The following is a 227615-nucleotide window of genomic DNA, read 5'->3' as shown; positions in this document are numbered from 1 at the left end:
ATCGCAACTCCTTTGCCATGGGTCCGCCTTGTGCTACCCGAAAGGGCAGTTTCACGCCAAAGGGGGGCAGGATGGAAGACGAAATCCTGAAGGTTGACGTAACGGACGGGATCGCGCGGCTGGTCATGAACCGCCCCGCCAAGCTGAATGCGCTTTCCGACGCGATGCTTGCCGCCCTGACCGAGCGTCTGACTGCCCTTGGCGCTGACCCGGATGTGCGGGTCATCATCCTCGCAGGGGCTGGCAAGGCGTTTTGTGCGGGTCACGATCTGGCCGAAATGCAGGCGGGCCGGTCCGCGCCCGATGGCGGGGCTGCTTATTTCAACGACCTGTTCGCGCGCTGCGGGGCGCTGATGCAGCTTATCCCGACCCTGCCGCAGCCCGTGATCGCCGAGGTGCACGGCATCGCCACCGCCGCAGGCTGCCAGCTGGTCGCCACCTGTGACCTGGCGGTTGCGGCAGAGGGCACGCGCTTCGGCGTGAATGGCGTGAATATCGGGCTGTTTTGTTCCACGCCCATGGTCGCGCTGACCCGCAATATCGGGCGCAAGGCGGCGTTCGAATTGCTGACCACGGGCCAATTCATCGACGCCGCGCGCGCCACCGAATTGGGGTTGATAAATCGCGCCGTGCCGCATGACGCGCTGCAAGCAGAGACACGCCAACTGGCCCAGACCATCGCCGCGAAACTGTCGGCAGCGGTGCGCATCGGCAAGCGCGCTTTCTATGACCAGGCGCAGATGACCCTTGCCGATGCCTATGCCCATACCGGCCGCGTGATGGCCGAGAACATGCTCTTGCGCGACACCGATGAGGGCATCAATGCCTTCCTTGAAAAACGCGCGCCAGACTGGGCGTAAGGGCACGACGCGGCGTCACTGGTTGGGGATGCGTCGATTTTACACTATGTCTGACGCCGTCATGCGGCTAAAACACAGCTGATTATGTGAGGGAGAGATACGCCTATGAAGGTTCTTGTGCCTGTCAAGCGCGTGATTGACTACAACGTGAAAGTCCGCGTGAAGGCGGATGGCAGCGGTGTCGATCTGGCGAATGTGAAGATGTCGATGAACCCGTTCGACGAGATTGCCGTCGAAGAGGCGATTCGCCTGAAGGAAAAAGGCGTCGTGACCGAAGTGGTCGCCGTGTCCATCGGGGTGAAGCAGGCGCAGGAAACGCTGCGCACCGCGCTGGCCATGGGGGCGGACCGCGCGATCCTGATTGTTGCAGCGGATGATGTGCATACCGACATCGAACCGCTGGCCGTGGCGAAGCTTCTGAAAGCCGTCATCGACGAAGAGCAGCCGGGCATGGTTCTGTGCGGCAAGCAGGCGATTGACAATGACATGAACGCAACCGGCCAGATGCTGGGCGCGCTGACCGGCTGGGCGCAGGCGACTTTCGCGTCCGAGGTCAATGTCGATGGCGACACCGCCACCGTCACCCGCGAGGTGGATGGCGGCTTGCAGACCATCAAGGTCAAGCTGCCCGCGATCGTCAGCGTCGATCTGCGCCTGAACGAGCCGCGCTATGCGTCGCTGCCGAATATTATGAAGGCCAAGAAAAAGCCGCTCGATGAAAAGACCGCCGCCGATTACGGCGTCGATGTCAGCCCGCGCCTGAGCGTGATCAAGACGTCTGAACCGGCCGCGCGTGCCGCCGGTGTCAAGGTCGGCTCTGTCGATGAGCTGATGGCGAAACTCAAGGATGAAGCGGGGGTTATCTGATGGCTGTTCTACTTCTTGCCGAAATCACTGATGGCGCGTTGAACATGGACGCCACGTCCAAGGCCGCGACCGCCGCCAAGAAACTGGGCGATGTGACAGTGCTTTGCGCCGGTGCCAAAGCCGCCGATGCCGCCGCGCAAGCCGCGAGTATCGACGGCGTGTCCAAGGTTCTGTGCGCCGAGGATGTAAGCCTTGGCCACCGTCTGGCCGAACCCACGGCGGCGCTGATCGTCTCGCTTGCGGGCGGCTACAGCCATATCGTCGCGCCCTCGACCACCGACGCCAAGAACATCCTGCCGCGCGTTGCCGCGTTGTTGGATGTGATGGTGCTGTCGGATGTGACCGGCATTGTCGATGCCGACACGTTCGAGCGCCCGATCTACGCGGGCAATGCCATCCAGACCGTCAAGTCGTCGGACGCGACCAAGGTGATGACCATCCGCACCTCGACCTTCGACGCGGCGGGGCAGGGCGGTTCCGCCCCGGTGGAAACCATCGGTGCCGCTGAAAACCCCGGCCTGTCGGAATGGGTCGAGGACAAGGTCGCCGAATCCGACCGTCCCGAACTGACCAGCGCCAAGGTGGTTGTGTCCGGCGGGCGCGGCGTCGGCTCTGAAGATGATTTCAAGATCATCGAAGGGCTGGCCGACAAGTTGGGTGCGGCAGTGGGCGCATCGCGCGCGGCAGTCGATTCGGGCTATGCGCCGAACGATTGGCAGGTGGGCCAGACCGGCAAGGTCGTCGCCCCGGACCTGTATATCGCGGTTGGTATCTCCGGTGCGATCCAGCACTTGGCGGGGATGAAGGACTCGAAGGTCATCGTCGCCATCAACAAGGACGAGGAAGCCCCGATCTTCCAGGTCGCCGATTACGGGCTGGTGGGCGATCTGTTCACCATCGTGCCGGAACTGACCGAGAAGCTGTAAGAGCTTCACATGGAACATCAAAGGGCGCCCGTCACAGGGCGCCCTTTTTCATTTCTTCATCCCAAGACGCGGGACAAGGGCGTAGCCCACTGATACCGCGTGCCCTACATCCGCGTGTTCAGATCCTTCAGCAACCGCCCATGCTGGCGCACCTCTGCCAGCACATCGCCGAAGGTGTTCAATCCCTTGGCCTGCAACATGGGCAGTAGTTTCAGGAACGCATCCGCCGTCGCCACCGTGTCGCCAATGGCGGTATGGCGCGCCTCTTCAGGGATCGTGATGCCCAGACGCGCGGTCAGCGCATCCAGCGAGTGCTGGTCCAACTGGCCATAGACAACCGCCGACAGAAGCACTGTATCCAGAACCGGGTGGTCGAATTGCACGCCGATCTCTGCCTCGTGCCGGCGCAGGAATTCCATGTCGAAAGGCGCGTTATGCGCGATCAGCACCGCCCCGCGCGCGAAATCGTGGAAGCGTTTGCCTGCCTCTGCAATCGTTGGGGCACCGATGACCATTTCATCGGTAATGCCATGCACATCGGTCGAGCTTTGCGGGATGGGCCGTTTCGGGTCGACCAGCGTGTCGAACACCTCGCGCCGCACGCGGCGGCCATTGACCACGCGCACGGCGGCGATCTGCACGATCTCGTCGACCGAGGGCGTCAGCCCCGTGGTTTCCGTGTCAAAAACCACATAGGTCAGGTCTTCCAGCCGGCTTTCCAGCACACCCGCGTTGCGCTCTTTCGAAAGCAGGTCGAAATCATAGACCACGTCCCGCTCTATGGGCGCGGGGCGCCGGGTGGCGCGGCGCGCTTGCGGGATGGGCAGGCGCACGCAGGCATGGCCGTTACGGCGCGTTTCTGTCCAGGCTTCGGTCATGTGCGCCGACAGGACAGAGCGCGCGGTCACATCGGGCAGGTCGGGGTCGATGCTGTCGGTCAGCCAGCCGTCGAATTCGCCCACGGGCAGGGGCGGGCCTTGCCAGATAAGGTCAAGGATCGCGCCGGGGCCGTCCTCTTCGCTCAGCACAAGGCGGAAGGTCTTGGCGCGCTTGGTTTCCGCCAGCTTGCCGCCCAGCCAGCGGAAGAACATGGCCAGTTCGAACCCGTCGCAGGTGAGCACCAGTTCCGGGCCTTCGGTTTCCAGAAACAGCCCGTCGGCGGTGAACTGTGCCTCTATCCCGTCCAGCAGATCGCGCGAGCGGGTGCGGGTCTGCGGCAGCCATTCGCCGCGCGTGGCGTCATGGCGCGCGCCCAGTTCGGTGATCGCACTTGCCAGCGCGTGTACCTCGGCCTGCATGGCCTGCGTCAGGTCGGTTTCGCGTGCCATATCGGGGCTTTCGGCCAGCACGCCGATGACCGTTTGCAGGTTCGCGGCAGGGCGACGGACGCGGTCGAACACTTCTTGCAGCAACGATTCGCGCGCGGCATGGGCGGCCAGATCGGCGGTCACGTCGCGCAGGGTCAGCACGAAACCGGGGCGGCGGGTATTGTCGGTGCGGCGCAACACGCGCATTCGGCCCGACAATAGCCGCCCGCTCGCGGTGGTCGCGCACATCAGGTCCGACACGGCATCTGGGTCGCCCAACTGGTGCAGACGGTCATAAGCGTGGCGCACCGGCCCTTCGCGCAGGTAATCCAGCAAGTTGCGGTCGAGGCCCGGCGCATTGCCCGCTTCCAGAATGGTCACGGCCTGCCCGTTGTAAAACGCCAGCTGGAAATCGGCGTTGCACAGCAGAACCGCGACGGGCACATCCGCGAGCAGCTTTTCCAGCCGCGATTTTTCAGCCGAGAGGCGCGCGGTTTCGCGCGCGACCGATTCCGCCAGCGCCGAACGGGTCTGTTCCAGCGACGCCGTGATCGCCTGCGCGGCTGGGGCCAGATCGCCAAGGTAGCGGGCCTGTTCCGCTTCTCGCGAAAGCGAGCCGCCCACATCGGCATGGGCGCGGCTGCGGATGGCGTTCGACAGCCCGTCAATGGCGCGGGCGACATTCGCGTCAAACAGGTACCAGATGCCCGTGACCAGAAACAGGATCAGGAAGCCCGCGATCAGGCCCGCTTGCAGCATGGGCGCTTCCAGCCCCGGCTGCGGACTGCGCGACAGGGTCAGCCAGACCCCGGCGGCGATCGCCAAACCCGCGCCCACCGCGATCAGCGCAAAAAACAGAAGGACACGCAGGCGTAGCGACAGACGGTCAAGCATTGCGCGCGCCCTCGGGCGCGGGGTTGCGCTCTGCCGCGAGCATCCGGCGCACTTCCGTGCGCAGCTCTTTCAGCTCGAACGGTTTCGAGATGAAGCCATCCGCGCCCATGGCCAGCCCCTTGCGCCGCTCCATCGCAGAGCCGCGCGCGGTCATCATCAGGATGCGCACGCTGTCGCAATCGTGGTTCGCGCGCACGCTTTGGCAAATCTCGTAGCCCGACACTTCGGGCAGCATGACATCCAGCAGCACCAGATCCGGCTTGCGCGTGCAGATCATGTCGACCGCGCCCGCGCCGGTGGCAAGGCGGGTTTGGGCATAGCCCTCGCGGGTCAGCAGGTAGTCAAGGGCAATGGCGATATTGTCCTCGTCCTCGATGACCAGAATCTCAGCCTTGCGCGCTTGGTCCTCCATTGTCCTCTCCTCCTCCACAAGCGGTCGTCAGGAACGGGTCATCGGGCGCAAGCTGGAACCAGTCCACATTCTGCAAGATGCCCTCTTCATCCAGCGTCGTGCCTTCGGACAGGTCCGCGCGGCGCCCTGCCGCACAATCGAAGATGGATTTGAACCCGAAGGTCAGCGCCCATCTTTCTTTCAGGATCACCCCGGTCAAAACCAGATCGGGATTGTTTTCGTTGGTTTGGCGAATACGGTTATCGACGGCGATGATGCGTGTTGTCAGCGGCACCACATAGGTCCATGGCCGATACCAGACGCGGTGCTCGTTGCGACTGACGACGGTCACATCTTCTGGAAGGCCCGCCTCGAAGCGGCCGGCCCAACTGTATTCCAGGTAGATGACCATCAACACCATGCCCAAGGCCGCGCCAAAGGGGGCGGTCCAGTCGGGCAGGCGGCGCAGGGTCAGGCGATGCGCGATCAGCGCAAGGCCGAAGCCTGTCACACCGGCAACGACAACTGCGATAAATTCGATCAGCATGATTTGCGCCCTTTCAGCCCAAGGTGCCTGCAATCTGCCCCACGGCGGATTGCATGGTGCGCACGACGACGAAGGCGTCACGCAGGTGGCTGCGCTCGAAATCGGACAGGTCCGACGGCGCAAGGAAATTGTCGGGTTTGCGGCCCATGCGCACCAGCGTCGCTTGGTTTTCCAGCCGCAGGTTGGCGATCAGGTCATAGGCTTCGATCAGGTCGCGCGCGCCCGAGACAGAGATGATCCCCGCCTCTTCCGCCGCCAGCAGCCGCGCGCGGGTATTGGCCGCCGGAATGCGGCCGCGCAGCGCATAGACGCGCGCCAGATCGGTGATCGGCACCACGCCGCCATGTTTCATGTCGACATGGTTCTTGTGCTCGCCCGAGCGGATGGTGGCAAAGCCGCGCAGCAGCCCCAAGGGCGGCGCGTGCTTGATGGAATTCGACACCATATGCGCCACGAAGATCGAGTTCTTGCTGGCCGCTTCAAGCGTTTCGGCCTGCAAATCGCGGAACAGGCTGACTTGCCCGCCAATGGGGCGCAGGTCGAACATCACAGAGGCCAGCATCTGCGCTTCTGTCGAAGGGGTGTTGATCCAGCCGGAGAAATAGCGCCGCCAGACCGAGACAGGCTGACACCAGCGCGGGTTCGTGGCCATCATGTCGCCGGGGCAATAGAAATAGCCCGCCGCATCCAGCCCATCGCTGACGAAACGGGCCAGCCGGGTGAAATAGCCCATGTCATCGGGCGTCGCGCTGTCGTCGATAATCAGGCAATTGTCCTGATCGCTGACGCCGGTTTGTTCTTGCCGCCCTTGGCTGCCGCAGGCCGCCCACAGATAGGGCACGGGCGCGGGGCCGAATTCGTCCTCTGCCATGCGCAACAAACGCCGGGTGACAGTGTCGGCAATGTCGGTAATCAGACGCGTGACCACGTCATGCGCGTTATGCGCGCCGACAAGCTGCATCAACAATTGCGGAATGCGGGCTGTCACCTCGGCTAACTCATCAATGGTCGCGGCATTCGCGGCGTCGCGCACAAGCTGGGCAGAACTGATGGCCTGGAACCGCGTCAGGTCGGTTTGTGTAATCATGCCGACCAGTTTGCCGCCGCGTGTGACGGGCACGTGGCCGATGCGGTGTTCCAGCATCATGTGCAAAATGTCAGACCCCAGCGCGCTGGGGTCCAGCGACAGCGGATCACGGGTCATAAACTCTGCCAGCGGCGTGTCGGGGCTACGCCCCTCGGCCAGCACCTTGCCAGATAGGTCGCGCGTGGTGACAATGCCGACCAGCGTTTCGCCCTCGACCACGGGCACACAGGAAATGCGGTGCTCGCGCAGGGTGCGGGCGGCCTCTTGTGCGGTGGTGCTGGGCGTCGCGCTGAGCGGATTGCGCACCATCAGATCGGCCACTTTCAGCGTGGCCAGATCATTCTGGCGGCCCAGCTTGTTCTGGCCTTGGCCCCGGCTGAAAAACCGCTCGAAGGCCGGGAAATTGGCGATCAGGTGGCGCAACTCGCCCCCCGGCAATTGCAGCAGGACAGCGTCGGATGTGGTGGTCGCGGTCGTTGCCGCGCGCCCGTCGCGCAGCAGCCCACGCTCGCCGAAAGAGTTGCGCGGGTTCAGGATGGACACCAGCGCGCCATGGGTGTCCGTCACCTCGACCGTGCCGGATTTCACCAGCCAGACGCCGCCGATAGGCTCGCCTTCGGTATAAATTACGGTGCCTGCGGCAAATTCGTTGCGGCAGAAGGAATTGGCGACGCGCGTCAATTCGTCAAGCGGCAGCGTGTCATACGGGTGCACCGATTGCAGGAATTCCAGAACCTTGGGGCTGACATCGGGCATGACATGTTTCCGGGGTAGGGTGGCCAGGCTGGCCGGGGTGGCCTGCCCCCCTAATAACAGGGGGGCAGGCCTTGTGTCTTTGCGTCAGATCAGTGATCGACAGCCGCGCCAGCGCCTTTCGGCACGCGGATCGATTCCACCAGTTCCTGGATTTCTGCCGGAGCATCGCCCGTCATCTTGTAGACGACGTAAGCCGCAGCAAAGTTCAGAACCGCACCCACTGCGCCGAAGCTCAGCGGCGAGATGCCGAGGATCCAGTTATCCGGGGTGTTTGCCAGCATGTTGGTGCCGGGGATGAAGAACCAACCCAGATAGGTGAAGATGTAGAGCACGGTCGAACCCAGACCCACGATCATACCGGTGATTGCACCAGCCGAGTTCATCTTCTTCGAGAAGATGCCCATCATGATCGCCGGGAACAGCGAGCTTGCGGCCAGACCGAAGGCCAGTGCCACCACCTGCGCGGCAAACCCCGGAGGGTTCAGGCCCAGATAGGTTGCCAAGGCAATCGCGAAGCCCATCGAGATACGCGCGGCCAACAGCTCGCCCTTTTCCGAGATGTTGGGGTTGATCATCGACTTGATCAGGTCGTGGCTAACTGCCGACGAGATCGCCAGAAGCAGACCTGCCGCCGTCGACAATGCCGCTGCCAGACCACCAGCCGCGATCAGACCGATCACCCAGCCCGGAAGCTGTGCGATTTCCGGGTTTGCAAGCACGAGGATGTCACGGTTGAAGGTGACCATTTCGTTGCCGGCCCAGCCCAGTTCCTCTGCAATCGCAGGCGGGTTTGCGTCGTTGTAGTACTGGATGAAACCGTCGCCGTTCTTGTCTTCGAACGCCAGCAGGCCGGTGTTTTCCCAGTTCAGCATCCAGTCGGGCTTGTCCGCATAGGCCAGCGGCGTTTCGGTCAGGCCGTTCGGGAAGATGGTGGTGATGATGTTCAGGCGTGCCATTGCACCCACTGCCGGAGCAACGGTGTAAAGCAGCGCGATGAAGACCAGCGCCCAACCTGCCGATTTACGCGCATCCGACACTTTCGGAACGGTAAAGAAGCGGATGATGACGTGGGGCAGACCGGCGGTGCCGACCATCAGCGACAGGGTGAACAGCACCATGTTGAAGGTCGAGCCGTGGTTGCCGGTGTAGTCGTTGAAGCCCAGATCCACCAGAATTTCGTTCAGGGTGGTCAGCAGCGGCTGGCCAGACCCGGTATGGGTGCTGAACAGGCCAAGCTGGGGCAGCGGGTTGCCGGTCAGTTGCAGCGAGATGAAGACCGCCGGAATGGTATAGGCGATAATCAGCACGACGTATTGTGCAAGCTGCGTGTAGGTGATGCCCTTCATCCCGCCCAGAACGGCGTAGACGAACACAACAGCCGATGCGATGAACAGACCGGTGGTGTTCGACACTTCCAGGAAGCGCGAGAAGGCCACGCCTGCACCGGTCATCTGCCCGATCACATAGGTGATCGAGATCACCAGTAGCGAGATAACGGCCACAAGGCGCGCGGTCTGGCTGTAGAAGCGGTCGCCGATGAAATCCGGAACCGTGAAACGGCCGAATTTGCGCAGGTAGGGTGCCAGAAGCATTGCCAAAAGCACGTAGCCGCCGGTCCAGCCCATCAGGAAGGTCGAGTTGCCATAGCCCACGAAGGCGATCAGGCCCGCCATCGAGATGAAGGATGCCGCAGACATCCAGTCGGCCGCCGTGGCAGCACCGTTGACGATGGGGTTCACGCCGCGCGATGCGGCATAGAAGTCAGAGGTCGACCCGGCGCGTGCCCAGATCGCGATACCGACGTAGAGCGCGAAGGACGCCCCCACGAAGATAAGGTTGATTACAAACTGATCCATGATCTCGGGTATCCCTTATTCTTCCACGTCAAACTCTTTGTCGAGTTTGTTCATGTAAGAGGTGTAATAGAAAATGAGCACGATGAAGGTCAGGATCGAGCCTTGTTGCGCGAACCAGAACCCAAGATCGGTGCCCCCGACCGGAATACCCGACAGAAGCGGGCGTAGAATGATGGCAAACCCGAAGGACACCAACGCCCAGATCACCATCGAAATGGTAATGATCCGGATATTGGCGGCCCAATAGGCGCCGCGTGACTTGTCTGACATGTGACGTCTCCCAGTTTCCTCCTGCGCCTGCCCCGGCATGAGGCAGGCTTCCTCTCTCCCCCGGTAGCCGCGCGCGTTGGCGCGGAACGGGCACGGGTTTGGCGCAAGCGCTGTTCCCGCAAATGCCGGCGCACGGATGCGCCAGCCCCGGTTGCCCGGATCTCTTAGGCCGTGACCTCGGTCACGATCGCGCCCAGATCGGCCGCGATGCGGTCGATCTCGCCCATGGCGTCCACGCGTTTCAGCGCGCCTTTGCCGTCGTAATAGGCAATCAGCGGCGCGGTTTGGTCGTGATAGGCGCTCAGGCGGGCGCCGACGGTTTCGGCATTGTCATCGGCACGGCGCTTGAATTCGGTGCTGCCGCAAGCATCGCAGACACCCGCCACGGCAGGCGTCTTGAAGCTGTCATGGTAGCCTTCGCCGCATTTGGCGCAGGTGTAGCGGCCCGACACACGCTCGACCATCGCGGCGTCGTCCACCTCTAGCGAGATGGCCGCGCCCAGCGACATGCCCTGCTCCTCCAGCAGGGTGTCGAGGGCGGCGGCTTGGCCAGCGGTGCGCGGGAAGCCGTCAAGGATGACGCCCTTGGCGGTGTCCGGCTCGTTCATGCGGTCGCGCAGGATGGCCAGCACGATCTCGTCGCTGACAAGCCCACCCGCTTCCATCACCGCTTTCGCCTGCAAGCCTGCTTCCGTGCCCGCAGCCACAGCCGCGCGCAGCAGATCGCCGGTGGACAATTGCACCAGCCCGAATTTCTGCTCCAGCATCCGGGCTTGGGTGCCCTTGCCGGCCCCCGGAGGGCCAAGCAGGATCAGAACGGTTGTTTTGGTCATGGCGTCCATCTCCTCAGCCCCGGTTCATCCGGTTGTCGATCAGGTCATCGACCACCGACGGGTCGGCCAAGGTCGAGGTGTCGCCCAAAGCGCCGTAGTCATTCTCTGCAATCTTGCGCAGGATACGGCGCATGATCTTGCCAGAGCGGGTTTTCGGCAGGCCCGGTGCCCATTGGATCAGGTCCGGGCTGGCGATCGGGCCGATTTCGGTGCGGACCCATTTCACCAGTTCCTTGCGCAGCTCTTCGCTGGGCTCGATCCCGTTCATCAGGGTGACATAGGCGTAGATGCCTTGACCCTTGATGTCATGCGGGTAGCCCACCACGGCGGCCTCTGCCACGGTTTCATGCGCGACAAGGGCGGATTCCACCTCGGCGGTGCCCATGCGGTGGCCGGACACGTTGATCACGTCATCGACGCGGCCCGTGATCCAGTAATCGCCATCAGCATCGCGGCGGCAGCCGTCGCCGGTGAAATAGTAGCCCTTATACTGGCTGAAATAGGTGTCCATGAAACGCTCATGGTCGCCCCAGACAGTGCGCATCTGACCCGGCCAGCTATCCTTGATGCACAGAACGCCTTCGGTAGCGGTCTCGGTCTGGATTTCGGCGGTCGCCGGGTCCAGAACCTCTGGCTGCACGCCGAAGAAGGGTTTCGTTGCGGCGCCGGGCTTGGCGGCGGTCGCACCCGGCAGGGCGGTAATCATGTGCCCGCCGGTTTCTGTCTGCCAGAATGTATCGACGATGGGGCAACGGCCCTTGCCGACATGGGTGTTATACCAGTTCCACGCTTCGGGGTTGATGGGTTCACCCACGGACCCCAGCAGCTTCAGCGACGACAAATCGTGCTTTTCGACCCATTCGGTGCCTTGGCCCATCAGCGCGCGGATCGCGGTGGGGGCGGTGTAGAACTGGTTGACCTTGTGCTTGGCGCAGACTTCCCAGAAACGGCCCGCATCGGGGTAGGTCGGCACGCCTTCGAACATGATCGTGGTCGCGCCATTGGCCAGCGGGCCATAGACGATGTAGCTGTGGCCCGTGACCCAACCCACATCGGCGGTGCACCAGAAGATGTCGCCATCATGGTAATCAAAGGTCAGCTGCTGCGTCATCGCGGCATAGACCAGGTAGCCGCCAGAGGTGTGCACAACACCCTTAGGGCGGCCGGTCGAGCCAGAGGTGTAGAGGATGAACAGCGGGTCTTCCGCGCCCATTTCCTCGGGCGGGCAATCGGTGCTGGCCTCGGCCATCATGGCTTTCAGGTCCAGATCACGGCCATCAACCCATGTTGTCTGGTCGCCGGTATGCTTGACGACAAAGCACTTCACCTTGTCCGAGCAGTCGAACAGCGCCTTGTCGGTGTTCGATTTCAGCGCGGTGCGGCGGCCACCGCGCGGGGCGGTGTCGGCAGTGATAACGGCCTTCGCGCCGCAATCGTTGATGCGGTTGGCCAGCGCGTCGGGCGAAAAGCCTGCAAACACGATGGAATGAATCGCCCCAATACGCGCGCAGGCCAGCATGGCATAGGCGGCTTCGGGGATCATCGGCAGGTAGATCACGACCCGGTCGCCCTTGCCGATGCCCTGTGCCTTCAGCACATTGGCCATGCGGCTGACTTCGTCTTTCAATTGCGCATAGGTGATATGTTTCGCGGGCGTCTTGGGGTCATCGGGTTCCCAGATGATCGCGGTCTGGTCGCCACGGGTGGCAACATGGCGGTCAATGCAATTGGCGGCCACGTTCAGCGTGCCGTCCTCGAACCACTTGATGTCGACCTTGCCGAATTCGAAGCTGGTGTTCTTCACCTTGGTATAAGGCTTGATCCAGTCGATGCGCTTGCCGTGCTCACCCCAGAACGCGTCGGGGTCGGCCACGGATGCGGCATACATTTCATCGTATTGCGCCGCGTTCACATGCGCCTTGGCGATGAAATCGTCGGATGCCGGATAGGTCTGTGACATGAATGCTCCTCCAGTCGCGGGAGCAAGACTGCGCAAAACCACGCGACCGCCCCCCTTGTCATGGTGCCGCAGCGCTCCATCGCCCGACACCGGTCCCCGAGGCGGTTATAACGCATTCGTCAACGAAGTGGTAAACTTTTTAGGAATAACGATTTTTTTGTAAAAATATTCACACATAGCGCGTCAAGACTGAAAACTATTTTGCGCTGCAGTGCAGAGACGCCCGGAAAACAAGGCATTTTCAAGGCAGCGCCAAGCGGGTGCGCAAAGCTGGTTGCGCTAGCAGAAAGCGGGCTTCAGGCATGGGAGCGTGGCTTCGGGCGCCGCGAAAGAATCGTAAAGCGGCGACCGCGCTGTGCGCAGCAAACTGATTCGGGCGATTCGGCTTGGGGGTGATAGCACTAGGGCGGGCCGATCTCTCGGCCCGCCCGAACGGTCACGGGATTACGAAATCCCCAAGGATGAAATACCCGTCACAGCGGGCGGTCCACCCGGACCGTGACGACCGCGCGGCCCCGCGTCGCGGCGGGCCACCGCAGGTTGATGCGGTCGTTATTCGGCCCCTGCTGGATCTCGGTATAGGGCATCTCGTAGCGGGTCGCGTTGCTGCCATCTTGCGCGCGCCCCTCCATCACGACCGACGACACCGTGCGCGCCCAGCCGCCAAAGGGCAGTTTGCCGCCCGTATCGACCACCCAGGTCGAAGCGTTGGTGTTCTGGTCATGCAGCACGACACAGGGGCTTTCAGTCGGGAAATCGACCCCGTTATAGGCGTTGTTGTCGAAGATCACGTTGCGAAAGCGGGTATAGTCCAGCGTGCCAAAGGTCGTGTCCACCGCATCGACACGGTCAATGCGGTTGCCGACCGTGCGGAACACATTGCCCGATACATGCAGCCCCTGAAGATGCTGCCCCGACCCCAGGGGCCGCACCACGATCCAATTGAACCAGGGCGCGACCCCGCTGGCGATGAAGATATTGCCGGTCACGGTCAGTCCGCCAAAAGAAAAGCCTCCGGTGAAATTCGGCTCGGGCGCGTATTCGTTCGAAAGCTCGATAAAGCAATTGTCGATGTAATTGCCCGTGATCGTGGTTTTCAGGTTCACGTCGGTCAGCACGATCCCGGCTTGGCGCACGCCCTGCGGCTCGTCATCGCCGGCGAAGAAATGGTTGCCGGTGATGATATGTCCCGTGCCGCCCATGACCCCGAAATGCGCCCAAAGCACCGCGCGATTGTTGCGGATTTTGGCGTCGTTGTTGTTGGTGTTAAAGGCGATCACGGTGCGGTCCTGCGAGCGCAGGGTCATTTCCGCGCTGGCGAACTGGCAGCGATCCACCGTCAGGCCTTGGCACCCCTTCCCGATAGAGGTGATGCCGCGATCCTTGGGGCGGTCGAAATCGCAATCGGTAAAGCGCATGATGCTGCCATCCTCGGGCAACATGACGGCGCTGGCGCGGCCCCGGCACAGGAATTCGATATGGCGGCATTCGAAATTCGACAGGTTCGAGAAGCCCGAGCAATCCAGCAGGTATTGATAACGGTGGAAGGTGAAGCTTTGCGTGCCCGCCCCGCCATGCAGCGGTTGCGACAGGGTCAGCGTGCCCGCGGCGGTGTTGCGCGCGCGCACATAGACCTCGCGCCCCACACCGACACCCGACACCCGTGCGCCGACCGGAACCCCGGCGACATTGCTGACGCCCGTCAGGGTCAGCGGGTTGGATGGCGAATAGGTCGCGGTGCGGGTGACAGTGACCGTGTCCCAATCGCCCACGTCAGCGGCCCGCAACTGGCCGTTTTGCAGCACAAGATGCACATTCGCGTTGTCGAACCCCACCAGCGCGCGCAGGTCGATCGGCGCGGTCAGGTTGACCCGCCCGCCCTTCATGTCAAAGGCGACATGCTGGTTGGTATGGAACAGCGCCTGCAACCCCTTGCGCAGCGCCGCCACGTCATTGCCAAGTGCGGCTTCATAGGCGGGCAGGCTGAAATCGTCATGCAGGATCAGCAGCGTCTGGTCGGACATGTCCAGCGTGCCACGGAAGGTGACAGGGCCAGGGATGGTCAGGTCGGACCCAATATGGAACACGCCCTCGGGCACCAGCAGGCGGCGCTTGCCCGCCGCCGAGATGGCGGCCAGAAAGGCAGCGTGGTCATCGGTCGTGCCATCGCCCGCAGCGCCGAAATCGACCACGTCCACCACGCCCAGCAGGTCGGACGAAAACGCATTGGTCACATCTTCGATGATGATGTCGTCAATGCGGATTACGCCACCTGTCGGCCCCGTCAGGTCCAGCCCGAAATGGGCGCGCTTGGCATCCAGGCTCCAGACCATGTCGACGCCCGTGCGTGCGCCCGTGCCGATGATGGCAGAGATCTCGACGATCTCGCCATAGCTGGTCAGGCTGGTGACAGGGCCGGAATTGGGCAGGGCCGTCAGCTCTGCGCCGCCCTGATTGCCCACCCATGCGCCGACCGCGACATCCGGCAGGACGCCCGCCATGCCCTTCACCAAGGCGCGCACCCGGTAATAGCAGCCCGGAATGACCGGCAGTTCCGTCATCCAGCGCAGCCGCGTGGTGGCAGAGATTTTCTGCACTTCAAGGCAGCCGTCGAAATCCGGGTCCGACGGCACGAAGGCCGCGAAAGCCGCGCTGTCATAGGTGGGCGTGCCCGGTCGGCCCGTCGTTTGCGACCAGGTGTCCAGACCGGCGGAAAACGGCGGGGGCATCAGGTTCAGCCCTTGGGTGACGGCCATGTTCATGCGGACGATCCTTTTGATTGTTCCAGAGCACAGGGCCGAAGACGTGCCCATCGGGGATGGGACAAGGTGCCTCGGCCGGATGGAACAAGGGATAGTCCAAAGCCGTTAAGTCGCGGTCAGGGCAGCGTGCGCTGCCTATGGGGCGGTGGGGGCCGTGCCACGCATGGCGGTCAGCGCATCCATGACAGAGGCGCGGGTCACGCAGCCCAGCACCTGATCGCCATCGGTCACGCGCAGCATGTCGTGATGGGCGTCGAACCGGGCCATGACCTCGCGGATGGGGGTGTCCTGCGCCACGCTGCGGGTGTCCGCCCCGGTGATCGCGCCCGGCACAAGCGCGTCACGCGCGCACAAAACGCCAAGCGGGTTCATATTGGCGACGAAATCGGCCACGTATTGGTTGGCCGGGGTCTGGAAAATCTGCGAGGGCGTGCCGCATTGGATCATCCGTCCGCCTTCCAGAATGGCGATGCGGTTGCCCAGCTTGAACGCCTCGTCCAGATCGTGGCTGACGAAGATGATCGTGCGCTTCAGCCGTGCCTGCAATTCCAGCAATTCGTCTTGCAGCCGCGCGCGGATCAGCGGGTCAAGCGCCGAGAAGGGCTCGTCCATCAGCAAGACCGGCGCATCTGTGGCAAAGGCCCGCGCCAACCCGACGCGCTGCTGCATGCCGCCGGAAAGCGCGCTTACTGGCTGGTCCGCCCATTGTGTCAGGCCCACCAGTTCAAGCTGCGTGTCGATCTTCTCGCGGCGCGCGCGTTTGGCCATGCCGGCCAGTTCCAGCCCAAGGCCAACATTCTCGCGCACCGACCGCCATGGAAGCAGGCCGAATTGCTGGAACACCATCGCAACCGTTTTGGTGCGCAGGGCGCGCAACTGCGCACTGCTGGCATTAGGCACACTGACCAATTCGGTTCCGTCATTGACCAGCACATCGCCCTGCACGATCTTGTTCAGCCCGTTCACGGCCCGCAACAGCGTGGATTTGCCCGACCCAGACAGCCCCATCAGCACGACAATTTCGCCCGGCGCTACGTCAAGCGAGCAATCATGGACGCCCAGAACTTGGCCCGTTTTTTCCTTGATGGCGTCGCGGGTCTGGCCCGTTTCCATCAACGGGATCGCCTTGTAGGGGTTCGACCCGAACACGATAGAGACGTTGCGGAAACGCACGGCAGGATCAGTCATCGCTTCGCCTCCACCCGCAGCATACGGTCCAGCATGATGGCCACGGCCACGATGACCGCGCCAGCCTCAAACCCCAAGGCCGCGTTCACCGTGTTAAGCGCGCGCACGATGGACACGCCCAAGCCCGGCGCGCCCACCAGACCCGCGATCACGACCATCGACAGCGACAGCATGATCGTCTGGTTCAAGCCCGCCATGATCTGTGGAAAGGCATAGGGCAATTCCACCTTCCAGATGCGCTGGGCGGTGGTCGCGCCGAAGGCGGTCGCGGCTTCGGACAAGGCGCGCGGGGTCGAGCGGATGCCAAGCTCCGTCAGCCGGATCGCCGCGGGCATGGCGAAAATCACCGTGGCGACCAAGCCCGGAACCATGCCCAGCCCGAACAACACCAGAACCGGGATCAGGTAGACGAATACCGGCAGCGTTTGCATCAGGTCCAGAATGGGTGTCAGCGCGCGGTAGAATTTCGGGTGATGCGCGGCGTATATGCCCAAGGGCACGCCCACGCCCATGCACACCACGCAAGACGCCAGAACCAGCGTCAATGTCTGCATGGTCAATTCCCAATAGCCTTGGTTCAGTGCGAACAGGGCGCAGAGCACCACCACCAGCACCGAGACCCATTTGCGTTGCAAAAGCCATGTCAGCGCCCCGAAGGCGGCTATGACGAGGAACGGATGCGGCCCGGTCAGCGCCGCTTCCAACCCGCCGATCATGCTGCGCAGGGTCAGCTCCAGCGTGTCAAAGGCGGTGATGAAGGTGTCTTGCACCCAGTCGAACCCCGAGGCCACAACCCGGCCCACGGGGATCTTCGCGTCTGTTATGGGGGTGACGAGCGGGTCGGACATGGCGCAACCAAGAAACGGCAAGGCCCCGGATCAGGTCCGGGGCGCGTGCCGCTTGTGTCAGCCGTCGAGCGCAGCGGTGACAGCCGCCATCGCGTCGCCGCCATCCATGGTGGTCACACCTTCCAGCCACGGCGCAATGGCGCCGCGGTTGGCCGACAGCCATGCGCTGGCCGCGGCCTCTGGGGCGGTGCCATCGTTCAGGATCGCGCCCATGATCTCGTTTTCCATGGCCAGCGTGAATTCCAGATTGTTCAGGAACGCACCGACATTGGGGCATTCGGCAACAAAGCCCGCGCGGGTGTTGGTATAGACCTCTGCGCCGCCGAAATCGGGGCCGAACCAGTCGTCGCCACCGGCCAGATAGGTCATCTCATAAGCCGCGTTCATCGGGTGCGGTTCCCACCCCAAGAACACAACTGGCTCATCGCGGCGGTCGGCGCGGGCGACTTGGGACAGCATCCCTTGCTCGGAACTTTCGACGACCTCGAAGCCCGACAGGCCAAATGCATCCGCAGCTATCATGTCAAGGATCAGGCGGTTGCCGTCATTGCCCGGCTCAATGCCGTAGATCTTGCCCTCCAGCGCCTCTGCCTGCGCGGCGATGCTGGCGAAATCGGTAATGCCAAGGGCTGCACCTGCCGCATTGGTGGCCAGTGTATATTTCGCGCCCGCTAGATTGCGGCGCACCGTCTCGACCGTGCCAGCCTCGCGGTAAGGGGCGATGTCGGCTTCCATCGTGGGCATCCAGTTGCCAAGGAACACGTCCACATCGCCATTCGCCATGGAGGTGTAGGTCACGGGCACCGACAGCACCAGCGTGTTCGTCTGGTAGCCCAACGCGTCCAGAATGGTCGTGGCCACGGCGGTGGTGGCGGTGATGTCGGTCCAGCCCACATCCGAGAAGGTGACAGAAGAGCAGTCGGCAAAGGCCGGGCCAGCGGCAAGGGCGGCGGCGGCCAGCGTCGTCAGGCGAAGGGTCATTGATGTATCTCCCGTGTTGCGTTTTTCTTGATTGACCAATCAATAAACAATCGGCTAGCAAACCTGCAACCCAAATATCGAAAAAGGGCAGGCAGATATGCCGAAGCTTGGAATGGAACCTATCAGGCGCGACGCGCTTATCAAAGCCGCTATTGTCGAGATCGGGCAAGCGGGATCGCTGGACGTGACCGTCAGCCGGATCGCCAAGCGCGCGGGCATGTCCTCGGCCTTGGCGCATCATTATTTCGGGTCGAAAGAAGCGATGTTTCTGGCAGCCATGCGGCATGTGCTGTCGGTCTACGGCGCTGAAATCCGCGGCGCGCTTGTGGCTTGCGACACCCCGCGCGACCGGCTGCGCGCGTTGGTGCGGGTGTCCTTCACCGGCACGAATTTCCGGCGCGACGTGGTGGCGGCATGGCTGAATTTCTACGTTCTGGCGCAGCGGCAGGACGATGCCGCGCGGCTGCTGCGGGTCTACCAGGCGCGGCTGCGGTCGAACCTGCGCCATGCGCTGCGCTCGCTGGTGGGCGCGCGTGCGCGCGAACTGGCCGACGGTGCGGCGGCGATGATCGACGGCACCTATCTGCATGAGGCCTTGGGCGTGGCAGAGCCGGACGGCGCGCGGGCTTGCGCGCGCGTGCAGGGGTGGCTGGACGCCGCGATGGAAGGAACCCCCGCATGAGAGCACAGCCCAAAGCCAGCCATTTCATCGGCGGCAGGTATGTCGAGGATGACCAAGGCACGGCGTTCGAAAGCCTCTATCCCGCGACGGGAGAGGTGATTGCCCGGCTACATTCTGCCACGCCTGCGATTGTCGAGCAGGCTTTGGCTGCGGCGGCTGACGCGCAGGCCGACTGGGCCGCCCGTCCGCCGGTGGAGCGTGGGCGCATCCTGCACCGCGCGGCGCAGATCATGCGCGCGCGTAACCGCGAATTATCCGTGCTGGAAACGCTGGATACCGGCAAGCCCCTGCAAGAAACACTGGTGGCCGATGCCGCTTCTGGCGCGGATGCCTTGGAATATTTCGCAGGCTTCGCGCCGACCGTGACGGGCCAGACCATCCCGCTTGGACGCGACATGGCCTATACCTTGCGCGAACCCATGGGCGTCTGCGCGGGGATTGGCGCGTGGAACTACCCGATCCAGATCGCGGCATGGAAAGCCGCGCCCGCGCTGGCCTTCGGCAATGCGCTGGTGTTCAAACCGTCCGAGGTGACGCCGCTTTCAGCGCTGGCCTTGGCGGAGATTCTGACGGAAGCGGGCCTGCCTGCGGGGCTGTTCAACGTGGTGCAAGGCGCGGGCGAGGTTGGCGCTGCGCTGGTCAGTGACCCGCGCGTGGCGAAAGTGTCGCTGACCGGGTCGGTGCCGACAGGCCGCAAGGTTTATGCCCAAGCCGCCGAGGGTATTCGCGCGGTGACGATGGAGTTGGGCGGCAAATCGCCCCTGATCGTGTTCGAGGATGCCGATCTGGACAATGCCGTGGGCGCGGCGATGCTGGGGAATTTCTATTCCTCGGGGCAAATCTGCACCAATGGCACGCGGGTCTTCGTGTCGCGCAAGGTTTTGAACGCGTTCCTGGAAAAGCTGGTCGCCCGCACCAAGCGCATCGTCATGGGCGACCCGCTGGACGAGGCCACGCAGATGGGGCCGCTGGTCAGCGCCGTGCAGGCCGAGCGTGTGCTGGGCTATATCGCGCGCGGAGTGGCCGAGGGCGCGCGGCTGGTCTGCGGCGGCAAATCGCCAAGCGGGTGCTTCGTGGAACCCACCGTTTTCACTGACGTGACCGACGACATGACCATCGCCCGCGAAGAGATTTTCGGGCCGGTTATGTCTGTGCTTGCCTTTGACGACGAGGACGAGGTGATCACGCGGGCCAATGCTACGGACTACGGGTTGGCGGCAGGTGTATTCACGCGAGACCTGACGCGCGCGCACCGTATCGTGGGGCGCTTGCAGGCGGGCACATGCTGGATCAACGCCTATAACCTGACGCCCGTGGAAATGCCTTTCGGCGGGGTGAAGTCCAGCGGCGTGGGGCGGGAAAACGGCCATGCGGCGCTTGAGCACTATACGCGGGTGAAGTCCGTCTATGTCGGAATGGGCGATGTCGATGCGCCCTATTGAGCGGTTTCAACCAAATTGCCGCGCCTTGCGGCGCGAAGAGATGTGACGCTGGCCCGCCTGCCGGCGGGCATCCAGCCCTGCCGTGGTGTTGGGCGGTTGGCGTGATTTTGCTGAGAGGCGGTTCAGGGGCAGGTTTGCCCTGAACGCGCCAGATCGAGTGTAACGCTGTCCGGTCCGCGTCAAGGACAAGCCGCGCGTGCCGCGCGGTCGCTTGCGCGATCCTTGACCCGGCCCGGACAGCTTTCAGGAGCCTATGAGAGATGCAGGCGGATTATGTCGTTGTGGGCGCGGGATCGGGCGGGTGCGCGGTTGCCTATCGTCTGGCCGAAGCGGGCCATTCGGTGATCGTGGTGGAAGCGGGCGGGTCGGATGCCGGCCCCATCATCCAGATGCCCGGCGCATTGTCCTACCCGATGAACATGGCGCGTTATGACTGGGGCTACCGGACCGAACCCGAGCCGCATTTGGGCGGTCGGCGTCTGGCCTGCCCGCGCGGGCGCGTGCTGGGCGGGTCGAGCAGCATAAATGGCATGGTCTATGTGCGCGGCCACGCGCGCGATTTCGACCATTGGGCCGATCAGGGGGCGGATGGTTGGCGCTTCACCGATGTCGCCCCCTATTTCCGCCGGATGGAGAATTGGCAGGCCGGTGTTTCGGATTGGCGCGGGCAGGGTGGGCCGGTGCATGTCAGCCGCGGCACGCGCGAGAACCCGTTATTCGACGCCTTTATCCAAGCCGGCCAACAGGCGGGCTACCCTGTGACCGACGACTATAACGGCGCGCAGCAAGAGGGGTTCGGCGCGATGGAAGCGACGATCCATCGCGGGCAACGCTGGTCCGCCGCGCGCGCCTATTTGCGCCCGGCCATCGCTACGGGGCGGGTGCGCGTGCTGCGGGGCCTGGCCGCGCGGGTCGCGTTTGACGCGCAGAACCGCGCCACGGGTGTTGTCATGCACGATGGGCGCATGGCCCATGCGCGTGCCGAGGTGGTTCTGGCGGCAAGCAGTATCAACACGCCGAAGCTATTGATGTTGTCGGGCATCGGCCCCGCCGCCCATTTGGCCGCGCATGGCATTGCCGCCCGCGCTGATCGCGCTGGCGTGGGGCAAAACCTGCAAGACCATCTAGAGCTTTATCTGCAATATGCCGCGCGCCAGCCGATCACGCTGTTCAAGTATTGGAACCTGCCGGGCAAGGCATGGGTGGGCGCGCAATGGCTGCTCGCGCGGCGTGGTCCCGGCGCGTCGAACCAGTTTGAGGCCTGTGCCTTCATCCGCTCGCGCGCGGGCGTGGAATATCCCGACATCCAGTATCATTTCCTGCCGATTGCCGTGCGCTACGACGGCAAGGCCGTGGCCGAGGGGCATGGGTTCCAGACCCATGTCGGCCCCATGCGCTCTGCCAGCCGGGGTTGGGTGAAGCTGGCCAGTCCCGACCCGCGGGATGCGCCGAAAATCTGTTTCAATTACATGAGCGACCCGCAGGATTGGGAAGATTTCCGCACCTGTATCCGCCTGACCCGAGAGATCATGGGGCAAGCGGCCTTCGCCTCTTACCTCAAGCACGAAATCCAGCCCGGTCCGCAGGTGCAGGACGATGCCGCGCTGGACGATTTCATCCGCGATCATGTCGAAAGTGCCTATCACCCCTGCGGCACGGCGCGGATGGGGCGGCGCGATGACCCTCTGGCGGTGGTGGACCCGGAAGGCCGGGTTATCGGGGTGGATGGGTTGCGCGTGGCCGACAGCTCGATCTTTCCGCGCATTCCCAACGGCAACCTGAACGCGCCTTCTATCATGGTGGGCGAAAAGATCGCCGATCACATTTTGGGCCGCCGCTTGCCGCCACTGAATGCAGAGCCATGGGTGCATCCGCATTGGCGGATGGCGCAACGCTGAATTTTCTTGCAAAGAATGGGCGGTTGCCCAAGGATTAGGCACGAAAGGGCCAAGCGCAGGCATCAGACTTGCGAAGCCCCGCCGCCCGTGCGTCTTTGCACTATCGAATTCCCGACAGGAGAGTGTCCATGTTCTACAAATCTATGTCCGCCGCGTTCGGCCTGAGCCTGTTGGCTGCCGCCGCGCAGGCGCAAACCTCAATGCCCTTCGCGCTGGATTGGCGTTTTGAAGGCCCGTCTGCCCCCTATTTCGTGGCCATCGACAAAGGCTATTTCGCCGAAGCCGGTCTGGACGTTGAAATCGCCGCGGGCCAAGGCAGCTTGGACGCGATCCCGAAGGTCGCCACCGGCGCCTTCCCGGTGGGCTTTGCCGATATGAACAGCCTTATCAAGTTCCTGGACCAGAACCCCGGCGCACCCGTCATCGGCGTGATGATGGTCTATGACAAGCCGCCCTTCGCCATCGTGGGCCGCAAATCCCTGGGGGTGGAAACCCCGTCCGACCTGGAAGGCAAGGTTCTGGGCGCGCCGCCCCCCGATGGCGCATGGGCGCAATGGCCGATCTTCGTGGCCGAAACCGGTATCGACGCCAGCACCGTCACGGTCGAACCCGTGGGCTTCCCCACGCGCGAGCCGTCGCTGGCCGAAGGCACCGTTGCGGCGGTCACGGGCTTCAGCTTCACGTCCTTCCTGAACACCGTGCGCCTTGGCGTGCCCGAGGATGACGTGTCGGTTATCTTGATGGCCGATCATGGCGTGGACCTCTATGGCAACGCGATCATCGTGAACACCGATTTCGCCGCCGCGAACCCCGATGCCGTCAGCGGCTTCCTCGACGCAGTCGCCAAGGGCATGGTCGACACCATCGCCGACCCGGCTGCGGCCATCGAAAGCCTTGTCAGCCGCAACCCGGCGATGGACGCGGAACTGGAACTGCGCCGTCTGGAACTGGCACTAGAGGCCAATATCGTGACGGATGCAGTGAAAGCCAATGGCATGGGCGTGATCGACGACGCGCGCTTCGCCAATGCGCTGGAGCAGATCGCGCTGACCTATGAATACCAGACAACGCCTGATGCGAGCCTGTATTTCACAGATGCCTACCTGCCCGAAGGCGGGTTCAAACTGGACTAAGACACATAAGGGCCGGCGCCACACGCGCCGGCCTTTCTCGCAAGGACGGCGTCATGGAAAACCTGATCGAAATCAAGGGCGTGCGGCACGCCTATAAAACCGATGCCGGGCCTTTGCCGGTGCTGGACGGGCTGGAAATCGCGGTGCCCGAAGGCGGCTTCGTCGCCGTGGTCGGTCCCTCTGGCTGCGGCAAATCCACCCTGACCCGCCTGATCGCGGGGCTGATGAAACCGGACCATGGCGAAGTGTGGCTGCACGGCGAACGCGTGAAGGGACCGCGCTCGACCGTGGGGATGGCGTTTCAGAACCCTGTGCTGCTGGAATGGCGCTCTATCCTGAAAAACGTGCTTTTGCCGCTCGAAATCGTGCCCTCGAAACTCTCCAAGAAAGAGGCCGAGGACCGCGCCCGCTTCCTGCTGTCGCTGGTGGGCCTTGAAGGGTTCGAGGATAAACGCCCGTCCGAGCTGTCCGGCGGGATGCGCCAACGCGCCAGCCTCTGCCGCGCGCTCATTCACCAGCCCGAAGTGCTGATCCTTGATGAACCATTCGGCGCGCTCGATGCTTTCACCCGCGAAGACCTGTGGCAGACCATGCACAAGGTGAAAGAACGCGAACCCTTCACCGGCGTTTTGATTACCCATGACCTGCGCGAATCGATCTTCCTGGCCGATCAGGTCGTGGTGCTGTCGGGCCGCCCCGCGAAAACGCAATATGTGCTGAACGTGCCGCGGACCCGCACGCCCACGCTCGACGACCTCTATACTCCCGAAGCGGCAGAACAGTTGAACATCCTGCGCCACCAGATCCAGGTCGCCCAAGGCCGCACGACGGAGGATGCCGCATGAACAAACATGTGCAATCCATCGCAGTGCCGCTGATCGCGGTCGCGATCTTCCTGGCCTTTTGGGAATGGCTCGTCTGGGTCAATGGCTGGCCCACCTTCAAGATGGCCGCGCCCTCCGACCTGCCGCCGGCCTATGCCCGCCACTGGGATCTGTTCCTAACAATGGGCTGGCAAACCCTGTGGCGCACCATCCTCGGGCTTTTGCTGGCGGTCATTTTCGGCACGCTTCTGGGCATGATCATGGGCTTTTCACGCATCATGCGCGATGCGCTCTACCCCCTCCTCGTGGGCTTCAACGCCATCCCCAAGGCAACCGTCGTGCCCATCGTTGCGCTCATGTTCGTGGGCCAGCACGATTTCAACACGGTGCTTCTGGCCTTCATGATCTCATTCTTCCCGATTGCCGTGTCCGTCAGCATCGGGCTGTCCACGCTAGAGCCCGAATACCGCGACATCCTGCGCTCTCTGGGCGCATCGCAGGCCACGATCTTCTGGAAAATCGCCCTGCCGAAAACCCTGCCCGAATTCTTCGGCGCGCTGAAAGTCGCGGTCACGCTTGCCTTCATCGGCACAAACCTGATGGAAATCGTCAGCCCCCATGGGCGTGGCTTGGGCGCACTCTTCGACTCAGGGCGCACCAATTCCGATTTCCCGCTCATGTTCGCGGTGCTCATCGCCTTGGCCTTCCTCGGGATCGTACTCTACTACATCGTGGTCGCGCTCGAAAAAATCTTCGCCGGTTGGGCCGAACGTAGCCCCGGCTAGGCTTTCATCCTTGCCCAAATATCCTCGGGTGAATGGTCCCGCAGGGACCAGAGGGGCAAAGCCCCTAAAAACCCCCAGCATCACGCAAAAAGGCGGCCCCAAGGCCGCCTTTTTTCCGTTTGGTCAGACACGATCAGCCGATGATCGCGTTCAGCGTGGCCGAGGGGCGCATCACGGCCGCGGTCTTTGCCGGGTCATTGTGGTAATAGCCGCCGGTATCGACCGCTTGCCCGCGACCTGCCTGCAATTCGGCGACAATCGCGGCCTCCTGCGCAGCAAGCTCTGCCGCGATCGGCGCGAAATGTGCGGCTAAGTCAGCATCTTCCGTTTGCGCGGCCAAGGCTTCGGCCCAGTAGCGCGCGAACCAGTAATGGCTGTCGCGGTTGTCGGGCTGGCCGACCTTGCGACCGGGCGAGCGGTCATTGTCCAGCACGCCTTGCGTGGCCAGTTCCACGGCCTTGCCCAAGACGCGGGCCTTCGCGTTGCCCTTGGCATCGGCCAGGAACTTGAACGACTCGCCCAGAGCGCAGAACTCGCCAAGGCTGTCCCAGCGCAGGTGATTTTCAGCCTGCAACTGCTGGACGTGCTTGGGGGCAGAGCCGCCCGCGCCCGTCTCGAACAGACCGCCGCCCTGCATCAGTTTCACGATGGACAGCATCTTGGCGCTGGTCGCCAGTTCCAGAATGGGGAACAGGTCGGTCAGGTAATCGCGTAGCACGTTGCCGGTGATGGCGATGGTGTTCTCGCCCTTGGTAATGGTCTCCAGCGAAGCGCGCGTCGCCTCGCGCGGGGCCATGATCTCGAAGCGGTCGGCCACGCCTTTCGCGTCCAGAATTGGCTTTACCATCTTGATGAGTTCGGCGTCATGCGCGCGGGTTTCATCCAGCCAGAAAATGGCACGATAGCCGGTATCGGCCTGCCGCGCGATGGCAAGGTTCACCCAGTCCTCGATGGGCGCTTTGCGCGCGCTGGCGGAGCGCCAGATATCGCCTGCCTCGACCGAATGTTCATGCAGCACCGTGCCATCGTCCAGCACCATGCGCACCACGCCATCGGCGGGTATCTCGAACGTGGTGGGATGGCTGCCGTATTCCTCGGCCTTTTGCGCCATCAGGCCAATGTTCTGCACGGTCCCGGCGGTGGCGGGGTTCAGCGCGCCGTTTTCCTTGAAGAAGCGGATCGTCTCGTCATAGACCGGCGCGTAAGAGCTGTCCGGGATCACGCAATTCGCGTCATGCTCTGCCCCATCCGGACCCCAGCCCTTGCCGCCGCCGCGAATGAGCGCGGGCATCGATGCGTCGATAATCACGTCCGACGGCACATGCAGGTTGGTGATGCCACGGTCGCTGTCGACCATGTACATCGGCGGGCGCTGGGCGGTGCAGGCGTCGATCGCGGCCATGATATCGGCACGGTCCTTGACCCGCGCCAGCAGATCGCCAAGCCCGGAATTGGGGTTCACGCCCAAGGCAGCCATATCGTCGCCGAATTGCTCGAACACCGGGGCCAGCCACGCCTTGACCGCATGGCCGAAGATGATCGGGTCGCTGACCTTCATCATCGTGGCCTTCATATGCAAAGAGAACAGCGTGCCCTCTGCCTTGGTGCTTTCGATCTCGGCGGCAAGGAACGCATCCAAGGCCCGCGCCGACATGAATGTCGCATCGACCACCGTGCCGGCCGGGTAGCTTACGGCATCTTTCAGAACCGTGCGGGTGCCATCGGGGGCCACATGTTCGATGGTGGCGATGGCAGGCTGCGACAGCGTGACCGAACGCTCGTTGCTGAAGAAGTCGCCCGCGCTCATGGTCGCCACGCGGGTCTTGCTGTCTGCCGCCCATTTGCCCATGCGGTGCGGATTGGCTTGGGCGAATTTCTTGACGGCGCTCGCCGCGCGGCGGTCCGAATTGCCTTCGCGCAGGACCGGGTTCACCGCCGACCCCTTGATCGTGTCATAGCGCGCGCGGATGTCCTTTTCGGCATCGGTCGCAGGCGCTTCGGGATAGTCGGGCAGGGCGTAGCCCTGGCCCTGCAATTCGCGGATCGCGGCCACCAGCTGCGGAACAGAAGCCGAGATATTGGGCAGCTTGATGACATTGGCGTCGGGTGTTTTCACCAGCTCGCCCAATTCGGCCAGATCGTCGCTGATGCGCTGATCTTCGGTCAGGAAATCGGGGAAGGTTGCCAGAATGCGGCCCGCCAGCGAAATATCCTTCGTGCCGACGCTGACACCGGCGGCGCTGGCAAAGCTCTGGATGATCGGCAGAAGCGAGGCCGAGGCCAGTTCGGGCGCTTCATCCACCTTCGTATAAATAATGTCGGGCGTGGTCTGGTCGGTCATGGTCAACCCCTTTCAAGAATTTGGCCGCACCATAGGCGCTTTCCACGCCGAGGTAAACAGTGCACAATGGTATACCGTAGCTTTTTCTGCGCTGCATGGGTGAATTTTCGGCGGCGCAGCAAAAAGGCTCCGGATCGGGTCCGGAGCCTGTGGTTTTGACTAGGGATGTCGCGCCCCGGACGTGATCCGGGGCCTCGCCGTCAGCGGCGCTTACAGGCTTGCGTCCAGCGCCGCCACGATCGCGTCGCCCATGCCAGAGGTCGAGACCGGCACGCCGCCCTCCGGCCCCATCAGGTCCGCCGTGCGCACGCCATCGGCCAGCACTTTTTCAACGGCCTTTTCCACACGATCCGCTTCCTCGCCCATGTCGAAGCTGTAGCGCAGCGCCATCGCGAAACTGAGGATGCAGGCAATCGGGTTTGCCTTGCCCTGTCCGGCAATGTCGGGGGCAGAGCCATGCACCGGCTCGTACAGCGCCTTGGGGCGACCGTTCGCCATCGGCGCGCCAAGGCTGGCCGAGGGCAACATGCCAAGGCTGCCGGTCAGCATGGCGGCCAGATCGGACAGCAGATCGCCGAACAGGTTGTCGGTCACGATGACATCGAACTGCTTGGGCCAGCGGGTCAGTTGCATCGCGCCTGCATCGGCATACATGTGACTCAGCTCGACATCGGGGTATTCCGCATCGTGAATTTCCTGCACTACGTCGCGCCAAAGAATGCCCGATTCCATGACATTGGCCTTCTCCATCGAGCAGACCTTGTTGCCACGCTTGCGCGCCATCTCGAAGGCCGAGCGCGCCACGCGGGCGATCTCGGACTCCGTGTAACGCTGGGTGTTGATGCCCACGCGCTCATTGCCTTCTTTCTTGATGCCGCGCGGCTCGCCGAAATACACGCCGCTTGTCAGCTCGCGGATAATCATGATGTCCAGACCGGCCACGACCTCTTTCTTCAGGCTGCTGAAATCCGACAGCGCGTCGAAACACTGCGCCGGGCGCAGGTTGGCATAGAGGTCCATTTCCTTGCGCAGGCGCAGCAAGCCGCGCTCGGGCTTTACGCTGAAATCCAGCACGTCGTATTTCGGGCCGCCCACCGCGCCCAGAAGGACCGCGTCCACCTCCTGCGCCTTGGCCATCGTGTCGTCATGCAGGGGGGTGCCGTGCTTGTCATAGGCCGCGCCGCCGACAAGGTCTTCGGACACGTCAAAGACCAGCCCGCGCTTCGCGCCCATCCAGTCGATGATCTTGCGCACTTCCGCCATGACCTCTGGGCCGATGCCGTCGCCGGGCAGGATAAGCAGGGAAGGGGTGGTCATGGGCGTCTCCTCTGATGTTGCTGGCCAAGTCGCTAGCCCCAAGCCGCGGGGGCGTCAAGTCGGGCTGATCCGCGAAAGCGCGCAATCCCCGCAGCGCGACGCTGGCAGGGATCGCGATTTCTGCTATGGCTGGTGCACTGGCAGTGACGCAGCGAAGGCGCTTGCATGGAAGATGGGTTCGACGCGGTGGTGATTGGCCGCAACGAAGGCGCGCGGCTGTTGCGCGCCCTGAAAGCGGCGCAAGCGGTGGCCCGGCGGGTGGTCTATGTCGATAGCGGCTCGACCGACGGGTCGGCACAGGCGGCGCGCGATCTGGGGGTGACGGTCATGGAACTGGACCCGGACCGCCCCTTCACCGCCGCGCGCGGGCGCAATACCGGGCTGGCCGCGCTGCCCGATGCGGAATTCGTGCAGCTTGTCGACGGCGATTGCATCTTGGACCCCGGCTGGCCCGCGCAGGCCTTGGCGCATCTGCGCGCCCACCCGCAAGCCGGGCTGGTCTTTGGCCGCCAGTATGAAGCGGCACCCGATGCCTCTGCCTATAACTGGATGACCGATTGGGAATGGAACAAGCCGCTTGGCCCCGCCACATATTGCGCGGGCTGCCTGATGGTGCGCGCGGACGCGTTGCGCGGGATCGGGGGCTATAACGAGGCGCTGATCGCGGGCGAAGATGACGACATGTGCCTGCGGATGCAGGCGGCGGGCTGGCAGACATGGTGCATCGACGCGCTGATGACCGAACATGACGCACGGCTCTTGTCGCTTGGCCCGTGGTGGCGGCGCAGCTTGCGCGCGGGGCACAGCTATGCCGAGCTTGGCGTGTTGCACGGCGCGGCGGCGGGGCAGCGGCGGCGCGCCGGGCTGTGGGGCGTGGCGCTGCCGCTCGTCGCGCTGGCGGGGCTGGTGCTGTGGTGGCCCTTGGCGGTCGTGGTGGCGATGCTCTATCTTGCCTCGCTCGGGCGGCAGTGGCAGCGCTTCCGCGCCGAAGGCCTTGGCGCGAAGCGCGCGGCGCAGGCGGCGGGGCTGTTGATGCTCAGCAAATTCGCCGAAGCGGCGGGGATGGCCAGCTACTGGGCCGCGCGGCTGCGCGGGCGCCGTCGGCGGCTGATAGAGTATAAATAACCGTCCCTAGTCGCGCACCACATAGACCGATTGCTTGGCATGGCGCACCACGCGCGCCACATTCGGCCCCAGCAGGTAGTCGCGGGCTTCGGGGCGGTGGGCGGCCATGATGATGACATCCACCTCCAGCTTGTCGGCGGCGCGCAGGATTTCGTCATAGACATTGCCGTGCAGAACATGCGGGTGCACCTCTATGCTGCCGGGCACGTTCTGCTTGACCCATTTGCGCAACGCCTCGCCGAACTGGTGCAGCGCGGTTTGCTCGAACCCGGCCTTGAAAAACGTTCCGACCATGGACATGCCAAAATCGGGCAGCACGCTGACGACATGCAACTCGCCGCCGCCCTGAAGCATTTTCTGGGCCTCTGCCATGGGTTTCACCCAAGACGCCGGCGACGAAAGGTCGATGGGCAGCAGGATCTTGATCGCCATGGGTTTGTCCTCTTGTCACGGGGGTTCCCATAGTTGGACACGTTCGGGTGCTGGATTTCAAGGCATTTGTCGCCCGGCCCGGTTACGCGCGGGCGCGAGCGGTGCGTCAGGCATTGTTGATGCGCCGCAACTCCCACCCGCGATGCGACCTTGACGGCGTAACGTGGAGCCCCGTCTACCCGGCATGGCGCGATTTCAGTTGGGACATGTTCCAAGGCTCTGCCACCGAGGGCGCACCAAAGAAATAACCTTGCAGGCAATCAACCCCCATCTCGACCAGCAGCCGCGCGTCTTCCGCCGTTTCGACGGATTCCGCGACCGTGAACATGTCGAAATGCTGCGCGATCGAGACAAGCGCCTGTGTCAGTACCTGGTTGTCGGGGTTCTGGCTGATCCCTCGGATAAACTCACCATCTATCTTGATGATGTCGAAATAGAAATCCTTCAGGTAGCGAAATGCGGTGTAGCCCGCGCCGAAATCGTCCAGCGCGAAACAAATGCCGCGCTCCTGCATATCGGCCATGAAGTCGACCACCAGATCCGGCATCTCGATCGCCGAGGATTCGGTGATTTCAAGGATCAGCCGTTCACCGATGGTCGGGTCGCCCCGCAGCCCGCGCTCCAGCGTTGTCAGCCATTCCGGATAGCCGATGGACCGCGCCGACATGTTGATCGACAACCTGATACCGGGTTCCGCTGCCAGCGTGGCCAGCCCCATCTCCAAGGCAAGACAGTCGATCCGCCGCCCCAGTTCGCGCGCTTCGATGGCATGGATGAAATCGCGCGCCGGAATGACCCGGCCGGTCGGGTCCATGATGCGGATCAGCCCTTCGTAAAAGGCCGCACGTTTGGGCATTCGGGCCTGCACCACCGGTTGAAAGGCCAGCATGGCACGACGGTCCTGCAACGCATCGCGCACCAGAAGGATCGCGTCGCGTGTCGTTTCCTCGGCGGCTATGCTCAGCGGCGAGCTTTTCAGGGGCGTGTCATCGAATTGCATCTGCATCTCCGGCAAGTTCCCCCCTGTTGTTGCCGATAGCCCTTAATCGTGCGTTAAATCCGCAATGTTCGCTAAAAGTTTCTGCATTTTTCGTGCAATCGCACTCGGCGCGGCTTGATTGCCAAGCGCGCCCGGCTTGGCTATAGCCGGGGCGCTTGGATGCTGTTTTCGAAAGGGCCGCGCGCATGTCTGAAAAATCTGCAAACGCCATGTGGGGCGGGCGTTTTTCCGCCGGCCCGGATGCGATCATGGAGGCGATCAACGCCTCTATCGGCTATGACAAACGCCTTGCGCCGCAGGATATTGCAGGCTCTCGCGCCCATGCCGCCATGCTGGCCGCCAGCGGTATCCTGACCGAAGAGGACGCTAGCGCCATCGATCAAGGCCTGACGCAGGTTCTGGCAGAGATCGAGGCGGGAAATTTCGCCTTCTCGACCGCGCTGGAAGATATTCACATGAATGTCGAAGCGCGCCTGCGCGACATCATCGGCCCGGCTGCCGGGCGCCTGCACACCGCGCGCTCGCGCAACGACCAGGTGGCGGTCGATTTCCGCATGTGGGTGCGCGCGCAATGCGATGTCGCCATTGCGGGGCTGGATGCGCTGATGCGCGCCTTTCTGGCGCAGGCCGAAGCCGGGGCGGATTGGATCATGCCCGGTTTCACCCATCTGCAAACCGCGCAGCCGGTGACATGGGGCCACCATATGCTGGCCTATGTCGAGATGTTCGCCCGCGACAAGTCGCGCTTTGCCGACGCCCGCGCGCGCATGAACGAATGCCCCTTGGGCGCAGCCGCGCTGGCGGGCACGTCCTTCCCGATCGACCGTCATATGACGGCCAAGGCGCTGGGCTTCGATCGGCCCACGGCCAACTCGCTCGACAGTGTGTCGGACCGTGATTTCGCGCTGGAATACCTGTCGGCGGCCAGCATATGCGCCATGCACCTGTCGCGCTTTGCCGAAGAGCTGGTGATCTGGTCCTCGGCCCAGTTCCGTTTCGTGCGCATGTCGGACCGCTTTTCGACCGGGTCCAGCATCATGCCGCAAAAGCGCAACCCCGACGCGGCAGAGCTTCTGCGCGCGAAACTGGGGCGGATCATGGGGGCGACGGTGGCCTTGTTCACCATCATGAAGGGGCTGCCGCTGACCTACTCAAAGGACATGCAGGAAGACAAGGAACAGGTCTTTGACGCGGCTGACAATTTGGCACTGGGTCTGGCCGCGATGGAAGGCATGGTCAGCGACCTGACCGCCAACCGCCCCGCGCTTGAGGCCGCCGCATCCTCGGGCTTTTCCACCGCGACCGATCTGGCCGACTGGCTGGTGCGTGAATTAAACCTGCCCTTCCGCGATGCGCATCATGTAACCGGCAGCCTGGTCAAACTGGCCGAGGACAAGGGCTGCGACCTGCCGGACCTAAGTTTGGACGAGATGCAGAAAGTGCATGGCGAAATCACCGACGCGGTCTATTCTGTGCTGGGCGTGCACAACTCGGTTGCCAGCCGCACCAGCTACGGCGGCACCGCTCCCGATAATGTGCGCGCGCAAATCGCCCGCTGGAAAGAGGTGCTGGGATGAAATACGCAGCCTTGGCTTTCGCGCTGATATTGGCCGCATGCGGCGCGGACGGCCTGCCCACGGCATCCGAGCGGTCGACGCCGGGGCTGGATGTGTCGGGAGAGGTCATCATCGGGGTGCAAACGGAGCTATGACGCCGCTTCGCCTGATCTTTCTTGCGCTGGCCATCTGGGGCGCGATCCATCCCATGTATTGGTTCGTGACCTGGTTTCAGGAAAACGGCTGGTCGATCATGGCCATGGTCGATGCGTGGCATGTCAATGCCGCGACCTCTGGCCTTGTCTGGGATCTGACCATCGCCGCCGTGGCGCTGACGATCTTCGTGATTGCAGAGTGTGTCGCGCGAAAACGCTATATCGGCTTGATCGCCATCCCCGCGACCTTCTGCATCGGGGTCTCTTGCGGGTTGCCGCTTTACCTGTTCCTGCGTTCGAAACCCGACTAAGCCGCTTATCTTCCGAAATTCTCCTGCCCGAGGCGTCGGCCAATCGCCAGACGCGCCCGCGCCAGACTGAAAGCCCGACCCATGGACCATTTCCTGTATCGTGACGGTGTGTTGCACGCCGAAGACGTGGCCTTGACCGATATTGCGCAAGCGGTCGGCACGCCGTTCTACGTCTATTCCACCGCCACGCTGACACGCCACTTCCGCCTGTTCCAAGAGGCGCTGGCGGGCACCGATCATTTGGTCTGTTTCGCGGTCAAGGCGCTGTCGAACGTGGCCGTGCTGCGCGTGCTGGCGCGGCTGGGCGCGGGCATGGACGTGGTGTCGGGCGGCGAATACCGGCGGGCAAAGGCGGCGGGCGTGCCGGGAGAGCGGATCGTCTTTTCCGGTGTCGGCAAAACCCGCGAGGAGATGGCGCTGGTGCTGACGGGCGGCGTGCGCCAGATCAATGTCGAATCTCTGGAAGAGTTGCGGGTTCTGTCCGAGGTCGCGGCCTCTCTCGGGGCAACCGCGCCCATCGCGCTGCGCGTGAACCCGGATGTGGACGCAAAAACGCATGAGAAAATCGCCACGGGCCGGAAAGAAGACAAATTCGGCGTGCCGATTTCCCGCGCGCGAGAGATTTACGCCGAAGCGGCCACGCTTCCCGGCATTCAGGTCGTGGGCGTCGATGTGCATATCGGCAGCCAGTTGACCGACCTTGCGCCCTTTGAAATGGCGTTCACCAAGATTGCTGACCTCACGCGCGAATTGCGCGCGGATGGTCACAACATCACCCGGCTGGACCTGGGCGGCGGCTTGGGCATTCCCTATACGCGGTCGAACGAAACACCGCCTTTGCCCAGCGATTACGGCGCGATGATCCGGCGCGTCCTTGACGATCTGGATGTCGAGATCGAGATTGAACCGGGCAGGTTGATCGCGGGCAATGCGGGCATTCTCGTGGCCTCTGTCATCTATACCAAGGCGGGAGAGGGGCGGGATTTCCTGATCCTCGATGCCGCGATGAACGACCTTGTGCGCCCGGCCATGTATGGCGCGCATCATGACATCGTGCCGGTGCTGGAACCCGCCACTGCCATCGACCAGCGCCCGGTCGATATTGTCGGCCCCGTCTGCGAATCGGGTGACACATTCGCCAAGGCGCGGCCCATGCCGCCGCTGGATGCGGGCGCGCTGGTCGCGTTCCGCTCGGCGGGCGCATATGGCGCGGTCATGTCCTCCGAATACAACACCCGCCCCCTGATCCCCGAAGTTCTGGTCGATGGCGATCAATTCGCGGTCATCCGGGCACGTCCAAGCTTTGACGAAATCCTTGCACGCGATACATTGCCCTCATGGCTGGCAGACTGACCGGCCCGCAAGCGAGGGTGCATGGCGCTGGGCAAAGGCGAAAACCGGGAACTTGACCGCGCGTTGCGCGGAACGCTTCTGTGGCTTTGGGCCGAGCGCGGCGCGCGCGCCTTCTGGCCGTTCCTGACGGTATCGCTGGCGCTGTGGTCGGCCCTTGCCTTTGGTGTTCAAGACATTCTGCCGCCGCTGTGGACCACCGGTTTCGGCATCGGTAGCCTTGCCGCCGTTCTGGCCAGCCTGATCTGGGGCGCGTGGCGGCTGGATGTGCCGCGCCACGCAGATGCGGTGCGCCGGTTGGATCAGACGCTTCCGGGGCGTCCGCTATCGGGCGTGGCCGATCATGTCGCGGTCGGGGTCGACGATCCGGGCAGTCAGGCGCTTTGGGCCGCGCATATCGCACGCCTGTCGCGGGTTCTGGCACAAGCGCGCAGCGTGCCGGGCGATTTGCGTCTGGCGCGGTTCGACCGCTACGGGCTGCGCTACATGGCCGCCACGGCGGCAGCGGTTGCGGTGCTGTTCGCCGCCCCCTCGCGCGTGACGGAACTGGGCGAGATGGCGCAGCTTCCGGGCCGTGCAGAGGCGATCGCGCTTGGGCCGTCATGGGAGGCATGGGTGCAGCCGCCCGATTACACGGGCCGCCCCAGCCTGTATCTGAACGAGGTGGACCGCCCCCGGCTGGAGCTGCCACAGGGCAGCCTTGTGACCATCCGTTTCTACGGCCAGCCCGGTGTCATGAGCGTGGTTGAAAGCCTGTCAGGCCGTCCCGAAGGCGACCCCGCCGACATGGCGCAGGATTTCACCGTTGAAACCTCTGGCCGCCTGTCTGTGCGCGGCCCGGGCGGGCGCGACTGGGAAATCACCGCGCTGACAGATGCGGCCCCCAGCATCACGCTGGCCGGTGCACCCGTGCGCGAACAGGGCGGTTTGATGCGGCAAGATTACGCCGCGCAGGATGATTACGCGGTCACGGGCGGGCAGATCACCGTCGCGCTGGACTTGGCCGAAGTGGACCGCCGTTTTGGTCTGGCGACAGACCCGGAACCCCGTGACGCCTTGGAAATTCCGCTGCCATTGCCCGTCTCTGGCGCGCGCGACCAGATCGAAGACGCGTTCATCGAAGACTTCTCTCAGCACCCATGGGCCAACCTGCCGGTAGTGCTCAGCATGGCGGTCGAAGATGCGCGCGGCCAGATCGGCGAAAGCGATGCTGCTCATGTCGTGCTGCCGGGACGGCGGTTTTTCGACCCGATGGCGGCCTCTGTCATTGAATTGCGCCGTGATCTTCTTTGGTCGCGCGAAAACGGCGCGCGCAGCCTGCAACTGATGCGGGCCGTATCGCATCGCGCGTCCGACGCGTTCCGCTCGACCGAAGCCTTGGCGCGGTTCATGGAAACCCGCGACCTGCTGCAAGCCAGCCTGACTGATGGCGGGCTGGATGCTGCGACCCGCGACGACATCGCCCAGCGCCTGTGGGATCTGGCGATCTTGTTGGAAGAAGGCGAATTGGCCGATGCCCGCGCCCGTCTGGAACGCGCGCAGGAACGGCTGGACGAAGCCATGCGCAACGGTGCCGACTCGTCCGAGATTCAGGAATTGATGGACGAGATGCGCGAGGCCATGCGCGACTACATGCAGCAATTGGCCGAACAACCCCGCGAGCGCGGCGAACCGCAGCCGGGCGGCGAGCGGATGGAGGTCACGCAAGACCAGATCCAGCAATTGATGGATCGCATTCAGGAACTGATGGAAGAAGGCCGCATGGATGAAGCGGCCGAGCTGATGGCACAGCTCAACGCGCTTCTGGAAAACCTGCAAGTGACCGAAGGGCAGGGCGGCGACGGCCCACCCATGCCGGGGGCCGAGGCGATGGAAGGGCTGGGCGAGGCACTGCGCGAGCAGCAAGACCTAGCCGATGACACGTTCGGCCAGTTGCAGGACGAGTTCCGCAATGGCGGGCAGGGCCAAGGTCAGCAACAGCAAGGCCAAGGTCAGGAAGGAGAGCCGCGCGAGGGCCAAGAGGGGCAAGGAGAGCCGCAAGAGGGCCAAGGCCAAGGTGCGGGCGGCGACGATCTGGCAGAGCGTCAGCGCGAATTGGCGGATGCGTTGCGCGAGCAGCAGTTGCAGCCGCTGCCCGGCGAAGGGATGCCCGAAGGGGATGCCGCGCTCGACGCGCTTGAACGCGCCCAGCGTGCCATGGAAGAGGCCGCCGAAGCGCTGGAACAGGGCGAGACCGGCGAAGCGCTCAGCCGTCAGGCCGACGCGATGGAAGCCATGCGCGACGGTCTGCGCGCCATGAACGAAGCGCAGGCGCAGGACCAGCGCGAGGCGGGCGAGGGCGAGCAAGCCACCGAGACCGGCAATGCCGATGGCCGCGACCCGCTTGGCCGCGCCCGCAACCAAGGCGGCGAGGTTGGCACGGAACAGAACATGCTGGCGGAGAACGATGTCTATGAACGCGCCCGCGACCTGCTGGAAGAACTGCGCCGTCGCTCTGCCGAACTGGACCGCCCGGAAGAAGAACTGGACTACCTGCGCCGCTTGCTGGATCGGTTCTGACCGGCACGGCCCGTCACAGGTCTGTTTCTTATTGCAATCAAGCTTCTGGCGCTAGTTCCGCTGTATCGGGTGCCTGTTGCGGTGCCACTGGCAAGCCAAGGAAGCTGGCATGATCGTCCTGATCCTGGGAAGCGGCCCCAATGTTGTCGCCTGTCGCAGCTGGCCGCGCGCGCCGTTCGACCGCATCGTGACAATCAACAACGCTTGGGCGGTGCGCCCCGATTGGGATTATCTGGCCTTCCCGGATGATTTCCCGCCCGAACGGATGCCGCCCTTGCGACAACCCGGCCAGCAGCTTGTGCCCTCTGACGCCTATGTGCCCGAAAACAACCGCTTCGGCGGGATCATCTACGCGGGTGCGACCATGGCGTTCAGCGCAGGCTATTGGGCGTTGGGCGCGCTCAGGCCCAAGGTGATCGCCTATTTGGGCTGCGACATGGTCTATTCGGTGGGGGCCAGCCATTTCTACGGCCAAGGCAGCCCCGACCCGCTGCGCCCTGACCCGACCTTGCAGAACCTGCGCGCGAAATCCGCCCGGCTGGAACTGATTGCCGCGCGCGCGGGCTGCGCTGTGGTCAACCTTTCGACCAGTGAAAGCCGCCTGACCTGCCCGCGCGCAACGCCTGCCGATGTGGCGAAGGCCACGCCCTTGCCGGACGTGGCACCAGCCATGGCCGATGTCTTGGCCGCAGAGCGCGACTTGGGGGCGTTTTGCGCCTCTGGCCGGTATTGGCAGGGCGCGCCGCTGGATGCCAAGGCGCTGGCGCGGATTGATGCGCTATGGCTGGACGCGCATCACGCGGCCAGAAGTGCTGCCTCGCCCGCGTTCAGGCAGCGGCGCACGGTCGGGCCATAGCTTTGGGGCGCATCCACGACATGGGGCATGACCGCGCGCAAGGCACCGCGATGCTGGCGCAGCATCTCGGGCGCGGCCAGACCAGGATGGAAGCTTTCGCAAGGCAGGCCATTGGCGAACAGGATCTGGTGGTCTTCCAGCAGCAGATGCACATAAACCACGCCATGCAGCGCCAGATCGGGTGCGATGCTGCGGTAATCCAACAGGTCGGCGGCGCGCACCAGAACCTCGTCGCTGCCATATAGCGCCTGTGCGCGCTGACCCGATACCAGAACCCGGTGTTCGGGTGAGATGCGCAGATCCTCCTCTGGCACCGACCCTAGCGCCCCGCGCCGCAGCCGGATCGGGCGCAGATGCGGGTAGCGGCGCAGCGCAAGGCCCGACAGCGTGCTGCGCCCGGCCCAGACAACGGGTTTCGGGCCATTGTCGCGCGTCAGCACCATGTCGCCTTCGCGAATGCTGTCGATGGGTTTGGGGCCGTCGGGCGTGCCGATCACGGTGTCCGATGCAAAGCAGATCACCGACTGCGCCAGCGGCGGCGCAAGCGCATCCAGCCGCGACTGCACCAGCCAAAGCGACTGGCCCGGCGGGGGCAACCCGTCGGTGAACACCGCGAGCCAGCCCGACCCTTGCGCCACAAGGCGCAGGCTGTAGCTGCGGGTGCCATCGGTCAAGAGCAAGCCCCCCGCGGGGGCCATGCTGCCGTCATCCTCGGGGCGGTCGGGATAGGCCAGCCCGGTCAGCTTCTCGGCCATGGCGCGGGCGCGCATTTGCTTCAGGCCGGGCGCATGATGCAGTTTCAAAAGCTGGCTGCCGCCGTCCAGTCGCAGCGCGCTGCCGCGCCAGCGCAGCTCTGCGCCGATCCGCAGCCAATGCGGGTCCAGCCCCGTGACGCCATCGCTTTCGACATAATCCCAGTCCACGGCGAAAACGCCGTCCAGTCCCACTCGACCTGCCATATCTGCCTCTGCTCTGCCGCTGTTTGGCGCGACTTTTGCGAAAGCGTAGCAGCAGAACCGGCAAAAAACCAGCGATTTGGCTAGTTTAGCCCCAAGTTGCGCGCGATCATCGCCGCCTGTGTCCGATTGGTCGCGCCCAGACGGCGGTAGAGCGTTTTGACATGCAGCTTGATGGTCGGCTCGCTCAGGTTCAGGCTTCGGGCGATTTCCTTGTTGGTTTGCCCGTCGCAAAGCGCCGCCAGAACCTGCGTTTCGCGCGGTGTCAGGGACAGGGCACTTGCTTCGGTCGGCAGGCCGACCGTCGCCCCTTGCCCGGAGAGATAGCTTAGAACATCGTCAACCGGCAAGAAGCGCTCGCCCGCGACCATGAAGCGGATGGCGTTCAGAAGCGACCGGGCGGGGATGGATTTCTGCAAGAACCCCTGCGCCCCCAACCGCATGGCTTGCAGTGCAACGCCCATATCGGCATTTCCCGAGATCAGCGCGGCCGGCGGTGTGCCGGGGCGTTCCAGCAGGCGTTTCAAGCCGTCCAGCCCGTTCACGCCGGGCATGGTGTAATCCAGCAGGATCAGGTCAAACGCCTCGCCCTTATCGAGCAGCGCAATCGCCGCGTTCAGGTCGCCCACGGTGCATATGTCGATCCCGTCCTGCTGTTGCAGGAAGCTGCCAAGAGTGTCGCGCAGCAATTCATGATCGTCCGCTATCAAAAGGCGCATGGCGGGGCATCCGGCTTGTTCAGATATGCCGCTGAGACCTTAATTTGGCGGCAAGGAGAACAGAAATCAGAACGCTGGCAGAAATTGGCTTACGTAAGGTCGCAACGAACTCATCTTGCACAGATTTCGTTGCAAAATGCAACTCACTGTTGCCGGTCATCAGGATTATCGGCAAATCTTCGCGTTGGCCGTGCATTTTCCTCGCCAGGTCCACGCCGGTGCTGTCGCCCATGTCGAAATCGGTGACGACCAGATCCCAGTCGCGCGGGGCTTGGGTGATCGCGTCGAGCGCGTCTTCGGGGTCGGCGCAGCTTGCCACTTCTGCCCCGGCGCGCACCAACAGCCCCGACATGGTTTGCAAGAGCGCGTCATCATTATCGACCAGCAGGATATTGGTATCGGCCAGCGGCGTGTCCGATTTGGCTGCTTCGCTGGTCTCCAGGCTGTGGCACGGCCAAAACACCCGCATCCTTGTACCGCCCGTGGCATTGCTGACGACCTGCAAGGCCGCGCCGCGCGACTGGACGATGTCGGCAACCACGGTCAGGCCTAAACCGGCCCCGGCATCGCCCTTGGTGCTGAGGTAAGGGGTAAAGATCGCGCCGCGCAGAGCCGGGTCGATCCCGTCGCCAGTATCGGCCACGTCGATCGTGACATACTCGACCCCCGCCAGCAATGCGCCAATGTCAGGCGCGACGGGCCAGTTGACCGGCGCACAGGGTCGTGCCCGCACGCTTAGCACGGCCGGGGCGCTGGCGTCATGGTCCAGCCTTTGGCGGCAGGCATCGCGGGCATTCAGCAACAGGTTGAGCACGACCTGCATCACCTCCATGCGGTCGCCATGCACGAATAACCCGCTATCGGCGAAATCCAGCTCCAGCCGGATTGCCCCGTCCAGACTTGGGTGCAGCAGGTCCGCCGCGGCCCGCAGGATCGGCTCCAGCGGTTGCGTGATCGCGCTGGGCCGCGCGCTTTCCAGACGTGTCAGACCCCGCGCCAGCGCGCGCGCTTCCCGCGTCGCGGCACGGATGCGGTCGATCGTCTCTTTGGCGTCGTCGCGGACCTGCCCGGCCAGCGTTTCGACAGAGGCAGAGATGGTGGCCAGAACATTGGCGAAATCATGCGCCATGCCGGCAGCGAGTTGCGCGCCAAGCTGCTGGCTTTGGGCGCGTTGCAGCCGTTCGCGCAGCCGGGCCTGTTCCTGTTCGGCCTTCTTGCGCTCTGTCACGTTGCGCACGATTGCAAGCGTCGAGGTGTCGTCCTGAACGCTGAGCGTGATCGCGAAATGATTCAGGCCGCCCTCTTGCGCGGGCCGGGTGAATTCGCCCTCCCACGTGCCGGTCGACAGCAGGATCGGGAGGATGCTGGTCATCTGTTCTGCCAGGTCCGGCGGGGTCAGGTCGGTCCATAAAAGCGTTTCCACACGGGTATCTTCGGGCACGTTCAGGTAGCTGCGCAGGCTGTTGTTCATGTAGGACATCCGCCCGTTCGGGCGGATGATGGCCATGCCCTCGTGGCTGGCGCTCATGACATGGCTGCGCTCGTGCAACAGGCGCGCCTCGGCCTGTTTGTGGCTGGTCGTGTCAGAGGCGATGACCATGTAGCCCTCGATCTCGCCTTCGGCATCGCGCAGGGGCTGCACGTTCAGATCCAGCCAATATTCCGCCCCGTCCCGCGTTTGCGCGCGCACCTCGCGGGCAATGGAATGGCCGCTATCCAGGGTCTGGCATAGCTCTGTCACAAGATCGGGCGAGGCTTGCCCCAGATGCAACACCTCGCTTGGGCGCAGCCCTTCGGCTTGCGCTTGCGAATAGCCGGTGCGGGACAGCGCCGCGGGGTTCATCCAGCGTATCCGGCGTTCCGCATCGGTCAGCATGATAAGGTTGCTCGCCTGCTCTGCGATCTGCACAAGCTGGCGCACCCGCCGGTTCTGAAGCTGAGCATCGGTCACGTCACGCACGACGAACAGGTAGCCATGGCCCTTGCCCGGCGCTTTCAGATCGCGGGTCGTGGCATAAAGCGAATACCATTTCCGGCCGGCAGGGGTGTCGACCCAGTAGCTATGCGACTGCGACCAGCCGAACAGATCGACCTCGCGCATGGCCTTGCGCACGATACTGGCCAGATGCGGCGGCAACACGCGCTCGGGCGGCTGCCCGATCACTTCCTGCGGCGCTGCTGCGAAGGTCAGCGGCGTGCTTTGGTGAAAGCCCACGATCACGCCGTCATGATCGGTTTCCACCAATAGCTCGGGCAGGGCGGCCACCGCGGCGCTAAGCTGCGCGCGCACACGCGCCAGCTCTGTTTCCTGCCGTCGCTGCTGGCCTTCGGATAGCGCCAGCGCGCGCAGCATCCCGACCTGTGCGGCGAAGCCACGCATCATGTTGTCTTCGGCGGCGGTAAAGATGCGCGGCCCCTTGGTGAAATCCAGCCCGACAAAGCCGATGATCTCGCCATTGCGCCAGAACGGCGCGGCGATCAGGGCCGTGATGTCCTGGTCCTCCAGGACCTGGCGCAATTCGCTGCCCTGGATCAGCGCGCTGACATCGCCAATCTGAAGCGAGCCGCGTTCGCGGAAACGCTCCCAGAACAGCGCGCCGGATTCGAATGGCACATGTTGCAGCGTGTCCCGCATCGCGGCAATGTCGTCGGCGCACCATTCATGCGTGTTGCGGATAAAGACCGTGTCGAGTGTTTCGAACACATAGGCGCGATCCGCGCCCAAGGCCGCCCCGACACTGGCCAGCGCCGCATGGATGGCGCGGTCGCTGTCAGAGGGGGCCGCGCGCTGCAAATCCCGGCTGGTTTGGGCGAAAACCCTTGTCAGCGCCGCCAGCCCCTTGCGCGTGATCGCGGGAACCGGATAGGGGCGCGTTGTCTGGCGGGATACTGGCATGATCGGGTAGAGTATTGGAAAATACAGCCAGCTTAACGGGGCTTACGGCCCGTGTCACGCAAGCATAACTTGCAACTTTGTCCAATCCCCGCCGGTGTCTGGCATTCGCCCCCTCGCGGCATTATACTTGCGCCAACCGACTGGAGGCTAGTTTGGAAGACACGTTTCTCGGCACCACGACCGCAGATGGCATTCGCCTGCACCGCCCCGAAGACTTCGACGGGATGCGCAAGGCGGGCGCGCTTGCGGCGCGTATCCTAGATGACATGGTCGAGCATGTGTATCCGGGGCAGCGCACCGGCGAAATCGACCGGCTGATCGAAGAGCGGGTCAAGGCGGCGGGCGCGACATCGGCGACGATCGGCTATCGCGGCTACAAGCACGCAAGCTGCATTTCGGTCAATCATGTCGTGTGCCACGGCATTCCCGGTGCGGGCGTGCCGATGGGCAAGGACGAAACCATCTCGCGCGATCTGGACAAGCGCCGCCCCGATGACGTGCTGCGCGATGGCGACATTCTGAATATCGACGTGACCGTCATCGTGGATGGCTGGTTTGGCGATACCTCGCGCATGTATGTCGCGGGCACCCTGAAACCGCGCGCCGAAAAGCTGATCCAGGTCACCTATGACGCGCTGATGTTGGGCATCGAAGCCGTGCGCCCCGGCAATACCTTTGGCGACATTGGCAACGCCATTCAGGCCTATGTCGAAAGCCAGCGCATGTCGGTGGTGCGCGATTTCTGTGGGCACGGTCTGGGGCAGGTGTTTCACGCGCCGCCCAATGTGCTGCATTACGGCCGTGCGGGGCGTGGCCCGGTGCTGGAGCCGGGCATGTTCTTTACCATCGAACCCATGGTGAACCTTGGCAAGCCCGACACGCGCGTGCTGTCGGATGACTGGACGGCGGTGACACGCGACAAGTCACTCTCGGCACAGTTTGAACACTCTGTCGGCGTGACCGAAACCGGGGTCGAGATATTTACAAGCTCTCCGGCTGGGCGGTTTCATCCGACATGGCGGGCGGCACAGCGGTAAGCAGTGCGTTCACCACGCCGCCCAACAGCACGACATAGGCCGACAGGTAGAACCACATCAGCAGGGCGACGACCGCCCCGATGGAGCCATACACCTCGTTATAGCTGCCGAAATTCCCGATATAGAGCGAGAACCCGGCAGAGGCTGCGACCCAGAGCACAAGCGCCGTCAGCAGCCCCGGCCACAGCCGCGATTTGGGGCGGTTGGGGCCGATGCGGTAGAACACCCAAAGCCACAGCGCGATCATCCCCAGCGCCACGCCCCAGCGCCCGACGAGTGCCAGCCAGCCCGCCAAGCCGCCCAAGGGGAAAAAGGCCAGCACCACCGGCAGCACCAGTATGGCCAGAAGCGCCACGATCCCGGCCAGCACCATGCCCAGCGTGATGACCAGCACCGCACCCGCCTGTGCAACCCCGGAACGTTTGCGCCCGCCATAGACCGCGTTCAACCCTTTCAGCAGCGCATCCACGCCCCGGCGTGCCAGAAACAGCGCAACCGTCACCGACAGAAGCGTGGTCACACCCAGCGCGCCTTCGCCTGCCCAGACCAGCCGGGTGACTTGATTGGTCAGCAGCACATGCGCGGCAGGTGGCATGAGGTCGGCCATCAGCGCCAATTGGTCCTGAATGACCAGCGGATCGGCGAATAGCCCGAAAATGGCGATCAACGCCGCCAACCCCGGAAAGACGGCCAGCAGAGCGAAAAACGCAACGCCCGCCGCGATCAGCCCGATATTGCGCTGGTCACTGACGCGGTGCAGGTTCCATAGGAACCGCGCGCTATCGCGGAGCGCCGTCAAATAGCCAGATCGTCAAGCGATTTGCCCGCGGCCAGCGCATCGACCACCCAAAGCGGCTTGCGCCCGCGCCCGGTCCATGTCTGGGAGGGGTCGGCGGGGTTAGCATATTTCGGTGCGACCTTGGCGCGGGGTTTTGTCACACCCATTTCCACGATCTGCGCCAATGAGAAGCCGCGCTCGCGCAAAAGCGCCTCTGCCTCGGCGGCGGCAGCTTTCAACTCGCGCTCTTCATAAGTGTCGATGGCTTTCGCCACATCCTTTTGCAGCTTTTTCAACTCTGCCAGTGAGAGCGTTTCTAGGTCGATCATGGCACTATCCCTAATATCGGCTTTTCCTGCATGTGCTTTATTTCTGCGCATTATGCAAGAAAAATCTAACTTAATTATAGCGTGCCCATGTCTCCAGAATATAGCAGCTTGTCATCAAATCCAGATGCGCGCCGCCACCATTTTTGCAAATGGTTATCGCATCTGGCGAGGGGCGTGAAAAGCTGCCATCTGCGACACCATAAAAATCGGCCAGAATGTCGGCACGCTCAATTACACCCTGTTCCAGCGGAATTTTCAGCTCACCGATATGGTCCAGCGTGGTATCGAAACTATCGACGAACAGCGCTGCGCGTTTCATCGCGGTGTCATCGGCCTCTCGCATATCGGGGCGAAAAGCGCCGATCAGGTCGATATGCTGACCGGGGCGCAACCAGTCGCCGCGCAGCAGCGGCTCGGTGCTCATGGTGGCACTACATACTATGTCGGCCTGTGAAACGGCCGCTTGCAAATCGTTACTGGCAACGCAATGCGGCAGGCTTTGCGCCATCTCAATCGCGGCTTGGGGGCTGCGGTTCCAGATGGTGAATTGCGCTTCGGGAAACAGCGAAGAATAGGCTTCGTACATACTGCGTGATACCGCGCCCGCACCCAAGAGCGTGATCTTGCGGCTGTCAGAGCGCGCCAGTTTGCTGGCCGCAAACAAACTGTCACCCGCGGTTTTCCACTTGGTCAACAGGTGAAAATCGACCATCGCCGCCAATTCGCCGGTCCTGTCCGAAAACAAGGCCGCCGCACCGTTTACATTGGGAACACCCTGCGCCGCGTTTTCGGGAAAGATGGTCGCGGTTTTGACCAGCGAGCCAAGGCCGTCAATCCAAGCCGCGCGCGATAAAAGCGTGTCTTTCCCGCGATAGAGGAAACTGTCGGTGATGCTGGCCTTGGGCAGCTTATGCCCTTCCTCTAACGCGGAGAGAAGGGCGATCCAGTCAAGCCGTGGCTCTATATCAGGACCGATGAAAATTGGGGTCATGCCGCACCTTTACACGTTTCGCGTGCCGCTTGTTCAAAAAGCTCAAACAGGAATTGCATAAACTGGGTGACTGCAATTCCTGTTTGGCGTCTTGGTTTTATCGCGCCAAGGCCTCTGCATGAAAGGCGACATGCGCGCCTGCGAAGGTCGAAACGAAGAAATAGCTGTGATCGTAGCCCTTCTGCATTCGGAAACTTCCGGGCTGGCGCGTGGCGGCCATGGCATTCGCCAAGACTTCGGGGCGCAGCAGGTGCAAGAACTGGTCCGACGCGCCTTGGTCGATCAGAAGCTCTCCGTCGAAGCCGCCGTTTTGCATGAGCAGGGTTGAATCATGCGCAGCCCATGCCGCTTCGTCCGCGCCCAGATAGGCCGTCAGTTGTTTGCGCCCCCAATCGCTTGCGGTGGGGTTGGCAATCGGCGCGAAGGCAGAGGCAGAGGCAAACCGCCCCTTCAACCGCATTGCCATGGTCAATGCGCCATGCCCGCCCATGGAATGCCCGGTAATGGCTTGGCGATCCTCTTCCAGCGCGAAATTGGCAAACAGCACGCGGGGCAATTCGTCGGCGATATAATCCCACATGCGGAAATGCGGTGCCCATGGCGCTTGGGTTGCGTTCACATAGAACCCCGCGCCTTGGCCAAGGTCGTAAGCGTCATCATCGGCCACGTCCGGCCCGCGCGGGCTGGTATCGGGAAAGACCACGGCCAAACCATGCGCGGCGGCATGGGCCTGTAGCCCCGCCTTGGTCATGGCGTTTTCATGCGTGCAGGTCAGCCCCGACAGATACCACAGCAGCGGCACCGGGTGCAGCGCGGCCTCTGCCGGCAGGAACAGGCCAAAGGTCATGTCGCAGCCGGTCGCGCGCGATGGGTGCCGGTATACGCCCTGCACCCCGCCGAAACACCTGTTTTCCGAGATGGTTTCCATATTACTCTCCAAGGTCTAGAAGGTGCCGACCCATGCCACGACCAGCGGGATCGTGGCCATGCTGACAAGGGTCGAAACAAGAATGGTGGCCGAGACGCGCTGCGGCCCCGTGTTGTAATGCTGCGCCAAGATGAACACGTTGCCCGCCACGGGCAAGGACGCGCCCGCGATCAGCACGGCGCTGGCAATCGGGTCCAGCCGGAACACAACCAGCGCGAACACCGCCACCACCGCCGGGTGCAGCCCCAGCTTGACGAAGGTCAGCCAGGTGACAATGCCCAGGCGTTCGACCCGCTTGTCGGCCAACGAGGCGCCGATGGCAAACAGCGCGCCGGGCGTGGCGGCCGCCCCCAACAGCGTCAGCGTGTCATTCACCGGCGCGGGCAGCGTCAGCCCGGTGCTGGCCCATGTCAGCCCCAGCACCATGGCCACCACCATCGGGTTGCGCGCGACCGCGCCCAGCAGTTTCACGGGCAAGGCGCGGTCGATCTGGCCTTGGCGGGCGAGCGTTATCATCATGGTGAACAGCGACGAGAAGACGACCAGATCCACAGACAGGATAATCAGCATGAAGGGCACCGATTGCGGCCCCAACAGCAGCGCAAGCATGGGCAGACCCATGAAGCCGGTATTGCCGATGATCCCGCATTGCGCCTCTATCGTGGCCTCTGACAGGCTGGCGCGGCGCAGGAACGCGATGACCATGACCGCCAGATAAACCGTCAGGCAGGCCAGCAAATAGGCCGCGATCACGCGCGGTTGCCAGATTTCATGCAGTCCCAGATTGGCCGAAAACCCGAACAGCAGCGCCGACAGCGCGAAGTAAAAGACGAACTTGGTCAGGTAGCCCGTGGCCTCTGCCGGGAAAAAGCCAAACCGTGCCGCCCCAAGGCCAAGGCCGATCAGGGCGAAAAAGGGCAAGGTTTCCAGAAAGATCGTCAACATGTCCTGAACCTGTTAACATGCAGCTTGCGCCCTCGCTAGCGGAACCGCTTCCCTTGGGCGCTGCAAGCCCCTATCTGTGTAGCATGACAGCAGAACACATGACCGTGGCCGAAATCGGCATTCCGCAGGGGCGCAAGGTGCGCCAGGTGCTGGATGGCGCGCGCGCGGTCTTCGTGGTGCAGGGCTACGAGCGTGCCAGCATGGATGAAATCGCGCGCACGGCGGGCGTGTCGAAAGCCACGCTTTACAGCTATTTCAGCGACAAGCGCGAGTTGTTCACGGCCATGTATCGCGCCGAGATGCTGAAACTGGCCGAGTCTGCAGTGGAATTGACCGACAGCCAACTGCCGCCTGCGCGCGCGCTGCACGATGCGGGGCGGCGGATGCTGGATTACCTGACATCGGATTTCGCGCTGGCAATGTATCGCATTTGCGTGTCCGAGACCCCGCGCTTTCCCGAAATCGGCCGCGCCTTTTACGAAGGCGGGCCGGAACTGGGGCGTGCGTGTTTCGGCGCGTACCTGCGCGATGCGACGGCGCGCGGCGTGCTGCGGGTGGATGATATCGACCTTGCCGCCGACCAGTTCTTTCAACTGTGCCAGACCACGATCAGCGACCGGATGATCTGCGGGGTCCAGTATAGTTTCACCGATGCAGAGATCGAGCGCGTGTTGGACGGGGCAGTCGCCACGTTCATGGCGCGCTACGGGGTATAGCCTTCGAAGGTGATGTTCTGGGCGACGTGTCGCGCCTCGGCCTCTTGCGCGGGGCTGCGGATGGTCCAGCACAGCACGGGCAGGCCCGCGGCCTTCAGGCGCGCTACCTGCGGCATGTCCAGCGCCCGCCTGTCATGCGAGATGAAACACGCGCCGACCTCTGCCACCGCGTCGAGCGTTGCAAGCTCTGCCAGGCGTTCCTCTGGCACACCGGGCCAGTCTTCGGATGCGAAGGCGCAGGTGACAAGCCCGCGCGGCAGGTCGGGCGCAAGCCGTGCCATGGCCGCCATGCTGTAGGGGTTGAAGGACATGACCGCGACCGGGCCGGCATAATCGGCCAGCGCCTTGGCGGTATCCGCTTCCAGCCGTCCGTCTATGGGGCCAAGTATGTGGCTTTGGTCCTTCACCTCTATCAACAAGGGCACACGGCCCGCGACCAGTGCCAAAACCTCTCGCAGGGTGGGGATACGCTCGGACGTGTTGCGCAGGCGCAGCCGGGTCAACTCGGCCCGTGTGCGGAAGGCGACATCGCCCTTGGCGCGGGTCAATCGTTCCAGATGGGCGTCATGGAACACCATCGCCACGCCGTCGCGGCTGGCTTGCAGGTCGATCTCTATCGCGTACCCGGCTGACACAGCCGCCGCGATGGCCGCGCGCGAGTTTTCCGGCCCGGCACGCCCGTGCAACGCACGATGTGCGATCGGGCGTGTCAGGAAACCGGGGGGCAGGTCAGGCAATCTCGAATATGCCTTCGATTTCGACCGCCACGCCCAAGGGCAGGCTGGGCGCGCCCACGGCGGCGCGTGCGTGGCGGCCCGCTTCGCCAAAGACCGACACCATCAGGTCCGAGCAGCCATTCACGACCTTGGGCTGATCGGTGAAATCGGCGGTGCAATTCACGAAGCCCGTCAGCTTGACCACGCGCTTCACGCGGGTCAGATCGCCCCCGCAGGCCGCGCGCAACTGCGCGATCAGCGCAAGCCCACAGGCACGGGCGGCGTTCACGCCCTCTTCGACAGAGGTATCTGCCCCCAGTGTGCCGCAGATCAGCCCATCCGGCCCGCTGGAAATCTGGCCAGAGATGAACACCAACGGCCCGCTTTGCACAAACGGGACGTAATTCGCCGCAGGCGCGGGCGCGTCGGGCAGGGTCAGGCCAAGTTCGGCGATGCGGGCTTCGATGGCATTGGGCATGGGAACCTCCGGGCATATGCTTTATCCGCACTATGCCCGAATAGCGCGCGCGCGAAAGGGGGAATCCCGTCGCAGCCTAGACCAGCCGCGACACGTCCACCGCCGCGCGCACGAAATCGGCGAAAAGCGGGTGCGGGTCGAAGGGTTTCGATTTCAGTTCCGGGTGGAACTGCACCCCGATGAACCACGGATGATCTGCATATTCCACGATCTCTGGCAGGCTGCCATCGGGCGACAGGCCCGAGAAGGTCAGCCCCTTCTCCTCCAGCGCCTTGCGGAACTTGGTATCGACCTCGTAGCGGTGGCGGTGGCGTTCCTCGATCCGGGTGGTGCCATAAATCTCGGCCACGCGCGACCCTTCCAGCAGATTCGCGTTATACGCCCCCAGCCGCATGGTGCCGCCTTTGTCGTCGCCGACCTTGCGTTCCACCTTGTGGTTGCCCTGCACCCATTCTTTCAGGTGGTAAACGACGGGCGTAAAACGCTTTTTGCCCGCTTCATGGTCGAATTCCTCTGACCCGGCATCGTCAATGCCCGCCAAGTTGCGGGCGGCTTCGATGCAGGCCATCTGCATCCCCAGACAGATGCCGAAATAGGGGATCTTCTTCTCGCGGGCGTAAGTCGCGGCGCGGATCTTGCCTTCGGTGCCGCGCTCGCCAAAGCCGCCGGGCACCAGAATGGCGTGATATGGCTCCAGTGCGGCGGACGGGTCTTCGCTGTCGAACACCTCGGCGTCGATCCAATCCACCTGCACCTTGACGCGGTTGGCGATACCGCCATGCACCAAGGCTTCCTTGATGGATTTATACGCGTCCTCGAGCTGCACATATTTGCCCACGATGGCGATGCGCACCTCGCCCTCGGGGTGCTGCAAGCGGTCCATCACATCGTGCCAGCGGTCCAGCTGCGGGCGCGGGGCAGGGTTGATGCCGAACGCGTCGAGCACGGCTTGGTCCAGACCGGCCTCGTGATAGGCCAAGGGCGCTTCATAGATTGACGACAGGTCATAGGCCGGAATGACCGCTTCGGGCCGCACGTTACAGAACAGCGCGATCTTGCCGCGTTCCTTTTCCGGGATCGGATGCTCGGACCGGCAGACGAGCACATCGGGCGCGATGCCGATGCTCTGCAATTCCTTGACCGAGTGCTGGGTCGGTTTCGTCTTCAACTCGCCCGACGCCGCCAGATAGGGCAGCAGCGTCAGATGCATGAAGATGCACTGATCGCGCGGGCGTTCATGGCTGAACTGGCGGATCGCCTCGAAGAAGGGCAGACCTTCGATGTCGCCCACCGTGCCGCCGATTTCACACAGCATGAAATCGACCTCATCCTCGCCCACGGCCAAGAAGTCCTTGATTTCATTGGTCACATGCGGAATGACCTGAATGGTGCGGCCCAGGTAATCGCCGCGCCGTTCCTTTTCCAGCACGTTCGAGTAAATCCGCCCCGATGACACCGAATCGGTGCGCCGCGCGGCAACGCCGGTGAACCGCTCGTAATGGCCAAGGTCCAGGTCCGTTTCCGCGCCATCATCGGTCACGAACACTTCGCCATGCTCGAACGGCGACATGGTGCCGGGGTCCACGTTCAGATAGGGGTCAAGCTTGCGCAGCCGCACGGTAAAGCCGCGCGCTTGCAGCAAGGCACCCAGCGCCGCAGAGGCAAGCCCCTTGCCAAGGCTGGAGACGACACCACCGGTAATGAAAATATAACGCGCCATGGGTCTGCTCGGACCTCCCCGTGAAGTGTCAGAATTGGAAATCGGCGCGCAAGACGGCACACCTTCACGGGAGTTATGCCTTACCCGAGAACTGGCCCGCCCGCAAGCGGCAGTGGCTTAGTCAGCCGGGGGCGGGGCCAGCGAATCGTCGGTCAGGCTGGGCGGCAACAGCGAGTCGCCTGCGGGCAACTCTGGCGCTGCCGGTGCCTCTGCCGGGGCGGGCACGCCAAGGCGGTCCAAAACCGAAGTGCTGGCCGATTGCTGGGCTGCCAGAACCGTCAGGAACAGCGAGGTGCAGATAAAGGCAATCGCCAGACCCCATGTCAGCTTGGCCATCGCCGTCAGCGGCGGGCGACCGGCTTGCGGATTGCCATCGCCACCGCCAATGCCCAGACCGCCCCCTTCGGAGCGCTGCACCAGCACGACGCCGATCAAGGACAGCGCCAGCAGAAGATGAACGATTAGCACGACATTTTGCATCAGGAAACCCGCTCTTCGGTTATCGGGCCTACTTAGGGGTTGCGAAAGCTGCCTGCAACCCCGCATCGCAAGGGCAAAAGCCTCAGTTTCGGGTTTTCCGTGCCGTCAGGACAGGGTAAGACCGGATCGGTTTCAGCAAGGAAGGGTCCGGGAATGGCCAATGTTGTCGTGGTCGGCGCTCAATGGGGCGACGAAGGCAAGGGCAAGATCGTCGATTGGTTGTCGGAACGCGCCGATGTGGTGGCGCGCTTTCAAGGCGGTCACAATGCCGGGCACACGCTGGTCATTGACGGCAAGGTCTACAAGCTGCACGCGCTGCCCTCTGGCGTGGTGCGCGGCGGCAAGCTGTCGGTTATCGGCAATGGCGTGGTGCTGGACCCGTGGCACCTGGTCAAGGAAATCGAAACCATCCGCGCCCAAGGTGTAGAGATCACGCCCGAAACCCTGATGATCGCGGAAAACACACCGCTGATCCTGCCGTTCCATGGCGAATTGGACCGCGCCCGCGAAAGCCAGAACTCGGTCGCGAAAATCGGCACCACAGGGCGCGGAATCGGCCCGGCCTACGAGGACAAGGTCGGCCGCCGCGTGATCCGCGTGGCCGATCTGGCCGATGACGCCACGTTGGAATTGCGCGTGGATCGCGCGCTTGTCCACCATGACGCGCTGCGCCGTGGCTTGGGGCTGGAACCGATCGACCGCGCCGCGCTGCTGGCCAGCCTGCGAGAGATCGCGCCGCAAATCCTGCCCTTCGCGGCCCCCGTCTGGAAGGTTCTCAGCGACAAGCGCCGCGCGGGCAAGCGCATCCTGTTCGAAGGAGCGCAAGGGGCTTTGCTGGACGTGGATTTCGGCACCTATCCCTTTGTCACCTCGTCCAACGTGATCGCGGGGCAGGCGGCGACGGGGGTGGGCGTTGGCCCCGGTGCCATCGACTTTGTGCTGGGCATTGTCAAAGCCTACACCACCCGCGTGGGCGAAGGCCCGTTCCCGACAGAGCTGGAAGATGCCGACGGCCAGCGCTTGGGCGAGCGCGGGCATGAGTTTGGCACCACCACGGGCCGCAAGCGCCGCTGCGGCTGGTTCGATGCCTGCCTTGTGCGCCAGACCTGTGCCACATCGGGCGTGAACGGCATTGCGCTGACAAAGCTGGATGTGCTGGACGGGTTCGAGACGCTGAAAATCTGCGTGGGCTACGAGCTGGACGGTCAGGTCATGGATTACCTGCCCACCGCCGCCGAGGCGCAGGCGCGCTGCACGCCCGTCTATGAAGAGATGCCGGGCTGGTCCGAATCGACCGAAGGCGCGCGGTCCTGGGCCGATCTGCCTGCGAACGCGATCAAATATGTCCGCCGCGTGGAAGAGTTGATCGGCTGCCCGGTCGCACTACTTTCCACGTCACCGGAACGCGAAGACACGATCTTGGTAACTGACCCTTTCGAGGATTGATGGCCCTATCCTACAAAGCCCGCAAACGCTGGTCCATTCTGGCCCTTGTGGTGGCATTGCCGCTTTACATCGTGGTCACGGTCAACGTGGTCGAGATGTTCGACCGCCCGCCCTTCCTGGTGGAACTCGTCATCTATGTCGTGTTGGGGATCGTCTGGGCCTTCCCGCTGAAAAAGCTGTTCATGGGTGTGGGCCAGCCCGACCCGGACGCGCCGAAAGACTGATTGGCCCTTTGGCCAAGAAAAAAGCCCCGGCGCGATTGCCGGGGCTTTTTCATGTCATGGTGTGCGGGCTTAGCGCTGGGCGTATTTGCGCGCGGGCTCGTCATATTCCGAAGCCGGGGCAAGGCGGAAATTGCCCGCGTTGCCACGTTCCAGACGGCCCTCGCGCAGAAGCGTGCCAAAGCCGCGCAGCATGTCCTCGCGGCTGACTTCCTTGCCCTCGTTATAGGCCAGAACAAAGCTCATCAGCTCGGGGCGCGAGAATTCGTCCTGCCCAAGGATATGGGTGGAATAGGCCGCGGCGGCTTCGATCTGGTCGTCCAGCAACCACGCATCCACGTCATCGGCAAAGGCTTTGAACGCGGCCACGGTTTCCGCCGGGATCGGGGCTTTCTCGGCCTCGGCCACGATGGCTTCTACGTTCTGGCCGCTGCGCACGCGGCGCGGGCGGATCGGGCCGTCGGATGCGGGCATCTCATCGACGCGCTGCTCTGAGACCAGCACCAGCGGCGTGCGACCGGGCTGCGGGCGCTCCGTGCGGCGCTCGCCCGCCATCGCGGGGCGGCGCGGGCGCGGGGCCAGCGCGTCAGCCGGGTCCGCCGCGACAGGCTCTGCCGGGGCGGGGGCCGGGCGTTCGGTCTTGGGCGCGACCGGCGCGGGGCGGCGTGCGACCACGGGCTGCGGCGCGGGTTCGGGGTCTGCCACGGGCTCGGGCTGCGGGGCGGCAGCCGGGGCTTCGGCGACGAGGTCGTCCTCATCCTCCAGCTCGTCCCAAGCTTCGTCTGGCATCTCTGCAAAGCTCGGACCTTTCGCCTTCGCCAGAAGCTCGGCCTTGGCAAGGGCAGGTTCCAGCGGGGCAGGGGTGTCCATGCCCGCGCGATACTTGTCGATCTCGCGGTCCTGTTCGATGTCGCGGCGGCGCGGCCCTTCGACGATCTCTTCGGCGCGGGTTGCGGCGACGGCGACCTTGATATGCTCGAAGGTTTCGCGACGGCGCGCCGATTCGCGCTCGCCCAGTTCCGATTTCGCGGTTTCCAGCAGGCGCTCGGCGGTGGCGTCGGTGTCGCCGGGAATGCGCTTCTTGGCCTTGCGGTTGAAATGCGGGTGCTTGATGACCGCTTCCTGTTCGATTTCGGCAAGCTCTTCCACCAGCGCGGCTTCGGACCCGCCCGGCAAACCGGTCGCGCCTAGTACTTCGCGGATTTCGCTGCGCAGGCTTTCGATGGAATGACGCTCTGCTTCCAGACGCTCGGCATCTTCCAGCTCGCGGGCCAGCTCAGCCTCGAAATCGTCCTCGTCGCCGAACTCTTCAGCGGCGAGGGTGGCAGCCGGTGCCGACTCTGCCATGTCGGGCGCGGCTTCGGCCAGTTGCGGGGCGTCCTGCGCTATCTCATCGGCGAAACTGTCGTTTTCTTCATCGTCCATGGCTTGGGCCATGACAGGCGCGGCGTCTTCGGTCGCGGACTGCGCGCTTTCGGCGGCGACGGTGTCGTCGTCATCCTCGTCGAACAGGCCGAAATCGTCGAACTCGTCGTCGTCATCCGCTGCCTCTGCCACGGGACGCGGCTGCGGCGCATCTTCTGCGGCCGGTTGCACATCCATCTCGTCCGACAACGCGTCTTCGACGAAATCGGGCATGTCGTCCTGCGCCGTCTTGAACGCGTCGGGGTCGAATGCCATGGCGTCGTCAGACATCAGCCCGGCCAGCGTGTCTTCCAGCTCTGCGCTGTCATTGCCTGTGACCTGTGCTGTGTCGGGTGTCTCGACGGGCATCTCGGGCGCTGCCATATCGGTCTGTGCGGTGTCCGTGTCCGGGCCGGTTTCCGACTTGGCCACGGCGGCACGGATGCGCGCCAGCTTGTCCGAGACTTCGGCGGGCACGGCATCGGTCTGTGCCTGTGCGCCACCAGCGGCGGCCATCATGGCCGCAGAGGCAACGCTCGACTTCGCAAGCTCGGCCAGCGACGGGCCGGTCTGCGGTTGTGCAGGGGCTGCCGTCAATGCAGGGGCAACGGACTCTGACTGCTGGCGCAGCACGATCCCGTTTTCCTGAACCTGCGATTCCACCCGGCGCTTGACCTCGCGCTCGGCAATGCGATGCAGCATTTCGGCATCCGGGGTCGGCGGTTCGGCCCCGAAATAGCGGTCTTGCGCCGCCAGGTCGCGGAAATATTCCGCGATTGCCTGCATGGTGCCGAAAGGTTCGTCAAACCCCTCCAGCGTGCACGAAAACGTGCCGTAGGACACGGTAAGTATCTTGTTTGGACCAACCATCACATCGCTCTTAATTTAACTGCACATTTCCCGAAGATTGCGGATCAGCAAAGCGATTACATGTTTGAACTTGGGTTTTTTGATGATCTGTTTATGACCAACCCCCAAGCCCCGTGCCGCATTCGGAAAGTAGCCTATTGCCCCCGATTTTCCAAACACAGTCTGGTGTCACGCTGGTGGGCGGGGCGGGTTTCGACGCAGCGGCACTTGGCGAAGCGCTGGCTTTGGCCCCCGATCTGGTGGCTGCCGACGGTGGGGCCAATCACCTAGATGACATGGGCCACACCCCCCGCGCGGTGATCGGCGATCTTGATTCGATCCGCCCAGAGTTGCGCGACCGTCTGGGCGCGCGGGTGCACCATATCCCCGAGCAGGACAGCACCGACCTGGACAAATGCCTGCGCTCTATCGACGCGCCTTTCCTACTGGGGGTGGGGTTTCTGGGGGCGCGGCTGGACCATACCTTTGCCGCCATGGCGTCGCTTGTGCAGCATGGCCGCGCGCGGGTGCTGCTGGTCGGGCCACAGGATATTTGCTTGCTGCTCCCACCCCGGCTGGAGATGCGCCTGCCCCAAGATGCGCCCGTGTCGCTGGTGCCCATGGGGCCGGTGACGGGGCAATCGCGCGGGTTGCACTGGCCGATTGACGGGATCGATTTCGCGCCTGACGGGCGGATCGGCACGTCGAACCGCATGGCGGGCGACAGGCTGGAATTGACGGTGTCGGCCCCCAAAATGCTGCTGATGTTGGAGCGCCGCGCGCTTGGCGCGACCTTGGACGCGGTGATTAGTGCGCCCGACTGGTAAGTCCAGAAAAACAGTTGCGCCGACTCGGGGAAGCGCCTAAAGCCGGAACTGCTTTGGTCCGGGGACATTCGCCCCCGGTTAAAATGGGAACGCGGTGCGCGGCCGATCTGGCCGCAAATCCGCGACTGCCCCCGCAACTGTAAGCGGTGAGCGATGCCGGCATATGCCACTGTGGATTGATCCACGGGAAGGCCCGGCAAAGCATCGACCCGCAAGTCAGGAGACCTGCCAAAGTGCTCACCCTATCCCGGCGCGGGCGGCGCTGCGGGTAACGGTCTGACCGTAGCGGTGACACCTTTCGCCGTCTGCGGTGCGTTCTGCACCCGCCGACAATTCTGACGACCGGGCCGCGCCAGCGGTCCACGCATAGGTGTAGACACATGACGACACGCCATTTCCTTGGCACCGTCGCCGCCCTTGGCCTGATGGCCGGCGGCGCGGACGCGCAAGAGATCATCAACCTTGAAGAAGTGACCTTCTCGGCCAACCTGACCGAAACGGAACTGTCCCGCTCGGGCGCATCGGTCACGGTTCTGACCGCCGAGGACATTGCCCAAAGCGGCGCGACCACGATGGTTGACCTGCTGCGCCGCCAGCCGGGACTGAGCCTGACCCAGAACGGCGGCATGGGCAGCCCCGCGACCTTGCGGCTGCGCGGGACAGAGGGGCGTTACACCGCGATTTTCGTCGATGGCATTCGTATTGATGACCCGTCGGGCGTGCAGACCCAGACCGACATCGCGCAAGTCGCACTTTCGAATATCGGCCGGATCGAGATCCTGCGCGGTTCGCAATCCGCGCTTTACGGCGGCTCTTCGGTGGGTGGTGTGGTCAATATCACCACCCTGCGGGCCGAAGAAGACGGGCTGAGCCAGACATTCAACGCCGAAGCGGGCAGCAACGCGACCGCGCTTGTGTCCTACGGCCTGGCCTACCGCCAGGGCCGGTTGGAGCTGTCTTTCGGCCTGTCGCACCAGCGCACCGATGGCGAAACCGGGTTCGAGGGCACGCCCACCGGCGTGATTTATGCGCCCAATGCCGAAGCGGATGGGTATGAGCAGACGAAACTGAACTTCGCCGCGCGCTATCAGGTCACGGATATGCTGGCGCTTGGGGTGTCGGGCTTCGTGCAGCGCTCCAACACCGAATACGATACGTTCGACACGCTTGGCTTTGCCTCGCTCGACCCGAATGCCGATGCCGAAGCCGACTGGCGGCAATGGGGCGTGCGCGCCTTTGCGGAATTCGACCTTGGCATGGGCACACAGGAAATCGGGGTCAGCCGCTACAATGTCGAGCGCCGCTATATCGAGCGTGTGACTTTCCCGTCCGACAATACCTATATCGGCGAGCGCACGCGCATCGACTGGAAAGGCGTGTCCGAACTGTCCCCCGGCTACACGTTGGCCTATGGCGCGGATTGGGAGCGCGAGGATTACGACCAGTCCGGCACCTTTGGCGGGTTCCGGTCCGACACCACGATCAGCGGCGTTTACGCCCAGATCCTTGCTCGCCCGACTGATGCGCTGGATGTGACGGCGGCCATCCGTTACGATGATCATTCGCGTTTCGGTGGGTTCCTGACGGGCCGTGTCAGCTTTGCCTACCAGGCCAGCGATGCGCTGACCCTGCGCGCGCAGATCGCCCGCGGCTTCCGCGCGCCGTCGAATTTCGAGCTGTTCAGCGCCTTCGGCGATCCGACGCTGGGGGCGGAAACCAGCGTCTCGGGTGAAATCGGGGCGGATTACCGGCTGGCCAATGGCGGGCTGCTGTCGGCAACCGTGTTCGAGGTGCGCATCGACGGCAAGATCGACTATGATTTCGTCACCTCGCGCTACGCGCAGATCGGGGCTTCGCGCAATCGCGGGGTTGAACTGTTCGCCGAGGTGCCGCTGACAGAGCGTCTGGGGTTGACCGCAGCTTACACCTATACCGACGCAAAGGTCACGAAAGGGCCGACCGCGGGCACACGGCTTGCGCGTGTGCCGCGCCATCATCTGAGCGTGGGCGCGGATCTGGAGATCACCGACCGCCTGCGCGGCTCTGTCGGCGTGCTTCATGTCGCGGACCGCACGGCCGGCCTGCAAGACTACACAACCGCCGATATGGGCCTGCGCTTTGATCTGACGGACACTGCCGAACTCAGCCTGCGCGTGACCAATATGTTCGACAAGGACTATCAAGAGGTCACGGGCTACAACGCGCCCGGCCGGGCATTCTACCTTGGCCTTGCGGCGCGCTTCTAAAGCCCTTGGCGCGGCCCTTGCCCTGTGGGCGGGGGCGGCGCTTGCGGGGCCACCCGAGCGGGTGGTCTCTATCAACCTGTGCACCGATCAGCTGGCCATGCTGCTGGCCGCGCCGGGGCAATTGCTGTCGGTCTCGCATATCTCGCACGATCCCAACGTGTCGGTCATGCGCGATCAGGCGCTGGGCTACCCGGTCAACCATGGGCAGGCTGAAGAGGTCTTCGCCATGGCCCCCGATCTGGTGCTGGCGGGTCAGTTCACCTCGTCCTACACCGTGGGGCTGCTGCGGCGCCTTGGGGTCGAGGTGGCGCAGCTTCCCATCGTCACGAGCCTTGACCAGATCCCCGACGCCATTCGCGACATGGGCCGCCTGCTGGGCCGCGAGGACCATGCCGAGGCGGTCGCCGAGCAGTTCACGGCCGATCTGGCCGCGCTGCGTGCCGATCCGGACCGCCGCCCCCGCGCGGCCCTGCATTACGCCAATAACTACACCTCGGGCGACAAATCGCTGGCCAATGACATCCTGACGGCGGCAGGCTTGGCCAATATCGCGCTCGAGGCGGGGCTGTCGGGCGGTGGCGTGTTGCCGATGGAGCGGCTCATCATGCTCATGCCCGACCTCATCATCTCGGGAGAGGCCTATCCCGGTGCCTCGCGCTCTGAAGCGGTGCTGACCCATCCGGCGCTGGACGCGCTGCGCGACCGCCATGCGGGCCGCGCCATCACCGATGCCGAATGGGTCTGTGGCACTCCGACGGTGCTGCGTGCCATCGCACGGTTGCAAGGGGCCGCACCATGACCCGCGCGCTGGCTCTTGTGCTGATCTTGCTGGTCGGGGCGCTTTTCGCGCTGTCGCTGCTGATCGGCCCGGCAGGGCTGACGCCCGCCACCTCGCTGGCCGCGCTGGTGCGGGGCGAGGGGCTGGCCGAAACGCTGGTCATGCGCGAAATTCGCCTGCCGCGCGCCATTCTGGCCGTCCTGATCGGGGCCGCGCTGGGCTTGGCGGGCGCGGCGATGCAGGGCTATCTGCGCAACCCGCTGGCCGAACCGGGGCTTCTAGGCGTGTCTGGTGCGGCGGCCTTGGGCGCGGTCATCGCGCTGCAAACCGGCTTTGCCGCGCAGGTGGCACTTGGCCTGCCGCTGGCGGCACTGGCGGGCGCGGTGCTGGCCGTGGCGCTGATCCTTGCCTTGGCCGGGCCCCGCGGCGGCGCGCTGACGCTGATCCTTGCGGGGATCGCGGTTTCGGCACTGGCGGGCGCGTTGACGGCGCTCGTCCTCAACCTGTCGTCCAACCCCTTCGCCGCGTCGGAAATCATGTTCTGGATGATGGGCTCGCTGGCCGACCGGTCCATGACCCATGTCTGGCTGGCCGCCCCGTTTATCGGGCTGGGCGGCGCGGTGCTGCTGGCCCAAGGCCGCGCTTTTGACGCGCTGACACTGGGCGAGGACAGCGCCGCAAGCCTTGGGGTGAACCTGCCGCGCCTGCGTTTGACCTTGGTTCTGGCCATTGCCAGCATGGTGGGCGCTGCCACGGCGGTGGCGGGCGCGGTGGGTTTCGTGGGGCTGGTCGTGCCGCATATCCTGCGCCCCTTCGTGGGCGCGCGGCCCTCGCGGCTGCTATGGGCCTCGGCGCTGGGGGGGGCGGTGCTGGTGCTGGCGGCTGACATCGCGGTGCGGCTGGTGCTGCCGGACCGCGACCTGAAGCTGGGGGTGCTGACGGCCATCGTGGGCGCCCCCCTGTTCCTGCATCTGGTCTATAAAACACGGGCGCAGGGGCTATGACACAACTGGTCCTGACAGATTTCGCCGTCGCCCGTGGCCCTTGCGATGTGCTGCGCGACATAAACCTGACCGTTGGCGCGGGCGAATTCGTGGGCCTGCTTGGCCCCAATGGTGCCGGCAAGACAACACTCATGCGCGCGGCGCTGGGGCTGATGCCGCATCGCGGGCGCTCGTCGTTGTCGGCCTTGCCCATCAAGGAGCGCGCGCGCGCCGTTGCGTGGCTGCCGCAAGCGCGTGAAATCGGTTGGCCGGTCAGCGTGGCCGATCTGGTCACGCTGGGGCGGCTGCCGCATCTGGCCATGGGCCAGCGCCCCAGCCCCCAGGACCGTGCCGCGATCGACAGCGCGCTGTCGCGGATGGGGCTGGACGCCTTCGGAAATCGGATCGCCACGCAATTGTCGGGCGGCGAGCAGGCCCGCGTGCTGATCGCCCGCGCGCTGGCGCAGGACACGCCGCTTCTGATGGCCGATGAACCCGCAGCGGGGCTGGACCCCGCGCATCAGATCGGCCTGATGGAGACCCTTGCCGCAGAGGCCGGGCGCGGCCGCTGCGTGATCGCGTCGCTGCACGATCTGGGGCTGGCGGCGCGCTATTGCACAAGGCTGGTGGTGCTGGCGCAAGGCGGCATCGCCGCCGATGGCCCCCCGTCCAAAGTTTTGACGCCCGAGCTTCTGGCGCGTGTGTTCCATATCCGTGCCCTCGTGCAGCAGACCCAAGACGGGCCGCTTTTCCAGCCCATCGGGGTGGTGTGATGCAGGTAACGCTTCACGCGCCATGGCTGGACTGCGATCTGGGCGCGCCGCAGCGCGTGCTCAGCTGGGCACCCTTTCGCGCGGGCTACCAGACGGCGCGGCGCATCCTGTGGCGGCAGGTGCGCAATGCCGACCTGCCCGCCGATCTGGACGTGGCCACTTGGTTCGCGGCCCAGATGCGCGCGCGGCAGGCGGATGAAGCGATTGGCCTTCTGACCTCGCGCGATGTGACGTGCCACCACCTGGTTTGTACGCAGGTTCAGGGTGTCGAGGCGCAGGCGCTCGCCACGGTCGGGCTGTCGAATGCCGAAGCCGTGGGCGGGCGGGCCGACCGGACGGGTCGCGACTGGGACAAGGTGATCCCGGCCTATGGCACGATCAACATCGCCGCGTGCCTGTCCTTGCCCTTGTCCGACACCGCACTTCTGGAAGCGCTCAGCATCGCAACACAGGCCCGCACCGCGGCGGTGATCGCGGCAGGCCACCGGGTGCCGGGCGGTGCGGTTGCAACCGGCACAGGCACCGATTGCATCGTGGTGGCCGCCCCGGCAGGGGCACAGGAGTATTGCGGCCTGCACACCGCCCAAGGTGAAGCGCTGGGCCGTGCGGTGTTTGACGCAGTCGCACGCGGCGCGGCAGAATGGCAGACCAGCATCGGCCTGCAAAGCGAGGGATGATGACAGAGCTTCGGGATTTCATGCAAACCGGCGGCCCCGCGCTTTGGGCGATTGCCGCGCTGTCGGTGCTGACCTTGGCGGTCATCTTGTGGAAAGCGTGGGATATGGCGCGGCTGGGCGCATGGTCGCGTGGGCCGTCGGACGCCGCGATTGCCGCATGGCAGGGCGGCGCGGGGCAGGGCGCGCTTTCCCCCCTTGCCGGGCGCAACGGGTTGCGCGCGCGGGTGCTGCGCCGCGCGATCGAGGCGCGGCTCGACCCCGCCATGCCAGACCCCGCCGCCCGAGAGGAGACCACCCGCGTGGCCAAGGGCGCGCTGATGCAGGCGCGGCGCGGGCTGCGGGTGCTGGAACTGATCGCCACCATCGCGCCGCTGATCGGTCTTCTGGGCACCGTGCTGGGCATGATCGAGGCGTTTCAGGCGCTGCAAGCTGCGGGCAACCGGGCCGACCCGGCGGCGCTTGCGGGCGGCATCTGGCAAGCCCTTCTGACCACGGCGGCGGGTATGGCCGTGGCGATCCCGGCCTCCATGGCGCATAGCTGGTATGACAGTATTTGCGAAGCTGTGCAGGCCGATCTGGAAGATCTTGCCACGCGTGTCTTTACCCATAGGGGGGAATGATGTTCCGCTTCGGCCCCGCCCATCGCCCGCCGCGCCGCCCCGCGCTGACCCCCATGATCGACGTGGTCTTCCTGCTGCTCGTGTTTTTCATGCTGGCGGCGCGGTTCGGGCAGGATGTGGGGCTGGCGCTGTCACCTGCGGGCCAAGTAGCAGGCAGCTATTCCGGCCCGCCCCGGCTGGTCGAATTCTCGGGCGGCGCGGTCTGGCTGAACGGGGTGAAGACCGACATGGCCGCTTTGCCAGCCGCGCTTGCGCCGCTTATGCCCGATGCCGATGCGCTGGTCGTGCTGCGCCCGCGCGCAGGGGCCAGCGTTCAGGACACGGCAGAGCTGACCGACGCCTTGCGCGCGGCGGGCGTGGATGCGCTTGTGCTGATGGAGCCGTGATGGATTTCGTCCCTCCCTCTCGCCCGCGTACGCCGCGCGAAAGCGTGGTTCCCATGATTAACGTGGTGTTCCTGCTGCTGATCTTCTTCTTGATGAGCGCGCAGATCGCCCCGCCCGACCCTGCGGATGTGACGCCGCCCAGCGTGGTGTTTTCCGATGGGCCTGTGCCTGCCGAGGGTCGCGTCCTGTGGCTTGCCGCCGATGGGCGCTTGCTGGAGGAGGGCGGGGGCGCGCCAGACATGGCAGTGCTTGGCCCGCAGGTCAGCTTGCGCGCGGATGGAGCCGCGCCCGCGGCCGATCTGGCGCGGGTGTTGCGGGCACTGGCCGTGGCGGGCGTGCGCGATGTTACGCTTGTTGCGCGGCAGGGGGGCGGATGATGCGCGCTTGGGCGGAAATCGCGGGGTTCGGGACAGTGGCACTTGCCGCCCATCTGGCCGCCTTCGCAGCCGTTGCCCCGGACGGCATGGCAGCCGGTGGCGATGGCGGTGCAGGGGCGGTGACGGTTGCGGCCCCTCTGGGGGCTGCGGACCCCGCGCTTTCGGCCATGGTGCGCGCATGGACGGCCCCGGTCGCGGTTGCCGCCCCGGCAGAACCGCTTGCGCCGCCCGCCGCCCGCGCAGAGCCTGACAGCTTGCCACAGCTTGCGCCCACAGCCTTGCCCAGCTTGCCGGGCATGATCGCGCCCAATGCAGATGCCGCGCCGCGCCTTGCCGCGCCCGACTTGCCCAAGCTGTTCGACCGCCCCGAGACCCCGCCAGAGGTCCGCCCCCGCGCGCGGCCCGACCCACGGGCGAAAGCCGCCGCGCCCGCGCCCCGTGCCAGCGCGCCCGCGCAGCGTGCAGGTGGCCAAGCGGCCAGCGCCCAGCGTGGGCAGGGCACGGCGCAAGTGCAAAGCGGCGGTGGGAACAGTGCCAGCGCGCTTGCCGAATGGGGCGGGCGCATTCGCGCCGCCGTGCTGCGCGCGCAGACCCGGCCCCGCACGAATGCCAGCGGCGTGGTGCGGTTGCGTCTGGCGGTCACGGCCGCCGGGCAATTGGCGGGGGTCAGCATTACCGGCAGTTCCGGCAATGCCGCGCTGGATCAGGCGGCGGTGCGCGCCGTGCAGCGCGCCCGCCTGCCACGCGCGCCGGGTGGCGTGAGCGGGACGCATCAGTTCAACCTGCCTGTGGGGTTTCGGTAGGCGAGAAGCCGCGCAAGCGGCGGGCCGGGGGCTGCCGATCCAACCGATAGTCTATCGTGCTTTATGGTTGCCAAATCCGTGAAAGCGGGGAGCTGTGCACCATGGCAGACAAATCGGCAGGCCGCGGGACGGCCCGCCGATTGCGCGGCGGCCTGCGGCCTTGATTCCGCGCCATTCAGGTCAAAGCGCCGCCCCGATCGCAACCCCGATTGCAACCAGCGCACCGCCTGCCAGCCCGTAACCCAGCGGGCCAACGCGCCGCGCCGCAGAGGGTGCGGGTTTGGGATGGGCTTGGGCGATCAGCGCCTCTTCCACAAGGCGCGGCAGGCGCGGGCCGAAGCGTGACAGGATCTTTGCCGTCTGCGCCAGATCGCGGGCAAAGGCCTGCGGGCCGACATGGGTGCGGACATATTCCTCGACCACGGGCTTGGCGACCTGCCACATGTTGATCTCGGGGTTCAGAGAGCGCGCGACCCCTTCGACCACGACCATGGTGCGTTGCAGCAAGATCAACTCGGTGCGGGTTTCCATGCCGAAACGCTCTGTCACTTCGAACAGGTAGGCCAGCAGCTTCGCCATCGAGATATAGCGCGCATCCATCCCGAAAATCGGCTCGCCCACAGAGCGCAGCGCGCGGGCGAAATCGTCGATGTCGCGGTCGGGGGGGACATAGCCCGCCTCGAAATGCACCTCGGCCACGCGGCGGTAATCCTTGCGGATGAAGCCGAACAGGATCTCGGCATAGGCGCGGCGGGTATAGGTGTCGATCCGCCCCATGATCCCGAAATCGAAGGCGACGATCCCGCCATCCGCCGTGACCTTCATGTTTCCTTGGTGCATGTCGCCATGAAAGAACCCGTCGCGCAGCGCGTGGCGCAGGAACAGGGTCAGCACGCGGGTGCCCAGCTCGCGCCGGTCGATGCCGAGTGCATCTAGGGCTGTGTTGTCGCCCATGGGCACGCCCTCGGCCCAGCCCAGCGTCATCACCCGGCGTTGCGACAGGTGCCAGACCGGGCGGGGCAGCGAGAAGCCCTCGTCCCCTTCGGTATTGGCGGCGAACTCGGCGGCAGAGGCGGCTTCGATCCGCAGGTCCAACTCGCCCTCGACCAGCGTTTCAAAATGCGCGATCACATCGAGGGGGCGCAGGCGGCGCGATTTCGGCAGCAGCAATTCGATGATTTGGGCAGCCAGGTGAAACGCGTCCACATCTCGGCGAAAGGCACGCTCCACGCCGGGGCGCAGCACCTTCACGGCCACTTTCGCGCCGGTTTCCGTCAGCCGGGCTTGATGCACCTGCGCGATGGACGCGGCGGCGACAGGTTCGGACAGTTCGGAAAAGGCTTCGGCCAGCGGCATCCCCAACTCGGCCTCGATCTGGGCAATCGCCTCTGCGCGAGAGAAGGGGGGCAGCTTGTCTTGCAGGTAGCGCAACTGGTCGGCCAGCTCTTGGCCCACCACGTCGGGGCGGGTGGCAAGCGTCTGGCCGAACTTGATATAGGCAGGCCCCAGCGCCGTCAGCGCCCGCACCAAGGGCGGCAGTTTCGGGTCGCCCTTCAGCCCCAGCATCTTGAACGGCCAGCCCAAGACGCGAGCCGCCAGCCGCAGGCGGGCGGGGGCATTCATCGCCTCCAGCACCTCTGCCATGGCGCCCGTGCGCTCGAAGGTGGCGCCGGTGCGCACCAGCCGCCAGATATTATGCGGTCCGCGCATCTAGATCTTCCAGCCCGAATGCAGCGCGGCGATGCCCATGGACAGGTTGCGGTATTTTACCTGTTCGAACCCAGCCGCGCGGATCATGGCCGCGAACGTCTCCTGATCGGGGAATTTACGGATCGATTCGACCAGATACTGGTAGCTGTCGCGGTCGCCCGTCACCAGCTTGCCCATCGGCGGGATGATGTTGAAGGAATACAGATCATAGACCTTCTGCATCAGGTCATTCGGGATCTGGCTGAATTCCAGCACCATCAGCCGCCCGCCGGGGCGCAGCACGCGGAACGCCTCTGCCAGCGCGTCCTGCACGCGGGTCACGTTCCGGATGCCGAAGCTGATGGTGTAGACGTCGAAGCTGTTATCCTCGAAGGGCAGCGCCATCGCATCGCCCACCACCCAGTCGAGGGACGCCGCCATGCTCTCGGCCTCGGCCCGCGTCTGTCCTGCCAGCAGCATCGATTCCGTCATGTCCAGCACAGTTGCATGGGTGCCTTCGCCCGCGCGCTGCAAGAAGCGAAACGCCACATCGCCCGTGCCGCCCGCCACGTCCAGCAGCCGCTGGCCGGGGCGCGGGGCCAGCCAATCCATCATCGCGTCTTTCCAGATGCGATGGATGCCCATGCTCATCAGATCGTTCATCACGTCATACTTGGACGCGACGGATGAAAACACGCCATGCACCATGCCCGCCTTCTGATCTTCATCGACCGTCTGAAAGCCGAAATGCGTGGTGGTCTTGTTCTCGGTCATGGCTGGGTTCCATTCGCTTGGCCCTTGCGGGGGCGTCTTCCCCCTCCTTATAGGGTTTGGGGGGCGCGATACAATGCGACCTCGCGCCGTGTTGGGGGGCATATGCCGGAATTGCCAGAGGTCGAAACCGTGCGCCGCGGGCTGTTGCCCGCGATGGAAGGCGCGGTGATCGAACGCGCAGAGCTGCGCCGCGCCGATCTGCGTTGGCCGTTTCCGCCCGATATGGCCAACCGGTTGACAGGCGCGCGGGTCTTGGCGCTGCGCAGACGCTCGAAATACCTGCTGGCCGATCTGGACCGGGGCGAGACGCTGATCGTCCATCTGGGTATGTCAGGGCGCATGACCGTATCGGGGCTGGCCGCCCCGCATGTGCCGGGCAAGTTCCATTTCGACCACCCGGCGCTGGAAAAGCATGACCATGTGATTTTTCACTTGGGCAATGGCGCGCGCGTGACCTTCAACGACCCGCGCCGCTTCGGGGCGATGGACCTGTGCACCACGGCCACGCAGGACAGCCACAAGCTGCTGGCGCAGATCGGGCCGGAACCCTTGGGCAACGGGTTCGACGCGCTCTATCTGGCGGCACAACTGGCGGGCAAACGCACACCCATCAAGGCGGCCCTTCTGGATCAGCGAATCGTGGCGGGGCTTGGCAATATCTATGTCTGCGAGGCGCTGCACCGCGCGGGCATCCACCCCGCCCGCGCTGCCCACAGAATAGGCGCGGCCCGGCTGGAACGCTTGGTCCATGAAATTCGCGCCACCCTGACAGAGGCCATCGCGGCGGGCGGCTCATCGCTGCGCGACTATCGGCAGGCCGATGGGGCGCTGGGCTATTTTCAACATGGTTTCAAGGTCTACGGGCGCGAGGGGCAGCCTTGCCAGACCGACGGGTGCCGCGGCACCGTGCGCCGGATCGTGCAATCGGGGCGGTCGAGTTTCTACTGCCCGGCCTGCCAACGCTAGGTCAGGTTCCCGCAAGATCACTTGAACATGGGGGCCAAGCTGGTAAGGCAGGGGACTGACTGAAACAGACAAGGTGCCGCACCATGGCCTATGAAACGCTGATCGTCGACATCTCGGACCATGTGGCGGTGATCCGCCTCAACCGTCCCGATGCGATGAACGCGCTCAACACCAAGCTTCTGGCGGAACTGACCGAAGCGATGCAGGCCGCGGATGCCAATGACAAGGTGCGCTGCATGGTGCTGACGGGGTCGGACAAGGCCTTTGCCGCCGGGGCGGATGTCAAGGAAATGGCCGACAAGACCTTTATCGACGTCTATCAGGAAGACCTGTTCGGACCGGCCTGCGACGCCATCGCGGCACTGCGCAAGCCCGTGATCGCTGCCGTGGCGGGCTATGCCTTGGGCGGGGGCTGCGAACTCGCCATGCTGTGCGATTTCATCATCGCCGCCGACACCGCCAAATTCGGCCAGCCCGAAATCAACCTTGGCATTGTCGCGGGCATGGGCGGCACGCAGCGCCTGACGCGGCTTGTAGGCATGTCGAAGGCGATGGACATGCACCTGACGGGCCGCTTCATGGATGCCGAGGAAGCCGAACGCGCGGGCCTTGTCAGCCGGGTTGTCCCCGCCAAGAAGCTGATGGACGAAGCCCTCTCTGCCGCCGGAAAGATTGCCGAGAAATCGCAGATCACCACGCTCGCGGTGAAAGAATCGGTCAACCGCGCCTATGAGGGCAGCCTGCGCGAAGGGCTGCTGTTCGAGCGACGGATGTTCCACATGATGTTCGCCTCTGAAGATCGCGCCGAAGGGATGCAGGCCTTCCTTGAAAAGCGCACCCCGCAATTCCGCGACCAGTAATTGCCCCTTTTCTTTCGCGCAGGCTTGGCCTATAGAGCGCCCCACATGCGCGTGGGCCCGCTTAAGGCAAGTTTGACCGTGGTCATTTCGGCCACTCGGGTCCGTTGTGCGACAGAATTGTAACGAACCCGAAGAGAAGACACGCAAATGGCAAACACTCCTCAATCCAAGAAGCGCGCCCGTCAGGCGGAACGCCGCACCGACATCAACAAGGCACGCCGCTCACGCATCCGCAGCTACCTGCGCAAAGTCGAAGAGGCCATCGCCTCTGGCGACCAGGCAAAAGCGACCGAAGCCCTGCGCGCAGCCCAGCCCGAACTGGCCCGTGGCGTGACCAAGGGTGTGTTGCACAAAAACACGGTCGCCCGCAAAATGTCGCGCCTGTCGGCACGCGTCAAAGCCTTGGGCGCGCAGGCTTAACTACCTGAAAATTATGATGAAAAGCGCGCCTCGGGCGCGCTTTTTTGGTTTGGGTTGTGGTGCGATTTGCACAGCTGCGTGATTCTTTTCGGGCTTCCGTGCGGTCAAGTGCGTTGTTGTGTTGCGCAGCTTCAAGAGCGGTTGCTAATGTCCCCTTGCGAGTCACGCTGTCCTGGGGGGGACGAGTTGGGGCAAGGGCGCTTCCTGCGCCGCGATCCTTGACGTGACGGGCTGATGCACCCTGATGAAGGGCGCTTTCGTCCGCTTCTTCCCAGAGATCACGGAATGCCGGTATCCGGCCAGACGACATGCCCGCTTTCCCGTCGGGGAAGGTGTCATTTCGCTGTCGCATAGGGTGCGGAAAGCAAGAATAACGGGTTGGGTTGATGATCGCTCAGGAATGGTCAAAGGTTTCCAAGGAACTGCGGCAAGAACTGGGCGAAAGCAGCTTCAAAAGCTGGATCGAACCGCTTGAGCTGATCGCCGTGGAAAACGGTGTCGCGCGGTTGCGCGTGCCGTCCCGCTTCGTGGGCGACTGGGTGAAACGCAACTATCACGACCGGATCGTGGCAGGCTTGCGCCGTGAACATGCGGACCTCAGCCAGTTGGAATTCTCGGTCGCGGGCAATTCATCGCCGCGCCCGGCCAAGCCCGCCGCGCCCGTCGCAGACAGTGCCGAAGTGCTGGAAGGCGCGCCGCTGGAAGGGCGCTACACCTTCGACAATTTCGTGGTCGGCAAGCCCAATGAACTGGCCCATGCCGCTGCCAAGCGCGTGGCCGAAGGCGGGCCCGTCACCTTCAACCCGCTGTTCCTGTATGGCGGGGTCGGTTTGGGCAAAACCCACCTGATGCACGCCATCGCGCATGAGCTGCACCAGACCCGCCCGGACCTGCAAGTTCTGTATCTGTCGGCCGAACAATTCATGTATCGCTTCGTGCAAGCGCTGCGCGACCGGCAGATCATGGATTTCAAGAACATCTTCCGCTCGGTCGATGTGCTGATGGTGGATGATGTGCAATTCATCGCCGGCAAGGACAGTACGCAGGAAGAATTCTTCCACACGTTCAACGCCTTGGTGGACCAAAACAAGCAGATCATCATCTCTGCCGACCGCGCCCCCGGAGAGATCAAGGATCTGGAAGATCGCATCACCTCGCGGATGCAATGCGGGCTGGTGGTGGATCTGCACCCGACCGATTACGAATTGCGGCTGGGTATTTTGCATCGCAAGGCGGCCAGCTTTGCCGAAAACCTTGGCCCGGTGCATGTCGGCGACGGGGTGTTCGAATTCCTTGCGCATCGCATCACCAACAATGTGCGCGTGCTGGAAGGCGCGTTGCAGCGCTTGTTCGCATTCTCCAACCTGATCGGGCAGCAGATCACGCTGGACATGGCGCAGGATTGCCTGTCGGACCTGTTGCGCAGTTCTGACCGCCGGGTGACGGTCGAGGAAATCCAGCGCAAGGTGTCCGAACACTTCAACATCCGCCTGTCGGACATGCTGGGGCCGAAACGCGCGCGCAATATCGCGCGGCCCCGCCAGATTGCCATGTATCTGGCCAAAGAGCTGACCTCGCGGTCGCTGCCCGAAATCGGCCGCCGCTTCGGCGGGCGCGATCACACCACGATCCTCTATGGTGTGCGCAAGGTCGAAGAAATGCGCGCGACCGATAGCCAGCTGGCCGAAGACGTGGAATTGTTGCGTCGCCTGTTGCAAAGCTGACCTGAACAGCCCAAAAGACCTTGCCGCGCCTGCGAAATTGGCTAGGCTCCGTTAACCCGGAGGGCCAGTCGCGCGCGATGCGCGGGATGTGAAGAAGGATCGAGCGTATGAAGATCAGCATAGAGCGGGCGGCACTTCTGAAAGCCGTGTCACAAGCGCAATCTGTTGTTGAACGGCGCAACACCATCCCGATCCTTGCGAATGTCCTGATAGAGGCCGAGGACGCGCAAGTCACCTTCCGCGCCACCGATCTGGATGTCGAGGTGCTGGACCGTGCTCCCGCGATGGTCGAACGCGCCGGGGCGACCACCGTCTCGGCGGTTTTGCTGCATGAAATCGTGCGCAAGCTGCCCGATGGCGCGATGGTCGAACTGGCAGATGACAGCCGCTCTGGCCGGTTGCAGGTGACGGCGGGACGCTCCAGCTTTGCGCTGGCGACGCTCCCGAAAGAAGATTTCCCGGTCATGGCGACCAGCGAATATGCCGCCAATTTCTCTGCTCCCGCCAAGGCCTTGCGGCGGCTGTTCGACAAGTCGAAATTCGCCATTTCCACCGAAGAGACCCGCTATTACCTGAACGGCGTCTACATGCATGTGGCCGAAGGCGAGGGCGGGCGCGTGCTGCGCTGCGTGGCGACCGATGGCCACCGGCTGGCGCGGGTCGATGCGCCGCTGCCGGACGGGGCCGAAGCCATGCCCGGCGTGATCGTGCCGCGCAAGACCGTGGGCGAGTTGCGCAAATTGCTGGAAGACGACGACATGCAGATCGCGGTCTCGGTGTCGGAAACCAAGATCCGCTTTGCTACGCCTGACATCACGCTGACCTCGAAGGTCATTGACGGCACCTTCCCCGATTACACGCGCGTCATCCCCTCGGGCAACACCAAGCGGCTGGAAGTGGACGCGGGCGATTTCGCCAAGGCGGTGGACCGGGTTGCGACCGTCTCGTCCGAACGTTCGCGCGCGGTCAAGCTGGTGCTGGAAGATGACAAGCTGGTCTTGTCGGTGAACGCGCCCGATAGCGGTGCGGCAGAAGAAGAGCTGATCGTCGCCTATGCCGACGAGCGCTTGGAGATCGGCTTCAACGCGAAATACCTGCTGGAAATCGCCAGCCAGGTGGACCGCGAGAATGCGGTGTTCCTGTTCAACTCTTCGGGCGACCCGACGCTGATGCGCGAAGGCAATGACACATCGGCGGTCTATGTCGTGATGCCGATGCGGGTGTAGCCGCCCGCAAGCCTGCATCCGTAGGGTGCGTGCTTGCACGCACCGCCCTTGGCAAAGTGCGGGGCCATGTCCGTTCATCTGTCCCACCTGACCCTGTCGCATTTCCGCTCGCACCAGCGCACGCGGATGGTGTTCGACGGGCGGCCCGTGGCAATTCATGGGCCGAACGGGTCGGGCAAGACCAACATTCTCGAAGCGATATCGTTGCTATCACCCGGTCGTGGGTTGCGCCGTGCCACCCCGGATGAAATGGTGCGCCGTCCGCAAGCTTTGGGCTGGAAGTTGCGCGCGGAATTTGCCACCCAGGATGGCCCGCGCCTGGCAGAGACATGGGCCGAGCCCGGTCAGTCGCGGCAGGTGCGCATCGACGAGAAATCCACCACCCAACTGGCGCTCGGCTCGCTTGCGCCCATGCTATGGCTGACGCCCGCGATGGACCGGCTTTGGCTGGAAGGGGCAGAGGGGCGGCGGCGTTTTCTGGACCGCACCACGCTTAGTTTCGCACCCGATCACGCGGCGCAGGTGCTGGCCTATGACAAGGCCATGCGCGAGCGCAACCGCCTGCTGCGTGACGGTGTGCGCGACGCGCGCTGGTTCGCCGCGCTGGAAGCGCAGATGGCAGAAGCGGGCGCCCGCATCACCGCCAACCGCCGCGCGGCGTTGGCCGCGCTGGCGGACCATGCCGACCCCGACAGCCCTTTCCCGATGGCCGAGATGACGCTCGATTGCACCGCGCCCGACGATCTGGCCTCTGCGCTGGCCGAGAACCGCGCGCGCGACATGGCCGCCGGACGCAGCCTGATCGGGCCGCACCGGGCCGATTTGCGCGCGGTCTGGACCGCCAAGGGCATGGAGGCCGCGCAATGCTCGACCGGCGAGCAGAAAGCCTTCCTGATCTCTGCCATTCTGGCCAATGCGCGCGCGCTGTCCGCGCAAACCGGCACCGCGCCCATCTTGTTGCTGGACGAAGTGGCGGCGCATCTTGACGCCGCCCGCCGCGCGGCGCTTTATGACGCGGTTTGCGCCATGGGGGCGCAATGCTTCATGACCGGCACCGGCCCCGAATTATTCGCAGAGCTTGGCCTGCGTGCCCAAGCCTTCGCGGTGGCGGAAAAGGACGGCGTGTCGCAACTGTCAGAGGAATATCCATGACCCTACCGCGTCAGCGCATTTCGCTTGTCACCCTTGGCGTGGCCGATCTGGCCCGCGCCCGTGCCTTTTACGCGGCCTTGGGCTGGGTCGAGGCTGAGGCGACCGAAACGGTCGTCTTCTTCCAGATGCAGGGGCAGGCGCTGGGTCTGTTCGGGCTGAAGGATCTGGCGCAGGATCAGGGGCGCGCGGGCGCAAGTCTTGGCACCGGGGCCATGACGCTCGCGCAGAATTTCACCTCGCAGGCCGAGGTCGATGCCGCTTTTGCCGAAGCCTTGGCCGCAGGTGCAACCGCGCTGAAGCCGCCCGAGCCCGTGTTCTGGGGCGGCTATTCGGGCTATTACGCCGACCCGGATGGCCATGTCTGGGAAGTCGCGCATAACCCGTTCTGGCCCTTGGCCGAGGATGGCAGCCTGACGATTCCGGTGCCCGCATGAGTATCGCGGCCCTTGACCTGCTGTTTTACGCGGGCGCCATCCTGATCCTGTTCCTGACCCCCGGCCCGGTCTGGGTGGCCCTGACCGCGCGCGCCATGTCGGGGGGCTTCGGTTCTGCCGCGCCCCTCGCCGTGGGCGTGGCGCTGGGCGACATGCTCTGGCCCTTGGCCGCGATCTTCGGGCTGACATGGATCTTGTCGCTTTACGGCGATTTGCTGGGCCTGATGAAATGGGTCGCCATGGCCATGTTCATCATCATGGGCGTGCAACTGATACGTCACGCGGGTGCCCGCATCTCGACCGACAGCCGCCTGACGCGTCCGGGGCGTTGGGCGGGGTTTCTGGCTGGGGTCAGCGTGATCCTCGCGAACCCCAAGGCGATCTTGTTCTACATGGGCGTGCTGCCGGGCTTTTTTGATCTGAGCCAGATCAACGGGTTGGATATTGCGGCCATTCTGCTGGTCTCTGCCAGTATTCCGATGATGGGCAACCTTCTCTTGGCCTTGGCCATTGACCGCGCCCGCGCGCTGTTGCGCTCTGGTCAGGCCATGGCGCGGGTGAACCGCATCGCGGGCGTTTTGATGATCGCGGTCGGGGTGGTGATCGGCTTCACTTGACGCAAATCATCTTGCGCGACGCAAGAAAAAACCCGGCCTGATTGGCCGGGTTTTATGTTTGTTCAAGGAGGATTGCTTACGCGCTCGGCTCTGGCTCCATCCCGCCATCGCCTTCATCGCGCTTGCGACCGCGGGTTTTCGGGATAGCGGCCACCGACGGGGTGCCGCTGGAATGGCTGTCGGCGTCGTCATCGTCGCGGCCAATCGGTTCGCCCCGCATGACGCGGCCGATTTCCGGGCCGGTGAGCGTCTCGTATTCCAGCAAGCCCTGGGCCAGGTTTTCCAGATGCTCGCGATGCTCGGTCAGGATGCGTTTCGCGGTCTCGTAACCTTCCTCGACCAGTTCGCGCACCTTGTCGTCGATCATCTTCTGGGTAATGCCGGAATGGTTCGACCCGCCGCCATAGCTGCCCAAGTAGCTTTGCTGCTCGTTGGCGTAATCCACATAGCCCAGATCCTTGTCAAAGCCGAACTGCGTGACCATCGCACGGGCGATCTTCGTCACCTGCTGGATGTCGCTTGCCGCCCCCGATGTCACCGCGTCCGGCCCGAAGATCAGCTCTTCCGCGACGCGCCCGCCCATCGCCATGGCGATCTTGGACTTGTATTTGCGGTAGCTGACCGACAACTGGTCGCGTTCCGGCAGCGACAGAACCAGACCCAGCGCACGGCCGCGCGGGATGATGGTCGCCTTGTGGATCGGGTCATGCTCGGGGACATGCAGGCCGACAACGGCGTGACCGGCTTCGTGATAGGCGGTCAGCTTCTTCTCGTCCTCGGTCATGACCATGGACCGACGCTCGGCCCCCATCATGACCTTGTCCTTTGCGTTCTCGAAATCATCCATCGTCACGAAACGACGGTTCGAGCGCGCGGCCATCAGCGCGGCCTCGTTCACAAGGTTCGCAAGGTCAGCGCCCGAGAAGCCCGGCGTGCCGCGTGCAATGATGCGCAGGTCCACATTGGGCCCCAGCGGCACCTTGCGGGCGTGCACACCCAGAATTTTCTCGCGGCCCTTGATGTCGGGGTTCGGCACCTGAACCTGACGGTCGAAACGACCGGGGCGCAGAAGCGCGGGGTCCAGCACGTCGGGGCGGTTGGTGGCCGCGACGATGATGATACCCTCATTGGCCTCAAACCCGTCCATCTCGACCAGAAGCTGGTTCAAAGTCTGTTCGCGTTCGTCATTGCCGCCGCCATAGCCCACGCCACGCGAACGGCCCACGGCGTCGATCTCGTCGATAAAGACGATACAAGGCGCGTTCTTCTTGGCCTGTTCGAACATGTCGCGCACACGGCTTGCGCCGACGCCCACGAACATCTCGACAAAGTCAGAGCCCGAGATGGTGAAGAAGGGCACGCCCGCTTCGCCAGCCACGGCCCGCGCCAGAAGCGTCTTACCGGTGCCCGGAGGGCCGACCAGCAGCGCGCCTTTCGGGATTTTCCCGCCAAGGCGGCTGAATTTCTGCGGGTTGCGCAGGAATTCCACGATCTCTTCCAGATCATCCTTCGCCTCGTCAATGCCGGCCACGTCGTCAAAGGTCACGCGGCCCTGCTTTTCGGTCAGCAGTTTCGCCTTGGACTTGCCGAAGCCCATCGCGCCGCCTTTGCCGCCGCCTTGCATACGGTTCATGAAATAGATCCAGACACCGATCAGCAGCAGGAACGGCAGCCACAGCATGAGCGTGGACATGAAGCCGGATTGCTGTTGCGGCTGGGCTTCGACCGGAATGTCGCGGTCCAACAGGCGCTGGGTCAGCGTGTTGTCGTCGGGGCGAACGGTCGTGTATTGCTGTCCGTCGCTGCCGACAAAGACAATGCGCTCGCCGTCGATCGTCACGCGGCTGACTTCGTTATTGTCAACGCGGCTGATGAAATCCGAATAATTCACGCTGCGCGCAGAGGATGTGCTGCTGCCATTGCTGAACATGTTGAAGAGCATGATCATCAGCAAGAAGAGCACGATCCAAAATGCGAAATTCCGTGCGTTGCCCACGGGCCTCTCCTTTGGTCAGGTCGGCGCGGGTGCGCGCCGTTCTTGTCATTGTTACATAGCGATTGCCCCGCCGCAATCAATGCGCGAGGGGCGATGCAGGCCATTCTGGGGGCAATGCGCGGCATTTTGCCCGGTATTGCGTGGTCAATCCGGCCAGTGGCGCGGCGATTAGCGCTTGGCCGCGCCAAATCGCCGGGCTGGCCAGAAGCGAGTCGCGGGGCAAAAGCCATTTGCTGCGGTCGGTCTGGGCAAGCCCGTCGGCCCCCAGCGCGCGGGTTTCCAGACGCGGTTGCGCAGGCCCGTCCAGTTGCCAGCGCCCGTCCCACGGCCCCGGCGCGGGCGCGCGCAGGTCAGACACCGCCTTCCATTCGCGGGTGATGCGCAGCTGCCCGCGTTCTTGCACCAGCAGGCAGCCATGGAGCGTGGCGCGCGGCGTGGCAAGGGCCGCGCGCAGGGCGGATAGCCTTGGGCGATAGGGCGTGTTGCCCACCCAGCAAAGTGCTGCCGCCGCCAGCCGTTCGCGCGTGTCCTGCGCCAGACCGAAAAGCCCAGCACGGTCGATCAGCAGGTCGCCATGGTCTTCGCGCACCAGATCATGCGCGGCCTGTTGCGCGGCGCGGTCCAGCACCTGTTTTGCCGCGGCCATATGGGCGGCGGTTTCGGCCAACCGGTCCACATCCAGCCCCAGCGTGGCAATGGCCTGACGCGTGCGGACCCGTTCGAAGCTAGCGTCGTCATTGCTGGCGTCCTCGGCCCATTCCCAGCCGAGCGCTGTCAGGTAGGCGCGCAATTCCAAACGCTGAAAGGGAAGAAGCGGGCGCAGCCATGTCAGCCCATGTTGCACGCGGGCCGGGGCCATGCCTGCCAAGCCGTCCACGCCGGACCCGCGCTTCAGCCGCATCAGCAGCGTTTCGGCCTGATCGTCGCGCGTATGGCCCAATGCGATATGCGCGATGCCACGCGCCTTGGCCCAAGCGCCCAGCAGGTCTTGGCGGGCGCGGCGGGCCGCGTCTTGCAGATTGCCCGCGCCGTCCCACGACCAACGCAACACGTCATGCTTTGCGCCAAGCGTCGCGGCGTATCTGGCCACCAGCGCGCATTCCTGCGCGGCCTCTGGGCGCAACCCGTGATCGACCGTTGCCACATGCAGCGTGCAGCCGCGGCGCGCGGCCCAAAGGCTGCACAGGTGCAACAACGCAAGTGAATCCCCGCCGCCCGAGACCGCGATCCCCAGCGCACGGGGCGGTTCATGCAGCACCGCCGCCATGGCGTGATCGAAGCGCTCGGGCAGGTCGGTCGGCGGAAGGTCGGTCAAGGGCAGGAAAGCCGCGCGCGGGCGTCCTCTGCCTGCGTGGCCTCGGCGCTGTTGGCGAAACGCATCCGCAATTCGTCGAACATGGCGCAAGCCTCGGTGGTCTGGTTCAGCCGCCCAAGGCTTTCGCCCAAGCCCAGAAGCGCGCGGGGCGCATCCGCGCCATCCGGCCCGGTCAGATACAGGTTCAGATAGGTGCGCGCGGCATCTGGCTCGCGCCCCAGCGCGCGATAGACCTCGGCCAGTTTCAGGCTGGCCTCTGCCCCAAGCGGCGAGCCGGGATAGGTTTCGATGAATTGCGCGAGCGCCAAAGCCGCGCTGTCGTTCTGCCCGGCATCGGCCATGGCCACGGCGGCGTCGAAGGCCTGCTGCTCGCCCGCCGCAAGCTGCGGCTGGGCGGTGTCGGGGCTTGGCATGGCGCTGCCCGCGCCCGCTTCGGCCGTGGCCCCAAGCGGTGGCGGGGACAGCCCTTCGGTGCTGCCCCCCTCCAGTTCGGTTACGCGGAATTCCAGATCGCCCAAGCGGTTCGACGCTTCGTCGATGGTGCGGCGGATGCGGTATTCCAGTTCTTCGGTGCGGCCCGTCAGGTTCGCCAGCGCCGCTTCCATCCGCGACACGCGGTCCAGAAGCGTGCCGTCATAGCCGGGCTGGCTTGCGGCCTCGCCCGAGGACAACTCGCGCGCCAGATCCGCGACTGCGCCCGTCAGCGCGCCAAGTTCGGCGCGCAATTCGGCAACGGTATCAGCCTGTGCAGGCAGGGCGAACAGGCACAGGACCACGGACAGGGCGCGCAACGTTTTCATGGCTTAGCCCGCGACGCCGCCCGAGACCACGGTCACAGCGCGGCGGTTGATGTTCCAGCAACGCGGCTCTGCACAGGCCTCGACCGGGCGTTCCTTGCCATAGCTGACGGTGCGGATGCGGCTGGCCTCGATCCCCTCGGCGATCAGGAAGCGCTGCACGGTATCGGCGCGGCGCGCGCCGAGCGCCACGTTATACTCGCGCGTTCCGCGTTCGTCGGCATGGCCTTCGATCAGGATCGCGAATTGTGGGTTCGACCGCAGCCATGCGGCCTGTCCTTGCAGCGTGCTGCGGCCCTCTGGTGTCAGTTCTGAACTGTCATCGGTGAAAAACACCCGGTCGCCGATGCGCTGCTGGAAATGCGCGATCGAGCGCGGGTCGTTCGGGTCGCCCAGCGTGCCGGTCGTGATGCCGGTGCCATTGCCGAACCCGTCAAGGCCCGCACCGGCAAAGGTGTCGGGGCGGGGGTTGTTACAAGCCGCCAGCGCAAGGCCAGCCAGCAGAAGCAGGGATTTGGTGGTCAGGTTCATATCGTGTCTGTCCCGTTTTATGGAAGAAGTGGACCCCAGGCCGGATCAGAGGCCGGAGAGGCAAGTGGCACCCGGCGCAGGTTGCGCCCGGATATATCGACCGCGTGCAGGGCCGGATCGCCGCCCTGCGCCTCGCGGGTGAACATGATGACGCGTCCGTTAGGCGCCCAAGTCGGGCCTTCGTCAAGAAAAGAAGCCGTGAGCAGCCGCTCTTCCGACCCGTCAGAACGCATGACCCCGATATGGAAGCGCCCGGCATGAGACTTGGTGAACGCGATCAGATCGCCGCGCGGCGACCAGACCGGCGTGGAATAGCGCCCCTGGCCGAAGCTGATGCGCTGCGCCTCGCCCCCGGTCGCGGGCATGACGTAAATCTGGCTGCTGCCAGAGCGGTCGGATTCAAACGTCAGAAACCGGCCATCGGGCGAGAAACTGGGCGCGGTATCAATCGCGGGCGAATTGGTCAGGCGCACCATCTGCCCAGTGCCAAGGTCGAGCCGGAACAGGTCGGTCGTGCTGCCGATGGCTGCGGAAAACACCAACGCCTGCCCATCCGGCGAGAAGCGCGGAGAGAAGGTCATCGCGCCCGGAATCTCGCCCACAAGCTGCGCTTGGCCCGAGCGCAGATCCATCAGCGCAATGCGCGGGCTGCCGGTCTGGTAGGTGGTATAAACCGCCCGGTCGCCCGCGGGCGAGACGCGCGGCGCAATCACAAGCGAGCGCCCATCCGTTAGCGTGCGGATGTTCTGCCCGTCCTGATCCATGATCGCCAGTTGCTTGGTGCGGTTGTCGCGCGGCCCGGATTCGGCCACGAACACCACCCGGCTGTCGAAATAGCCGCCCTCGCCGGTGATCTGGCTATAGACCGCGTCCGACACCTTGTGGGCCATGCGCCGCCAGTCCTGAATTCCGCCGGCAAATTGCAGCCCCGGCCCCATCTGCTGGCCCGACACCACGTCGAACAGGCGGAACTTCACGGTCAGGCTGCTGCTATTGGCCGCGACCGCGCCCACGATCAGCGCTTGTGCGTTCACCGCGCGCCAATCGGGATAGGACACGCCCGCGTCGAAGCTGGTAATCCGCGCGATATGCGCCTCTGGCGGCACTTCGCGAAACAGGCCCGTGCTGGTCAGGTTCGCGGCCACCACGCGTGCGAGCGCCTCGCCATACTGGCTGCCGCCCGCGTCTTCGGGCACGAATGTCGGCACCGCGAAGGGCATGGGTTCGATCACCCCTTCGGTGATCTGCAAACGCAGGGGCTGGGCTTGCGCGGCGGTGCCAAGGGTCAGCACCAAGGCCAGGAGGGCGGTGAAAAGACGTGTCATCGCAGTCTCATCCCTTCGGGGTTGAATGTGATTTCGACATTGCGCCATGCGTCGTAGCTTTCAGGCGGCAGGCCATAGCCATCGCCCGCGCAACGGATGATCGCGCGGCGCGCGGCCTCGAACGCTTGCGATACCGCACCGTCAGACCCGGCAGAGCTTTCGACCGTGTAGATGCTGCCCTGTTCCGGCATGGCGGCGGGTGTCATGGAAAAGCCCACGGTGATGGTGATCTGCTGCGCTTCGGTCGAGAGCGTGCCGATATTCCAGCATTGCTGAATGGCCAGCCGCAAGCGGTCGGCCTCTGACGCGCTTAGCCCGGCCTGTTGCGGCACGGTCCCGATCCCGGCCAAGCTGTCGGCCAAGGCGGCGGCGACCGCATCGGCCACTTCGCTGGCGACGTCGGTTTCGGGGTCTGCTGCTGGTTCGGGCGCGGGCGCGGGGTCTTCCGCCGGCTCTGGCGTCTCTGCCAGCTCGACCGGGGCGGGGCGTTCGGGCCGTGTGCGCGGGCGCGGGCTGACGGTGGGGGCGGCTGCCGCGCGCTCCAGGCTGTCGGTTTCGGTTTCGGTCGCCTCTGTCACGATTTCGGTCGTGGCCTCTGGCGGGGCGACTTGGTCTTGCTCGGGCAATACGACATCGCCCGGTGCATCGGCACTGGTCTGGGGCTGGGCGGTCAGGTCCACCGTCGCGTCCTCTGGCGGGGCTTCGGTCGGTGTCGGGGCCACACGGTCCACCGGGCGGGGCGCGGGGCGCTCTGCCACGCCGGGGGTGGGCAGAGGCGAAAAGATCGCCCCGGTCGAATCCGGTTCCGGTGCGGGTTCCGGTTGGGGTTCGGGGTCCGGTTCCGGCTGTGGCTCTGGCCGCGGGGGCGGCGGTGTTGGCGCGGGCTCTGGCGCGGGTGTGGGTTCCGGCGCAGGCGCGGGCGGCGCGCTCAGCGCGGCGAACTCGGTCGCGCTGATGAGCGAGACCTCGGCCACCGGGATCTCCAGATCGTTTGACGGCGCATGGAACAGGTCAAACACCAGCACCCAGCCCACAAGGCCAAGATGCAGCACGGCAGAGGCTTTTTGCCCCGTGTCCATACGTCCGACAATGTCGCTCGCTACGCTCATGGCGGCAAATGGCCCCTAGTTGCCTTGCCCGTCAAAGGTCGGGCCGCCCTGTTCCGTGACCAGCCCGATATCGTTGAACCCGCCCGCATTCAGCGCGCCCATCACCTGCACCACGCGTTCATAAGGGATAGACCCGTCAGCACGCAAAAACACCTTGCGGTTGGTGCGCTGCTCCGCAATCGCGCGCAGGCGGGCAATCAGCTCATCCTGTGCGACCTCGGTCGTCATAAGCAAGACCTGCCCATCGGCGGTCAGGGTGATGGACAAAGGTTCCTCTTGTTCTGCCGGAAGCGCGCCTGCCGATGTGCGCGGCAATTCCACCGGCACGCCCACCGTCAGCATGGGGGCCGCGACCATGAAGATAATCAAGAGCACCAGCATCACGTCCACGAAGGGCGTGACGTTGATCTCTGACATCCGGGCCGTGCGCGCGCGCCGTCCGCGCCGCCCCGACCCTTTGGATTTGCCCATCAGTTGCGCGCCCATGTCAGGCAGCGTCCAACTGGCGCGAAAGGATGGTGTTGAATTCGTCCGCGAAGGCCTCGTAGCCCGATAGGATCTCGTCGCTGTCGTCGCTCAGCTTGTTGTAGAAAATGGTCGCTGGGATAGCCGCCAATAGCCCCAGACCCGTGGCCAGCAGAGCCTCTGCAATGCCGGGGGCGACAACGGCAAGGTTGGTCGATTGCGCCAGGGCGATTTCCTCGAACGCGTATTTGATGCCCCAGACCGTGCCGAACAGACCCACGAAGGGGCTGGCCGACCCGACAGAGGCAAGGAATGTCAGACCCCGCGTCAGCTCGCGCCCCTCGCGCGCGATCGCCACATCCATGGACCGGTCGATCCGCGCGACGGCACCGGGGATCAGCGCCCCGTCAGAGCGATGCGAGCGCCGCCATTCCGACATGCCTGCGGCGAACACGCGCTCTGGCGGGGTGGCGGGGTTGGGGCCGATCTGGTCGAACAGCTGGTCCAGCGGTTCGCCCGACCAGAAGGCCGCATCAAAGGCCTCTGCCTCGGCGCGGGCCTGTCGGTAGCGGATGTGTTTCTGGATGATGATCGCCCATGACCAGAAAGAAGCGATGATCAGCGACAGCATCACCAGCTTCACGGTCAGCGTGGCGCGGGCAAAAAGCGCCAGAAGCGAGAAATCGATTTCCTGCGCGGCGGTCAGTGTGGTCGGGTCCATGGTCCTGCTCGGGTTTGGGGGCCGCATCTGACGGCGGCTTTGCGCCAGACCTTACACCAAGACAAGCGGTCTACCAACACGATGGCGTTATACTAGGGGTTTATTCAGCCCTTTTCCGCCGGGTTTTCGGCGAAATGCCGCGTCAAGGCCTCTGGCAGGGGAATGGGGCGGCCCGCATCGCTGATGCACACGAGTGTGACCTCGGCCTCGAACAGCAGTTTCTCGCCCCGCATGACCGCCTGATGCAGCACCAGCCGCGCGCCGGAATGGCTGATATAGCGGGTCTGCACGTCCAAAAGGTCGTCATACACGGCAGGCGCGCGGTAGTCGGCCACAACGCGGCGCACGGCAAAGACACCCCCGCCCTCGGCCTTCAGCCGCCCCTGATCCACCCCCAGCTCGCGCACCCATTCACTGCGCCCGCGTTCGATGAATTTCAGGTAATTCGCGTAATAGACGATCCCGGCCATGTCGGTATCTTCGTAATAGACGCGGATTTGCAGGGTATGGGTCATGGCTCAACTCGTTTGCGTGATCCGCGCCGCCAGGCGCAGCGCGTGGGCGGGATCGGTGGCGACCGCGGGCAGCACCGGGTCATACGCCGCGCGGATCAGTGCGCCGATCTCTGGCCGCAGGATGGTCGTGCCGTTTGCCGTGGCCAGCGCCGAGCGGTCGGTAAAGGCCGTGTCGGACCACAGCAAGATGACCTGCACGGCTTGGCTGAGCGCCAAGGTCTCGGCCGGCACGTCCGACAGCGCCGCGTCCATGCGGATGAACACGAAGGCCGCGCGAATCGCGTTGGCCTCGTCGAACCGAAAGACGCGGTATTGGTTGGCATCGGCTGCTTGCAGGCGCGCGACCAAGGGGCCAAGCCCGTCGACCAAGCGGTCCAGATTGGGCACCTGCAGCAGCTCCGCCCAGTCGCGGAAGAAGAACACCATCAGGTTCGCGCCCAGTTCGGGGTCGGTTTCGGCCATCTTGTGATTGGCGAGTGTCACCACCGCCTCTATCGCGCCCTTGACGGTTTGCAGCGTGGCCTCTTCCACGCCAAAGACCACGGGCACGATGGGACGGCCCCAGCGCGCGCACAGGAATTGCCCGTCCGAGCGGGTGAACAAGGCGGTGACATCTGCAGCTTCCATGGGCGCTCCTTTCACGCCTTGGCATAAGCGCCACAACCCTCGCGCGCAACCCGTCACAAAGGCGTGACAAGGCCCGATGCGCGCCCTATAGCAACAGCGGATCACAAGGGGTTTTCATGCGCTGGGCGTGGGTTATCGGGATTTTCGTCATGCTCTGCGGCCCGGCGCAGGCACAGCTTCGCGCCACGGACGGGCTGGCGGCACTGGAGGCGGGCGATGCACAGGCCGCGCGCGCGATCTGGCAGCCCTTGGCAGAGCGTGGCGATGTTCTGGCCCAGTATAACCTGGGCGTTCTGAACCTGCGCGAGGGCGGCGATGCGCTGGGCTGGTTCACCTTGGCGGCAGAGGCGGGGTATCTGCCCGCGCAGACCGCCGCCGCCGGGCTGTTGGCCGATGCGCAAGACTGGGACGAGGCCGCGCGCTGGTATGCCGCCGCAGCCGGGCAGGGCGATGCCGCCTCTGCCCATAGCCTAGGGTTGCTGCATGATCGCGGGCTTTTGGGCGAGGCCGCTCGTCCCCAAGCCGAACGGTGGTATCGCGCGGCGGCAGAGGCCGGCCATGTGCCCGCGCAATTCGCCCTTGGCGCGCTTTTGACAGAGCGGGGTGCCCCGGAAGCCGCCACATGGTTCCAGCGCGCCGCAGAGGCCGGGCATCTGGAGGCTCAGTTCAACCACGCACGCGCCTTGACCGAGAGCGACCCGGCCGCCGCGCGCGACTGGTATGCGCGGGCCGGTGCGGCAGGCTTTGGGCCTGCGAGCTATAACCTGGCGCTGATGCAGGCGCGCGGGCAGGGCGGGGCGGAAAGCTTTCAGGCCGCGCTGTCTTGGGCGGTGGTCGCGCAAGACCAGGGCTTCGTGCAGGCGGCAACGTTGATCGCGGCGCTGTCAGAGGTGATGACGCCAGAGGCAGAGCGCATGGCGCGCGATGCAGCGGCCGCGTGCCTGACCGATGCGAGCGCTTGCCCGCGCTAGTCTTTCAGCGCGGCGGTCACGATGATCTCCACGCGCAGCGCCTCGCGGGCCAGTTTCGCTTCGCCGCAAGCGCGGGCGGGCGCGTGACCTTCGGGCACCCAAGCGTCCCAGACGGCGTTCATTTCGGCGAAATCGGCCATGTCGGCCAGCCAGATGATCGCTTGCAGGATATGCTCGCGCGACGACCCGGCCTGTTCCAGCAGCGCATCGACGCGTGACAGGCAATCGCGGGTCTGCTCGGCCACGGTCGCGCCTTCGCCCACTTGCCCGCACAGGTAAACCGTCTGGCCGTGAATGACGATCTTGCTCATGCGTTGGCCGGTTTCCATGCGGGTAATCATCTTGGGCGCTCTCCATGATGGGATGTGACCAGACCTGAGTGCCCCCTCCCGGCGCGAAGCGCAAACGAAAACCGGCCCCGAATGCGGGGCCGGCTGCGAGCTTTCGTGGTCAAGCTATGGTCAGGCGGCGTCTGCCTGCACCAGTTTTCCGGTGCTGCCGGTGTCGCGCGTGATCTCGATCTGGCGCGGCTTCAGGGCCTCGGGCAGTTCGCGTTGCAGGTCTATATGCAGCATCCCGTCGGCATGGCTGGCGCCTGTCACGCGCACATGGTCGGCCAGGTGGAAGCGGCGCTCGAAGGCGCGGGTCGCAATGCCGCGATGCAGGTATTCGCGCGGGGTGTCCCCCTCGTCAGAGGTGCGCGCAGTGACCAGAAGCGCGTTTTCCTTCACCTCGACACTTAGGTCATCGGCGCGGAAACCCGCCACGGCCAGCGAAATTCGGTAGCCATTTTCACCCGTCTTTTCAATGTTATAGGGCGGGTAGCTGGGCGATTGTAGGTCGCTGGACAAAACGCGGTCCAGCATTTCGGCCATCTGGTCGAAACCTACAGAGGCACGATAAAGCGGGGTGGGATCAAAACGACGCATAAGCATCCTCCTATGAGCGATGTTGAGCGCGCCTTCCATTCGGACAGGCGCTGATGTCAGTGCCGGGTCCATCATCGGCCCCCGGACAAACCAGATTTGGGAAGCCGTTTTGCGTGTTTCAAGAGGTGCAGTCAGCTCAGGGGCGCAGGAACCTTGCGCCACCGTCCCCGGTCATGCGGCGGGGCTGAAAGGTCGTCCCGCTGCGTGCGGGTGCCTGAATGAAGCGCTGGTCGCGCGCATCGAGCGCGTCGCGCAACAGGTCCAGTTTCGGCCCTAGCGCGACGCCGAAAGACACTTCGCCGACATAAGCACCGCCTTGCGACATGCCCTTGGCCGACACGACCGACACGATCTGTGCGCGCCCGCTCTCCATAGAGAAGACAGGCGACCCGGATGCCCCGAAATCGACCGAACAGGTCATGTAGATCAACCCTTCCGCGCGGCTGTCGAGCACGCGGCACTGGTCTTGCAGCGACGGCGCTTCATGCCGCCCGCGCGCATAAGAAACCACCGCGACTGTATCGCCCCGCGCCGGTTTTTCGCGCACCGCAAAGGGGATGACCCCACGATTGGTGATTGGGTGAACCAGTTCCAGAAGCGCCAGATCGTTGATGACCGTGGCCTCGGTCGCCATGGGCGTGACGCGGTAATCGGGATGCACCACAGAGCGCAGCACGCGCCCCTCTGCCACCGCGCGCCCGTTGCGCCAGCCCGCGCGGAACACGATGCTGGCATCGTCATAGCGCGCGCCCGTGTCGCGGTCGAACAGGCAATGCGCGGCCGTCAGCACCAGCCGTTCCGAGATCAGCGCGCCGGTGCAAAAGCCACTGTCGCCAAGGTCGATGCGCCCGACCGCTTCCCAGCCCTGCGCCGTCAGCCCGCTTTCCAGCGCGGTCAGTGGCTTGTCTTGGGCCATGGCCTGACCGGCAAACAGAAGGGCCATCAGCGAAAGCGCACGCAGGATCAGCATCGTCACTCCGAAAAGACTGGATGCGATAGCGGTAGCCAGCAAGCAAGGCGTGCGCGCGGCGAAACCGTGTCAGTTTTGCGTCAGCGCGCGCGGGCGTGGCCCGCCCGTGGCCCAATCCAGCAATTCGACCGTGTGCACGACCGGGATTTGCGTGCCCCCGCCGATCTGCATCATGCAGCCAATATTGCCCGCCGCGATGACATCGGGCTGCTTTTCTTCCAGCGTCTGCACCTTGCGCGCTTTCAGCTGCCCCGAAATTTCGGGCTGCATCAGGTTGTAGGTGCCGGCCGACCCACAGCACAAATGGCTGTCGCGCGGCTCTGTCACCGTGAAGCCCGCACGTTTCAGCAAATCCTTCGGGTAGGTCTTGATCTGCTGGCCATGTTGCAGTGAACAGGCGGCGTGATAGGCCACTTTCATGTCCTGCTTCGCACCCTTGGGCAGGTCCAGCTTCATCAGCACTTCGCTGACATCCATCGCGATCTCGCTCACGGCCTTGGCTTCTGCGGCCAAGGGCTCGTTGCGGAACATGTGGCCGTAATCCTTCACGGTCGTGCCGCAGCCGCTGGTGTTGATGACGATTGCATCCAAGCCCCCGGCCTGCATTTCGCGATACCATGCGCGGATGTTCTTGGCCGCCGTGGCGTGGCTCTCGCCCGTCTTTCCCATGTGGTGCGTCAGCGCCCCGCAACAGCCTTGGCCGTCCGCGATGACAACTTCGGCCCCAAGGCGGCGCAGCAGGCGGATGGTCGCGTCGTTGATGTCGGTATTCAAGGCACGCTGCGCGCAGCCCGTCATCAGCGCCACGCGCATCTTTTTCGGCGCGTCTGGCGCAAAGACCTGCGGGTCGTCATTGCGGCTGACGGGGGGGATGGTCTTCGGCGCCATTTCCAGCATCGCGCGCAGGCGCGGGTCGGGCATGAGGTGGCGAAACGGCCGCCCGATCTTCGCGCCAAGCAAAGCCAGCCGGAAGCGCCCCGGATAGGGCAGGATCTTGGACAGCACCCAGCGCAGCGCGCGCTCGGTCAGGGGCCGCTTGTAGGTCTGCTCGATATATTCGCGCGCGTGGTCCACCAGATGCATGTAATGCACTCCCGACGGGCAAGTGCTCATGCAGGCAAGGCATGACAGGCAGCGGTCGATATGCTTGACCGTCTTCGCATCCGCCGGGCGGCCCTTTTCCAGCATGTCCTTGATGAGGTAGATGCGCCCGCGCGGGCTGTCCAATTCATCGCCCAGCACGGCATAGGTGGGGCAGGTCGCGGTGCAAAAGCCGCAATGCACGCAGGTGCGCAACACCTCGTTCGACCGCTGGATGGCGGGGTCTTTCAACTGCTCTGGCGCGAAATTGGTCTGCATCTGGATTATCCCATCAGGCCGGGGTTCAGCACCCCGCGCGGATCGAACTTGGCCCGCAGGCCTTGGGAAAGCGCCGCGATCGGCGCTGGTTCAGGGTGGAAAACGGGCAGGCGCGTGCGGGTCGGATCGCTTGCGCGCACCAGCGTTGCGTGGCCTGCGATCGGCCCGATCTTGGCGCGCAGGTCGGTGCCCTCTGCTACCCGCGCCCAGATCAGCCCGCCGCCCCAATCCATCTGGACGGGCGCGCCGATGCGGGCCACCACCGAAGGCGCATCCGATGGTTTGACCGAGATGCGCCAGACATCGCCCGACTGGCCCGCGAAGGCCGTGACATCGCGCAGGCCGCGCCAGAGCGCGACACTGTCTTCTGCCTCCAGAACCTGCCAATCGCCGCCCAGTGCGTCAGCCAAGGCGGATTTGCGGTAGCGGATCTGCTCGGAAAACCCCTCGATGCGCAGGCACACGCGGCCGTCCACGTCGCGCGCCGCTGCGTTCACCTCGTAAGGCGTGCCAAGCGCGTCGGACATGACCCGCACGGCGACTTCGGGGCTTTTCGCATCGCTGACCAGCGTTGCCTGCACCTCGGGCACGGGCAGCAGCTTGAAGCTGCATTCGCTCAACACACCCAGCGTGCCCCAAGACCCGGCCATCAGCTTGACCAGGTCATACCCGGTCACGTTTTTCATCACGCGGCCACCATTTTTCACGATGCGCCCCTGCCCATCGACGAAACGCACGCCGATCAGGCTGTCGCGGCAGGCGCCCACGACAATGCGGCGCGGGCCAGAGGCATTGGCAGCCACCATGCCGCCCACGGTCGGTGTACCCTCAACCCCCAACAGCGCGCGCATGTCCATCGGCTCGAAGGGCAAGCGCTGGTTCTCGGCTGCCAGCGCCGCCTCGACCTCTGCCAAGGGCGTGCCTGCGCCAGCGACCAACGTCAACGCGCCAGGCTCATACAGTGAGATGCCGGACAGGCCGCCCGTCTCCAGAACCTCGCCCGCGCTGGCCGCGCCAAGGCTGCGCGTGCCGCCGCCGCGAATGCGCAACGGCCCGATCGCCCCGCGCACGATCTCTGACAATTCGGTCTCTGTGGCAGGGCGCATGGGCGACCCTCCTTCTCAGGCTGTCTGTTTCATCCTTGCCCCAAATATCCTGGGGGTGAATGGGCGCGTCAGCGCCCAGAGGGGGCAACGCCCCCTTCGCGCATGTTGCGCAAAAGTGGGAACCGGTTTTGCGCAACAAAACATGCGGCCTCGCGTTACGCCGCGCGTCTCGCGGCGCTGGCATCCAGCGGAAAGACCTTGGCGGGGTTCAGCAGCCACTCCGGGTCGAACACGTCCTTGACGGCCATCTGCGCATCCAGATCGTCGGGTGCGAATTGCACGCTCATCAGGTCGCGCTTCTCGATCCCCACGCCATGCTCTCCGGTCAGGCAGCCGCCCACCTCGACACACAGCTTCAGGATTTCCGCGCCGAACGCCTCGCACAGTTCCAGATCGCCCGGCTTGTTCGCATCATACAGGATCAACGGGTGCATGTTGCCGTCGCCCGCGTGGAACACATTGGCCACGCCAAGGCCGAATTCTTTCGACATCTCGCCAATCCGTTTCAGCACATGCGGCAGGCTTGATACCGGGATCGTGCCGTCAAGGCACATGTAATCGGCGATCTGCCCCATCGCGCCGAAGGCCGATTTGCGGCCCAGCCAGATCTTCTTGCTTTCCTCGTCCGACTGGCTTTCGCGCAGCTCGACCGGGTTATGCCGGCGGGCGATCTGCTTGATAAGCCCAAGCTGTTCGTCGATCTCGGCATCCGATCCCTCGACCTCGACGATCAGCAGCGCCTCGCAATCGGGGTATCCGGCATGGGCGAAATCCTCGGTCGCGCGAATGCATGGGCGGTCCATGAATTCGATCGCCACCGGCAGCACGCCCGCCTTGATGATGTCGGACACGCATTCGCCCGCCACTTCGTTGCTGTCGAACCCCATCAGCACAGGGCGCGCGCCTTCGGGTTTGGGCAGGATGCGCAGGGTTGCTTCGGTCACGATGCCAAGCTGGCCTTCCGACCCGCAGATCAGCCCCAGCAGGTCATAGCCCGCCGCGTCCAGATGCGCGCCGCCGATCTCGATCACCTCGCCCGCCATCGTGACCAGCGTCACACCCAGCAGGTTGTTGGTGGTCACGCCGTATTTCAGGCAATGCGCGCCGCCCGAATTCATCGCGATATTGCCCGCAATCGCACAGGCAAGCTGGCTGGACGGGTCGGGCGCATAGAAGAAGCCGTCGCCTTCGACCGCGCCTGTGACGGCGAGGTTGGTGATCCCCGATTGCACGCGGATATAGCGGTCCTCAAGGCTCGTCTCCAGCACCGCGCGCAGCCGCGCGACGCCCAGGATGATCGAATCCTCGGTCGGCAGCGACCCGCCTGCAAGCGAGGTGCCCGATCCGCGCGGCACCACGGGCACGGCTTCCTCGTGGCAGATCTTCATGATCGCCGCGACCTGTTCGGTGCTGTCGGGCAGCACCACGGCCATGGGCAGGCAGCGATACGCGGTCAGCGCGTCGCATTCATAGGCACGCCGTTCCGCTTCGTCCGAGATCAGCGCCTCTGGCGGCAGCACCTCTGCCAGCCGCGCGATCACGCGGTCGCGCTTCGACAGAATCGCCGCATTCGGGATAGGCATTTCCATGATCGGTCCTCCCAGCCGGTATTGGTAAAATATTATTACCAATTTCGTGAATTGCAAGCAAAACCTGTCAGCCCGGTTTGCGCGCGATGAAGTCAATCAGCGCCGACATGCCGACATGGCCGCTGCCTTCCTGAATCTCGCGATCATAGGCACGGCACAGCGCAACCTGCCAGCCGGGAAAAGCGGCGCGCAGCATCGCTTCGGTATACAGGTTTTCAACGGCGCGCGGCCCGCCTGTGCCATAGGCAAGTTGCTCGGGCCGGTAGCCGTGCAGGAACAGCACGCCGCCGGGGCGCAGGCAGGTGGCCATGCGCGCGAACATCGCCGCGCGCGCGGTCGGGCCGGTGAACTGGATGAAGATACCCGCCACAAGGTCGAATGCCCCCGCCCAATCGGCAGGCCAGTCGGCCAACAGGTCCGCCTGCACGAAATCGACCGCAACGCCGCGCGCATTTGCCAATGCCCGTGCCTTTGCCAGCGCAGAGGGTGCGTAGTCGGCTGCGGTCACGTGCATCCCCCGTTCGGCCATGAAAACGGAATTGCGCCCCTCGCCATCGGCAACCGCCAGCGCCCGCGCGCCGGGTGCCAGCCATGCGGCATGATCGCGCAAGGCGGCAGCCGGTTCTGTGCCGAACACGTAGTCGGGGCGGTTGAAACGGTCTTCCCACATGGCGTTTTCCATTGGTTAACAGGGTTTTCCTGCCCTTTTATAGGCAAATCATGGCCCCTGTCCCATTTGCCGCAACGCAGCGATTTAGGCTTGACATTATCTTGCGCCTTTTGCAGGTGTTTAGGCAAGATAATTACGCACCCTTTCCCGGAGGCCAAAATGACCGACCAGCCCGCCAAGCCGCAAAAGGATAAGCCCTGGCTGTTTCGCACCTATGCGGGCCATTCCACGGCCAAGGCCTCTAACGCGCTTTACCGTATGAACCTGTCCAAGGGGCAGACGGGCCTGTCGGTGGCCTTCGATCTGCCCACGCAGACAGGCTATGACAGCGATCATGAACTCTCGAAGGGCGAAGTGGGCAAGGTCGGCGTGCCGGTCTGCCATCTGGGCGATATGCGCCTGCTGTTCGACCAGATCCCGCTGGAGCAGATGAACACCTCCATGACGATCAACGCGACCGCGCCTTGGCTTTTGGCGCTCTATATCGCGGTGGCAGAAGAGCAGGGGGCCGATGTCAGCAAGCTGAACGGCACCGTTCAGAACGATCTTATCAAGGAATACCTGTCGCGCGGTACCTATATCTGTCCGCCCCAGCCGTCGATGCGCATGATTACCGATGTCGCGGCCTATACCCGCGAACATCTGCCCAAATGGAACCCGATGAACGTGTGTTCCTACCACCTGCAAGAAGCGGGGGCCACGCCGCAGCAGGAACTGGCCTTTGCGCTGGCGACCGCTTGCGCGGTGCTGGACGATCTGAAAACCAAGGTTCCGGCGGAACACTTCCCGCAGATGGTCGGGCGCATTTCCTTCTTCGTGAATGCGGGCATTCGCTTCGTGACCGAAATGTGCAAGATGCGCGCCTTCGTGGACCTGTGGGATGAAATCTGCCGCGACCGCTACGGCATTGACGACCCGAAATACCGCCGTTTTCGCTATGGCGTGCAGGTCAACAGCCTTGGCCTGACCGAGCCGCAGCCGGAAAACAACGTCTACCGCATTCTGATCGAAGCGCTGGCGGTCACGCTGTCGAAGAAAGCCCGCTGCCGTGCGCTGCAACTGCCCGCCTGGAACGAGGCGCTGGGCCTGCCGCGCCCATGGGACCAGCAATGGTCGCTGCGCCTGCAACAGGTTCTGGCCTATGAAACCGACCTTCTGGAATATGACGACCTGTTCGACAACAACCCGGCCGTGGACCGCAAAGTGGCCGAGTTGATGGACGGCGCGCGCGAGGAATTGGCCCGCATCGACGAAATGGGCGGCGCGGTCAAAGCCATCGACTACATGAAATCGCGGCTGGTCGAGGCGAATGCCGAACGCATCGCCGGTATAGAAACGGGTGACACCATCGTCGTGGGCGTGAACAAGTTCACCACGACCGAACCCTCGCCGCTGACGACCGGCGAAGACGCGATCATGGTGTCTGACCCCGATGCAGAGGCCGACCAGATCGCTCGCCTGAACGAATGGCGCTCCTCGCGCGACGAGGCTGCCGTGCAAACTGCCCTTGCCGATCTGCGCGCGGCCGCCCGCGATGGTCGCAACGTCATGGCCCCCTCGATTGCCGCCGCGAAAGCGGGTGCCACCACCGGCGAATGGGGCGAAACCGTGCGCGCGGCGTTCGGCCAGTATCGCGGCCCGACCGGCGTGTCGCGCGCGCCCTCGAACCGGACCGAAGGGCTGGAAGACGTGCGCGAAGCCGTCGATGCCGTCAGCGCCAAGCTGGGCCGCAAGCTGAAATTCGTGGTCGGCAAGCCGGGGCTGGACGGCCATTCCAACGGGGCCGAACAGATCGCCGCCCGTGCCCGCGATTGCGGCATGGACATAAGCTACGAAGGCATCCGCCTGACCCCGGCTGAAATCGTCGCCGCCGTGCGCGACGAAGACGCGCATGTCGTGGGCCTGTCCATCCTGTCGGGCAGCCACATCCCGCTCATGGGCGACCTGATGGACCTGATGCGGGCCGAGGGGCTGGGGCATATCCCCGTCATCGTCGGCGGCATCATCCCCGATGACGACGCAGAACGCCTGCGCGCCATGGGTGTGGCCAAGGTCTACACGCCCAAGGATTTCAAACTGAACCAGATCATGATGGACATCGTGGCGCTGGTGGACCGCGAACCCATCGCGGCGGAATAAACGCCCCTTGCCCCGCCGGTGCAGGCGGGGCAATCATGCCCCCCAACACATCAGGGGGTGCGCATGAAACTGGTCAGCTTCAACATCAACGGTATCAAGGCGCGCGGCCCGGCGCTGACCCGCTGGCTGGACGCGGCCAAGCCCGATGTGCTGGTCATGCAGGAAATCAAGTCGGTCGATGAGGCATTTCCGCGCGAGATATTCGAGGAACGCGGCTACCATCTGGAAACCCACGGGCAAAAGGGCTTCAACGGGGTGGCGATTGCGAGCCGTCTGCCGCTACGCGATGTCTCGCGCGGCTTGCCTGGCGACGATTACGATGTGCAGGCCCGCTATATAGAGGTAACGGTCGAGGGGCCGCAGCATAGCCTGCGCGTCTGTGGCCTATACCTCCCCAACGGCAACCCGGTGGAATTGGACGACGCGGGCGCACCAGTGCCGGGGGGCAAATACGCCTATAAACTGGCATGGATGGAGCGCCTGCGCGCGCGGGCAGAGGCTTTGCTGGCCACGGAAACCCCCTTCGTCATGCTGGGCGATTACAACATCATCCCGCAGGCAGAGGACGCGGCACGGCCCAAGGCGTGGGAGACTGACGCGCTCTACCGCCTGCCGTCACGAGAGGCGTTCCGCGCGATCCTGAACCTAGGCCTGACCGACGCTTTGCGCGCCCGCACGCAGGCGCCGGAAAGCTACACCTTCTGGGACTACCAAGCAGGCGCATGGGACCGCAATGACGGCATCCGCATCGACCACATCCTGCTATGCCCCTATGCCGCCGACTGGCTGGTCGAGTGCGGCATAGACCGCGCGGTGCGGGGAGAAGAGAAGCCCTCCGACCATGTGCCGATCTGGGCGGAGATGGGGGTGTGAGGGGTTCCGATGAATGGATAATATAGCCAAAACTATCAGATTTCATTTCTTGGCTTTCCAGCATGATAAGAAGTGCCGTGACGAATATAGTTGAGACGTTAGCATTTAGCTTCCGGAAATCTCAATGATTAGAGTTAAAGCTATGGACCCAGATCGAATTAATCTCACTTCGGATAGAAAACTCTATTTGTGGAAATAGATTGAATAGAAAACCTCGCTTGGAGCATATTAGTAAAAACCTGCGGATTTTTTGGCACAAAATTATTTATATTGGTTAGATATTTTTTTATTCACAAAATTTTGCATGAAGAACCAAAAAAATATGAAAACGATAATGCAAAGAAATAACAAGCATGTACATTGGATTGAACAAGGTATAAAGGACAAAGTGAGCAGGACCAAAATTAGTCCTAGGTCGATAAAAACCCATCGACCGTAGAAGCGGACGATTCCACACTTTTTTGCGAACCCAACTTGATGTTCAATCTGTGCATCGGAAACAATCGCGATGCAATCACTCTTCCTGACGAGTTTTTGCGGCTTCCAGACAATATTTGTCGAGAGCTTGGTCACCCACTGCCTACGCTTTGTTAGCGCCCACCAGCTTGGAGGGCAAAACACTGGGTGCCGATTAGCGCAATGAAAACCTTTCAAGATGATCCGGTACTGTTTTCCTGACAGAGAACATGGTGGATTTTGCTGCTTTGTCAGGTACACCCGACCTTCCGTAAATCCAATGATCCTGCTGCTTGAGATTATTTTTTTAAAGGATTCTTCATCGGTCCAGTGCGATAATTCACGGTGATTCGGATTCTTCACGGGCCCAACTATCTGTGTTCATGACTTGATTATCTTGTTGCTATAATTATAGGATTTTATCCACTTTATACTCAATATATATTTTGAACCGATGTCGAAAATAATTTCAGCATGCGAGTTTTCAAGCGAATTCAGATTTTAAAGTGTCTGTTTTTCGGGACTCCGGCGTCCGCTCAGTATGCGGCTGAGTCGCGTTTAACCCCTGTTGCGAATGCCGAGGTGGTGAAAATGATGAGGCGACATGTGTGACGAAGGTCAGAAAGGCCCGGACAGCAGCTTCCTGTTCGATCTTGCCGTATTCCATTATCTGATTCCTCTCTCCAGACAAAAAGGCCGCAGCATCCGCTGCGGCCTCTCGCTTTCCCTAACCGATCCGCAAAAGATCAGTCGCGGTCCTTGAGCGCGGCGCCCAGGATGTCGCCGAGGCTTGCGCCTGCGTCGGACGACCCGAACTGTTCCACGGCCTCTTTCTCTTCCGCGATCTCGCGCGCCTTGATCGACAGGCCCAGACGGCGGGTCTTGGCGTCTACGCTCGTCACACGCGCGTCGACTTTGTCGCCCACCTGGAAGCGTTCCGGGCGCTGGTCGGCACGGTCGCGGGCCAGGTCCGAGCGGCGGATGAAGGCTTTCATGTCGTTATAGACGACCTCGATGCCGCCATCCTCGATCGAGGTGACTTCGCAGGTCACGACAGAGCCGCGCTTCACGCCTTCGACAGCTTCAGAGAAGTTGTCATTGGCCAGTGCCTTGATGGACAGCGAGATGCGTTCCTTCTCGACATCGACCTCGGAGACCACCGCCTGAACGATATCGCCCTTGCGGTATTCCTGGATCGCGTCTTCGCCGCGCTGGTCCCAGCTCAGGTCGGACAGGTGCACCATGCCGTCGATATCGCCTTCCAGACCCACGAACAGACCGAATTCGGTGATGTTCTTGACCTCGCCCTCGATCTGGGTGCCGGTCGGGTGCTTCTCGGCGAACTGCTCCCACGGGTTGCGCAGGGTCTGCTTCAGGCCCAGCGACACGCGGCGCTTGGCGCTGTCGATTTCCAGCACCATGACTTCCACTTCCTGAGAGGTGGAGACGATCTTGCCGGGGTGCACGTTCTTCTTGGTCCAGCTCATTTCCGAGACATGGACCAGACCCTCGACACCGGCTTCCAGTTCGACGAAGGCGCCGTAATCGGTGATGTTGGTCACGCGGCCCTTGTGGACGGATTCCAGCGGGTAATCGCGCTCGACCGAATCCCACGGATCGGCTTGCAGCTGCTTGATGCCCAGCGAAATGCGGTGCGTGTCCTTGTTGATCTTGATGACCTGCACCTTGATCGTTTCGCCAATGGTGACGACTTCGGACGGGTGGTTGACGCGGCGCCATGCCATGTCGGTGACGTGCAGCAGGCCGTCAACGCCGCCCAGATCGACGAACGCACCGTATTCGGTGATGTTCTTGACCACGCCATCCACGGTCTGACCTTCGGCCAGTTGCGAGATGACCTCGGCGCGCTGTTCGGCGCGGGATTCTTCCAGAATGGCGCGGCGCGACACGACGATATTGCCGCGGCGACGGTCCATTTTCAGGATCTGGAAGGGCTGCTTCAGACCCATCAGCGGGCCGGCATCGCGCACGGGGCGCACATCGACCTGGCTACCCGGCAGGAAGGCCACGGCGCCGCCCAGATCGACGGTGAAGCCACCCTTGACGCGGCCGAAGATCGCGCCTTCGACGCGGGCCTCGTCTGCGTAGGCTTTTTCCAGCTTGTCCCAAGCAGCTTCGCGGCGGGCCTTGTCACGGCTGACAACGGCTTCCCCGCGTGCGTTCTCGACGCGCTCCAGGAAGACCTCGACCTCGTCGCCGACGGCGACGGCGGGGGCTTCACCCGGATTTGCGAATTCTTTCAGATCGACACGGCCTTCCATCTTGTAGCCGACGTCGATGATGGCCTGGCCGGCCTCGATTGCGATGACCTTGCCGGTCACGACACTGCCCTCGGCAGGGGTGTCCATTTCGAGGCTCTCGTTGAGCATTGTCTCGAAGTCTTCCATGGTTGCTTTAGCGCACATTCAGATCAAGTTCCTTTGTTCATGTTGCTGGCCAGACGGTTGACTCCGCCGGTCTTTGGGTTGTCGTCAGGCAGCTTGGCCGACATGTTTTGGACAAAACACAAATCTGGGCCGGTGCAAGCACCCGTCCCTGTCCGGATCACATGCGCGGCCCGTGGGGCCACCTGATTGCGCGTGTCCATAAGCGGTTGGGCGCGCCATGGCAAGGGTTTTGGGGCGGGTTTGGCGGTATTCCGCGGGGGTGGGGCGCAATGAATAACGCCGCGCCCTTGGGGCGCGGCGTAGCATTGTCCGAGCGTCAGGCCGCTTTAGCCCGCCTTGGCCATCGCGGCGGCCGTATCCAGCATCCGGTTCGAGAAGCCCCATTCGTTGTCATACCATGACAGCACCCGCACCATACGCCCTTCCAGAACCTTGGTCTGGTCCAGATGGAAGATGGACGAGCGGGGGTCATGGTTGAAATCCATCGACACATTGGGCTGGTCGGTCACGCCAAGGATGCCCTTCAGCGGGCCATTGCTGGCGGCGGCAACGACGGCGGCGTTCACCTCTTCTTCGGTCACATCGCGCGCGGCCTCGAATGTCAGGTCGACGACCGACACGTTGGGTGTCGGCACACGGATGGCCACGCCATCGAGCTTGCCCGCCAGTTCCGGCAGCACCAGACCCACGGCCTTGGCGGCACCGGTGCTGGTGGGGATCATGCTCATGGCTGCGGCGCGGGCGCGATACATGTCCTTGTGCATGGCATCCAGCGTGGGCTGGTCGCCCGTATAGCTGTGGATCGTGGTCATGAAGCCGCGCGAAATGCCCACGGCGTCATTCAGCACCTTGGCCACGGGCGACAGGCAGTTCGTGGTGCACGACCCGTTCGACACGATCTTGTCGCCCGCCGTAAGGCTGTCATGGTTCACGCCGTAAACGATGGTCTTGTCGGCCCCTTTCGACGGGGCCGAAACCAGCACCTTGCCAGCCTTGCCCAGATGCACCTTGGCCTTGTCGGCATCGGTGAAGATGCCGGTGCATTCCAGAACGATGTCGATATCGTCCCAAGGCAGGTTTGCCGGGTCACGCTCTGCGGTGATCTTGATCGGGCCACGGCCCACGTCGATCGTGCCGTCGCCCACCGTCACCTCGGTCGGGAAGCGGCCATGAACGCTGTCGAAACGCAGCAGATGCGCGATGCTCTCGACCGGGCCAAGGTCGTTGATCGCCACGATCTCCAGATCGTCGCGGCCCTGTTCCACCAATGCGCGCAGCACCAGCCGCCCGATCCGGCCAAAGCCGTTGATTGCAAGACGTGTGGTCATGGCAGTCCCTCCGATTGTGTTGCGTTTGCGCTAACATGAAAGCGCTGCGAAAATCAAGCGGGCAGAATGGCGCGGGATCAGCAGGTTTCGCAGCCTTGCGCGCGCGTGGGGGCAGAGGGCTGGTAGCCGTCGCGGATCAGCCGCGTGATGCCGCCCTGAATGTCGATCACCGGCTGCTCCAACCGCTCGGCCAAGGCGCGCGCGGCAATGTTGGTGCGGTTGCCGGTGCGGCAGATCAGGGCCACGGGGCGCCCGTCAAGCTGGGGTGCCAGCGCCTCGAGGAACGCTTCCGGCGTGTCGAAATACTCATAGGTCAGCAAATGGGCATTCGGCAGAACGCCGGTCTGCTGCCACTCCTCGGGGCGGCGAATATCGACCAGCAGCACATCCGCCGCCTCCAGCTCTGCCGCCGTGGGCTGGGCGACATAATGTTGTTGCGCAAACGCCGGGTTGCCAAGGCCAAGAAACGTGACAAGGGCTAGGATGACAAGGCGCATGATCTCTCCGGGGTCAGTTGGCGGTGGCGCGCGCATGGGTGCGCCGGATCGCATCTGCCACATCTTCGGGCCGCGCGTGATGCGGCATATGGCCCACGCCGGGCAGGATGGTCAGCTTGGCATTGTCCAGCGTATCCGCCATGCGTTGCGAATGAAAGGACAGGCCCACGGTCGTATCTTGGTCGCCATGGACGATCTCGATAGGCATCTCCAGCGCTGGGTAGCCGCCCGACATCGCCTCGACATAGCCCTTCAGGCTGTCGACCTGCTTCGCGTTCAGCGAAAGCTGGCTGGCGCGCAGTGTCAGGTCATAGCCCAGATGGTCCATGTAGCCCTCTGGCACCGGGTTGGGGGCAAAGACACCCTCCAGGCTGTTTTGCACCGCAGCGCGCGGCGCAAGCCCCGCCACAAGGGGCAGGATCACGTTTTGCCCCAGCCAAGACGCCGATAGCTGATACCACAGCCCCAATTCGCCCGGCCACGGATAGACGGCGGGGGCCAGCAGCGTCAGACCCGCCACGTCATCGGGTGCTTGCAAGGCCCATGCCATCGCAACCGCGCCGCCATAGGAATGGCCCAGCACGATCGGGCGCTCGACGCCAAGTTCCGCCACCGCGTCGCGCAGGATCGAGGCCTGTGCAAGCGGGCTTTGCGGGCCGCCGAACGGGTCGGAATGGCCAAAGCCGGGGCGGTCCAGCGCGATCACGCGGAACTCTTGCGCCATGCGACCGGCCAAGTCGAAGGTAAAATCGCGCGCATTGCCATTCGCGCCGTGGATCAGCACCAGATCCGGCCCTTGCCCCTGCACGACCGCGTGAACGCGCCCGCCGTCAAGCGCCACGAAGGCGCCTTGGGGCGGGGACTGGACCGTATCGGCGGCTTGCGCGCAGGCCATGGTCGTCGCGGCCAATGCCGAGAAAAGGGCGGCCTTACCGGCCAATCTGGTCAATATCATAGGGCGTTGTCTGGTAAATCTGGTTGATCCAGTTACCATATAGAAGATGCGCGTGGCTTCTCCAGCGATTGAGCGGCATCCGCGCGGGATTGTCATCCGGGTAATAGTTGCGCGGCACGTTGATGGCTTTGCCTGCCTCTACGTCGCGGTCGTATTCTTCCTTCAACGTGGTGCTGTCATACTCGAAATGGTTCAGGATCATCAGCGCCCGGTGCGCGGGGTCTTCGATCAGCGCGGGGCCAACCTCGTCAGAGGCGATCAGGGTTTGCAAGCCCGGCACGGCATCGACCTCTGGCTGGCGCAGTTCCGTCCAGCGGCTGACCGGGATCAGTACATCGTCAGAGAACCCGCGCAGATAGGGCGAGGCGGGGGCGAGGTTGCGGTGCCGGAAACAGCCAAACGCCTTTTCCGCCAGCATGTGCTTTTGCACGCGGTGGAAATGCCACAACATCGCCATGCCACCCCAGCAGACCCCGAACGTGTGATGCACATGCGTCTGGGTCCAGTCGAACACCTCTGTCAGCTCGTCCCAATAGGTGACATCGTTGTAATCCAGATGCTCGATCGGCGCGCCGGTGATGATAAGGCCGTCGAATTTCTCGTCCTTGACGTCGGCAAAGGGGCGGTAGAATTCTTCCATATGCTCGGCGGCAGTGGTCTTGGTTTCGTGCTCTGTCATGCGGATGAGCGACAGCTCGATCTGCAAGGGCGTGGCCCCGATCAGGCGCGCGAACTGGTTTTCCGTCTGGATCTTCTTGGGCATCAGGTTCAGCAAACCGATGCGCAGGGGCCGGATGTCTTGCCGCGAGGCTGCGCTGTCCGACATCACCATCACCCCTTCGCGCGAGAGCACGTCAAAGGCAGGCAGGGTTTCGGGCAGTTTGATGGGCATCTGTCTTAGTCCAGCTTGGTCGCAATCAAGGTGTTGAAACTATCGCAATCGGTGATCTTGGCCACTTCTTCGGCGGTGACGGTCACGCCCCATGTTTCGGCCATGGCGCGGTAGCGCGGTGCGCGGTGCGCAAGCGCGCGGGCATAGGTCCAGCGCACGAAGGCGTCGGGATCGACCTTGTCCTCTGGCTGGCCGGTTTGCGACAGGTAGTCGGCCCAGGCCGCGTGCAGGAAATCGGGCTGGTAATACATGGGCTTGGGCGCGCGGTCGAAACGGCGGATCAGTTCCGCCGTGTGGGCGTCCGACCCTTCGATCCAGACGGGCAGCACATGGTCGGCCAACTCGGTCATCAGCGCATCCCCTTTGTCGAACGGGTCGATCACCTCGCAGATGGACCCGCCGGTGTCGCAGACGAAATTGCGGTAGCCGTAGAGCTCTTTGGCGCGTGCGATAAAGGGCACGGTGTCACGCAGCGCCGCGATTTCGGCGGCGCGGTGCTGGTCTTGGCGGCGCATGTATTCGTCGAAGGGCAGCCCGCCTTTGTCCGGATCGCCCGGCTTGCCCAGATAGGTCGAGAGCGGCGCCAAGTTGTCAAAGGTGATGTTCGACGAGATATAGACCGAATCCGTCAGCAGAAGCTCGCGCAGCAGCGGCACGCGCATGGCTTCGCGCTTGAAATTGTCGGCGATGTATTCGCCCATGTAGCGCGTGCCGATGCGGTAATCGACCGAGTAGTGGAACCAGTCGCCGCCCTCGCGCAACAGCTTCGCCAGATGCGTCTTGCCCAAGCCCGACATGCCAAACAGCATGACGCGGCGCTCGGTGGCGTTGGTCCAGTCGCGGGCAGAGGGCAGGGGCATGGGTCAGGTCCACTTGCGGGGGGCGTGGCCTAGCTAGACCCAAGGCGCGCGCGCGTCAATCAAACCCGTTGGGCGCAGGCCCAAGAAAAAACCCCGCCCGCACAAAGCGGACGGGGCCGAAGATACTAAAACGCACGTCACTCAGAAACGGAAACCGACGCGGATACCGGCCCCAATGGTCGAGTTATCGTCGAAATTGCTGCCCAGCGTGGTGGTGGCCTGACCGATGCGGGAATACTGGATGCCCCCGCTGATGGTCACGGCGTCGCGCGTGTAGGACAGGCCCACACCGATGGAGTTGCGCTTGCCGATCGGGCCAAGGTTGCTGGTCGGGTTGCCGGTGCCGGTGTCATGCGACAGGCTGAGCGAGCCGGACCAAGTGTCGTTGAACTTGCGGCCCACGCCCAGCGTGTAGGTCATGGAGTTCTTCGGGTAGGACACGATGTTGATGCCCAGTGCCGGCGCGGGGATCACGAAGTCTTTCCAGTGCACCCAGCGCACAGAGCCGAAGACCAGCGTGTTCTCTGCCACACCCGAGCGGAAATCCAGGGTCAGCGATTCCGGGATCTTGGTGCTGAAGGTCGTGGCCGGAAGCGGCACACCGCCGAAGGTTTCGCGCACGTCGAAATCATGCTTCACCGCCGAGTTGTAGGTCAGCGACACGCGCAGCGCGATCTCGGGCTTTTCATAGGCGACACCCAGCATGTAGCCAAAGGCCTGATCGGTGTTGCTGCTCAGCGTGTAGGGTGCGGGAATGATCGGCGGCAGCGCCGGAATGGCAACCGCGCCGCTGGTCCAGACAGAGCGGATACCGGCATAGGCCGAGAAGCCGCCATCGAACTTGTAGCGCAGCATGGCGGTCAGCGCGGTGCTCTTGATCTCGCCGCTCAGGCCCGTCAGCGCAGACCCGACCGGATAAAGCACATCCGCCCCGATGGGCTGGTCCAGCGTGATCGCATAGGCCCAGTTGTCGCCCAAATCGGCCTTGTAGCCAATCGACCCGGTGAAGAAGCTGTTCGCGATGTTGCCGGTGGGGAACCTGCCCAGCAGCGGCGAGGTCACGCCTTCAACCTTGGGGCTTGCGTAGCTTGCGCCGAATTCCAGGTAGCGGCCTTCCTCGAACAGGATGGAAATCGGCTGTGTCGAGCGCTCGACGCCGCCCGCAAGGGCAGGGGCCGCCGCGACAGAGGCCGTGAGCGCAAGAATGACGTTCCGCATGTGTGATCCTCCCAGATCCGGCGCGCCCTCCGCGCACCGTCATGTGACATTTGTTTGACACATGCCACCAACCACACGGGCTTGTCATTTTTTACTTTAGGTCAACTCTTGTGCAACGTGGCGTTACGTTGCCCAAAAGCCACGCAAACCGTCCCAGAAGCCGCTATTGCGGCACCAGCGTGATGACACCGATCGTGCCCGCGCGCGCCAGATCGGGGTCGAGCGTCATCGGGATGTATTCGCCGCGCCGCCACAGGTCGCCCAGATCGTCATAATGCCGCGACAGCGGGTGCCCCGATTGCCCGGTCGAGATGATGAAGACAGAGCTTTCCGGGTCGACAAAATCATAGACCCCGCGATAGACCGGCCCCATGACATTGGCGAAAGGCTCGTCGCCCAAACCCGCCGCGCGCCCCATGTTCAGCGTATGATCGCCACCGGATGTGGATTGCCGGATATTCACGACAAAGCGCAGCATCGACGCATCGCGCAGCACCGGGTGGTCATGGCGCGCGATATGCGCGTCGCCCCAGCGCCAGCTTTCCAGATTGTCGCCAAAGCGTTCCGACAGGCGCAGCAGCGCGTCATCCAGCGCAACCAGTGCCATGTCATCGCAGGTTTCCGTGACAGAGGATTGGATGATGTCGCACCACGCCCCCGCGCCTTGCTGGTCGCGGAACACGCGCGCCACGAAAGCCGGGTCCATATGGGTGAATTCATCGGCCAATGGCCCAAGCTCGTCGCGGATCAGCCGCTCTTGCAGGGCCCGCATCCATGCCGTGTAGATCAGCGGCTCTGGCAGATGCTCGTTCATCTCGCCATTCCACTCGGCCAGCAGCCGCAGGGCGCGCTGGCGGGTATGGGCGCGGGTGCCCTCTGGCGCGGCATCGCCAGAGAACCACAGGTTCGCGGCCACCAGCGGCAGCAGCGCGCGCGCGGCGGGGCTGACGGTGTCAAGCTGCGCCTCGATGAAGCTGTCGCGCGTGTGCACGCTGCGCGCCTGCACCAGATGACCCAAACGTTCGATCCGCTGGCTGTCGCCCCAGTCATGGCCCACATGCAGCGGGAAGGGGCGGTCCAGCAATTGGTTATTAGTGTTCAGCAAGATGCCCGCTTCCGGGTCGGTAAAGCTGGGATTGGCGGAATAGGGCAGGGTGCCCAACCACCGGTTTTCCGCCTGCCAGCCGGGGGCGGGCATATGGCCTTGGGTGAGCGAGTCTGCGCTACGGCGGGGCAGGCGGCCAATGGTCTGCATGGCAATGCGCCCCGGCTCTGCCAGCATCAGGTTCTGCGCGGGTGCCACGAAATCCGCGCCCGCCGCGATGGCCGCATCCAGCGTTTGCGCGCGCATCAACCCCATCAGGGCGGTGATCGAGCGATCCTCGGGCAAGAGCGCCGTCCAGCCCAAGGTCGCCACATGGCCCGGCGGGGTGACGCTTGCCAGATCGAACAGGCCGCCGGACAGCACCGGGCCGTTCTGCGACCAGCGCAGGGTCAGCGTGACCGGGTCTTCGTCCTTGATGCGGATGATCGAGCCACGGCTCTCAAACGTCGCCCAGCCCTCTGGCGTGCGGTATTGCGTGGGGTCGGCCGGGTTCAACTCTTCCAGAAACAGGTCGCTGTCATCGACGAAGGCCGCGCCCATGCCCCAGCCCAGATTGGGCGAACGGCCCGACAGCACCACCGGCACACCCGGCACAGTCGCCCCGATCACGCCGCCGCTTTGCAGCTCCAGCCGGGCCAGATACATCATGGACGGGGCTGAAAGCGGCGCTTGCGGGCTATGCGCCAGAAGCGCGCCGTCTGTGGCCGCGCGGGCGGGTGCGGCGGCAAAACTGGCCGAGGCCGTGCGCAGTTCCGGCAGCGGCAACATGTCGAACGGGTCGGCCTCTGGCGCAGAGATCACACCGCGCGGCACGCCGGGAAAGATGCGGCCGTAATCGGGCAGCATCGCCGCGCTATCCGACATGACATCGGGCAGAACGCCGCTCAGCCCTGTCCCCTCCAGCGCAAGCGACAGGCGCGCACGCCGAACCTCGCGGGCGATCTGGGTGTTCTGCTGCACTGCCATCAGCTTCAGGATGGCTATGCTGTCGGCGGGCTGCCAGAGCGGCATTTCCGCGTCGAACAGGAAGAATTCCGGCGCACCACGCCCCTGCGCGCCCTCGTTCACCTCGATCAGCCACGCATTCACCCCATCGGCATAGGCGGCCAGCGCCGCCTGCGTGGGCGCGTCCTGTGCCGCCACCGCATCGCGCGACAGGGTGTATAGGTCCAGCCGCCGCATCAGCTCGTCCACGCGCAGGGTCGAGCGCCCGAACATTTCCGACAGGCGACCCTGGGCCATGCGCCGCGACATTTGCATCTGCCAGAAGCGGTCCTGCGCATGGGCATAGCCCAGCCCGAAGAACACATCGGCGTCACGCACCCCGAAGATATGCGGCACCGCATGGGTGTTGCGCACGATCTCGACCGGGGCGGAAATACCCTCGACCACGCGCCGCCCGTCATAATCGGGCAAGGACCGCGAGGCGAAGAAATACACGCCGACAAGGGCCAGAAGCGCGATCAGCGCCAGGCCTAGGAACATCCTGACCAGCCATCGAAACAGGGTAAACATTGGCACGGGGCGTCAGAGCTTTACTTTTGGCGTTGCGTTGGGGCTGATAGGTATGCCCCATGCACGGGAAGCGCAATCGTTAGAACATCGGCTGCGCGATCACAAGAATTCGAGAGGGAGAGAGACTATGGCGAAACTGGCATTCCTTGGCCTTGGCGTAATGGGCGGCCCCATGGCGGGCCATCTGGCAAAAGCGGGCCACGAGGTGACGGTTTATAACCGCACGACCGCCAAGGCCGAAGCTTGGGCCAAGGAACATGGCGGCGCTTGGGCCGCGACCCCGGCCAAGGCGGCCGAAGGGGCCGCGTTCGTCATGGCCTGTGTCGGCAATGACGACGACCTGCGCAGCGTCTGCACCGGCCCCGACGGCGCCTTCGCGGGCATGACCAAGGGCGCGATCTTCGTCGATCACACCACCGTCTCGGCCCAAGTCACGCGCGAGATGAACCAAGCCGCCGCCGATCTGGGTCTGGGCTTTGTCGATGCGCCCGTCTCTGGCGGGCAGGCGGGTGCTGAAAATGGCGTTCTGTCCATCATGTGCGGGGGCGACGCCGCGCAGTATGCCAGTGCAGAGCCGATCATGGCCGCCTATGCCCGCGTGTGCAAACGCATGGGCGAGAGCGGCGCGGGCCAGACCGCCAAGATGATGAACCAGATTTGCATCGCGGGCCTTGTGCAAGGCTTGGCCGAAGCCCTGCATTTCGGCGAGAAAGCCGGCATGGATGGCCGCGCCGTGATCGAGGTTATCAGCCAGGGCGCTGCCGGATCATGGCAAATGGCCAACCGCCACGGCACCATGCTGGATGGCGAATTCAACCACGGCTTCGCGGTGGACTGGATGCGCAAGGATCTGGCCATCTGCCTTGCCGCCGCCGATGACGTGGGCGCGTCCCTGCCCGTGACCGCGCTTGTGGACCAGTTCTACAAAGAGGTTCAGCAAATGGGTGGCGGACGTTGGGACACGTCCAGCCTGATCGAACGGCTGCGCAAACTGGGGGGCGCGTGATGCTCTACGCGCTTGGCGACCGCCGCCCCACCTTGCCCGAGGATGGCGACTATTGGGTCGCCCCCGGCTGCCACCTGATCGGCGACATCGTGCTCCACAAGGGCGCGTCGGTGTGGTTCAACTGCACGCTGCGCGGCGATAATGAGGCGATTGTTGTGGGCACAGGCAGCAACATTCAGGAAAACTGCGTGCTGCACACCGATATGGGCTATCCGCTGGTGATTGGTGCCAATTGCACCATCGGGCACAAGGCGATGCTGCATGGCTGCATCATCGGCGACGGGTCGCTCATCGGGATGGGGGCCACGGTGCTGAACGGCGCACGCATCGGGCGCGGCTGCCTGATCGGCGCGGGCGCGTTGGTGACAGAGGGGAAAGAGATCCCCGACGGATCACTGGTGATGGGCTCGCCCGGCCGCGTGGTGCGGCAGTTGGACGAGGCCGCGCAGGTGAAGCTTCTGAAGTCGGCGGAAGGCTACCGCGCCAACATGGCCCGCTTCAAGGCGGGGCTGGTGGCGGTGGAGTAGGCTGTGCGGGCAGAGGAAATTGAAGATGCTGCTAGCATTCTTGCTTGGCTGACCGCCCTTCCCCAAGGGACGGCGGAAGAGCGAGAAACCGCGCGACGATGGGCAATTGTAATTGCCCATCGTGCTGCTCTTCGGTGCCTTCCAACTTATCTCGATTACGTTCTGTCTGCTTCGAAAAACGATAGTGGCGATGAAATCATCAAAGCGTTTCGTGCGTTGATAGTTTCTTCGTGTTCGTCTTTCTTCGGGGAAGAGGATGTTCGACGATCCGCAAGAGCCGTTAATTTTGAAGGTGAACCGGTCGCTCCCGGGCTTGCGGCGAAAGCTGCTGCCCAGCAAGCGTGCGCTGCGGTGTACGCGCTTCCCCCGTGGCTCCCTGTGCAACGTTCGATAGAATTTTCTTGCTATCCATTTTTTGAGCAAATCCCGGGGCGTGCGTTCCGATATGATGCAACGATCATTGAGTATGCCTCGGACCCTGATTGTTACAGTCTCTGGCCGGGAGATGAAGAATTCTCTGATTTCTGGCAGGACCGAAACCCGCTTCTTTCAAAGTGGCACGAGAATGTTAGTCCAAAACTGTTGGATATGCACGAAGGCTGGCGGTTTTGGGTGAATTGGTATGAAGCATCTCTTTACGGAGTCCCGTTTGGGACAAACATGAACGGAGCAATACCCGCTCATTATAAGGACCATCAGACTTGGAGAGATCACGCCAAGCTGGCGTTAAAAATCGCCCTCATCGACCCCGCCGACTGGGACAAAGGCGCCGACCACGTCAACGCGCTGATCCAGCGGATTGTCGAGCAGCACAACCTCGCCAAAGATGCCCGCGCGTTGAAAGAGGAAATCGCGCTACTCAAAGAACGCCTGCAATCCGTCGAGCATCGCAGCCACAACAACCCGCCCGAATTGGTCGATGAAACGGTTGCCGCGCAAAAAGAAGTGACGATCATCTGGGCAGCGCTGGACGAGGCGGAGCAAGAACTCGAAAGGCCCGACCCTGACCCAACTGTCTTGGAGCAGATCGGGCGCAAGCTGCTCGTCGCGGCCAAAGCAATTGGCGCTTACTGTGCTTCCTTGGCCGATGTTGTGGTAAAAAAGGTGGTTGCGACGGGTGCGGTGGGTCTTACGGGTTTGTATCTGGCTGAAAACGCGGAGAGCATCGCACTATTCGCAGAAAGGCTATCGCAATTCGCCAAATCCTTGGGCGCACCCTAACCCCCTTCATCTTGCCCCAAATACTCACCCTCCCGCGGCACCACCAAAACGCGACCGCCTCGCCCATCTGGACACCCCCCGCAACCTGCGCTACGCCCTCCACATGCAACCCGACCAGATCGCCATACGCGGCCAACTCACCCCGAACCGTCCGCTCGACAGCCTGACATGGCTGCGCGTGGGTGGGCCTGCGGATTGGTTGTTTCAGCCTGTGGACGAGGATGATCTGGCCGATTTCCTGCGCCAGCTTGCGCCCGAGATACTGTTGTTTCCCATGGGCGTCGGCTCCAACCTCATCGTGCGCGATGGGGGTATCCGGGCAGTGGTGATCCGGCTGGGCCGCGGCTTCAACGGGATCGAGATCGGCGAGACGATCACAGCCGGTGCCGCAGCGCTCGATGCGCATGTCGCCCGCAAGGCCGCCGATGCGGGGCGCGATCTGACCTTCCTGCGCACCATTCCCGGCAGTATAGGGGGGGCTGTGCGGATGAATGCGGGGTGTTACGGCTCCTACGTCAAAGACCACCTGATCGAGATCACCGCCATAGACCGCGCGGGCGCGCGCCATGTCATCCCGGCGGACGCGCTTAACCTGCAATACCGCCAATCCGACTTGCCAGAGGGCATGGTCGTCACCCAGGCCCGCTTTCATGCGCTCGCGGGCGACCCCGCCACCCTTCATGCCCGCATGGAAGAGCAACTCGCCAAGCGCGACGCGACGCAACCCACGAAGGACCGCAGCGCAGGCTCGACCTTTCGCAACCCGGCCGGGTTTTCCTCGACCGGCCAAGCGGATGACAGCCACGAGCTGAAAGCGTGGAAGGTGATCGACGATGCGGGGCTGCGTGGGGCAAAGCTTGGCGGCGCGCAGATGTCGCCCAAGCACCCGAATTTTCTGGTCAACACCGGTGGCGCATCGGCCACGGAACTGGAAGCCTTGGGCGAAGAAGTGCGAAAAAGGGTTTTCCAAACCAGCGGCCATTCGCTACACTGGGAAATCATGCGTGTGGGCGAAGCAGGCCCGCAAGCAGACTTGCCACCGTTGCAAACAAACGGGGCAGGGGCAGAATAACGCCCTGAAAACAGGGCATAACAGGCAACGGAATTGGGCATGTCGAGCAGGGCAGCCCCCCGTATATGTGTTTTGAAAGGCGGACTCTCGGCCGAGCGCGAGGTGTCTTTGTCTTCCGGGCACGAATGCGCGAAGGCGCTGCGGGTGGCAGGATTCGAGGTGATCGAACTGGACGCGCGCGGCGATCTCGTGCAGCGCCTGATAGAGATTGCGCCGGACGTGGTGTTCAACGCGCTGCATGGCCGGTTCGGCGAAGATGGCTGTGTGCAGGGCATTTTAGAATGGCTGCGCATCCCTTACACGCATTCGGGTGTTCTGGCCTCGGCCCTGGCGATGGACAAGGCGCGGGCGAAAGCGGCCTTTGTGGGCGCGGGGCTGCCCGTGGTCGAAAGCCGTATCGCCCCCAAGGCAGAGGTGATGGCGGCGCATCTGCTGCCGCCGCCCTATGTGGTGAAACCGAATAACGAAGGGTCGTCCGTCGGCGTCTATCTGGTGCAGGAGGGAGCAAATTCGCCGCCGCGCTTGTCCGACCAGATGCCCGCCGAGGTGATGGTCGAAGCCTTCGCGCCGGGCCGCGAGATGACCACGACCGTGCTGGGCGACCGCGCGCTGACTGTCACCGACATTCTGACCGATGGCTGGTATGATTACGACGCGAAATACAAGCCCGGCGGCTCGCGCCATGTTCTGCCAGCCGATCTGCCGCAAGACATTTTCGACGCCTGCATGGACTATGCCCTGCGCGCGCACAAGGCGCTGGGCTGCCGGGGCGTCAGCCGCACCGATTTCCGTTGGGACGAGGAGAAAGGGCTGGACGGGCTGATCCTGCTGGAAACCAACACCCAGCCCGGTATGACGCCCACCTCGCTTGTGCCCGAGCAGGCCGCGCATTGTGGCATCGCTTTCTCGGACCTGTGCCGCTTATTGGTCGAGGATGCGTCATGCGACCGATAAGGCACGATCTGGACGGTGGCAGCGCGCCGGTTTCCGCCTTGGCGCCCGAGCAATCCTTCTGGGACCATCTTGGTGCCACGCGCGCCGCCGAATACGCGCAAGAGGACATTCTGGACCTGTGCCCAGAGCCCACAGCGCCCCGTCAGCCCGCGCCCGCCCCGGCAGAGGCCGCCGAGAGTGTCGCGCAGACCCCCGGTGTCCTGCCCATGGGCGTGCCCGCCCCGATCCTTGGCGGCGAACATGCCTTGCCCGCCGGCGTGGCCTTTGGCCCGGACGCGTTCGAGGGTGTCGCGGCGCAATGGGCGCAGATGCGACCGGTCGCGCCGGAACCCGCCCGCAAGCCCATATCGGCCGCACAAACCCGGCGCGCCAAGATCTCTTACCGGTTGCAGCGCATCTGGCTGACGCCGTTTTACCGCGGGCTCATCACGCGCGGATTGCCGGCCTTGCTGATGGTGGCCTGTCTGGCTTTGGTGCTGTCGAACCCGCAAAACCGGCTGCAAATCGCGCTTTGGGGCGAGGCGCTCTATTCCTCGGTGGTGGACCGTCCCGGTTTCATGGTGACATCCGTGCAGATTTCGCCCGTCGCGCCAGAGCTGGAGCGCTCTATCCGCGCAAGGCTGGCCGACGAGCTGCCGCAATCCTCGTTCCGGCTGGACCTGCCTGCCTTGCGCGCAGAGATCGAGGCCTATGACTCGGTTGCCGAGGCTTCCCTGCGGTTGGGCGCGGGGGGCGAGATGATCGTGACCATCCGTGAACGCGCGCCGGTCGTGGTCTGGCATTCCGGCACGGAGCGGCAATTGCTGGATCTTGACGGCCACCGCGTGGCCATACTGGCCCCGAACGCGCAGGTGCCCGCGTTGCCGCTGATCGCGGGCGACGGCGCGCAGGGCCATGTCCGCGAGGCCTTGGCGCTTCTGGATGCCGCCCAGCCCTTGGGCGAACGCCTGCGCGGGTTGGTCCGCGTGGGCGAACGGCGCTGGGACGTGGTGCTAGACCGCGACCAGCGCATTCGCCTGCCCGAACAAGGGGCCATGCAGGCGCTGGAGCGCGCGCTGGCCCTGGACGACGCGCAAGACCTACTGGCCCGCGATGTGCTGTCGGTCGATCTGCGCAACCCCACCCGCCCGGTTTTGCATGTCAGCCAGGGCGCGATCGAAACGATGCGCGCCATCCGGCTTAACCCATCGGAGGTTTCCCAGTGATTCCTGATCCTTACGCATCCCAACGTGCCATGCGCCAAATGCGGCGCGCAGCCATTCAGCGCGGTGTGATCGGCGTGATCGACATTGGCACCTACAAGGTGGCCGCGCTGGTTCTGAAGCTGGAACAGCCCAACTCTTCACGCGCGCCCGGCATTGGCAACATGGCCGGGCAGGCGGGCTTTCGGGTGATCGGGGCGGGCACCACCCAATCCGTGGGCGTCCGCTATGGCGAGATTGCCGCCATGACCGAAACCGAATGCGCCGTGCGCACCGCGCTGCAAGCCGCGCAGAAAATGGCGCGCGAGCGCGTGGATCATGTCATCGTGTGCCTCTCGGGGGGCAATCCGCGCTCTTACGGGCTGACGGGCAATATCTCTATCGACGGCACGACCGTTGCGGAAAACGACATCGCGCAGGTCATGGCCGCCTGCGACATGCCCGATATCGGGCGCGGGCGCGACGTGCTGCACGCCCAGCCGATCAATTTCGCGCTGGACCACCGCAGCGGCCTGTCAGACCCCCGCGGCCAGTCGGGGCGCGTGCTGTCATGCGACATGCACATGGTCACGGTCGACACGGCCTTGGTGCGCGACATTTGCAATTGCCTGCGCCGCTGCGATGTCGAAGTCGCGGGTGTCACCTCCAGCGCCTATGCAACGGGCATGTCGGCGCTGGTGGAGGACGAGCAGGAACTGGGTGCGGCCTGCATCGACCTTGGCGCGGGCGTGTCGGGCGTGTCGATCTTCATGAAGAAACACATGATCTATGCCGACAGCGTGCGCATGGGCGGCGCGCTGGTGACATCCGACATCAGCCAGGGCTTGCAGGTCGATTTTGCCACCGCCGAACGGCTGAAAACCATCCATGGCGGGGTTCAGGCCACCTCTATGGATGATCGCGAGATGATCGAGATCGGGTCCAATACCGGCGATTGGGACAAGGATCGCCGCACCATCAGCCGCTCGGAACTGATCGGCATTATGCGCCCCCGGATCGAGGAAATTCTGGAACATGTCCGCGCCTGTCTGGATGCGGCGGGCTTCAACCACCTGCCCAGCCAGCAGGTCGTCCTCACCGGCGGCGCGGCGCAAGTGCCGGGGCTGGATGGTCTGGCCGCGCGCATCTTTGGCCAGCAAGTGCGCCTTGGCCGCCCTATGCGCGTGCGCGGGCTGCCGCAAGCGGCCTCTGGCCCAGCCTTTTCCAGCGCGGTGGGCCTTTCGGTTCTGGCGACCCACCCACAGGACGAATGGTGGGATTTCGACCTGCCGATCCAAAGCTACCCGGCGCGCTCGCTCAAACGCGCGGTGAAATGGTTCCGCGACAACTGGTAACCGCTAGATTTGGCAAACTTGTGGAAATGCGGCAGACATATCACAATAATTGCACAGATTTAGCGGTCAAATGCGAGTTTTTTGATGACTTCGCGGGCAAGACCTGTAGAATCAGCGGAAAATAGGCAAATCCGGCGCGCAGTTGTTCTGTAATCGGCCGGGCGAAAAAAGAGGCGGAGTAGCAATGGCATTGAATTTCGTTCAGACAGAACAGCGGACCGAACTGTCCCCGCGCATTACCGTGTTCGGTGTGGGCGGCGCTGGCGGCAACGCGGTCAACAACATGATCGACCAGAAGCTGGAAGGCGTCGATTTCGTCGTTGCGAATACCGACGCGCAGGCCTTGCAGCAAAACCGTGCCGAGGGGCGTATCCAGATCGGGGTCAAGATCACCGAAGGTCTGGGCGCGGGTGCGCGTGCCTCTGTCGGCTCTGCCGCCGCCGAAGAAAGCATCGAAGAAATCATCGATCATCTGGCGGGCGCGCATATGTGCTTCATCACCGCCGGCATGGGCGGCGGCACCGGCACGGGCGCGGCCCCGATCATCGCACAGGCCGCGCGCGAGTTGGGCGTGCTGACCGTGGGTGTGGTGACCAAGCCCTTCCAGTTCGAAGGTGCCAAGCGGATGCGTCAGGCCGAAGAGGGCATCGAGGCGCTGCAAAAGGTCGTCGATACGCTTATCATCATCCCCAACCAGAACCTGTTCCGTCTGGCAAATGAGCGCACGACCTTCACCGAAGCCTTCGCGATGGCTGACGATGTGCTGTATCAGGGCGTGAAAGGTGTGACCGATCTCATGGTGCGCCCCGGCCTTATCAACCTCGATTTCGCTGATGTCCGCGCCGTGATGGACGAGATGGGCAAGGCCATGATGGGCACGGGCGAAGCATCTGGCGAAGATCGCGCCATTCAGGCCGCCGAGAAAGCCATCGCCAACCCGCTTCTGGACGAAATCAGCCTGAACGGCGCGCGTGGCGTGCTTATCAACATCACCGGCGGGCATGACCTGACCCTGTTCGAGCTGGACGACGCCGCAAACCGCATCCGCGAAAAGGTGGACCCGGAAGCCAATATCATCGTCGGCTCGACCCTCGATCCGTCGATGGAAGGCAGCATCCGCGTGTCGGTCGTGGCAACCGGCATCGACGTGGATGCCGACCAGAAGGCCGAAGCACCGCGCAGCGCTGTCACGCCGTCCTTCATGGACCGCCCGGTCGCAGCCGCCCCTGCCGCGGCCCCGGTCCGCATGGCAGAGCCGGTTGTCCCCGCGCCCCAGCCGGAACCGCAGCCGCAGGTCGCCGCGCGCCCCGAACAGCCCAACCTGTTCGGCCATGATCGCGTGGCGCAAGCCCCGGCGGACCCCGCTGTTGCCGAGCAGGCGCCGCGCCAGCCGATTACCGCGTCGCGCTTTGGTGGCACCGCAGAGCCACAGCAGGAAGCGCCGCGCCAAGCCTATGCGCCGCAACCGCCGGTGCAGCAGCCCTATGCCGCCGCCGAAGAACAGTTCGACATCGACGACGTGTTCGAAGACCGCGCCGCCCCTGCCGCGCAGGAACCGGCGGCGGGCTTCACCGCGCCGCGCCGCACGGCACCCGGCACGCCTTCGCCCGAGACGCTGGCGCGTTTGCAGCGCGCGGTGCAAAAGGCCCCCGAAGCGCCCGCTGGCTATGGCCGCGCGCCCATGCCGCCACGCGAAGCGCCGATGGCTCCGCGCGGCGCACGTCCGCAGCCGCAGCAAGCAGAGGCCGAGAAAGGCTCTCGTTTCGGGATCGGGTCGTTCATCAGCCGCATGGCGGGCCAGTCGCACGACGCCCATGCCCATGCCCGCCAAGCCGCCCAGCCTGCGCCGTCCTATGACGAGCAGCCAGAGCGCAGCCAACAGGACGAACGGATCGAGATTCCGGCCTTCCTGCGGCGTCAGGCGAACTGATCCGCGCGATCACGCGATCACGATTGCAATTCGGAAAGGGCCGGTCGCACCGGCCTTTTTCTATTTTTATCAGTGCGTTACACGCGAATTTTTCCCATGTGCGGAAATCCGCCACCGGGCGGCGCCCGTGTTACAAAGGGTCACAATCTGTGAGTTGCAGTTGCAGCACCGACAGTATTACCACCACGTTAACGGCCCGGCAGAGGCCTTTTCGTAAGCGGTGAGAGAATGCAACGAACAGTTCAACGCGATATTTCGATCAGCGGGACAGGCCTGCATGGCGGCAAGCCGGTGCGGCTGGTCATCCGTCCCGCGCAGCCGGATGCCGGCCTGCGCTTCTATCGCAGCGATCTTGACAGCTTTATCGACGTGTCGCCCGCCAATTGGGTCGAAGCCAGCCTGTGCACCCTGCTGCGCAACGAAGACGGCCACGAAGTGCGCACGATCGAGCATCTGATGGCCGCGCTGCATGGCTGCGGCGTGCACAATGCCCTGATCGAGATGGACGGGCCGGAAGTGCCCATTCTTGACGGCAGTGCCGCGCCCTTCGTGCGCCGCATTCTGGAAACCGGGCTGGCCGAAACCGACGCGCCGCTGCATGTGCTGCGGGTGCTGCGCGAAGTGACGGTGCGGCGCGGCGATGCCCGCGCGACCCTGCGCCCGGCAGAAGATTTCCGCATGTCCTTCGACATCGCTTTTGACGACCCCGCCATCGGTCGCCAATCCGCCAGCATGGGCCTGCATAACGGCACCTTCCTGCGCGAACTCAGCGATTGCCGCACCTTCTGTATGCGCGCCGATGTCGAGATGATGCAGGCCAATGGTCTGGCTTTGGGTGGCACGCTCGATAACGCCGTCGTCTTTCATCAGGGCGAAGTTCTGACGCCGGGCGGTCTGCGCCGCCGTGACGAACCGGTGCGCCACAAGATGCTGGACGCGATGGGCGATCTTTATGTTCTGGGCCGCCCGCTTCTGGCCCATTACGAAGGCGTGCGCGCGGGCCATGCCGTGACCGGACTGCTTCTGCGGGCCTTGTTGTCGGACCCCCGGAACTACCGCGTGGAGCGCTGTGCGCCGCATCTGCAAGCCCGTTTGCCCGGTGTCGGCACCAGCCTGCGCGACCTGCCGCTTTCGGCCTAGGACACGACCCGCGCAACGGGTCGGGCGCGGGGGCAAAAGGCATTTTGCGCCCGTGATTTTTCTGTGCTAGGACCGTGACCAAGATTGACGGGATGGGGTGCTGCCAAGATGATCGTTTCGCAAGGATATGCGCGTCTGGGGCTGACAGTTGCGGTTCTGGCGTTGCTGGCGGGCTGTGCGCCGCGCGACACGCCGGACGAATCCTTGTCCAGCTTCTCGGCGGAAGAGATCTACAAGCGTGGCGAGTATGAGTTGGAAACCTCGCGCCGGTCGGAAGATTCGCTGCGTTATTTCCAGGAAATCGAGCGGCTTTACCCCTATACCGAATGGTCGCGCCGCGCGCTTATCATGCAGGCCTTCGCCCATCACCGCGCCCGCGAATACGAGGAAAGCCGCGTCGCCGCGCAGCGCTTTCTGGACACCTATCCGGGCGACGAGGATGCGCCCTATGCCGCCTATCTTCTGGCGCTGTCCTTCTATGACCAGATCGACGAGGTCGGCCGCGATCAAGGCTTGACCTTTCAGGCGCTGCAACATCTGCGCCGTGTGATCGAGGAATATCCGAACACCGATTACGCGCGCTCTGCCGTGCTGAAATTCGAACTGGCCTTCGACCATCTGGCGGCCAAGGAAATGGAAATCGGGCGCTATTACCTGAAACGTGGCAATTACAACGCCGCGATCAACCGGTTCCGCGTGGTCGTCGAGGATTTCCAGACCTCGACCCACACGCCCGAAGCGCTGCACCGCCTGGTCGAAGCCTATCTGTCGCTGGGTCTGGCCGACGAGGCGCAGACCGCCGGCGCGATCCTTGGTTATAACTTCGAAGCGAACCCCTTCTATCAGGACAGCTTTGGCTTGTTGACCGGGCAAGGCCTGTCGCCAGAGGCGCGCGGCGAGGGCTGGTTGCAGGCGATTTATCGCCAGTCGATCCTGGGGAGATGGCTCTGACCGCGCACCCGGTTGCGCGGGCGGGCTGACCGCCTTCATGCTGATCTCGCTCGATATCCGCGATGTGCTGATAATCGACCATCTGGAACTTGCGTTTCAGCCGGGGCTGAACGTGCTGACCGGCGAAACCGGCGCGGGCAAATCCATCTTGCTGGACAGTCTGGGCTTCGTGCTGGGTTGGCGCGGGCGCGCGGAACTGGTGCGCCAAGGGGCAGAGCAGGGCGAGGTGATTGCCGAATTCGCGCTTTCCGATGACCACCCGGCCCATGCGATTCTGGCAGAGGCGGGGCTGCCCGCATCGGACACGTTGCTTTTGCGCCGGGTGAACACGCGCGACGGGCGCAAGACGGGCTGGGTGAATGACCGCCGCGTTTCTGGCGAGGTGCTGCGCGCGCTGTCCGACACGCTTGTGGAATTGCACGGCCAGCAAGACGATCGCGGCCTGCTGAACCCGCGCGTGCATCGTGACCTGCTGGATGCCTTTGGCGGCTTGGATCTTGGTCCCCTGCGCGCGGCATGGTCCGCCTTGGGCCGCGCGCGCAAGGCACAGGCAGAGGCAGAGGCGCAGGTGCAATCGGTTCAGGCCGAGGAAGAGTTCCTGCGCCACGCCGTGGCAGAGCTGGACGCGCTTGCGCCCGAACAGGGCGAGGAAGCGCAGCTTGATGCGCAGCGCCGCCTGATGCAGCAGGCGGAGCGCGTCTGCGGCGACATCGCCCGCGCGGCCGCTGCCCTGTCGGAAGAGGGGGCAGAGCGGCTGATCGGCGATGCCAGCCGTTGGCTGGAAGACGTGGCCGACGCGGTCGAGGGGCGGCTGGACCCGGCGCTAGACGCGCTGTCGCGCGCGATGGATGCCTTGGGCGACGCGCAATCCAGCGTCACTGCCTGCATGGACGAGCTGGAATTTCACCCCGGCGCGCTGGAGCAGTTGGAGGACCGGCTGTTCGCCATTCGCGGGCTGGCGCGCAAGCATGGCGTTCTGCCCGACGATCTGAGCAGTTTCGCGGGTGAGCTGCGCGCGCGGCTGGACCGGCTGGACAATTCCGCCCGCGACTTGGCCGCCTTGGGCCAAGCCGTGCAAGACGCGCAAGCGGCCTATGATGCGGCGGCCACCGCCATCTCCGACGCCCGCGCCGACGCGGCCCGTCGGCTGGATGCGGAAATGGCGGGTGAACTCGCCCCCTTGAAGATGGAGCGCGCGCAATTCTCTACCGCCATTGCCCGCACCGACCCCGGCCCCGATGGCTGGGACGCGGTCACGTTCGAGGTTGCCACCAACCCCGGCGCGCCAAAGGGGGCACTGTCGAAAATCGCTTCTGGCGGGGAATTGTCGCGCTTTCTGCTGGCGTTGAAAGTGTGCCTGACACGCGGCCAGCCCGGCATGACTATGATCTTCGACGAAATCGACCGGGGCGTGGGCGGCGCGACCGCCGATGCCGTGGGCAAACGCCTGCGCGCGCTGGCCACGGGCGCGCAGGTGCTGGTCGTCACCCATTCGCCGCAAGTGGCGGCCCTTGGCGCGCATCACTGGCGGGTCGAGAAATCGGTCACGGACGGGCAAACCCTGTCGCGCGTTGTGCCGCTTTCCGCCGACGACCGCGTGCAAGAGATTGCGCGGATGCTCTCGGGTGATAGGGTGACAGATGCGGCGCGTGCAGCCGCCGAAGACCTGCTCTCCGCCGCGCCCTTGTCCAAGTGAAAGGCCCGATCATGTCCATGACCCCCCGCCTGAAAGCCAGCCTGGCCGTTCTGGCCATTGCCGGGCTTGGTGCCTGCACCATGAACCCGATGGCGCGCCCCATGCCGGTTATCCCGGCTCCGTCCGCGGGCACCGCACCTGCCCCGGCTGCGGGAATGGCGGGCGCGGAGGCGGCCTGCACCGCCGCTGGCCGCGAGCGCGGGCTGGATGTGTTGGGCGTGGTCAGCACGCGCGATGTGACCGGGGCCAGCGGTGCGCCAGAGCGTGACGTCATGCTGCGTGTCGCGCGCTCGGGCACTCAGCTGGAAGTGCGCTGCAACTATCAGCCCGACACCGGCACGGCCCGGATCATGCTGATCTAGCCTTTGCGCCCCTTGGGTTTGCCCCCCACGCCGCGCGCGGCCTGGGCGGCGAGGCGCAATTCTTCCGCGATCTCTTCGGCTTCGTCCGGGTCGAAATCCATCGGCAGGTCGATGCCGTTGCCGGCCACATAGATGCGGACCATGCCCGTGTCGGTCGGCCCGATTTGCAGATCCGCCGAGATGTCGGTTTCCGAATTGATGCCCATGTCGCGGCCCTTTCCTCGCGTTTCGCCTTGCCTCTGGCGATAAGCCGGATACCGGGTATTTTCAAGCGCTGCCCCTCTTGCAATCGCCTGCGCGCGGCGGTATCTCGACGCCTGTGCCGCCTTAGCTCAGTTGGTTAGAGCGCTGGATTGTGGATCCAGAGGTCCCCCGTTCAAGCCGGGGAGGCGGTACCATCCTCTTCCGTCCGATACCAACGCCCCTTGTCAGCCATGGGTCTGCAAGATAGGTCGCTGCCAAGCGATCAGCGCCAGAGGATCAGACGTGCCCGTTCTGCCGCGACATATCTTGCCCCATGCCCCCGACGGGGCGCGCGTGGGCCTGTTCGGCGGGTCGTTCGACCCTGCCCATCCCGGTCATGTGCATGTCACACATCACGCGCTCAGGGCGCTGAGGCTGGACCGTATCTGGTGGCTGGTCAGCCCCGGCAACCCCTTGAAGCGCAACGCCCCCGCCGGTTTGCAGGCGCGAATGGATCGTGCCCGCAGCCTGATCCGCGACCCGCGCGTGACAGTCACCGATCTTGAAACGCGGCTTGGCACCCGCAAGACCTGCGACACGATCGCGGCGCTGCAGGCGCAGTATCCACGGTTGAATTTTGTCTGGATCATGGGGGCCGACAACTTGGCCGGCTTTCACCATTGGGAAAACTGGCGCAGCATTGCCGCGCGCGTGCCGATGGCGGTCATTGCGCGGCCCGGTGCGCGGCAGCCCGCCCTTGGCTCTGTCGCCGCGCGCAGCCTGCGGGGGCACCGATTGCCGCAGGCCGATGCCGCCAGCCTTGCCCTGCGGCCCGCCCCGGTCTGGTGTTTTCTGACGATCCCGATGCGGGCCATTTCCTCCAGCGAGTTGCGGGCCAAGGGGCATTGGCCCATCCTGTGACACGCCCGAAACACAGTGTTTCGGGAATGTGATCGGTCAAAACCCTTCTCGGCTTTGGCGAATCAGGGTTAATGTGCCTTGAGCGGATTTGTGCCGATTTGATTGGAATATTCTCTTGCAGGACGATGAGCAGATGAAGCTGCGTCGGCGTGATTTCTTGACGGGTCTGAGCGGGACCGGGATAACCCTTGCGCTGCCCGCCTGTGCCAATGCCCCCGAACGGTCGCTGATCCCGCCCCCCAAACCCGCGCAATCGGCCGATTCCATCGTCAGCCGCGCGGGGCTTGGCGGCGATATTGCCTATGCGCTGATCGACATCTCTGACGGGAACCTACTGGAAGCGCGCGGCGCGAATACCGGCCTGCCGCCCGCCAGCGTGGCCAAGGCGATCACGGCGCTTTACGCGCTGGAAAAGCTGGGGCCGGGCTACCGCTTTAGCACGCGGGTGTTGGCGACAGGGCCGGTGCAGGGCGGCGTCTTGCGCGGCGATCTGGTGCTTGCGGGCGGGGGCGACCCCACGCTCGACACCGATGCGCTGGCGGGCCTTGCCGCGCGCCTTGTGCAAGGCGGCGTCCGCCGCGTCGAGGGGCGGTTTCTGGTCTGGGGTGGTGCGCTGCCCGCGATTGACCAGATCGCCGACGATCAAGCCGTGCAGGCAGGCTATAACCCGTCGGTCGGCGGGCTGAACCTGAACTACAATCGCGTTTATTTCGAATGGACCCGGCAGTCGGGTGACTATCGCGTCACGATGGATGCCCGCTCGGACCGTTTCCGGCCCGAAGTGCGGCTGGCGCGGATGCAGGTCGCCAATCGCGCAAGCCCGCTCTACACGTTCCAGATGGCGCGCGGGGTCGAACAATGGTCGGTCGCGCGCGGGGCGCTGGGCAATTCCGGCTCGCGCTGGTTGCCCGTGCGCCAGCCCGATCTTTACGCGGGAGAGGCTTTTCAGGGCCTCGCCGCCGCTCAGGGCCTGTCGCTGCCCGCACCGCAGCGGGCAAGCGCTGCGCCGCAGGGTCAGACCTTGGCAGAGCACCGCTCGGACACGCTGGCCGAACTGTTGCGCGCCACCTTGCGCTATTCCACCAACCTCAGCGCAGAGGCGATTGGTCTGAGCGCCACGGTCGCCAGCGGCACCATGCCGCGCGATCTGGCGCAATCCGGCGCGCTCATGAATGCGTGGGCGCGGGCACGCTACGGTATGTCGTCGTTGAACATGGTGGACCATTCGGGGCTTGGGGCCGCATCGCGCGTGTCCATGTCCGACCTTGCCAACATGTTCCGCCGCGCGGGCCGCGAAGGCGCGCTGAAACCCCTGCTGCGCGAACATCCGTTCCGCGACAGCAATGGCCGCCGTCTGCCCGAACAGCCCTTCGAAGTGCGCGCCAAGACCGGTACGCTCTACTTTGTGTCTGCCTTGGGCGGGTATATCCGCAGCCCCGGCGGGCGCGAGATGGCTTTTGCCATTTGTTCGTCCGATCTGCGCCAGCGTGCCCGTGTGGTGGGCGGCGGCGAAGATGCGCCAGCGGGCACCGTCGAATGGGCCCGCACCGCGCGCAATATGCAGCAAGACTTGCTCTATCGCTGGGCGCGGGCCTATTCCTGACGGTTATTCCGGCGCGGGTGCGGCGAGGAATTTTTCCAGCCAGTGAATGTTATAGTCGCCCGTCAGCACGTCGGGTTCCTGCAACAAGGCACGGAACAGCGGCACCGATGTGTCCACCCCGTCGATAATCAACTCGCCCAAAGCGCGGTGCAGGCGCGCCAGCGCCTCTGGCCGGTCGCGTCCATGCACGATCAGCTTGGCGATCAGGCTGTCGTAATAGGGCGGAATGGAATAGCCGGAATAAAGCGCGCTATCCATGCGCACCCCAAGACCACCCGGCGCGTGATAGGTGTTCACCTTGCCGGGGCAGGGGGTGAAATTCGGCAGCTTCTCGGCATTGATGCGCACCTCGATGGCGTGGCCGTTCACCTGCAACTCGTCTTGGCTGAAGGACAGGGGCTCGCCTGCCGCCACGCGGATCTGCTCGCGCACAAGGTCCACGCCGAAAATGGCCTCTGTCACGGGGTGTTCGACCTGCAAACGGGTGTTCATCTCGATGAAGAAGAACTCGCCGTTTTCATACAGGAACTCTATCGTGCCCGCGCCGCGATAGCCGATATCGGCCACGGCCTTGGCGCAGGTTTCGCCAATGCGCGCGCGCGTTTCGGCGTCGATGGACGGGCCGGGCGCTTCTTCCAGCACCTTCTGGTGGCGGCGCTGAAGCGAGCAATCCCGCTCGCCCAGATGCACGGCATTACCGCGCCCGTCGCCAAAGACCTGCACCTCGATATGGCGGGGCTGGCCGAGGTATTTCTCGATATAGACCTCGTCATTGCCAAAGGCGGCCTTGGCCTCGGCGCGGGCGGTGCGGAATGCGGTTTCCAGCTCTGACGCGCTGCGCGCCAGCTTCATGCCGCGCCCGCCGCCACCCGCCGTGGCCTTGATGATGACCGGGTAGCCGATGCTTTCGGCCACCGCCTGCGCGGTTTGCAGATGCCCCACGCCACCATCCGATCCGGGCACACAGGGCACACCCAGTTTCAGCATCGTGTCCTTGGCGGTGATCTTGTCGCCCATTAGCCGGATATGTTCCGCCGAAGGGCCGATAAAGGCGATGCCGTGATCTTCGACCACCTGCACGAAATCGGCATTCTCGGACAAGAACCCGTAACCCGGATGGATCGCTTCCGCGCCCGAAATCTCGCAGGCGGAAATGATCGACGGGACAGACAGATAGCTTTGCGCAGACGAGGGCGGACCGATGCAGATCGCCTCATCCGCCATGCGCACATGCATCGCATTGGCATCGGCGGTCGAATGCACCGCGACCGACGCGATCCCCATCTCGCGGCAGGCGCGGATCACGCGCAGCGCGATCTCTCCGCGATTGGCGATCAGGATCTTCTTGAACATGCCGGGCCTGCCTTTATTCGATAATCATCAGCGGCGCGCCGAATTCGACGGGCGACGCATCGCCCACCAGAATGCGCTTGACCACACCGGCGCGCGGAGCAGGGATGTGGTTCATGGTTTTCATCGCTTCGATAATCAGCAGCGTGTCGCCCTCGGCCACCTGTGCGCCGACGCTGACGAAATTCGTGGCACCGGGTTCCGGGGCAAGGTAGATCGTGCCCACCATGGGCGAGGTGACGACACCGGGGTGATCGGCGGGGTTGCCACCGGCCGCGGTGGCTGGGGCGTCTGCAGCGGTGGGCGCGGCGGCAGGGGCAGGGGCCGCGGCATAGCTGACGGGCGCGGCCTGTACCGGGGCTGCCTGTGGCACGAATTTCGACACACGCACGTTCAGGCTGTCATTCTCGCCATATTCGCGCTTCACGTTCACCTCTGTCAGGTCGTTCTCGTTCAGCAATTCTGCGAGGGCTTTGATGAAGGCGACATCTGCGTCGTTGCGGGACATGAATACCTCTATGCGTGGCGAAGGAGCGGGCCATACGAAACCCGGCTGTTTGGCCGCGGGTTATACTGTCTATGACGGGTAGTGTGAAGCGGCGTTTTTCCATGTGCGCGCGTGGCGCGTGGCGCGCGATCTTCACAGGGGTGTCAAAACCTGTAAATTGGGTGGCTGGAGGTCGGCTTATGTCCCGCAGCGCTTTGACAGGCACCCGCATTCGCGCCCGCCGCACCCTGCGCGGGATGCGCCAGACCGATCTGGCCCGGATGGTGGGGGTCTCTCCATCCTATCTGAACCTGATCGAACATAACCGCCGCAAGGTCAGCGCCCCGCTTTTGAACGCGCTTGCGCAGGCGCTTGGCGTGTCGTCCGACGCTTTGGTCGAGGATGGTGACACGCGGCTGGTCGAAGGGGCACGCGCCGCCGCGCTGCGCGCCGATACCGACCTGTCAGAGCTGGAACGGATCGACGACCTGATCGGGCGCTTCCCCGGCTGGGCGGCGGTGCTGGCCGAAACCCATGCCCGCGTCGAGCGGCTGGAGCGCGTGGTCGAACAGCTCAATGACCGGATGACGCATGACCCCTACCTGGGCGACGCGCTGCATGAAATCATCTCTGCCGTCACTTCTGTGCAATCGACCGCCGCCATCCTGAATGACGATGCCGATCTGGACCCAGAATGGCAGACCCGCTTTCACAGGAACATCCTGACCGATTCCGGCCGCTTGGCCGAAGGTGCGGTGGCACTGGTCAACTACATCGACAGTGCCAAGACCGGCGAGACGGGCATCGCCGCCCCGCAGGAAGAGGTCGAGGCGTGGCTTGCCCGCGAAGGCTATCACATCGCGATGACCGAGGGCGATGACCTGAGCGGGGCAGAGGCCTATCTGGACGCGCAGGTCGAACTGGCCTCTGGCGCGGCGCGGCAACTGGCGCTGGGTTGGCTGCACCAGATGCAGGCCGATGCGCAGGCGTTGCCCTTGTCCGCCCTGCAAACCGCCTTGGCCGCGCATGGCATGGCCCCTGACAGGCTGGCCGCAGAGTTCGGCTGCGGGGTCGATGTGGTGTTGCGCCGGCTCGCGCATGTGCCCCGCGCGCTCAGCGCCGATCTGGGCTTGCCGCCCGTGGGGCTTGCGATTTGCGACATGTCGGGGACGCTGCTGTATCGCCGCCCGCTGGACGGGTTCGACTTTCCGCGCTTCGGGGGCGGCTGCCCTCTGTGGCCGCTCTATCATGCGCTGCGCCAGCCGCATGTGGCCTTGCGCGCCAGTCTTGTGACGGCAGGGCGGACGGGGCGGCGCTTCGGCGCCTATGCCATCGCCTGTGTTGCCGGGGCGGCGCGGGTCGACCAGCCGCCGGTGCTGCGCGCCACGATGCTGCTTTTGCCCGAAGACGGGCAGGCCACGGACCGCGCCATCCCGGTTGGCGCAAGTTGCCGGACCTGCCCGCAAATGGAGTGCGCGGCGCGGCGCGAGCCGTCCATCCTTGTGACCGGCGCATGATGAACGCGCCAAGCGGGCATCTGCGGCTTTGACAGAAGTGTCATAATGGGAAATAAAGTATCTGCGCGGTGTCGGGAGGAGACAGCACACCAGCGCGACCGCAAGCCGCGTGCGCGTGTCGCACGCGGCACCGGGCAAGGCACTGGCCCACGGGCCGGGAGGGGGTGGCTTGTGAACCAGAAACGTGTCTTGGTCTTGGAAGACGAGCCGAATATCTCGGAAGCGATCCGTTTCATCCTGACCCGCGACGGCTGGCAGGTCGAGGTCGAGGCCGATGGCATCGCCGCGCTGGAGCGGCTGCGCAGCGCCCCGCCGGACGCGCTGATCCTTGACCTGATGCTCCCCGACATGAACGGCTTTGACGTGTTGCGCTCGCTGCGGGCCTCGGAGGCTACGCGCCATTTGCCGGTGCTGATGCTGACCGCCAAGGGCCAGAGCGCCGACCGCGAACTGGCGGCCCAGCTTGGCGTCACGCGCTTCATGACCAAACCTTTCGCCAATGCCGATGTGGTGTCGGCGCTGCAATCCATGGTCGCGTCGTGAAGCCGCCCGCCTCGCCCCCGTTTCTGGCGCGCAACAGCTACCGGCTGCGCCGCCTGATGGATGCCGCCCGCTTCCTGCCGGTCTTCGGCTTCGTGTTGATGCTGCTGCCGCTCATGCGCGAAGACCCGGCCACGGGCACGGGGTCGGCGGCCAGCGAATGGGCCTATCTGTTCGCCGTGTGGCTGGTCCTGATCCTGGCCACGGCACTGATGGCGCGCGGCTTGCGCAAGGCGTTCGACCCGCCGAAAGCCCCCGATCCGGCCCGCAAGGATTAGCGCATGTCCTTCAACCTGCTGGTCCTGACCTGCCTGGCCTACGTGGCGCTTCTGTTTGCCGTTGCCTCGCTGGCCGAGCGCAGCGCCGAGGAAGGGCGCGCGGGCTGGCTGCGCTCGCCCCTTGTCTACACGCTGTCGCTGTCGGTCTATTGCACGGCATGGACCTTTTACGGCGCGGTGGGCTACGCGGCGCGCTCGGGGCTGGAATTCATGACCATCTACCTTGGCCCGACACTGGTCTTCGTCGGCTGGTGGGTGATCTTGCGTAAACTGGTGCGCATCGGGCGCGAGAACCGCGTCACCTCGATCGCCGATTTCATCTCGTCGCGCTATGGAAAATCGAACCTTCTGGGTGTGATCGTAACGGTGCTCTGCATCTCGGCAGGCACGCCCTATATCGCGCTGCAACTGCAATCCATCGCGCAATCCTTCACCGTCTTCGTGACCGATCTGGACACGGCCCCGGTGGCGGGCGACCGCACGCTGATCGCGCTATGGGTGGCAATCGGGCTTGCCTTTTTCACCATCGTGTTCGGCACCCGCAATCTGGACGCCAATGAACAGCATCACGGCGTGGTCACGGCCATCGCGCTGGAAGCGGTGGTCAAGCTGGTGGCGCTTCTGGCGGTGGGTGTGTTCGTGGTCTGGGGCGTGGCGGGCGGTCCGGCCGATATTCTGGCCCGGATCGACGCGCAGGCGCTGCCGGACTGGCAGATCCAGCCGGGGCGCTGGACCGGGCTTATCCTGCTTTCGGCCATCGCGATCATCACGCTTCCGCGCATGTTCCAGGTGCTTGTCGTGGAAAATGTCGATGACAAGCACCTCGCCACCGCAAGCTGGGCCTTTCCGGCCTATCTGTTCGCCATCAGCCTGTTCGTTTTGCCCATCGCTGCGCTGGGGATGGAGCTTATGCCCGCAGGGTCCAACCCCGACATGTTCGTGATGACCCTGCCGCTGGCGCTGGGCCGCGACGATCTGGCGCTTCTGGCTTTCCTCGGCGGGTTTTCGGCGGCGACATCCATGGTCATTGTCGCGTCCCTCGCTTTGGCTACGATGGTGTCGAACCATATCGTCGTGCCGCTGTGGCTGGCGCTGCGCGCGGCCAACGGACAGGATACCGGCAATATGCGCCTGCTGGTGCTGAATGTGCGGCGGCTGTCGATCAGCATCGTGCTAGGCTTCGGCTATCTTTACTACGTCATGTCCGGCGGGTCAGAGGCATTGGCCGCCATCGGCCTGATCGCCTTCGTCGGCATGGCACAGACCTTGCCCGCGCTGCTGGGCGCGCTGTTCTGGCGCGGGGCCAGCCGCACCGGGGCGGCGCTGGGCCTGATCTCGGGCGCAGCGCTTTGGGCCTATACGCTGCTGCTGCCCAGTTTCGGCCCTGGCGTGGTGCTGCCGGCCCATGTCATGGCCGACGGGCTGTTCGGCCTGCCATGGCTGCGGCCCTACAGCCTGTTCGGGCTGACCACGCTTGACCCGCTGTTACACGCGCTTTTCTGGTCACTTCTGGTCAATGTGCTGGCCTTCTGCATCGGGTCGTTCCTCAGCTTTCCCAGCCCGATCGAGCGGGTGCAGGGCGCGCTCTTCGTCAATGTCTATGACCGGCCCGGCCCTGCGCGCAGCTGGTCGCGGCCCATGGCGCAGGCCGAAGACCTGTTGCCCGTGGCGCAACGCATCATCGGGGTGAAATCGGCGCAGGCGTTTTTTCAGGCACAGGCCGAAGGGCAGGGCAAGGCGGGGTTCCTGCCCGACATCACCCCCGAATTTCTGGAAGCGCTGGAGCTGAAACTCGCGGGCTCTGTGGGGGCCGCGACCGCACATGCCATGATCGCGCAATCGGCGGGCACGGCCGTCGTCTCTGTCGAAGACCTGATGGCGGTCGCGTCGGAAACCGCGCAGATCATGGAATACTCCAGCCAGTTGGAGGCGAAATCCGAAGAACTGACGCGCACCGCCCGCAAGCTGCGCGAAGCCAATGACAAGCTGCGCAAATTGTCGGTGCAGAAGGACGCGTTCCTGTCGCAGATCAGCCATGAATTGCGCACGCCCATGACCTCTATCCGCGCCTTCTCCGAGATCATGATGGAAGCCGACAGCCTCTCACCCGAAGAGCAGGCGCATTTCGCCCAAGTCATCCATGACGAATCCATCCGCCTGACGCGGCTTCTGGATGACCTGCTGGACCTGTCGGTTCTGGAACATGGGCAGGTGCAACTGGACGTGGCGCCCGCGAACCTGCGCAAGCTGCTGGATCAGGCCGTCACCTCGTCGAAATCGGTGCAGGCAAACCGCATGTTCCGCATCATCCGCTCGCGCGATGACGAGGAGATCATGGTTACGACCGATGGCGGGCGGCTGACACAGGTCTTCATCAACATCCTGTCGAACGCGCGCAAATACTGCACCGCCGAGACGCCCGAGATTTACATTCAGGTCCGGCAGATGCAGGACATGATCGAAATTGATTTCACCGATAATGGCGCGGGCATCCCGACCGAAAGCCAGGCGCTGATCTTCGAGAAATTCGCCCGCCTGACCGACTCGCTTCACGCGGGCGGGGCGGGGCTTGGCTTGGCGATCTGCCGCGAGATCATGCAAAAGCTGGGCGGCGACATCATCTATGTGCCGGGGCAGGGCGGAGCGTCTTTCCGCGTCAGCTTCCCGCGCGTCCTTGCCGCCCGCGCGCCCCGGCGCGAGGCGGCGGAATAGCGCGTCACTCCAGCATCCGGCCCGCCATCTCACCCATATCGCGCGAGCAGTCGGGCCGGTCACGGATGCGCTCCAGCTCTGCGCGGATCAGGGCCTGACGGTCCGCGTCGTAGCGCCGCCACGTCTCGAACACGGTCGACACGCGCGCGGCGGCTTGCGGGTTCGCGCCGTCCAGCCGGATCAGCCAGTCGGCGACCAGCCGGTAGCCCGCGCCATCCTTGCGGTGGAACCCGGCCGGATGCGCGCCCAAGACCGCGATGACAGAGCGGAACCGGTTGGGGTTCTTCCAGTCAAAGGCCTTGTGCCCTGTCAACTCCGCCGCGATGTTGGGCGCGCGCTCGGGCTTGGCGAACATGACCTGCGCCGCGAACCACTTGTCCATCACCAAGCGGTCATTCTGCCATTGGCGATAGAATTGCGCGCCCTCTTCTGCGCCCGCACCAACGCCCAGAAGCGCCGTCCATGCACCGAATTGTTCGGTCATGTTGTCGGCCCGCGCGAAAATGGCGCGCGCCTTGGCCCCGCCATCGGCATGGGCCAGAAGGCTTGCCGCCGCCAGCCGCAACGCCCGGCGGCCCGCGTCGCGCGCATCGGGGCTGTAGGGGCCGGGGGTTTCCATGGCATCGACCACGCGCGCAAGTTCTGGCGCAAGCGCTTCTGCCAGCGTGTCCAAGGCCCGCCCGCGCGCGGCATGGATCGCGTCGGGGTCAGGCACATGGCCCGCCGCGTGCAGCGTCTGGGCCAGTTCATCCTCGCCCGGCAGGCGCAGGACCAGCGCGCGGAAGGCCGGGTCAAGGCTGTCATCGGTCAGCGCAAGGCGCATTGCGTCTATATAGTCGGGGCCGGGGCGCGCGCCCTCCAGCACCATCGCCTGCAAGATGTCGCGCGCAAGATTGTGGCCTGCTTCGAACCGTGCGAACGGGTCTGTGTCATGGCCCAGCAGCGTCGCGCGCTCGGCGCTGGATTGCGCGTGCTCCAGCGTGACGGGCGCGGAAAAGCCCCGCAATGCCGAGACCACGGGCCGCGCGGGCAGGTTGTCGAAGGTGAAGACCTGCTCGGGGCTGTCCAGTTCCAGCACGCGCGTGGGCATCACTTCCGCGCCATCCGGCCCGATCAGCCCCAGCGCGACCGGGATCAGCAACGGCTCTTTCAGCGGTTGGCCGGGGGTTGGCGCGGTGTGCTGGCGCAGGGTCAGCGTCAGCGTGCCGTCTTGCCAGTCTTCAAGCAGCGTCACCTTGGGCGTGCCTGCCTGCTCATACCAGCGTTTGAACTGCGACAGGTCGCGCCCCGCGGCTTCCTCGAACACGGCGACCCAATCCTCGATCGTGCAGGCCTGCCCGTCATGGCGGGCGAAATACAGGTCAAGTGCCGCCTTGTAGCGGTCTTCGCCCACAAGCAGGCGCAACATGCGGATCAGTTCGGCACCCTTTTCATAGACCGTGGCGGTGTAGAAATTGTTGATCTCGACATAGCTTTCAGGGCGGACGGGGTGCGCAAGCGGACCGGCATCTTCGCGGAACTGGCGCGCGCGGAGCGTCAGCACATCCTCGATGCGCTTGACCGCGTGGCTGCGCATATCGCCCATGAATTGCTGATCGCGGAAAACCGTCAGCCCTTCTTTCAGCGACAGTTGGAACCAGTCGCGGCAGGTGATGCGGTTGCCCGTCCAGTTGTGGAAATACTCATGCGCGATGATGCGTTCGATGGCGGCGAAATCGCCGTCGGTCGCGGTCGCGCTGGAGGCGAGGACGTAGCGAGAGTTGAAAATGTTCAAGCCCTTGTTCTCCATCGCGCCCATATTGAAGTCATCGACGGCGACGACGTTGAAAATGTCCAAGTCATAGGCGCGGCCATAGACCTGCTCGTCCCACAGCATGGAGCGTTTGAGCGCATCCATCGCATAGGCCGTGCGCCCTTCATCGCCGGGGCGGACCCAGATGTTAAGCTCTACCTCGCGCCCCTCCATCGTGGTGAAGCGGTCGGTCGTGGCGCGCAGATCGCCTGCGACCAGCGCGAAGAGGTAGCTGGGCTTGGGGTGGGGGTCGTCCCACTCGGCCCAGCCCGGACCGCTGGCCACCGGGTTGCCGTTCGACAAGAGCACCGGCAGGTCGCTTTCAATGCGCACCCGGAACGGGGCCATCACGTCGGGGCGGTCGGGGTAGAAGGTGATCTTGCGAAAGCCCTCGGCCTCGCATTGGGTGCAATACATGCCGTTCGACATGTATAGCCCTTCCAGCGCGGTGTTGCCCTCGGGCGCGATTTCGACCTCGGCTTCCCATGTGAAAGCGCCGTCTGGCAGGGCGCCCGCGGGCACGGTCAGGCCCGTGGCATTGGGGTCTGCCGCGACCGTCACACCGTCAATGCTGGCCGCGATCAGCCGCAGCCCTTCGCCGTCCAGCCGCAGGTCCTGCCCCGGCACGGCATCGGGGTTCGGCGAAAAGCGCAGACGGCTGATAACCCGCGTTGTGGTCGGAGCCAGTTTGAAGGTCAGGTCAACCTGTTCGACCAGAAAGGCGGGCGGCTGATAGTCGGCAAGGTAGATCGGCTGGGCGGTGTCGCGCATCATATCCTCCATGCGGTTTGGCCCAGAGGTAGTGCAAGCCCCGCGCGGGTGCAATCAGCAGCCGCCGCCAAACACCTGCACCCAATGCGGCCCCGGTGCCCGGCCAAGCCCCACATGCGTCAGCCCCGGATCGAGCAGGTTGGCGCGGTGGCCCGGAGAGTTCAGCCAGATGCGCATGACCGTCGGAATATCGCGCTGCCCGCGCGCGATATTCTCGGCCAGTTGGCAAAAGCCTGACAGGCCCACGCCGCGCGCGCGTTCGACCAGCCCGCTACCATCGGGGGCGGTATGGGCGAAATACCCACGGTCGGCCATGTCGCAGGCATGGGATTGCGCCATGCGCGACAGGCCTGCATCCAGCGCCAGCGGCCCAAGCCCCGCACTTGCCCGCGCGGCGTTGATGCTGGCCAGATGCACCTCTGCCTCTGGCGCCGCCACGGGGGCGCAGGCCAGTGCAGGCGTACCAAACAGAGCAAGAGCCAGAACAAGAAACCGCATCCTTTCGCTTAGCATGGTTTGCCGCAGCGGGCAGTCACAATCCTGCGTGACACTTATGAACATAAGGTGAACAATCTGCTTGACCGCAGGCCGCGCCGCGATACATCTTCGCCCCATGAGCGCGCCTGTCCTCCTTTGGTTTAAACGAGATTTGCGGATCACCGACCATCCCGCGCTGGCCATGGCCGGGCCGCGCGTTCTGCCGGTTTATATAATAGAACCAGAGTATTGGGCGCTGCCCGACAGCTCTGCCCGGCAATGGGCCTTTACCACCGAAGCCTTGGGCAGCTTGCGTGGGGAACTTGCGGCGCTCGGGCAGCCGCTTGTCATCCGAAAGGGGGATGCGGTGGCGGAACTGGCGCGGCTGTGCAAGCGGTACGGGGTAAGCCGCATCCTAAGCCACGAGGAAATCGGCAACGCATGGACCTATGCGCGCGACAAGCGGGTCGCGGCTTGGGCACGAGAGGTGGGAATCGACTGGCAGGAACTACCACAATGCGCCGTGGTGCGCCGTCTGCGCAGCCGCGACGGCTGGCAGGGCGCGCGCAATGCGTTCATCCGTCAGGGTGTGGCCGCACCCCCCGCCGCGTTAGAGCCGATTTGCACCACCGACCTGCCCGACCGCTTGCCCGATGCCCGCGCCTTGGGCATGAAGCCCGACCCTTGCGCGCACAGGCAAACCGGCACGCACAAGGCCGCGCGCGCCACGCTCCACAGCTTTCTGGCCACGCGCGCCGAAACCTACCGCGCGGGCATGTCCTCGCCCGTGACTGGCGAGCGCGCCTGCTCGCGCCTGTCGCCCTATCTGGCGCTGGGCGTTTTGTCGGTGCGCGAGGTCGAACTGGCGCGCCAATCCACACCCACCGATCGCCCCGGCTGGAAGGCCAGCATGACCAGCTTTGCCAAGCGCTTGGCGTGGCGCGACCATTTCATCCAAAAGCTGGAAGATGAGCCGCAACTGGAACACCGCTGCCTGCATCCGGCGCATGAGGGCTTGCGCGGCACCGACGCCGCGCGTTTGCAGGCTTGGGCAGAGGGGCAGACGGGCGTGCCCTTTGTCGATGCCTGTATGCGCTACCTGATGGCCACGGGCTGGCTGAATTTCAGGATGCGCGCCATGCTGATGAGCTTTGCCAGCTATCACCTGTGGCTGGATTGGCGCGATACCGGCGCGGTGCTGGCGCGGCGCTTCACCGATTACGAACCCGGCATTCACTGGAGCCAGGTCCAGATGCAGTCGGGCACGACGGGGATCAACACGCTGCGCATTTATAACCCTGTCAAACAGGGCCATGACCAAGATCCGGACGGACGCTTCATCCGGGCTTGGGTGCCGGAGTTAAAGGGGATTGCAGGGGAACACCTGCACGAACCTTGGACCGCGCCGAATGCGGGGCAAATCCTGGGCGCGCGCTACCCCGCGCCGGTGGTCGATCTGGCGCAAGCGGCGCGCCACGCGCGCGATGTGATGTGGGGCTTGCGCAAGGATGCGGGCTTCGGTCAGACGGCCCGTGCGATCGCGGTCAAGCACGCGTCACGCGCGCGCGACACAGACCGCAGCAGCGCGGGGGCAAAACGGGCCGCTTTGCGCAAACGGCCCGATCCTGCGCAGCTTAGCTTCGACCTTTAGGGCCGCAGGTAAGCATAGCCTTCGTATTGCAATTCCATCAGGCGCACGGCGCCAGAGGGCACGGTATTGGCCTCGGGCAGCAGCGTGATTTCGGTCTGCGCGCGTTGCTGCATGGCTTGAACGGTGTTCAGGCAGGCAGAAAAGCTGAGGTTGTCATGCGTCAGCCCCATTTGCGAGATACGTTCGCTGACCGGCGAGGTATCGGCGCGCAGCATGTGCAGGCCGGGGCCGTAGGTGACGATCTCGACGGTGACCTCTTGGCCAAGCCCTTCGTAATGCTTGATGATATTGGCGGCGTTGTTCAGCGCCATGTTCATGGTCTGAATGCTTTCTTCATCGACATGAATGGCAACTTTCGCGCCTTCAGCCCAAGCGGCCAGTGGCGCGATGGCAAGCAAGGTCGCGGCAACGCTGGCGCGGATGATCTTGTGCATGGTTTTCCTCCCAGAAAGCGGGGCGCCCTTCTGCGGCCCGCCGGGTCAGGATGCGCGGCATTCTGCCACAGATCAAGCATAACATTCGAATATCGTCATGCGACTGCTGTGGACCGGCGCGCGCGGCGGCATATCTTTGCCGCAAGCCAGAGACACGCCATGCCCAAACACACCAAGAAAGCCGATTTGCCGACCAAGACCTGCGCCACCTGTGGCCGCCCGTTCACATGGCGCAAGAAATGGGCCAAGGTCTGGGACGAGGTGCGCTATTGCTCTGACCGCTGCCGCGGCGAGCGCAAGCGCGCTTAGGCGTTGCGCGCCTTGCGGTAGACGGATGGAGCCGTCCCGGTCGAGGCCGAGAATGCCCGAGAGAAATACCCCGGCGTCGAAAACCCAAGACTGCGCGCGATGTCCTGCACGGGCACATCGGTTTCGCTCAGCAGGCGGCGGGCTTCGAACAGGCGGCGTTCCTGCATCAGTTGCAGCGCGCTGCGCCCACAGCTTGCCCGGCAGGCGCGGGTCAGGTGGGTCGGCGTCACGCCAAGGGCTTGCGCGTAATCGCTGACATTCAGCGCAGAGCCGTATTCGCGTTCCAGAAGCGCGGTGTAGCGCGCTGTCAGGCGCTCATTCGCATTCGCCGAAGCCATGCCGCGCGGGCTGTCATCACCCGCGCCGCTGCGCTGGCGTTCCAGCCAGATCGCCAGCAGGCCGACCTGGTGGCGCGCGGCGCGTTCGGCAAAGGGTTTCGCGCCGTCCAGCTCGCGTTGAATGGCGTCGATGATCTGCGCCACTTCGGTATGTTGCGTGCCATCGCGCAGGCGCAGGTGCATGGGCGTGTCGGGCAGGTCCAGACCGGTCGCGTCGCCCATATGCAGCGCCACGCCCTGCGCGCGGGTCATGGCCTGAAAGCCATACATCGTGCCCGGCGGGATATAGATCGCGTTATGCGGGTGAAAGCCGCGCGTGCTGCCGCCCAGCGTGATCCGGCCTTGCCCGGCTGTGAACCAGTAGAACACCGGTTCGCGCAGGGCGCGCAGGGTTTCAAGCTGCCATTTCGGCGCTGCCGCGAGTTTCGAGATCGGAAGAATGCGCAGGCGTTTCGGTTGGTCTGGAATGCGTATCATTCGGTCTTTTTTCCCCCTGATAGCGGCAAGATTAAGACCGCGATCGGGCAGGGGAAGTGCGAATCCTCACGCAACCGTGAGTCGCGCGCGCCTTTGTCGGCGGGCGTTGCAATTGAGTGACTCTGGCCGCGCGCCTCAGAGTAGCCGCACCCAGCCCGACATCCGCGCCCGGAACCATGTGCGCTGACGTTTCGCGTATTGGCGCGTGGCAAGTGTTGCGGCATCCACCGCCTCGGACAACGAGATATGGCCTTGCAGATGCGCCACCAGTTCCGGCGCGCCGATCGCCTTGGCCCATGGCGCGCGTGCCTGCCAGATCGGCAGCACGGCGCGCACCTCTTTCAGCGCCCCTTGCGCGATCATCGACTCGAAGCGCGTGGCGATTCGCCGGGCTGACCAATCGGGCTGTGGCAGCATGACGAAGGGCGCCGTCTGCGACAGGGGCAGGATCGGCGGCGGCGTCTGCTCTTGCCATGCGGCCAGACCTTGGCCGGTGGCGCGCTGCACCTCCCATGCGCGTTGCACGCGGGCGGGGTTCTGGCGGTCGATGCGCGCGGCGGTGTCGCCATCCAGATCGCGCAGCATCGCGTCCAGCCCCGCGCGGGCCAGATAGGCATCGGCCTCTGCCCGGATCGCGGCAGGGGTGGGCGGGATTTCGGCCAGCCCTTCGGTCAGGGCACGAAAGTATAGCCCGGTGCCCCCCACGATAACCGGGTTCGGGTGCTGCGCCAAAAGATCGGCCATCGCGCGCAGCCAGTGGCCGACCGACCACTCGGCATCCGCGCCCACGCAGCCATAAAGCAGGTGCGGTGCGCGTGCGCAGTCGGCGGCGTCGGGGCGCGCGGTCAGCACCTGCCACATGTCATAGACCTGGAGCGCATCGGCATTGACCACAACCCGCCCCTGCGCTTCGGCCAAGGCCAGCGCAAGCGCCGATTTCCCGCTGGCGGTCGGCCCCGCCAGCAGCACAGGGCGGTCCACGGGCGGCGGATCGCTGCGCATCGCGGCAAGGGCTGCGTCAATTTCGGGCATTCGCCTCGCTTTCACGTTGAACCTTGTGGCGTTTTCCGACATTTTCGCGCCGGATGAAAGCGCCCGCGCCGCGACCCAGCCCGCGCCCATGGAAGGAACCCCGATGACCGACCCAGCCCCGACCCCAGCCGACGCACCGAATTACAAACGTGTCATGCTGAAAGTCTCGGGCGAGGCGTTGATGGGGGATCAGGGCTATGGCCTGCACCCGCCCACCGTGGCCCGCATCGCCCGAGAGGTGAAGGCGGTGCATGAAATGGGGGTCGAGATCTGCCTTGTCATCGGCGGCGGCAACATCTTTCGCGGCTTGCAAGGCTCTGCACAGGGGATGGAGCGCACCACCGCCGACTACATGGGAATGCTGGCCACCGTAATGAACGCGCTGGCCATGCAGGCAGCACTTGAAAGCCTTGGGGTGTTCACGCGCGTCATCAGCGCTATCCCCATGGACCAGATATGCGAGCCCTATATCCGCCGCCGCGCCGTGCGCCATCTGGAAAAGAAGCGTGTCTGCATCTTCACCGCGGGCACCGGCAACCCCTATTTCACCACCGACACCGCCGCGGCCCTGCGTGCCAGCGAAATGGCCTGTGATGCGATCTTCATGGGCAAGAACGGTGTCGACGGGGTCTATGACAAAGACCCGCGCCAGCACGCCGACGCCAAGCGCTACGACAAGATCACCTATGACGAGGCGCTTGCCCGTAACCTGAAGGTCATGGATACCAGCGCGCTGGCGCTGGCGCGCGACAACAACCTGCCGATCATCGTGTTCGAACTGGACCAGCCGGGCGGGTTTCGCAGTATTCTGGCGGGCGAGGGGCCACATACGATCGTGCATCGCTAGCGCGGGCTATCCCGGCAGTTAACTTTTCTGTATCAAGGGGCAGGGCGGTTGCGCGCAGTGCCCGCAAAGAAGGACAAGAACAGGCATGTCTGACGAGATTGAGATTGATCTGGACGATCTGAAACGCCGCATGGAAGGCGCGATGTCGGCGCTCAAGACCGAATTCGCCTCTTTGCGCACCGGGCGCGGGTCGGCGTCCATGCTCGACCCGATCATGGTAGAGGCCTATGGCCAGAACACGCCGATCAACCAGCTTGGCACCGTCAACGTGCCAGAGCCGCGCATGGTCACGATCAACATCTGGGACAAGTCGATGGTCGGCAAGGTCGAAAAGGCCATCCGCGAATCCGGTCTTGGCATCAACCCGCAGCTGAACGGCACCATCATCATGCTGCCGATCCCGGAATTGAACGAAGAGCGCCGCCGCGAGCTGAGCAAGGTCGCCGCGCAATATGCCGAAAGTGCGCGCGTGGCTGTGCGTAACGTGCGCCGCGACGGGATGGACCAGCTGAAGAAAGCCAAGGCCGCCGGCATGTCCGAGGATGAACAGAAACTTTGGTCCGAGGAAATCCAGGAATTGACCAATGCCTATATCGGCAAGGTCGATGCCGCGCTGGACAACAAGCAAGAAGAGATCATGCAGGTTTAGGCCTGTGGGTCCATTGGGCAAAGCGACATGACATTCGACCAAAGCCACGACGACAGTGCCGGCGACCCGGCCTTGCAGAATAAGCTGCATGTTGCCGTTATTATGGACGGCAACGGGCGCTGGGCCACGAACCGTGGCTGGCCGCGGCTTGTTGGCCACCGCAAGGGCGCCGAGCGCGTGCGCGAATTGGTCGATGCTTGCCCCGACATAGGCATCCGCTACCTGACGCTTTACGCCTTCTCGACCGAGAACTGGAAACGCTCGACCGAGGAAGTGCTGGGGCTGATGTCGCTCTTTGCCCGCTATATCCGCCGCGAAGCCGGGCGCATGAAGCGCGAAGGCGTGCGGATGCGCATCATCGGCGACCGCAAGCGGCTGGACCCGAAGCTGCAAACCCTGTTCGACAATGTCGAGGCCGAAACCGCCCAGAACGACCGCGTGCACCTGACCGTTGCCATCAATTACGGTGGCCGGGACGAGATCGCCCGCGCCGTGCGCGCCGCCGCGCGCGATGTGGCGGCGGGCAAGCTGGACCCCGATAGCGTGACTGATGCGAGCTTTGCACGCTATCTTGACACGCGCGATCTGCCCGACCCCGACCTTGTGGTGCGCACCTCGGGTGAAACGCGGGTCTCGAACTACCTGCTGTGGCAGGCGGCCTATTCGGAATACGTGTTCACCCAGGTTCTGTGGCCCGATTTCACGCCGCAGACCATGGCCGACATCCTACATGAATACGGGTTGCGCGAACGCCGTTTCGGCGGGGTGAAGTAACCGTGGCCGAGTTTTCCGACCTGCGCGCGCGGGCCTTGTCCGGCGCGGCGATGGCCGGGCTTGGCGCGGGCGCGATCTGGTTAGGCGGGCCGCTGTTTGTCGGGCTGGTCTGCATCCTGTCGGGCCTGATGATCTGGGAGCTGACCCGGATGCTCGACCCGTCCGCCCCCTTCGGCAAGGCAGAGGCCGCAGGCTTTACCGCAGCCGTTGTGCTGGCGGTCTTCACATGGCGCTTTGACGGGCTGGTGCTGGTCGCGCTGACCGCGCTGGTTGCAGTGCTTCTGGCATGGCGCTTCCCCAAGGACCGCGTTGTCGCCGGGGCGTATGCCGGGTTGGTGCTGTTCGCCGGGCTGGGCCTGATCGCGCTGCGCGGCGAGTATGGCGCGCTTTGGGTGCTGTGGCTTGTGGCGCTGGTCGTGGGCTCTGACATCTCGGGCTATTTCGCGGGCCGTATCTTGGGCGGGCCAAAGCTCTGGCCGCGTGTCAGCCCTAAGAAAACATGGTCCGGCACCGTGGCGGGATGGGTGACGGCGGTGGTTATCGCGCTGGGCTTCATGCCGGTATTGGGGGCGGGCGCGGGGCTGATCGTGGCCTCTGTGCTGATTACCATGGCCGGGCAGGGCGGCGACATTGCCGAAAGCGCGATCAAGCGGCACGCGGGCGTCAAGGACAGCTCGAACCTGATCCCCGGTCATGGCGGTGTCATGGACCGGTTCGATGCGCTGATCGCCGCCGCGCTGGTCGAACTCGTGCTGGCGCAAACCGGGCTTCTGGGGGTTTGATGCGGGTTTCTGTTTTCGGCGCGACCGGCTCTATCGGCGAGAGCACGTTCGATCTGCTGCGCGCGCGCCCCGATATTCAGGTCGTGGCGCTGACCGGCGGGCGCAATATCGCACGGCTGGCCGAACAGGCGCGTCGCTTGCGCGCCGAACTGGCCGTAACTGCCTATGACGAGTGTCTGGACGACCTACGCGCAGCGCTTGCGGGCAGCGGCACCGAGGTCGCGGCAGGCACACAAGCACTGATCGACGCCGCAAGCCGCCCCGCCGATTGGGTCATGTCCGCCATTGTCGGCGCCGCCGGGCTAGAGCCGGGCTTTCGCGCGCTCGCCCAAGGCGCGACGCTGGCGCTGGCCAACAAGGAATCGCTTGTCACCGCCGGGCCGTTGCTGATGGCAGAGGCCGCGCGCCACGGCGCGCGCATCCTGCCGGTCGATTCAGAACATTCCGCCGTGTTTCAGGCGCTTGTCGGCGAAGACATGGCGGCGGTCGAGCGCGTCATCATCACCGCATCGGGCGGCCCGTTCCGCACTTGGTCGAAAGAGCAGCTTGAAGGCGCGACGCTGGAGCAGGCACAGACCCACCCCAACTGGTCGATGGGCCAACGCATTACTATCGACAGCGCGACCCTGTTCAACAAGGCGCTGGAATTGATCGAGACGCGCGAATTCTTCGGGCTGGAGCCGTCGCAAATAGAGGTACTGGTGCATCCGCAATCCATCATCCACGCGATGGTCGGGTTCCGCGACGGGGCGCAAATGGCGCATCTTGGCCCGCCCGACATGCGCCATGCCATCGGTTATGCGCTGAACTGGCCCGAGCGCGCGCATCTGCCGGTCGCACGGCTGGATCTGGCGGCCATGGGACAACTGACATTCGAGGCCCCCGATCCCGACCGCTTCCCCGCCCTGCGCTTGGCGCAGCAGGTGATGGAGTTGCGCGGCCATGCGGGTGCGGTGTTCAACGCCGCCAAAGAGGTGGCGCTCGATGAATTCATCGCCCGCCGCTTGCGCTTCTTGCAGATGGCGGAGCTGGTCGACCGCACGATTGACACGCTTTTGACCGATTCCCGCCTGACTGCGCCGGTATGCGCGCTTGAAACCGTGCAGCAGATGGACCAAGTGGCAAGGGACACCGCGCGCCGGATTGCGGCGCAGCTGGCCTGACCACTTACCGATTGAAGGACAAGCATTTTGGACGCACTCGGCCTTTTGCCCGATTTCGGCAGCTTCTTCGCCACCATCGCCGCCTTCGTGGTGGTTCTGTCCATCATCGTGGCGGTGCATGAATACGGCCATTACATCGTCGGGCGCTGGTCGGGCATTCATGCGGATGTGTTTTCTGTGGGGTTCGGCCCGGTGCTGGCCTCGCGCACCGACAAGCGCGGCACGGTCTGGCAATTCGCGGCCATCCCCTTGGGCGGATACGTGAAATTCGCAGGCGATTCGGGCGCGACCTCGGCCAAAGATGATGACGCCATGTCGGGCCTGTCCGATGCCGAACGCCGCCGCACCATGCATGGCGCGCCGCTTTGGGCGCGTGCGGCAACCGTGGCGGCGGGGCCGGTGTTCAATTTCATCTTCGCCTTCGTCGTATTCGCGGGCTTGCTGGTCTACGAGGGGATCGCGGTGGACGAACCCGTCGTGGGCGAGATCACCGAACTGCCCGCCGCCCCCTTCGGCCTGCAACAGGGCGACCGTATCCTCAGCGTGGGCGGGATCGAAACCGAAACCCTGTCGGATTTCCTGCGCGCGTCGGAGGAGCTGCCGGCGCAGGCTGTCCTCGATTACACCGTGTTGCGCGACGGCCAGCAGTTGCAAGTCACCGGCCCGCACCCCATGCCACCCCTGGCGGGGTCGGTCGCCATGAAATCCGCCGCGCGGGATGCGCAAATGCAGCCGGGCGACGTGATTACCGCCATTGACGGCACCGAAATTGCGACCTTCGCGGAACTGCGCGAGAAGGTCGCGGCCTCTGACGGTGCAGCGCTGGACCTGACCGTCTGGCGCGGTGGCGAAGAACTGGCGCTGACGCTGGTGCCCCGCCGCACCGATTTGCCGCTGCCCGAAGGTGGCTTTGAAACCCGCTACCTGATCGGGCTGACCTCTGGCGCGGTGTTCGAATACGGCACCCGCACGCCGGGCGTGCTGGAAACCGCAAGCCTCGCCGCAACCCAGCTCTGGACGATCACGCGCACCTCGGTCGAGGGGCTGTATTACATGATCGTGGGCCAGATCAGCACCTGCAACCTGTCCAGCCCCATCGGCATTGCTGAAGCGTCGGTCGCCAAGGCGTCGGACGGCGCGGTGGAATTCATCTGGTTCCTTGGGGTCATCTCCGTGGCGATCGGGTTCCTGAACCTCTTTCCCATCCCGCCGCTGGACGGGGGGCACCTGATGTTCCACGCCTACGAGGCCGTGGCCCGCCGCCCGGCCAGCGACCAGGTCGTGCGCGTGCTGATGGCCCTGGGCATGGCGCTTGTGCTGACGCTGTTCCTGTTCGCGCTGTTCAATGACCTGACCTGCTAGGGCAGGCCCGCGATTTCTTGAAAGCGCCACGCCGTCGCCACATTCGCGCCGCAGTTCAGGCCTATCTCTGGCCCTGAAACGGAGGTGTCTCATGGCATATCTTGACGCAGAATTCGCAAATATCCGTCTGCTTTGGTCGCGGGTCGGGGACCGTGTGCTTGCCGCGCTGCTGGTGGCGTTGGCCATTGGTCTGGCCAGCTACCTGTCCATCCAGTTCGTGAACGGCCCGATTGTCATCACGCCATAGGCGGTTGCGGGCGTATTGTCTGACGCTGAGCGCACCCTGCGGGGTGCGTTTTGCGTTGTGGCCCCGGCGCATCACCGCGCGGCTTTCATTTGCAACCCGCCCGCCAGATCGCGGCAAGGCCCGCTTTCGGGGGGCGATTGCTTTGACAACCCCGCTGGAAGCCGCTAGTCACGAGTCCAAAATAATGCGGTTAGACGGGGCCCGATATGCGCGGAATCTTCAAGATGCTGCCATCGCGCAAGGGGGGCATGGCACAGCGCCTGCGCTTCTTCTCTTTGATGGTTTTGTGTTTCTTTTCAGTTAGTTCGTTTGCGTTCGCGCCCAGGGCGGAAGCCCAAACCTACCGGTTTTCAAGCATCGAAATCGACGGCAATGTCCGCGTTGACGATTCTACCATCCTGAGTGTTGCCAGAATCGGCACCGGTCAGGCGGTCAGCGCGGGGCAGATCAGCACCGCCTACGGGGCGCTCAGCGCTTCTGGCCTGTTCGAGACGGTCGAGCTGGAACCGCGCGGCAACCGCCTGCTGATCCGCGTGAAGGAATACCCCGTCATCGGCATCGTCAATTTCGAGGGCAACCGCCGCGTCGATGACGAGGATCTGGCCGCCGTTGTCGAGGTGCGCGCGGGCCGTGTCCTGTCGCCCGCGCAGGTCGAAGCGGATGCCCGCGCGATTGCAGAGCTTTATGCCGAACGTGGCCGCACCGCCGCCGAAGTTACCCCCCAGATCATCCCGCGTGGCAATAACCGTGTCGACCTGGCCTTCGTCGTGCGCGAAGGCAGCGTGGTCGAGATCGAGCGCGTCTCTTTCGTCGGCAACCGTGCGTTTTCCAGCTACCGGCTGCGCAACGTGCTGAACACCAAGCAGGCAGGCGTCCTGCGCTGGCTGATCCAGCGCGACACCTTCGTCGAAGACCGTATCGCGCTCGACCGTCAGCTTCTGTCCGATTTCTACCTGGCACGCGGTTATATCGACTTCGAAATCCTGTCGGTCACGTCAGAGATCGCGCGCGAGCGGGACGGCTTTTTCCTGACCTTCAACCTGCGCGAAGGCGAACAGTTCCGCTTTGGCGATGTCACCGTGGTCAGCGAGGTCGACGGGATCAACGCCGCCGATTATGCCGCAGAGCTGCGCGTGAACGCGGGCGACATCTTCTCTCCCAGCACGCTGGAACTGAACATCGCCCGAATGGAGCGTTTGGCCGAGCGTCGTGGCTTGCGTTTTATCCGTGCCGAACCGCGCTTTACCCGCGACAACCGCAACCGAACCGTCGATGTGGAATTCGCCATCGTGCGCGGCGAGCGGATTTTCGTGGAACGCATCGACATCCAGGGCAACACCACCACGCGGGACGAAGTGATCCGCCGCCAGTTCCAGGTGGCAGAGGGCGACCCGCTGAACCCGCGCAAGATCCGCGAGGCCGCGGCCCGGATCGAAGCGCTGGGCTATTTCGCAGAAACCAATGTCGAACCGCGCACCGGCTCTGCGCCCGATCAGGCCGTGGTCGATGTCGAGGTTGAGGAAACCAATACCGGCTCTCTCGGCTTCTCTGTCAGCTATGGGGCACAGCAGGGCGTGGGCTTCGGCATCTCGTTTGCCGAACAGAACTTCTTGGGGCGTGGCCAGCAGGTTGCGATCAACCTCAACACCGTCAAAGGCTCGCGCGATATCTCTGGCTCGATCACCGAACCGGCGCTGTTGGGCCGCGACCTCGCCTATACGCTCAGCTTGGGCTACAAGGAAACGTCGGATTTCCAGAACTCGAATTTCGACACCAAGGAAGCCTATTTTAACAACGCACTGGGTTTCCCCGTCAGCGAATTCGGCCGCCTGACGCTGCGGCAAGGCCTGTTGATTGAAGCCTTCTCAGGGCTGCCGGCCACGGCCTCCTTGCGCCTGTTCGACGACCAGAATTTCGGTCGCGCGATCACCGGCACGCTGGGCTACAGCTATGTGTTCGACACCCGCGACAAGGGGGTCGACCCGACCCGTGGCTGGATCTTCTCGATCGCGCAGGACGTGGGCATCGGCAATGGCAGCCGCCGCTTCCTGAAAACCGAGGCGCGCGTCGGCTACGAGATGGCCGTGTTCAACGAGGACGTGACGCTCATGGCTGATGGCCGCGTCGGTTTGCTGCACATGGCCAATGGTCTGTCGCGCCAGCGCGAACGCTTCCAGCTTGCCAGCGTGATGCGCGGTTTTGCGCCCGGCGACTCGGGCCCGCGCGACTTTGCGTCGCTCGAGGATGACGTTCTGGGTGGCACGCGCTACGCGGTCGTGTCCCTTGAAGCGCAATTTCCGCTGGGCTTGCCCGAAGAATACGGGCTGCGCGGGGGCGTCTTTGCCGATATCGGCACGATCTGGGGTGTCGATGGCGCGTCGCGCGCGGGGATCAACATGGTTGACCCCGCAACAGGCGAAAACTCGTCCGATCAACATCTGCGCGCAACGCTGGGCGTGTCGCTGTTCTGGGACAGCCCCTTGGGTCCGCTGAGGTTCGACTTCTCGCGTCCGCTGAAAAAGCGCGACTACGACAAGGCGCAGAATTTCGACTTCTCGATCGTCTCAACCTTCTAGGAATGCGCGGCTTTCGTGTTTTGATGATACAGGTGGTCGCAGGGCTTTGCCTTGCGACTGCATCTTTTGCCCAACCCCAATCCGGCTTTTCCCTTGGTGAACCCGTCGGCCCCGCCGCCGGGGCGCCGCTTGTTCTGCGCAGTATCGACGAGGAACGCCTGTTTCGCGGCTCGCTCTTCGGGCAGCGGGTGCTGGCAGAGATAGAGACCGCCTCGCGCGCGTTGGAGGAAGAGAACGCGACGCTGCTGTCAGAACTGACCGCGCGCGAGGAAGAACTGACCCGGTTGCGCGATACGATGGGCGCGGAAGAATTCCGCGCCGAGGCGGAAGCCTTCGACCAGCGCGCCGAGGAGATACGTCAAAGCCAGGCCCAGAAGCTGGCCCGCTTCTCGCAATTCGAAGAGTCCGAGCGCCGCCGGTTCTTTTCGCAAACCGGGCCGGTGCTGCAACGGGTGCTGGAAGAAGAGGGCGCGCAGATCCTGATCGCCTCGGGCGCGGTCATCATCGGCACGCCGGGCATGGACATGACCGCAGCGGCGATTGCCGCCATAGACGCCGAAATCGGCGATGGCGGCACGCCGCCCTTTCCACTGATCCAGCCCTAGCCTTGCCCGCTTTGCTTGCCACTTCGGGCGGGCCTTGCTAAGCGCAACACAGCTGCGGCCAACCAAGTGTCGCGCGCATGTTCAAGAGGTAGAAGATGTCAGACACCGCCCAGCCCGCCGCCACAGAGGCCGATCTGGCCACGATCATGAAGATCATCCCGCACCGCTACCCGTTCCTGCTGGTGGACAAGGTGCGTGACGTGGTGGCCCGCGAAAGCGCGGTCGGCATCAAGAATGTCACCTTCAACGAGCCGCATTTCCAGGGCCATTTCCCCGATGCGCCGATCATGCCGGGTGTGACGATCGTAGAGGCCATGGCGCAAACCGCCGCCGTTCTGGTGGGCCTGACCATCGGTTTTGGCGAGAAAGCGCCGCTTGTCTATTTCATGTCCATCGACAAGGCCAAGTTCCGCCGCAAGGTCGTGCCGGGCGATGTGCTGGAGTTGCATGTGAAAGTGCTGCGCGGCTCGACCAAGATCTGGAAATTCGAAGGCACCGCCATGGTCGAAGGGCAGATCGCGGCGCAGGCCGAATTCGCGGCCATGATCGACACGTCCAGCACCGCACAAGGGTAAACCCATGTCAGCGATTGACCCAAGCGCCGTCATCCACCCCATGGCGGTGGTGGAAGACGGGGCCACCATCGGCGCGGGCTGCACCATCGGCCCCTTCGCCATCATCGGCCCAGAGGTGACTTTGGCCGAAAACGTGACCGTGAAGCCGCACGCGCTTGTCACCGGCTGGACCGAGATCGGCGCGGGCTGCACGATCTTTTCCTTCGCGTCGGTGGGCGAGGTGCCGCAAGACCTGAAATACGCAGGCGAGCGCACGCGGTTGGTGATTGGCAGAAACTGCCGCATCCGCGAGAATGCGACGCTGCACACGGGCACCGAGCAGGGCGGCGGCATCACCCGCGTGGGTGACAATTGCCTTGTGATGGCGGGCGCGCATGTCGGCCACGATGCCCATATCGGCAATAACGTGATCTTGGCCAATTACGCGGGCATCGCTGGCCATGTGGTGATCGAGGATAACGTGATCGTCGGCGCGCTATCGGGTATTCACCAATTCGTCCGCGTGGGCGAAGGCGCGATCATCGGCGGCGTCAGCCGGGTCACGCATGATGTCATGCCCTTCGGTATGGTTGCCGCCAGCGACGGCACGCTGAACGGGCTGAACCTGATCGGCCTGAAACGCCGTGGCACCGCGCGTGACGACATCGCCGCCTTGCGCGAAGCATATCGCGTGCTGGCCGAGAGTGATGCGCCGCTGGTCGAAACCGCGCGCCAACTGGCCGAGGGGGCGGAAAGCGACGCGGTGCGCAAGCTGGCCGCGTTCTTTACCGAAGCCTCTGGCCGCAGCTTCCTGCGTCCGCAATGACCCGCACGGCGCTGATAGCCGGGCGCGGGGCGCTGCCCGAAATCGTGGCGGCGCGCCTGTCGCTGGAAGGGGCACCGCCCGTGCTGGCAGAGCTTGAGGGGTTCGAGAGCCTCTCGCTTGCGCGAGAGGGGGTAGAGCGCTTTCGGCTGGAACGGCTTGTCCCTTTCCTTGATCGGCTTGTGGATCTGGGGGTTAGCCGCGCGGTCTTTGCCGGCGGCGTGCACCGTCCCCGGCTGGACCCGGCGCTTCTGGATCCGGCCACGATGCAGCTTTTGCCGCGCATCATGGCCGCGATGGGCCAAGGCGACGACGGCGCGCTGCGCGAGGTGATCGCGCTGATGGGCGAATGGGGTATCGAGGTTGTGGGCGTGCAGGACATTTGCCCGGACTTGTTGCCAGATGCCGGCCAGCTTGGTGCGCACGCCCCGAACGCCCAAGACCGCAAGGACATCACACGCGGTTTCGCCATCTTGCAGGCGATGGGCGCTGTGGATGTGGGGCAGGGCTGCGTGGTGGCGCGTGGGCAATGCCTGGCCATGGAAGCGCTGCCCGGCACCGATGTGATGCTGGCGCAACTGGCCGAACTGCGCCCCGGGGCGCTGCCAGAGGGCGGCGTGTTCTGCAAAGCGCCCAAACCCGATCAGGACCGCCGGATCGACCTGCCTGCGCTTGGCGTGGCCACGGTCGAGGGTGCGCACAAGGCCGGATTGCGTGGCATCGCCGTGCAAGCGGGCGGCGTGCTGATGATCGACGCGCCTGCCATGATCGCCCGTGCCGATGACTTGGGGCTGTTCCTGCTGGCAGAGCCATGAAGGTATTCCTGATCGCCGGAGAGCCATCGGGCGATGCCCTTGGCGCGGCGCTGATGGCGGGCTTTGACGATCTGGCACCGGATTGCGAATTTGCAGGCGTCGGCGGCGAGGGGATGACAGCGGCGGGCCTGACCTCTCTTTTCCCGATGTCCGACCTGTCGATCATGGGGCTGGCCGAAGTTCTTCCGCGCATCGCCCTGTTGCGCCGCCGCATCGCGCAGACGGCGCAGGCGATTGCCGACACGAAACCCGATCTGGTCGTGACCATCGACAGCCCCGATTTCTGCCTGCGGGTGTTGAAAAAGGCCCGCGCCGCGCGGCCTGATCTGCCCGTGGTGCATTACGTCGCCCCCTCGGTCTGGGCATGGCGGCCGGGGCGCGCGGCGCGCATGGCGCCCTTGGTCGATCATGTGCTGGCCCTGTTGCCGTTCGAGCCGCCCTATATGCAGGCCGCCGGTATGAGCTGCGATTTCGTGGGCCATCCGGTCGTCGCCGCACCCCGCGCGTCAGAGGCAGAGGCGCAGGCCATTCGCCAATCGGATACGGTTGTGCTGGCGCTGCCCGGCTCGCGTGGCGGAGAGATCGCGCGCCTTGCCCCGCGCTTCGGCCAAGCCTTGGCGCAGGCGCTGCCAGAGGGCGCGCAAGTGCTGGTGCCCACGGTGGCCGCGCAAGCCGACCACATGCGCGCGCAGGTGGCCCGCTGGCCGATCCCGGCGCAGGTGCTGACCGACCCGGCTGAAAAACGCGCCGCGTTTCGGGCTGCGGATGTGGCGCTGGCGGCGTCTGGCACGGTCAGCCTGGAACTGGCGGCGAATGACACGCCCATGGTCATCGGCTATGACATGGCATGGCTTACCCAGCGCATCGCCGAGCGGCTGATCAAGCTGGACACGGTCACGCTGGTCAACCTTGTCTCAGAAACCCGCGCCGTGCCGGAATGCCTTGGGCGCGCCTGCACCGCCGAAAACCTTGCGGCAGAGCTTCGCGCGCTGCTGACAGACCCGGACAAGCAAGCCGCCCAACGCGCGGCCATGCGCCTGACGATGGAGCGGCTGGGGCAGGGGGGCACCGCGCCGGGGCACCGCGCGGCGGCGTCTTGTCTGGATTTTATGGCTCGGAAAGCGGGTGGTGCTGCAACACCAGCGCCTTGAGGCGTTCTTCCAGAACATGCGTGTAAATTTCGGTCGTGCCGATATCGGCATGGCCCAGAAGCGTCTGGATCGCGCGCAAATCCGCGCCGCCTTGCAGCAGATGCGTGGCAAAGGCGTGACGCAGCACATGCGGGCTGACGCGGGCTGGGTCCAGCCCTGCCGTGATCGCCATGTCCTTCAATGCAAGGAAAAACCCCACGCGGCTTAGGTGCCCTGCCTTGCCGCGTGACGGAAAGAGCGCCTTGGGTTCGGGCTTGCGCTGGGCGCGCAACGCGCTGGCCTGCCGGTCCCATTCCGCAAGCCACGCCGTTAGTGCTTCCCGCGCAGGGTGCGACAGGGGCACCATGCGGTCTTTGCCGCCCTTGCCGTTCACCAAGATCATGCGCGGATCGCCCCGCACCGCGTTCACGGGCAGGCTGACCAGTTCGGTCACGCGCAGGCCGGTCGCGTAAAGCAATTCCATCAGGCAGGTGTTGCGCAGGCGCTCGGCCTCGGTCCGGCCTGTCCGGCGGGCGGCGGCCAGAAGCGCTTCGACCTCGGCCGTGGTCAGGGTCTGCGGCAGTTTTGCCGCCTTGCCCGGCCCGGCAATGCGCGAGGCCGGGTCACTGTCGCGCCACCCCTCGGCATAGGCGAAGCGGAACATCTGCCGGATGGACGCCAAGCGCCGCGCGCGCGTGGCTTTGGCCAGCCCTTGCGCATCAAGGTCGATCAGATAGGCCTCTATCTGGTCTTGGGTGACGGTGTCGAACGCATGACCCTTGCGCCCGCACCATTCGGCGAAATCGCGCAGGTCGCGGCCATAGGCCAGTTGCGTGTTGCGCGCGGCCCCGGCTTCGGCGGCGGCGGCTTGCAGAAAGGTTGAAATCCAGCGCGCGCTATCCCTCATGGCGCTACCCGCGCCGGTCCAGCAGCAGCAATTCCAGCGCGATCTGGCGCGCGTCGCGCTCCAACCCCAGCGCGACAAGGGCGGCAAGGCTCTGCTCGGTGGCCAGCATGTCGCCTTGGCTGGCATCGGCAATCAGCGCGAGCGTGTCCAGAAGCAGGCGTCCGCGTTCACCCTCGGACAGCCACAGGCTTTCGGGCATGGGCAGCTCGGGCGTGGCAAAGGCCGCCTGTATGGCGGGGCCGAAGCCCGAAACGCTTGCAGAAGGCAGGTCCGCGCCGCTGGCCAAGGCCGAGGCCAGCGCGGCCAGAGGGGTGTCGGGCGTGATCGCGCTTGCACGGTCCAACCGCGTCTCTGCCAAAAGCAGGATCGCCCATTGCACCCGCGCCGCGCTGCCGGTCAGGGTGTGGTCCGCCAACCGCTCGGCAAAAATGCGGGCGAAGGCGTTTTCCAATTCGACCGCTTCGAACAGCGTCCACGCGGTGCGCAGCGCCTCGCCGATCTGCGCGGTGTCGCCGTCCAGCAAGGCCGTATCCAGCGCCTGCACCGCGCGCACGCGGTCCCACACCCCGCCAGAGGCCGCGGCCCGCCTTTGGCTGTAGATGCCCATCAATCGCTCCGGCTGCATCACGCCCGTCCGCGTCAGCCGCTCGGCGGCGTCGATCTGGGCGCGCCAACCGCTGGTGCCGCGCAAATCGGCATGGGCAAAGGCCACGGGCAGGCTGCCGGTGCCGACCGGGTCGCCCAAGGCTTCCAGCACGCGCCAGCCCATGGGCGTCAGGCGCTGCGGGGGCGGCAGGGTCAGGCCGGCATCCTCTTCTTCCAGAAAGCGCGTCAACAGGCCCGCTTCGGTCGCGTCCAGCGCCCCCAGCGCGCGGGCGGCCCCAAGGGCGGTATAGGCGGTTTGCCATTCGCCTTGGCGCGCAAGGCAAAAGATGCGCGCGGCTTCGCCGCTGCTGCCCGCCAACTGGCCCTGAAGCCGCGTGCAGGCGCGGTCCTCTTCGCCCAACAGAAGGGCGATGTCGAAGGCCCGCGTGTTCAGCGCGGCGGTCTGGGTGGGCGCGCCTTCGATCAACTGGCTGGCCTGCTCCAGCGCGCCGATCTCTATCAGCTTGTCCAGCCGCGCGGTCAAAAGCGCGCCGGGTGCCTCGCCCTCGGCCAGCAGGGGCGGGGCAAATTCCGCCGACAACAGCCTCACCATCAGGCGCTGCGCCGCGGGCACCATGTTCGGGTCGAGCGCCGCGATCCCCTCGGCCAGCACGGCGACGGGCGTTTGCCCCCACAGATCGCGCGGCAGGCCGATGCGTGCGGCGGCAAACAGGCCCGTGCTGTCCAGCGTCGCCTGCTCTAACGGGCGCGCAAGGATCGGGTCGCTTGGCGGGGTCGGAGCTGGTGTCGTCTGCGGCAGCGCGGGGTCGGGCGCAGACGGGCCGACGGGCTGGGTCAGCGCCTGCTCTAGCCAGTCAATGGCCGAGAGCGGCGCATCCTGCTGCGCCATGGCCGCGCAGGGCAAGCACAGCGCCAGCACCAGCCCCGACGCGCGCATCTCTACCGCGCCTCCAGCTCGACCGGGTCAGAGACGGGTGCGCGCTCTGGCGACAGATCGCCGATATAGGCATAGGCGACCACCGCGATCGCCGCGAGAACCACAAGGATAAGGATCAGTCGGAAAAGATATTTCATCGGCCTGTTCGTGCTCTCCGGTTGCCCCTTCTTTCGCGACGGGGTCCGTCTTGGGGGTTTTCCTTTCGTCCCGGTCGCAATATCACGACAAGGCAAGCGGGGGCCATGAAAACTTGGGTCTTCGCAGATCACAAGGGCGCATTCGGCATGAAACTGCACAAGACCGTGGTGCTGGTCGGCATGATGGGCGCGGGGAAAACCGCCATCGGCAAGCATGTCGCACAGGTGCTGGGCGTGCCGTTTCGCGATTCGGACGAAGAAATCGTCACCGCCGCGCAGATGAGCATTGCCGAGATTTTCGCCCGCGATGGCGAGGCGTTCTTCCGCGACCGCGAGGCCGAGGTGATCGCGCGCCTTTTGCACGGCACCCCCGCAATTCTGTCGGTGGGCGGCGGGGCATTCCTGCGGGCCGAGACGCGCCAGCGCATCCATGACGATGGCGTGTCGGTCTGGCTGCGCGCCGATCTGGACCTGCTCTGGTCGCGCGTGCGCACAAAGAACACCCGGCCTTTGCTGCAAAACGACGACCCGCGCGGCACGCTTGCGCGCTTGCTGGCAGAGCGCACGCCCTATTACGAACAGGCCGATCTGGTCGCCAATGCCGACCCGGGCTATTCCATCGCCGACATGGCCCGCGTGGTGCTGGAACAATTGGCCACCCGCCCCGATGTCTTGGAAGGATACACCGCATGAGCGTTCAGATTGTCCATGTGCCCTTGGGGGATCGCGCTTATGACGTGGTTATCGGGCGCGGTCTGCTGGCGGATGCGCCGCGCTATCTGGCCCCGCACCTGAAACGCAACCGCGTGGCGATCCTGACGGAAAGCCGCGTGGCGGGCCTGCATCTGGACGCGGTGCAGCGTGCCTTTGGCGATATTTCCAGCGCCGCGCTGGCGCTGGACCCGGGCGAGGGCACGAAGAACTGGGCAGGGCTTATGCAATCGGTGGAATGGTTGCTGGACGAAAAGGTCGAGCGCCGGGATCTGGTCATGGCGCTGGGTGGCGGTGTCATCGGCGATCTGGCGGGCTTTGCCGCGGCCGTGCTGCGCCGGGGCGTGCGCTTCGTGCAGGTGCCGACCTCGCTTCTGGCGCAGGTGGACAGCTCTGTCGGCGGCAAGACCGGCATCAACACGCGCCACGGCAAGAACCTTGTGGGCGCGTTCCACCAGCCCAGCCTTGTGCTGGCCGATATCGACCTGCTCGATACGCTGCCCGCGCGCGATTTCCTTGCGGGTTTTGGCGAGGTCGTGAAATACGGCCTGCTGGGCGATGCGGCCTTTTTCGACTGGCTAGAGGCGAATGGCCCCGCGCTGGCGGCGGGCGATCATGCCTTGCGCCAATATGCCGTGCATCGCTCGGTGCAGATGAAAGCGGAAATCGTTGTCCGTGATGAAACCGAACAGGGCGACCGCGCGCTTCTGAACCTTGGGCACACCTTCTGCCACGCGTTAGAGGCCGCAACGGGCTATTCCGACCGCCTGCTTCATGGCGAGGGCGTGGCGATTGGCTGCGCCTTGGCGTTCGAATTATCGGCGCGCATGGGCCTGTGCCCGCAGGAAACCCCCAGCCGTGTGCGCGCGCATCTGCGCGCCATGGGCATGGCGACCGATCTGGCCGATATTCCGGGCGATCTGCCGGGGGCAGAGGCGCTGATCGCGCTGATGGGGCAGGATAAGAAAGTGCAGGATGGCCGCCTGCGCTTCATCCTGGCGCGCGACATTGGCCGAGCCTTCGTCTGCGATGATGTGCCAAGCGATATTTTGCGCGCCGTGCTGGAAGATGCCTTGGTCGCACGCGCCTAAGGCTGGCCATCGCGCGCCCGCGCCTTAGCTTTGGGGCAACCCAAAGAAAGGCCGCCCCATGATCCTAACCCGTCGCGCAGCCCTTGCCGGACCCATCGCCCTCGCCGCCTGTTCGCGCCTGCCCGCCAGCCCCGAGGGGGCATCGCCGCCCATCACGCTTGAGCAGGCCTTTGCGGGCCGCGCGGTGGGTGCGGGCGTGTTCCGTGTGGACCTGACCGGGTCCGAACGCCGCTTCCGCGCTCGGTTGGACGGGCGGCTAAAGGGCGACCGGCTGACGGTTGTGGAAGATTTCATCTATGACGACGGCGAGGAAAACCGCCTGACATGGGTGTTCGACCGCGCCGGGCCGGGACGCTGGACCGGGCGGCGCGAAGACACGGTAGGCATGGCCGAGGTGGTGGAAACCGGGACCGAGATCCGGTTGTCCTACCTCGCCGATTTCAACGCGAGCGGCGAAATCACCCGCTTGGGGTTTGAGGATGTGATCTATTTCGGCCCCGATGGCCGCATCATCAACGATGCCGTGGTCACGCGCTGGGGCTTGCCCGTGGCGCGCGTGCGGTTCGAGATGGTCAAACTCTAGGCGCGTCCTGCGGCAATTGCGCGCTTTGGCTTGAGTTGCGCGAAACGCACGCTTACGTCTAAGATAGACCTGCCAACGCGGAGCACCCTTGAAACACGTAACCCCCCGACGCCGCGATCCGTTCGACATGCTGGACCATGCCCTGCGTACGGGTTGGAACACGCTCGACACGATCCCGCTGAAAGGCGAGGGCGAGTTTCTTGTGCTGACCGTCTCGGGCCTTGTGCGGTTGGCGCGCAATGCCAGACAGCAGCGCAACACGCGCAAGGCTGATGCCTATGGGCCGGAACGCACGACCGTCAGTTCGGTCAAAACCGGCAACTATCTTGGCGCGATCGCGTGGCGTTGGCCGACCGGGCAGGACGGGCTTTAACGGTTCAGCGCGTAGCGACCCGCTTCCTTGAACACGTCGATCACGCGGGTTCCGGCCTTGATCCGGGCGCTATGCACCACGCCTGCGGGGATGGTGTAGCTGTCGCCGGGGCGGTAGATGCGGCGATGCTCGCCGATGGTGAAGTCAATCTCGCCTTCGACGACCGTGCCCCATTGCGCGCCATGGGCATGGGCGGGCAGGTCCATGTCCTGCACGAAGGTAAAGAACACCACCAGCCCGTCGTGTGACTGCACCGCGCGGGCCTGAACCACATCCGCCGGAAAGGGGATGTCCACACCCGGCAAGGCGTTGATGAAATCGGGAAAGGCCACGGGTTACACCCGCTCGACCGTGACCTTGCTGGCGTCAAAGGCAAGGTAGTCTTTCACCTGTGCCGCCATCTCGGTCGGCTCTGTAATGGAATAGGCCGCGTTCTCGATCAGCCCCTCGGGGCTGGAGACATGGAAGAACACGCCCGTTCCGCGATCATCGCATTCCAGCTTGCGCTCGGACGGGTCCAGCACCGCGCCCGCAATATCCTCGCGCGGGAAATAGATGACGAAGGGCCAGTCGCGCTGCACCAGTTCCAGCGCGCGGGTGCTTTCCCCGATCACGGACCCCCCTGCGCGAACAACCCAGGTGCCTTCGGCGGGATAGATTTTCAGAATGCTCATCGGCATGACGCGGTTTCCTTCGTCCTTGGATGCGCGGCGCGCACGGTATTGGTTACAAGCGGCCCCGTCAGCAGGGCGCGATCAGGTTTCGAGCGGGGCGCAGGCCTTATCCAGCCAGTCACGCGTCGTTTGGGACACCAGCGGAGACAGGGACATACGAACACGCGCGTGGTAGCTGTCCAGCCAGTCACGCTCGCTCGCGGTGAGTTCACTGCTTAGTATAAGCCTGCGGTCGATGGGGGCAAGCGTCAAGGTTTCGAACTCCAGCCAGTCGCGCGGCTCGCCCCCTTCCGGTGCCGTGCCCGCGCGCACCGCGACAAGGTTTTCCAGCCGGATGCCGAAGGCACCTTCGCGGTAATAGCCCGGCTCGTTCGACAGGATCATGCCCTCGGCCAGCGGCACTTGGCTGATCCGCGACAGGCGTTGTGGTCCTTCATGCACGGACAGATAGGCGCCTACGCCATGGCCGGTGCCATGGTCGTAATCCAGCCCCGCCAGCCACAGCGGATACCGCGCCAGCGCATCCAGATGCCCACCTGCCACGCCACGGGGAAAACGCGCGCGCGACACGGCGATCATGCCTTGCAACACGCGCGTGAAACACTGCGCTTCCAGCGTGCCCACCGGGCCGATGGCGATGGTGCGGGTGATGTCGGTCGTGCCGTCCAGATATTGCCCGCCGCTATCGACCAGCATCAACTCACCCGGCATAAGGCGGCGGTTGCTGGCCTCTGTCACGCGGTAATGCACGATGGCGCCGTTTGGCCCCGATCCGGCAATCGTGTCGAAGCTGATGTCGCGCAAATCGCCCGTGGCGCTGCGGCAGGCTTCCAGATGGCGGACGATGTCGATCTCGGTCACGCTATGGGCGGGATCGTCCAGAAGCTTTTGCGCCTGCCCGTCCAGCCAGCACAGGAATTCGGCCATGGCCGCGCCGTCGCGCAGATGCGCGGCGCGCGCGCCGTCCAGCTCTGCCCCGGTCTTGCGCGCCTTGGGGGCAAGGCAGGGGTCTTGCATGGGGGCAATCGTGATGCCCGCTTCCGACAGCAGGTCACACACGGCCACGGGCACGCTTGCGCGGTCCACGCGCACGGGGCCGATCTGGCTGCGCAGCGCGGGCTCGAATGCCTCGGCGGGGCGCAGGGTCACGCCTTGGTCAAGAGTGATGCCGTCGAATTTCGCTTCATGGGCGAACAGGTCCAGCTTCCCGTCATCATGCAGCACCGCCAAGGCCTGCACCACCGGCACGCGCGGCAGGTCGGCGCCGCGCAGGTTGAGCAGCCAGCAAATGCTGTCGGGCTGGGTCAGAACGGCGGCCTTTTGCCCGTTCTGGCCCAGCGCGCGCGCGGCGTCCTGCCGCTTTTGCGCGCTTGACGCGCCCGCAAGGCTGTCAGGATAGGCCATGACCGCGCCCAACGGCGGGGCAGGGCGGTCGGCCCAAAGCGGGTCGATGGGGTTGGCGATGCGCTTCAAGGTGATGCCACTTCCCGCCAGCCCACGCTCCAGCGTCTCGATCTCGTCGGGGGTGTGCAGCCACGGATCAAAGCCCACGACCGCACCGTTCGGGCAGGCCGCGCGCAGCCAGTCGGCGGGGCGCGTCTCGGGCCATGGCACGATCTCGAACTCTGCGGCGCATTGGCCGCGCGCCTGCACGCGGTAGCGCCCGTCTACGAACAGCCCGGCGCGATCCGCCAGCGCAATGCAGAACCCGGCCGACCCGGTAAACCCCGTCAGCCATGCCAGCCGTTCATCGCAGGGCGCGACATATTCGCCCTGATGCAGATCGGCGCGCGGCACGATCACCCCGTCCAAGGCCTGCGCGCGCATGGCCGCGCGCAGCGCGCTCAGCCGGGGCGGGCCGTCTTGCGGACGAGACGGGGCGGTAAAGCTTTGAAACATGTCAGTGATCCTGCCGAATAGGGTGATCTGCCCAAGTCGTAGAGCGGGCTTGCCCAGCGGTCAATGCGCGGCATCCTCCGGGGTCTCGGCAAGCGCGCGCAACCGCTCTGCCGCCTCGGACACGCTTTCGCGGTCTTGCTCCAGCACCAAGGCCTGCCGGGCATGGGCCAAGGCGTGGCGGGACATGGCCAGCGCGGGCGCATGGAATGCCTGCCCCTTGGCAATCATCAGCCCGGCCAGCCGCTTTTGCACGATCAGCCCAATCTCGACCAGCGCCGCCCCGTCGCGCGCGGGCGCGGCAAAGGCGTCTTGCAGCAAGTCGGCCAGCATCAGGCTGGGGACCAGCACCTCGGAAAACCGCCTGTCGGATTGCGCATCGGGCTGCCACAGGCAAAGCAGGCGCACCTGCCGGCCAAGGATGTCGATCGCCGTGCCCGGATCGTTTACCGCGGGCGACAGCGCACGCGAGGCGATCTCGGACATGGACAGAATGCCGAAGCGTGGATCCTGCTCGAAATTGCGCATCGCGCCGATGACGAAACAGGCCCGGATCGCCTCGCAATCCTGCTCTGCCAAGGGCAGGCTGCGGATCGCCTCTGCCAGAACCATGCCCGGATGCACGTATTTGCCCGGCAGAACCCGCAGCGCGATTTGGGTGCCAAGGCGCGTGGCAATGCTCTGAAGCGCGGCCATGTCCACGGTCTGAATATAGCCCGTCACCGTTCCCGTCACCCGCCCCGGGCCAGGGGCGGATTGCGCCAGCGTGTCAGGCAGGGGCGTTCCGCCCATGAACGGGTCGGACATGCGGGTGTTCAGGGCTTGCGCGGTTGCCGTTTCCAGCCGGGTGATGGTGTCGGCCAAGCGTCCGTAATCGGCCAGATGCCCGATCCAGCGCACCAGTTGCACGACCACAAGCGCCAACACGCCCAGCGTGGCCAGGAACAGCACCAGCCGCCCTGCTGGCCCGTAAAGCGCGATCTGCAAGCCGCTGATCGACACAAGGCTGAACACGAAGGCCCCCACGAAAGAGGCAAGCACCTGCTGCGTGGTCGAATCGTTTTGCAACAGCACCGTCGCGCGCGGCGTGGCCGAGGATGCCGCCGCCCCGAACGCCGTCAGCATGATGGACACCGAGAAGGTCGTCACCGCCAGCATGGACGAGGCAAGGATCTGCAACAGCACCATCACCGCATCGCGCGAGATAAGATCGAACTGCAACAGGCTGACCAAGGGCGCGCCGAAGGCGGCCAGCACCGCCACGGCCACCCCGGCCAGCCCGTAAAGCGCGATATGCACCCAGATCTTGTCGAAGAAGCGGCCCAGATGCCACGACCATATGTGCATCATTTCCCCCCTTGCGGATGGGCCACGCTAGGACGGATGGACGATAAAGGCCAGATAGCAAAACCCCCGGCACGCGCGGTGCCGGGGGCAAAAGTTGTCGGATGCGGGCGCTTAGTTGCGCTCTTTGTCCACCATCTTGGACGCACCGATCCACGGCATCATCGCGCGCAGCTTCGCGCCGACCTGTTCGATCTGATGCTCGTCATTGATGCGGCGGGTGGCCTTGAAGAAGGGCTGACCCACGGCGTTTTCCTGCATGAAGTCACGCACGAACTTGCCTTGCTGGATGTCGGTCAGAACCGCCTTCATGCGCGCCTTCGTCTCGTCATAGGGCAGAATGCGCGGGCCGCTGACATACTCGCCATACTCGGCGGTGTTCGAGATCGAGTAGTTCATGTTCGCGATGCCGCCTTCATAGATAAGGTCGACGATCAGCTTCACTTCATGCAGGCACTCGAAATAGGCCATTTCCGGCTCGTAACCGGCTTCGACCAGCGTCTCGAAGCCCATGCGGATCAGTTCCACCAGACCACCGCACAGCACGGCCTGCTCGCCGAACAGGTCGGTTTCGCATTCCTGGCGGAAGTTGGTTTCAATGATCCCCGAGCGCCCGCCACCGATGGCAGAGCAGTAGGACAGGCCGATTTCCATCGCGCGACCCGTTGCATCCTGATGCACGGCCACAAGGCAAGGCACACCGCCGCCCTTGGTGTATTCGCCGCGCACGGTGTGGCCCGGACCTTTGGGCGCCATCATAATGACATCGACGCCGGGCTTTGGCTCGATCAGGCCGAAATGCACGTTCAGACCATGCGCGAACGCAATCGCCGCACCGTCGCGCAGGTTGTCATGCACGTATTTCTTGTAGGTTTCCGCCTGCAATTCGTCGGGCATGGTGAACATGATCAGGTCGCACCATGCGGCCGCTTCGGCAATGCCCATGACCTGCAAGCCCTCGGCTTCGCATTTCTTGGCGCTGGCCGAACCCTCGCGCAGCGCGACAACCACGTTCTTCGCACCCGAATCGCGCAGGTTCAGCGCATGGGCATGGCCCTGGCTGCCATAGCCCAGAATGGCGACTTTCTTGTCCTTGATCAGGTTCACATCGCAATCGCGATCATAGTAGACGCGCATGGCCGTCCCTCCATTTGTGTTGCATTGAAGCGCAGCATAGGAGTTTAGGTCAAAAAAACGTTTCAAACTTGCGATCTTTTCGCGTACTTGTGCAAAGATCATTCGCAAAATTTGTCAATTCGAAATATCCATGCAGATAGACGATACCGACCGCCGCCTGTTGCGCCAGCTTCTGGCCAATCCCATGGCCGCGACCGCCGACCTTGCCGCCCGCGCCGGCGTGACAGAGGCGACATGCTGGCGCCGCCTCGACCGGCTGCGCGCGCGCGGCATCCTGCGCGGGCAGCAAGCGGTGATCGACTGGCGCGCGCTTGGCTTTCAGGTAGAGGTCTCGCTCCGCGTCACCCTCGACAAGACCAACCCGCGTGCCTTCGACGAATTCATGGCCCAAGCCCGCCTTGTGCCCGAAGTGCTGGAAATCCAGACCTTTCTGGGCCGCGTCGACCTGCGCCTGAACATCATCGCGCGCGACATGGCCCATTACCAAGACATCTACCGCGACCGCATCCTGACGCTGCCGCATATCACCGATCTCGAAGCGCTGATGCATCTCTCCGACATCAAATCCGACGAAAGCCTCCCGATATGATTTTCATCCTTGCCCAAATATCCCGGGGTGAATGGGCCGCGCCCGCGGCCCAGAGGGGCAGCGCCCCTCTGCCAAGGTCGGCCAAATGATCGCGCTCGACGATCTCGACCGCCGGATGCTGCGCCTTCTGGCCGGGGATGCCTCGCTCTCGGCAGGGGCGCTGGGCCGCAGTCTTGGCCTCAGCCAGCCCGCCGCATGGCGCCGCCTGAAGCGTCTGCGCGACGCGGGCGCGATTGCCCGCCACCGCCTCGATCTGGACTTGCCCGCGCTGGGCTTCGGCGTCACCGTTTTCCTTGGCATCACGCTGGCCGCCAAGGGCCGCGTCAGCTTGGCCGATTTCGAGCGCGCCGTCTCTGCCATTCCCGAAGTGCAGACTGTGCAGCACGTGCTGGGCCTGTATGATTACCGCCTGCGGGTTGTCGCCCGAGACCTGTCCGATTTCGAACGTGTGCTCCGCCGCCGCATCATGACGCTGCCGGGCGTGGGCGCGGTCGATGCGAATGTGCTTCTCAGCGAGGAACGCCTGCCCGGCCCCTTATAGCCGATTGACCAAACCGTCCTCGTGGGGCATGACGCCGCCATGCTGATCTACAAGATATTCCGCCGCCCCGAATGGGATGACCTGAAAGCCAAGGGCCAAACCCTCGGCGCGCCGATCGATCTGTCCGATGGCTATATCCATTTCTCGACCGCCACGCAGGTCATGGAAACCGCCGCCAAGCATTTCGCGGGCCAAAGCGACCTTGTCCTCGTTGCGGTCGATGCCGACACCCTTGGCGCGGCGCTGAAATGGGAAATCTCGCGCGGGGATGCACTTTTCCCACATCTTTACCGGCCATTAACCATGGATGATGTGGTCTGGGACACTTCGCTGCCCTTGGGTGCCAGCGGCCATATCTTCCCCGAGGGGCTGGTATGAGCACGCTCGAGCGCATTGGCCTCTCGGCGCTGCGCAGCCTCGACCCGGAAACGGCGCATGGCTTGGCCATCAAGGCGCTGCAATCGGGCCTCGCACCGCTGCCGCACCCAGTCACCTCGCCCCGTCTGCACACCCAGATTGCCGGGCTTGACTTGCCCAACCCCGTAGGTCTCGCTGCGGGCTTTGACAAGAATGCGCAGGCGCTTGGCGGTCTCTCGCGAGCGGGCTTCGGCTTTGTCGAAGTGGGGGCCGCGACGCCCCGCCCGCAGCCCGGCAATCCGCGCCCGCGCCTCTTTCGGCTGCCCGAGGATCGCGCCGTCATCAACCGCTTCGGCTTCAACAATGACGGCGCGCAGGCGATTGCCGCGCGTCTGGCCAAGCGGCCCAAGGGCATGGTTCTGGGCCTGAACCTTGGTGCGAACAAGGACAGTGCCGACCGCGCGGGCGATTTCGCGCAAGTGCTGCGCATCTGCGGCGCGCATCTGGACTTTGCAACGGTGAATGTCTCGTCGCCCAACACGGAAAAGCTGCGCGACCTGCAAGGGGCAGCAGCACTGACCGCTCTTTTGAATGGCGTTATGCAAGCCCGCGCAGAGCTTGCCCGCCCGATCCCGATCTTCCTGAAAATCGCGCCCGATCTGAACGCGGATGAACTGGCCGAAATCGCGGGCGTCGCGCGCGAAACCGGGGTGAATGCGATCATCGCCACCAACACGACGCTGGCGCGTAAAGGTTTGAAAAATGCAAGCGCAAACGAAAAAGGCGGGCTTTCCGGCAAGCCTTTGTTCGAAATGTCCACCCGTGTGCTCGCGCAACTTTCACAGCTGACCGACGGAGAAATCCCGCTTGTCGGGGTCGGCGGCATCGGCAGCCCGGAACAGGCCTATGCCAAACTGCGCGCCGGGGCGAGCGCGGTGCAACTCTACTCGGCGCTCGTCTATGAAGGGCTGTCGCTGGTCCCGCGCCTGAACCAGGGGCTGCTCGACCTCATGGGCCGCGATGGCGTCACAAATGTCAAAGATGTCGTCGGCACGGGCCGTTCCGACTGGCTTTAGCCCATTCATCCTTGCAAAAATATCCTGGGGTGAATGGTCCCGCAGGGACCAGAGGGGCAAAGCCCCTCAAACGCCCTTGGCCACACGCCGCTCCAGCCGTGGATAGAGCACGCCCAGGAACACCGCGCGCAAGATGTTCAGCAGCATCAGCGCCGACCAGAGCGCCGCGTTGCCAAAGCCGGGCACGAAAGCCCAGATCGCCAGCGCATAGATCGCCACCGCCAGCACCACCGTGTTGCGCATCTCGCGCGTGCCGGTCGCGCCGATGAAGATGCCGTCCAGCATATAGGCCGCGCAGCTTGCCAGCGACAGCGCGGCGACGAAGGGCAAATAGGCGATGGCCGCGTTCTGCACGCCCGTGTCGCGCGCCATGACCGCGATCACCGCGGGCCCGCCCAGCAAAAAGCCCGCGGCCATAAGCCCCGCAAGGCCAAAGGCCCAGATCCCGGCGCGAAAGCCCGCCTGCCGCATCTGTCCCACAGCCCGTGCCCCCACGGCTTGGCCCACAAGCGCCTCGGCGGCAAAGGCGAAGCCGTCGAGCGCATGGGCGATAATCATCAGGAATTGCCACAGGATCTGGTTCGCGGCCAAGTCCACATCGCCAAACCCGGCCGAGGTGAACAGGAACCCCGTCATCGCCCCTTGCAGCGCGATGGACCGCAGCATGATGTCGGAATTGACCGCCCACATTCGTTTCAGCCGCGCGCGGTCGAAAACGCGCGGCCAGTCGCGCCATTGCTTGCCCGCGAAAGCCGCGCGGCACAGCCACAGGCCAAGGCCGAGTGCCGTCACTTCGGCAATCAGCGTGGCGGTGGCCACGCCTTTCACGCCCCAATCAAGGCCCATCACGAACCATAGCGACAGCACCACGTTCAGCCCGCTCATCCAGACCTGCAAGGCCAGAACGCTGCGGGTGCGTTCGGTCCCGATCAGCCAGCCATTCAGCGCGTAAAGCGCAATCGTCGCGGGTGCGCCCCAGATGCGGATGGCAAGGTAGTCGCGGGCCAGGGCCTCGACCGTGGCGCTGGCGGGCGCGATCAGGAACGCGGCCTCGAACAGCGCGATCTGGCCCAGCACCATGACCGTGCCCGCGCCCAAGCCCAAAAGCACCCCGCGCGTGACGATGGCCCCGCTTTCGGGCAGGTCATGCGCGCCGACGGCTTGCGCGACCAGCCCGGTCGTGCCCATGCGCAGAAAGCCGAAGACCCAGTAAACGCTGGTCAGGATGACCGCGCCCAAACCCACCGCGCCGATGGGCGCGGCTTCGCCCATCTGCCCGATAATGCCGGTGTCGACCGCGCCCAGCAGCGGCACGGCGATATTCGCCAGCAGGATCGGGGCCGCGATGCGCAGGATGCGCCGGTCGGTAACGGCACTCATCTCAGCCCGGTTGCGGCATCAGGAAATGCCCGGTCGCCTGCGCGAACAGGCGCGCGCGGTTGTCCTGCCACGCCTCGACATGCACGCTGGCATAGCGGCGGCCAGAGCGGTTGACGCGGGCGCGCGCATAGCCATCGCGCGGCAGGCCCGAGCGCAGGAAATCCACGGTGAAATCAATGGTTTTCGGCAGGCGCGGCAGGTTTTGCGCCATGTCTTCGGGCGTCACGCGGCCCGCTTCCAGATCGGGCCAGATGGTGGTCCAGCTCAGCTCTATGATCGCGGCCACCTCCAGAAAGGACGCGATCACACCGCCATGGATGGCAGGCAGAAGGGGGTTGCCGATCAGCTTCTCGTCATAGGGCAGAATGGCGGTCAGCTCGTCGCCATGGCGTTCGAAATAGATGCCAAGGAACTGCGCATAGGGCACCGCGCTCACAAGGCTGGCCAGCGCGCGGTCGCGGCGTTGCTTGACGGCTTGGACGGGTTCGGGCGGGGTCATGCCGTCTCCTCTCGGGCGGCGAAGGTGAAGGCACCCGTGGCCATGGCGACAGGCGTGTCGCCCCCGTCATGCGCGGTGGCGCGCACGAAGGCCACGTTGCGGGTGACATGGTAGCAATCGGCCCGCGCCACGATCCGCGCGCCGGGCGAGGCCGCGCGCATGTAGTCGATTCGCAGGTCGATCGTCGCGGTGGTGGTCGCACCCGGATAGGACAGGACCGCCGCGCCCCCGCAGGTGTCCATCAGCGCCGAAACCGCGCCACCATGGATAACCCCCGTCACCGGGTCGCCCACGAAGCGCGCGTCCCACGGCATAGAGATTTCGGCACGCCCCTCGCCAATCGAATCCAGCCGCATTTCCAACGCCTTGGCGAATGGCAGCGCGTTAATGAAGTTTTGGGCATTCATGGCCATGCTCCGCGACAGGTGCCCCTATCTGCACGCGGGCACGGGGCAAAGGCAAGAGCAGAAGGGTTGACGCGACGTTGCCCTTTACGTTAACGTCAACTTATGATGTGTTGCGACCATGTTGGTCCCAAGCACGATCCTTAACAGCCGTGGGTTTCGTCACATGCCTGAAGAGTTCAAGACCATCCGCGAGATGTGCGCCGATTTCGGTGTCACGCCGCGCACCCTGCGCTTCTATGAGGCGAAGGAATTGCTGTTTCCCAAGCGCGACGGGCAGCACCGCCTGTTCACGCGCCGCGACCAGGCCCGGCTGAAGCTGATCCTGCGCGGCAAGCGCTTCGGCTTCAGCCTAGAGCAGATCCGGCAATTGCTGGAAATGTATGACCGCGACGACAGCGAATTGCGCCAACTGCGCAAGACCTATGACATCGCGCAAGAGCGTTTGGCCGATATGGAGCGTCAGCGCGCCGAATTGGCCGAAGCGATTTCTGAATTGAAACAAGACCTTGCCTGGGCGGCCGATGTGCTGTCCCAAGCCGACCGTCCGCGCGCCGCAGAATAAGCCCGCGCACCCCAAGGGAGAGAGAGATGCCAAGCTACACCGCCCCCGTCAAAGACATGCAATTCGTGCTGCACGATGTTCTCAACATCGGCGCAAGCGATATTCCGGGCTATGACGAGCTGGACCGCGACACCACCGCCGCCATTCTGGAAGAAGCGGCGAAACTGTCCGAAGGCGTGCTGGCCCCGGTCAATGCCGTGGGCGACCGCGAGGGCTGCCGCTTGGAAAACGGTGTCGTGCGCACGCCCACCGGCTATGCCGAGGCCTTTGCCCAGATCAAGGAAGGCGGCTGGAACGGGCTGGACCTGCCCGAAGAATTCGGCGGCCAGAACCTGCCCTATGTCATGAACTCTGCCACGGGCGAGTTTTTCGTCTCTGCCAACATGGCGCTGAACATGTATCAGGGTCTGACCCATGGCGCGATTTCCGCCATTCTGGCGCATGGCTCGGACGAGCAGAAGGCGAAATACCTGCCCAAGATGGTTTCTCTCGACTGGACGGGCACGATGAACCTGACAGAACCGCATTGCGGCACCGATCTGGGCCTGATCCGCACCAAGGCCGAACCGCAGGCCGATGGCAGCTATGCGATCACCGGGCAGAAGATCTTCATCTCTGCTGGCGAGCATGACATGGCCGAGAACATCATCCATCTGGTGCTGGCCAAGGCACCGGGTGGCGGCGAGGGGACCAAGGGCATCTCGCTGTTCATTGTCCCGAAATACATGGTCAATGACGACGGCTCGCTGGGCGCGCGCAATGGTGTCAGCGTCGGCAATATTGAAGAGAAGATGGGCATCCACGGCAACGCCACCTGCGTCATGAACTACGATGGCGCGACGGGCTACCTGGTGGGCGAGTTGCACAAGGGGATGCGCGCCATGTTCACCATGATGAACGAAGCGCGCCTTGGCGTGGGCCTGCAAGGCTATGCGCAAGCCGCCGTCGCCTATGAGAACGCCGCGATCTACGCAAAAGACCGCCTGCAAGGGCGCGACGTGACCGGGGCCAAGAACCCCGAGGGTGCCGCCGACCCGCTGCTGGTGCATCCCGATATTCGCCGCATCCTGATGGACCAGAAGAGCTTTGTCGAAGGTGCCCGCGCTTTCACCATGTGGGGGGCCAGCCTGATCGACCGCGCGCATCGCTCCTCTGACGCCGATGCCGATGGCCTGATCTCGCTTCTTACTCCGGTCATCAAGGGCTTCCTGACCGACAAGGGCTTTGACATGTGCGTGCAGGCCCAACAGGTCTATGGCGGGCATGGCTATATCGAGGAATGGGGCATGTCCCAATTCGCCCGCGACGCCCGCATCGCCATGATCTACGAGGGGGCGAATGGCGTGCAGGCGCTGGACCTTGTCGGCCGCAAACTGGCGCAGGATGGCGGCAAGCATGTCATGGCCTTCTTCACGCTGGTCAAGGAAGAGGTCGCGGGAACGGACGATCCGCGCATGACTGACCTGCGCGACGCGCTGAAAGCGGCGTCCAAGGATTTGCAGGCGGCGGGCATGTTCTTCATGGAACGCGGCATGAAAAATCCCAATGACGCGCTGGCCGGGTCAAGCGATTTCATGCACCTGTTTGGCCATGTCTGCTTGGGTCTGATGTGGGTGCGCATGGCGCGCGCCGCCTATGCAGCGCTCGATGCCGGCACGGGCGATCAGGCCTTCTACCAGGCAAAACTGGCAACCGCGCGCTACTACATGGCCCGCCAACTGCCCGCGACCGCGCTGCACTTGGCACGCATCCGGTCGGGCGCGGAAACCGTCATGGCCTTGGCCGAAGCGGATTTCTAGGTCATGCCCAAACGCTTCCGCCTGACCCGCCGCTTCAACGCCGCCATGACCGAGGACGGCTACCGCCGCTTGCGCCGTTTCGCGCAAGAGGCGGGGCTGGACGAGGGCGAGGCGCTGTCCTTCCTGTTCGAGAATTTCGACAGCGTCATGGATGCCGACAATCTGGGCCACCGCCTGCGGCTGTTCAACTCCGAGCTGGAGGCGCGGAAGAAGTGATGCAGTGCGGCGATTGGGACCACCACGTCGCAGCCCATTCCGCGCCAAGGTCACGGCCCGGAAACTCCGGCGAATAGTTATCGGAAAGGGGCGTCGTCACGCCCCGATCACACAGAATACGACACCGGCCAAGCTTGGCCCGAGGAGGAAAGACATGAGTGACGCATACATCTACGACGCCGTGCGCACACCGCGCGGCAAGGGCCGCGCCGATGGCAGCCTGCACGAGGTGACGGCGGTGCGCCTGTCGGCGGGCGTGCTGGACGCGCTGAAGGCGCGCAACGATCTGGACACCCGCGCGATCGAAGATGTGATCTGGGGCAACGTGACCCAGGTGGGCGAGCAGGGCGGCTGCCTTGCCCGCACCGCCGTCATGGCGTCCGAATTCGACGAACAGGTGCCGGGTCTGTCCATCAACCGCTTCTGCGCCAGCGGCATGGAAGCGGTGAACATCGCCGCCAACCAGGTGCGCGGCGGCGCGGGCGAGGCTTATGTCGCGGGCGGCGTCGAAATGATGAGCCGCGTGCCCATGGGGTCGGACGGGGCCGCCGTGGCCGTGGACCCGAGCGTCGCCATGGAGAAGTATTTTGTCCCGCAAGGCATCTCTGCCGACATCATCGCCACCGAATACGGCTTCACCCGTGACATGGCCGATGCCTTGGCCGTCGAAAGCCAGCGCCGCGCGGCGCTGGCGTGGCAGGAAGGGCGCTTTGACCGCTCCGTGGTCGCCGTGCGCGACATGAACGGACTGCCCATTCTGGAGCGCGACGAATACCTGCGCCCCGGCACCGACATGCAAAGCCTTGGCGCGCTCAAACCCGCCTTCAAGGATATGGGCGAAGCGATGCCGGGCTTCGACAAGGTGGCGATCATGAAATACCCACATCTTGAGAAAATCGAACATATCCACCATGCGGGCAATTCGTCGGGCATTGTCGATGGCGCGGCTGGCGTGCTGATCGGCAGCAAGGAATTCGGCGAAAAATATGGTTTGAAAGCAAGGGCCAAGATCCGCGCGACCGCCAAGATCGGCACCGATCCGACCATCATGCTGACCGGCCCCGTGCCCGTGACGGAAAAGATCCTGCGCGACAGCGGGATGCAGATTTCCGACATTGACCTGTTCGAGGTGAACGAAGCCTTCGCCGCCGTCGTCCTGCGCTTCATGCAGGCGTTCGACGTGCCCGACACCAAGGTGAATGTGAATGGCGGCGCGATCGCGATGGGCCATCCGCTGGGCGCGACGGGGGCGATGATTATCAGCACGCTGCTGGATGAGTTGGAGCGCACCGGCCAAGGCGTGGGCCTTGCGACCTTGTGCGTCGCGTCCGGTATGGGCGCCGCGACCATCATCGAGCGCGTGTAAGGGAGGGGAACATGCAGGAATTCACCTATAATCTCGATGCCGACGGCGTGGCCACCATCACGTGGGACGTGCCCGGCAAATCCATGAACGTGCTGTCGCTCGAAGGTTTCGCGCAGCTGGAAGCACATATCGAAACCGCGCTCGCGGATGACGCGGTCAAGGGCGTTATCCTCACCTCGGGCAAGCCCGATTTCGCGGCAGGCATGGACCTGAACATCCTCGCCACCGGCAAGGGCGTGGTCGATGAAGACCCGGCCAAGCAGGTCTTTGACGCGATCATGGGAATGCACAAGATCCTGCGCAAGATCGAGCGCGCGGGCATGGACCCGAAAACGCTGAAAGGCGGCAAGCCGATTGTCGCGGCGCTGCCCGGCACCGCGCTGGGCATCGGGCTGGAACTGCCGCTGGCCTGCCACCGCATTATCGCGGCTGAAAACCCGCGCGCCAAGATCGGCCTGCCGGAAATCCTGGTTGGTATCTTCCCCGGCGCGGGCGGCACGACGCGACTGGCGCGCAAGCTGGGCGCGATGGGCGCGGCCCCTTTCCTGCTGGAAGGCAAGCTGATGGACCCCAAGCGCGCGAAATCCGCCGGCCTGATCGACGAGGTCGTGGCCCCTGACGAACTTTTGGCGCGTGCGAAAGAGTGGGTCTTGGGCGCGAAAGATGCCGATCTGGTCAAACCGTGGGACGCCAAGGGCTACAAAATGCCCGGTGGCGCGCCCTATCACCCGGCGGGCTTCATGACCTTCGTGGGGGCCTCGGCCATGATTAACGGCAAGACGCAAGGTGTCTACCCGGCGGCCAAAGCGCTGTTGTCGGCGGTCTATGAAGGGGCGCTGGTGCCGTTTGATACCGCGCTGAAGATCGAGGCGCGCTGGTTCACATCCGTCCTGATGAACCCGTCCTCCAGCGCGATGATCCGGTCGCTGTTCATCAACAAGGAAGCGTTGGAGAAGGGCGCGAACCGCCCCGACGCACCCGATGCCAAGGTCGCCAAGCTGGGCGTTCTGGGCGCGGGCATGATGGGCGCGGGCATTGCCTACGTGGCGGCCAATGCGGGCATTGAAGTGGTGCTGATCGACGCCGCCCAAGATGCGGCGGAACGCGGCCGCGCCCATGCGGAAGCGATCCTCGACAAGGGCATGAAGCGCGGCAAAGTCACGGAAGAGGGCAAGGCCAAGGTTCTGGCCCGCATCACGCCCACGACCGATTACGCGGCGCTAAAAGGCTGCGATCTGGTGGTCGAGGCCGTGTTCGAAGACCCCAAGGTTAAAGCCGAGGTCACGCAAAAGGCCGAGGCCATGCTGGGCGAGGACGCGATTTTCGCCACCAACACCTCGACCCTGCCGATTTCCGATCTGGCGCAGGCCAGTGCGCGCCGCGCCAATTTCATCGGCATCCATTTCTTCAGCCCGGTGGACAAGATGGCGCTGGTCGAGATCATCAAGGGCCGCGAGACGGGCGATCTGGCCGTCGCCAAGGCGCTGGATTTCGTCCGCCAAATTCGCAAGACGCCGATCGTCGTCAATGACGCGCGCTTCTTCTATGCCAACCGCTGCATCATCCCCTACCTGAACGAAGGGATGCGCATGGTGCGCGAGGGCGTGGCGCCGGCACTGGTGGAAAACGCCGCCAAGCTGATGGGGATGCCGCTGGGGCCGTTGCAACTGGTGGATGAAACCTCGCTTGATCTGGGCGCGAAAATTGCCAAGGCCACCCGCGCCGCGATGGGCGACGCTTATGCCGATGGTGATGTGGACGAGGTCATCTTTTGGATGGTCGAGCAGGGTCGCTTGGGCCGCAAGTCGAACGCGGGCTTCTACAGCTATGACGAGAAAGGCAAACGTCTTGGCCTGTGGGAGGGCTTGGCCGCGCAATATCCGCAAGCGGAAGAGCAGCCCGATCTTGTCACGGTCCAGCACCGCCTGATGTTCGCGCAAGCGCTGGAAGCGGTGCGCGCGCTGGAAGAAGGCGTGCTGACCGACATTCGCGAGGGCGATGTGGGCGCGATCATGGGCTGGGGCTTTGCGCCGTGGTCGGGCGGTCCGTTCTCGTGGCTGGACATGCTGGGCGCGCCCTTTGCCGTGTCGGTCTGTGACCGGCTGGAGGCAGCCTATGGCGCACGTTTCAAGGCACCGGCGCTGTTGCGGCAGATGGCCGAGGACGGCCACCGCTTCTATCATGCGAAAGCGGCCAAAGCCGCGTAAAGAACAGGCAGGGGCGGCTTAGGCCGCCCTTTGCTGTTTCAGGCTTGCGGCCAGTGCGCTCAGGTCAGAGCGGGGCAGGCGCATGTATTCGCGACCGGGCAACTGCGTGCTGGCCTCTAGCGGGGAAAAGTCGCTTTCCGCGCGCGCCGTCAGCAAGGCCATGCCGCAGATATGGATCAGTTGCTCTTGCTCGAAGGTGGGCATGTAAACCCGCAGATCGCCGGTAATCGGCACGCGGCGGATGCCTTCGAACCCTTCCAGCATCAGCGCCTGGATCAGCACGAACGGGTCGCCATATTGCTCTTCGGCGAAATCCGATTCGATGATGATCTCTTGCAGCGGCAACATGTCGATCTGGCGACGATTGCCCAGCACGCCTTGCGGCACGACCATGGTATAGGCCTTGTGCTCTGGCAGCGCATGTTGCGGCACGGTCAGGTCATGCACGCGCGCGATGGGCTGCATTCCGTTGTCGAAGGTCAGCACCATTTCGCCCGGTTGCAGCGTTTCGACCTTGCGCCAGCCAGTGCCGGTGGCCACCAGCGTGCCCGGCAGCAGACCGTCTTCGCGCAGGGCCATGGAATACAGCTCGGCATCTTTCATCATGGCGGCGGAAATGGCAGTCATCTCGCCGCTGGGCGTCTGGGCACCGGTCTGAAGACCAAAGGGCTTGGGATGTGTCATTTGGGTCGGCTCCGATCGAGAAAACATGGTTAAGTCTTCACTGCGTTTGTGGCGTAAGTTTGGCCGAATTTTACCGATTGGGATGTTTCGCAGGTTTCTTTTCCCAAACAGGGTTTGTGCGGTCATCATGCCAGCGTCACCTTCGTGATTGCGTGATAAGCGTAACGGACAGGCGCGCGGGAGGCGGGCGCATCATGGGGGGGCGCTTGGGCCAGAATGGTGTCGGGCCACAGGGCATCGCGATCATGGGTCGTGCAATACGGCGCACGGAAACTGGTAACCGGGTCAAGTGAGTGGAACATGGCACACCTCGCTCTTCGGTTGTTGCCTGTTTGGGCTGTTATGGCGCTACGTTAAGTTGTGTTAACGGTCGAAAACGGGGACAAACTGGGGTTTTTTCAAGAATTGTCGTCTTTGTTGCGCCACAATGCCGGGGGATTGGTCGCAGCCTCTTGCAAATTTGCATCCGGGTTGCTTAGTCATGCGCAACAATATTGCGCAAATCGGCCCGTGGCCGGGCGGGCAGGCGCGCATCGCACAATCAGGAGGGGTGTATGGGCTGGTTGAAGGACGAAACGGGGCTGGAGAAATGCGCGGCGAATTTCACGGCGCTGACGCCGCTGTCGCATCTGCGCCGCGCCGCCGACCTGTTCGCAGAGCGTGACGCCATCGTTTATGGCACCGAACGGCAGAGCTATGCCGCGTATCACGCGCGCGTGTCGCGGCTTGCGTCCGGCTTGGCCGCGATGGGGGTTGTGCCGGGCGACGTGGTCGCGACGCTCTTGCCCAACGTGCCCGCCCATGCCGAAGCGCATTTCGGCGTGCCCGCCTGCGGCGCAATCCTGAACGCCATCAACACAAGGCTGGATGTGGATACGGTGCAGTATATCCTTAGCCATGGCGAGGCGAAGGTGCTGCTGGTGGACAGCGCGCTGGTCGATCTGGCCGAAGCTGCCTGTGTCGGGCTTGCCACCCCGCCCAAACTGATCGAAGTGCCCGACGCCCAAGCCGGGCTGGCCGCCAGCGGCAAGCACCCGACCTATGACGACCTTCTGGCGCAGGGCGATGCGGGGTTCGACTGGATCATGCCCGCCGATGAATGGGAAAGCATCGCGCTGAACTACACCTCCGGCACGACCGGGCGGCCCAAGGGCGTGGTCTACCATCATCGCGGCGCGTATCTGTCCACGCTGTCGCAGCCGATCTCTTGGCAGATGACGCTGTTCCCCCGCTACCTGACCATCGTGCCCATGTTCCATTGCAACGCATGGTGCCATCCGTGGATGCTGCCGGCGCTGGGCGGGGCGATGATCTGCCTGCGTGATATTACCGCCGCCGGCGTCTATGACGCGATCAGCGGCGAAGGGGTCACGCATCTGGCGGGCGCGCCGATCGTGTTGCAGACGATCATCAACGCCAAGGACCATGAGCGCAAACCCTTCGATCATATCGTGCGGGTGTTCACGGCAGGCGCACCGCCGCCCGCCGCGACCTTGGCCGCTATCGAACCCTTGGGATTCGACGTCACGCAGGTTTACGGCCTGACCGAAACCTACGGGCCCGACACCGAATGCCTGTGGCATGACGGGTTCGACCATCTGACAGGCGACGACCGGGCAGAGGTCAAGGCTCGCACCGGCGTCGCCATGCCGTTCATGGACGGCGTCACGGTCATGGACCCCGCCAGCATGACCCCGGTCGCCCGTGATGCCGCCAGCCTGGGCGAGGTCATGCATCGCGGCAATGGCGTGATGAAGGGCTATTACAAGAACCCAGAGGCGACCGCCGAGGCGTTCAAGGGCGGTTGGTTCCATTCCGGCGACATCGCCTATCTGCATCCCGATGGCTATATCAAGATCGCCGACCGCTCGAAGGACATCATCATCTCGGGCGGCGAGAATGTCTCGTCCGTCGAGGTGGAAGGCGTGCTTATGAAGCACCCAGCCGTATCGCTGGCCGCCGTGGTCGCCAAACCCGACGAGAAATGGGGCGAGGTGCCTTGTGCCTGCATCGAGCTGAAAGAGGGGCAAGAGGTGTCCGAGGCCGACCTGATCGCCTTTTGCCGCGAACGTCTGGCGGGCTTCAAGACGCCCAAGCGCGTGATTGTGCTGGAATTGCCCAAAACCTCGACTGGCAAGATCCAGAAATTCGAGCTGCGCGCACAGGTGCGTGATTTGTAGGCATCTGGTCAAGTCGCACGCGCTGGGATAGGCAAGAGGCGTATCGCTCAGGCAGGCATAGGGCGCCATGACCGCGCTGGACAAATATCGCAAACTGGAAGGGATCGGCCTTTGGTCGGCGCGGGTCGAGGACCAGCGCCGCGAGGTGGTGGTCAATTTCGGCGATGCGACGCTGGTGATCTCTGACAGCCGCAGTATGCAAGTGTTGTCGCATTGGTCGCTGCCCGCCGTGCGCAGGCACAACCCGCGTGAGCGCCCCGCGCTTTACAGCCCCGAAGGTGATGCGGGTGAAGTGCTTGAACTGGATGACGACTGGCTGATCGACGCGCTGGACGAGGTGCAGGCGGCGCTTGCCCCGCCACGGCGCTGGCGCGACCGGCTGGGGCGCAAGGGCTATGCGGGGCTGGCCTTGATCGTGCTGGTGGGGGTGGCGATGGTCTTTCCGCCGGCGCTGGAGCGGCATACCGCGACAGTCCTGCCATGGACCACCCGCCACGACATCGGCAAACGGCTGGCCGACGATCTGCTGGGCCAGGGCGCTCAGGTCTGCAACACCCAGCAGGGCCGCGCCGCGCTGGATGCGCTTCACCGGCAAGTGCTGGGCCAACCCGCCGATGTGCGTGTCATGCAAGGCACGCCCGCGGCGCGCGTCACCGGCTTTCCCGGCGGGGTTTACGTGATCGACGCGCGGTTGCTGGATGCCGCCGAGAGCGCCGACGCCATCGCGGGCGCGCTGCTGCTGGCAGAGGCGCGCCAGCGCATGGGCGACCCGGTGCGCCCGGTGCTGGACTATATTGGCACGTTTAAGACTTTGGGCCTGCTGACCTCTGGCACGGTGCCCAGTGATGCGCTGGCGGGCTATGCGGCTGCGCATGTCACTGACGCCGCGCCCCTGCCGGATCTGGCCCCGCTGCTCGCGCGGTTCGAGGCGCTGGGCCTGTCGTCGCGCGCGCTGGCTGACAATCCAGAACCGCTTGACCCCGACATCGGCCCGATCCTACCCGAGCTGCGCGCGGGCGATCCCATGGCAGGCGAAGCACCCAGCCGCGCGCTGCTAAGCGACGGGCAATGGGTCAGCTTGCAGAATATCTGCGCGTTCTAGGGTAATTTCTGCGAAAGTGCCTGTCAGACTTGCCCTTTTCGAACAAACGCGCCCTAGCCGCTGACCTCAACAATCGCCCGCGCGATCAGGTCCAGACAGCGCGGCGATGAAAAGCGGTGGTCTTCATCCTTGACCAGTTCCAGCCGCATATCGGGACAGTCTGCGTGTTCCATCAGCCGCAGGGGCACGCTGGTCGCCACGGCGTCGTCGCGCGTGCCTTGCAACAGCCGCACCGGGAAGGGCAGGGGTAGGGGCGCGCGCAGGACAAGCTGATGCTTGCCATCCTCGAACAGGCGACGGGTCAGGGTGTAGGGCGCGTCGTAATCGTTGGGCAGGGTGGTCTGGCCCTTGTCCATGATCTCGGCGCGCTGGGTGTCGCTCAGGCCCGGCCACATGCTGTCCTCGGTAAAATCGGGCGCGGCGGCGATGCCCACCAGCGCGTGCACCCGTTCCGGCATGGTGCGCGCCAGCAATAGCGCGATCCAGCCGCCCATGGACGACCCCACCAGCACTTGCGGCCCCTCTGTCAGCGCGCTCAGCACCGCCCGCGCATCCGCCGCCCAATCGCCGATGCAGCCATCGGTGAACCCGCCGGAACTCTGCCCGTGTCCCGAATAATCGAAGCGCAGGAACGCGCGGCCCTGCGCGCGTGCCCAGTCCTCCAGCCAGACGGCCTTGGTGCCGGACATGTCAGACATGAACCCGCCAAGGAACACGATGCCGGGGCCGCGCCCGTCTGTCTTGTGATAGGCCAGTGTGCGGCCCGTGTCGGTGGTCAGATACTCAGCCATCGCCCAATTCCTTCAATCCATAGGCAACCCACGCGCCGCCCAGTGCCATCAGCGCGAACAGCGCCAGCGTCAGCGCCGCGCCCCCCATGGCGGCCAAGGCACCGAACAGGCCGCTTGCCAGCAAGATCACCCCGATCACGGTATTCGCGATCGCGGTATAGATGGCGCGGCGCTCGGGCGGGGCCATGTCGACGATATAGGTCGACCGCCCCAGCCGCACGCCCTGATGCGCCACCATCAACCCGAACAGCGCCAGCGGCATGGCCCAGACTGTGCCCGCCAAGCCAAGGGCCACGAATAGCAGCGCCAGCGCCATGGACGCCGCGCCACTCAGGCCCGTCAGCACCAGCACCATGCGCGAGGACCGGTCCGCCAGCCGCCCCCAGACATAGCTGGATGCCAGCCCCGCAAGCGCCGAGGCCAGCACGAGCGCGCCCAAGCCTTGCAGCGCGTCATTGCCCGATGCCAGCACCACGAACCATGGCGGCGCGAGCGCGGTTGCGGTCAGCAAGCCCCGCGCCACGATGAACCGCGCAAGGCCCGCATCTTCGCGCAGGTAGCGCAGGTTGGCGAAAGCGGCTGATGCGCCATTGCCGCCGCCGCTGGTCTCGCCCGCTTCCTCGCGCAGACCGGCAAAGACCACGCCAGCCAGAAACCACGCCAGCGCCGCCGCGATCAGCGCGCCTGTGACGATGGCAAAGCGCGCCTCTGCCAGAAAGATCAGCGCCAGCGCGAAGGTTAGCGCGACGCCCGCCGCCCAAGTGCCCGCCAGCCCCGTGACCGTGCCGCGCTGGCCCTTGGCGACGGTTTTGCCCAGCACATCCTTGTAGGCCACCGATGCGACAGAGCGTGACACCGCCAGCACCGCCAGCCCCAGCAGGATCAGCCCGCCCGCCAGCGCGCCTTGCGCGGTCAGCGCGGCCAGCGCGATCATACCCGCGCCAAGGGCTTGGCCCATTGCCGCCCCCGCCCATGCCCATTTGCGCCGCGCCATGGCCCGAATGCGCGCGGCGGTAAACAGTTGCGGCAACAGCGCCCCCGCTTCGCGGATCGGCACCAGAAAGCCGATGAAGGCGGCGGGCGCGCCCAGATGCGTCATCAGCCAAGACAGCACCAGCTTTGGATCGACCAGCCCATCGGCGGATTTGTTCAGCCCCAAGGCCAGCGCGTGGCGCAAGAAGCTGTCGGGCTGCGCGTGGCAGGCGGCCTCTGAGATGTCGCGGCAGACGCGGCCGTCATCCTCTGACGACAGCATGTCATAGGCGCGTTGCACGGCGGGTCGGGTCATTTGCTCTCCTTCATGTTGCGCGCAGCTTGACTTTCCCCGCGCCCAAGGTCAAACCCTGCGCCGACATATATACCCGCAACCGGGCGTTCCGTGGGCGCCAAACAGACGAGGATCGGCTTATGGCCCAGATTTCCCTGACATTTCCCGATGGCAATGCGCGCAGCTTCGATGCAGGCGTGACGGCGGCAGAGGTCGCGGCCAGCATTTCGACCTCGCTTGGGAAAAAGGCCATTTCCGCCACGGTGAACGGTGCGCATTACGACCTGCAATGGCCGATCATGCAAGATGCCAGCATCGCCATTCACACCATGCAGGATGACGCGCAGGCGCTGGAACTGATCCGCCACGATCTGGCGCATATCATGGCGCGCGCGGTGCAGGAAATCTGGCCGGATGTGAAAGTGACCATCGGGCCGGTGCGCGACAAGGGCTGGTTCTACGATTTCGACCGCGCCGAACCCTTCGTGCCCGAAGACTTGGCCCAGATCGAAGAGCGGATGCGCGCGATCATCAACGCGCGCGAACCCGTCCGCACCGAAGTCTGGGACCGCGCCCGCGCGATCCAGCATTACAAGGACGCAGGCGAGCCGTTCAAGGTGGAACTGATCGACCGCATCCCCGAGGGCGAAGACCTGCGTATGTATTGGCATGGCAACTGGCAAGACCTGTGCCGGGGTCCGCATTTGCAGAACACCGGGCAGGTTCCGGGTGACGCGTTCAAGCTGATGAGCATCGCGGGCGCCTATTGGCTGGGCGATGCCTCGCGCCCGATGTTGCAGCGCATCTATGGCGTGGCCTTCAAGACCCGCGCCGATCTGAAAGCGCATCTGACCATGCTGGAAGAAGCGGCCAAGCGCGACCACCGCCGTCTGGGCCGCGAGATGGACCTGTTCCACATGCAGGAAGAAGCGCCGGGGCAGATCTTCTGGCACGCGAATGGCTGGAGCATTTATACCACGTTGCAAGACTACATGCGCCGCCAGCAGCGCCGGGGCGGCTATGTCGAGGTGAACACCCCGCAGGTCGTGAACCGCAAGCTGTGGGAAGCGTCAGGGCACTGGGACAATTACCAGGAAAACATGTTCATCGTCGAAGTGGACGAGGACCATGCCCGCGAAAAGACCGTCAACGCGCTGAAACCCATGAACTGCCCTTGCCATGTGCAGATTTTCAACGTGGGCCTGAAAAGCTATCGCGATCTGCCCCTGCGCATGGCCGAGTTTGGCTCGTGCAACCGCTATGAGCCTTCGGGCGCGCTGCATGGCATCATGCGGGTGCGCGGTTTCACCCAAGATGATGCGCATATCTTCTGCACCGATGCGCAGATCGAAGGGGAAACCAAGAAATTCATCGAGTTCCTGGCGGAGATCTATGCCCATCTGGGCTTCGAGGACTGGACGATCAAATTGTCCACCCGGCCCGAAAAGCGCATCGGGTCCGATGAAAGCTGGGACCGGGTCGAGGCGGCGCTGGGCGCGGCCTGTGAAGCGGCGGGCTATTCCTATGAAATTCAGGAAGGCGAGGGCGCGTTCTATGGCCCCAAGCTGGAATTCACGCTTACCGATGCAATCGGCCGCGAATGGCAATGTGGCACGCTTCAGGTGGACCCGAACCTGCCCGAACGTCTGGATGCCAGCTATATCGGGCAGGATGGCGAAAAGCACCGTCCCGTCATGCTGCACCGTGCGGTTCTGGGGTCGTTCGAGCGCTTCATCGGTATCCTGATCGAGAATTTCGCGGGCAAGCTGCCCCTGTGGCTTGCGCCGCGTCAGGTCGTGGTCGCGTCCATCGTATCGGATGCGGATGACTATTGCCGCGAAGTGGTGGCGGCGCTGCAAGCGGCTGGGCTGCGGGCCGAGCTGGACCTGCGCAACGAAAAGATAAACTACAAGGTCCGCGAACACTCGCTTGGCAAGGTGCCGGTCATTCTGGCCGTGGGCGCGCGCGAGGTCGAAGAGCGCACGGTTTCTGTCCGCCGTTTGGGCGATACGCGCACGCAAACGCAAGCGCTGGATGCGCTGGTCGCAGAACTGGTGTCAGAGGGCACGCCGCCGGATTTACGGTAAACATCACCATCTTGCCCGGGGTTAACAGGCGCGTCAGCGCCCCCCGGGCAGCGGCGGGCCGCCCCAGAGGCCTGCCGCTTTGGCCGCCCAATGCGCATCGCATCAAGGTCATTCGGATCTGGCTGCCATAAACCGCGCAGAACCACCGTCAGACGCGGCAGACCGCGGCCCGCCGCGGCCCTTCGTCACGGCAAGACCTGCAACCACAGCCAGCCTGTCAGCATGACCAGCGCAGTCCCGATCAGCGCCGAGGATGCCGCGACCCGTTTCGCGCGGCCATACATGTTTGCGAAGACGTAGACATTCACGCCCGGTGCCATGGCCGCTGTCACCACGGCAGAGCGCAGCGCCTCTGTCGACAGCCCGAAGGCCTTGGCCAGCCCGAAGGTGATCGCCGGGTGCACCACCAGCGACAAGGCGACGACATAGGCAATCGTGCGCAGATCGCCCTCTGGCCGGTAGCGATAAAGAACCCCCCCAAGCGAAAACAGGGCCGCCGGCAAGGCCGCGCGGACCATCATGTCCAGCGCGTCATCCATCACGCCGGGCAAGGGCAGCCCGGTCAGGTTCACGGCAAAGCCAAGCGCGATGGCGATGACCAGCGCGTTATGGAACATGGCGTTGAACACCCGGCGCGCGGTGTCGCGCAGACGACCGCCGCGATTGCGCATCATCTCCATCGTGGTGATGCCGATAGCGTAGCAAATCGGCGAATGCAGCGCGATGATCGCGTAATTCGCCGCCAGCGCATCGGGGCCATAGGCGCGCTCTGTGATCGGCAGGCCCAAAAGCACCGTGTTGGAAAACAGCGCGACAAAGCCGATGGCGACGCAGTCTTCCCAGTCGCGCTTGAAGAAAACCCGCGCGCCCGCGAAACCAAGCGCGAAACTGGCCACCGCGCCCGCGTAGAAGCTGACGAGCAAGCGCCAGTCGAATTCCTGCCCCAGATCCAGCCGCGAAATGGCGACAAACAGCAAGCAGGGAATGGCGAAGGTTTGGGTAAACCAGACCACGCCCTCGACCTGTGCGTCGGAAATCAGGTTGCGCCAGCGCGCGACATAGCCAAAGCCGATGACCAGAAAGACCGGCAAGATGACATCGGCCAAGGCTTGCATGTCACAAGTCCAAGGTCAGGGTCATCCCGTCATGGGCGGGGGTGACGTGGTCAGGGGTTTCCGCCGCAACCGTCGCATAATCGAGGTCCAGATGCATGTTGGTCAGCACGGCGCGGGCAGGTTCGGCACGCGCGATCCAGTCCAGTGTCATCTCCAGATGGGCGTGGGTGGGGTGGGGGCTGCGGCGCAGCGCGTCCACGATCCAGACCTCCAACCCCTTTAGCAGGGGCCAGCTTTCGTCGTAAATGCCCACGACATCGGGGCAATAGGCAAGCCCGCCCACGCGAAAGCCAAGCGCGTCGATGCCGCCATGGTTCAGCCGGATCGGGTGCAGCGTCAGCGGCCCGCCCGGCCCATCAATTGTGACAGGCCCGTCAATCGTGTTCATCGACAGGATCGGCGGGTAGGCCGAGTTCGGCGGCTGGATAAAGGCATAGCCAAAGCGCGACAGAAGCGAGTCCTGCGTCGGGCCGTCGGCCCAGACTTGAAGCTTGTCACGCATGTTGAACACGATCTGGCGCAGGTCATCCAGCCCGTGCACATGGTCGGCATGGGCATGGGTGTAGACCACGCCATCCAGCCGCCCGACACCTGCATCCAGAAGCTGGTCGCGCATGTCGGGGCCGGTGTCGATCAGCACTTGCGTGACCCCGTCCGGCCCGATGCGTTCCAGCAGAAGCGAGCAGCGGCGGCGGCGGTTGCGCGGGTTTGCAGGGTCGCATTCGCCCCAATGCCCACCCAGACGCGGCACCCCGCCGGATGACCCGCAACCCAGAATGGTGGCGCGCAATTCCGCCATCAGGCCACCGCCTTCCAGAACAGGCGGTCGAAATTGGCGCTGGTCTGGGCGGCGAATTCGGCCTCGGTTATCCCGAACACTTCGGCCCCGACACGCGCGGTATGGGCGGTATAGGCCGGTTCATTGCGTTTGCCCCTATGCGGCGGCGGGGCCAGATAGGGCGCGTCGGTTTCCACCAGAATACGGTCCACGGGCGCGCTTGCGAAAATCTCGCGCAACTCGGTGCTGCGCGGAAAGGCGGCGATGCCGGACATGGACAGGTAGAAGCCAAGATCGAGCGCGGTTTGCGCCAGTGCCGCGCTGCTGGAGAAGCAATGCATCACGCAGGAATAAGCGCCCTTGGCGTGCTCTTCGCTCAAGATACGCGCCATATCTTCATCCGCGTCGCGTGCATGGATAATGAGCGGCACCCGGGTCTGGCGCGCGGCCTCTATATGGATGCGCAGGGACTGCGCCTGCATCTCGGCGCTCTCGGCGGTGTAGTGGTAGTCCAGCCCCGTCTCGCCAATGCCGACCATCTTGGGGTGTTGGGCAATTGCGACCAGCTCTTCGACCGTGACCATGGGTTCCTTCGCCACGCTCATCGGGTGGGTGCCCGCTGCGAAAAACACGCTGTCATGCGCCTCTGCGATGGCCTGCACCTTTGGCAGGGCCGACAGCCGCGTGCAGATCGTGACCATGCGCGCAACCCCCGCAGCATGGGCGCGGGCGATCACATCCTCATGCTCACCATCGAAATCGGGGAAATCGAGGTGGCAATGGCTGTCGACAAGCTGCGGCGGGGTCATGCTTTTTGTCCCAGTAGCGGGGCCAGGCCCTCTTCGGTCTTGAGAACCATATCCAGCACCAGCGCCGCAGGGTCAAGGTTGACCGCGCGCCCGTGGCGGGCGCGGGCGGAAAGAGCGGGGGCAAGCTCTGCCAATGCCTGCGCGGCAGGCGCATGGGGGGCGATGCGGGCGAGGGTCGCAGCCTCGCCCGCCACGGCCTCTGGCCCCGGTCCCATGACACCGGCCCGCGCCGCGCGGGCCATGAACAGGTCGAACAGGCGCAGGAACAGCGCGAAGCGAACCTCGTTGCCCTTGCCCGCCATCGACTCGGCCAGACGCAGCGCGCGGGCGCGGTCCATGCGCGGCAGGGTGGCGAAAAGCGCGACAAGGTCGGCATATATCTCGGCCCCGCCGCCAAGCGCCAGTTCCACCGCCTGGCCCACCGACCCGCCCGACAGTTCCGCCAGCGTGGCCGCGTCCCCCTCGACCCCGGCCTGGGCGAGGGCGCTTGCGAAATCGTCCGGGCCAAGCGCCGAAAGCCGCAAATCCCGACAGCGCGAGCGGATTGTCGGCAACAGCCGCGAGGGCTGGTGCGCGACCAAGAGAAGCGTGGCATTGGCGGGCGGCTCTTCCAGTGCCTTCAGCAGGGCATTGGCGGCATTGGTGTTCATCTCGTCGGCGGCATCGACAATGACCACACGTTGCCCGCCATCGGCGGCGGACAGGCCGAAAAACGTGTGCAGGCGGCGCATCACATCGACCGTGATGTCGCGGCGCAGGTTGCCCTTGTCATCCACGCCCCGGCGGATCACCAGCAGCCCGCCATCCGCGCCTGCGCGTAACCGGCGCACGGTGGGGTGGTCTTCGGGCACATCGAGCGTATCGGGCGGGCCGAACATGTTACCCCCGTCGCCCGCCAGCAGGAACCGCGCGATGCGCCACGCGAGCGTGGCCTTGCCCACGCCCATCGGCCCGCTAAGCAGCCACGCATGGTGCATCCGGCCCGACCCGAAGGCTTGCAGGAACGCGGCCTCTGCGGCCTGTTGGCCATATAGAACGGGCGTCGCGCAAGGATGCGGCGCGCCCTCGCGTTGGTCGGGAAGGTCGGGCGCGTCACTCATGGCAGATGTGCCTTCACGCGCGCGGCCACGTCGCCCGCGATCACCTCGGGCGGGCGCGCGCCGTCGATCACCTGCACACGGTCCGGGTATTCCTGCGCGAGCGCCAGAAACCCCGCGCGCAAGTCTTCCTGAAAGCCAAGGCCCAATTCCTCGAACCGGTCCTCGCCCGAGCGCCGCGCAAGCCCGCGTTCAAGGGCTGCGCGCGCGTCCATGTCGATGACGAAGGTCAGGTCAGGTTCCAGCCCGATGACCAGATCGTGCAACCGGTCGACCAGCGGGCGCAGGCTGGCACGCGCCACGCCCTGATAGACGCGGGTTGAATCGGCGAAACGGTCGGTGACGACCACGGCCCCACGGTCCAGCGCGGGCTGGATGGTGCGTTCCAGATGGTCGCGTCGGGCGGCGTTGAACAAAAGGATTTCGGTTTCGGCTGACCAACGCGCGGGGTCGCCCTCGACCAGCAGGCGGCGAATGGCTTCGGCCCCCGGCGCGCCGCCCGGCTCGCGGGTGGCCACCACGTCGCGACCTTCTGCCGCCAAGCCCTCGGCCAGCAACCGCGCCTGGGTGGATTTGCCGCTTCCGTCGATGCCTTCGAAGCTGATGAACAGGCCGCGCGCGCGCATTCTCAGTTCAGCGCCGTTTCTGACCCGCCCCGCGCCAATGCGATCAGGCGCAAGGCGGCGGCCTGTGCGCGCACCATGAAGCCGCCTTCGGCCACATCGGCCCCGGCCACCAGATCGAAGCTGAGGCTGTCCATGTCCGGCAAGTCGACCACCAGTTTGCCCAGCACATCGCCCTTGGCGATGGGCGCGGGCAGGGGGCTGTCATATTCCACGCGTGCCGACAATGTGTCGGCCCCGATGGCAGGCACCAGCGCGCGGGCCTCTTCGGCCACGGTCAGCGGCACGCTTGGTGCCGCGCCCAGCCACACCGGGGCGTCGGCCAGAACCGTGTCGGGCGTGGCCACCGTCACTTCGGCAAACTGGCGAAACGCCCAGTTGATGATCGATTCCGCTTCCTGCACGCGTTCGGCGGCGCTGTTCAGCCCGCCATAGGCAAAGACAATGCGCCGGTCGCCCTGCTTGGCAGAGCCGGTCAGCGAATAGCCCGCATCCGACGTATAGCCGGTTTTCATACCGTCCAGCCCGATGCCTGCATCCAAAAGCGGCACGCGGTTGTCCTGTTCGATCCCGTTCCAGGTAAAGCTGCGTTCGCTGAAATAGTGATAGAATTCAGGATGTTCACGCAGCATGTAGGTGGCAAGCGTGACAAGGTCGCGCTTTGACATCAGGTGGTTCGGATCGGGCCAGCCAGAGGCGTTCATGATCGTGGTATTCGTCATGCCGATTTCGCGCGCGCGCTGCGTGGCCATGCGGGCATAGGCGTCTTCGGTGCCTGCCAGCCCTTCGGCCACGACGACGGCGGCGTCATTGCCCGACAGGATCGCGATGCCGCGGATCAGCTCTTCCGCCGTAGGCCGGTCGCGCAGTTCCAGAAACATACGAGAGCCGCCCATCTGGTAAGCGCGTTGCGATACCGAAAACGGCGTGTCCAATGCGACGCGGCCCTCCTTGATCGCCTCGAACAGCATTTCCAGCGTCATCAGCTTGGACATGGACGCAGGCGGAAGCGCCTGATCGGCATTCTTGTTCAGCAGCACCGTGCCCGTGCCCAGATCTACCACATAGGCCGAGGTGGCCCGCGTCATGAACCCGCCCGGCCCGTCTTGTGCCAAGGCACCGGACCCGATGGAAAGGGTGGCGGTGGCGGCAAGAGCGAATGCGGCAAGATGACGGAACATGAAACCTCCTTCAGCGGCGAACGGCATAGGCATCGGCAAAGCCAAGGCGGCGCACCTGGGCCAAGATCTCGCGGCGCTGCGCTTCTGTCGCGGCAGGGCCGACGACCACGCGCCAGAAGCTGTTGCCTTGGGTGCTGCCGGGTTTGACGGCGGCGCTTAGCCCGGCATTGCGCATGGTGCGGGCGGCGTTGTTTGCGTTGCTCTCGACACTGAAAATGCCGATCTGCACGAAGGGCCGATCCAGCGTGCTGGCCGGTGCCGGGGCAGAGGCCGCGCCGGACGACAACGGTGTCGGCATGGGCAGCGGCGCGGTCGTGTCGGGGGCGGCTTGCGCGGCCCCTTCCAGCGGGGCGGTGGCGTCAAGCGGCGCGCCGGTGCTCTCGGCCTCGGCGCGGTTGCTGCGCCCGAAGAGCCGCGAGAAGAAGCCGCCGCGCTTGGGCTCTTCGGCCTCTGGCATGGCGATCAGGGTGTCGTCGCCCGCGTCTGCGGGGGTGTTGACCTCGGCTTGCGGTGTCGGTGCCGGCGCTGCCGGTTGCTCTGCCGCAGGCGCGACCGCCGCAACCTCTGTTTCAACGGCTTCGGCCTGTGGCTCTGGTTCGGCAACAGGCTCTGGCGCGGTCTGGATTTCTTCGGTGCGCAGCGCCACGACTTCAAGGTTCGTGGGCGCGCCCGCCAGCATTCCAACCGCATCCGCCGCTTCGGCAGAGACCTGGAACCGTGGCCCCGGATTCATCCGCTCGCGCTTGAACAGCGCGCCGATGGTTTCCTGCCCGCTGTCGCGGTTGCGGATGATGACACGCTCGGGCGCATCCACGTCGGGATGGGCCACCCAGACCCCGCCAAGCGAGGGGCGGCCATCCCACAAACCCTGATCGCGCTTGGAAAAGACGTCAGGCGCTTCGACATCGCGCTCGATCACCTCGCCCGCGCGGGGGCTGCCGGTGGGGGCGGATTGCGTGCCGCCGGTGCCGTCCATACAGGCCGACAGCCCCAGACACAGGACAAGCGAAAAACCGACTACTCTGGACCGTGACATGCTGCCTCTCTCTCGCATCGGCGGACCACTCTGCCGGTGGCCTTGGCGGCGATCTGTGCGTTTTCGCGATTTATACGCCAAATCGCGGGCAAGAACAGCCCTGCAAGCCCCGATAAACCGTCTTGTGATTCATTTGGGCAATAGCCCGCGCGTTCTAGTCTTGCGCCGAGCGGTCGCGCCAGCGATTGACCATCGGATAGCGCCGGTCCAACCAGAAGGCGCGCAGGCTGAGGCGGGGGCCGGGCGCGGACTGGAACCGCTTCCATTCGGCGATATGGACCAGATGCGCGATCCGCTCGACCGTGTCGCGGGCAAAGCCGCGCGCGACCAGATCGGCCACCGACAGATCGTGATCGACCAGCCCTTCCAGAATGGGGTCCAGCACGTCGTAGGGCGGCAGGCTGTCATCGTCGCGCTGGTCGGCGCGCAGCTCTGCCGAGGGTGGCTTGTCGATGATCGCGGGCACGACCACCTCGCCCGCAGGGGCCTTCATCCACGGCGCATGGTTGGCATTGCGCCAGCGGCAAATGTCGAAGACGCGGGTTTTATACAGGTCTTTGATGGGGTTATAGCCGCCATTCATGTCGCCATAGATGGTTGCATAGCCGACCGCGACCTCGGATTTGTTGCCAGTGGTCAACAGCATCGCGCCGGTCTTGTTGGAAATCGCCATCAGGATCGTGCCGCGCAGCCGCGATTGCAGGTTTTCCTCGGTCACATCCTCTGGCAGGCCAGCAAACAGGGGGGCAAGCGCGTCGGTCATGGCGCGGCGCGGCCCCTCGATGCTGACCTCGTCCAGTTTGCAGCCAAGACGGCGGGCTTGATCTGCAGCATCCGACAAGCTGCCGGGCGAGGTGTATTCGGACGGCAGCATCACGCAATGCACGTTGTCGGGGCCAAGCGTGTCGGCGGCGATGGTGGCCACAAGTGCTGAATCGATCCCCCCCGACAGCCCCAGCACCACTTTCGAGAAGCCGGATTTGCGCAGGTAATCGCCAAGGCCCAGGCACATGGTGCGGTAGTCTTGCGCCAAGGCGTCCGGCAAGATTTCTCGCGGGCCGGCCCCTGCGCGCCAGCCCTCGGCCCCGCGCGTGAAATCGACAGTGACGACCGCTTCTTCATGCGCGGGCAGTTGCACCGCCAGCTTGCCACCGGGGTTCAGCACGAAGCTTGCGCCGTCGAACACCTGATCGTCCTGCCCGCCGACAAGGTTCAGGTAAACCAGCGGCAGGTCATTCTCGACCACGCGGGCGACCATATGGGTCATGCGGGTGTCGAACCGCCCCCGCGCATAGGGAGAGCCATTGGGCACCAGCAGCAACTCTGCCCCGGATTCGGCCTGCGCTTCGGCCACATCCTCGTGCCACGCATCCTCGCAGATGGGCGTGCCGATGCGCAGCGGCCCGGCCACGAAGGGGCCGGAAATGTCGCCAGAGGTGAAAATGCGTTTCTCGTCAAACACATGTTCATTCGGCAGATGGTGCTTTCGGATCACGGCGCGCAGGCTGCCGCCGTCCAAGACCGCCCAGCAATTATAGATCGCGCCGCCCTCTGCCATCGGCAGGCCGATGCCCATCATCGGGCCATCGGCGCAATCGCGCGCCAAGTGGTCGAGCACGGTGCGCAGATCGGCCAGAAAGGCGGGGCGCTGCACAAGGTCTTGGGTCTGGTAGCCCGACAGGAACATCTCTGGCAGGGCCACCATATCGGCGCCCTCGGCCTTGGCCTGCGCCCACGCGGCACGCGCCTTGGCGGCATTGCCCGACAGGTCGCCCAAGGTCGGGTTCAACTGGGCAAGGGTCAGGCGAAAGCGGTCGGACATGCGGTAAAGGCCTTGGTGATGGGCACAACGCCCTCACATATCACGCTGACCGGGCAAGGGAAGGGGCTGGCGGCTTATGTGCCGCCCGCTTCCAGATAGAGCGTTTCCATCTGTGCCACCGTCATGGACCCTTCGGCGGCGGTCAGACCATTTGCCTCGAGCGCGGTCTGGTTCAACTGGCGGCGGTCCATCCAACGGGCGGCCTCGTCCAGGTTGCCGCTTTCCAGCGTGGCCAGAAAACTGTCGGACATGCTTTGCGAATTGGCCACCAACTGCTCTGGCGTGCGCGACATGTAGACGGCCAGCATGTCCTGTTGCTGCGCTTCGGTCAGCCGGTAGAAACTGTAGGCCGCCGCGCCGGCAACGCCTGCTGCGGTCATCGACACGTTGATTTCGCTGCCCAGATCGACCACGCCGGTTTGCACAAGGCCGACCGAGCTTAGCCCAAGGGTCAGGGTCGTGGCGCTGAGCACCACCCAGTCGACCGTCACGGCACCACTTTCGTCGTGCCATGCGGCACAAAGTTGTTTCAGGCTGGGCTTCATCTGCGTGTCATCCCATGTATCAGGTCGCCTGTCCTCGGCGCAGGCCATGGCGCTGCGATGGCAAAATCTTGACCGCACTGTGACCAATCCACGTGAAACGGGGCAATCGCGGCCCGGTGCTTCCCCCTTGCGCGGTCCAGCCCCCCCGACTAGGCTTGCGTGAAAAGATCAGGGGGTATCTGCGTCATGGCTTCCAGCACTGCCTTTGCGCGCGCGCTTGCCGCGGCGTTCGTCTTGTCTGCGCCGATGGTCGCGCCCGTCGCGGCCCAGACCGACGGCGTCTTGACCCGCCAGTATGAGGATGGCGGCATCTACGAGGGCGAGTTCCGCGATGGGCTGCAACACGGCCAGGGCACTTACCGCCTGCCCAACGGGTTCGAATATACCGGCGAATGGGTCGAGGGGCAGATCACCGGCCAAGGCGTGGCGCGTTACCCGTCTGGCGCGGTCTATGAAGGCGCGTTCATCGCGGGCCGCCCCGAGGGGCAGGGCAAGATGACCTTCGCCGACGGCTCGACATATGAGGGCGATTGGTCCGAGGGCGCGATCACCGGCCAGGGCCGCCGTGTCTTTGCCAATGGCGCGGTCTATGAAGGTGCCTTCGTCAATGGCGAACCGCAGGGCGAAGGCACGCTCGTGCGCGAGGATGGCTATGCCTATACCGGCACATGGGTCGCGGGCGTGCGCGAAGGGCAGGGCCGCATCACCTATCCCGATGGCGCGGTCTACGAGGGCCAGATGCAGGCCGATCTGCGCCACGGCACGGGCAGCCTGACCCGACCGGACGGAGTGCGCTATGAAGGCGGCTGGCAAAACGGCGCGCTGCATGGCCAAGGCGTGCTGACGCAGGCCAATGGCGATGTCTACACCGGCGGGTTCGAAAACGGCCTGCGGCAGGGGGCGGCCACGGTTCAGCAGGCCGACGGGTTGGTGTTCGAAGGCCAGTTCGTGAATGACCAGCGCGAAGGGCCGGGCAAGCTGACCGGGCCGGATGGCTACATGTATGAAGGCACATGGGTCGCGGGCCAGATCGCGGGCGAGGGGCGGCTGGTGCAGCCCGACGGGTCGGAATATGTCGGCCAGTTCCGCGCGGGCCTGCCCGATGGCCAAGGCCTCATCACCTATGCCGATGGCGCGACCTATGAAGGCGGCTGGCTGGACGGGCAGTTCCACGGACAGGGCCGCGCGACCTTCGCCGATGGCGCGACCTACGAGGGCGAGCATGTGCAGGGCTTGGCCGAAGGGCAGGGCACCATGAGTTTTGCCGATGGGCGCAGCTACACGGGCGCGTTCCAAGGCGGTGAATTGCACGGGCAGGGGGTGATGACCTACCCAGACGGATCGGTCTACACGGGCCAATTCGTCGAAGGGCTGCGCGACGGGCCGGGGCGGATAGAGCTGGCGGACGGCTTCGTCTATGAAGGCGAGTGGCTTGCGGGCGAGATCACCGGCACCGGCGTGGCAACTTACGCCACAGGCGATGTGTATGAAGGCGAATTCCTGAACGGCCAGCGCAACGGCGCGGGCGTGCTTCGCTATGCCACCGGCGAAGTGCTGTCGGGCGACTGGGAAAACGGGGTGATGACTGTGCGGGACGGGGAGTGATCCCGCCGCGCTTCGTGATGGCCGCGCCGGGTAGTGGGGCGGTCACACTAGGAGCGGCTTGGGTCTGCTTTGCGGACTTTTCTGCCGTATAGGGTTGCCCACATAATCTCCGCTCTGGCTATCTGTGACGGCCTAGTCTTCCCCTTCTTGGGAGACAAATTCCTCGACACGACTACGGAACGAACTCGAAAAGAACTTAAATGTTTCTTCGCTGATTGCCTTGAACTCAGCACTGATGATCTCTCGCCCATCCACAATCCTCGACACTCGCGGCTTTTCTAAGCGCGGGAGCGTTACGCCAAGCATGGTTTGGCAGTCTTCCGCTGTGTTGTTTCGGGCGACCTCGAAGAACTCTTGCGTCTCGAAGTTGAGGCTAAGCTGATTGGTTCGGCACGCGCTGTTGTTCAACGGAACGGCATCGATGAGTTGCCCTTCCCATTGTGTGATCCGATATATCTCGTTCGCGATTTCGCCAACGTAGTAGGACTGCACCCAAGAGTTTGCGTCAGGCAGCTTCAGTGCGATTTGGCGATATGTACACGTGCCTTCGCTGCGACTACATTCAATATCGACGTGATTGATCGGATAGGCGATCTTTTCGTCGATGATCTCAACCGTGCCCTTCACGAAAGCCCAGTTTTCGGTCATCGTTCCACCGAAGTCGAACGGGAAAAAACTGACACTGGTCATGTTCACGCGCGAAGCGCGGTATCCGAGCAAATGAATCTGCCACACGGTCAGCTCGCCCGTTGGTGCCTCGCCCAAATCCGCCTGAAAGGATCGCTTTGCGCCGTCGTAATCAGCAAATCCGTCATACATCAGCGAGTTCAAGTTGGCCTGCATGACGAGATCGCCCGCAGGCGATGCCGCGAGATTGGCAGCGCCGCTGAACATTATCGGGACTGAACTGCGCCGTTCGTCCTCGGATAATGCGAGAAGCTGTGCGGGCAGATAATCGCGATACTTTGTGACAGCATCCTCATCGGCGCGCCCGACGCCTGCGAACAAAATAAAAAACAATAACATGAGTCTAATCATGCGACAATCTGGCATGTCTATGACAATGCCGTCAATGCTGGTTATTGGACCTAAGGCAAGGCGCCATTAATCCGTCGAGCAGTATTGGTTGAAGTGGGCTCTCTTCGTTGTCGGTTCGCATAGACATAGGAACCGCTTTCCACCTCACCTCACCACCCCTCCAACCGCGCATACCCCCCGAAAGCGTATCCGCCCTCCCGCGCGCACCTTCCCCCTCTTCCCCGTGGCATTCGCGCGGCCAACCCGTTATGGTCCGGCAAGCCATTCCAAAGGACACCCCGCGCGTGACCCGCATTGACCGATACCTGCTGGCACAGCTTCTGTCTGTCTTTGCCTTTTTCACGCTGGTTCTGGTCGCGGTCTATTGGGTGAACCGTGCCGCGCGGCTGTTCGATGCGGTGGTGGGCGATGGACAAAGTTTCCTTGTGTTCCTCGAACTCTCGGCGCTGACGCTGCCGAATGTGTTCCGCGTGGTGCTGCCGCTCTCGGCCTTCGCCGCCGCCGTTTATGTCGCCATCCGCATGACGCGCGATAACGAGATGGCGGTGTTGCAGGGCACGGGGCTGTCCTATGCGCGGCTGCTGCGGCCCGTGGCGGTGTTCGGGCTGATCGTGGCGCTCATGTTGGGGGTGTTGATGCATGTCCTCAGCCCGATGTCGCGCGCGCAACTGGCCGAGCGGCAGGTGGCGATTGCCAGCAATATCAGCGCGCGGCTTCTGCGCGCGGGCGAGTTCTTGCAGCCCACCGACGGGATCGTGGTCTTCATCCGCGCGATTTCCGACGATGGCACCTTGCAGGATGTGTTCCTGTCCGATGCCCGCACCGAAGGCCGCCGGGTGGAATATAACGCCGCAAGCGCACTTCTGGTCACGGGCGAGGGCAACGCGATCCTTGTCATGCGCGACGGCGTGGCGCTGGTCTTTGCCGAGGCGGGCGAGCGCCTGACCACGATCAGTTTCGACGAGCTGACCTATGACGTGGGCGCGCTGATCGCGCCCGATAGCCGACAGGCGGATGTGCGCGAATTGCCCACGGCGGCGCTGATCGGCGCCAATGCGCAAAGCCTCGCCGCGCTGGGCGTCACGCTGGCAGAGCTGCGGTTCGAACTGGCCTCGCGCGTGGCGCAGCCGCTTCTGGCGGTCATCACCGCGCTGGTGGGCTTCGCGGCGCTGTTTCTGGGGCAGTTCAGCCGTTTGGGCGTCTGGCGGCAGGTGCTGGCGGCGATCGTCATTCTGGCTGTGCTGCAATTGCTGGCCAATGCCACCGCCGGGATCGCGCTGCGCCGCGCCGATGCGGCGGCGCTGGCCTTTACCCCGGTGGTCGCGGGCGCGGCGGTGGTCGCGGCCATGGTGTGGTGGGCGGCACGGCGACGGGGGCGGCGATGATCCTGTCGGTCTATTTCCTGCGCCGCCTGTTCCTGACGGCGGCCATGGTGTCGGGCGTGTTCCTGGGCATGATCCTGCTGCTGGACATGGTCGAGCAGTTGCGCCGCCTGTCAGGCACCGACGCGGGCTTTGCCGATGCGCTGCGCCTGTCGCTCTTGAACGCGCCAGAGGCGTTTTACGAGATCGCGCCGCTGGTGCTGATGCTGGCCGCGCTGTGGCTGGGCCTTGGCTGGTCGCGCAATTCGGAATTCGTCGTGATCCGTGCGGCGGGCCGGTCGGTGCCGCGCCTGTTGGCGGTGCCGGCGGTGGTGTTGCTGCTGGTCTCGGCGCTGTTCATGGTGGCGATGAACCCGCTGGTCGCCAGTTCGGCGCGCGAATACCAGCGCAGCCTGAACGCGCTGATGGGCGGAACCGGCGCGGTGGTGGCGCTGGCGGGCAATGACCTGTGGCTGCGTCAGGCCGATGCGCAGGGTCAGACCGTGATCCACGCGCCGCGCGCCGAAGAGACCGGGACGGTTCTGTTCGACGCCTCTTTCCTTGTATTCCACCCCGAGCGCGGGCTTTCGGTGCGGCTGAGTGCGGCGCGCGCCGATCTGCGCCCCGGCGCGTGGCAGTTGCAGGACGTGAAGCAATGGCGCCTGTCCGACCTGAACCCAGAGGCCCAGGCCTTGTCGCTGCCGTCGCTTGCCGTGCCCACCGACCTGACGCCAGAGAAGATCCGCGACAGTTTCGCCCAAGTGCGCACCATCCCGCTGTTCCAGCTTCCGGGCTTCATCGCGGCGCTGGAACGGGCGGGGTTTTCGGCCCGCGAACACCAGATGCGCCTGCATATGGAACTGGCGCTGCCGGTGCTGCTGACAGGCATGATGTTGTTGGCTTTGGCGCTCAGCATACATCATGCGCGATCCGGCGGGGCAGGAATCCGGGCCTTGATCACGATTCTCTCTGGATTCACCCTGTTCTTTTTGCGTAACTTCGCACAGGTCTTGGGGGAGACCGGGCAGATTCCCGTGCTGCTTGCTGCATGGGGTTTGCCGATTGCGACAGTGCTGCTTGCCTTGGGTGTGATGCTGAACCTGGAGGAAAACTGATGGGCCGTGCGCCCCGGACGCCTTGGCGGCGCGGATTTGTCCGTGCGCTGGCTTGTGCGTTGGGGCTAGGGCTGGGGCTGGGGGCCCCGGTGCTTCCCGGTCTGACATCGGCGCAGGCGCAAGAGGCCGATTTCGCCACGCTGCTGGCCGACCAGCTTTACCTTGATGGGCCGAATCGCCTGATTGCCCAAGGCAATGTCGAGGCCTTTTTTGAGAATGCCCGCCTCAGCGCCGCGCGTATCGTCTATGATCGCGCGACGGGCGCGATGCAGATCGAAGGGCCGATCGTGCTGACCGAAGGCACCCGCGCGGTCATTCTGGCCGACAGTGCCGAATTGCGCGAAGGGCTGCGCTTGGGGTTGATCCGCTCGGCCCGCGTGGTGCTGGACCAGCAATTGCAGATCGCCGCGAACACGGTCGAGCGCCGCAGCGAGCGCTTTACCGAGATGAACAATGTCGTCGCTTCGGCCTGTGAAATCTGCCCCGAGCGCAACACGCCCCTGTGGGAAGTGCGCGCTGACCGCGTTGTGCATGACACGCAAGAGCGGCAGCTCTATTTCGAGGGCGCGCGCTTTCGCATGTTCGGCCTGCCGGTGGCCTATATCCCGCGCCTGCGTATCCCCGATCCCAGCCTTGAGCGTGCGACGGGCTTCCTCAGCCCGCGCTTTTCGCTCGACAGTGACCACGGGGTGGGCCTGCGTGCGCCGTATTTCATTGCGCTGTCTGCCGACAAAGACCTGACGCTCACGCCCTTTCTGGGAACCAAGGGCACCTATGCGCTGGAAGCGCGCTACCGTCAGGCCTTTTCCAACGGCTTGCTGGAACTGGGCGGGCTGATCGCGCGCGATTCCATCCGGCAGGGCGAATTGCGCGGCATGGTCTATGCCAAGGGCGATTTCGCGGTGCCGCGCGGGTATACCCTTAGCTTCAACCTGATCCAGCCCTCGGACCGCAGCCTGCTGGAAGACTACGACCGGGGCGAGCCGCGCCTGACCAGCGACATCACGCTGGAGCGGGTCCGCCGCGACGAGCGTATCCGCGTGCAGGCGCTGCAATTCCGCTCGCTACGCTTGGGCGATGTGAATGCAAATCTGCCCAATAGCGTGGGGCAGGGGCTATATGACCGCCGTTTCGACATGCCCGGCGTGGGCGGCACGGGCCGCATAAGGCTAGAGGCCGAAGGCTATTCGCGCCGCAGCCCCTTGGCGGCCGACCCCAAGCGTGTGGCCCGTTTCTCGGCCGATCTGACATGGCGGCGCGACACGATCCTGCCGGGCGGCGTGCTGGGGGCCATCGGCGGCAATCTGGGCTTCGACCATTTCCGCATCGGTGCCGCCGCCAGCGGTTTTGCGCCCACGGTCAGCCGCTGGCGCCCGTCGCTTATGGCTGAGTTGCGCTGGCCCTTGGTGCGCGCCACGGCGGGCGGGGCAAGCCATGTCATCGAACCCGTGGCCCAGCTGATCTGGAGCAATGACCGCACCTATGTCCTTCCCAACGCCACCAGCCGGATGCCCGAACTGGACGAAGGCAACCTGTTCACCTTCGACCGTTTCGCAGGCGGCGATGCCCGTGAAGCAGGGTTGCGCGCCAATCTGGGGCTAAGTTGGACACGTTACGACCCGAATGGCTGGTCCAGCACCGTGACCGTGGGGCGGATCGTGCGGGACCGCGATCTTGGGCAATTCTCGCCGGCCTCTCCCTTGGCAGGCAAACAATCGGATTGGCTGCTGGCGGCCAGTGTCGACACGGCGGCGGGGCTGAGCCTGTCCAGCCGGTCGCTCTTTTCCGAGGATTTCAACCTGACCCGCAGCGCCATCGAACTGGACTGGACCGCGGCCGATTTCGGCATATCCACCAGCTACATGCGCATCGAAGCGGACCCGTTCGAAAACCGTGCTGTCGACGCCTCGGAATGGACCTTCGACGGCAGCCGTGCGCTCGACGAATATTGGACCGCCCGCGTGGGCTGGCGCTATGACATCGCCTCGCGTCGGGCCGCGCGCACTTCGGTCGGGCTGGATTATGAAAACGAATGCCTGCGCATGGCCATGATGATCGAGCGCGAATATTCCGCGACGACCAATTCCAACTCGACCCGGTTCGGCCTGAACATCGACATTCTGGGCATCGGCGGCAACCCTTCGATCACGCGCAAGCGGTGCTCTGATGGGTTGTGATGCGCGCGAATGGGGGGCATGACATGACCCGCCCGGTGGTGTATGCCCGAACCAGACCGACCAGCACCCATGGCGCGCCGCGCGCGGGCCACGCAGCAGAACGGACCAAATCAGATGCGTAATACCTTTTCCCTTCGTGCCAGCTTTTTCGGGATGGCCCTTGCCGCCTTCGGCGCGCTGCATTTCGCAGCCGCCCCGGCGCTGGCCGACAACCCGTTCGCCCCGGCTCGAAAGGTCGGGGACCGGATCATCACCGAATATGATGTCAGCCAGCGGATCACCTTTTTGGAATTGCTGAATGTCGGTGCCGAAGACATGCGCGAGGAAGCCCTGTCGCGCCTGACCGAAGAAGCGATGCAACGTGCCTATGCGCAGCGCCGCGACGTGCGCCTGACCAGCGAGGAACTGGCCGAAGGCATGGCCGAATTCGCCAGCCGCGCCAATCTGGAAACCGATGCGTTCATCGCGGAACTGGCCAATGGCGGCGTGGATCGCGAAAGCTTCGTGTCCTTTGTCGAAGCGGGCCTGTTGTGGCGCAAGGTGGTGGGCAACGAATACAGCCTGTCCACCGTCGTGACCACGACCGACGTGCAGCGCGCGCGCGACGTGGCCGCCATTCGCGGCACCAAGCGCGTGCTGATCTCTGAAATCTTCCTGCCCGCCGACCCGGAATTTGCCGAACCCGTCGCGCAGATCATCGGCCTGATCGAGAATGCCCGCACGATCGAGGAATTCTCGGCCATCGCGCGGGAATATTCGCTTGCGGGCACGCGCGATCAGGGCGGGCGTCTGGACTGGTTGCCGCTGACGCAATTGCCGGGGCAGATTTCCGGCCCCCTCTCTGCCGCCAGCCCCGGAGAGATCATCGGCCCGATCGAATTGAACGGGGCGATTGCCTTTTTCCAGCTGCGTGCAGAGGACAGCACCCGCCTTATCCCGGCCAATCAGGTCAAGCTGACCTATAAGCGCCTGCTGCTGCCCGGCGGGCGCAGCCCCGAGACGCTGGCCACCTATGCCGAGATTCAGGCCCGCGTGCAGCATTGCAACGGTCTGGACCCCTATGCTGCCGGCCTGCCGGAAAACTACCTGACCGAGACCGAGGCGCTGATGCAGTCCATTCCGCAAAGCGATGCGGTGGAACTGGCGCGCTTGGACCGGTTCGAGATGTCGGCCAACACGGTCGAAGGCGGCAATCTGGTCGTGCTGATGTTGTGCGCGCGCGAGTTGGAACTGGAAGAGCGCCCCAGCGACATTCAGGTCGAGAACGGGCTGTTCAACGCGCGCCTTGGCGGGCGCGCGCAGCTGAAGCTGGACGAGCTGATCGCCGACACCGTGATCGTGGATTACTAAGCGCCAAACGGCCGCGCGTTGCGGCCCCTGTCCCGGCGTTCAGCCGGGACCGCGCGGACTGACTGCGTTCAGCTATCGTCTTGCTTGGCGGACAGCTCGCCGCCGACCAGCGCTTGGGCGAATTCTTCCGGGTCAAACGCTTGCAGGTCGTCAATCTGCTCGCCCACGCCGATGGCGTGAATGGGCAGACCGAAACGGTCCGCCAAAGCCACCAGAACACCCCCGCGCGCCGTGCCATCGAGCTTGGTCATCACCAGCCCCGACACATCGGCAAGCTTGCGGAAAATCTCGACCTGGTTCAGCGCGTTCTGCCCCGTGGTCGCATCCAGCACCAGAAGCGTGTTATGTGGCGCGTCCGGTTCCAGCTTGCGCAGCACGCGCAGGATTTTCGCCAGCTCCTCCATCAGGTCGGTGCGATTTTGCAGTCGCCCGGCGGTGTCGATCATCAACAGGTCCACGCCCTCGGCCTTTGCGCGGCTGAGCGCGTCATGCGCAAGGCTGGCGGGGTCGGACCCTTCGGGCGCGGTCATCACCGGCACGCCCGCGCGGTCGCCCCAGACCTGCAACTGTTCCACCGCGGCGGCGCGGAACGTGTCGCCCGCCGCGATCATCACCGATTTGCCCGCCGCGCGGAACTGGCTGGCCAGCTTGCCGATGGTCGTGGTCTTGCCCGCGCCGTTCACACCCACCACCAGCACCACCTGCGGGCGCGCGGGGTATAGCGGCAGCGGCTTTGCCACCGGCTCCATGATGCGGGCGATTTCCTCGGCAAGCGCGGATTTTATCTCTGGCACCGACATTTTCCGCCCGAACCGCCCTTCGGCCAGGTTCGCGGCCACGCGGCCTGCCGTTTCAACGCCCATATCAGCGGCGATCAGCAGGTCTTCAAGGCTTTCGAGCATGTCGTCATCGAGCACCCGGCGCGGGGCACCGCCGCCCATGACACGGCCCAACAGGCCCGGTTCAGCCTGCGGTTTCGGGGCGGGCGCAGCTTGTGGTTCGCTGTCTTCTGCCGCGTCCGCGCCGTCTTCTACCAGCGCATCCAACCCTTCTTCCAGCTTGGAAGAGGATTTGAACATACGATCCTTGAGCTTCTTGAAAAACGACATGCGATCCGCGCCCCGATTGTTCCCGAACAGGGCTAGCGCATTGTGCGCCAAAGGGAAAGATGCGGCTTTGGCCACGCGATTGTGCATCTGGCCGCATGGCATGGCAGGAAAGCCGTGTTATCTTGCGACAAAAGCGATCCGGAACTTGGCCCATGAAACACCCCGTCCTTCCCTTCGCGCTGGCCAGCCTGCCGCCCGTGGTGCTGCTGGGCCTCGGCACGTTTCAGGGCGGGCTGTGGCTATGGGCGGCGGCGCTCTACACGTCGTTCTTCGCCTTTGGTCTGGACGAGGCGCTTGCCATGGCCAGCCGAGAGGGTGCGCCGGAAAGCACGGAACGCGCCGCCAACCGCCTGTCGGTCGTGCTGGCCTTGTCGCATCTGGCGCTGGTGCCCTTGGGCGTGGCGGCGGTGTCGGGGGCAACTGGCCTCGGCACGCTGGAGCAGGTGCTTGCCTTTTTCGGCTTTGGGCTGTTCTTCGGCCAAGTCAGCAACTCGAACGCGCATGAACTGATCCACCGCAGCCAGAAGGCGTTGTTCAACCTTGGCAAATGGGTCTACATCTCCATGCTCTACGGGCACCACACCACGGCGCACCGGCTGTTGCACCATGCCCATGTCGCCACCCCCAAAGACCCGAATTTCCCGCCCAAGGGCCGCAGCTTCTATGCCTATTTCCCGCGCGGCTGGGTGCGCAGCTTCACCCATGGTTTCGCTGTCGAACGCGAACGCGCGGCGCGCACGGGGCGACTGAACCCCTATGTCGAATATGTGGGCGGGGCGCTGGCGGTGCTGGTGGCGCTGTGGCTGGCCTTTGGCAGCGCGGGCATCGTGGCCTATCTGGGCCTGTGCTTTTACGCCCAATCCCAGCTTGCGATGGTCGATTACCTGCAACATTACGGGCTGGCGCGGCGCAAGCGGGCGGATGGCTCGTATGAGCCGCAAACAATTTACCATAGCTGGAACAGCCCGCACTGGTTTTCCTCGCATATGATGGTCAATGCTTCGCGCCATTCCGACCACCATGCCAATCCGGGGCGCGTCTACCCGGCGCTGCGCCTGCCAGAGGATATGCCGGTGCTGCCCTATTCGCTGCCCGCCATGGGCATCATTGCGCTGATCCCGCCCCTGTGGTTCAAGCTGATGGATAAACGGGTCGACAAGGTTCTGGCCCGGATGGAGGTTGCATGATCCGTATTCTGACGGTGCTTCTGGCCCTCGCGGTGCCTGCGCAGGCCCAAACCCCCATGACCGCGCAGGAATTCGAAGACTATGTCACCGGCCGCACCCTGACCTTCGGCTTCGCGGGCGATGCTTATGGCGTCGAGGAATTCCGCGAAGGTCGCCGCACCACATGGGCCTTCATGCAGGAAGAATGCCGCGAAGGCCGCTGGTTTCCGCGCGGCGAGCAGATTTGCTTTGTCTATGACGATTTCCCGACCGAGGAACACTGCTGGATCTTCTGGCAAGACGGCGGCGGCCTGAACGCCCGCTTCATGGGCGAAGAAAACGGCACAGAGCTTTACGAGGTGCAACAAAGCCCGCGCCCGCTGATCTGTCCGGGGCCACAGGTGGGTGTATAAGCCGCTACCCAAACGCCAAGGCGCTGCACCAGATCAGCCGCATCAGCGCGGGCTGGCCGGTCGTGCCGGTTTTGGCGTAGATCTGCTTGGCATAGCTGCGCCCGGTTTCGCGGGTCAGCCCCAGGCTGGCGCTGGCCTCTGCCAGGCTTTGGCCCTGCGCCACCGCGCGGGCAAGGCGGGCTTCAGAAAGGGTCAGGCCAAGGGCGTGCGCCAGCGTTTCGGGGTCGGGCAGGTCACGCGGCGCGCGCAGCAGAACCGTGCCATCGGGCAGGCCATAGGCCGATACGCCGTCGGGCAGGGCGCGCAAGGTGCCCGGCGCGGTCGTGACGACTCCGCCCGCATCCAGCAAGCGCTCGGCGGTAGCGTCCGGCCCATCCGGCCCGACCAGCCCCAGCCCCGCGCGCCAGTGCAGCGCCTGTGCGGTCTGTAACGCCTGCGCAAGCCGCGCGCGCTCTTGCCCCAATCCCAAGGCTTGCGCGACATGCGGCATCAGGCTGGTCAGCCGCGCGCTGTCGGCGGCGCGGAACTGCCCGCGCGCGCGCCACAGCCATAGCCACAGGCGCGGTTCCGCGGCGGCGATCACGCGACTGTCGCCTTGGGTGAAATCGGGGTCGAAGGGACCGGCGCGGTCTGCCATCTCTTCCGCCCCATAGGCGCGTGACGGGCGCAGCGCTGCGAAACAGGCGGGGCGGTCGGGCGGCGGGGTATCGGTGCAGGCCCATGCCTGTGCCTCGGCATAAAGCACGACTCGGTCGGCCTGCATCTGGCCGCGTAGCAGCGCGAGCGCTGCGCCCCAAGCCTGCGTTCCGCGGGCCGCTTCGGCCAGCGCCAGAAGGAACTCACTGTCGTCGCGCGCAATCATTTCGCAGACTTACCCCCATTTGGGGGGTTCCCGCAAGCATTGGCTTGTCTAACTCGCTTTCAGCCAAACATTCGGAGCGGATATGACCCATACCAACCTGACCCACCTGCAACGGCTGGAGGCCGAAGCGATCCACATCATGCGCGAGGTCGTGGCGCAGGCCGAAAACCCGGTCATGCTGTATAGCGTCGGCAAGGACAGCGCCTGCATGTTGCACCTGGCGAAAAAGGCGTTCTACCCGTCGCCGCCGCCCTTTCCGCTGTTGCATGTCGACACCACGTGGAAATTCAAGGCCATGTATGCCATGCGCGAAGCCGCCGCGCGCAAGGCCGGGATGCAACTGATCGTGCACCAGAACCCGGACGCGCTGCGCCAAGGCATCAACCCGTTCGACCATGGCAGCCTGCATACCGATATGTGGAAAACCGAAGGGCTGAAACAGGCGCTGGACCTGCACGGCTTTGACGCCGCCTTCGGCGGCGCGCGCCGCGACGAGGAAAAAAGCCGCGCGAAAGAGCGGATTTTCAGCTTCCGCACCGCCAGCCACCGCTGGGATCCGAAGAACCAGCGCCCCGAACTTTGGCGCAACTACAACGCCCACAAGGCCAAGGGCGAGTCGATGCGCGTCTTTCCGCTGTCGAACTGGACCGAGCTGGACATCTGGCAGTATATCCACTTGGAAAACATCGAGATCGTGCCGCTTTATTATGCCGCCCCGCGCCCGACCGTAGAACGCGACGGGATGCTCTTGATGGTCGATGACGACCGCTTCCCGCTGCGCGAGGGCGAAGAGCCGGTCATGCGCTCTGTCCGCTTCCGCACGCTGGGCTGCTACCCGCTGACCGGCGCGGTCGAATCCGAGGCCAAGACCTTGCCCGAAATCATTCAGGAAATGCTCCTGACCACCACATCCGAGCGGCAGGGCCGCGCCATCGACCACGATCAAGCCGCGTCGATGGAGAAGAAGAAGCAGGAAGGGTATTTCTGATGTCCGAGATTTACAAAACCGACGCCCTGATCGCCGAAGATATTGATAAATATCTGGAAATTCACCAGCACAAGACCATGCTGCGCTTCATCACCTGCGGGTCGGTGGATGACGGCAAATCGACCCTGATCGGGCGCTTGCTCTATGACAGCAAGATGATTTTCGAGGACCAGTTGGCCACGCTGGAAGCCGACAGCAAGCGCGTGGGCACCCAAGGCGAAGGTATCGACTTCGCGCTCTTGGTCGATGGTCTGGCGGCGGAACGCGAGCAGGGCATCACCATCGACGTTGCCTATCGCTTCTTCGCCACCGAAAAGCGCAAATTCATCGTGGCCGACACGCCGGGGCACGAGCAGTACACGCGCAACATGGTTACGGGCGCGTCAACCGCCGATCTGGCGGTCATCCTGATCGACGCGCGCAAGGGCGTGCTGACCCAGACGCGGCGCCACAGCTACCTTGCCCACCTGATCGGCATTCGCAACATCGTGCTGGCGGTAAACAAGATGGACCTGATCGGCTACGATCAGGCCAAATATGACGCGATCGTCGCCGATTACCGCACGTTTGCCCAGAGCATCGGGATCACCGAATTCACCGCGATCCCGATTTCGGGCCTTGCGGGCGACAACATAACCACCCGCAGCGCCAACACACCATGGCACGACGGCCCGGTGCTGCTGGAGCATCTGGAAACGGTCGAACTGAACCAGACGGTCGAGCAAGACAAGCTTTTCCGCATGGCGGTGCAATGGGTGAACCGCCCGAACCTCGATTTCCGTGGCTTTTCCGGCACCATCGCCACCGGCGCGGTGAAACTGGGCGACGAGGTGCGGGTTCTGCCCTCGGGCAAGACCTCGACCATTTCGCGCATAGTGACCATGGACGGCGATCTGGAGCAGGCGGTTGCGGGCCAAGCCGTTACCTTGTGTCTGGCTGATGAAATCGACTGTTCGCGCGGGCAAATCCTGTGCGCGGCGCAAAACCCGGTGGAAGTGGCCGACCAGTTCGAAGCGACCGTCATCTGGATGGACGAGGTCGAAATGACGCCGGGCCGCGCCTATTGGCTGAAGCTGGGGCCGCAAACCGTCAGCGCGACGGTCGCGCAGCCGAAATACCAGGTGAATGTCAACACGATGGAACATCTGGCGGCCAAGACGCTGGATCTGAACGCCATCGGTGTGGCCACTGTGACCACTGACCGCGATATCCCGTTCGCACCCTACGAGAATAGCCGCGATCTTGGTGGGTTCATCCTGATCGACAAGATGACCAATCGCACGGTGGCTGCGGGGCTGATCCACTACTCGTTGCGGCGGGCGCAGAACATTCATTGGCAGGCGACCGATATCAGCCGCGACCACCATGCGGCGATGAAGAACCAAAAACCGATGGTGTTGTGGATGACGGGCCTGTCCGGCTCTGGCAAATCCACCATCGCGAACCTTGTCGAGAAGAAACTGGCGCGGATGAACCGGCACACCTTCTTGCTAGACGGCGACAACGTGCGCCACGGGCTGAACAAGGATTTGGGCTTTACCGATGCCGACCGCGTGGAAAACATTCGCCGCGTGGGCGAGGTGGCCCGCCTGATGACCGATGCCGGTCTGATCGTGATTACCGCTTTCATCTCGCCCTTCCGGTCCGAGCGCGACATGGTGCGCGGCATGATGCAACCGGGTGAGTTTATCGAGATCTTTGTCGATACACCGCTGGAAGAGGCCGAGAAACGCGATGTGAAAGGGCTTTATGCCAAGGCGCGCTCCGGTCAGCTGAAGAACTTCACGGGCATCGATTCGCCCTATGAAGCGCCGGAGAACCCGCAAATCCGCATCGACACGACCAAGATTAGCGCGGAAGAAGCGGCTGAGCTGATCGTGTCCAAGCTGATCCCGTAAGCGGATTGCACCGGCCCCCGTCTCAGATGGGGGCCGGTTTCTCTTAGGCCGTCAGGCCTTCAGGCTCTGCCAAACCATTGGCGCGGCAGCAGGCGGTCACGGTATTGGCCAGCAAGCACGCGATGGTCATCGGTCCGACGCCCCCCGGAACCGGGGTGATCGCGCCCGCGACGGCGGCGCAACTGTCGAAATCCACATCGCCCACAAGCCGGGTTTTGCCGCCTTCGCCCTCTATGCGGTTGATGCCCACGTCAATGACAGTGGCGCCCGGCTTCACCCAATCGCCGGGGATCATCTGGGGCCGTCCCACGGCCGCGACCAGAATATCGGCGCGGCGGCAGACCTCGGGCAGATCGCGCGTGCGCGAATGCGCGATGGTCACGGTGCAGCTTTCGCCCAGCAGAAGCTGCGCCATCGGCTTGCCCACGATGTTCGAGCGCCCCACCACGACCGCGTTCATCCCCGACAGACTGCCATGATAATCACGCAGCATCATCAGGCAGCCAAGCGGCGTGCAGGGCACCATGCTTTTCTGCCCCGTGCCCAACAGGCCAACGTTCGAAATGTGAAAGCCGTCCACATCCTTGGCCGGGTCGATACTGTTGATGACAAGATCCGAATTCAGATGAGATGGCAGCGGTAACTGCACGAGAATACCGTGAACTTTCGTGTCGGCATTCAGCTTCGCGATCAGGTCCAGAAGCTCTGCCTCTGACGTGTCGGCAGCCAGCTTATGTTCGAAAGATGCCATTCCGGCCTCGACCGTCTGCTTGCCCTTTGAGCGCACATAGACCTGGCTTGCCGGGTCTTCGCCCACCAGCACCACCGCCAGACCGGGCACCAGCCCATGCTCTTCCCGCAAGCGGGTGACATGGTCGGCCACCTTGGCGCGCACTCTTTCGGCAAAGGCTTTTCCGTCTATCAAACTGGCGGCCATGGAACTCTCCTTGCATCAGCGGGGCGTGTTACCGTTTCCCCAGAACCTGTTCTTCGCGGGCGATGGACCAATCGATCAACTCGGTCCAGAACTTGCGCACCAGCGCCGGGTCCAGCCCTTGGCGGAGCGCTTCCGCCTCGACCTTGGCCAGCACGTCATTCACGCGGCTGTCGATGCGGGCGGGCAGGCCTTCGGCGGGTTTCAATTCGATGGCACGGTCGATATGCGCCACGCGCCGGGCCAGAAGCGCGACCAGCTCGCGGTCGATCTGGTCGATCTGCACGCGCAACTCTGCCATGGTCTGACACGATGTCGGGTCAAGCGTCATGAGGAACCTCTTTTGCGTCGCCTTCGCCTAGCCCCAGATCGCCCTTGCCGCAACCGCAAAGCGGCGTTTGCGGGATGGGGGGCGGGGCGACGCCGGGTCGCACCGCGACCTCGGCGAGCGGCGTCGCCCATCCTTCTCAGAACAACCCTTCGATCAGCCCCGCCTCGTTGAAGCGGATCGACTCGGCCGCCGGTTTGCGCGGCAGGCCGGGCATGGTCATGATCTCTCCGCAGATGACCACGATAAACCCGGCGCCCGCCGACAGTCGCACCTCGCGCACCGGCACCGAATGCCCGGTTGGCGCGCCGCGCCGGGTCGGGTCGGTGGTGAAGGAGTATTGCGTCTTGGCCATGCAGATCGGCAAATGCCCGAACCCCGCCGCTTCCCACTCGGCCAACTGGTTGCGGATCTTGTCATCGGCCAGCACGGCATCCGCGCGGTAGATGCGTTCCGCGACGGTTTCGATCTTCTCGAACAGCGGCATCTCGTCGGGGTAGATCGGCGCGAATTCTGCCATGTCGGCATCCGCCAGTTCCGCCACGCGGGCCGCCAAGTCGGTCACGCCCTTGGACCCTTCGGCCCAATGACGGCAGAGGATCGCCTCTGTGCCTTGGGCGGCGCAATAGTCCTTCACGGCCTGCACCTCGGCCTCGGTATCGCTGTGGAAATGGTTGATGGCGACGACGACGGGCACGCCGAACCCTTTCACATTCTCGATATGGCGGCCCAGATTTGGGCAGCCTTCCTGCACAGCGCTTACATTTTCCGAACCCAGATCGGCTTTTGCCACGCCGCCATTCATCTTCATCGCGCGCACGGTGGCCACGATCACCGCGACCGACGGTGCAAGCCCCGCCTTGCGGCATTTGATGTTGAAGAATTTCTCGGCCCCCAGATCGGCGCCGAAACCCGCTTCGGTCACGACATAATCGGCCAACCCCAGCGCGGTCTGCGTGGCCACGACCGAGTTGCAGCCATGCGCGATATTAGCAAACGGTCCGCCATGCACGAAAGCAGGGTTATTCTCCAATGTCTGCACAAGATTGGGCTGCATCGCGTCTTTCAAGAGCACCGTCATCGCCCCTTCGGCCCCGATGTCGCGGCAGGTGATGGCCTTCTTCTCGCGCGTATAGGCCACGACAATATCGCCCAGGCGGCGTTGCAGGTCGTCCAGATCAGAGGCGAGGCACAGGATCGCCATGACCTCGGACGCGACCGTAATGTCAAACCCGGTCTGGCGCGGAAAGCCGTTCGTCACGCCGCCAAGGCTGACGACCATATCCCGCAGCGCGCGGTCGTTCATGTCCATGACGCGCCGCCATGTGATGCGCCGCTCGTCAATCTCCAGCGCGTTACCCCAGTAGATATGGTTGTCGATCATCGCCGACAGCAGGTTATGCGCGCTTGTGATCGCGTGGAAATCGCCGGTGAAATGCAGGTTCATGTCTTCCATCGGCACAACCTGCGCCATGCCGCCGCCCGCGGCCCCGCCCTTCATGCCGAAATTCGGCCCGAGCGATGCCTCGCGGATACAGATCGCCGCGCGTTTGCCGATGGCACACAGCCCGTCGCCCAAACCCACCGTGGTCGTCGTCTTGCCCTCGCCCGCCGGTGTGGGGTTGATCGCCGTCACCAAGATCAGTTTGCCGCGCTTACGGGCGCGCGCGTCAGCGACGAAATCCTGGCTGACCTTGGCCTTGTCATGCCCGTAGGGCAGCAGATGTTCGGTCGGGATGCCCAGCTTCGCGCCGATCTCTTGGATGGGCCGTTTCTGCGCTGCGCGCGCGATCTCTATGTCGGTTTTGAAGTCCATGTCATCCCCCTCTCAATGTCATGCTCTTGGTCAAGCTATCGTGGAAACTACACAGGACCGGGGGGATTGCGACGGTTTTCTGGACGCTTGCGCCACCTTTCCCGGCCCTGCAAACGAATAAAGGCGCAAGAGCGGATGCCCTTGCGCCTTTTTGTTTCGCCTGTGCGGGTGCACTTAACCCTTTTTCAGGCAGCGCTGCCCCAGAACTTCGGCAATCTGCACCGCGTTCAGCGCAGCACCCTTGCGCAAATTGTCGGACACGCACCAGATGTTCAGCCCGTTGTCGATCGTGCTGTCTTGGCGGATACGGCTGATATAGGTCGCGTATTCGCCCACGCATTCGATGGGGGTGATGTAGCCACCCGCTTCGCGCTTATCGACCACCAGAATGCCCGGCGCTTCGCGCAAGATGTCACGGGCTTCTTCTTCGTCCAGAAAATCCTCGAACTCGATATTGATTGACTCCGAGTGCCCCACGAACACCGGCACGCGCACGCAGGTCGCGGTCAGCTTGATCGCCGGGTCCATGATCTTCTTGGTTTCCGCGACCATCTTCCACTCTTCCTTGGTCGAGCCATCGTCAAGGAACACGTCGATATGCGGGATCACGTTGAAGGCGATCTGCTTGGGGTAGACGCTGGGCGCGACCTCTTGGCCGGGCACGAACATGCCCTTGGTCTGGTTCCACAGCTCGTCCATCGCTTCTTTGCCGCTGCCCGACACCGACTGGTAGGTGCTGACGACAACCCGCTTGATGCGCGCGCGATCATGCAGCGGCTTCAGCGCCACGACCATCTGCGCGGTTGAACAGTTGGGGTTCGCGATGATGTTCTTCTTGGTATAGCCATCGACCGCGGCGGCGTTCACTTCTGGCACCACCAGCGGCACATCTGGGTCGTAGCGGTAGAGCGACGAGTTGTCGATCACCACGCAGCCCGCCTTGGCGGCGATGGGGGCGTATTTCTTCGTGGCGTCTGAGCCCACGGCAAAGAGCGCAATGTCCCAGCCGGTAAAGTCGAACGTGTCCAGATCCTGGCACTTCAGGGTTTTCTCGCCAAAGCTGACTTCGGTGCCAAGGCTGCGACGAGAGGCGAGCGCCGCGATCTCATCGACCGGGAATTCCCGCTCGGCCAGAATGTTCAGCATTTCGTGGCCCACATTGCCCGTGGCGCCAACGACGACAATCTTGTAGCCCATGTTTTTCTCCTAAATTTAGGTCGAGCGGGGGATACCCCATTCCCGTGGCAAGGTATAGGGGGGTCAGCGGGTTGTGACTTATGGACGGGGCGCGGCGCTTGCGCTATCAGCGGGCGCGAAACCTTGACCACGCGAGAGATTTGCCCATGTCCGGCCACGGCCCCGCAATTCCCATGACCGCCCGCAAATCCGGCCCGCTTGCGGGCGTGGCAGAGGTGCCGGGCGACAAATCCATCAGCCACCGCGCGCTGATCTTGGGGGCGCTGTCGGTGGGAGAAACCCGCATCACCGGGCTGCTGGAAGGGCAGGACGTGCTCGATACCGCCAGCGCCATGCGGGCGTTTGGCGCAGAGGTTACGCAACATGGCCCCGGCGACTGGACGGTGCAGGGCGTGGGCGTGGGCGGCTTTGCTGAACCCGACCGCGTGATCGACTGCGGCAATTCCGGCACCGGCGTGCGGCTTATCATGGGGGCGATGGCCACGACTGACCTGACCGCCACCTTCACCGGCGATGCAAGCCTTGTGAAGCGCCCGATGGGTCGTGTGACCGACCCGCTGGCGCTGTTCGGCGCGCGCGCCTACGGGCGCGAGGGCGGGCGCTTGCCGATGACCGTGGTGGGCGCGGCCCAGCCGGTGCCCGTGCGCTACACGCTGCCGATGCCGTCCGCGCAGGTGAAATCTGCGGTGCTGTTGGCGGGGTTGAACGCGCCGGGGCAAACCGTGGTGGTGGAACCCGAACCCACGCGCGACCATACCGAGCGTATGTTGCGCGGCTTTGGCGCAGAGCTGACGGTCGACGATACCGATGAGGGTCGCGTCATCACCCTGACCGGCCAGCCAGAGTTGACGGGGCAGAGCGTGGCCGTTCCGCGCGACCCAAGCTCTGCCGCTTTCCCGGTTTGCGCGGCGCTGATGGTTCAAGATTCGAACATTCTGGTGCCCGGTGTCAGCCAAAACCCCACAAGAAATGGCATTTTCCTGACGTTGCAGGATATGGGCGCCGATCTGGTCATGGAAAACCCGCGCGAAGAAGGGGGCGAGCCTGTCGCCGATCTGCGCGTGCGCTTCGGCCCGCTGAAGGGCATTGCCGTGCCGCCGGAACGCGCGGCCAGCATGATCGATGAATACCCGATCCTCGCCGCCTTGGCCGCGACCGCCGAGGGTGTGACGGTCATGGCGGGCATCAAGGAATTGCGGGTGAAGGAATCCGACCGGATCGACGCCATGGCGCGGGGCTTGGAGGCCTGCGGCGTGCGGGTAGAGGAAACCGAGGACAGCCTGACCGTCTACGGCATGGCCCAAGTGCCCGGCGGCGCGACGGTGGAAAGCCGCTTGGACCACCGCATCGCGATGGCGTTCCTCTGCCTTGGCATGGTCAGCCGCGACCCCATCACGGTCGATGATGCAAGCCCCATCGCCACGTCCTTCCCGGTGTTCGAGCCGTTGATGACCGGGCTGGGCGCACGTATCGAACGCGTGTGAAGGGCGCGCAGATCCCCGATCTGAGCGCGCTTGCGCATCCCGGTGCGGAATTCGCGCTGCATGTCACGCCCGGCGCGCGGCGCAACGCGCTGACCGAGGGCGACCCGCTGCGCGTGCATGTCACCGCACCGCCCGAAGACGGGCGCGCCACCCAAGCTGTTCAGAAACTTTTGGCCAAGGCGCTGGGCGTCGCGCCCTCGCGCCTGCATCTGGTGCGCGGCGCAACCTCGCGGCAAAAGCTGTTTCGGCTGGACGGGTAGGGCATGAAAAACCCCCGGCGCGCCAAGCGTGCCGGGGGTTTCGTCAGTCTGTCCGGTGCAGTCAGCCGATGGCGGCGTCTTTCACCGTCTCGTCAATATAGGGCACGTATTGGGCGAAGTTCTCGGCGAACATCTCGACCAGTTTCTTGGCCTGCGCGTCATAGGCTTCGGGGTCATCCCAAGTGCGGCGCGGGTCCAGAAGCACATCGGCCACACCCGGCACCGACACGGGCACCATGAAGCCAAAGTTTTCGTCGCGGCGGTATTCCACATCCTTCAGCGAGCCGTCCAGCGCAGCGGTCAGCAGCGCGCGGGTGGCCTTGATCGGCATACGCGAGCCTTTGCCATACGCGCCGCCGGTCCAGCCAGTGTTGACCAGCCAGCATTCCGCGCCGAATTCGGCGATCTTTTCCTGCAACAGCTTGCCGTAGACTTCCGGACGGCGCGGCATGAAGGGTGCGCCGAAGCAGGTCGAGAAAGTCGGCTGAGGTTCGGTCACGCCCTGCTCGGTGCCCGCCACTTTCGAGGTGAAGCCCGACAGGAAGTGATACATTGCCTGCGCCGGCGTCAGACGCGCGATCGGGGGCAGCACGCCAAAGGCGTCGCAGGTCAGCATGATGACGTTCTTCGGCACACCGCCCAACGAGGTTTCCGACGCGTTCGAAATCGCATCCAGCGGGTAGGCGACGCGGGTGTTCGCGGTCAGGCTGTCATCCTCGAAATCCAGCTCCAGCGTGTCGGGATCATGGACCATGTTTTCCACGACCGACCCGAAACGGTGGGTGGTGGCGTAGATTTCCGGCTCTGCCTCGGCATTCAGGTTGATGGTCTTGGCGTAGCAGCCGCCTTCGAAATTGAAGATGCCCTTGTCCGACCAGCCATGTTCGTCATCGCCGATCAGAATGCGCGAGGGGTCCGCCGACAGCGTGGTCTTGCCGGTGCCCGACAGGCCGAAGAACACGGCGGAATCGTCGGGGTTGTCAATGGCGTGGTTTGCCGAACAGTGCATCGGCATGATGCCCTTTTCCGGCAGCAGGTAATTCATCAGCGTGAACACCGATTTCTTGTTTTCACCCGCATAGGCAGTGTTCGCGATCAGGATCAGCTTGCGCTCGAAATCCAGCGCGATCACGGTTTCCGACCGGCAGCCATGGCGCGCGGGGTCGGCCTTGAAGCTGGGGCAGTTGATGATCGTGAATTCGGGAACGAAAGTCGCAAGTTCCTCGGCCGCGGGGCGGCGCAGCATATGGCGGATGAACAGCCCGTGCCATGCCAGTTCCGTCACGACACGCACGTCCAGACGGTGTTCGGGGTCGGCCCCGCCATACAGGTCTTGCACGAACAGGTCGCGGCCTTTGATATGGGCCAGCATGTCCTGATACAGCCGTTCGAACGCCTCGGGCTCCATCGGGGCGTTGTTTTCCCACCAGATGGTGTTTTCGACGCTGGGGCGGCGCACCACGAACTTGTCCTTGGGCGAACGGCCGGTATGCGTGCCGGTGCTGGCCAGCAGCGCCCCGCCCAGACCCAGCTCTGCCTCTCCACGCTTGATGGCCTGCGTCATCAGCGCCGGTTCGAGCAGGTTGTAATACGCCTGCGCCGCGCCGATGATGCCCTGATCTTCCAAGCGTTGCGTCGGGTTTACACGTGGGTGTGACATGGGTGCCTGCTCCATTTGGCGTTCGAAGGACTGCGAGTGTAGCATCTTTGGTCCGTTCCGTAGCGTCGCGACAGCTGCGACTGTTCACGAACCGGCTTTAACACCACGAATACGGCAAATCATAGGCGAGATTGTCGCCGTTAGCGCAACCAAGCGTAAGTTAGCGCAATATCAAGAATTCGGGTGCATGATTCTGTTGCAGATCGGCAAGGCTGCCGGGCCGAATCGGGCTGTAAAGGGGGTAAAGCACTATTTTTGTTGCGCTGTTCCACGAATTAGGCATAGTTGTGGCAAAAATAAGGCGAAGACGCCGGACCAGAGCAGTGTAAAAGGACAGGCAAATGTCGAAAATCGCGTTGGTCGATGATGACTGCAATATTCTGACCTCGGTCTCTATCTGTCTGGAATCCGAAGGGTTCGAGGTTGAGACTTATAATGACGGTCAGGCTGCGTTGGACGCATTCAACCGCAAGCTGCCCGACATGGCCGTGCTGGACATGAAGATGCCGCGCATGGACGGTATGGAATTGCTGCAACGCCTGCGCCAGAAAACGCAGATGCCGATCATCTTCTTGACCTCGAAGGATGACGAGATCGACGAGGTTCTGGGTCTGCGAATGGGCGCGGATGACTATGTCAAAAAGCCCTTCTCGCAGCGTTTGCTGGTCGAGCGCATTCGCGCGCTGCTGCGCCGCAAACAGGCCAATGAGGGCGTGGTCGAAGCGGGCGAGGAAGCCAAGATCCTTGTGCGCGGAAACCTGGAAATGGACCCGCTGCGCCACCAGGTGAAGTGGAAGGGCGAGGATGTGACGCTGACCGTCACCGAATTCCTGCTGCTTCAGGCGCTTGCGCAACGTCCCGGCGTGGTCAAGTCGCGCGACCAGCTGATGGACGTGGCCTATGACGACCAGGTCTATGTAGATGACCGCACGATCGACAGCCATATCAAGCGCTTGCGCAAGAAAATGCGCACGGTCGACCCCGAATTCTCGTCGATCGAGACGCTTTACGGCATCGGGTACAAGTATAACGAAGCGTGATGTTGCGGTCGTCATCGGGCAGGTGACAGCATGAAAATGGAAGTGGTGACATCCTCCAACGACGTGGTTCTGGGCGACGATTGGGTCGGCCCCGGCGACGCCGTTGAATCCGAGGTCCGCGCAACCCGCGCGCGGCGCGGGTTGTTCAGCATTTCCAGCTCGCCCCTTGCGCGCAAGATCACGCTGTTCAACCTGATGGCGTTGATCATCCTTGTCGCGGGCATCCTGTTCACCAACCCGTTTCGCGACTCGCTGTTGCAACAACAGGAAGAGATGCTGGGCACCAGCGTGCAGATCGTGGCCGATATTGTTGCCGCGGCGGGTGGGGTAGAGCAATCGGGCAACGTGGTCGCGCAACGCATCCAGTTGGATGAGCGCTTCGAGCTGCTGTTTTTCGACGCGTCGGGCAATTTGCAAGCCCGCGCGCGCGGTGCGGCCCCCGCGCCGACGGACGCGATCCCCGACCGCTCTACGCTGATCAGCGACGCGCTGAGCGCGATCTGGTCCGCCACGACTTTCCTGAAAGACACCAGTATCGGCACCGATAGCAGCGACACGTTCGACACTGTTGTCACGGACCTGGTCGCACAAAACCTTGACGGTGAGACCGCGGCGCACACCCACCGCGAAAATCTGGATATGTGGATCACCGCGAGCGCGCCGGTCATGGTAAACGGGCAGGTGCAGGGCGCGGTCGTGCTGTGGCGCGACGCGGCCGATACCGCGCTTCTGATGCGCTATGACCGTGAACAGGTGCTGCAATTCTTCTTCATCGCGCTGATCGTGTCCATCGGGCTGAGCTTCGTTCTCGCCTCGACCATCGCGAACCCGCTGGCCGACCTTGCCGTTGCCGCAGAGCTTGGCAAAAGCCGCGACACCCGCAAGGCTCGCCCCGGCCGTATCCGCATTCCCGACCTTAGTGGCCGCCCCGATGAAATCGGCGATCTGTCGCGCGCCATGCGCGGCATGGTCAGCGCCCTTTATGACCGGGTCGAGGCGAATGAACAATTTGCCGCCGATGTGGCGCACGAAATCAAGAACCCGCTGGCGAGCCTGCGTTCTGCCGTCGGCAGCCTGCGCATGGCCAAGCGCGAGGACCAGGTGCAACGCCTGCTGGATGTCGTGGAACATGACGTGCGCCGGCTGGACCGGCTTGTGTCCGACACGTCGAACGCGTCGCGGCTGGATGCCGAACTGGTCAAGGAAGAGGAAGAGGAATTCGACCTCGTCAAGCTGCTGGATAACCTGTGCGAACACCTCTCGACAGAGGCCGAGGATAAGGGCGTTGAGTTCATCAAGCTCTTGCCGAAAGAGCCGATCCTGCTGACCGGGCTGGAATCGCGGTTGGCGCAGGTGTTCGTCAATCTCATCACCAACGCGATCTCTTTTTGCGAAGACGGCGACGCGGTGCGCGTCTGGGCGCGCAAACGCGCCAACCGCGTGCTGATCGTGGTCGAAGACACTGGCCCCGGCATTCCCGATACGGCGCTGAAGAAGGTGTTCAAACGCTTCTATTCCGAGCGTCCCGTGCAGCAATTCGGCAACCATTCCGGGCTGGGGCTGGCGATCTCGAAACAGATTGTCGAGGCGCATCAGGGCGTGATCTGGGCCGAGAATATCCGCCTGGCCGATGCGGCGCCGGACAGCCCGCCGCTGGGTGCGCGTTTCGTGGTCGGCCTGCCGCTCTGAGTTGGGCGGCGTGCATGTCCATGCCAGCACCGTGGCCTTCCTTCAGGAGGACCAGCCTTTCGCCATTGTCCTGAGCGGGGCATCGGGCAGCGGCAAATCAAGCCTTGCCTTGGAATTGCTCGCACTCGGCGCGCGCCTTGTCAGCGATGACCAGACCCTTCTCAGCGTCGAGGCGGGGCAGCTTGTTGCAACCGCCCCGGACCCGATCCGGGGCCTCATCGAATGGCGCGGTGTCGGCCTGTTGCCCGCCGCAGCGCTGGATCGCGCGCTCGTCGTTGCGTGGATGGATATGGACAGCCCCGCCACGGACCGCCTGCCTGACCCCGCCTGGACCGAAGTTCTGGGTGTTCGGCTGCCCTATTTGCGAAAACCGGCCTCTGGCCCTGTTGCCGCCGGGATCAAGCAGTATATCCTTGGGCAAGCATGGAAAACGCACGGGGCAGGCCCAGCATGACAGACCAAGGCGCGCGCGAACAGAATGCAGAGCGCTTGCTTCTGGTCACAGGCCCGTCGGGTTCGGGCCGCAGCACGGTGCTGAAAGCGCTGGAAGATGCCGGGTTCGAGGCGATCGACAACATGCCGTCCTCGCTTGTGCCGCGTCTGGTGCGCGCCAAGCTGGAACGTCCGCTGGCCTTGGGTCTGGACACGCGCAACCGCGATTTCTCGGTCGACTCGCTTCTGATGCTGGTGAATGCCTTGGCAGACGAGCGGCATGTCAGTTTCGATCTGCTATACCTCGATTGCAGCGAAGATGCGCTGATCCGCCGCTTTTCCGAAACCCGTCGCCGCCACCCGCTGCGCCCAAGCCTTCCGCCCTCGGAAGGGGTGGCGCTGGAATTGCGCTTGCTGGCGGCGCTGCGCACCCGCGCCGACATCCTGATCGACACCAGCACGCTCGGGCCGCACGATCTGCGCGCCGAGATCATGCGCCTCTTCGGCCCGCAGGATGGCAGCGCCATGGGGGTGCAGGTCGAGTCCTTCTCTTACAAGCGGGGCATTCCGCGCGGGGTCGATTTCGTCTTTGACTGTCGTTTCCTGAACAACCCGCATTGGCAGCCAGAGCTGCGCAAGCTGGACGGGCGCGATGCGGCCGTGGCCGATTTCGTCGCCAGCGACCCGCGCCATGACCCGTTTTTCCAGCATGTGCACGCTTTGGTGGAAAGCCTGCTGCCGGAATTCGCCTCTCAGGGAAAGCCCTTGGTCACGATTGCGCTGGGGTGCACCGGGGGGCAACACCGCTCGGTCGCAATGGCCGAAAAACTGGCAAATGCGCTTGCAAGGGGTCCGTGGCGGGTGTCTAAACGTCATAGGGAAATTGAACGTGTCACCGGGGTGGACGGCCCGGTATCGGATAGGATGGGGACGTGATCGGTATCGTGATCGTCGCACATGGTGGGTTGGCGCGCGAATACCTTGGCGCGATCGAGCATGTGATCGGCAAACAGAGCGGGATCGTGGCGATTTCGATCGAATACGATCATGACCGTTCGGCCAAACAAGCCGAGATCACCGCAGCCGCGGAATCGGTCGACACCGGCGACGGAACGGTCGTCGTGACCGACATGTTCGGCGGCTCTCCGTCGAACCTGTCCTTGCCCGCCTGCGCCGCCGCGAACCGCCGCATCCTTTATGGGGCGAACCTGCCGATGCTGATAAAGTTGGCGAAATCGCGCGACCTGTCCTTGCCAGAGGCGACGGCGGCGGCCTTGGAATCGGGGCGCAAATACATCAATTCGATAGAACTTGGCAGCCGATAGCAGCAGATGGACCGCGCTAGCAATGATTGAACAAGAGCTTGAGATCGTGAATGAAAAGGGGCTTCACGCCCGTGCCTCTGCCAAATTCGTCGAGGTGGTGGAGCGGTTTTCGTCCGATGTCGAGGTGATGAAGGACGGCATGAGCGTGCCGGGCGATTCCATCATGGGCCTGCTGATGCTGGCCGCGTCGCGCGGCACGTCGATCATGGTTAAAGCGACCGGCGCCGACGAGGCAGAGGTGATGGAGGCGCTTGCGGCGCTTGTCGCCGACAAGTTCGGCGAGGGGATGTAGTCGCACCAGCCCCTAGTCGTCTTGCCCCAGCATCGGTGCGGGGCGCGCGGCAGGTGCATCCGCGAAGTGGAACGGCGAGCGCACGCCCTTCAGCCCGCCCATATCCAGCGCCAGCCCACGCGCTTTCACCTGCGGGTCGGCAAAAACATCTGCCATGTCGTTGATCGGGCCAGCCGGCACGCCATCACGCTCGCAGGCCGCCAGCAGGTCGGCCTTGGCCCAGCGCGCGGTTTCCGAGCACAGCAGGTCCGACAGGGCCGCCCTGCGCGCGACGCGGTCGGCATTGGTTGCGTAGTCGGGCGCGTCCGCCAGATCGGGGCGGTTCAGCAGCGCGCAAAGCCTGCGATACTGCCCGTCATTGCCGGTTGCGATGATGATATGTCCATCGGCGCAAGGCACGACCTGATAGGGGGCAAGGTTGGGGTGAAAATTGCCCAGCCGCCCCGGTGCTGTGCCGGTGGCCAGGTAGTTCATCGTCTGATTGGCCATGATCGACACCGCGCAATCCATCAGCGCCATGTCGATATGCTGGCCCCGACCCGTGCGCGCGCGCTCATGCACCGCGGCCAGAATGGCGGTGCTGGCATAGATGCCGGTGATGATGTCGGTCACGGCCACGCCCACCTTGTAGGGCGGGCCGTCATCGGGGCCGGTGACGGACATCAGCCCCGACATACCTTGGATGATGTAATCATAGCCCGCCCGGTGCGCATATGGCCCGGTCTGTCCGAAGCCGGTGATCGAGCAATAGATCAGGGCGGGGTTCAGCGCCGACAGGCTGGCGTAATCCAGCCCGTATTTCGCCAGCCCCCCAACCTTGAAATTCTCGATCACGATGTCTGCATCTGCCACCAGAGCGCGCACCTTGGCGCGCCCTTCCTCGGTGCGGAAATCTGCGGTGACAGAGGCCTTGCCCCGGTTCGCGGCGTGGAAATAGGCGGCCTCGCGGGTGCCGTCTTCGCGGGTCACGAAGGGCGGCCCCCAGCGGCGGGTGTCGTCGCCCTCTGGCGCTTCGACCTTTATGACCTCTGCCCCCAGGTCGGCCAAGGTCTGCCCCGCCCATGGCCCGGCAAGGATGCGCGCAAGTTCAATCACGCGCAGCCCGGAAAGCGGTCCCGCCACGCGCTTAACCGCCCAGCTTCTCGTTCAGCACACGGGCGAATTCATCATAGGGCATGTTCTGGTATTGCTGCCCGTTGATGACGAAGGTGGGCGTGGCGCGAATATTGTCGGCCTCGGCATTGGCTTGGTAGAATTCGGTCAGCGCGAGCGCCGTGTCGGCATCTTCCAGGCAGGCGTTCAACTCTTCGTCGTTCATGCCCGCCTGACGGCCAAGGCGACGCAGGTTCGCGGCCACTTGGGCGGGATCGTTCGCGCCGGCCCAGTCGCGCTGTTGTTCATAGAGCATCTCGACAATGCCGTGATACCGCTCGCCGCCGCCGCAACGCGCGACCATGCCCGCCCACAGGCCGTAGCGGTCGAAATACACCTCGCGCTTGATGTATTGAATGCGGCCGGTGTCGATGAAATCTGCCTTCAACTGTTCATACGGGCCTTGGTTGAAGGTCGCGCAATGCGGGCAGGTGAAAGAGGAATACTCGACCACCGTGACCGGTGCATCGGCATTGCCCAGCGGGAAATCCAGTTCATGCGCCTGCACCGGGCTGGCAGCGGTGCTTGCGCTTTCGGTCACAGCGGGCGCGGATTGTGTGGAATACCACCAGCCGCCAGCACCAAGGGCGGCGGCGACGGCAATCGCGGGCAGGACGAATTTGTTCATCGGGTCTTTCCTTGTGTTCGCTCGTGTTTGCTTAGGACATTCGTGGCCAGACGTTCAAGCGCGGCGCGCAAGCCGTCATCGGCCACATCGCCGGTCACATCGCGGGCCTTGGTCACGATTTGCGGATCGGGGGCCTTGGCCTGCGGTTTCGGTGCCGGGGTGAAGCTGGCTTGCCCCTCGGCAAAGCCGGTGGGGGCGGTCTGGGTCAGCGTGATGCGGGAAATGGCGTTATAGCCGTAGCAGGCATTCACCTTTTCACGCAGCCGGGGAAGCTGCATTTGCAACATAGGCGCTGCGGCGCCGGTGGTCAGCAGCGTCAGCGTGGCCCCAAAGCCGCCCTTGGCATAGCCGATTTTCACGGGGCGTGCGCAGGCGGCAATATCCGGCCCCGCGATCTCTGCCCAATGGGTCAGAAGACGAGACACCGCAAAGCCGCGCGCTTCGCCAGCCGTGCGGATGCGCGCGCCCAGCAGGCTGGACGCGGCCTCGAACCCGCGCATCCGGCGGGTTTTGTCTGGGGGCGGGGCGGGTGGCATTGCGGTTGTCTCCTGTCCGGCGCAGTTTATCCTCACAGAGCGGCGTGGCCAGAGGGGCGCGCGGCTTTTCTTGGGGATAGTGCGTCAAAGATGCGTGACGAACACGGCTATGGGCAAATGGCGGCACAGCTGCTGGCTTGGTATGACCGCCACGCCCGCGCGCTGCCTTGGCGCGTGCCGCCGGGGGGCGGCGTGGCCGACCCGTATCGTGTCTGGCTGTCAGAGGTGATGTTGCAGCAAACCACCGTGGCGGCGGTGAAGGATTATTTTCACCGCTTTACAACGCGTTGGCCGACGGTTCACGATTTGGCAGCGGCGGAGGATGCCGATGTCATGGCCGAGTGGGCGGGCCTTGGCTATTACGCCCGCGCGCGCAATTTGCTGAAATGTGCGCGCGCCGTGGCGGCGCAGGGCGCGTTCCCCGACACCCGCGCGGGCCTGCAAGAGCTGCCGGGGATCGGCCCCTATACCTCTGCCGCGATTGCGGCGATTGCGTTCGACCGCGCCGAAACCGTGGTCGATGGAAATGTCGAGCGGGTGATGGCCCGCATTTTCGACGAGCACACGCCCTTGCCCGCCGCCAAGCCTATCCTGACCGAATACGCCGCGCGGCTGACGCCTGCCGCGCGGCCCGGCGACTATGCCCAAGCCGTGATGGATCTAGGCGCGACCATCTGCACGCCGCGCGCTCCTGCTTGCGGCATCTGCCCGTGGCGCGGGCCGTGTGCCGCGCGTGCAAGCGGCACCGCGCCCGATTTGCCGCGCAAGGTGCCCAAACCCGCAAAGCCCATACGCTTCGGCATTGCCTATATCGGGCGGCGCGCGGATGGCGCGTGGCTTCTGGAACGTAGGCCCGACAAGGGGTTGCTTGGTGGCACTTTGGGTTGGCCTTGCACCGACTGGGCGACCACCGCCCCGAACGATGTCCCGCCCACCCAAGCCGACTGGCGCGCGCTGGATGCAGAGGTCCGCCATACCTTCACCCATTTCCACCTGCGCCTGTCGCTGCGCGTGGCGCATCTGCCGATGAATACGCCGGGCGAATTTGTCGCCGCCGACGCCTTCAACCCGCGCGACTTGCCCACGCTGATGCGCAAGGCCCACGCCTTGGCCGCGCCCGCGCTGGGCGCGTGATGTCGCAGGGCCAAGGGGCTGTAATCGCCCGCGATTTGCGCTAGCTTCACGCCAAAGACATGGGGTTTCCCGCGTGACACCAGACCAGTTCCGCCGCTTCTCCGCCGCAATGCCCTTCTGGGCTTCGCTCGGTTTCGTGCCGCTGATCGCGCTTGGCGCGGTGCAGGGCGGCTGGTGGCTGATCCTGATGCCGCTTTACGGCTGGGGCGTGTTCACGGCGATGGATTTCCTGACGGGCCTGAACCTGGACAATCCCGACACCGAAACCCCGCTGAAAGACCTGTTCTGGTATCGCGCGATCACGCTTGTGTGGTTCCCGGTGCAATTCGCGGTCATCTTTGGCAGCTTGTGGTGGATCGCCGCAACCGACCATTTGCACTGGTTCGAAGAATTGTCGCTGATGTTTGGCGTGGGCGTCATGTCGGGTGTGATCGGCATCGTCTACAGCCACGAATTGATGCACCAGAAAACGCAACTCGAACGGTGGCTGGGTGATTTGCTGCTGGCCTCGGTGCTCTATAGCCATTTCCGTTCGGAACATTTGCAGGTCCATCACCGCTATGTCGGCACGCCGCGCGACCCTGTCACGGCGCGGATGGGCGAGGGGTTTCAGGCCTATTTCTTGCGCGTGCTGCGCGATTGTCCCGGCTCGGCCCTGCGCGCAGAAGTGGCAATGCTGGCACGCAAGGGGTTGGGCGCGTGGCACATCTCCAACCCGTTCTGGCGCTACGCGGCGCTGCAAGGGGGGATGCTGGCGCTGGCCTTTGTCATCGCGGGGTGGTGGGGGCTTTTGCTATTCGTTTGGCAGGCGCTGATTGCCATCTGGCAGTTGGAGCTGACGAATTACATCGAGCATTACGGTCTGACCCGCCGCTACCTTGGCGATGGCAAATATGAACCCGTGCGCCCCCATCATAGCTGGAACGCGGCGCATAAGGCGTCGAACTGGCTGATGATTAACCTGCAACGCCATTCGGACCATCATTTCAAGCCCGATCGCCGTTTCCCGCTACTTCAAACCTATTCGCGCGAGGACGCGCCGCAACTGCCCTATGGCTACCCGGCGCTGACCACGCTGGCGATGGTGCCGCCCCTGTGGCGGCGCTTCATGGACCCCAAGGTGCGGGCATGGCGGCGGCAGTTTTACCCCGACATTGACGATTGGTCGCCCTATGACCGCCATGCGACGCCATGGCCCAAGGGTGCGGCTTGAGAGTGCGGGGCAGGGCGCTACCTGCGTGCCATGACCGAGATCCTCTATAACGGGCGTTGCCCCATTTGTTCGGCAGAGATCGCGCATTACCGTGCCCGCGCGCAAGCGACGGGGGCGGATTTGCGCTTTACCGACCTGAACACGGCCCCGTTGAATGACTGGGGTATCAGCGCCGATCAGGCCATGCGCCGGCTGCACGCGCGCCATGAGGGGCGTATCCTGTCGGGCTTTCCGGCCTTCTTGCTGATCTGGCAGGCCTTGCCGCGCTGGCGGTGGCTGGCCAAGCTTGTGACCCTGCCGGGACTGCGGCAGGCGGTGGGGCTGGTCTATGACCGGGTGGCCGCGCCGATCCTGTATCGGCTGCACCTGCGACGAGAGGCGAGGCGGGTGCAACGGTAGCGCAAGCGGCGGGCCGGGGACTGCCGATCTGTCGTTCGCGTGATGCACTTTATGGCAGCCAAATCGGAAAGACGGACGCGCAGCGCGGTCTGGCTGGCAAATCGGCAGGCCGCGGGACGGCCCGCCGATTGCGCGGCGGGCTACGCCCTTGATTCCGCGCAAAGTCTGCGACACAGCCTAAAACGGCACGTCCCCCGCCTCGTCCGCCGCTTGCACGAACCCCGCCATCACATGCCGCGCCGAGGATTTCTCGAACTCGACGAAAAGCTTGTCGCCATCCACGGATGCAACGGTCCCATAGCCGAATTTCTGGTGAAACACGCGCGCGCCTACGTCGAACTCGGGCACCACGGTGCCATGCACCAGCTTGGGCTGGCTGCGTTCGGCGGTTTGCAACCGCCGCCAGCCGGGGGAATTATAGACATCTGCTTTCGACGCGCGTTCCTCGACCGCGCTGCCAAAGCCCGTGCCGCCAAAACCTGCGCTGATCCCGCCATATAGACCCGGCGGCGTCAGCACCTCGACATGATCGCCGGGCAATTCATCGACAAATCGCGAGGGCAGTTGCGACTGCCATTGCCCGTAAACGCGCCGGTTCGCGGCGAAGCTGATCGTGCAAAGCTGCTCGGCGCGGGTGATGCCGACATAGGCAAGACGGCGCTCTTCCTCTAGGCCCTTTTGCCCGCTTTCGTCCATTGAGCGTTGCGACGGAAACAGCCCTTCTTCCCAGCCCGGCAGGAACACGGCGGGAAATTCCAGCCCCTTGGCCGCGTGCAGCGTCATGATGCTGACCTTGTCCTCGGCCCCGTCGCTTTCATTGTCCATGACAAGGGCCACATGTTCCAGGAACCCTTGCAGGTTTTCAAAGGATTCCAACGCCTTGACCAGTTCCTTCAGGTTGTCCAGCCGCCCCGGCGCTTCCGGCGTCTTGTCGTTCAGCCACATCTCTGTGTAGCCGGATTCCTCAAGTATCTGCTCGGCCAGTTCGATATGGCTGCCCGGTGCCACGTCATCGCTGACGGTTTCGATCAACGCGTCGTCATCTTGCACCTGGCCCAAGCCCAACACCGCCCGGTGCCAGCGTGCGATACCGTCCAAGAGCGCGCGCAACTGGCCCGCGCCCCGGCCTTTGATCTCGCCCGCCTCTATCGCGAGCGCAGCACCATGGACCAGCGGCACATCGGCCGCGCGGGCGAACCGCTGGATCACCTGTTGCGCCTTGTCGCCCAAGCCGCGCTTGGGGGTGTTCACGATCCGCTCAAACGCCAGATCGTCGGCGGGGCTGACGGCGAGGCGGAAATAGGCCATCGCATCGCGGATTTCCATCCGCTCGTAAAAGCGCGGGCCGCCGATCACGCGATAGGGCAGACCGATGGTCAGGAAGCGATCCTCGAAGGCGCGCATCTGGTGGCTGGCGCGCACGAGGATGGCCATTTGTTCAAGGTTGAAAGGGTGCAAGCCGCGCGTGCCGCGTTGCAAATCCTCGATCTGCTCGCCAACCCAGCGCGCCTCTTCCTCGCCATCCCAATGGCCGATCAGGCGGACCTTTTCGCCCGATTGCGCTTCGGTCCAAAGCGTTTTGCCCAAGCGGTCCTGATTGCCGGAAATCACCTGTCCGGCTGCGGCCAGAATATGCGGGGTGGAGCGGTAATTCTGTTCCAGCCGCACGACCTTTGCGCCCGGAAAATCGCGCTCGAACCGCAGGATATTGCCCACCTCGGCCCCGCGCCAGCCGTAGATCGACTGGTCGTCATCGCCCACGCAGCAGATGTTCTTGTGCCCGGCGGCCAGCAGCCGCAGCCACAGGTATTGGGCGACGTTGGTATCCTGATATTCATCCACAAGGATGTATTTGAAACGGCGGTGATAGTCAGCCAGTACATCCGGGTGCGCCTGAAAGATCGACACGCAATGCAGCAAGAGATCGCCGAAATCGCAGGCGTTCAGGGTTTTCAGCCGTTCCTGATAGGCCGCGTAAAATTCGGTCCCGCGATTGTCGAAGGCGCTGACCTCTGATGAGGGCACCTGTTCCGGCGTCCAGGCGCGGTTTTTCCACTGGTCGATGATATTGGCCAGCAGACGCGGGGGCCAACGCTTTTCATCTATATTCGCGGCGGCGATGATCTGTTTCAAAAGCCGCAACTGGTCGTCCATGTCCAGAATCGTGAAGCTGGATTTCAGGCCGACCAGTTCGGCGTGCCGACGCAATATCTTGGCGCTGATGGAATGGAAGGTGCCCATCCATGCCATCCCCTCGACCGCGTCGCCCAAGTAACCGCCGACGCGTAATTTCATCTCGCGCGCGGCTTTGTTGGTGAAGGTCACGGCCAAGATTTGCGACGGAAACGCGCGGCCCGTGTTCAGCAGATGCGCGATGCGCGCGGTCAGGGCGCGGGTCTTGCCGGTGCCCGCGCCTGCGAGCATCAGAACCGGGCCGTCAAGAGTTTCGACCGCCTCGCGTTGCGCAGGGTTCAGCCCGTCCAGATAGGGGGCCGGACGCGCGGCCATGGCGCGGGCAGACAGTGGCAGGTCGGTGTTGAAATCGGACATGGGCCAAAGCATAGCGCGGAGCCTTGGTGAAATAAAGCGGATGTTCGGGGATTGTTCCAAGGTTTTTTGACCGCGCGAAAACTGCGCGGAGCAAAGGCGCGGAACGCGCCGCCGCGCAATCGGCGGGCCGTCCCGCGGCCTGCCGATTTGCCAGCCAAGCCACGCTGCGCGTCTGTTTTTCGGATTTGGCTGCCATAAAGTGCATTACTCAAACGACAGATCGGCAGTCCCCGGCCCGCCGATTGCGCGGCGGCGCAAGACTGACGCAGACACCCGTTTACAATCACCCCTGTTCCGCGTTCTATGCCGCGCATGGACCCAAGCCTGCGTTATCCTGCGGTGTCTGACCTGAAAGCCGCCTGCAAGCGGCGTGTGCCGTGGTTCGTCTGGGAATATCTGGACAGCGCCACCGGCAGCGAATCCGTCAAGCCGCGCAACCGGGCGGCGCTGGAGCGGGTGCTGTTTCGACCCGCCATCCTGCGCGGCCCCGTCACCCCGGACCTGTCCACGCGATTTCTGGGCACCGACTATGCCATGCCCGTGGGCGTGGCCCCGGTGGGCATGTCCGGGCTGATCTGGCCGGGGGCAGAGGCGGCGCTGGCCGGTATGGCGCAAGCCACGCGCATTCCCTACACGCTCAGCACCGTCGCCACGCAACTTCCGGAAACGATTGGTCCTATCGCGGGCGATATGGGCTGGTTCCAGCTTTACCCGCCCAAAGACCCCGTCATCCGTGCCGATATTCTGGACCGTGCGCGCAAAGCGGGCTTTCGGGTGCTGGTGCTGACGGTCGATCTGCCGGGCCCGTCGCGGCGCGAGCGCCAGCTTCGCGCGCAGCTTGCAATCCCGCCAAAGCTGACACCGTCGATGTTGTGGCAGGTGGCGCAGCGCCCGTCTTGGGCGCTTGGAACGCTCAGGGCGGGCACGCCAAGGCTGCGGCTGATGGAGGAGTATCTCAAACTCGACGGCAACGCGCCCTCGACCGCGCATCCGGGCTATTTGCTGCGCGCGGCCCCGGATTGGGACTATCTGCACGCGGTGCGCAAGCTGTGGGATGGTCCCTTGGTCATCAAGGGCGTGATGGATGCCGCCGATGCGCCGCGCCTGCGAGAGGCAGGGGCCGATGCGCTTTGGGTGTCGAACCATGGCGGGCGGCAATTCGACGGCGCGGCTGCATCGCTGTCCGCTTTGCGCGAGATCCGCGCGGCGCTGGGGCCGGATATGCCGCTAATCTATGACGGCGGCGTGGACTCGGGGCTGGATGTGCTGCGCGCCTTGGCGATGGGGGCGGATTTCACCATGCTGGGCCGGGGCTGGCATTATGCCCTTGGCGCGCTTGGCCCGCGCGGGGCCGGGCACCTGGCCCAAATCCTGCGCGACGACCTGATCGCGAATATGATACAGATGGGCCTGACCCGTCCCGATCAGGCCGCGTCGCAACTGGTGGCAGAGGGGGTTGCCCGCGACCAAATGTAACAAAACCTCACAGGCGCTTTACCTGCGCGCAATAATCTGTCTAAAACGGGCAATAAAATTAGCCATACCTCTCCTGAAAGGACCGAAATGGCCGAGTTCAAGAAGATCCTCGTCGCCAACCGTGGCGAAATCGCAATCCGCATAATGCGCGCTGCCAATGAATTGGGCAAACGCACCGTCGCGGTCTATGCCGAAGAAGATAAGCTGGGCCTGCACCGCTTCAAGGCGGATGAGGCGTATCGCATCGGCGAAGGGTTGGGGCCGGTCGCGGCCTATCTCTCGATCGACGAGATCATTCGCGTGGCCAAGGCCAGCGGGGCGGACGCGGTGCATCCGGGCTATGGCCTGCTGTCGGAAAACCCGGCGCTGGTCGATGCCTGCGCGGCCAACGGGATCACCTTTATCGGCCCCAAGGCCGAAACCATGCGGGCGCTTGGCGACAAGGCCAGTGCACGCAAGGTCGCCATCGAAGCGGGCGTGCCCGTTATCCCCGCAACCGAAGTGCTGGGCGACGACATGGAGGCCGTCAAGGCCATGGCGCGCGAGGTGGGCTTTCCGCTGATGCTGAAGGCCAGCCATGGCGGCGGCGGTCGCGGGATGCGCCCGATCTTCTCGGAAGACGAGGTCGAGGCGAAGGTCCGTGAGGGCCGGCGCGAGGCCGAGGCCGCTTTCGGCAATGGCGAAGGCTATCTGGAGAAGATGATCCAGCGCGCCCGCCATGTGGAAGTGCAGCTTCTGGGCGACACGCATGGCAACCTGTATCACCTGTTTGAGCGGGACTGCACCGTGCAGCGCCGCAACCAAAAGGTGGTCGAGCGCGCGCCAGCCCCGTATCTGTCCGAAGCACAACGCGCCGAGGTCTGCGAGCTTGGCCTGAAAATCGGCCGCGCCGTGGGCTACCAGAACGCCGGCACCGTCGAATTCCTGATGGATATGGACGATGAGAAATTCTACTTCATCGAGGTGAATCCCCGCGTTCAGGTGGAACACACCGTTACCGAAGAGGTGACGGGCATCGACATCGTGAAAGCGCAGATACGCATTGCCGAAGGGGCCACGCTGTCGGATGCAACGGGCACGCCGTCTCAAGGTGATGTCACGCTGTCGGGCCACGCGGTGCAGTGCCGTATCACGACCGAAGACCCGCTGAACAACTTCATCCCCGATTATGGCCGCCTGACCGCCTATCGCTCTGCCACCGGGATGGGCATTCGTCTGGATGGCGGCACCGCCTATGCGGGCGGGGTCATCACGCGGTATTACGACTCGCTTCTGGTCAAGATCACCGCATGGGCGCCGACACCAGAGGAATCCATCGCGCGGATGGACCGCGCCTTGCGCGAATTCCGTATTCGCGGGGTCAGCACCAATATCGCCTTTGTCGAGAACCTGCTGAAACACCCGACCTTCTTGGACAACACCTATACGACCAAGTTCATCGACACGACGGAAGAGCTGTTCAACTTCCGCAAGCGCCGCGACCGGGGCACCAAGGTTCTGACCTATATCGCGGACATCACCGTCAACGGGCACCCGGAAACAGCGGGCCGCGCCAAGCCGCCGGCGGGCCTGAAAGACCCGGTTGCGCCGAAAGTGCCTACTGACGCGCCGCCACGCGGCACCCGCCAGATACTGGACGAAGAAGGGCCGCAGGCCGTAGCCGACTGGATGGCGGCGCAGAAGAAACTGCTTTTGACCGACACCACCATGCGCGACGGGCACCAGTCTTTGCTGGCCACGCGGATGCGGTCTATTGACATGATCCGGGTTGCCCCCGCCTATGCGCATATGATGCCCAGCCTGTTCAGCATGGAATGCTGGGGTGGCGCGACCTTCGACGTGGCCTATCGCTTCTTGCAGGAATGCCCGTGGCAGCGCCTGCGCGACCTGCGCGCGGCCATGCCCAACCTGATGACGCAGATGCTTTTGCGCGCTTCGAACGGGGTGGGCTATACCAACTACCCCGACAACGTGGTGCAAGCCTTCGTGAAACAGGCGGCCACCAGCGGGGTCGATGTGTTCCGCGTGTTCGACAGCCTGAACTGGGTCGAGAACATGCGCGTCGCGATGGATGCGGTGATCGAAACGAACAAGGTTTGCGAAGCCGCGATTTGCTACACCGGCGACATCCTGAACCCCGACCGCGCCAAATACGACCTGAAATACTATGTCGATATGGGCAAGGCGCTGCGCGACGCGGGCGCGCATGTGCTGGGCCTGAAGGACATGGCGGGCCTGTTGAAACCGGCTTCTGCCAGCATCCTCATCAAGGCGCTGAAGGAAGAGGTGGGCCTGCCCATCCATTTCCACACGCATGACACCGGCGGCATTGCCGGCGCGACCATTCTGGCCGCCGCCGAAGCCGGGGTCGATGCCGCGGATGCCGCGATGGATGCGTTCTCGGGTAATACCAGCCAGCCGACGCTTGGCTCTATCGTCGAGGCGCTGCGCTTCACCGAGCGCGACACCGGGCTGGATATGGCCGCGATCCGCAAGATCTCGGATTATTGGGAACAGGTCCGTCTGCAATACGCCGCGTTCGAGAGCGCGCAGCAGGCCCCGTCCTCCGAGGTGTATCTACACGAAATGCCCGGTGGCCAGTTCACCAACCTGAAAACCCAGGCCCGGTCGCTGGGCTTGGAAGAACGCTGGCCAGAGGTCGCGCAAACCTATGCCGATGTGAACAAGATGTTCGGCGACATCGTGAAGGTCACGCCATCGTCGAAGGTGGTGGGCGACATGGCGCTGATGATGGTCAGCCAAGGCCTGACCCGCGCCGATGTCGAAAACCCGGCCAAGGATGTCAGCTTCCCCGATTCCGTCGTGGACATGATGAAGGGCAATCTGGGTCAACCGCCGGGTGGCTGGCCCGAGGGCATTCAGCGCAAGGTGCTGAAGGACGAGCAACCGATCACCGACCGCCCCGGCAAGCACCTTGCCCCGGTCGATCTGGAAGCCGTGCGCGCGCAACTGATCGAGGATCTGGACGGCTTCAAGGTCGATGACGAAGACCTGAATGGCTACCTGATGTATCCCAAGGTGTTCCTTGACTACATGGGCCGCCACCGCGTCTATGGCCCGGTCCGCACCCTGCCCACGCGCACCTTCTTCTACGGGATGGAACCGGGCGAAGAGATCAGCGCCGAAATCGACCCCGGCAAGACGCTGGAAGTGCGGCTGATTACCGTGGGCGAAACCGGTGATGATGGCGAGGTGAAGGTCTTCTTCGAGCTGAACGGCCAGCCGCGCACCATTCGCGTGCCCAACCGCGAGGTCAAGGCCAAGACCGCGCAACGCCTGAAGGCCGACCCGGCCAATGCCGCCCATGTCGGCGCGCCGATGCCGGGGGCTGTCGCGAGCGTTGCCGCCAAGGCGGGTGCCAGCGTGAAAGCGGGCGATCTGCTGCTGACGATCGAGGCGATGAAGATGGAAACCGGCCTTCATGCCGAACGTGACGCGGTCATCAAGGCCGTCCACGTTCAGCCCGGTGCGCAGATCGAGGCAAAAGACCTGTTGATCGAATTCGAAGAGTAACGTGTTGCGGCGGGCGGTTTTTGCCGCCCGCCGCTTATTCCTAGCGGGTTTCCGCGACGGCTTTTTCCAACTCGGCCGCCAGCCCGGCCTCCAGCCCCAAGGCTTGTGCCAAGCGGTTCAGATAGGCGCGTTCTTCGGGCGTGTCGGGGTCCATTGCCAGAAGCGAGGCGGCGTAAAGCTCTGCCGCGACTTCGGGGCTTGTGGCATGGGCGGTCACGCGGGTCATGTCCAAGGGCGCGCCCAGCTCGTCCATGACAAAGGCCTTGGCCTCTGAATCCAGCCCCAGACTGTCCAGATGGCCGAAGATGCGGGCATGTTCGTCAGCGTCGATATGGCCGTCGGCCTTTGCGGCCTGGATCATCGCAACCAGCACGCCTTGCGCCAGATTGTTCGCGCCACCCTGCGCCTGTTCGGGGGCAAAGCCGCTATCGGCGGGGGGCAATTGCACCTGTTGCGGGGCAGGGGCGGCTTGGCCCGTCTGGTGGCGTTTGTAGGCGGTGTAGGCCAGCCCCGCGACGGCGGCCAGACCGCCCACTTTCAGCGCCGTGCCCGCACCTTTGCCCAGCATCTTGCGGGTTTTCTTGTTGCCGATCAGCAGGCCCAGAACCCCACCCGCCAGCGCGCCCGTGGCCAACTGGCCCGCGTTCATGCCGGTTTGGGTCTGCGCGGGATTGCTCTGCGCCTGTCCGCCGCCAAGGCCTAGCTGGCTACCCAACTGCCCCAGATCGCCGCTTTGTGCGGCCCCCATGACCTGATCGAGAAGTTTTTTCGCGTCGAACATCGGCAACCCTTTTTGCGGTGGAATACCCATAGCAGATGGGAAGCCCGCGCGCGGGTTCAAGCCACAAACCTGTCAGAGCGCCGCCGCCGCGCGCGCCGCTTGGTCATAGGCCCCCGACAGCGTGCGCAAAAGCGCCGCGACCCGGCTGATGTCTGCCGGGTCATGGCCCAGTTGGCGCGCCGCGCGCACGACCAGCGCCTCGCGGATTTCGCCGTAGCGCTTGCACAGATCCGCGCCTTTCTCGGTGATCGCGATGGTCTTTTCCTTGCCCTTGCGCCCCACCTTG

The 227615-nt window shown here is 64.3% G+C and carries 215 protein-coding genes, 1 tRNA gene and 1 riboswitch (2 of these 217 running past the window's edge); of the genes, 113 read left to right on the top strand and 103 right to left on the bottom strand.

Features of this window, described 5'->3' with window-relative positions:
* A protein-coding gene (locus tag J1C52_RS01365; RefSeq protein WP_227426122.1) for a PaaI family thioesterase crosses the window boundary here: on the bottom strand, window positions 1-2 show a 2-nt sliver of it. 415 nt of this gene lie to the left of the window's left edge; only 2 of the gene's 417 nt are visible here; only part of the start codon is in view: it crosses the left edge, with 2 bases visible at window positions 1-2; its stop codon lies beyond the left edge, outside the window.
* 69 nt (window positions 3-71) lie between these two features.
* Here J1C52_RS01365 and J1C52_RS01360 point away from each other — a divergent pair, with 69 nt between their 5' ends.
* From J1C52_RS01360 to J1C52_RS01350, 3 genes are all read left to right on the top strand, one after another.
* Complete coding sequence (locus J1C52_RS01360) at window positions 72-860, top strand: enoyl-CoA hydratase (protein WP_227426121.1); 789 nt, start codon at window positions 72-74, stop codon at window positions 858-860.
* A gap of 105 nt (window positions 861-965) precedes the next feature.
* The gene (locus J1C52_RS01355) at window positions 966-1727 is read left to right on the top strand and encodes an electron transfer flavoprotein subunit beta/FixA family protein (RefSeq protein ID WP_227426120.1); all 762 of its coding nucleotides are present in this window, start codon (window positions 966-968) and stop codon (window positions 1725-1727) included.
* Window positions 1727-2653 carry an FAD-binding protein gene (locus J1C52_RS01350; protein WP_227426119.1) on the top strand — a complete coding sequence of 309 codons (927 nt, stop codon included), beginning with the start codon at window positions 1727-1729 and terminating at the stop codon, window positions 2651-2653. Before J1C52_RS01355 ends, J1C52_RS01350 begins: the two co-directional genes overlap by 1 nt.
* A 104-nt stretch (window positions 2654-2757) precedes the next feature.
* Here J1C52_RS01350 and J1C52_RS01345 read toward each other — a convergent pair whose 3' ends face one another.
* The 12 genes from J1C52_RS01345 to choX form a co-directional block, all read right to left on the bottom strand.
* Entirely contained in the window at window positions 2758-4854 is a 2097-nt protein-coding gene (locus J1C52_RS01345; RefSeq protein ID WP_227426118.1) for a 3'-5' exonuclease, read from the bottom strand.
* Window positions 4847-5266 carry a response regulator transcription factor gene (locus tag J1C52_RS01340; RefSeq protein WP_227426117.1) on the bottom strand — a complete coding sequence of 140 codons (420 nt, stop codon included), beginning with the start codon at window positions 5264-5266 and terminating at the stop codon, window positions 4847-4849. The genes J1C52_RS01345 and J1C52_RS01340 overlap by 8 nt, the downstream gene beginning before the upstream one ends.
* Window positions 5241-5792 (bottom strand): hypothetical protein, encoded by a 552-nt coding sequence (locus J1C52_RS01335; RefSeq protein WP_227426116.1) that lies wholly within the window; start codon window positions 5790-5792, stop codon window positions 5241-5243. Before J1C52_RS01335 ends, J1C52_RS01340 begins: the two co-directional genes overlap by 26 nt.
* A gap of 13 nt (window positions 5793-5805) precedes the next feature.
* Window positions 5806-7635, bottom strand: coding sequence for a DUF294 nucleotidyltransferase-like domain-containing protein (locus J1C52_RS01330; RefSeq protein ID WP_227426115.1), 1830 nt, complete (start codon window positions 7633-7635; stop codon window positions 5806-5808).
* Window positions 7636-7724: 89 nt separating this feature from the next.
* Window positions 7725-9491: a sodium:solute symporter family protein gene (locus tag J1C52_RS01325; protein ID WP_227426114.1), complete on the bottom strand. Its 1767-nt coding sequence runs from the start codon at window positions 9489-9491 to the stop codon at window positions 7725-7727.
* A 15-nt stretch (window positions 9492-9506) separates the two neighbouring features.
* Entirely contained in the window at window positions 9507-9761 is a 255-nt protein-coding gene (locus J1C52_RS01320; protein ID WP_227426113.1) for a DUF4212 domain-containing protein, read from the bottom strand.
* 164 nt (window positions 9762-9925) lie between these two features.
* Window positions 9926-10603 carry an adenylate kinase gene (locus tag J1C52_RS01315; RefSeq protein WP_227426112.1) on the bottom strand — a complete coding sequence of 226 codons (678 nt, stop codon included), beginning with the start codon at window positions 10601-10603 and terminating at the stop codon, window positions 9926-9928.
* Window positions 10604-10607: 4 nt separating this feature from the next.
* Window positions 10608-12554, bottom strand: a complete 1947-nt coding sequence (gene acs / locus J1C52_RS01310) for an acetate--CoA ligase (RefSeq protein WP_227426111.1) — start codon at window positions 12552-12554, stop codon at window positions 10608-10610.
* A 473-nt stretch (window positions 12555-13027) separates the two neighbouring features.
* Entirely contained in the window at window positions 13028-15316 is a 2289-nt protein-coding gene (locus tag J1C52_RS01305) for a glycosyl hydrolase family 28-related protein (protein WP_227426110.1), read from the bottom strand.
* 135 nt (window positions 15317-15451) lie between these two features.
* Complete coding sequence (gene choV, locus J1C52_RS01300; protein WP_227426109.1) at window positions 15452-16504, bottom strand: choline ABC transporter ATP-binding protein; 1053 nt, start codon at window positions 16502-16504, stop codon at window positions 15452-15454.
* A complete protein-coding gene (gene choW, locus J1C52_RS01295; protein WP_227426108.1) occupies window positions 16501-17352 on the bottom strand; it encodes a choline ABC transporter permease subunit in 852 nt (283 codons plus the stop codon). The genes choV and choW overlap by 4 nt, the downstream gene beginning before the upstream one ends.
* Before the next feature lie 57 nt (window positions 17353-17409).
* Complete coding sequence (gene choX / locus J1C52_RS01290; RefSeq protein WP_227426107.1) at window positions 17410-18333, bottom strand: choline ABC transporter substrate-binding protein; 924 nt, start codon at window positions 18331-18333, stop codon at window positions 17410-17412.
* 97 nt (window positions 18334-18430) lie between these two features.
* Between choX and betI the strand changes: the two genes are divergently transcribed.
* The 6 genes from betI (at window position 18431) to J1C52_RS01260 (ending at window position 25097) form a co-directional block, all read left to right on the top strand.
* Window positions 18431-19015: a choline-responsive transcriptional repressor BetI gene (gene betI / locus J1C52_RS01285; protein ID WP_227426106.1), complete on the top strand. Its 585-nt coding sequence runs from the start codon at window positions 18431-18433 to the stop codon at window positions 19013-19015.
* Window positions 19012-20457, top strand: a complete 1446-nt coding sequence (betB, locus tag J1C52_RS01280; protein WP_227426105.1) for a betaine-aldehyde dehydrogenase — start codon at window positions 19012-19014, stop codon at window positions 20455-20457. Before betI ends, betB begins: the two co-directional genes overlap by 4 nt.
* Before the next feature lie 260 nt (window positions 20458-20717).
* Window positions 20718-22355, top strand: coding sequence for a choline dehydrogenase (gene betA, locus J1C52_RS01275; RefSeq protein ID WP_227426104.1), 1638 nt, complete (start codon window positions 20718-20720; stop codon window positions 22353-22355).
* 128 nt (window positions 22356-22483) lie between these two features.
* A complete protein-coding gene (locus tag J1C52_RS01270; RefSeq protein ID WP_227426103.1) occupies window positions 22484-23488 on the top strand; it encodes an ABC transporter substrate-binding protein in 1005 nt (334 codons plus the stop codon).
* 53 nt (window positions 23489-23541) lie between these two features.
* Window positions 23542-24333: an ABC transporter ATP-binding protein gene (locus J1C52_RS01265; protein ID WP_227426102.1), complete on the top strand. Its 792-nt coding sequence runs from the start codon at window positions 23542-23544 to the stop codon at window positions 24331-24333.
* Entirely contained in the window at window positions 24330-25097 is a 768-nt protein-coding gene (locus J1C52_RS01260; RefSeq protein WP_227426101.1) for an ABC transporter permease, read from the top strand. Before J1C52_RS01265 ends, J1C52_RS01260 begins: the two co-directional genes overlap by 4 nt.
* A gap of 133 nt (window positions 25098-25230) precedes the next feature.
* Here J1C52_RS01260 and J1C52_RS01255 read toward each other — a convergent pair whose 3' ends face one another.
* A complete protein-coding gene (locus J1C52_RS01255; protein WP_227426100.1) occupies window positions 25231-27438 on the bottom strand; it encodes an NADP-dependent isocitrate dehydrogenase in 2208 nt (735 codons plus the stop codon).
* A gap of 210 nt (window positions 27439-27648) precedes the next feature.
* Entirely contained in the window at window positions 27649-28755 is a 1107-nt protein-coding gene (gene leuB, locus J1C52_RS01250) for a 3-isopropylmalate dehydrogenase (RefSeq protein WP_227426099.1), read from the bottom strand.
* Window positions 28756-28920: 165 nt separating this feature from the next.
* Here leuB and J1C52_RS01245 point away from each other — a divergent pair, with 165 nt between their 5' ends.
* The gene (locus J1C52_RS01245) at window positions 28921-29880 is read left to right on the top strand and encodes a glycosyltransferase family 2 protein (protein WP_227426098.1); all 960 of its coding nucleotides are present in this window, start codon (window positions 28921-28923) and stop codon (window positions 29878-29880) included.
* A gap of 6 nt (window positions 29881-29886) precedes the next feature.
* Here J1C52_RS01245 and J1C52_RS01240 read toward each other — a convergent pair whose 3' ends face one another.
* Together J1C52_RS01240 and J1C52_RS01235 are read right to left on the bottom strand one after the other, a co-directional pair.
* On the bottom strand, window positions 29887-30312 hold the full coding sequence (locus J1C52_RS01240) for a universal stress protein (protein ID WP_227426097.1): 426 nt from the start codon (window positions 30310-30312) through the stop codon (window positions 29887-29889).
* Window positions 30313-30487: 175 nt separating this feature from the next.
* A complete protein-coding gene (locus J1C52_RS01235; RefSeq protein WP_227426290.1) occupies window positions 30488-31318 on the bottom strand; it encodes an EAL domain-containing protein in 831 nt (276 codons plus the stop codon).
* 179 nt (window positions 31319-31497) lie between these two features.
* On the opposite strand from J1C52_RS01235, the gene argH reads away from it, so the two are divergent.
* From argH to J1C52_RS01205, 6 genes are all read left to right on the top strand, one after another.
* Entirely contained in the window at window positions 31498-32889 is a 1392-nt protein-coding gene (gene argH, locus J1C52_RS01230) for an argininosuccinate lyase (protein WP_227426096.1), read from the top strand.
* Window positions 32886-33023 (top strand): hypothetical protein, encoded by a 138-nt coding sequence (locus J1C52_RS01225; RefSeq protein WP_227426095.1) that lies wholly within the window; start codon window positions 32886-32888, stop codon window positions 33021-33023. Before argH ends, J1C52_RS01225 begins: the two co-directional genes overlap by 4 nt.
* A complete protein-coding gene (locus J1C52_RS01220; RefSeq protein WP_227426094.1) occupies window positions 33020-33334 on the top strand; it encodes a DUF2834 domain-containing protein in 315 nt (104 codons plus the stop codon). The genes J1C52_RS01225 and J1C52_RS01220 overlap by 4 nt, the downstream gene beginning before the upstream one ends.
* An 81-nt stretch (window positions 33335-33415) precedes the next feature.
* A complete protein-coding gene (lysA, locus tag J1C52_RS01215) occupies window positions 33416-34687 on the top strand; it encodes a diaminopimelate decarboxylase (protein WP_227426093.1) in 1272 nt (423 codons plus the stop codon).
* A 21-nt stretch (window positions 34688-34708) separates the two neighbouring features.
* Window positions 34709-37243, top strand: a complete 2535-nt coding sequence (locus tag J1C52_RS01210) for a DUF4175 domain-containing protein (RefSeq protein ID WP_227426092.1) — start codon at window positions 34709-34711, stop codon at window positions 37241-37243.
* Between the two features lie 109 nt (window positions 37244-37352).
* Window positions 37353-38099: a hypothetical protein gene (locus J1C52_RS01205; RefSeq protein ID WP_227426091.1), complete on the top strand. Its 747-nt coding sequence runs from the start codon at window positions 37353-37355 to the stop codon at window positions 38097-38099.
* Here the strand turns inward: J1C52_RS01205 and J1C52_RS01200 are convergent.
* The 3 genes from J1C52_RS01200 to J1C52_RS01190 all read right to left on the bottom strand — a co-directional run bounded on the left by J1C52_RS01200 (window position 38039) and on the right by J1C52_RS01190 (window position 42670).
* A complete protein-coding gene (locus J1C52_RS01200; RefSeq protein WP_227426090.1) occupies window positions 38039-39058 on the bottom strand; it encodes a Hint domain-containing protein in 1020 nt (339 codons plus the stop codon). The genes J1C52_RS01205 and J1C52_RS01200 overlap by 61 nt on opposite strands.
* An 80-nt stretch (window positions 39059-39138) precedes the next feature.
* Entirely contained in the window at window positions 39139-39774 is a 636-nt protein-coding gene (locus J1C52_RS01195) for a response regulator transcription factor (RefSeq protein WP_227426089.1), read from the bottom strand.
* A 19-nt stretch (window positions 39775-39793) separates the two neighbouring features.
* A complete protein-coding gene (locus J1C52_RS01190) occupies window positions 39794-42670 on the bottom strand; it encodes a PAS domain-containing protein (RefSeq protein WP_227426088.1) in 2877 nt (958 codons plus the stop codon).
* A gap of 152 nt (window positions 42671-42822) precedes the next feature.
* On the opposite strand from J1C52_RS01190, the gene map reads away from it, so the two are divergent.
* Window positions 42823-43707, top strand: coding sequence for a type I methionyl aminopeptidase (map, locus tag J1C52_RS01185; protein ID WP_227426087.1), 885 nt, complete (start codon window positions 42823-42825; stop codon window positions 43705-43707).
* Here the strand turns inward: map and J1C52_RS01180 are convergent.
* From J1C52_RS01180 to J1C52_RS01160, 5 genes are all read right to left on the bottom strand, one after another.
* Window positions 43652-44506: a YihY/virulence factor BrkB family protein gene (locus J1C52_RS01180; RefSeq protein WP_227426086.1), complete on the bottom strand. Its 855-nt coding sequence runs from the start codon at window positions 44504-44506 to the stop codon at window positions 43652-43654. The genes map and J1C52_RS01180 overlap by 56 nt on opposite strands.
* On the bottom strand, window positions 44503-44814 hold the full coding sequence (locus J1C52_RS01175; protein ID WP_227426085.1) for an H-NS family nucleoid-associated regulatory protein: 312 nt from the start codon (window positions 44812-44814) through the stop codon (window positions 44503-44505). Before J1C52_RS01175 ends, J1C52_RS01180 begins: the two co-directional genes overlap by 4 nt.
* A 70-nt stretch (window positions 44815-44884) precedes the next feature.
* Entirely contained in the window at window positions 44885-45805 is a 921-nt protein-coding gene (locus J1C52_RS01170) for an ornithine cyclodeaminase family protein (protein WP_227426084.1), read from the bottom strand.
* A 97-nt stretch (window positions 45806-45902) separates the two neighbouring features.
* Window positions 45903-46733, bottom strand: a complete 831-nt coding sequence (fghA, locus tag J1C52_RS01165; RefSeq protein WP_227426083.1) for an S-formylglutathione hydrolase — start codon at window positions 46731-46733, stop codon at window positions 45903-45905.
* 15 nt (window positions 46734-46748) lie between these two features.
* Window positions 46749-47678, bottom strand: coding sequence for an AEC family transporter (locus J1C52_RS01160; protein WP_227426082.1), 930 nt, complete (start codon window positions 47676-47678; stop codon window positions 46749-46751).
* A 98-nt stretch (window positions 47679-47776) separates the two neighbouring features.
* Between J1C52_RS01160 and J1C52_RS01155 the strand changes: the two genes are divergently transcribed.
* Window positions 47777-48394, top strand: a complete 618-nt coding sequence (locus J1C52_RS01155) for a TetR/AcrR family transcriptional regulator (protein ID WP_227426081.1) — start codon at window positions 47777-47779, stop codon at window positions 48392-48394.
* On the opposite strand, the gene J1C52_RS01150 is transcribed toward J1C52_RS01155, so the two are convergent.
* The 4 genes from J1C52_RS01150 to secG form a co-directional block, all read right to left on the bottom strand.
* Window positions 48382-49131 carry a glycerophosphodiester phosphodiesterase family protein gene (locus J1C52_RS01150; protein ID WP_227426080.1) on the bottom strand — a complete coding sequence of 250 codons (750 nt, stop codon included), beginning with the start codon at window positions 49129-49131 and terminating at the stop codon, window positions 48382-48384. The two genes, J1C52_RS01155 and J1C52_RS01150, sit on opposite strands and share 13 nt — an antisense overlap.
* Window positions 49124-49588 (bottom strand): RidA family protein, encoded by a 465-nt coding sequence (locus J1C52_RS01145; RefSeq protein WP_227426079.1) that lies wholly within the window; start codon window positions 49586-49588, stop codon window positions 49124-49126. Before J1C52_RS01145 ends, J1C52_RS01150 begins: the two co-directional genes overlap by 8 nt.
* Window positions 49589-49664: 76 nt before the next feature.
* Window positions 49665-51308, bottom strand: coding sequence for a CTP synthase (locus J1C52_RS01140; RefSeq protein WP_227426078.1), 1644 nt, complete (start codon window positions 51306-51308; stop codon window positions 49665-49667).
* Window positions 51309-51425: 117 nt separating this feature from the next.
* Window positions 51426-51788 carry a preprotein translocase subunit SecG gene (gene secG / locus J1C52_RS01135; RefSeq protein ID WP_227426077.1) on the bottom strand — a complete coding sequence of 121 codons (363 nt, stop codon included), beginning with the start codon at window positions 51786-51788 and terminating at the stop codon, window positions 51426-51428.
* A gap of 153 nt (window positions 51789-51941) precedes the next feature.
* Between secG and J1C52_RS01130 the strand changes: the two genes are divergently transcribed.
* Together J1C52_RS01130 and J1C52_RS01125 are read left to right on the top strand one after the other, a co-directional pair.
* Window positions 51942-53234 (top strand): adenylosuccinate synthase, encoded by a 1293-nt coding sequence (locus tag J1C52_RS01130; RefSeq protein ID WP_227426076.1) that lies wholly within the window; start codon window positions 51942-51944, stop codon window positions 53232-53234.
* Entirely contained in the window at window positions 53234-53458 is a 225-nt protein-coding gene (locus J1C52_RS01125; protein ID WP_227426075.1) for a DUF2842 domain-containing protein, read from the top strand. Before J1C52_RS01130 ends, J1C52_RS01125 begins: the two co-directional genes overlap by 1 nt.
* Window positions 53459-53527: 69 nt before the next feature.
* Here the strand turns inward: J1C52_RS01125 and J1C52_RS01120 are convergent, their stop codons facing one another.
* Window positions 53528-55729, bottom strand: coding sequence for a hypothetical protein (locus J1C52_RS01120; protein ID WP_227426074.1), 2202 nt, complete (start codon window positions 55727-55729; stop codon window positions 53528-53530).
* Between the two features lie 137 nt (window positions 55730-55866).
* On the opposite strand from J1C52_RS01120, the gene J1C52_RS01115 reads away from it, so the two are divergent.
* The 10 genes from J1C52_RS01115 to J1C52_RS01070 all read left to right on the top strand — a co-directional run bounded on the left by J1C52_RS01115 (window position 55867) and on the right by J1C52_RS01070 (window position 64178).
* Window positions 55867-56535 (top strand): thiamine diphosphokinase, encoded by a 669-nt coding sequence (locus tag J1C52_RS01115; RefSeq protein ID WP_227426073.1) that lies wholly within the window; start codon window positions 55867-55869, stop codon window positions 56533-56535.
* Between the two features lie 37 nt (window positions 56536-56572).
* A riboswitch (cobalamin riboswitch) is annotated at window positions 56573-56782 on the top strand.
* Window positions 56783-56915: 133 nt separating this feature from the next.
* Window positions 56916-58781: a TonB-dependent receptor plug domain-containing protein gene (locus J1C52_RS01110; RefSeq protein WP_227426072.1), complete on the top strand. Its 1866-nt coding sequence runs from the start codon at window positions 56916-56918 to the stop codon at window positions 58779-58781.
* On the top strand, window positions 58759-59580 hold the full coding sequence (locus tag J1C52_RS01105; protein ID WP_227426071.1) for an ABC transporter substrate-binding protein: 822 nt from the start codon (window positions 58759-58761) through the stop codon (window positions 59578-59580). The genes J1C52_RS01110 and J1C52_RS01105 overlap by 23 nt, the downstream gene beginning before the upstream one ends.
* A complete protein-coding gene (locus tag J1C52_RS01100; RefSeq protein WP_227426070.1) occupies window positions 59577-60563 on the top strand; it encodes a FecCD family ABC transporter permease in 987 nt (328 codons plus the stop codon). The genes J1C52_RS01105 and J1C52_RS01100 overlap by 4 nt, the downstream gene beginning before the upstream one ends.
* A complete protein-coding gene (locus tag J1C52_RS01095; RefSeq protein WP_227426069.1) occupies window positions 60560-61315 on the top strand; it encodes an ABC transporter ATP-binding protein in 756 nt (251 codons plus the stop codon). Before J1C52_RS01100 ends, J1C52_RS01095 begins: the two co-directional genes overlap by 4 nt.
* Window positions 61315-61992 carry an adenosylcobinamide amidohydrolase gene (locus J1C52_RS01090; protein WP_255618331.1) on the top strand — a complete coding sequence of 226 codons (678 nt, stop codon included), beginning with the start codon at window positions 61315-61317 and terminating at the stop codon, window positions 61990-61992. The genes J1C52_RS01095 and J1C52_RS01090 overlap by 1 nt, the downstream gene beginning before the upstream one ends.
* The gene (locus tag J1C52_RS01085) at window positions 61992-62612 is read left to right on the top strand and encodes a MotA/TolQ/ExbB proton channel family protein (protein ID WP_227426067.1); all 621 of its coding nucleotides are present in this window, start codon (window positions 61992-61994) and stop codon (window positions 62610-62612) included. Before J1C52_RS01090 ends, J1C52_RS01085 begins: the two co-directional genes overlap by 1 nt.
* Window positions 62612-62998 carry an ExbD/TolR family protein gene (locus J1C52_RS01080; protein WP_227426066.1) on the top strand — a complete coding sequence of 129 codons (387 nt, stop codon included), beginning with the start codon at window positions 62612-62614 and terminating at the stop codon, window positions 62996-62998. The genes J1C52_RS01085 and J1C52_RS01080 overlap by 1 nt, the downstream gene beginning before the upstream one ends.
* Window positions 62998-63375 (top strand): ExbD/TolR family protein, encoded by a 378-nt coding sequence (locus J1C52_RS01075; RefSeq protein ID WP_227426065.1) that lies wholly within the window; start codon window positions 62998-63000, stop codon window positions 63373-63375. The genes J1C52_RS01080 and J1C52_RS01075 overlap by 1 nt, the downstream gene beginning before the upstream one ends.
* Window positions 63372-64178: a cell envelope integrity protein TolA gene (locus tag J1C52_RS01070; protein ID WP_227426064.1), complete on the top strand. Its 807-nt coding sequence runs from the start codon at window positions 63372-63374 to the stop codon at window positions 64176-64178. Before J1C52_RS01075 ends, J1C52_RS01070 begins: the two co-directional genes overlap by 4 nt.
* A gap of 180 nt (window positions 64179-64358) precedes the next feature.
* Here J1C52_RS01070 and ubiB read toward each other — a convergent pair whose 3' ends face one another.
* A complete protein-coding gene (gene ubiB / locus J1C52_RS01065) occupies window positions 64359-65888 on the bottom strand; it encodes a 2-polyprenylphenol 6-hydroxylase (protein WP_227426063.1) in 1530 nt (509 codons plus the stop codon).
* On the bottom strand, window positions 65889-66641 hold the full coding sequence (gene ubiE, locus J1C52_RS01060; protein WP_227426062.1) for a bifunctional demethylmenaquinone methyltransferase/2-methoxy-6-polyprenyl-1,4-benzoquinol methylase UbiE: 753 nt from the start codon (window positions 66639-66641) through the stop codon (window positions 65889-65891). It lies immediately after the preceding gene.
* A 102-nt stretch (window positions 66642-66743) separates the two neighbouring features.
* On the opposite strand from ubiE, the gene mutM reads away from it, so the two are divergent.
* The 8 genes from mutM to J1C52_RS01020 all read left to right on the top strand — a co-directional run bounded on the left by mutM (window position 66744) and on the right by J1C52_RS01020 (window position 74040).
* Window positions 66744-67607, top strand: coding sequence for a bifunctional DNA-formamidopyrimidine glycosylase/DNA-(apurinic or apyrimidinic site) lyase (mutM, locus tag J1C52_RS01055; protein ID WP_227426061.1), 864 nt, complete (start codon window positions 66744-66746; stop codon window positions 67605-67607).
* Between the two features lie 83 nt (window positions 67608-67690).
* Entirely contained in the window at window positions 67691-68467 is a 777-nt protein-coding gene (locus tag J1C52_RS01050; protein WP_227426060.1) for an enoyl-CoA hydratase, read from the top strand.
* A 147-nt stretch (window positions 68468-68614) separates the two neighbouring features.
* Window positions 68615-68887: a 30S ribosomal protein S20 gene (gene rpsT / locus J1C52_RS01045; RefSeq protein ID WP_227426059.1), complete on the top strand. Its 273-nt coding sequence runs from the start codon at window positions 68615-68617 to the stop codon at window positions 68885-68887.
* A 386-nt stretch (window positions 68888-69273) separates the two neighbouring features.
* On the top strand, window positions 69274-70611 hold the full coding sequence (gene dnaA, locus J1C52_RS01040; protein WP_227426058.1) for a chromosomal replication initiator protein DnaA: 1338 nt from the start codon (window positions 69274-69276) through the stop codon (window positions 70609-70611).
* Between the two features lie 107 nt (window positions 70612-70718).
* Entirely contained in the window at window positions 70719-71837 is a 1119-nt protein-coding gene (gene dnaN, locus J1C52_RS01035; RefSeq protein WP_227426057.1) for a DNA polymerase III subunit beta, read from the top strand.
* 66 nt (window positions 71838-71903) lie between these two features.
* Window positions 71904-72989, top strand: a complete 1086-nt coding sequence (recF, locus tag J1C52_RS01030) for a DNA replication/repair protein RecF (protein ID WP_227426056.1) — start codon at window positions 71904-71906, stop codon at window positions 72987-72989.
* Window positions 72986-73423: a VOC family protein gene (locus J1C52_RS01025; RefSeq protein ID WP_227426055.1), complete on the top strand. Its 438-nt coding sequence runs from the start codon at window positions 72986-72988 to the stop codon at window positions 73421-73423. The genes recF and J1C52_RS01025 overlap by 4 nt, the downstream gene beginning before the upstream one ends.
* Window positions 73420-74040 carry a LysE family translocator gene (locus J1C52_RS01020; protein WP_227426054.1) on the top strand — a complete coding sequence of 207 codons (621 nt, stop codon included), beginning with the start codon at window positions 73420-73422 and terminating at the stop codon, window positions 74038-74040. Before J1C52_RS01025 ends, J1C52_RS01020 begins: the two co-directional genes overlap by 4 nt.
* Window positions 74041-74116: 76 nt before the next feature.
* Here the strand turns inward: J1C52_RS01020 and ftsH are convergent, their stop codons facing one another.
* The 10 genes from ftsH to J1C52_RS00970 all read right to left on the bottom strand — a co-directional run bounded on the left by ftsH (window position 74117) and on the right by J1C52_RS00970 (window position 83441).
* Window positions 74117-76036, bottom strand: a complete 1920-nt coding sequence (gene ftsH, locus J1C52_RS01015) for an ATP-dependent zinc metalloprotease FtsH (protein WP_227426053.1) — start codon at window positions 76034-76036, stop codon at window positions 74117-74119.
* A 76-nt stretch (window positions 76037-76112) separates the two neighbouring features.
* A complete protein-coding gene (gene tilS / locus J1C52_RS01010) occupies window positions 76113-77351 on the bottom strand; it encodes a tRNA lysidine(34) synthetase TilS (RefSeq protein ID WP_227426052.1) in 1239 nt (412 codons plus the stop codon).
* A complete protein-coding gene (locus J1C52_RS01005; protein ID WP_227426051.1) occupies window positions 77348-78151 on the bottom strand; it encodes a tetratricopeptide repeat protein in 804 nt (267 codons plus the stop codon). The genes tilS and J1C52_RS01005 overlap by 4 nt, the downstream gene beginning before the upstream one ends.
* A gap of 3 nt (window positions 78152-78154) precedes the next feature.
* A complete protein-coding gene (pal, locus tag J1C52_RS01000) occupies window positions 78155-78679 on the bottom strand; it encodes a peptidoglycan-associated lipoprotein Pal (protein ID WP_227426050.1) in 525 nt (174 codons plus the stop codon).
* Between the two features lie 17 nt (window positions 78680-78696).
* A complete protein-coding gene (tolB, locus tag J1C52_RS00995) occupies window positions 78697-80004 on the bottom strand; it encodes a Tol-Pal system beta propeller repeat protein TolB (RefSeq protein WP_227426049.1) in 1308 nt (435 codons plus the stop codon).
* The gene (locus J1C52_RS00990; protein WP_227426048.1) at window positions 80001-81113 is read right to left on the bottom strand and encodes a hypothetical protein; all 1113 of its coding nucleotides are present in this window, start codon (window positions 81111-81113) and stop codon (window positions 80001-80003) included. The genes tolB and J1C52_RS00990 overlap by 4 nt, the downstream gene beginning before the upstream one ends.
* Before the next feature lie 15 nt (window positions 81114-81128).
* Entirely contained in the window at window positions 81129-81599 is a 471-nt protein-coding gene (tolR, locus tag J1C52_RS00985) for a protein TolR (RefSeq protein WP_227426047.1), read from the bottom strand.
* Between the two features lies 1 nt (window position 81600).
* Window positions 81601-82299, bottom strand: coding sequence for a protein TolQ (gene tolQ, locus J1C52_RS00980; protein ID WP_227426046.1), 699 nt, complete (start codon window positions 82297-82299; stop codon window positions 81601-81603).
* A 104-nt stretch (window positions 82300-82403) separates the two neighbouring features.
* The gene (gene ybgC / locus J1C52_RS00975) at window positions 82404-82814 is read right to left on the bottom strand and encodes a tol-pal system-associated acyl-CoA thioesterase (protein WP_227426045.1); all 411 of its coding nucleotides are present in this window, start codon (window positions 82812-82814) and stop codon (window positions 82404-82406) included.
* A 3-nt stretch (window positions 82815-82817) separates the two neighbouring features.
* A complete protein-coding gene (locus tag J1C52_RS00970; protein ID WP_227426044.1) occupies window positions 82818-83441 on the bottom strand; it encodes a hypothetical protein in 624 nt (207 codons plus the stop codon).
* 116 nt (window positions 83442-83557) lie between these two features.
* On the opposite strand from J1C52_RS00970, the gene J1C52_RS00965 reads away from it, so the two are divergent.
* Window positions 83558-84412, top strand: coding sequence for a tetratricopeptide repeat protein (locus tag J1C52_RS00965; protein ID WP_227426043.1), 855 nt, complete (start codon window positions 83558-83560; stop codon window positions 84410-84412).
* Here J1C52_RS00965 and J1C52_RS00960 read toward each other — a convergent pair.
* From J1C52_RS00960 to J1C52_RS00930, 7 genes are all read right to left on the bottom strand, one after another.
* On the bottom strand, window positions 84409-84753 hold the full coding sequence (locus tag J1C52_RS00960; protein ID WP_227426042.1) for a RidA family protein: 345 nt from the start codon (window positions 84751-84753) through the stop codon (window positions 84409-84411). The two genes, J1C52_RS00965 and J1C52_RS00960, sit on opposite strands and share 4 nt — an antisense overlap.
* A gap of 120 nt (window positions 84754-84873) precedes the next feature.
* Window positions 84874-85341, bottom strand: a complete 468-nt coding sequence (locus tag J1C52_RS00955; RefSeq protein WP_227426041.1) for an Hsp20 family protein — start codon at window positions 85339-85341, stop codon at window positions 84874-84876.
* Window positions 85342-85477: 136 nt separating this feature from the next.
* Entirely contained in the window at window positions 85478-86311 is an 834-nt protein-coding gene (locus tag J1C52_RS00950) for a trypsin-like serine peptidase (RefSeq protein WP_227426040.1), read from the bottom strand.
* Window positions 86312-86380: 69 nt separating this feature from the next.
* Window positions 86381-87670, bottom strand: a complete 1290-nt coding sequence (glcF, locus tag J1C52_RS00945; RefSeq protein ID WP_227426039.1) for a glycolate oxidase subunit GlcF — start codon at window positions 87668-87670, stop codon at window positions 86381-86383.
* Between the two features lie 5 nt (window positions 87671-87675).
* The gene (locus J1C52_RS00940) at window positions 87676-88776 is read right to left on the bottom strand and encodes an FAD-binding protein (protein ID WP_227426038.1); all 1101 of its coding nucleotides are present in this window, start codon (window positions 88774-88776) and stop codon (window positions 87676-87678) included.
* Between the two features lie 155 nt (window positions 88777-88931).
* Window positions 88932-90365, bottom strand: coding sequence for an FAD-linked oxidase C-terminal domain-containing protein (locus tag J1C52_RS00935; RefSeq protein ID WP_227426037.1), 1434 nt, complete (start codon window positions 90363-90365; stop codon window positions 88932-88934).
* Window positions 90366-90432: 67 nt separating this feature from the next.
* Window positions 90433-91035, bottom strand: coding sequence for an SAM-dependent methyltransferase (locus tag J1C52_RS00930; RefSeq protein WP_227426036.1), 603 nt, complete (start codon window positions 91033-91035; stop codon window positions 90433-90435).
* A 159-nt stretch (window positions 91036-91194) separates the two neighbouring features.
* Here J1C52_RS00930 and J1C52_RS00925 point away from each other — a divergent pair, with 159 nt between their 5' ends.
* Entirely contained in the window at window positions 91195-93174 is a 1980-nt protein-coding gene (locus J1C52_RS00925; protein WP_227426035.1) for a protein meaA, read from the top strand.
* A 63-nt stretch (window positions 93175-93237) separates the two neighbouring features.
* A complete protein-coding gene (gene xth, locus J1C52_RS00920; RefSeq protein ID WP_227426034.1) occupies window positions 93238-94047 on the top strand; it encodes an exodeoxyribonuclease III in 810 nt (269 codons plus the stop codon).
* Window positions 94048-95249: 1202 nt separating this feature from the next.
* On the opposite strand, the gene rpsA is transcribed toward xth, so the two are convergent.
* From rpsA to J1C52_RS00880, 8 genes are all read right to left on the bottom strand, one after another.
* Window positions 95250-96929 carry a 30S ribosomal protein S1 gene (rpsA, locus tag J1C52_RS00915; RefSeq protein WP_227426033.1) on the bottom strand — a complete coding sequence of 560 codons (1680 nt, stop codon included), beginning with the start codon at window positions 96927-96929 and terminating at the stop codon, window positions 95250-95252.
* Window positions 96930-97237: 308 nt separating this feature from the next.
* Window positions 97238-98239, bottom strand: coding sequence for a type I glyceraldehyde-3-phosphate dehydrogenase (gap, locus tag J1C52_RS00910; protein WP_227426032.1), 1002 nt, complete (start codon window positions 98237-98239; stop codon window positions 97238-97240).
* Window positions 98240-98316: 77 nt separating this feature from the next.
* Complete coding sequence (locus tag J1C52_RS00905) at window positions 98317-98736, bottom strand: rhodanese-like domain-containing protein (RefSeq protein ID WP_227426031.1); 420 nt, start codon at window positions 98734-98736, stop codon at window positions 98317-98319.
* 13 nt (window positions 98737-98749) lie between these two features.
* On the bottom strand, window positions 98750-99691 hold the full coding sequence (locus J1C52_RS00900) for an alpha/beta fold hydrolase (RefSeq protein WP_304621943.1): 942 nt from the start codon (window positions 99689-99691) through the stop codon (window positions 98750-98752).
* Window positions 99666-100583, bottom strand: coding sequence for a homoserine O-acetyltransferase MetA (metA, locus tag J1C52_RS00895; protein WP_227426030.1), 918 nt, complete (start codon window positions 100581-100583; stop codon window positions 99666-99668). Before metA ends, J1C52_RS00900 begins: the two co-directional genes overlap by 26 nt.
* Window positions 100584-100588: 5 nt before the next feature.
* Window positions 100589-101443 carry an ATPase gene (locus tag J1C52_RS00890; protein WP_227426029.1) on the bottom strand — a complete coding sequence of 285 codons (855 nt, stop codon included), beginning with the start codon at window positions 101441-101443 and terminating at the stop codon, window positions 100589-100591.
* Window positions 101444-101584: 141 nt separating this feature from the next.
* Complete coding sequence (locus tag J1C52_RS00885) at window positions 101585-102661, bottom strand: OmpP1/FadL family transporter (RefSeq protein WP_227426028.1); 1077 nt, start codon at window positions 102659-102661, stop codon at window positions 101585-101587.
* A 163-nt stretch (window positions 102662-102824) separates the two neighbouring features.
* On the bottom strand, window positions 102825-105281 hold the full coding sequence (locus J1C52_RS00880; RefSeq protein WP_227426288.1) for a penicillin acylase family protein: 2457 nt from the start codon (window positions 105279-105281) through the stop codon (window positions 102825-102827).
* 127 nt (window positions 105282-105408) lie between these two features.
* On the opposite strand from J1C52_RS00880, the gene J1C52_RS00875 reads away from it, so the two are divergent.
* From J1C52_RS00875 to J1C52_RS00820, 12 genes are all read left to right on the top strand, one after another.
* Window positions 105409-106287 (top strand): NAD(P)-dependent oxidoreductase, encoded by an 879-nt coding sequence (locus J1C52_RS00875; RefSeq protein ID WP_227426027.1) that lies wholly within the window; start codon window positions 105409-105411, stop codon window positions 106285-106287.
* Complete coding sequence (locus tag J1C52_RS00870; protein WP_227426026.1) at window positions 106287-106814, top strand: gamma carbonic anhydrase family protein; 528 nt, start codon at window positions 106287-106289, stop codon at window positions 106812-106814. The genes J1C52_RS00875 and J1C52_RS00870 overlap by 1 nt, the downstream gene beginning before the upstream one ends.
* Window positions 106815-106817: 3 nt before the next feature.
* A complete protein-coding gene (locus J1C52_RS00865; RefSeq protein ID WP_227426025.1) occupies window positions 106818-108035 on the top strand; it encodes a hypothetical protein in 1218 nt (405 codons plus the stop codon).
* Window positions 108036-108138: 103 nt separating this feature from the next.
* Complete coding sequence (gene murB, locus J1C52_RS00860) at window positions 108139-109107, top strand: UDP-N-acetylmuramate dehydrogenase (RefSeq protein WP_227426024.1); 969 nt, start codon at window positions 108139-108141, stop codon at window positions 109105-109107.
* A gap of 39 nt (window positions 109108-109146) precedes the next feature.
* Window positions 109147-110061 carry a D-alanine--D-alanine ligase gene (locus tag J1C52_RS00855; protein ID WP_227426023.1) on the top strand — a complete coding sequence of 305 codons (915 nt, stop codon included), beginning with the start codon at window positions 109147-109149 and terminating at the stop codon, window positions 110059-110061.
* Window positions 110049-111266, top strand: a complete 1218-nt coding sequence (locus J1C52_RS00850) for a cell division protein FtsQ/DivIB (protein ID WP_227426022.1) — start codon at window positions 110049-110051, stop codon at window positions 111264-111266. The genes J1C52_RS00855 and J1C52_RS00850 overlap by 13 nt, the downstream gene beginning before the upstream one ends.
* Entirely contained in the window at window positions 111266-112597 is a 1332-nt protein-coding gene (gene ftsA, locus J1C52_RS00845) for a cell division protein FtsA (protein ID WP_227426287.1), read from the top strand. The genes J1C52_RS00850 and ftsA overlap by 1 nt, the downstream gene beginning before the upstream one ends.
* A 184-nt stretch (window positions 112598-112781) precedes the next feature.
* Window positions 112782-114527, top strand: a complete 1746-nt coding sequence (ftsZ, locus tag J1C52_RS00840; protein ID WP_227426021.1) for a cell division protein FtsZ — start codon at window positions 112782-112784, stop codon at window positions 114525-114527.
* A 228-nt stretch (window positions 114528-114755) separates the two neighbouring features.
* The gene (gene lpxC, locus J1C52_RS00835; protein ID WP_227426020.1) at window positions 114756-115667 is read left to right on the top strand and encodes a UDP-3-O-acyl-N-acetylglucosamine deacetylase; all 912 of its coding nucleotides are present in this window, start codon (window positions 114756-114758) and stop codon (window positions 115665-115667) included.
* Between the two features lie 108 nt (window positions 115668-115775).
* Window positions 115776-116618, top strand: a complete 843-nt coding sequence (locus tag J1C52_RS00830; RefSeq protein WP_227426019.1) for an outer membrane protein assembly factor BamD — start codon at window positions 115776-115778, stop codon at window positions 116616-116618.
* 37 nt (window positions 116619-116655) lie between these two features.
* A complete protein-coding gene (gene recN / locus J1C52_RS00825) occupies window positions 116656-118314 on the top strand; it encodes a DNA repair protein RecN (RefSeq protein ID WP_227426018.1) in 1659 nt (552 codons plus the stop codon).
* 11 nt (window positions 118315-118325) lie between these two features.
* Window positions 118326-118676, top strand: a complete 351-nt coding sequence (locus J1C52_RS00820) for a hypothetical protein (protein ID WP_227426017.1) — start codon at window positions 118326-118328, stop codon at window positions 118674-118676.
* Here J1C52_RS00820 and J1C52_RS00815 read toward each other — a convergent pair.
* Window positions 118673-118882: a DUF6324 family protein gene (locus J1C52_RS00815; RefSeq protein ID WP_227426016.1), complete on the bottom strand. Its 210-nt coding sequence runs from the start codon at window positions 118880-118882 to the stop codon at window positions 118673-118675. The two genes, J1C52_RS00820 and J1C52_RS00815, sit on opposite strands and share 4 nt — an antisense overlap.
* A 115-nt stretch (window positions 118883-118997) precedes the next feature.
* Between J1C52_RS00815 and J1C52_RS00810 the strand changes: the two genes are divergently transcribed.
* From J1C52_RS00810 to dacB, 3 genes are all read left to right on the top strand, one after another.
* Window positions 118998-119074 (top strand) — tRNA-His (locus J1C52_RS00810).
* 97 nt (window positions 119075-119171) lie between these two features.
* Window positions 119172-119780 (top strand): nicotinate-nucleotide adenylyltransferase, encoded by a 609-nt coding sequence (locus tag J1C52_RS00805; RefSeq protein ID WP_255618351.1) that lies wholly within the window; start codon window positions 119172-119174, stop codon window positions 119778-119780.
* 115 nt (window positions 119781-119895) lie between these two features.
* Entirely contained in the window at window positions 119896-121383 is a 1488-nt protein-coding gene (gene dacB, locus J1C52_RS00800; RefSeq protein ID WP_227426014.1) for a D-alanyl-D-alanine carboxypeptidase/D-alanyl-D-alanine endopeptidase, read from the top strand.
* A gap of 3 nt (window positions 121384-121386) precedes the next feature.
* On the opposite strand, the gene accC is transcribed toward dacB, so the two are convergent.
* Window positions 121387-122736: an acetyl-CoA carboxylase biotin carboxylase subunit gene (gene accC, locus J1C52_RS00795; protein WP_227426013.1), complete on the bottom strand. Its 1350-nt coding sequence runs from the start codon at window positions 122734-122736 to the stop codon at window positions 121387-121389.
* 13 nt (window positions 122737-122749) lie between these two features.
* Window positions 122750-123241: an acetyl-CoA carboxylase biotin carboxyl carrier protein gene (gene accB, locus J1C52_RS00790; protein ID WP_227426012.1), complete on the bottom strand. Its 492-nt coding sequence runs from the start codon at window positions 123239-123241 to the stop codon at window positions 122750-122752.
* A 179-nt stretch (window positions 123242-123420) separates the two neighbouring features.
* Here accB and J1C52_RS00785 point away from each other — a divergent pair, with 179 nt between their 5' ends.
* The 4 genes from J1C52_RS00785 (at window position 123421) to J1C52_RS00770 (ending at window position 128267) form a co-directional block, all read left to right on the top strand.
* Complete coding sequence (locus J1C52_RS00785; RefSeq protein ID WP_227426011.1) at window positions 123421-124737, top strand: helix-turn-helix domain-containing protein; 1317 nt, start codon at window positions 123421-123423, stop codon at window positions 124735-124737.
* A 171-nt stretch (window positions 124738-124908) separates the two neighbouring features.
* On the top strand, window positions 124909-125280 hold the full coding sequence (locus tag J1C52_RS00780; protein WP_227426010.1) for a response regulator transcription factor: 372 nt from the start codon (window positions 124909-124911) through the stop codon (window positions 125278-125280).
* Window positions 125277-125555 (top strand): hypothetical protein, encoded by a 279-nt coding sequence (locus J1C52_RS00775; protein ID WP_227426009.1) that lies wholly within the window; start codon window positions 125277-125279, stop codon window positions 125553-125555. The genes J1C52_RS00780 and J1C52_RS00775 overlap by 4 nt, the downstream gene beginning before the upstream one ends.
* A 3-nt stretch (window positions 125556-125558) precedes the next feature.
* Window positions 125559-128267, top strand: a complete 2709-nt coding sequence (locus J1C52_RS00770) for an ATP-binding protein (RefSeq protein ID WP_227426008.1) — start codon at window positions 125559-125561, stop codon at window positions 128265-128267.
* Between the two features lie 4 nt (window positions 128268-128271).
* Here the strand turns inward: J1C52_RS00770 and pepN are convergent, their stop codons facing one another.
* Both pepN and J1C52_RS00760 read right to left on the bottom strand, forming a co-directional pair.
* Window positions 128272-130830: an aminopeptidase N gene (pepN, locus tag J1C52_RS00765; RefSeq protein ID WP_227426007.1), complete on the bottom strand. Its 2559-nt coding sequence runs from the start codon at window positions 130828-130830 to the stop codon at window positions 128272-128274.
* A 54-nt stretch (window positions 130831-130884) separates the two neighbouring features.
* Window positions 130885-131328: a CAP domain-containing protein gene (locus J1C52_RS00760; protein WP_227426006.1), complete on the bottom strand. Its 444-nt coding sequence runs from the start codon at window positions 131326-131328 to the stop codon at window positions 130885-130887.
* Between the two features lie 115 nt (window positions 131329-131443).
* Here J1C52_RS00760 and J1C52_RS00755 point away from each other — a divergent pair, with 115 nt between their 5' ends.
* A complete protein-coding gene (locus J1C52_RS00755) occupies window positions 131444-132958 on the top strand; it encodes an FAD-binding domain-containing protein (RefSeq protein WP_227426005.1) in 1515 nt (504 codons plus the stop codon).
* On the opposite strand, the gene J1C52_RS00750 is transcribed toward J1C52_RS00755, so the two are convergent.
* A complete protein-coding gene (locus J1C52_RS00750) occupies window positions 132955-133392 on the bottom strand; it encodes a DsrE family protein (RefSeq protein ID WP_227426004.1) in 438 nt (145 codons plus the stop codon). The two genes, J1C52_RS00755 and J1C52_RS00750, sit on opposite strands and share 4 nt — an antisense overlap.
* A gap of 159 nt (window positions 133393-133551) precedes the next feature.
* On the opposite strand from J1C52_RS00750, the gene J1C52_RS00745 reads away from it, so the two are divergent.
* The gene (locus J1C52_RS00745) at window positions 133552-133701 is read left to right on the top strand and encodes a DUF2256 domain-containing protein (RefSeq protein ID WP_227426003.1); all 150 of its coding nucleotides are present in this window, start codon (window positions 133552-133554) and stop codon (window positions 133699-133701) included.
* Here the strand turns inward: J1C52_RS00745 and J1C52_RS00740 are convergent.
* Entirely contained in the window at window positions 133698-134516 is an 819-nt protein-coding gene (locus tag J1C52_RS00740) for a helix-turn-helix domain-containing protein (RefSeq protein WP_227426002.1), read from the bottom strand. The genes J1C52_RS00745 and J1C52_RS00740 overlap by 4 nt on opposite strands.
* A 135-nt stretch (window positions 134517-134651) precedes the next feature.
* Window positions 134652-135548, bottom strand: a complete 897-nt coding sequence (gene miaA / locus J1C52_RS00735) for a tRNA (adenosine(37)-N6)-dimethylallyltransferase MiaA (RefSeq protein WP_227426001.1) — start codon at window positions 135546-135548, stop codon at window positions 134652-134654.
* A 103-nt stretch (window positions 135549-135651) separates the two neighbouring features.
* Here miaA and pyrH point away from each other — a divergent pair, with 103 nt between their 5' ends.
* From pyrH to lpxB, 13 genes are all read left to right on the top strand, one after another.
* On the top strand, window positions 135652-136395 hold the full coding sequence (gene pyrH / locus J1C52_RS00730) for a UMP kinase (RefSeq protein ID WP_227426000.1): 744 nt from the start codon (window positions 135652-135654) through the stop codon (window positions 136393-136395).
* Between the two features lie 85 nt (window positions 136396-136480).
* Window positions 136481-137044 carry a ribosome recycling factor gene (gene frr, locus J1C52_RS00725; protein ID WP_227425999.1) on the top strand — a complete coding sequence of 188 codons (564 nt, stop codon included), beginning with the start codon at window positions 136481-136483 and terminating at the stop codon, window positions 137042-137044.
* A 27-nt stretch (window positions 137045-137071) separates the two neighbouring features.
* On the top strand, window positions 137072-137818 hold the full coding sequence (uppS, locus tag J1C52_RS00720) for a polyprenyl diphosphate synthase (RefSeq protein WP_227425998.1): 747 nt from the start codon (window positions 137072-137074) through the stop codon (window positions 137816-137818).
* A 2-nt stretch (window positions 137819-137820) separates the two neighbouring features.
* Window positions 137821-138600, top strand: coding sequence for a phosphatidate cytidylyltransferase (locus tag J1C52_RS00715; protein ID WP_227425997.1), 780 nt, complete (start codon window positions 137821-137823; stop codon window positions 138598-138600).
* The gene (gene dxr, locus J1C52_RS00710) at window positions 138597-139763 is read left to right on the top strand and encodes a 1-deoxy-D-xylulose-5-phosphate reductoisomerase (RefSeq protein ID WP_227425996.1); all 1167 of its coding nucleotides are present in this window, start codon (window positions 138597-138599) and stop codon (window positions 139761-139763) included. The genes J1C52_RS00715 and dxr overlap by 4 nt, the downstream gene beginning before the upstream one ends.
* Window positions 139764-139790: 27 nt before the next feature.
* A complete protein-coding gene (rseP, locus tag J1C52_RS00705) occupies window positions 139791-141125 on the top strand; it encodes an RIP metalloprotease RseP (RefSeq protein WP_227425995.1) in 1335 nt (444 codons plus the stop codon).
* Between the two features lie 91 nt (window positions 141126-141216).
* On the top strand, window positions 141217-141372 hold the full coding sequence (locus tag J1C52_RS00700) for a hypothetical protein (RefSeq protein ID WP_227425994.1): 156 nt from the start codon (window positions 141217-141219) through the stop codon (window positions 141370-141372).
* A gap of 206 nt (window positions 141373-141578) precedes the next feature.
* The gene (gene bamA, locus J1C52_RS00695) at window positions 141579-143948 is read left to right on the top strand and encodes an outer membrane protein assembly factor BamA (RefSeq protein WP_227425993.1); all 2370 of its coding nucleotides are present in this window, start codon (window positions 141579-141581) and stop codon (window positions 143946-143948) included.
* 23 nt (window positions 143949-143971) lie between these two features.
* Window positions 143972-144553, top strand: coding sequence for an OmpH family outer membrane protein (locus J1C52_RS00690; RefSeq protein ID WP_227425992.1), 582 nt, complete (start codon window positions 143972-143974; stop codon window positions 144551-144553).
* A gap of 95 nt (window positions 144554-144648) precedes the next feature.
* Window positions 144649-145128 carry a 3-hydroxyacyl-ACP dehydratase FabZ gene (gene fabZ / locus J1C52_RS00685; protein ID WP_227425991.1) on the top strand — a complete coding sequence of 160 codons (480 nt, stop codon included), beginning with the start codon at window positions 144649-144651 and terminating at the stop codon, window positions 145126-145128.
* Between the two features lie 4 nt (window positions 145129-145132).
* The gene (lpxA, locus tag J1C52_RS00680; protein WP_227425990.1) at window positions 145133-145933 is read left to right on the top strand and encodes an acyl-ACP--UDP-N-acetylglucosamine O-acyltransferase; all 801 of its coding nucleotides are present in this window, start codon (window positions 145133-145135) and stop codon (window positions 145931-145933) included.
* On the top strand, window positions 145930-146745 hold the full coding sequence (locus J1C52_RS00675) for an LpxI family protein (RefSeq protein ID WP_227425989.1): 816 nt from the start codon (window positions 145930-145932) through the stop codon (window positions 146743-146745). Before lpxA ends, J1C52_RS00675 begins: the two co-directional genes overlap by 4 nt.
* Window positions 146742-147896, top strand: a complete 1155-nt coding sequence (lpxB, locus tag J1C52_RS00670; RefSeq protein ID WP_227425988.1) for a lipid-A-disaccharide synthase — start codon at window positions 146742-146744, stop codon at window positions 147894-147896. The genes J1C52_RS00675 and lpxB overlap by 4 nt, the downstream gene beginning before the upstream one ends.
* On the opposite strand, the gene J1C52_RS00665 is transcribed toward lpxB, so the two are convergent.
* The 3 genes from J1C52_RS00665 to J1C52_RS15070 are packed head-to-tail and all read right to left on the bottom strand — an operon-like array spanning window position 147853 to window position 150462.
* On the bottom strand, window positions 147853-148782 hold the full coding sequence (locus J1C52_RS00665; RefSeq protein ID WP_227425987.1) for a tyrosine recombinase: 930 nt from the start codon (window positions 148780-148782) through the stop codon (window positions 147853-147855). The two genes, lpxB and J1C52_RS00665, sit on opposite strands and share 44 nt — an antisense overlap.
* 4 nt (window positions 148783-148786) lie before the next feature.
* Window positions 148787-150325: a hypothetical protein gene (locus J1C52_RS00660; RefSeq protein ID WP_227425986.1), complete on the bottom strand. Its 1539-nt coding sequence runs from the start codon at window positions 150323-150325 to the stop codon at window positions 148787-148789.
* Window positions 150326-150327: 2 nt separating this feature from the next.
* Window positions 150328-150462 carry a hypothetical protein gene (locus tag J1C52_RS15070; protein ID WP_255618327.1) on the bottom strand — a complete coding sequence of 45 codons (135 nt, stop codon included), beginning with the start codon at window positions 150460-150462 and terminating at the stop codon, window positions 150328-150330.
* 105 nt (window positions 150463-150567) lie between these two features.
* Between J1C52_RS15070 and J1C52_RS00655 the strand changes: the two genes are divergently transcribed.
* From J1C52_RS00655 to J1C52_RS00640, 4 genes are all read left to right on the top strand, one after another.
* Window positions 150568-151155 carry a shikimate kinase gene (locus tag J1C52_RS00655; protein WP_227425985.1) on the top strand — a complete coding sequence of 196 codons (588 nt, stop codon included), beginning with the start codon at window positions 150568-150570 and terminating at the stop codon, window positions 151153-151155.
* Window positions 151152-152264, top strand: a complete 1113-nt coding sequence (gene aroB, locus J1C52_RS00650; protein ID WP_227425984.1) for a 3-dehydroquinate synthase — start codon at window positions 151152-151154, stop codon at window positions 152262-152264. The genes J1C52_RS00655 and aroB overlap by 4 nt, the downstream gene beginning before the upstream one ends.
* A 58-nt stretch (window positions 152265-152322) precedes the next feature.
* A complete protein-coding gene (locus J1C52_RS00645; RefSeq protein WP_227425983.1) occupies window positions 152323-152847 on the top strand; it encodes a DUF3833 family protein in 525 nt (174 codons plus the stop codon).
* A gap of 88 nt (window positions 152848-152935) precedes the next feature.
* Complete coding sequence (locus J1C52_RS00640; RefSeq protein ID WP_227425982.1) at window positions 152936-153220, top strand: hypothetical protein; 285 nt, start codon at window positions 152936-152938, stop codon at window positions 153218-153220.
* On the opposite strand, the gene J1C52_RS00635 is transcribed toward J1C52_RS00640, so the two are convergent.
* The 5 genes from J1C52_RS00635 to ilvC form a co-directional block, all read right to left on the bottom strand.
* Window positions 153217-153552, bottom strand: coding sequence for a cupin domain-containing protein (locus tag J1C52_RS00635; RefSeq protein ID WP_227425981.1), 336 nt, complete (start codon window positions 153550-153552; stop codon window positions 153217-153219). The two genes, J1C52_RS00640 and J1C52_RS00635, sit on opposite strands and share 4 nt — an antisense overlap.
* A gap of 3 nt (window positions 153553-153555) precedes the next feature.
* Window positions 153556-153900, bottom strand: a complete 345-nt coding sequence (locus J1C52_RS00630) for a DUF427 domain-containing protein (RefSeq protein WP_370633216.1) — start codon at window positions 153898-153900, stop codon at window positions 153556-153558.
* 75 nt (window positions 153901-153975) lie between these two features.
* The gene (locus J1C52_RS00625) at window positions 153976-155793 is read right to left on the bottom strand and encodes an aminopeptidase P family protein (RefSeq protein WP_227425980.1); all 1818 of its coding nucleotides are present in this window, start codon (window positions 155791-155793) and stop codon (window positions 153976-153978) included.
* A gap of 60 nt (window positions 155794-155853) precedes the next feature.
* Window positions 155854-157137: a DUF2254 domain-containing protein gene (locus tag J1C52_RS00620; protein WP_227425979.1), complete on the bottom strand. Its 1284-nt coding sequence runs from the start codon at window positions 157135-157137 to the stop codon at window positions 155854-155856.
* A 111-nt stretch (window positions 157138-157248) separates the two neighbouring features.
* On the bottom strand, window positions 157249-158271 hold the full coding sequence (gene ilvC / locus J1C52_RS00615) for a ketol-acid reductoisomerase (RefSeq protein WP_227425978.1): 1023 nt from the start codon (window positions 158269-158271) through the stop codon (window positions 157249-157251).
* Window positions 158272-158401: 130 nt separating this feature from the next.
* Between ilvC and J1C52_RS00610 the strand changes: the two genes are divergently transcribed.
* The 4 genes from J1C52_RS00610 (at window position 158402) to J1C52_RS00595 (ending at window position 160834) form a co-directional block, all read left to right on the top strand.
* On the top strand, window positions 158402-158860 hold the full coding sequence (locus J1C52_RS00610; RefSeq protein ID WP_227425977.1) for an Lrp/AsnC family transcriptional regulator: 459 nt from the start codon (window positions 158402-158404) through the stop codon (window positions 158858-158860).
* 85 nt (window positions 158861-158945) lie between these two features.
* Window positions 158946-159401, top strand: a complete 456-nt coding sequence (locus tag J1C52_RS00605) for an Lrp/AsnC family transcriptional regulator (RefSeq protein WP_227426285.1) — start codon at window positions 158946-158948, stop codon at window positions 159399-159401.
* 39 nt (window positions 159402-159440) lie between these two features.
* Window positions 159441-159779, top strand: coding sequence for a DUF952 domain-containing protein (locus tag J1C52_RS00600; RefSeq protein ID WP_227425976.1), 339 nt, complete (start codon window positions 159441-159443; stop codon window positions 159777-159779).
* A complete protein-coding gene (locus J1C52_RS00595; RefSeq protein ID WP_227425975.1) occupies window positions 159776-160834 on the top strand; it encodes a quinone-dependent dihydroorotate dehydrogenase in 1059 nt (352 codons plus the stop codon). The genes J1C52_RS00600 and J1C52_RS00595 overlap by 4 nt, the downstream gene beginning before the upstream one ends.
* 66 nt (window positions 160835-160900) lie before the next feature.
* Here J1C52_RS00595 and J1C52_RS00590 read toward each other — a convergent pair whose 3' ends face one another.
* Genes J1C52_RS00590 through J1C52_RS00580 form a run of 3 tightly spaced genes read right to left on the bottom strand, consistent with a single transcriptional unit; the run spans window position 160901 to window position 163120 of the window.
* Window positions 160901-162214, bottom strand: coding sequence for an MATE family efflux transporter (locus J1C52_RS00590; protein WP_227425974.1), 1314 nt, complete (start codon window positions 162212-162214; stop codon window positions 160901-160903).
* Window position 162215: 1 nt separating this feature from the next.
* Window positions 162216-162713, bottom strand: coding sequence for a PaaI family thioesterase (locus tag J1C52_RS00585; RefSeq protein ID WP_227425973.1), 498 nt, complete (start codon window positions 162711-162713; stop codon window positions 162216-162218).
* Window positions 162710-163120, bottom strand: coding sequence for a PaaI family thioesterase (locus tag J1C52_RS00580; protein WP_370633215.1), 411 nt, complete (start codon window positions 163118-163120; stop codon window positions 162710-162712). Before J1C52_RS00580 ends, J1C52_RS00585 begins: the two co-directional genes overlap by 4 nt.
* Before the next feature lie 163 nt (window positions 163121-163283).
* Here J1C52_RS00580 and J1C52_RS00575 point away from each other — a divergent pair, with 163 nt between their 5' ends.
* The 5 genes from J1C52_RS00575 to J1C52_RS00555 all read left to right on the top strand — a co-directional run bounded on the left by J1C52_RS00575 (window position 163284) and on the right by J1C52_RS00555 (window position 169270).
* Complete coding sequence (locus tag J1C52_RS00575) at window positions 163284-163682, top strand: MerR family transcriptional regulator (RefSeq protein ID WP_227425971.1); 399 nt, start codon at window positions 163284-163286, stop codon at window positions 163680-163682.
* A gap of 26 nt (window positions 163683-163708) precedes the next feature.
* Window positions 163709-165481 carry an acyl-CoA dehydrogenase C-terminal domain-containing protein gene (locus J1C52_RS00570; protein WP_227425970.1) on the top strand — a complete coding sequence of 591 codons (1773 nt, stop codon included), beginning with the start codon at window positions 163709-163711 and terminating at the stop codon, window positions 165479-165481.
* Window positions 165482-165484: 3 nt separating this feature from the next.
* Window positions 165485-165697, top strand: coding sequence for a hypothetical protein (locus tag J1C52_RS00565; protein ID WP_227425969.1), 213 nt, complete (start codon window positions 165485-165487; stop codon window positions 165695-165697).
* Window positions 165698-165851: 154 nt separating this feature from the next.
* A complete protein-coding gene (locus J1C52_RS00560; RefSeq protein ID WP_227425968.1) occupies window positions 165852-167063 on the top strand; it encodes an acetyl-CoA C-acetyltransferase in 1212 nt (403 codons plus the stop codon).
* Window positions 167064-167074: 11 nt separating this feature from the next.
* Entirely contained in the window at window positions 167075-169270 is a 2196-nt protein-coding gene (locus tag J1C52_RS00555; RefSeq protein WP_227425967.1) for a 3-hydroxyacyl-CoA dehydrogenase NAD-binding domain-containing protein, read from the top strand.
* A gap of 18 nt (window positions 169271-169288) precedes the next feature.
* On the opposite strand, the gene J1C52_RS00550 is transcribed toward J1C52_RS00555, so the two are convergent.
* Together J1C52_RS00550 and J1C52_RS00545 are read right to left on the bottom strand one after the other, a co-directional pair.
* Window positions 169289-169954 (bottom strand): Hint domain-containing protein, encoded by a 666-nt coding sequence (locus tag J1C52_RS00550; protein WP_227425966.1) that lies wholly within the window; start codon window positions 169952-169954, stop codon window positions 169289-169291.
* Window positions 169955-170079: 125 nt separating this feature from the next.
* Window positions 170080-170256 (bottom strand): hypothetical protein, encoded by a 177-nt coding sequence (locus tag J1C52_RS00545; protein WP_227425965.1) that lies wholly within the window; start codon window positions 170254-170256, stop codon window positions 170080-170082.
* A 252-nt stretch (window positions 170257-170508) separates the two neighbouring features.
* Between J1C52_RS00545 and J1C52_RS00540 the strand changes: the two genes are divergently transcribed.
* Together J1C52_RS00540 and J1C52_RS00535 are read left to right on the top strand one after the other, a co-directional pair.
* Window positions 170509-172134 carry an AMP-binding protein gene (locus J1C52_RS00540; protein WP_227425964.1) on the top strand — a complete coding sequence of 542 codons (1626 nt, stop codon included), beginning with the start codon at window positions 170509-170511 and terminating at the stop codon, window positions 172132-172134.
* Window positions 172135-172201: 67 nt separating this feature from the next.
* Window positions 172202-173236, top strand: coding sequence for a hypothetical protein (locus J1C52_RS00535; protein WP_227425963.1), 1035 nt, complete (start codon window positions 172202-172204; stop codon window positions 173234-173236).
* A gap of 53 nt (window positions 173237-173289) precedes the next feature.
* Here J1C52_RS00535 and J1C52_RS00530 read toward each other — a convergent pair whose 3' ends face one another.
* On the bottom strand, window positions 173290-174027 hold the full coding sequence (locus J1C52_RS00530) for an alpha/beta fold hydrolase (protein WP_227425962.1): 738 nt from the start codon (window positions 174025-174027) through the stop codon (window positions 173290-173292).
* Window positions 174020-175315, bottom strand: coding sequence for an MFS transporter (locus J1C52_RS00525; protein WP_227425961.1), 1296 nt, complete (start codon window positions 175313-175315; stop codon window positions 174020-174022). The genes J1C52_RS00530 and J1C52_RS00525 overlap by 8 nt, the downstream gene beginning before the upstream one ends.
* Window positions 175316-175434: 119 nt before the next feature.
* On the opposite strand from J1C52_RS00525, the gene thrS reads away from it, so the two are divergent.
* A complete protein-coding gene (gene thrS / locus J1C52_RS00520; protein WP_227425960.1) occupies window positions 175435-177381 on the top strand; it encodes a threonine--tRNA ligase in 1947 nt (648 codons plus the stop codon).
* A 185-nt stretch (window positions 177382-177566) separates the two neighbouring features.
* On the opposite strand, the gene J1C52_RS00515 is transcribed toward thrS, so the two are convergent.
* The 9 genes from J1C52_RS00515 to J1C52_RS00475 all read right to left on the bottom strand — a co-directional run bounded on the left by J1C52_RS00515 (window position 177567) and on the right by J1C52_RS00475 (window position 186465).
* The gene (locus tag J1C52_RS00515) at window positions 177567-178496 is read right to left on the bottom strand and encodes an AEC family transporter (RefSeq protein WP_227425959.1); all 930 of its coding nucleotides are present in this window, start codon (window positions 178494-178496) and stop codon (window positions 177567-177569) included.
* Window position 178497: 1 nt separating this feature from the next.
* Window positions 178498-179295 (bottom strand): MBL fold metallo-hydrolase, encoded by a 798-nt coding sequence (locus J1C52_RS00510; RefSeq protein WP_227425958.1) that lies wholly within the window; start codon window positions 179293-179295, stop codon window positions 178498-178500.
* Window positions 179295-180083, bottom strand: coding sequence for a TatD family hydrolase (locus tag J1C52_RS00505; protein WP_227425957.1), 789 nt, complete (start codon window positions 180081-180083; stop codon window positions 179295-179297). The genes J1C52_RS00510 and J1C52_RS00505 overlap by 1 nt, the downstream gene beginning before the upstream one ends.
* A complete protein-coding gene (locus J1C52_RS00500; protein ID WP_227425956.1) occupies window positions 180080-181183 on the bottom strand; it encodes a DNA polymerase III subunit delta' in 1104 nt (367 codons plus the stop codon). Before J1C52_RS00500 ends, J1C52_RS00505 begins: the two co-directional genes overlap by 4 nt.
* A complete protein-coding gene (gene tmk, locus J1C52_RS00495) occupies window positions 181180-181806 on the bottom strand; it encodes a dTMP kinase (protein WP_227425955.1) in 627 nt (208 codons plus the stop codon). The genes J1C52_RS00500 and tmk overlap by 4 nt, the downstream gene beginning before the upstream one ends.
* Window positions 181807-181808: 2 nt before the next feature.
* Window positions 181809-182984 (bottom strand): D-alanyl-D-alanine carboxypeptidase family protein, encoded by a 1176-nt coding sequence (locus J1C52_RS00490; protein WP_227425954.1) that lies wholly within the window; start codon window positions 182982-182984, stop codon window positions 181809-181811.
* A gap of 10 nt (window positions 182985-182994) precedes the next feature.
* Window positions 182995-184020 carry an SPOR domain-containing protein gene (locus J1C52_RS00485; protein WP_370633214.1) on the bottom strand — a complete coding sequence of 342 codons (1026 nt, stop codon included), beginning with the start codon at window positions 184018-184020 and terminating at the stop codon, window positions 182995-182997.
* Between the two features lie 154 nt (window positions 184021-184174).
* Complete coding sequence (locus J1C52_RS00480; protein ID WP_227425953.1) at window positions 184175-185842, bottom strand: NAD+ synthase; 1668 nt, start codon at window positions 185840-185842, stop codon at window positions 184175-184177.
* 74 nt (window positions 185843-185916) lie between these two features.
* Entirely contained in the window at window positions 185917-186465 is a 549-nt protein-coding gene (locus tag J1C52_RS00475; RefSeq protein WP_227425952.1) for a hypothetical protein, read from the bottom strand.
* A 108-nt stretch (window positions 186466-186573) separates the two neighbouring features.
* Between J1C52_RS00475 and J1C52_RS00470 the strand changes: the two genes are divergently transcribed.
* Window positions 186574-187992 (top strand): MORN repeat-containing protein, encoded by a 1419-nt coding sequence (locus J1C52_RS00470; protein WP_227425951.1) that lies wholly within the window; start codon window positions 186574-186576, stop codon window positions 187990-187992.
* 132 nt (window positions 187993-188124) lie between these two features.
* Here J1C52_RS00470 and J1C52_RS00465 read toward each other — a convergent pair whose 3' ends face one another.
* A complete protein-coding gene (locus J1C52_RS00465) occupies window positions 188125-189018 on the bottom strand; it encodes a hypothetical protein (RefSeq protein ID WP_227425950.1) in 894 nt (297 codons plus the stop codon).
* A 296-nt stretch (window positions 189019-189314) separates the two neighbouring features.
* Between J1C52_RS00465 and lptF the strand changes: the two genes are divergently transcribed.
* From lptF to J1C52_RS00445, 4 genes are all read left to right on the top strand, one after another.
* Window positions 189315-190415: an LPS export ABC transporter permease LptF gene (gene lptF / locus J1C52_RS00460; protein ID WP_227425949.1), complete on the top strand. Its 1101-nt coding sequence runs from the start codon at window positions 189315-189317 to the stop codon at window positions 190413-190415.
* Complete coding sequence (gene lptG, locus J1C52_RS00455; protein ID WP_227425948.1) at window positions 190412-191506, top strand: LPS export ABC transporter permease LptG; 1095 nt, start codon at window positions 190412-190414, stop codon at window positions 191504-191506. Before lptF ends, lptG begins: the two co-directional genes overlap by 4 nt.
* Window positions 191506-193683: an LPS-assembly protein LptD gene (locus tag J1C52_RS00450; protein WP_227425947.1), complete on the top strand. Its 2178-nt coding sequence runs from the start codon at window positions 191506-191508 to the stop codon at window positions 193681-193683. The genes lptG and J1C52_RS00450 overlap by 1 nt, the downstream gene beginning before the upstream one ends.
* Window positions 193684-193797: 114 nt before the next feature.
* On the top strand, window positions 193798-195033 hold the full coding sequence (locus J1C52_RS00445; protein ID WP_227425946.1) for a peptidylprolyl isomerase: 1236 nt from the start codon (window positions 193798-193800) through the stop codon (window positions 195031-195033).
* 68 nt (window positions 195034-195101) lie between these two features.
* Here J1C52_RS00445 and ftsY read toward each other — a convergent pair whose 3' ends face one another.
* Window positions 195102-196142 carry a signal recognition particle-docking protein FtsY gene (gene ftsY, locus J1C52_RS00440; protein WP_227425945.1) on the bottom strand — a complete coding sequence of 347 codons (1041 nt, stop codon included), beginning with the start codon at window positions 196140-196142 and terminating at the stop codon, window positions 195102-195104.
* Between the two features lie 152 nt (window positions 196143-196294).
* Between ftsY and J1C52_RS00435 the strand changes: the two genes are divergently transcribed.
* Window positions 196295-197329 (top strand): alkane 1-monooxygenase, encoded by a 1035-nt coding sequence (locus J1C52_RS00435; protein WP_227425944.1) that lies wholly within the window; start codon window positions 196295-196297, stop codon window positions 197327-197329.
* Window positions 197326-197721 carry a hypothetical protein gene (locus J1C52_RS00430; protein WP_227425943.1) on the top strand — a complete coding sequence of 132 codons (396 nt, stop codon included), beginning with the start codon at window positions 197326-197328 and terminating at the stop codon, window positions 197719-197721. The genes J1C52_RS00435 and J1C52_RS00430 overlap by 4 nt, the downstream gene beginning before the upstream one ends.
* Before the next feature lie 4 nt (window positions 197722-197725).
* Here the strand turns inward: J1C52_RS00430 and J1C52_RS00425 are convergent, their stop codons facing one another.
* Window positions 197726-198583 carry a helix-turn-helix transcriptional regulator gene (locus tag J1C52_RS00425; protein ID WP_227425942.1) on the bottom strand — a complete coding sequence of 286 codons (858 nt, stop codon included), beginning with the start codon at window positions 198581-198583 and terminating at the stop codon, window positions 197726-197728.
* 82 nt (window positions 198584-198665) lie between these two features.
* On the opposite strand from J1C52_RS00425, the gene cysD reads away from it, so the two are divergent.
* Together cysD and cysN are read left to right on the top strand one after the other, a co-directional pair.
* Window positions 198666-199571, top strand: coding sequence for a sulfate adenylyltransferase subunit CysD (cysD, locus tag J1C52_RS00420; protein WP_227425941.1), 906 nt, complete (start codon window positions 198666-198668; stop codon window positions 199569-199571).
* Window positions 199571-201469: a sulfate adenylyltransferase subunit CysN gene (gene cysN / locus J1C52_RS00415; RefSeq protein WP_227425940.1), complete on the top strand. Its 1899-nt coding sequence runs from the start codon at window positions 199571-199573 to the stop codon at window positions 201467-201469. The genes cysD and cysN overlap by 1 nt, the downstream gene beginning before the upstream one ends.
* A 43-nt stretch (window positions 201470-201512) precedes the next feature.
* Here the strand turns inward: cysN and folD are convergent, their stop codons facing one another.
* The 4 genes from folD to J1C52_RS00395 all read right to left on the bottom strand — a co-directional run bounded on the left by folD (window position 201513) and on the right by J1C52_RS00395 (window position 205744).
* Window positions 201513-202406 (bottom strand): bifunctional methylenetetrahydrofolate dehydrogenase/methenyltetrahydrofolate cyclohydrolase FolD, encoded by an 894-nt coding sequence (gene folD / locus J1C52_RS00410; RefSeq protein WP_227425939.1) that lies wholly within the window; start codon window positions 202404-202406, stop codon window positions 201513-201515.
* 28 nt (window positions 202407-202434) lie between these two features.
* Window positions 202435-202734 (bottom strand): chorismate mutase, encoded by a 300-nt coding sequence (locus J1C52_RS00405; protein ID WP_227425938.1) that lies wholly within the window; start codon window positions 202732-202734, stop codon window positions 202435-202437.
* A 136-nt stretch (window positions 202735-202870) separates the two neighbouring features.
* On the bottom strand, window positions 202871-204547 hold the full coding sequence (locus tag J1C52_RS00400; protein ID WP_227425937.1) for a formate--tetrahydrofolate ligase: 1677 nt from the start codon (window positions 204545-204547) through the stop codon (window positions 202871-202873).
* A gap of 174 nt (window positions 204548-204721) precedes the next feature.
* A complete protein-coding gene (locus J1C52_RS00395) occupies window positions 204722-205744 on the bottom strand; it encodes an aspartate-semialdehyde dehydrogenase (protein ID WP_227425936.1) in 1023 nt (340 codons plus the stop codon).
* A gap of 146 nt (window positions 205745-205890) precedes the next feature.
* On the opposite strand from J1C52_RS00395, the gene aroA reads away from it, so the two are divergent.
* Together aroA and J1C52_RS00385 are read left to right on the top strand one after the other, a co-directional pair.
* On the top strand, window positions 205891-207228 hold the full coding sequence (aroA, locus tag J1C52_RS00390; RefSeq protein ID WP_227425935.1) for a 3-phosphoshikimate 1-carboxyvinyltransferase: 1338 nt from the start codon (window positions 205891-205893) through the stop codon (window positions 207226-207228).
* A complete protein-coding gene (locus tag J1C52_RS00385) occupies window positions 207225-207488 on the top strand; it encodes a DUF167 domain-containing protein (RefSeq protein ID WP_227425934.1) in 264 nt (87 codons plus the stop codon). Before aroA ends, J1C52_RS00385 begins: the two co-directional genes overlap by 4 nt.
* Window positions 207489-207549: 61 nt before the next feature.
* Here J1C52_RS00385 and J1C52_RS00380 read toward each other — a convergent pair whose 3' ends face one another.
* Window positions 207550-209148, bottom strand: coding sequence for a phosphoenolpyruvate carboxykinase (locus tag J1C52_RS00380; RefSeq protein WP_227425933.1), 1599 nt, complete (start codon window positions 209146-209148; stop codon window positions 207550-207552).
* Between the two features lie 341 nt (window positions 209149-209489).
* On the opposite strand from J1C52_RS00380, the gene J1C52_RS00375 reads away from it, so the two are divergent.
* Genes J1C52_RS00375 through J1C52_RS00350 form a run of 6 tightly spaced genes read left to right on the top strand, consistent with a single transcriptional unit; the run spans window position 209490 to window position 213926 of the window.
* On the top strand, window positions 209490-210188 hold the full coding sequence (locus tag J1C52_RS00375) for a response regulator transcription factor (RefSeq protein ID WP_227425932.1): 699 nt from the start codon (window positions 209490-209492) through the stop codon (window positions 210186-210188).
* A gap of 30 nt (window positions 210189-210218) precedes the next feature.
* Window positions 210219-211877 (top strand): sensor histidine kinase, encoded by a 1659-nt coding sequence (locus J1C52_RS00370; protein ID WP_227425931.1) that lies wholly within the window; start codon window positions 210219-210221, stop codon window positions 211875-211877.
* The gene (locus J1C52_RS00365) at window positions 211846-212331 is read left to right on the top strand and encodes a hypothetical protein (protein WP_227425930.1); all 486 of its coding nucleotides are present in this window, start codon (window positions 211846-211848) and stop codon (window positions 212329-212331) included. The genes J1C52_RS00370 and J1C52_RS00365 overlap by 32 nt, the downstream gene beginning before the upstream one ends.
* A complete protein-coding gene (gene rapZ, locus J1C52_RS00360; protein WP_227425929.1) occupies window positions 212328-213245 on the top strand; it encodes an RNase adapter RapZ in 918 nt (305 codons plus the stop codon). Before J1C52_RS00365 ends, rapZ begins: the two co-directional genes overlap by 4 nt.
* The gene (locus J1C52_RS00355) at window positions 213242-213634 is read left to right on the top strand and encodes a PTS sugar transporter subunit IIA (RefSeq protein WP_227425928.1); all 393 of its coding nucleotides are present in this window, start codon (window positions 213242-213244) and stop codon (window positions 213632-213634) included. Before rapZ ends, J1C52_RS00355 begins: the two co-directional genes overlap by 4 nt.
* A 22-nt stretch (window positions 213635-213656) precedes the next feature.
* Window positions 213657-213926 carry an HPr family phosphocarrier protein gene (locus tag J1C52_RS00350; RefSeq protein WP_227425927.1) on the top strand — a complete coding sequence of 90 codons (270 nt, stop codon included), beginning with the start codon at window positions 213657-213659 and terminating at the stop codon, window positions 213924-213926.
* A gap of 12 nt (window positions 213927-213938) precedes the next feature.
* Here J1C52_RS00350 and J1C52_RS00345 read toward each other — a convergent pair whose 3' ends face one another.
* The 3 genes from J1C52_RS00345 to J1C52_RS00335 are packed head-to-tail and all read right to left on the bottom strand — an operon-like array spanning window position 213939 to window position 216242.
* A complete protein-coding gene (locus tag J1C52_RS00345; protein ID WP_227425926.1) occupies window positions 213939-215048 on the bottom strand; it encodes a CaiB/BaiF CoA transferase family protein in 1110 nt (369 codons plus the stop codon).
* 4 nt (window positions 215049-215052) lie between these two features.
* A complete protein-coding gene (locus J1C52_RS00340) occupies window positions 215053-215706 on the bottom strand; it encodes a DsbA family protein (protein WP_227425925.1) in 654 nt (217 codons plus the stop codon).
* Window positions 215703-216242 carry a DUF721 domain-containing protein gene (locus J1C52_RS00335; RefSeq protein WP_227425924.1) on the bottom strand — a complete coding sequence of 180 codons (540 nt, stop codon included), beginning with the start codon at window positions 216240-216242 and terminating at the stop codon, window positions 215703-215705. Before J1C52_RS00335 ends, J1C52_RS00340 begins: the two co-directional genes overlap by 4 nt.
* A gap of 90 nt (window positions 216243-216332) precedes the next feature.
* Here J1C52_RS00335 and J1C52_RS00330 point away from each other — a divergent pair, with 90 nt between their 5' ends.
* The 3 genes from J1C52_RS00330 to J1C52_RS00320 all read left to right on the top strand — a co-directional run bounded on the left by J1C52_RS00330 (window position 216333) and on the right by J1C52_RS00320 (window position 218988).
* Window positions 216333-217376 carry an A/G-specific adenine glycosylase gene (locus tag J1C52_RS00330; protein ID WP_227425923.1) on the top strand — a complete coding sequence of 348 codons (1044 nt, stop codon included), beginning with the start codon at window positions 216333-216335 and terminating at the stop codon, window positions 217374-217376.
* A 109-nt stretch (window positions 217377-217485) separates the two neighbouring features.
* Window positions 217486-218589, top strand: coding sequence for an alkane 1-monooxygenase (locus J1C52_RS00325; protein ID WP_227426283.1), 1104 nt, complete (start codon window positions 217486-217488; stop codon window positions 218587-218589).
* Between the two features lie 30 nt (window positions 218590-218619).
* A complete protein-coding gene (locus tag J1C52_RS00320) occupies window positions 218620-218988 on the top strand; it encodes a thiol-disulfide oxidoreductase DCC family protein (protein WP_227425922.1) in 369 nt (122 codons plus the stop codon).
* A gap of 177 nt (window positions 218989-219165) precedes the next feature.
* On the opposite strand, the gene J1C52_RS00315 is transcribed toward J1C52_RS00320, so the two are convergent.
* Window positions 219166-221538 carry an ATP-dependent helicase gene (locus J1C52_RS00315; protein ID WP_227425921.1) on the bottom strand — a complete coding sequence of 791 codons (2373 nt, stop codon included), beginning with the start codon at window positions 221536-221538 and terminating at the stop codon, window positions 219166-219168.
* Window positions 221539-221850: 312 nt separating this feature from the next.
* Between J1C52_RS00315 and J1C52_RS00310 the strand changes: the two genes are divergently transcribed.
* Window positions 221851-223014, top strand: a complete 1164-nt coding sequence (locus J1C52_RS00310) for an alpha-hydroxy acid oxidase (protein WP_227425920.1) — start codon at window positions 221851-221853, stop codon at window positions 223012-223014.
* A gap of 87 nt (window positions 223015-223101) precedes the next feature.
* Window positions 223102-226548, top strand: coding sequence for a pyruvate carboxylase (pyc, locus tag J1C52_RS00305; protein ID WP_227425919.1), 3447 nt, complete (start codon window positions 223102-223104; stop codon window positions 226546-226548).
* Window positions 226549-226588: 40 nt separating this feature from the next.
* Here pyc and J1C52_RS00300 read toward each other — a convergent pair whose 3' ends face one another.
* The gene (locus tag J1C52_RS00300) at window positions 226589-227329 is read right to left on the bottom strand and encodes a tellurite resistance TerB family protein (protein WP_227425918.1); all 741 of its coding nucleotides are present in this window, start codon (window positions 227327-227329) and stop codon (window positions 226589-226591) included.
* Window positions 227330-227401: 72 nt separating this feature from the next.
* A protein-coding gene (locus J1C52_RS00295) for a winged helix DNA-binding protein (RefSeq protein WP_227425917.1) crosses the window boundary here: on the bottom strand, window positions 227402-227615 show its end. 302 nt of this gene lie beyond the right edge of the window; 214 of the gene's 516 nt are visible here — the last part of the coding sequence; its start codon lies beyond the right edge, outside the window; it ends in the stop codon at window positions 227402-227404.

Source organism: Roseibaca sp. Y0-43 (assembly GCF_020667835.1).
Lineage (GTDB): Bacteria > Pseudomonadota > Alphaproteobacteria > Rhodobacterales > Rhodobacteraceae > Roseinatronobacter.
The sequence above is the reverse complement of the archived record's forward strand: the minus strand, read 5'-3'. Positions and strand labels throughout refer to the sequence as shown.

Coding starts and splice junctions, on each gene's coding strand:
- J1C52_RS01360 (WP_227426121.1), top strand. CDS start 72: ATGGAAGACGAAATCCTGAAGGTTGACGTAACGGACGGGATCGCGCGG.
- J1C52_RS01355 (WP_227426120.1), top strand. CDS start 966: ATGAAGGTTCTTGTGCCTGTCAAGCGCGTGATTGACTACAACGTGAAA.
- J1C52_RS01350 (WP_227426119.1), top strand. CDS start 1,727: ATGGCTGTTCTACTTCTTGCCGAAATCACTGATGGCGCGTTGAACATG.
- J1C52_RS01345 (WP_227426118.1), bottom strand. CDS start 4,854: ATGCTTGACCGTCTGTCGCTACGCCTGCGTGTCCTTCTGTTTTTTGCG.
- J1C52_RS01340 (WP_227426117.1), bottom strand. CDS start 5,266: ATGGAGGACCAAGCGCGCAAGGCTGAGATTCTGGTCATCGAGGACGAG.
- J1C52_RS01335 (WP_227426116.1), bottom strand. CDS start 5,792: ATGCTGATCGAATTTATCGCAGTTGTCGTTGCCGGTGTGACAGGCTTC.
- J1C52_RS01330 (WP_227426115.1), bottom strand. CDS start 7,635: ATGCCCGATGTCAGCCCCAAGGTTCTGGAATTCCTGCAATCGGTGCAC.
- J1C52_RS01325 (WP_227426114.1), bottom strand. CDS start 9,491: ATGGATCAGTTTGTAATCAACCTTATCTTCGTGGGGGCGTCCTTCGCG.
- J1C52_RS01320 (WP_227426113.1), bottom strand. CDS start 9,761: ATGTCAGACAAGTCACGCGGCGCCTATTGGGCCGCCAATATCCGGATC.
- J1C52_RS01315 (WP_227426112.1), bottom strand. CDS start 10,603: ATGGACGCCATGACCAAAACAACCGTTCTGATCCTGCTTGGCCCTCCG.
- acs (WP_227426111.1), bottom strand. CDS start 12,554: ATGTCACAGACCTATCCGGCATCCGACGATTTCATCGCCAAGGCGCAT.
- J1C52_RS01305 (WP_227426110.1), bottom strand. CDS start 15,316: ATGAACATGGCCGTCACCCAAGGGCTGAACCTGATGCCCCCGCCGTTT.
- choV (WP_227426109.1), bottom strand. CDS start 16,504: ATGACTGATCCTGCCGTGCGTTTCCGCAACGTCTCTATCGTGTTCGGG.
- choW (WP_227426108.1), bottom strand. CDS start 17,352: ATGTCCGACCCGCTCGTCACCCCCATAACAGACGCGAAGATCCCCGTG.
- choX (WP_227426107.1), bottom strand. CDS start 18,333: ATGACCCTTCGCCTGACGACGCTGGCCGCCGCCGCCCTTGCCGCTGGC.
- betI (WP_227426106.1), top strand. CDS start 18,431: ATGCCGAAGCTTGGAATGGAACCTATCAGGCGCGACGCGCTTATCAAA.
- betB (WP_227426105.1), top strand. CDS start 19,012: ATGAGAGCACAGCCCAAAGCCAGCCATTTCATCGGCGGCAGGTATGTC.
- betA (WP_227426104.1), top strand. CDS start 20,718: ATGCAGGCGGATTATGTCGTTGTGGGCGCGGGATCGGGCGGGTGCGCG.
- J1C52_RS01270 (WP_227426103.1), top strand. CDS start 22,484: ATGTTCTACAAATCTATGTCCGCCGCGTTCGGCCTGAGCCTGTTGGCT.
- J1C52_RS01265 (WP_227426102.1), top strand. CDS start 23,542: ATGGAAAACCTGATCGAAATCAAGGGCGTGCGGCACGCCTATAAAACC.
- J1C52_RS01260 (WP_227426101.1), top strand. CDS start 24,330: ATGAACAAACATGTGCAATCCATCGCAGTGCCGCTGATCGCGGTCGCG.
- J1C52_RS01255 (WP_227426100.1), bottom strand. CDS start 27,438: ATGACCGACCAGACCACGCCCGACATTATTTATACGAAGGTGGATGAA.
- leuB (WP_227426099.1), bottom strand. CDS start 28,755: ATGACCACCCCTTCCCTGCTTATCCTGCCCGGCGACGGCATCGGCCCA.
- J1C52_RS01245 (WP_227426098.1), top strand. CDS start 28,921: ATGGAAGATGGGTTCGACGCGGTGGTGATTGGCCGCAACGAAGGCGCG.
- J1C52_RS01240 (WP_227426097.1), bottom strand. CDS start 30,312: ATGGCGATCAAGATCCTGCTGCCCATCGACCTTTCGTCGCCGGCGTCT.
- J1C52_RS01235 (WP_227426290.1), bottom strand. CDS start 31,318: ATGCAGATGCAATTCGATGACACGCCCCTGAAAAGCTCGCCGCTGAGC.
- argH (WP_227426096.1), top strand. CDS start 31,498: ATGTCTGAAAAATCTGCAAACGCCATGTGGGGCGGGCGTTTTTCCGCC.
- J1C52_RS01225 (WP_227426095.1), top strand. CDS start 32,886: ATGAAATACGCAGCCTTGGCTTTCGCGCTGATATTGGCCGCATGCGGC.
- J1C52_RS01220 (WP_227426094.1), top strand. CDS start 33,020: ATGACGCCGCTTCGCCTGATCTTTCTTGCGCTGGCCATCTGGGGCGCG.
- lysA (WP_227426093.1), top strand. CDS start 33,416: ATGGACCATTTCCTGTATCGTGACGGTGTGTTGCACGCCGAAGACGTG.
- J1C52_RS01210 (WP_227426092.1), top strand. CDS start 34,709: ATGGCGCTGGGCAAAGGCGAAAACCGGGAACTTGACCGCGCGTTGCGC.
- J1C52_RS01205 (WP_227426091.1), top strand. CDS start 37,353: ATGATCGTCCTGATCCTGGGAAGCGGCCCCAATGTTGTCGCCTGTCGC.
- J1C52_RS01200 (WP_227426090.1), bottom strand. CDS start 39,058: ATGGCAGGTCGAGTGGGACTGGACGGCGTTTTCGCCGTGGACTGGGAT.
- J1C52_RS01195 (WP_227426089.1), bottom strand. CDS start 39,774: ATGCGCCTTTTGATAGCGGACGATCATGAATTGCTGCGCGACACTCTT.
- J1C52_RS01190 (WP_227426088.1), bottom strand. CDS start 42,670: ATGCCAGTATCCCGCCAGACAACGCGCCCCTATCCGGTTCCCGCGATC.
- J1C52_RS01175 (WP_227426085.1), bottom strand. CDS start 44,814: ATGATCGACCTAGAAACGCTCTCACTGGCAGAGTTGAAAAAGCTGCAA.
- J1C52_RS01170 (WP_227426084.1), bottom strand. CDS start 45,805: ATGACCCCAATTTTCATCGGTCCTGATATAGAGCCACGGCTTGACTGG.
- fghA (WP_227426083.1), bottom strand. CDS start 46,733: ATGGAAACCATCTCGGAAAACAGGTGTTTCGGCGGGGTGCAGGGCGTA.
- J1C52_RS01160 (WP_227426082.1), bottom strand. CDS start 47,678: ATGTTGACGATCTTTCTGGAAACCTTGCCCTTTTTCGCCCTGATCGGC.
- J1C52_RS01155 (WP_227426081.1), top strand. CDS start 47,777: ATGACCGTGGCCGAAATCGGCATTCCGCAGGGGCGCAAGGTGCGCCAG.
- J1C52_RS01145 (WP_227426079.1), bottom strand. CDS start 49,588: ATGCCCAATGCCATCGAAGCCCGCATCGCCGAACTTGGCCTGACCCTG.
- J1C52_RS01140 (WP_227426078.1), bottom strand. CDS start 51,308: ATGGCGCGTTATATTTTCATTACCGGTGGTGTCGTCTCCAGCCTTGGC.
- secG (WP_227426077.1), bottom strand. CDS start 51,788: ATGCAAAATGTCGTGCTAATCGTTCATCTTCTGCTGGCGCTGTCCTTG.
- J1C52_RS01130 (WP_227426076.1), top strand. CDS start 51,942: ATGGCCAATGTTGTCGTGGTCGGCGCTCAATGGGGCGACGAAGGCAAG.
- J1C52_RS01125 (WP_227426075.1), top strand. CDS start 53,234: ATGGCCCTATCCTACAAAGCCCGCAAACGCTGGTCCATTCTGGCCCTT.
- J1C52_RS01120 (WP_227426074.1), bottom strand. CDS start 55,729: ATGGTTGGTCCAAACAAGATACTTACCGTGTCCTACGGCACGTTTTCG.
- J1C52_RS01110 (WP_227426072.1), top strand. CDS start 56,916: ATGACGACACGCCATTTCCTTGGCACCGTCGCCGCCCTTGGCCTGATG.
- J1C52_RS01100 (WP_227426070.1), top strand. CDS start 59,577: ATGACCCGCGCGCTGGCTCTTGTGCTGATCTTGCTGGTCGGGGCGCTT.
- J1C52_RS01095 (WP_227426069.1), top strand. CDS start 60,560: ATGACACAACTGGTCCTGACAGATTTCGCCGTCGCCCGTGGCCCTTGC.
- J1C52_RS01090 (WP_255618331.1), top strand. CDS start 61,315: ATGCAGGTAACGCTTCACGCGCCATGGCTGGACTGCGATCTGGGCGCG.
- J1C52_RS01085 (WP_227426067.1), top strand. CDS start 61,992: ATGACAGAGCTTCGGGATTTCATGCAAACCGGCGGCCCCGCGCTTTGG.
- J1C52_RS01080 (WP_227426066.1), top strand. CDS start 62,612: ATGTTCCGCTTCGGCCCCGCCCATCGCCCGCCGCGCCGCCCCGCGCTG.
- J1C52_RS01075 (WP_227426065.1), top strand. CDS start 62,998: ATGGATTTCGTCCCTCCCTCTCGCCCGCGTACGCCGCGCGAAAGCGTG.
- J1C52_RS01070 (WP_227426064.1), top strand. CDS start 63,372: ATGATGCGCGCTTGGGCGGAAATCGCGGGGTTCGGGACAGTGGCACTT.
- ubiB (WP_227426063.1), bottom strand. CDS start 65,888: ATGCGCGGACCGCATAATATCTGGCGGCTGGTGCGCACCGGCGCCACC.
- ubiE (WP_227426062.1), bottom strand. CDS start 66,641: ATGACCGAGAACAAGACCACCACGCATTTCGGCTTTCAGACGGTCGAT.
- mutM (WP_227426061.1), top strand. CDS start 66,744: ATGCCGGAATTGCCAGAGGTCGAAACCGTGCGCCGCGGGCTGTTGCCC.
- J1C52_RS01050 (WP_227426060.1), top strand. CDS start 67,691: ATGGCCTATGAAACGCTGATCGTCGACATCTCGGACCATGTGGCGGTG.
- rpsT (WP_227426059.1), top strand. CDS start 68,615: ATGGCAAACACTCCTCAATCCAAGAAGCGCGCCCGTCAGGCGGAACGC.
- dnaA (WP_227426058.1), top strand. CDS start 69,274: ATGATCGCTCAGGAATGGTCAAAGGTTTCCAAGGAACTGCGGCAAGAA.
- dnaN (WP_227426057.1), top strand. CDS start 70,719: ATGAAGATCAGCATAGAGCGGGCGGCACTTCTGAAAGCCGTGTCACAA.
- recF (WP_227426056.1), top strand. CDS start 71,904: ATGTCCGTTCATCTGTCCCACCTGACCCTGTCGCATTTCCGCTCGCAC.
- J1C52_RS01025 (WP_227426055.1), top strand. CDS start 72,986: ATGACCCTACCGCGTCAGCGCATTTCGCTTGTCACCCTTGGCGTGGCC.
- J1C52_RS01020 (WP_227426054.1), top strand. CDS start 73,420: ATGAGTATCGCGGCCCTTGACCTGCTGTTTTACGCGGGCGCCATCCTG.
- J1C52_RS01005 (WP_227426051.1), bottom strand. CDS start 78,151: ATGAAAACGTTGCGCGCCCTGTCCGTGGTCCTGTGCCTGTTCGCCCTG.
- pal (WP_227426050.1), bottom strand. CDS start 78,679: ATGAACCTGACCACCAAATCCCTGCTTCTGCTGGCTGGCCTTGCGCTG.
- tolB (WP_227426049.1), bottom strand. CDS start 80,004: ATGACACGTCTTTTCACCGCCCTCCTGGCCTTGGTGCTGACCCTTGGC.
- J1C52_RS00990 (WP_227426048.1), bottom strand. CDS start 81,113: ATGAGCGTAGCGAGCGACATTGTCGGACGTATGGACACGGGGCAAAAA.
- tolR (WP_227426047.1), bottom strand. CDS start 81,599: ATGGGCGCGCAACTGATGGGCAAATCCAAAGGGTCGGGGCGGCGCGGA.
- tolQ (WP_227426046.1), bottom strand. CDS start 82,299: ATGGACCCGACCACACTGACCGCCGCGCAGGAAATCGATTTCTCGCTT.
- ybgC (WP_227426045.1), bottom strand. CDS start 82,814: ATGACCCATACCCTGCAAATCCGCGTCTATTACGAAGATACCGACATG.
- J1C52_RS00970 (WP_227426044.1), bottom strand. CDS start 83,441: ATGGAAGCTGCAGATGTCACCGCCTTGTTCACCCGCTCGGACGGGCAA.
- J1C52_RS00965 (WP_227426043.1), top strand. CDS start 83,558: ATGCGCTGGGCGTGGGTTATCGGGATTTTCGTCATGCTCTGCGGCCCG.
- J1C52_RS00960 (WP_227426042.1), bottom strand. CDS start 84,753: ATGATTACCCGCATGGAAACCGGCCAACGCATGAGCAAGATCGTCATT.
- J1C52_RS00955 (WP_227426041.1), bottom strand. CDS start 85,341: ATGCGTCGTTTTGATCCCACCCCGCTTTATCGTGCCTCTGTAGGTTTC.
- J1C52_RS00950 (WP_227426040.1), bottom strand. CDS start 86,311: ATGCTGATCCTGCGTGCGCTTTCGCTGATGGCCCTTCTGTTTGCCGGT.
- glcF (WP_227426039.1), bottom strand. CDS start 87,670: ATGCAGACCAATTTCGCGCCAGAGCAGTTGAAAGACCCCGCCATCCAG.
- J1C52_RS00940 (WP_227426038.1), bottom strand. CDS start 88,776: ATGCGCCCTGCCACAGAGACCGAATTGTCAGAGATCGTGCGCGGGGCG.
- J1C52_RS00935 (WP_227426037.1), bottom strand. CDS start 90,365: ATGGAAATGCCTATCCCGAATGCGGCGATTCTGTCGAAGCGCGACCGC.
- J1C52_RS00930 (WP_227426036.1), bottom strand. CDS start 91,035: ATGTGGGAAGACCGTTTCAACCGCCCCGACTACGTGTTCGGCACAGAA.
- J1C52_RS00925 (WP_227426035.1), top strand. CDS start 91,195: ATGACCGACCAGCCCGCCAAGCCGCAAAAGGATAAGCCCTGGCTGTTT.
- xth (WP_227426034.1), top strand. CDS start 93,238: ATGAAACTGGTCAGCTTCAACATCAACGGTATCAAGGCGCGCGGCCCG.
- rpsA (WP_227426033.1), bottom strand. CDS start 96,929: ATGTGCGCTAAAGCAACCATGGAAGACTTCGAGACAATGCTCAACGAG.
- gap (WP_227426032.1), bottom strand. CDS start 98,239: ATGACCACACGTCTTGCAATCAACGGCTTTGGCCGGATCGGGCGGCTG.
- J1C52_RS00905 (WP_227426031.1), bottom strand. CDS start 98,736: ATGCGCCTTGTCATCCTAGCCCTTGTCACGTTTCTTGGCCTTGGCAAC.
- J1C52_RS00900 (WP_304621943.1), bottom strand. CDS start 99,691: ATGATATTGACCAGATTGGCCGGTAAGGCCGCCCTTTTCTCGGCATTG.
- metA (WP_227426030.1), bottom strand. CDS start 100,583: ATGCCCATCAAACTGCCCGAAACCCTGCCTGCCTTTGACGTGCTCTCG.
- J1C52_RS00890 (WP_227426029.1), bottom strand. CDS start 101,443: ATGCCCCTGCCCTCTGCCCGCGACTGGACCAACGCCACCGAGCGCCGC.
- J1C52_RS00885 (WP_227426028.1), bottom strand. CDS start 102,661: ATGCGGAACGTCATTCTTGCGCTCACGGCCTCTGTCGCGGCGGCCCCT.
- J1C52_RS00880 (WP_227426288.1), bottom strand. CDS start 105,281: ATGTTTACCCTGTTTCGATGGCTGGTCAGGATGTTCCTAGGCCTGGCG.
- J1C52_RS00875 (WP_227426027.1), top strand. CDS start 105,409: ATGGCGAAACTGGCATTCCTTGGCCTTGGCGTAATGGGCGGCCCCATG.
- J1C52_RS00870 (WP_227426026.1), top strand. CDS start 106,287: ATGCTCTACGCGCTTGGCGACCGCCGCCCCACCTTGCCCGAGGATGGC.
- murB (WP_227426024.1), top strand. CDS start 108,139: ATGCAACCCGACCAGATCGCCATACGCGGCCAACTCACCCCGAACCGT.
- J1C52_RS00855 (WP_227426023.1), top strand. CDS start 109,147: ATGTCGAGCAGGGCAGCCCCCCGTATATGTGTTTTGAAAGGCGGACTC.
- J1C52_RS00850 (WP_227426022.1), top strand. CDS start 110,049: ATGCGACCGATAAGGCACGATCTGGACGGTGGCAGCGCGCCGGTTTCC.
- ftsZ (WP_227426021.1), top strand. CDS start 112,782: ATGGCATTGAATTTCGTTCAGACAGAACAGCGGACCGAACTGTCCCCG.
- lpxC (WP_227426020.1), top strand. CDS start 114,756: ATGCAACGAACAGTTCAACGCGATATTTCGATCAGCGGGACAGGCCTG.
- J1C52_RS00830 (WP_227426019.1), top strand. CDS start 115,776: ATGATCGTTTCGCAAGGATATGCGCGTCTGGGGCTGACAGTTGCGGTT.
- recN (WP_227426018.1), top strand. CDS start 116,656: ATGCTGATCTCGCTCGATATCCGCGATGTGCTGATAATCGACCATCTG.
- J1C52_RS00820 (WP_227426017.1), top strand. CDS start 118,326: ATGTCCATGACCCCCCGCCTGAAAGCCAGCCTGGCCGTTCTGGCCATT.
- J1C52_RS00815 (WP_227426016.1), bottom strand. CDS start 118,882: ATGGGCATCAATTCGGAAACCGACATCTCGGCGGATCTGCAAATCGGG.
- accC (WP_227426013.1), bottom strand. CDS start 122,736: ATGTTCAAGAAGATCCTGATCGCCAATCGCGGAGAGATCGCGCTGCGC.
- accB (WP_227426012.1), bottom strand. CDS start 123,241: ATGTCCCGCAACGACGCAGATGTCGCCTTCATCAAAGCCCTCGCAGAA.
- J1C52_RS00785 (WP_227426011.1), top strand. CDS start 123,421: ATGTCCCGCAGCGCTTTGACAGGCACCCGCATTCGCGCCCGCCGCACC.
- J1C52_RS00770 (WP_227426008.1), top strand. CDS start 125,559: ATGTCCTTCAACCTGCTGGTCCTGACCTGCCTGGCCTACGTGGCGCTT.
- pepN (WP_227426007.1), bottom strand. CDS start 130,830: ATGCGCGACACCGCCCAGCCGATCTACCTTGCCGACTATCAGCCGCCC.
- J1C52_RS00760 (WP_227426006.1), bottom strand. CDS start 131,328: ATGCGGTTTCTTGTTCTGGCTCTTGCTCTGTTTGGTACGCCTGCACTG.
- J1C52_RS00755 (WP_227426005.1), top strand. CDS start 131,444: ATGAGCGCGCCTGTCCTCCTTTGGTTTAAACGAGATTTGCGGATCACC.
- J1C52_RS00750 (WP_227426004.1), bottom strand. CDS start 133,392: ATGCACAAGATCATCCGCGCCAGCGTTGCCGCGACCTTGCTTGCCATC.
- J1C52_RS00745 (WP_227426003.1), top strand. CDS start 133,552: ATGCCCAAACACACCAAGAAAGCCGATTTGCCGACCAAGACCTGCGCC.
- J1C52_RS00740 (WP_227426002.1), bottom strand. CDS start 134,516: ATGATACGCATTCCAGACCAACCGAAACGCCTGCGCATTCTTCCGATC.
- miaA (WP_227426001.1), bottom strand. CDS start 135,548: ATGCCCGAAATTGACGCAGCCCTTGCCGCGATGCGCAGCGATCCGCCG.
- pyrH (WP_227426000.1), top strand. CDS start 135,652: ATGACCGACCCAGCCCCGACCCCAGCCGACGCACCGAATTACAAACGT.
- frr (WP_227425999.1), top strand. CDS start 136,481: ATGTCTGACGAGATTGAGATTGATCTGGACGATCTGAAACGCCGCATG.
- uppS (WP_227425998.1), top strand. CDS start 137,072: ATGACATTCGACCAAAGCCACGACGACAGTGCCGGCGACCCGGCCTTG.
- J1C52_RS00700 (WP_227425994.1), top strand. CDS start 141,217: ATGGCATATCTTGACGCAGAATTCGCAAATATCCGTCTGCTTTGGTCG.
- bamA (WP_227425993.1), top strand. CDS start 141,579: ATGCGCGGAATCTTCAAGATGCTGCCATCGCGCAAGGGGGGCATGGCA.
- J1C52_RS00690 (WP_227425992.1), top strand. CDS start 143,972: ATGATACAGGTGGTCGCAGGGCTTTGCCTTGCGACTGCATCTTTTGCC.
- fabZ (WP_227425991.1), top strand. CDS start 144,649: ATGTCAGACACCGCCCAGCCCGCCGCCACAGAGGCCGATCTGGCCACG.
- lpxA (WP_227425990.1), top strand. CDS start 145,133: ATGTCAGCGATTGACCCAAGCGCCGTCATCCACCCCATGGCGGTGGTG.
- J1C52_RS00675 (WP_227425989.1), top strand. CDS start 145,930: ATGACCCGCACGGCGCTGATAGCCGGGCGCGGGGCGCTGCCCGAAATC.
- lpxB (WP_227425988.1), top strand. CDS start 146,742: ATGAAGGTATTCCTGATCGCCGGAGAGCCATCGGGCGATGCCCTTGGC.
- J1C52_RS00665 (WP_227425987.1), bottom strand. CDS start 148,782: ATGAGGGATAGCGCGCGCTGGATTTCAACCTTTCTGCAAGCCGCCGCC.
- J1C52_RS00660 (WP_227425986.1), bottom strand. CDS start 150,325: ATGCGCGCGTCGGGGCTGGTGCTGGCGCTGTGCTTGCCCTGCGCGGCC.
- J1C52_RS15070 (WP_255618327.1), bottom strand. CDS start 150,462: ATGAAATATCTTTTCCGACTGATCCTTATCCTTGTGGTTCTCGCGGCG.
- J1C52_RS00655 (WP_227425985.1), top strand. CDS start 150,568: ATGAAAACTTGGGTCTTCGCAGATCACAAGGGCGCATTCGGCATGAAA.
- aroB (WP_227425984.1), top strand. CDS start 151,152: ATGAGCGTTCAGATTGTCCATGTGCCCTTGGGGGATCGCGCTTATGAC.
- J1C52_RS00645 (WP_227425983.1), top strand. CDS start 152,323: ATGATCCTAACCCGTCGCGCAGCCCTTGCCGGACCCATCGCCCTCGCC.
- J1C52_RS00630 (WP_370633216.1), bottom strand. CDS start 153,900: ATGCCGATGAGCATTCTGAAAATCTATCCCGCCGAAGGCACCTGGGTT.
- J1C52_RS00625 (WP_227425980.1), bottom strand. CDS start 155,793: ATGTTTCAAAGCTTTACCGCCCCGTCTCGTCCGCAAGACGGCCCGCCC.
- J1C52_RS00620 (WP_227425979.1), bottom strand. CDS start 157,137: ATGCACATATGGTCGTGGCATCTGGGCCGCTTCTTCGACAAGATCTGG.
- ilvC (WP_227425978.1), bottom strand. CDS start 158,271: ATGCGCGTCTACTATGATCGCGATTGCGATGTGAACCTGATCAAGGAC.
- J1C52_RS00610 (WP_227425977.1), top strand. CDS start 158,402: ATGCAGATAGACGATACCGACCGCCGCCTGTTGCGCCAGCTTCTGGCC.
- J1C52_RS00605 (WP_227426285.1), top strand. CDS start 158,946: ATGATCGCGCTCGACGATCTCGACCGCCGGATGCTGCGCCTTCTGGCC.
- J1C52_RS00600 (WP_227425976.1), top strand. CDS start 159,441: ATGCTGATCTACAAGATATTCCGCCGCCCCGAATGGGATGACCTGAAA.
- J1C52_RS00595 (WP_227425975.1), top strand. CDS start 159,776: ATGAGCACGCTCGAGCGCATTGGCCTCTCGGCGCTGCGCAGCCTCGAC.
- J1C52_RS00590 (WP_227425974.1), bottom strand. CDS start 162,214: ATGAGTGCCGTTACCGACCGGCGCATCCTGCGCATCGCGGCCCCGATC.
- J1C52_RS00585 (WP_227425973.1), bottom strand. CDS start 162,713: ATGACCCCGCCCGAACCCGTCCAAGCCGTCAAGCAACGCCGCGACCGC.
- J1C52_RS00580 (WP_370633215.1), bottom strand. CDS start 163,120: ATGAATGCCCAAAACTTCATTAACGCGCTGCCATTCGCCAAGGCGTTG.
- J1C52_RS00575 (WP_227425971.1), top strand. CDS start 163,284: ATGCCTGAAGAGTTCAAGACCATCCGCGAGATGTGCGCCGATTTCGGT.
- J1C52_RS00570 (WP_227425970.1), top strand. CDS start 163,709: ATGCCAAGCTACACCGCCCCCGTCAAAGACATGCAATTCGTGCTGCAC.
- J1C52_RS00565 (WP_227425969.1), top strand. CDS start 165,485: ATGCCCAAACGCTTCCGCCTGACCCGCCGCTTCAACGCCGCCATGACC.
- J1C52_RS00560 (WP_227425968.1), top strand. CDS start 165,852: ATGAGTGACGCATACATCTACGACGCCGTGCGCACACCGCGCGGCAAG.
- J1C52_RS00555 (WP_227425967.1), top strand. CDS start 167,075: ATGCAGGAATTCACCTATAATCTCGATGCCGACGGCGTGGCCACCATC.
- J1C52_RS00550 (WP_227425966.1), bottom strand. CDS start 169,954: ATGACACATCCCAAGCCCTTTGGTCTTCAGACCGGTGCCCAGACGCCC.
- J1C52_RS00545 (WP_227425965.1), bottom strand. CDS start 170,256: ATGTTCCACTCACTTGACCCGGTTACCAGTTTCCGTGCGCCGTATTGC.
- J1C52_RS00540 (WP_227425964.1), top strand. CDS start 170,509: ATGGGCTGGTTGAAGGACGAAACGGGGCTGGAGAAATGCGCGGCGAAT.
- J1C52_RS00535 (WP_227425963.1), top strand. CDS start 172,202: ATGACCGCGCTGGACAAATATCGCAAACTGGAAGGGATCGGCCTTTGG.
- J1C52_RS00530 (WP_227425962.1), bottom strand. CDS start 174,027: ATGGCTGAGTATCTGACCACCGACACGGGCCGCACACTGGCCTATCAC.
- J1C52_RS00525 (WP_227425961.1), bottom strand. CDS start 175,315: ATGACCCGACCCGCCGTGCAACGCGCCTATGACATGCTGTCGTCAGAG.
- thrS (WP_227425960.1), top strand. CDS start 175,435: ATGGCCCAGATTTCCCTGACATTTCCCGATGGCAATGCGCGCAGCTTC.
- J1C52_RS00515 (WP_227425959.1), bottom strand. CDS start 178,496: ATGCAAGCCTTGGCCGATGTCATCTTGCCGGTCTTTCTGGTCATCGGC.
- J1C52_RS00510 (WP_227425958.1), bottom strand. CDS start 179,295: ATGGCGGAATTGCGCGCCACCATTCTGGGTTGCGGGTCATCCGGCGGG.
- J1C52_RS00505 (WP_227425957.1), bottom strand. CDS start 180,083: ATGACCCCGCCGCAGCTTGTCGACAGCCATTGCCACCTCGATTTCCCC.
- J1C52_RS00500 (WP_227425956.1), bottom strand. CDS start 181,183: ATGAGTGACGCGCCCGACCTTCCCGACCAACGCGAGGGCGCGCCGCAT.
- tmk (WP_227425955.1), bottom strand. CDS start 181,806: ATGCGCGCGCGCGGCCTGTTCATCAGCTTCGAAGGCATCGACGGAAGC.
- J1C52_RS00490 (WP_227425954.1), bottom strand. CDS start 182,984: ATGTTCCGTCATCTTGCCGCATTCGCTCTTGCCGCCACCGCCACCCTT.
- J1C52_RS00485 (WP_370633214.1), bottom strand. CDS start 184,020: ATGTCACGGTCCAGAGTAGTCGGTTTTTCGCTTGTCCTGTGTCTGGGG.
- J1C52_RS00480 (WP_227425953.1), bottom strand. CDS start 185,842: ATGTCCGACCGCTTTCGCCTGACCCTTGCCCAGTTGAACCCGACCTTG.
- J1C52_RS00470 (WP_227425951.1), top strand. CDS start 186,574: ATGGCTTCCAGCACTGCCTTTGCGCGCGCGCTTGCCGCGGCGTTCGTC.
- J1C52_RS00465 (WP_227425950.1), bottom strand. CDS start 189,018: ATGTTATTGTTTTTTATTTTGTTCGCAGGCGTCGGGCGCGCCGATGAG.
- lptG (WP_227425948.1), top strand. CDS start 190,412: ATGATCCTGTCGGTCTATTTCCTGCGCCGCCTGTTCCTGACGGCGGCC.
- J1C52_RS00450 (WP_227425947.1), top strand. CDS start 191,506: ATGGGCCGTGCGCCCCGGACGCCTTGGCGGCGCGGATTTGTCCGTGCG.
- J1C52_RS00445 (WP_227425946.1), top strand. CDS start 193,798: ATGCGTAATACCTTTTCCCTTCGTGCCAGCTTTTTCGGGATGGCCCTT.
- ftsY (WP_227425945.1), bottom strand. CDS start 196,142: ATGTCGTTTTTCAAGAAGCTCAAGGATCGTATGTTCAAATCCTCTTCC.
- J1C52_RS00435 (WP_227425944.1), top strand. CDS start 196,295: ATGAAACACCCCGTCCTTCCCTTCGCGCTGGCCAGCCTGCCGCCCGTG.
- J1C52_RS00430 (WP_227425943.1), top strand. CDS start 197,326: ATGATCCGTATTCTGACGGTGCTTCTGGCCCTCGCGGTGCCTGCGCAG.
- J1C52_RS00425 (WP_227425942.1), bottom strand. CDS start 198,583: ATGATTGCGCGCGACGACAGTGAGTTCCTTCTGGCGCTGGCCGAAGCG.
- cysD (WP_227425941.1), top strand. CDS start 198,666: ATGACCCATACCAACCTGACCCACCTGCAACGGCTGGAGGCCGAAGCG.
- cysN (WP_227425940.1), top strand. CDS start 199,571: ATGTCCGAGATTTACAAAACCGACGCCCTGATCGCCGAAGATATTGAT.
- folD (WP_227425939.1), bottom strand. CDS start 202,406: ATGGCCGCCAGTTTGATAGACGGAAAAGCCTTTGCCGAAAGAGTGCGC.
- J1C52_RS00405 (WP_227425938.1), bottom strand. CDS start 202,734: ATGACGCTTGACCCGACATCGTGTCAGACCATGGCAGAGTTGCGCGTG.
- J1C52_RS00400 (WP_227425937.1), bottom strand. CDS start 204,547: ATGGACTTCAAAACCGACATAGAGATCGCGCGCGCAGCGCAGAAACGG.
- J1C52_RS00395 (WP_227425936.1), bottom strand. CDS start 205,744: ATGGGCTACAAGATTGTCGTCGTTGGCGCCACGGGCAATGTGGGCCAC.
- aroA (WP_227425935.1), top strand. CDS start 205,891: ATGTCCGGCCACGGCCCCGCAATTCCCATGACCGCCCGCAAATCCGGC.
- J1C52_RS00380 (WP_227425933.1), bottom strand. CDS start 209,148: ATGTCACACCCACGTGTAAACCCGACGCAACGCTTGGAAGATCAGGGC.
- J1C52_RS00375 (WP_227425932.1), top strand. CDS start 209,490: ATGTCGAAAATCGCGTTGGTCGATGATGACTGCAATATTCTGACCTCG.
- J1C52_RS00370 (WP_227425931.1), top strand. CDS start 210,219: ATGAAAATGGAAGTGGTGACATCCTCCAACGACGTGGTTCTGGGCGAC.
- rapZ (WP_227425929.1), top strand. CDS start 212,328: ATGACAGACCAAGGCGCGCGCGAACAGAATGCAGAGCGCTTGCTTCTG.
- J1C52_RS00350 (WP_227425927.1), top strand. CDS start 213,657: ATGATTGAACAAGAGCTTGAGATCGTGAATGAAAAGGGGCTTCACGCC.
- J1C52_RS00340 (WP_227425925.1), bottom strand. CDS start 215,706: ATGAACAAATTCGTCCTGCCCGCGATTGCCGTCGCCGCCGCCCTTGGT.
- J1C52_RS00335 (WP_227425924.1), bottom strand. CDS start 216,242: ATGCCACCCGCCCCGCCCCCAGACAAAACCCGCCGGATGCGCGGGTTC.
- J1C52_RS00330 (WP_227425923.1), top strand. CDS start 216,333: ATGCGTGACGAACACGGCTATGGGCAAATGGCGGCACAGCTGCTGGCT.
- J1C52_RS00325 (WP_227426283.1), top strand. CDS start 217,486: ATGCCCTTCTGGGCTTCGCTCGGTTTCGTGCCGCTGATCGCGCTTGGC.
- J1C52_RS00320 (WP_227425922.1), top strand. CDS start 218,620: ATGACCGAGATCCTCTATAACGGGCGTTGCCCCATTTGTTCGGCAGAG.
- J1C52_RS00315 (WP_227425921.1), bottom strand. CDS start 221,538: ATGTCCGATTTCAACACCGACCTGCCACTGTCTGCCCGCGCCATGGCC.
- J1C52_RS00310 (WP_227425920.1), top strand. CDS start 221,851: ATGGACCCAAGCCTGCGTTATCCTGCGGTGTCTGACCTGAAAGCCGCC.
- pyc (WP_227425919.1), top strand. CDS start 223,102: ATGGCCGAGTTCAAGAAGATCCTCGTCGCCAACCGTGGCGAAATCGCA.
- J1C52_RS00300 (WP_227425918.1), bottom strand. CDS start 227,329: ATGTTCGACGCGAAAAAACTTCTCGATCAGGTCATGGGGGCCGCACAA.